The organism is Winslowiella toletana (assembly GCF_032164335.1).
In the GTDB taxonomy this organism is placed as follows: Bacteria; Pseudomonadota; Gammaproteobacteria; order Enterobacterales; family Enterobacteriaceae; genus Erwinia; species Erwinia toletana_A.
The window spans coordinates 1265099-1495784 of the sequence record NZ_CP134152.1; the positions used below are offsets into that span (position 1 = coordinate 1265099).

A 230686-nucleotide genomic window follows, 5' to 3' on the forward strand; every position below is an offset into this window, starting at 1 on the left:
CGCTTCGCCATCACCTTCTGACGTAAGGTGTCATACGCCCAGTTATAGACCACGGTGTACGGCAGGAAGAACAGGAAAAAGCCCACTTCAACCAGAAACGCTTCCCACAAGGTGGCATTCAGCATCCATGCGGCGATCGGCAAGCCAATAGCGATAAAACCGCCTTCAAATCCCAGCGCATGCATAATACGAATACCCAGGCCGCGTTTCACCACGCCCGGTGGACACAAGCGATCAAAACCGGCGTTGTAAATCATATTCCACAGCATGGCCACGGTCGATAACATGATCGCCAAAGCACCCATCTGAAACAGCGGTTTATCCATAATCCAGGCAGCCAGTGGCGCAACGATTGCGATCGCCAGCACCTCAAAGCCTGCAGCATGTAAAAAACGTTCTTTCAGTGTTCTGGTACGCATATCCACTCCTTAATAAGTTCTGATGGCGATTATCATCGTTTTTATTGGTAATATAAAATGAGTATCCATCGATAAAAGCGATAGTTTGCCATGCGTTACTCTCCTGAATCACTCGAAGCATTTGTACAAACCGTTGAAAGCGGCTCTTTTTCGGCGGCGGCGCGCGCGTTACGTAAAAGTCAGTCAACCGTCAGCACCGCCGTGGCTAATTTAGAAACCGATCTCGGCTTTGCGCTATTTAACCGCGAGGCGCGCCAGCCGGTGCTGACTGAGGAAGGGCGACGGGCGCTGGCACAGGTGCAGGAAATTCTGGCGGCCAGTTCGCGTCTGGATGAGCTGGCGGTGCGGCTGGCTGGCAACGTTGAGCCGCGGCTCAGCCTGGCGATCTCCGACTTCTGGCAGGCGGATCACCATGAATCACTGCTGAAGCGTTTTGCGGCACGTTATCCGGCAATTGAGTTTGAATGCATGATTGCTGAAGATGTCGATGTTATCGATCAGCTACAGGTTGGCCGCGTTCATGTCGGCGTGGTGCGAGTGCAGCCTAAACTGCCGCTGGAAATTGCTTCCTCGCGCCTACAGGTTAAGGCACAGATGGCGATCTATATTCATCAGCAGCATCCACTGGCACAACAGCGCCTGGTGACGCAAAGTCAGCTCGACGGCGAACGTCAGTTGCGGCTGAATACCTGGGCACCGAGTTTGCACCCGCGCACTTCGGCAACGGCGGCGGTGTGGTATGCGCATTCCTATCTGTTTTTGCTGGAGATGGCGGAGCAGGGCTTTGGCTGGAGCATTCTGCCGCGCTGGCTGGTGGAGCAGTTTGGTCACCAGGTCTTGACCGAGCTGCCGGTAAACGGCTGGCCGCAGAGTATTGAGGTGGATGCGGTGTGGTCAAAACGCTCGCCGCCTGGTCCGGCCGGACGCTGGATGATCGACCAGCTTTGCGCCCAGCGGTAAAATTAATCTCGGCGCGCGATATCAGCCAGTCGGGCATTAAGCAGCGACACCAAATCGCTGGCGGCCAGCTCGATATCCAGCCCGCGCTTACCGCCGGAAATATAGATAGCTGGCCAGCCGGTCGCCAGGTGATCAACTACTGTTGGCAGTCGCTTCTTCTGGCCCAGCGGGCTAATGCCGCCAACCAGATAACCCGTTACGCGTTGCGCAATCTGTGGATCGGCCATTTCCACTTTTTTTGCGCCCAGCGCTTTAGCGACCTTTTTCAGATCCAGCTGGCTCGAAACCGGCGTTACCGCCACCGCGAGGTTTTTTGCATCGCCGTCCATCGCCACCAACAGGGTTTTATACACCTGTTCGGCATTCAGATTTAGCTTACGTACAGCCTCATCACCAAAGTGAGTGTCATCACTGTCATGTTGGTAGGGATGCAGAGTGAAGGCGACTTTCTGTTTTTCCAGTAGTTTAACCGCCGGGGTCATTTTTCGATCCTTTTTAGAAAAGTCTCATAGTCACTGATGAAGAAAAGTGCTGGCGAAATTCCAGGCTTTGAGCGACAATCGCCGTCCCATCAGCAAGTCAATTGTTGGTGGATAACCAAAATCATAAAAAAATTCCTCTTTGACGGGCCGATAGCAATATTGGCCTTTTTTTTATCTGCCTTTCAGCAAATCCGGCAAATTTCCCTCGCCATACAGATGCAGTGCCCCGACCGCCACCACGTATCGGCCCGCCGGTAAGCGGTGCAGCGCTTCGCACCAGCGCAGATTGCGCTGATTCATTAACACATCATTCAGTTCGCTACAGAAGGTGGTCGGCAGCGCCACCTGGTTCTGCGCCGGAGGCGTCTCCAGCCACCAGCTCACCATGGTCTGCAACAGGCGGGCATTGGTATGCCAGTGTTGCAGGGTATCGGTCAGCAGCGGCAGACCGTTGTCCGGCAGGGTTTTCAGCAGTTCCAGCTGCTCGTCCGGGCCTTCCAGCTCTGTCACTGTCAGCTGCTGCTGTTTTGCTGCCTGCAACAGTTGGTAATCAATACCATAATCCGGGCGCAGGCCCAGTTGCTGCGCCTGCTGTGCCTGCAACATCAGCGCCACCTGCCAGCCGGGCAGTGAGGCGATCATTTCGACATCAATTGACAGCTCTTCGCACAGCCGCTTCAGCGTTTGCATGTTTTCGGCTGAAAGGCGCTGCTCCAGCGGCGGATGCGATTCGCTGTGGGCGAAGGGCGAGACGCCGCCGGTAATATCCGCTTCGACAATCAGCGCATCCGCTTTACTCAGACGCTGCAACAGCGTGGCGGGCAGCGGCATCATATCGCGGGTGCCCATATGGATGCTGCCGACCAGATGCAGTTGCCGCTCACCAGGCAGCAAAATATCCAGCGCCGGGTACGCGTATTCCACCGGAGAAAGCTCTCTGAACAGTGAGGCCACTTTACGCAGCAATTTGCCCATTTTTCCGCCTTATGCAATCAAACAATTTATGCTAGCGGTTTAACTGTATGATGAACAGAGGAGATCTGTAAGCTCATGCTTTTGGTGGCTGATAACGCAGCAGGCGATTGGCGTTGCTGACCACGGTAATAGAGGATAGCGCCATCGCCGCACCAGCAACCACCGGACTCAGTAATGTACCGGTCAGCGGATACAGCACGCCCGCCGCAATCGGGATACCCAATGAGTTATAAATAAAGGCACCCAGCAGATTTTGCTTCATATTGCGTAATGTGGCTTTGGCAATCGCCAGCGCATCAGCCACGCTGTTTAGATCATGCCGCATCAGGGTAATGGAGGCGGTTTCAATCGCCACATCGCTGCCGCCGCCCATCGCTATACCGACATCCGCCTGCGCCAGCGCCGGGGCGTCATTAATACCATCGCCGATCATTGCCACCTGACGACCTTGCTGCTGCAAACGGATAATCGCCTGCGCTTTGCCATCCGGTAACACACCGGCAATCACCTCATCAATGCCCGCCTGGCGCGCAATGGCATGCGCCGTCGCCGGATTATCACCGGTCAGCATAATCAGTCGATAGCCAAGCTGATGCAGGCGTTTCAGCGCATCGGCGCTGGTGGCACGCAGCGGATCGCGAATGGCCATTACCGCGACCAGTTTGCCATCGGCTGCCAGCATCACCGGTGTAGCACCGCTTTCAGCCAGTGAAGCAATCGACTCATCCGCCTGATCGGTGGCGATTTGATGCTGTTGCATCATGGCATGATTGCCCACCAGCACTTTGATGCCGTCAATTATGCCGCTCACGCCCTGGCCAGGGATTGTACGAAATTGCTCAGTTGCAGGCAGCGACGTTGCACCGGCGCGTTCTGTGATGGCGCGCGCCAGTGGATGATTTGATCCCTGTTCCAGCGCCGCCGCCCAGCGCAGCGCCTGTGACTGTTCAGCCTGATTATAGGTGAGAATATCCGTGACTCGCGGCGCGCCTTCGGTCAGCGTACCGGTTTTATCAAATACCAGCGTATCGAGACTGCTGGCGCGTTGCAGCGCATCGGCATCGCGCACCAGCACGCCGAATTCGGCGGCGCGGCCAACGCCGGAAATAATCGACATCGGTGTTGCCAGCCCCAGCGCACAAGGACAGGCAATAATCAGTACGGTGGTGGCAATCACCAGGGTATAAACCAGCTGCGGCTGTGGGCCGACGAAATACCAGATTGCCGCGCTGATAATGGCGATGGCCACCACGGTTGGCACAAACACCGCAGAGATCCGATCGGCCAGTTTGCCAATTTCCGGCTTGCTGCTTTGCGCCTGACGCACCATCTGAATAATTCGTGCCAGGGTAGTATTTTTCCCGGTAGCCTGGGCAGTAAACAGTACGCTGCCATCCTGTAATAGCGTACCGGCATGTAACGTATCACCGACAGATTTTTGCTGTGGTACCGGCTCGCCGGTCAGCATGGCTTCATCCAGCCAGGCTTCACCTGAGTTGATCTCGCCATCAACCGGAACGCGATCGCCGGTGGTGAGCCGTAATGTCATGCCCGGCGTCACTTCACTCAGCGGCAGCACTTTTTCGCCATCGTCGGTCATCACTCGTGCCGAAGCGGGGGTAAGGTCGAGCAACCGTTCCAGTGCTTTTGAAGAGCGCTGACGTGCGCGTTGCTCCAGCGCATGGCCAAGATTAATCAGGCCAATAATCATTGCGCTGGCTTCGTAATAGAGGTGACGTGCGGCCATCGGGAAGAAATCAGGCCAGATATTCACGCTTATTGAGTAGAGCCAGGCGGCGGCGGTTCCCAGTGCCACCAGCGTATCCATGGTGGCGGTGCCTTTCAACAGGCTACGCCATGCGCTGCGGTAGAAATGGCCACCGGCAATCACCATGACCAGCAACGTCATTACGCCAGCCACCAGCCAGCCGCTGCGGTTGCTTTCGGTGAGCATCATATTGTCGCCGATCATCCCCCAAATCATTAGTGGGATGCCGAGCGTCAGCGCCAACGCCGATTGCCAGCTAAAGCGGCGCATCGCCTGACGCGCGTTATTTTGTTGTTTCTCGCGCCGCTCGGTTTCATCTTCAATCACTTCAGCAGCATAACCGGCTTTTTCAACCGCCTGCACCAGCGCCTGTGGCGAGGCCGAACCCAGCACCAGCGCGCTGCGTTCGGCAAGATTGACACGCGCCTGCGTGACGCCGGGAACCTGTTGTAAAGCACTCTGTACCCGATTGACACAGCTGGCACAGGTCATTCCGTCAATCAGCAATTGATAGCTGTCGACGGCAGTGGGTGCCGGAAGCTGTGGAGTGTCCGCTGTCAGCGCTTCCGGCTGGTGTTCTGAATCTGTCAGCGGATCAGGCTTTGGGTGGGCGGTATCCGCTTGCAGGGTAGCCTGATAACCCGCCTGTTCGATTGCCTCAATCAACTTGTAGCCGCAAGCGGTGCCGGTTACCCGCGCCTCATGAAGGGACACGTCAGCCTGTTCAACGTCATCACGTTGTTCCAGAACCTCTTTTACCCGTTTGACGCAGTGCTGGCAGGATAGCCCTTCCAGCGCCAGTGAAATAATCTGTGACATAGTTATCGCTCCTGATTTTCCCGATTGACGCCAGTGCCAGTCCGGATTGAATATAAGCTTAAACCTTCCATCAGGGGGAGGGTCAAGCCTCTATCCTGTCTCTGTTTAAGCAGGGTAGAACTTTAGTGCAAATGTTCCGCGTCTGTAACGCTAATCAGAATCATTTTGTTTAACTTTTAGTCAGGTTGGCTATGCCATTATAACGTGGTATTTAGCCGGTAAAAAAATTAACGCTATTTCCAGCAATGCGGAGTGTAACCGTAGTGACAAACTCCGGTACTGATTAATCGCCTTTGGGTAGGGGCAAACAAATATGAAATTCAAAAAAAGCATCTCCGCGGTGATGTTGCTGGCCGCGCTGACGATGAGCGGCTGCTCGTCATATAACGCTGTACAGCTTAACCGGGATAAAATAGGCAGTGACTACAGTTATTATAAAATGGATCCTCCGTTGTATGTCGGTGATAAAATTAAATATAAATTAAAAGATGGCAAAGAGGATGAATTAACCGTAGGGAAAGTTGAACCTAATACTATTGTTAGTGATACAGGTAAGGTTATTGCGATATCTGATATCGCCTCGCTGGAAAGAAAAGATTTTTCTAAAGGCAAGACGGCATCGCTGGTGGGCGGAGGCGTCGCCGCGACCACGGTGATTCTGATTGTTATGGTTTCAGCTGCAACTATTGCTGTGATTGGGGCAATTGCCGCAGCCTGATAATTAAATAAACAGACATTTCCTCTATTTGCCATCGGCATAAAATAAAAAGGCGTGCCGGATTATTCGGCACGCCTTTCAGTCGTTTTAATATTCAGAATTTACGATAACTTCTTCGCCGTATGAGCCAGCCTGTGGCAATGGCTGATAGCTGGAGTTTGATGCACGCAGCACGCGAATGCCGCGCGCACCCGCTTCCTGTGCGGCGGTGATATCATTATCAGAGTCACCATAAAATATTTTAATCTCTTTATCTTTCAGCCACTGCGTTTTGGTATTCTGACCTGCTTTATCACCGGCAAAAATAACCGGGTTAACACTGGCGTCAGGAATGCTGAAATCTTGCTGTAAGGTTTTGGTCACCGTTTCGCTTTGCGTCTGGCTACGGCCGGTTACAAAGTAAATGCTGTCACCACGCTTGAGATGCATGGCAATCAGGCTGCTGCCGACTTCTTTCGGCATGCTGAATTCATCCCAGCCATTATTCATTTTTTCCCAGAACTGTGGATTTTTTAAATAGCTCTGCCCGCCAGGAGAAAATTCTTTCTGACCGCGATAAAAACCGGGGCTGGAAAACAATACGGTATCATCAATATCAAAACCCACCGCCATCGGTGGACGCCCCTGCAGGCTATTTTCAATTTGCGCGACGGAAACCCAATGTATTGGTGCCTGCTGTGCAAGCTGCGCGACATTTACGCCTGAATAGAGCGGTTCCGGTACCGATTCTTTCGCCATCAGGTTCTGGCTGAGGCCAATAAGCAGGCAGGCGGCACTGAGGGCATAAGTGATTTTACGCATGTTCTTCCCTTTCCTCTGGTTATTTTATGCATCTGATTTTTTCCACCATAACCATCAGAGGCTGATTATTAAAGGGATTTATCATCGGAGTCATTGAAAATTGTGATGTCGAAAGTGCTGGAGGCTAACATTTTACCGCCATTAAAATTCGGGAGCGGGCGCAGTACCGCTGAAGTCAGCATCTGCTAAAATATGACCACCAGAGGTGAGGTGAGGGGGAACGATGAATATCAGTGACGTGGCGAAAAAGACCGGGCTGACCAGCAAAGCGATTCGCTTTTATGAAGAGAAAGGGCTGGTGACGCCGCCACTGCGCAGCGAGAATGGTTATCGCAGTTATACCAGTAAACATCTGGATGAACTGATGCTGCTGCGTCAGGCGCGGCAGGTGGGGTTTAATCTCGATGAGTGTCGGGAAATGGTGGCGCTATTCAACGATCCTGCACGCCACAGCGCGGATGTTAAAGCGCGCACCCTCGATAAAGTTGCCGAGATCGAGGCACATATCGATCAGCTCAGCCAGATGCGCCAGCGCCTGCTGGAACTGGCAGCGGCTTGCCCTGGCGATGACAGTGCTGACTGCCCGATTATCAACAACCTTGCGGGATGCTGTCACTCGGTAAAGTCGGTTTAAACCCGTGGGCTGATGCGTAAGGTAATGCCTTCAATTGCTACCACCACCACCTCGCAACCGGCAGGCAGGTCACTGTCCGCCTGTACCCGCCAGCTACTGTCGCCAGTCTGAATATGACCGATGCCGTTGACCAATGCCGTATGCAGCGTCAAATGCCGACCAATCATCTGATTACCCCGTTGATTCAGAGTATTGGGTTGTCGCTGTGTTTCACGCCGCTGCATCCAGCGATACCAAAGCCAGGCGGAAATCATGGTGATCACCGCAAACAGCACCCCCTGCCACGCCCACGGCAGCGGAACCAGCCAGCTCGCTAAACCAACCAGCACCGCAGAAATCCCGCTCCACAGCAGATATCCACTGGTACCGAGCATTTCCGCGACCAGCAGCAGCCCGCCGAGCGTCAGCCAGAACCAGTGGGGATGGGCAACCATTTCGGCCAGCATCAGCTGTTACTCCGATCCTGTTTAGTTTCCTTTAGCAGCTCGCTGATACCGGCAATCGAACCCATCAGGCTGGTGGCGTCGAGCGGCATCAGCACCACTTTGCTGTTATTGGCAGAACCGATTTTTTGCAGCGCATCGGTATATTTTTGTGCCACAAAGTAGTTAATCGCCTGCAAATCACCAGCAGCGATCGCCTCAGACACCATTTTGGTCGCACGCGCTTCCGCTTCGGCGGCACGTTCACGCGCTTCAGCTTGTAAAAATGCTGATTGACGTTCACCTTCGGCTTTTAGGATCTGTGACTGTTTATCGCCCTCTGCGCGCAGAATCGCCGCCTGCCTTACCCCTTCTGCTTCGAGGATATCAGCGCGTTTGGTACGCTCCGCTTTCATCTGCGCATTCATTGAGGCGATCAATTCCACCGGCGGGCGTACATCACGGATCTCAATACGCGTCACTTTAATGCCCCACGGATTGGTGGCTTCATCAACGATATGCAGCAGGCGGGTATTAATATTGTCACGCTGTGACAGCATCTCATCCAGCTCCATAGAACCCAGTACGGTACGAATATTGGTCATGGTGAGATTAAGAATCGACAGCTCAAGATTACTGACTTCATAGGCAGCGCGTGAGGCATCAACGACCTGAATAAAGCAGACGGCATCGATGGTCACATTGGCGTTGTCTTTGGAGATGATCTCCTGCGACGGGATATCCAGCACCTGTTCCATCATATTGATCTTACGACCAACACGATCCATAAACGGCACGATCAGGTTCAGCCCAGGCGAGAGGGTATTGGTATAACGACCGAAGCGCTCAACCGTCCACTGATAACCTTGTGGAACAATTTTTACGCCAGACCAGACGACGATCAGTGCCAGAATAATCAGCACCGGGATAACAGCCAGCATAGACAACCTCCAGATTGTTGATGAACGGGCCGACTCATTCCGACCCGTTTAATTCGCGCTTAGTAGAGCAGCGAATAGAGCTGGCGGCGATATTTCGCTGCCAGTGCATCACCGGTACCGAGCGCCGCCAGAATCTCCTGCAGCATTTTGCGCACCTGGCCGTCTGCGGCATTCATGTCTTTTTTCAGATGCACGAACAGCAGCTCCAGCGCCTCTTCATTACGGCCAACCTGGTGCAGTTGCAGCGCGAGTTTCGCCGCCAGTTCAGCATTTTCCGGCTCGGCTTCCAGCTGCTGTTGTAACTGCTGAATTTCCGGGGTGTCCGCGGCCTGTTTCAGCAGATCGATTTGCGCCATCAGCCCCTGATAACGGGTGTCCTGATCCTGTAATGGCACCACTTTCAGTACCGCTTCGGCTTCATCGCTGCGGCTCAGGGCGATCAGAACTTCGGCCAGCAGAAAGCCAATCTCACTCGACTGATTGCTCAGCTGCCAGGCATCTTTCAGCAGCGGCAGCGCGTCGATCATTTTGCCTTCCTGCATCAGCAGCAGCGCTTCCTGTGCTTTCAGCTCTTCTTCACGCGGCAACACTTTTTCCAACAGCGCACGCACCGCTTCTTCCGGCTGTGGCCCCTGGAAACCGTCGACGGGCTGACCATTCTGGAACAGGTAGACGGTCGGAATCGAGCGCAGACCGAACTGGGCAGCAACCGCCTGCTCCGCATCGCAATCCAGCTTCGCCAGAATAAACTGACCAGCATACTGCTGCGCGAGGCGTTCCAGCAGTGGAGTCAGCTCCAGACAGTGCTGGCTGCGTTCAGACCAGAAGTAAAACAGCACCGGAATGGAAGCTGACTGCTCCAGCGTCTGATGCAGGTTAGATTCATTGATGTTAATAATCGAAGCTTGTGGTGACATGAATTCGTCTCTTTTGCTGATGACTTTGTAACAATATTGGGGCGTTACGCCTCGCTTCAAGCGAAATTGTTGTTGCAGTGCTAGTTACTGCGCAAAATGCGATCCAGCATCCAGCCCGGCAGCAAACGACGGATAACGGTCATTGCCCAGGCCACCAGGGTGACCGGATAGCGCAATTTAGGATGCTTACTCTCTAAAGCATGGTGCAATTTCGGCAGAATTGCTGCTGGCGGCAGCGTAAAACGGGCCGCAATCGACGGATTTTTTACCGGACTATCCTGCTGAGTTTGATTAACGTTATCAGTAAAGCGGGTGTGAATAGGCCCTGGCTCAATCAGGCTGACGCGTACCCCGGTGCCGTGCAGCTCCATGCGAAGCGCATCAGACCAGGCTTCAAGCGCATATTTACTGGCAGCATAGGCACCGCGGCGCGGCGTCGACAGCAATCCCAGCACTGAGCTGGTATTAATAATTCGTCCACCGCCATTCGCCAGCAGCGCTGGCAGCAGTAGCATCGTCAGCTGATGCAGGCCAAAGAAGTTGGTCGAAAACTGCTGTTCCAGCTGCTGGCGCGACAACGTATGCAGCGCGCCATAAACGCCGTAACCCCCATTATTAAACAGCGCATACAGCTGATTGCCGCTAAGCTCAATCACCTGCTGCGCGGCCTGCCCGACGCTATAGGCATCATCAAGGTCCAGTTCAATGCCGGTAAATCCCAACTGATTCATGCGCGCCACATCGTCCGCTTTGCGACAGGCGGCAAACACCTGATAGCCTCGACGCTGTAAATCTTCGGCGGCGACCAGGCCAATACCACTGGAACAACCGGTAATTAAAATGCTTTTTTTCATAACTTTACCTGTCAGCGATCACAGTTTTCTTTCACTCGTGCTTAACTAGAGGTGACAGTTGTCTGGCCATCAGATCAGCAATAAAGGGCTGCGCATCGGGAGCGGGATGAATACCATCCTGCTGCATCCACTCAGGTTTCAGATAAACCTGCTCCATAAAAAAGGGGATTAATGGAATGTTGAACTCCTGCGCCAGCTTCGGGTAAATCCCGCTGAATGCCTCGTTGTAGCGGCGACCATAGTTCGCGGGCAAACGGATTTGCATTAACAGCGGCTGGGCATCTGCCGCCTTGATTTCGGTAATGATTTTACGCAGATCCTGTTCGATATTTTGCGGCGGGAAACCGCGTAAACCATCGTTACCGCCCAGTTCGATCAGCACCCACTGCGGTTGATGTTGTTTCAGCAGGGCGGGCAAACGGCTCAGACCCTGAGTGGCGGTATCACCACTGATACTACCGTTAATCACGGTGGGCTTTTCTTGCCATTTATCGTTAAGCAGCGCAGGCCATGCCGCGCTGGCCGACATGCGATATCCGGCGCTTAAACTGTCGCCGAGAATCAGCAGGGTATCTGCCGACGCCACGCGCGAAATGAGTAGCAATAATAACAGGAACGGGTAATGCCAGCGGAAAACATTCTTGAAGTTCATCGTCTTAGTAAGTCCGTCGGTCAGGGTGATCATCAGTTAACCATCCTTACCGGAGTTGAGCTGGTTGTCAAACCGGCTGAGACTATCGCCCTGATTGGCGAGTCGGGATCGGGTAAATCTACGCTGTTGGGTATTCTTGCCGGGCTTGATGACGGCAGTGAAGGGGAAGTGTTTCTTTGCGGCGAGCCGTTACATCAGCATAACGAAGAGCAGCGTGCGGCTTTGCGGGCAAAACATGTTGGCTTTGTTTTTCAGTCGTTTATGTTGGTGCCAACGCTAAATGCGTTGGAAAACGTGCAGCTTCCGGCCCTGCTGCGCGGCGACAGTGAGAGTCAGAGTCGCGAGCAGGCCAGCGCTTTGCTGGCTCAACTGGGGCTGGCAGAACGTCTGAGTCATCTTCCCGCCCAGCTGTCCGGCGGTGAGCAGCAGCGCGTGGCGCTGGCGCGCGCCTTCAATGGTCGCCCTGATTTGCTGTTCGCCGATGAACCGACCGGCAATCTTGATCGTAAAACCGGTGACCGCATCGCCGATCTGTTGTTTTCTCTTAATCGTGATTTTGCCACCACCCTGATTCTGGTAACCCATGATGAGCAACTGGCGGCGCGCTGTGACCGCCGACTGCGGCTGCGCGACGGTAAATTGTGGGAGGAAGCATGATTTGGCGCTGGTTCTGGCGTGAATGGCGTTCGCCATCGCTGCTGATTGTCTGGCTGGCGCTGACGCTGGCTGTCGCCTGCGTGCTGGCGCTGGGTTCACTCAGCGACCGAATGGAGAAAGGGCTGAATCAACAAAGCCGCGATTTTATGGCGGGCGACCGCACCTTAAGCAGCTCGAATCCGGTATCGCCAGAATGGTTGCAGCAGGCGCGCAGTGACGGCTTGCAGATCAGCAGCCAACTGAGTTTTATGACCATGACCTTCGCCGAAAATACGCCGCAGCTGGCCTCGGTGAAAGCGGTCGATGATGTTTATCCGATGTTTGGTCAGCTGACCACGGAACCGGCAAACCTTAAACCGCAGCCGGGTACGGTGCTGGCCGCGCCACGTTTGCTGGCGCTGCTTAATCTGAAAACCGGCGATATGCTGGACGTTGGTGATACCTCACTGCGTATCGCGGGCGAGGTGATTCAGGAGCCGGATTCCGGTTTTAATCCTTTTCAGACTGCCCCACGGCTGATGATGAACCTGGCGGATGTGGAAAAAACCGGCGCGGTTCAGCCGGGTAGCCGGCTAACCTGGCGTTATAAGTTTGCCGGTACGCCGGAGCAGCTCAGCCGCTACGATCGCTGGATTGAGCCGCAGCTGAAAGCCGATCAGCGCTGGATGAGCGTGGACAATTCCGATGATGCGCTTGGCCGCTCGCTGCAACGCGCTCAGCAATTTCTGCTGCTTTCCGCATTACTGACTCTGATACTGGCGATTTCAGCGGTGGCGGTGGCAATGAGCCATTATTGCCGCAGTCGCTATGATTTAGTCGCCGTATTAAAGACCCTGGGGGCCAATCGTGCGGCGCTGCGCAAGCTGATTATCGGCCAGTGGCTGGCGGTATTACTGCTGGCGGCGGTGGTGGGTAGCGCGCTGGGGCTGGGATTTGAAGCATTGCTGTTACAAATGCTGAAGCCGGTGCTGCCGGCGGCACTACCACCTTCCGGCATCTGGCCATGGCTGTGGGCAATTGGCTCGCTGTTTGTTATCTCGTTGCTGGTTGGGCTGCGGCCCTATCGCCTGCTGCTGGCAACTCAGCCGCTGCGGGTGCTGCGTCGTGATGCGATTGCCGACGTCTGGCCGCTGAAGTTTTATCTGCCGGTTATGGCTCTGGTAGTGATTGGCTTACTGGCGTTGCTGGTAGGCGGCAGCATCCTGTTATGGGCGCTGATCGCCGGTATTGCATTGCTGGCGCTATTGCTGGGTGCGGTGGGCTGGGGCGGTTTATTGCTGTTACGTAAACTGTCGGTGCGTAATCTGGCATTCCGCCTCGCAATCAATCGCCTGTTGCGCCAGCCGCTGACCACTCTGAGCCAGCTGGCGGCGTTTTCGCTGTCGTTTATGCTGCTGGCGCTGCTACTGGTGATGCGTGGTGATTTGCTTGATCGCTGGCAGCAGCAACTGCCGCCGGACAGTCCAAATTACTATCTGCTGAATATCGCCACTGAACAGGTACCGCAGGTGAAAACCTTCCTGCAACAGCAGCAGATTAAAACGGAAAACTTTTATCCGATCGCGCGCGTGCGGCTGACTGAGACTAATAATACGCCGGTCGATCCGGCTGAAGACAATACCTATAACCGTGAAATTAACCTGACGTGGCTTGAACAGTTGCCGGATAACAGCCCGCTGGTAGCGGGAAGCTGGCCGCCGAAACAAGGTGAGGTGTCAATGGCGGAAGAGTTGACGGAGCGGCTGGGCCTGAAGCTGGGCGATACGCTGACCTTTACCGGAGATACGCAGTCGTTTAGCGCAAAAATTACCAGCCTGCGTTCAATTGACCGTGAAAGCCTGCGCCCCTTCTTCTTCTTTATTTTCCCGCCGGGAGCGCTTGACCAGCAGCCACAAACCTGGCTGACCAGCTTCCATATGGACAGCGATCCGACCATGCTGGCGCAGCTCAATCGCCAGTTCCCGACGCTCAGCCTGCTGGATATTGGCAGCATTTTGCGTCAGGTCGGGCAGGTGCTGACGCAGGTCAGCCGTGCGCTGGAAATTATGGTAGTGCTGGTTACCGCTTGTGGTGTGCTGCTGTTACTGGCACAAATTCAGGTCGGTATGCGCCAGCGGCGACAGGAGCTGGTAGTGTATCGCACACTGGGAGCCAGTAAAAAACTGCTGCGCGGCACCTTGTGGAGTGAGTTTGCCGTGCTGGGCGCGGTGTCCGGGATTGCCGCCGCAATCGGCGCTGAAGCCGCGCTGTGGGGTTTGCAACGTAAGGTATTTGATTTCCCGTGGCAGCCTGACTATATGCTTTGGGGTGTGTTGCCGCTGGCCGGCGCGCTGCTGCTGTCGGTGTGTGGTGGCTGGCTGGGTATTCGCTTACTGAAAGGGAAGGCGTTATTCAGAAGTTATGAGTCTGCGTAAAGCTCATTTAGTCGAAAGGGAGCCGTTTTCGGCTCCCTTACCGTTACAGTTTTGCGATAGCCCACTCAATACCGCTGGCATATTCCGGCGGTAACATCGGCACCAGCGCGTTTAATGCGTTGATTAACGTACTACCCTCAACGTCATTCAGATTGAGATGACCGACTTTACGTCCGGCACGCACTTCTTTCTCATACCAGTGCAGATTAACTAACGGCTGCTGTAACCACTGCAAATTAATCTCGGTGCCAATCAGATTAACCATCACCGACGGTGAGCTGACTACCGGTTTCGGCATTGGCAAATCAAGAATTGCTCGCAGATGCAGTTCAAACTGGCTGATCGATGCGCCGTTTTGCGTCCAGTGACCACTGTTGTGCACGCGCGGGGCCAGTTCATTGATTAACAGACCTTCCGGCACCACAAAACACTCCATCGCCATCACGCCGACATAGTGCAGCTTATGCATAATGGCAGACAGCATCTGCTCCGCCTGCTGTTGCAGTGCGGCATCCGGCTCAGGCAACGCCACGCTGGTGCGCAGAATGCCATCCTGATGCAGGTTATGGGTCAACGGATAAAATACCGTCTCGCCATTAGGGTTGCGCGCCCCCACCAGAGAGACTTCGCCACTGAAGTTAATGCCCTGTTCGACGATGCACTCACCGTAACACTCTGGCGGCAACTGCTGGATTTGATCGGCACGCAAACGCCACTGTCCGCGCCCGTCATAGCCGCCGGTGCGACGTTTAACGATCGCCAGTTCACCCAGCGTTGAAAACACCTGCGGCCATTGATCGTCTGACGCCAACAGCTGCCACGGGGCGGTCGCGAGGCCAAGCTGATCGAGAAGCTGTTTTTGCGTCAGGCGATCGGCCAGTATAGGAAAAATATCGCGGTTTACAAACGCCGGGTGTTTCGCCAGTTCACGGGTCAGCGCAGTTTCCGGCCAGCGTTCAATCTCGGCAGTAATCACGCTTTGCTGAATGGGCAGCGCTTCCGGCTCGGCGTCCAGCCCCACCGGATACACCGCGATGCCCAATGGCTCGCCAGCCTGACGCAGCATGCGCCCAAGCTGACCATTACCTAATACGCAAACCGGCTTCATGCATTACCCCGTGGATCAGGATTGTTAAGCACTTCATCGGTCTGACTCTGACGCCAGTCGGCCAGACGCGCCGCCAGTTCGCTATCGTGGATTGCCAGAATCTGCGCCGCCAGCAGCGCGGCATTGGCGGCACCGGCTTTACCAATCGCCAGCGTACCGACCGGAATACCACGCGGCATCTGCACGATGGAGTAGAGGCTATCAACACCGCTGAGGGCCGCGCTCTGTACCGGTACACCCAGCACCGGAACCAGCGTTTTCGCTGCCAGCATGCCTGGCAAATGGGCCGCGCCACCGGCACCGGCAATAATGACCTGATAGCCATTTCCCGCTGCGTTTTCAGCGAAGCTAAACAGTTTATCCGGGGTGCGATGGGCTGAGACCACTTCAACGTCGAAAGGAACCGCAAGGGTGGTAAGAATCTCTGCGGTAAACTCCATGGTTGCCCAGTCACTTTTTGAACCCATAACAATGGCAATGCGGGCTGGGGCGGCGTTGGATGACATGCGAGTCTGACTCCTGTGATTGTACAAACTTCACCCGTGTAATTTTTAACAGCCGGGTGGGAAGGGCAGAGAGAATACCATGACTCGACAGCGAGGAAAACGGTTGCGTAGCCGCCTGGCGCGGCAAAATTCGGCTTATTAAGGCGAGATCAGAAGGGGAAAGCGCTCAGCGTCACGGCGTCAGCATCGACCTGAATCATCGAGCCTTGCTGGTGCCAGGCACCCAGCACCACGCGTTCTGCTGGCTGACCATTAATTTGTAAGGCGTGTACCGCAGGCCGGTGGGTATGCCCGTGAATCATCCACTGCGCCTGGTGGCGCTGGAAAGCATCCGTTACCGCGTGTTGATTAACATCCATAATGGCTGCGGATTTGCCGCGATTGGCATTTTTACTGTTGGCGCGCATATTGGCGGCGATGCGCTGGCGGATAAACAGCGGCAGCGCGAGGAACAGCTTTTGTAGCCAGCGCTGATGCACCTTGCGGCGAAAACGCTGATAGCCTTGATCGTCGGTGCAGAGGGTGTCGCCATGCAGAATCAGTACGCGTTTACCATACAGTTCCAGCAGCTGCTCTTCCGGCAGCAGAATCATGCCGCTGGCGTGGGCAAAGCGATGGCCCAGCAGAAAATCACGATTACCGTGAATAAAGTAGCAGGGCACGCCCTGTTGCTTCAGCGCCATCAGCGCCGCCGCGACCTCGGCATGCAGTGGATTAGGGTCGTCATCGCCAATCCAGGCTTCGAACAGATCGCCAAGAATATACAGCGCATCGGCATGCGGTGCCTCGCGCTGTAAAAAACGCAGAAAACCGGCAGTAATTGCCGGTTCTTCTTCACACAGATGCAAATCTGCGATAAATAGCGTGCGTGACATTACTCGCTAACGGTCACTTTCTGGATCACGACGTCTTCTTTTGGCACGTCCTGATGCATACCGCTACGGCCGGTAGCAACGCCTTTGATTTTCTCAACCACGTCCATACCTTCAACTACTTCAGCAAATACGCAATAACCCCAACCCTGCAGGTTCTCACCGCTGAAGTTCAGGAAGTCGTTGTCTGCAACGTTGATAAAGAACTGGGCAGTGGCGGAGTGTGGGGCAGAAGTACGCGCCATTGCCAGCGTGCCTTTGGTGTTTTTCAGGCCGTTATTAGCTTCGTTGCGGATTTCTTCTTTCGTTGCTTTCTGCTTCATGCCTGGCTCAAAGCCGCCGCCCTGAACCATAAAGCCGTTGATTACACGGTGGAAAATGGTGTTGTCGTAGAAACCTTCACGACAGTAATCCAGGAAGTTCTTCACGGTGGCTGGGGCTTTATCGTCGAAAGTTTTGATAACGATGTCGCCATGATTGGTCTGGAAAGTAACCATAATCTCGTCCTGTTAAAGGTGGGAGTTTTAAACGACTGCGCTCACGGCAGGGTAGTAAAAATGCCGGGCCAGTTTTGACAGACGCTTCTTATATCACAAATTGTGATGACGCGTCAGCATGGCGACATCAGCCGAGTTGCTGCCATGTTCTTGCATTGCAGCGCGCTTACGTTAACAATACGTCAAAATAAGCCTTTATATACCCGGGTGATTGCCGTTGTTGCTGCCGCGCCAGCTACCCGGGAAATAATCAGTTTGTTAACCCGCACACGTCATACGGAATGTCTCAATGCTAAAGATTTACAACACCCTGAGTCGTCAAAAAGAGGAATTTAAACCTATTCATGCTGGCAAGATCGGCATGTACGTGTGCGGAATTACCGTTTATGACCTCTGTCATATTGGCCACGGTCGTACTTTTGTGGCGTTTGACGTCGTTTCGCGTTATCTGCGTTATTGCGGCTATCAGCTGAATTACGTGCGCAATATCACTGATATTGATGACAAAATTATCAAGCGTGCCAATGAAAATGGCGAAAGCGTTGAAACGCTGACCAATCGCATGATCGCCGAAATGCATGCCGATTTCGCCGCGCTGAATATTCTGCCGCCGGATCTCGAGCCGCGTGCCACCCGTCATATCGGCGAAATTATCGAGCTGGTGGCGAAGCTGATTGAGCGTGAACATGCTTATGTTGCCAGCAATGGTGACGTGATGTTCTCGGTGGAAAGTGATGCCGATTACGGCAAACTTTCGCGACAGGATCTGGAGCAATTACAGGCGGGCGCACGTGTTGAAGTGGCTGCTGACGTGAAGCGCAACCCGATGGATTTCGTGCTGTGGAAAATGTCGAAAGCCGGTGAACCGAGCTGGTCGTCACCGTGGGGTGAAGGGCGTCCGGGCTGGCATATCGAATGTTCAGCGATGAACTGCAAACAGCTTGGTGAGCATTTTGATATTCATGGCGGCGGTTCCGACCTGATGTTCCCGCACCATGAAAATGAAATTGCCCAGTCAACCTGCGCACATGACGGCCCTTATGTTAATTACTGGATGCACTCCGGCATGGTCATGGTTGACCGCGAGAAGATGTCAAAATCGCTGGATAATTTCTTTACCGTGCGTGACGTGCTGGCGCATTACGATGCGGAAACCGTGCGTTACTTCCTGATGTCCGGCCACTATCGCAGCCAGCTCAACTACGGTGAAGATAACCTTAAGCAGGCGCGTGCCGCGCTGGAGCGTCTGTACACCGCGTTGCGCAATACCGACACGAGTGCAGTAGCTGCCGGTGGTGAAGCCTTTGAAGCGCGTTTCCGCGAGGCGATGGACGATGATTTCAACACGCCAGAAGCCTACTCGGTACTGTTCGATATGGCGCGAGAGGTTAACCGCCTGAAAAGCGAAGATATCGGCGCAGCCAACGGTCTGGCGGCGAAACTGCGTCAGTTAGCGGGTGTGCTGGGCCTGCTGGCGCAGGATCCGGAGCAGTTCCTGCAAAGCGGTGCACAGAGTAACGACGCGGAAGTGGCGGAGATTGAAGCGCTGATCAAAATGCGTTTTGATGCGCGCCAGGCAAAAGACTGGGCGCAAGCGGATATTGCCCGCGATAAGCTGAACGAGCTGGGCATTATTCTGGAGGATGGCCCGCAGGGAACCAGCTGGCGTCGTAAGTAAATAAGCTTTAGCTTAACGGGAAGATGAAGATATTGTCAGTAAAAGGATGTTTAACCAACATGGAGTTTGGATACGACCAGGCCTCTTTTTTTTAAAAGCTTGAGCAGCTTCCAGAATGATTTACAATCCTGCGAATCCTTATCCTGATGACAGCCAGGCTAAACGTACTTTTCAGGATAAGTCATCAAACGGCAGCCAGGGCTGCCGTTAATCACTGGCTTCAGGCCGTTACCGTCACCTGATTACCATCAAACTCAACAACTTGTCCGGCGACAATCTTGCAGCGTTTGCGGGTTTCAACCGCGCCATTTACGGTGACATAACCATCCGCAATCAGCGTCTTGGCCATCGCGCCGCTTTCTACCCAGCCTTCCAGCTTCAGTAAATCGCATAAATCTACATGTGGGTGCTTACCCAGAGAAAAGGTTGCCATTATTTTGCTGCTCCGTCGTGATACTCTTCGCATGCCTGCAGGGTATTCTGAATCAGGGTTGCCACCGTCATCGGGCCGACACCGCCAGGTACCGGCGTAATATAGGCTGCGCGTTCTGATGCGCTGTCAAAATCCACATCGCCGACCACTTTGCCGCTTTCCAGACGGTTAATTCCGACATCGATAACAATCGCGCCTGGCTTAATCCATTCACCTGGGATAAAGCCCGGTTTACCGACCGCGACCACCAGCAGATCGGCATGCTCAACATGGTGACGCAGATCGCGGGTAAAGCGGTGGGTGACGGTGGTGGTGCAACCGGACAGCAACAGCTCCATGCTCATCGGGCGGCCGACGATATTGGATGCGCCAACCACTACCGCGTTCAGGCCATAGGTATCGATATTATAACGCTCCAGCAGCGTTACAATGCCGCGCGGCGTGCAGGGGCGCAGCTTGGGCGCTCGCTGGCACAGACGACCAACATTATACGGATGGAACCCATCCACATCTTTATCCGGCGAAATGTGTTCCAGCACTTTGACATTATCGATGCCGGCAGGCAGCGGCAGTTGCACCAGAATACCGTCGATTTCCCTGTCGTTATTCAGCTTATCAATCAGCGCCAGTAACTCGGCTTCGCTGGTGGTGGCGGGCAGGTCGTATGAACGCGAAAGAAAACCGACTTCTTCACAAGCACGACGTTTGCTGCCGACATAAATCTGCGATGCCGGATTTTCACCGACTAACACCACTGCCAGGCCAGGTGCACGTTTTCCGTCAGCCAGACGTTGCTTAACTTTTTCAGCAACCTCAAGGCGCACCTGCTGCGCAATCGTTTTACCGTCAATAATTTTTGCTACCATCAGAGAGGAAATCCATCTGTGTTAAGTTGAAACGGGGGAATATGCCTATTCTGTCAGAAGCCAGCGCCGCTGTCAGGCACAGAATGTTCTCTGTTTGTTGATAATCCGGGCATGAGTTTTTTTTACTGAGGCGATATCATCCCGCGCCAGCCCCTTCAGCAGGTTGCCTGCCCCCGGGCTGACTGCTACTCTGACGACCCTTATTTCCCGATTCAACGCCTTTTGGCAGGATAACGCATGATCTGGCTGATGCTCGTGACTCTGGTATTGGTGTTTATTATTGGTTTCCGCGTGCTCAACTCGCAATCACGCCGGGCAACCAAAGCGCTGAGCAAACGGCTGAATCTCGACCCGGTTTACGTGGAATCGCTGGTTAGCCTGATGGGAAAACCGGCAGGGGATGAATTTGTCGATTATCTCTCTCGTGATAATGAATCCCACTTTGCCAATGCCGCCAGCGTGTTATTTATCTATCAGGTCTTTATTGTTGATGAGTCCGATGAAAGCCTGATGTTCTGGCGCGGCGTGCTGCGCAAAGCCTATCTGCCGACCACATTGAGCAGTGAGCATGTTCGCCTGGCGCTTGGCTTCCTGCGCGAGACTGAGCCCGATGCTCAGGAGATGCATGCTTTCCGCTTGCGCTACAACGCGCGTTTTGCACCCGCAGAGACGTTCACTGAAGCGGAACACGGCAATGTCTATTCTATTGATTCACGGCTGAACCGACACTGAGTAAAACTTAAATAATCTGTGATTAATAGCGCTTTCAGGCACAAATAAGGCTGTTACTGTTCATAAGTGCAGCAACAGGGCGTAGTAATAAGTAAAAACGTTGACTCATCACACGCGCACCGTATAATTCGTCGCAGTCACCATGCGCCCTTAGCTCAGTTGGATAGAGCACCGGCCTTCTAAGCCGTAGGTCACAGGTTCGAATCCTGTAGGGCGTACCATTCTTACTTCTCCCGTCGTCTACTCAAGTCCACAAAACCCCAGTCTGTAAGCCTCTTCCCGCGAATATCATTATCTCAACGTCTACTCACATCTATTGAAATCTACAGCCATGTGGGGGTACATTTGGGGGTAGATTCCTGTTCAATGAAATGAGATACCCCCAAATTGAAACTCAATGCCCGCACAGTGGACACTTCCAAGGCCAGAGATAAAGCCTACAAGCTCTCTGACGGCGGCGGTCTTTACCTTCTCGTTAACACCAATGGATCACGCTACTGGCGCTTAAAGTATCGCGTTGCGGGAAAAGAAAAGCTGCTGGCGTTGGGGGTATATCCTGATGTATCTCTGGCTGATGCCAGAACAAAGCGTGACGAAGCAAAGCGTACTTTGGCTGCTGGTGGTGATCCGGGCGAAGTTAAACAGGCAGAAAAGCAGGCTAAGATTCTGGCCGTCAGCAACAGCTTTGAGGCGCTGGCGATTGAATGGCACGAGCATAAGCGCCCTAACTGGTCACAGGGCTATGCCAGCGATATTCTGGAATACCTGCAGAAAGATGTTTTCCCGTTTATCGGTAAGCGTGCCATTGCAGAAATCAAAGCGGCAGAAATGCTGCTGGTGCTCAGAAAGATGGAGCAGCGCGGCGTTCTGGATAAGCTGAAGAAAACTCGTCAGGCTTGCCGCCAGATTTTTACCTATGCCGTTATCACTGGCAGGGCAGAGCATAACCCTGTGACCGATCTCGCCAGCGCACTCAAAGCGCCAAAGCAAAAGCATTTTCCTCATCTTCTTACCGAGCAGATTGGGGGCTTCCTTCGTGCACTTAGTGAATATACGGGCAGTAGGGTTACACAAAATGCCACCCGGCTACTGATGCTTACTGGCACGCGCACGATTGAATTGCGTGCCGCGGAATGGGCTGAATTCGATTTAGAGAAAGGAATCTGGCAAATACCTGCAGAGCGGATGAAGATGCGCCGCCCTCATGTAGTGCCGCTTTCCATCCAGGTTAAATCTCTCCTTGAAGAAATCCACCAGCTGACGGGAAGAGGGCGCTTTGTATTCCCGGGGCGCAACGATGCCGGTAAGACAATGAGCGAAGCCAGTATCAATCAGGTGATAAAACGTATCGGCTATGACGGTAAAGCTACCGGTCATGGTTTCCGGCACACCATGAGCACCATTCTGCATGAGCAGGGTTACAACACTGCCTGGATTGAAACGCAGCTGGCTCACGCCGATAAGAACAGCATTCGCGGTACCTATAACCACGCCCAATATCTGGACGGCCGCAGAGAAATGCTTCAGTGGTATGCCGACTATATGGATGCGCTGGAAAAGGGCGATAACGTGGTTCACGGTTCGTTTGGGAAACGCGCTTAACTGGATGGATAGACAGCCTCAGTAGACCACAGTAGACTGTTCTGGACATTATGTGACTTGGGGGTTGTACATGCCTGTATATGATGATCTGCCTGATCTGACCCACTGGCGAACGGTTCAAGAATTCAGCATTGAGCAAGCCGCACTCTTATGTTCTGGTATAGATCCTTATGAACGCAATTTGATAGAAGTCAGAACTGAGAACCATCCAAGATGGAAACTTGCTTGGGGTCTTTCAGATGGCATGCTTAGCGCTATACGGAGGGGGGTATTAACTCCCGTAGAATGTATTGCGATTCGGCATTATGAGGAATGGAATAGCCCAGATGAATATTATCAGGTGAAACCAACTGAAAGAGGGCACGAATTAAGTAAAGGTAAGACTATAATCACGCGCGACTCATTATTTGCATGGGTTAGGGCGGAAAAGGTTGATATAGCCAGAAAGCCATTACCAAAAACGCTTAGTCTTCCATCACGGTCACAAAATGGTTGGCGAAGTCATTCGGCAGAAGTAGTTATTGATGTGAATCCCGAAGAAGAAAAGCAAAGTGTCTTGATGCTTTCACAATATAATCATCACAGCGAAGGTTTAGAATTTGTTCAAGACGCAATAAAAGAACTTTGGTCTACTTATGACGAAGATAATCCTCAGACAGCCCCCACAAAAAACGAAGTAATTGATTATCTCACCGAAAGAGGGGCGGGTAAAAACATGGCAGATGCTGTTAACCTTGTGCTGCGCCCTTCTCACCTACAAGGGATCGGAAGAAGGTCAAAGAAATCAAAATGATAAACGGTGCCACTATTGCTAAGGAAAGGGGGTACCAATCTGATTAGCGCAAAATTTCAAGCCATTTTGGCCGCCGTTAAACTCAGAAACGGTAGGCCCCTTTATCTTTTTGCCTCGAAATAATGGTGGGCACACGAAAAAATAACACCCATCTATATTGCCTGTTTTTTTAGTGTAATTATCTCGTAAACCGCAATAGACGTTACGAGGTAAATATGTCTCAATCATTAATTCGCTTATCAGAAGTTCAGCGCCGTACTGGCTACAGCAAGGCGTGGATTTATCGCTTACTCAAAGAAGAACGTTTCCCTTCTTCCATCAAAATTGGCAGCCGTGCCATAGCTTTTATCGAAAGTGAAATTGAAGAGTGGATTAACCAGCGCATCGCTGAATCCCGTGGCGAGGTAGTCTGATGGAAAAGAAAAACCGCCCATCACAGGCGGCTAATCAGGGAGCTGACGTCTCTGATATTACGCCTGCCGCAGTCATTAAGCCAACCCCAAAGAAACACCGCGCTCGCGTTTACATGATGCGTACTGGCGTTAATGGCTTCACTGAGAACGAGATTCTCCGCTACTGCTGCTTGTCCAGCGCCCGTAATTACGCGACTGAGCTGGAAAGAAGGCTTGATATTCGCCTGGAGCGCATTGACGAGCCTAATGGTGATGGCATCGGTAGCCACTTCCGTTACCGGATCACCTGCCGCGCTGACGTGATGCGAGTGATTCAACTGGTTAATAGTAATGCCGCTGCTGGTGGATATACCGGCCTGTCTCGGCGTGAGATTAACGACATTCTTTCTCTCTACCCGGATGCGTTCAACGCCGCTTAACGGAGCCTGATAAATGAAAACTAAAAAAAGCAGATTAATTTCTGAGGCCACCCCTCAGCCTGCCCCCAGCATTAGCGATATTTCAGGCAACGAGTTTGCCGCTATTGTTCCGGTTATTTCCGGTCAGATTGGTGGGCGTGAAACCAATATTGTGAGCGGAACATCGTTACACAAAGCGTTGGGGGTAGAAACCAGACTGACTGACTGGATCAAGCGCCGCATTAGTGAGTATGGGTTTAAGGAGGGGACGGACTACATCATTGTTGAAAATTTGCGCTCCTCAAATTTGAGTAGCTCAAAGTCTCGCCAGCAAATCAGTCATGAATACCTTACGACGCTGAACATGGCCAAAGAACTGGCGATGGTGGAGCGCAGTGAGCAGGGCCGGGCCGTGCGCCGTTACTTCATCCAATGCGAAGAGGCGTTACAGCTTAGTGCGCCAGCGATAGCCGCCAAGTACCGACGCCAACTCAAAGCCCGTATCGGTGCCGCCAACATGTTCACGCCAATGTGTGCCGCGCTGGAGGCTGCCCGTGCTGAACAGGGTAAGCAGACTTTACCCCGTCACTATTCCAACGAGAGCAACATGATCGCCCGCATTGTATTGGGTGGCCTGACAGCTAAACAGTGGGCGCAGGTGAATGGCATTACCGGGGAACCACGCGATGCTATGAACGCCGTTCAACTGGAACACCTAACCTATCTGGAAGGCACAAACACCACCCTGATAGATATGGGCATGATCTATGACCAGCGTAAAGCTGAGTTAATGCGTCTGTCACAGCGATGGTTGGCTAAACGCCTGGAGGCAGACCATGCTTGATACAACCGTCCAGATGAAAGGCTTCCCGCTGGCTCGCCTGTTAGCAAAAGTTAGCCTAGGGAACCTCACAAAACCTGACATCCACTCAGCCGAAAATTTGGCTTTGTGCCTGACAGCGGCTAGCTCCATGCTGTGTAAGGTAGTGTCTTACACTAGTGGTGCGGGTTATCACAAACACTTAAAAAACCGCTTGCCCTCTCCGCAAACTTCGGACTATCCTCATCTTGCACTGGCAAAATCCAGTGCCGGGATTGGTCTCCCGGTAATCACAAAGGCGACACACGACGCGCCTGGCGTCTTTTTTTGTGTCCTCGATCTGTCTCACCCTTTTTTCAGCAATGCGGGTATAATCCGCGTCGCTTACAGAGTAATGGTGGGCTGGGTGGTGGCTTCTTCGGAAGCGCCGGTTTCCTTTGTGTCCGGTAAGACCAACTCCGCTCAGTCCACCACCAGCAAGATTGGTCTCTTCGGTGGTGGTTGCAAAAATCACACAAAGGAGGCTGCCACCATGGCTACTACCCTCATCCAAGCCACACCCAAATTTCAGTTTCGCTTTCTGGCTCTGTCACGCGCTGACATGCTGGCTAAACCGTGCCGCGTCTCCGTTGAGGCCGCCAGCGAGAAAGAAGCCCGCCGCGTTCTGGCACCCAATTTCATTCTTTCATTAGCTGCCCGCCTGCCGGTTCAGGAGGTGGCTCATGCGTGATAACAACCTTTCTTCGTACAAAGACAGCGTGCGCCGCGTTTTGGCTGTAGTTGGCCGTGAATCTGCGCCTCTTCCCGCCACGGCAGAGAACATTTCACGCGACCGACTGCTGCGTGCGCAGGCTGGTTTATGTCACCTGCTGACGGAAGTGATCCCCAACACATCCTCCGAGCTTCTGCGCGAAGAGGTTTATCGCTGGGTGGAAGAAATCCATAACCTGACCCGCTTTGAAGAGTGCGATGCGCAAAGAGAATCCAGGACGCACAAAGTCTCAGTCGATGCTGGCCGCAATTTTAAAGACAAGGAAGGGCAGGCCAAACAATGACGCTAATTACTAAAAACTTCCGACTTAATGCGCTGGCGAACCAGTATTCAACAGCAATTTATGACCATCTCAAACGGCAGAGCGGTGGCGACTGGTTCCCGATGGAAATTAAAGGCCAGCGGGTTGAGGTTGCCATTGTGGACGGTTCAGCCGGTATCAGGCTGCTGGTGGATAGCTATCTGCTTGAGCCGATAAAGCAGGAATATCCGCACTGGGAGGCACTGGCGGGCAATCTGCTGACCCTCTGCACAGACGGCGGCAGCCTCACTGAGCGCGGTGAAAGCATCTGGCAGAGCATGATTAATGACATGAGCACCTCTCTTTCTAAAGGGGAGGTGAGTTTCCATGCGTAACTATGACCTTATTCGGGAGACGACGACCGCCGCGGCTGACCGCTGGCCGATGGTACTGAGCCAGCTGGGCATTGACGTACACCATTCACCCCGCCAGCACACATCATGCCCCGCCTGTGGCGGTAAAGATCGCTTCCGTTTCGATGATAAAGGGCGCGGTAGTTTTTTCTGCAACCAGTGCGGCGCGGGTGATGGCTTAGACCTGATCCAGAAGGTTAATCAGTGCGGCACCACTGAGGCCGCCCGCATGGCGGCTGATGTGCTGGGTATTGATTACCGGGCGACAGAAACAGACCAGAAAGCCGCCAACCAGAGAAGGCAGCAGCTGGATGAGCAGCGCCACCAGCATGAGCAGGAGCGCCAGCAGAAGGAAGTCGAAGAAGCAAAACAGCGCCGCGAAAGCTTTGTGGGCCACTATCAGAGGCTCGCAGCGCAAACCAGGGCAGGCGAAAGCGAATATCTGATTGCCAGAGGGCTGAACGGCTTCACGCTGCCTGGCTTGCCCGATGGTTCAATTCTGCTGCCGCTGGTGGACGAATCCGGCGATGTGGCCGCAGCACAGACCATCACGCCGCAGGGTGAAAAGAAAGTGCTCTATGGCTCAGCCAAGCGCGGAGCGTGGCACCTCGTTAACCAGCCGCAGGAAGTGAAGGAAATCATCATTGGTGAAGGGCTGGCAACAACCCTCACCGCTCACCTAATGCGGCCTGATGCGCTGGCAGTGGTGGCGCTTGATGCCGGTAATCTGCCACCCGTCGCGGAGGCTATGCGCAGCCTGTATCCGAATGCCACGTTCATCATTGCCGGTGATAACGACTGGCATGAGCCAGGGGAACTTGATGCCAACGGTAAGCCGAAGGTGAACAGCGGCAAGGTGTTTGCTGAAAGAGCCGCCGAAGCCGTCAATGGCTCAGTGTCATTACCCCCGACCCGCTACAAAGCGGACTGGGACGATTACCGTCAGCAAAACGGACTGGAAGCAGCAGCAAAATATTTTGCATCTGGAATGTATCAACCGCAGGAGGAAAACATGGGCGCTCAACTGGAAGTGATTAAAGGCGGTAAAACAGCAGCGCCGGATCGTGATGCGCTCAAACCACGCATTGAAAGCCGTCAGGATGGTGTGTACTGGGTTGAGCCAAACACCGATAAGCAGACCGGTGAAATCATCAACCGCGAAAGCTGGCTGTGTTCCCCTCTACAGGTTATCGGCACCGGGCGCGATGATAAAGAGCAGTTTCTGATTCTGCGCTGGCAGGCATGGGGGCCAGACAGTGAAACCATACAGGCAATCCCGCTGGCTGACATCGGCGAACGTGAGGGATGGAGAACGCTCAAAGCTGGTGGCGTGAACGTCACAACCAAAAGCGGCCTGAGAGCGATTCTGGCGGACTGGCTACAGCGTAATGGATCACGAGAAGTCTGGAGAGTGGCGCATGCTACAGGGTGGCAGTGCGGTGCTTATATCATGCCGGATGGGGAGGTTATCGGCACACCCGATAAGCCAGTACTCTTCAATGGCCGCAGTTCTGCCGCAGCTGGTTACACCTGCCGGGGAAGCGCAGAGAGCTGGGGTCAAAATGTTGGGGCGCTGGCTGCCGGTAATTATTCGATGATGACAGGCGTTGCTGCCGCGCTAGCTGCGCCCCTGATTGGCCTGGCGGGTGCGGATGGCTTCGGCATTCACTTCTATGAGCAATCAAGCGCCGGTAAAACCACAACCGCGAACGTTGCCAGCAGCCTGTACGGTAATCCTGACCAGCTGCGCCTGACGTGGTATGGCACCGCATTAGGGCTGGCTAACGAAGCTGCCGCCCACAACGATGCGTTGATGCCGCTAGATGAGGTGGGGCAGGGCGCTGATCCAGTCAGCGTCTCACAGTCTGCCTATGCGCTGTTCAACGGTGTGGGGAAACTGCAGGGGGCCAAAGAAGGCGGCAACCGTGACCTGAAGCGCTGGCGCACCGTGGCTATCAGTACAGGTGAGATGGATTTAGAAACATTCATCGCTATGGCCGGGCGAAAAGCCAAAGCGGGCCAGCTGGTCAGGCTCCTGAATATACCGCTGAGTAAGGCTGTGAGATTCCACCAGCATGAGAACGGCAAACAGCACGCCGACGCGCTGAAGGATGCCTGGCAGAATCACCACGGCGCAGCAGGCCGGGAATGGATTAAGTGGTTAGCTGGCAATCAGCAACAGGCCACCGAGGCTGTCAGGGAGGCAGAGACGCGCTGGCGCGGCTTAATACCGGCAGAATACGGCGAGCAGGTTCATCGCGTGGGCGCTCGCTTTGCCATTCTTGAGGCTGCGCTGCTGATGGGGCGGGTTATCACGGGATGGGATGAGCAAACCTGCCGTGACGCCGTTCAGCACAGCTATAACGCATGGGTGAGAGAGTTTGGTACCGGCAACAAAGAGCATCAGCAAATCATTGCTCAGTGCGAAGCATTTCTGAACGCCAATGGCTTCAGCCGGTTCGCCCCATTCCCGTATGACCCTCAATCGCTACCAATCCGTGAGATGGCGGGCTATCGCGCCAGCGGCAGCCATGAAGATGATCCCATCGTGTTTTACACCTTCCCGGCAACGTTTGAGCAGGAGATCGCCAGCGGTTTCAACCCGAAGCAGTTCGCGCGCGTGCTGGTGGAAAGCGGAATGATGACACCACCAGCCAGCGGCAGAGGCTTTCAGCGTAAGTCACCGAGGATTAACAAGCGGCAGTACAACGTTTATGTCATCCAGTACCGGCCAGAGGATGAGGCAGGCGAGGATTAATCCTCACATGTGAGACAAATGTTGTTGGTTCAGTTGGTTCAGTTGGTTCATTTGTTTCCATGCTCTGATTTATAAAGAGTTTTATCTAAAAACTGAACCAACACTGAACCAACAAATGGCTGTTTTGAACCAACAAACTCAGCGTAATACATGTTTATTCAGGACGTCGCGCATGGTAAATGACAAAAAAGCAGAAGAACTTGAGGCGAAAGGCCTGTACAGAAGAGCGGCCTCTCGCTGGCTGGAAGTGTTTGACCAATGTGGCACTGAATCCGGTCGTGAATGGCTCAGAAACCGGCGTAATGAATGTCTGGCGAAGCGCGTCAGGCACGCTGTGGTTATCGAGTCATTTGGTGATGTGACCAGAGCGGCAGCAGACACACAGCGCAGGATGGGCTTAGCCAAGACGGGTGGTGAAGCATTCAGATTAAAAATGAAGTGAGTTATCCATCGAGGAAGACCGGAAAACAAAGGTGTAACAACAATTGCAATGTTAATAATTATTGATAGGATGTTTCCGATTGCAATTAATGGAAATATAAATAATGAAAAAGGTTTTGGCAGTGGCGCTTGGGGCGCTATTACTTTCGGGATGTACTGTGCGTGTTGCTGATATGACTGTCGCAAGTACCAAAAACTACAATCTGAACGCAGCTAAGTTTGAGAAAGGTGCTCGCGTTACCGGCGAAGATAAAGCGCCAATCGTAATTTTCCCTTTAGGTATTCCGAACGTTAAAACGGCGATGGATCATGCTATTGAGAAAGATAAGTGTGCGGTAGGACTGAGTGACGTGGTTATCTACCAGTTAAACCACGCCTTCCTCTTCGGCACCTACGGTTTCCGTGTTGAGGGAACGCAAATCATCGATAAATCACAGATGGGATGTGAAAACCACATCTGATCCTAAGCCACCTTCGGGTGGCTTTTTCTATGGGGCAAGGAAATGAAAAAGTCTATTCTGGCATGTCTTATATTTGTGTTCATTTTGACAGGATGTGGCCCAAAGGAGCTTTCTCCTGAAGAGAAACAAAAGGTCGAGCAACTCAAGGTGGAATTATCACAAACAGAAAGTGATATTTCGTCTGCGAATGCCGCAAATCAGAACTACTCTGGCGGGCTGATCAAGACATTAATCAGCGCCAGAGTGGAAATTCTCAAAACAAACCAGGCGCTAATTAAGCAGCGAATTGATGCTATTGAATCAGGCGCAAAAATAACAATGGATGTGCCAGGAGCAAAACCTGATGAGGCGACGGCTGAGTCAGTTAAGAGCGAAATAGATGCGTTAAATGCTCAGATTTCTCAGGCTAAAGCAGAAGCCAACCAGTATAGCGGTGGCCTGGTTCTTGCGATGAAACTGGCAGCAATCGCAACTCAGGAGCAAACCATGGCGATGCTTCAACAACGCTATTTGTCAGCCAAGTATGGACTTGCTAACGCTATGCCATCTGATTTGAAGCAGGGCAATGTTGCTGAAGCAAAGAAAATCGATAAACCAGCTCAGGCTAGCAATAATCAGCCATTACTCCCGCCGGGAGATGGGCCATTTGGCTTGGAGTCAGGTTTAAGCAAAAAGAATATCGAAGATATGACCGGTGAAGAGCTCAAGCCCTATGAGGGCGTGCCAAATCTCTATACGGTAAAATCTCCACCGAAAAAGAACGCTGAATTTGAGGGTTTTGGTCTATTAATTTCGCCAAAGTCTGGCCTATGCCAAATCAGAGCGTTAGGTAAAAATATTGATACAGACAGCTATGGACTTGCGCTCCAGTCAAAATACAAAGAGCTTATGGATTCTCTATCTTCAATCTATGGCAAACCTAAAAGTACCGATTTTTTACTTTCAGGTTCAATCTGGAAAGAACCTCAAGACTGGATGATGGCGCTAAACAAAAAGGAACGTTTCCTCTCAGCCCAATGGGAAGGATCGCCCGCAATACCTCTCAAAAACAAACTTGCATTGGTATCCATGGAAGCTAGAGCCAATAGCTCTGGCAAAGGGTATGTTTTCCTTCAGTATGATTTTGACAACATAGATGCTTGCAACGCGGAGATTGAGGACGTCAAGAAAAGCTCGTTATAAACCTTCTTCTCTATGTTGCTATATAAGCGCTTATAAAATTTTTCAGCCACACCTCGCTTCGGCGAGGTTTTTTATAAGTAAAAAATTCGATCGAAACGATCAAATCACCGTTTCATAAATCGGCATATAAAAAATAAGCATTTCACTTACTGCAATTATAATCACTGTATATTTATCAGGAGGTGATTATGATTCCGACTCGCGTTAAGCCCGTACTTCTCAGCATTGAACAACTCGAAGCACTTCGCAAAATTCAGGAGCAGGAGCGCGCCAAATCCGTGCTGGGCGTGGCTCCAACCATCCATGTTATTGCTCGCGGACTAATGGATAAAGCGCTCGCACAATTGGCGCAGGAGGCTTAATGGAACAACTTCAACGCCTAGCTGAAGCCATTGCAGAAACTTACATTCGCGATCTTCAGCGCGTTTGAGCAGATCCCATTTTAAATCAGGAGATATCACATGAATTTAGAACAGAAATTTGCAGTGTTAGAGGCCGAGTTAGCTGAGATTAAATCGCAGCTGAAAGCACCTGAAGAGCTGGCAAAGATTGTGCGTGAAACCACAATCGAAACGATTAAGAACGCCCAGCGCCCCGGTGGTTTGCTCCACAAAAAGTAATCTGAACGGTCGCAGGGACGCGACTCCTAGACAGCCGGCAAATTATTTTGCTGATTGGTTCGTTGAGAATGGTTAAGTGGTAACGAGTAATAGCGAGAGGTGGCATACACATGCCTGACAGCACGAAAGAACAGGCCAGTCGTGACAAGGGCGGCAAATGGAAGAAAGGAGCATCGGGTAATCCCGGTGGGCGCAGCAGCAAGGCGGCTGAGTTGAGACGCGTGCTGGAAGGTGGTGCTGATGATGCCGTTAAAACCATCATGGATGCGGCTAAAGATGGTGATATGGCAGCCTGCCGTCTCATCCTGGACAGAGTAGTCCCGCCGAGCAAGCCAGTATATCAGCCGGTTTCGTTTGAGCTGGACGATAGCGATTTACCTGCAGCGGCACGTTCTGTGGTGAAGGCGATCGCCGCAGGAGAACTGCCCGCCGACCAGGGGAAAATGATTCTGGATGGTCTGGCGAACATGGCGAAGATTATCGAAATTTCAGAGCTGGCTGAGCGTCTCGCTGAGCTGGAAAAAGCACAGGAGAGAAATCAATGAGCCTGCTAAGACGAATAGAAGCATTAGAGGCCACTATCGGCGCTCAGACCACCAGCAGCGGCCCCAATGAAATCTGGCTCATCGGTGTCAGCCCGGACGGCTCCCGCGAGTGTGGCGGCGGCTGGGTGAAGGATAAAGGGCAATTCCGTATTGCCACCACTGATGAGGCTCATCGACATAACTTAAACATCCTGCAGGCTGGTCATCATGAGTAATTTACTGGCGAGATTGAACCGGCTGGAAAAGGCCATGGTGACCAAAGATGGCGATGTGCAGGTGATTTCTGCACTGATGGATGAGTTAGCTGGTAATGCCCCTGCAGGGACTTATGAGTGCGCTGTTGAGAGGCTTTCTCGCCGCGGCAATTCATTCCCACAATCGGCAGAGCTGAAGGCGTTGCTGGTGGGTGACGGCAGCGAACAGATATAGCGCGATTAGCATTAAGGTTCGCACTAACTGCCCTACCCCATGAATACCTGACAAAAGTTAACTTTGAGGTGAAACGAGATGGACAGCAGAGCGGAACTACTCAAGCAGCTGAAAGCCTACCACCAGCGCCAAAAAGAGCGCTTCGACAGATGGCAGGCGTCAGGGTATCGACAAGAATTAAAGCCGATACATGAACCGATGCCGGATGAATTACTCCACATCCCATGCGCGGCGAAGACCAGAGCCGGAACGCCGTGCAAGCGAACTGACATCAGCACCAACGGGCGCTGCAAGTATCATGGTGGTCACAGTACGGGCGCATTAACAGCAGAAGGTAAAGCCCGTCAGCTGGAAGGCTATCGGCGTTGGCAGCAAGAAAGGGCAGGGAGCCTGTAGATGTTGGCATTCAAGCGGCCTGACCAGAAAGGGTTCACACGCAGCGAGAACGATAAATTGCTGATGACTATTTCAAGCGAAAAGTTAAAAGGCTTGCGAAAGCTCTATACCCACAACAAATTAAATCATTTATCAGCTTCGTTTTCTTTGGTAGTTAGGATGAGCTTAGTGGCACCTTCTAAAGATTTTGAAAGCTCAGCTTGGCTCATCCCGGTAGCTTTGAATTTGAAGCCATCCTTTTCTACTATGATTGACTTGTGTTTATGTCGCCGAGTAAAGGCCAAAATAGCACCAGCAACCGTAGTCCAGAAATACTCTGATTTGAGCACTAGGATTAGTATCTGCTTCACTTCTTCAGCACTATTGACGACAAAATCATAGCCGCTTCTTTTCTCTATAGAGCCTTTTAAATCAGGAACATATTTAATGTCGTTTTCTTTAAGAGTCGCGCAAAAAGCTACTGCTATTTCAGATGGTAAAGAAACTTTCAAAGGAGCTTTGTTCATAAAAATCACCTATGAGAAATGGGGGGCGAGACTTAGAGCCTTTAGTATTTTTTCCAAAGCCGCATTCTCAGCAATCATACTAAATTGTGTTTTTATGACATTGATGTAAATGATTGGACACGCGATATGGACAAGCGAGAGAGTAATCCTAATCGTGAGGCTCGAAAATCCTGACAGATGATCAGTGGTTCGTCGGATACCCATTGACGCCACAAGCCGTATTTAGCATAAAGAACACCTGAACGTTCACTGTAAAAAAGCCAGATGCGCAACGATTGACTGACAAAAAATAGAGATGACACTGCTACAATTGCCCGCCAGAGCAGTAAGCCCCTGGACAAGCACATGCTCTACACTATCCATATTAGAGTGACTTAGGTTCCACAGGCGAAAGAGCAGCATCGGCAGAGGATGAACGCGACGGGGTTCTGCTGGAAGAACCTCAGAGATTCAAACGGCAGCTTAAAATGTACGCGTATTGACGCCGTCATTGTTATAATATAAATAATTATACTGATCACACATACAGTAGCTATGACCGAACTGGTTACTGTAAAGTGAAAGAAGTTACTTTTAAGCCACTCATTGGATAGCCAGAAAACTATGTCACTACTTGATTTCGCATCACACAACTCATTCGAGCGAGCCGTGTCTCCTTTCCGGGAGATGGCTGCTTACGAGGCATTGTGGACGGAACAAGGCGCAACCTTCAAAACGATTGCCGATAAGTTTCGTCATGCTCACGGTGACCTCTTACCGTCTGAACTGGTTCCTGATAGCACGATCGATACCTTTAAATCGAAGCTGAAGAGCATTCTCGATAAATACAACGTTGAGGATTTTGGTGTGCGTGTGCATGGAGCTGGAGAATATCCAGAAAAGCTACGTGACGCTCGTCATCCCATAGAAGTTCTCTACTATCAGGGTTGGTGGGACTTAGTGAATACTCCTTCAGTGGCGGTAGTTGGTTCGCGCAAAGTATCTGAGGAAGGGGTGAGAAGGACACGTAAGTTGGTTAAGTGCCTAGTTAATGACGGGTTTACAATCGTGTCAGGTTTAGCTGAAGGCGTAGATACTTGTGCGCATCAAACCGCGCTGGAAATGGGTGGTAAAACCATTGCTGTTATAGGTACCCCACTTTCTCATAACTATCCAAAACAGAATGTTGGTCTGCAAAAGACGATTAGAGAAAACTATCTGCTTATCAGTCAGGTTCCATTCCAACGCTATCTGGATCAAGACTTTCGCAGTAATCGTATTTTCTTCCCAGAGCGTAACATAACGATGTCTGCCTTAACTAAAGCAACAATCATTATTGAGGCATCAGACACGTCCGGTACTCTGACACAAGCAAGAGCTGCGCTGGCGCAAGGCAGGAAGCTGTTTATTTTGGAATCATGTTTCCAAAACCCCTCTATCTCATGGCCTGCAAAGTATGAAGCTCAAGGTGCTATCAGAGTTAAGAGCTATGAAGATGTTCGGGAGCATCTGAAATGACATTCCGTTTAACCAAAATTGATGAGTTAAAACGTCCTGATCATCATCATCTTGACGATGAAGATAACTGCTATTTTTTTGGTGAGTACACCGCGCGTAAAGGTTTTAGGCATAGCGAAACTAACCAGCTAATTTGGAACTTAAAAAAAGGGAATGATAAGCGTGGTAGCTACGAATACCGGTTCAAGGGCCAAGCAATTCAGCAGGTGGCCACCTTAATTACTCAAACTATTGGCAACCTTCATGATTACACATTCGTACCAGTACCGCCGTCTAAATGCCGCACTGACCCAGCTTATGACGATCGGATCTCTGATATTTTAAGAGCCTGCCATCAACGTAACGGAAACCTACAGTTTCGCGAACTTGTTACACAGCGGTTATCAATGGGCGCGTCACACAATTCAGTGGCTCGTCCGTCGCCTGCTCAAATAGCTGCTAATTATCAATTCGATCAAACAATCACAGTTGGCATTAGAAATACAATTGTCATTTTTGATGATGTCCTCACCGCAGGTAGCCACTTCAAAGCTATGAAAGATACCATACGGTACCATCTACCAAACGTGGGAATTATGGGCCTGTTTATCGCTAGGACTGAAAGACATTCAGACTTGATAGCTGATTCCGATTTAGAGGATTAGTAGCCATCATGCACGCTTTGAATCTCTTCTCTTCCACGCACTAAATATGTCCTTATCCCATGCCTTGCCTGCCTTAGTCTGATAGCCAGCGTCGTTAAGCCGTTCTGCGATGATGCGACCATTATTAAACCCCTGCGCGATTGCCTCTTCCACAACATGGATCACGGCCTGTTCATCGTATTGTAAAGGAGGGATACCTTGCTTTCCGCCAATCAGAGCAGCCGCCGCGATCTCCATTCGTTCCACCAGCGCCATTATGCGCGCGTTAGGGTTGCTTTCTGGCCGGTTCAGCTTTTGGCGGGCAGCATCGACCAGCCAAGCAGTTTTATCGCCACCAGCGGCATTTACAGCACTGGTAAAAGCTTCGCTTAAATCACTAGGTACGCGGAAGGTAACAGACAGAGATTTGCTCATAACACACCAAGTTGGAGGAACAGGCGGCTATTTTAGCACCGTAAGACAGTGTAAAACATTAAAATGTGTTGGTTTAGAATGCCCTGTTGTTGGTTCAATTGGAGATTGTGTTGGTTCACTTTTTTTAAATTAATACTTTTAAAACAACCATCTTTACAAATTGAACGAACTGAACCAACTGAACGACACGTTTTTGCTTAATTATATAGAGAGAAAAATCCGCATCTTTCTTACAATAAGGAAGCGTCATTAGCAAAGCTAATAATCCGTACTCACTACTGCGTTATCTTCTAACTTACCCGAACCGCTTCCCCGTCAATCGCGTTTAACTTGCCGCTATCGTCCCGCATAACCAAACATAAACCGGGAAGACCGTAACGGGAACAGTTACACCATACGCCTTTGCCTGCTCCCGACTGTGTGCTGTCCTGTCGCTGCTCATAGCTGGTTACCTTTTCCAGCAGCCCATTATTAACCATCGCCTCCAGCGTTCGCCTGGCTGATTCCAAATGATGTCGTGATTTGAATGAGTCCATGCCACTGAGCAGATATGCGACCCCGGATACATCGAACGGCGGCGCACCAATCTCACACGTTACCCACTCGCGGTGCTCAAGTTCGAAGAAACTCAGTATCTCTTTTTTACGGCTGGTCATTCTCATGGCTGGTGGCTTCCTTAATGTAGGAAAGATCTATCATACAATAAGGGTTTCAGCTTATTGCGTTATGCAGTGAGTTGAATACGCCTGTTGTGGATAAAAAATAGCCAAAATGAGTTGTCACAAAAACATTTGGGGGTATCTTTGGGGGTATGTGTGATTTTGAAACTGATAAATACTTTTATTTAACATTGGTTTGTTGGTTATTATCCAATCCTGTAGGGGGTACCAATACAATTCAATGAGTTACCTTCCTTCTCCTGATTTCAAATTTACCCCGTGGGACAAATTTGGGACAGAGACATTAAAAATCGCATCAATATGTCGTGCATGCTCGGTTGAGTGGTTCGGTGCCAAATGAGCATAATGCTGTACCTGCGTAATACAGTCCGTCTGCCGTCGGGTTTTTCAGGACGGTTTTCCAGTATTTGTAGCTGCTGCGATGAATCCAGAACACATGGTAGAGTGTGGCCACAGGTTAACGCGCCCTAAGTTTCCCGATTATCGAGAACTGTTCGGGGAGGCTTTTGGCGTTTTTCCCTGACGCTCATCACGCAGTTGTTTTACCCATTTTGTCATCGTAGAAAGGCCAACGTCCATAGCCCTGGCGGCGTCAGAGACGGTGTAATTTAAGGCTGACGACAAGAAGCCGGAATGGGATGAATAGAACCGCTTCCAAAAATAACATTTATGGGAGAAAAGGGGTCTGCTGGTGCAAGCGTAATGATAAATGTATTGCTTACATTATGCGCAACCAAAAACAAAAGAGCCTTGGGTATATCGAGAATATTCACGATGCAATTCGCTCGCGCGAGTCAGCGGAAATAACATCTGTTGAGTCTTTTAACCCGACAACGATGCTGCTATTACCAATAGTCACTTAATCAATACAAAACAGCGTTTGAAAAACTGAGAGCCACTTTCACAACGGCTCTCTAAGTCTTATGGAATGCTTCACAGCTTAGGGATATTTAAACACATTTGAAAGTCAGGCGAGCAACGCCATTAACGAGTAAGTGTGTATCAATATCAGTTTTCACTTCTTGCATGGATTTATTTTGTACCCGACAAAAGTCAGTAGCTTTTTTAGTTGCAGTGCCAATAGCACCTGGAATACGACCTGCAGCAGGCGCGGCTTCAACTTCGGTGAGATAGTCTCCATTATCCAGCTTTTTGATATCTGACTGATACGTTAAGCCCAGGCCTTGAAACTGTGTTTTATCGTTTTGCACAGAACATCCGCTTAAAAAAGCACCAATTAAAACGGTAGCAGCAATGATTGAAATTTTCATGTTAAGAATAGTCCTTATATATTTTGTTAGACGCTATATTACAAACCAGAATTAAACATTAAATAAACTGAATGCTGTATATATATTGGCATAACGCTATCATATTGAATATATTGACTTTATGAAAAAAGAATTGATACGGGCCAGGTAGGCAGCCTTAACTGCTGAGACGACGCAATCATCAAACAGTCCTCATCCCAGGGCGCATTTAAGCGTGCGCCCAATGATGAACCAGGAGAGTAATATGCCTGACCACTGCAAAATCACCGTAATACTCAATCAGGCGAGAGTGACGAAGGATTAATCAATCGTATCCAGCCTGAGATGGCCTGTGGCCTTTACTCTATTGCGCTGGCCGATAGCTCTTGGGCTTATAAAGAGATCCGTTTTAGTTCCACGCACTGTTTGAGATCCCGGCCAGATGATATTGTAGCCAGTATTCCTCCGCCGCCAGGTTTTCAGTAATTCATGCGGAGGTTCACAGTTAACCTCTGACAGCCATCTTTCAGTGATTTCCCGTACTTCATTCAGGATTGTGAACAGATAAATCATGGACTTCTGTTCGGTAAGTGCGGTTAAGCATTTCTATATAGTATTCTGTGTCGGCTTTTCTCGTCTGATAAATCCCAGTTTTACAGCGTACAGTGATAAAGCGTTATGCTCAGGTTCAGTGCCCGGCATGCCTGACGAATACTGAGGCAGAATGTCGTGGTAAGATGCTTAACCAGTTCACGCTTAAGGCTGGTTTTAACGTTTTTTTCGATGACATCTTTGAATGCACGACACTCCAGACTCAGGTCAACACACATCTGCTTAAGACATTGGTTTACGTTTTCAAGGTCTTTTGTCTTATTAATATCAGACGCTTCCATGTCACCTTACTTAGATTTCCAGTTGTAGTAAGCCGCTTCAGAGATACCGTCCTCATGGCAGATATCTTTCACGGCTCGTCCGGCTACAATCGATTTAATTACAGTGATGATCTGATGCTCAATAAAAAGAGCTTTACGCATAGCGATCTCCTTCGTTGGCGGGATGAGTACGCTGGAAGACACCTAAATATGAATGGCACGATTACAGAGGGTACAACATGATCGTTAGTAAAAGATTATGTGATATTAACCACGAAAAAAGAAAGGTATTAAATGTCAATACATTTTATATAAAAAGAGATATATCACATACAATTCTTGTAGTGTAGATAAAAAGTTTACATTATTTATTATATGCAGAATTTAAAACTATGAATAGATTAGCGCGCTAATTTAGAAGTGCGTTTTGTTCAAAAAAAATACGCTTATTGAGCGCTTTACGCGAAACGGGCCGGTTTACAGTGGTTAAAAAAAAGATAACTGAGTGTTATAGTTTTTATGGGAAATTAATTAGGCAGCGAATCTGTAGCAATGGAGTGCCAGATGAATTCAATGATTTACAGTGCTGAATGTGGTGGGACCTTGGGGGAAATTTTTCAAGGCCCTATGTTTACAAAGGAAGGGACTGAAATATCAATAATTTCAGCATTATCGAAAAACATGACAAAAGCAGTATTCCGTCCTGGCGAATATTGTAACCTTGAATCTTTAGGCAAAATTAAAGTAAAAAAAACTTTATCAAACTTCTTCGAAAAAGTTTCAACTTCAAGAATTGAAGGGCAGTGGCATTTTGATAGTGACATAGTTATCGGTGCAGGTATGTCGAGTTCTACAGCGGATATCATAGCCAGTCTGAGATGCATTTGTAGAGCATTAGATATTATACCAACACTTGATAACTTTATTGAATGCCTCAAAGATGTCGAGCGTTCTGATTCGGTTTACATTGATGTTCCTTGCATGTACATGAGTCAGCAGCAAAAAATTGTTGATTTATATAGACCTATAGGAAAAATATATTGTATTTATGCTCTTGAACAAAAAAGAATAGATACTTCAAAAACACGTGAAATTTTAATTTCACATTATAATGATGAAGTTAAGAGTTATTCCGAGTTGTCTAGAAAAGTTCGTGAGTCTTTTTTTGATTCTAATAAAATTCAAGTCATAAATTGTTCAACCCATAGTGCAGATTTATCTCAAGGTGTTATTCCTAAAAAATCATATCACAGCCTTAAAAGTAAACTAAAGAATGCCAGCGCGGATGGAATGATTGTTGCTCATACAGGTTCACTCATAGGATACCTATATGCATCGAAACCAGATGATAAAAATATAGCCTTTGCAAAGGATATATTTGAAGAACAGGGATTGCAAGCCTGTTATGGGGAGATTTTTGATGTTTAGTCATATTGCAGATGCATTAAAAACACCCGACATCGTAAAATTAAAAAATAATTTGTACATTGCTCGTTTTGAGTCAATGAAAATTTTTTCTACACTCCATGCAGTTGGGAAGCTTTTAGAGAATGGAGTCATAAATTCCAACACTACCCTCATTGATAGCTCAAGTGGAATTTATGCTTATGCATTGGCATTGGCTTGCCATAAGTATGGTTTGGATTGTCATATTGTTGCCTCGAAGGCAGTCGACACTTCAATGAGGATTCAATTACAACTTCTCGGAGCTTATGTAGAAGGAGTCCCTTCTGCGGGAAGCCTAAAACACGATCAAAATTGTCGAGTTGAAAAAGTAGAGAAATTAATAAAGGAAAGAAAAAATTATTATTGGATGCAACAATATCATAACGATATTCATTATTGCGGCTATGAAGAGTTCGCTAAAATTATAATAGAAGAACTTGATTGTAAGGAGATTACGGTCGTAGGTGGTGTGGGTTCTGGATGTTCAACAGGTGCTGTTGGAATCTATTTAAGACAGAAAAATGTTACAGTTAATCTCTGTGGTATTCAACCTTTTGGTAGTATTACATTCGGATCGCAAGAAGTTGAAGATCCAGAAATTATAATTGCTGGTATCGGTAGTGCCATAGATTTTCAGAATGTCAAATATAATAATTATGATTCGATAGATTGGCTTTCATTTGATGTTTGTCTTAGTGGAACGATTGAGCTGATGAGAAAGCATGCAGTGTTTGCTGGTCTTTCTAGCGGAGGAAGCTACTGCGTTGGAAGCCGAGAAGTCCGCTTAAGGCCTGATATTCCCTGTCTCATTATAGCACCCGACACAGGACACAGATATGTGGAAACTGTTTTTACCCGGCATGAGGAAGCTAAGGAAGTCGATTTATTCGAGCCTGTAATTATAAGTGCTTCGAGTGAGCTTTCTCTACCTTGGTCCAGATACCAGTGGAATAGAAAAAATAAACAACATTTGAATGAATTTTTATCAAAACGATGAGGTTGATTATGAATTTTGTACTGGTTGAAGCGTTAACTTTTGGTTTGGGAAAACTTGTGAAAGCTGCTGAAGAATTGGATGCTACACTCCATCTTCTTACATATAATAGAAATATATATTTTTATGAGTTAGAAAAAATTAAAACTAATCGTCTTGTTTTGGTGGAAATTGACACTTTTAAAAACGATAACGTCATTGAGTATTGTCGAAAATTGGAGGGTTTTTCTGGTATAATTAATCTAACCGATACCTGGACTCTATCCGTTCAAGAAATCTCATCTATCCTGGGTATTACTGGACAAAACCCTAAATCGACATCAATATGTAGGAATAAAGCTTTGCTTCGCAAGATATTAAAGGAAAATGATTTAACATCTGGTGTTTATACAGATGTGGATTTGTCATCAGATACCGTAAGCGAAGACTTTGTATTTCCAGTTATTATTAAAGATCCAACTGGTACAGGTTCGAAGAATGTTTGGTTTGCAGAGGATAAAATCAAAGCTAACAACATTATTCTTGCAGAGAAGAAAAATAAAAATTTAAAAAGATTACTGGTGGAAACTTACTTTTGTGGAACATTATATAGTGTAGAAACAATTAGCTTTCGTGGCGAAACCAGAGTAATAGCTGTTTCAAGCCGAGTGCTTTCTGACATGCCACTCTTTATGGAGAAAGCAATCTCTCTGCCGATTAACGCTGAAAGTAGTGAACTTAAAGGTGTAGAAGAATGGATAGTAAACGTGCTTACAGCGATATCATACACTGATGGTTTTGCACACACAGAGTTCATAGTTACAGCAAATGGTTTCGAGGTGGTAGAGGTAAACCCGCGTCTTGGTGGAGTTCAAATTGGTGAGGCTCTTTGTCAGGCCTACAACTATAACGTATATAAAGCATTCATCGAAATGGCAATGGGAGTCAGACCAGAGTTATTTGATATTGAGTTAATACCTGAAACATATACTGGACAAGTATTTATTTATGCCAGTGAACCCGGTCGTTTCCAAAAAATTAATGATACTTTAATCAATAAAGACAGAACAAAAATATATCCTTGTGCTTTGCCAGGTAAAGAAATTATTTCCGTTACCGATCAGTCTGCATGTGTTGCGATATTGTTAACAACAGCTGAGAATAGTGAAATGGCTTTATTGAATGCTTTGTCGGAAGCAAATAAGGCATTAGTACTAATGGACTAAGTATGCTTAATATAAAATTTAATACTTTTAGCAGTAATGTAAAACTTATACTTATTACTTCCTTATTAAGTAATATAGGTATATTTATGATTATCCCATTTTTAGCAATTTATCTTAGTAAGCTAGAAACAATAACAACAGCTCAAGTAGGACTTATTATTGGTGTTGCTTTCTGGTGTCAGCGGGCTGGTTCATTCTTCGGCGGTTTAATGTCTGACTATTTGCATATTAAAGGGACGATGCTACTTGGACTTACAATAAGAATCCCAGGTTATTTACTTGTCGGTTATGTTGATAGTTTTTATCTTCTTCTTATCGCATGTTCGATAATTGGGTTAGGGAGCAGTATCTATCTCCCTGCAGCAAAATCCTATCTTGTAAAAGTTACAAGTGATAAAGATAAGATAGATGTATTGTCAACACGCATGATATTTTCAAACATAGGTGTAGCTATAGGGCCTGTTATTGGGATGTCTGTTTTTACACTATCGCCTTCAGTGCTTTTTGTAACTGTAGCCGTTATTTTTTCAATACTCACCTTAATGAATTTAAAGCTTGAAGGTCGTAATGAAAGGTTAGCATCAAGTCAAGTAAGTGCTAAGGATTTTGGTGTTCTGCTTACGAATAGAATGATGATTGCAATTGCACTTTTCATGTTCCTCTTTATGGCATTTTACATGCAGATTGAAGTTACAATTCCTATATTTAGCAGTGAGAAATTTGACAATAAGATTGTAAGCTACATTTTTATTTGTAATGCTTTCATTGTCATATTCTTTCAATCTGCAATATCTAAATGGGCATGCAATGGGGCAGCTAAAAAAGTAATCTCAATTACTTTTATTCTGTTTTCATTATGTTTTTTACTGATGAATATGATAAAGGATAGTTATGCTCTTGTTTTTTTAGCTGTGATTGTTTTCTCTTTTGCAGAGATAATAATACAGATTCGTCTTGATTACGATGCAACAAATGTTAGCAAGAAAATGGTCGCTACTACATTTGGTATAATGAGTCTTGCGGGCGCTTTTGGTGGGTTGGTAGGGAGTTACATTGGAACACTGCTTTATACCTCTGGATTGATGGGAATCAGTATTTGGGGTGTTTTGTCTTTGTCTTCAGCAATCGTAGCAATGGTCTGTATTTTGAACCCTGATAATGGATCAGACGGAATTATTAAATGAAAAAACACATAGTCCTTATTTCACCTCATGCAGCCATGGTAGACTGTGCTTTGTATCATAACTTGATTATTACTATCATTGATAAGGTAGAAAATGCTGGTAATTACGTTGGTCTTACTGGTGTGCAGGTTTTTTTATATGATTTTCAGGATGCTGACTTATCGAAAAAACTACTTTCCTCTATCAATATCTCTCAACCTATACATGCTATAGTTACACTTACTGAAAAATCACTGAGAATCGCTGCTGAACTTTCAGCTTTTTTTGATTTGCCTGGTTTGGCACCCAATGTCATTGAAATTATTCATGACAAGAATGAAATGAGAAAATTTCTTTGTGATAAAGGAAATTTCTCTGTTAAATATTGCCATCCAGGGAATATCAAAGAATTGAGTGTATTTGCCGAATCTGCTGGTTATCCGATTATAGTGAAACCAGTTGATGGTTATGGTAGTCAAAATGTAAAGAAGATAAACTCAATTGATGAGTTTGAAGAAGTTGATTTCTCTATAGAGCTAATTGGTGAAGAGTTTCTATATGGGGATGAGTTTTCAGCAGAGTGTTTTTCCTTTAAGGGCAAACATCTTGTGGCGGGGATCACACGCAAAATTCTCATCGAGTCATCCGATGGAAAGAACTTTACAGAAATGGGGCATTGTGTTCCAGCAAATCTAACTGATGAAGTTAAAAATTTAATTGAAACCTACATAGGAGATTTTCTTACCTTAATCGGTGTTGATAATGGCCCTACACATACTGAATTTAAGTTAGAAGGCAATAAGATAAGTATTATCGAAACTCATAATAGAATTGGCGGTGATCGGATTTCTTCTTTGGTAAAAATGAGTACAGGTATTGATCTTGTCGAACTTTCAATGCTTTGGCCGTTAGGCTTATGTTCTGCAACTGATAAAGTCACATATTTTACTCACCATGCAGCGATCCGTTTTTTTAACCCCCCACCCGGAAAATTAATTAGTATTGCTGGAATTGAGAGGTTAAAACACAGTTCAAATGTCATTGATATTGAGATTGGCTGTAAATCTGGAGACATTATTAAGCCAATAGAGGATTCATTCAATCGTTATGGATTTGTCATAACAACTGGAAGAAGTGAGGAAGAGGCAATAACTAACAGTATTGAGTCGGCTAAGAAATTAAAATTTTTGACGGTCTGAACAGTTCTTAATAAAGTGGTGTTAAGCTAAACCGTCTAATTTACTGTATCACTCGGATCAAGGAAGCCACTATACCAGCAGGAATTTCAGACAGTTACTGTGGAGGTATCAGATAAACCAAAGTCTGAGTCGTCGGGAAAATTGCTGGGATAACAGCCCAATGGAACGGTTCTTGAGAAGCCTGAAAATAGCGTGGGTGCTGGAAATGGGTTCGTAAATTTTATCGAAGCCAGTATGGCGATAACAAATCACATCATGGGATATCACAGCCTGCTCAGACCTCATCAAAATAATGGAGGTCTGACGCCGGATGAATCAAAGCGATTGTTCTGGAAAACTCTAAAGCCGTGGCCAGTTTTTGTTGACCACTACACAATCTTCGCCGTGAAGATGGAACAGTTAGGACATCAGGCAAAAGCCGAACAGATGGAACGTATCGTCTCTGAGAACGCTGACCTTGACTACGCATATGACCATATGAAACGCTGGCGTGACTGCACGACTAATAAACAGCGCTGTATGGCTGTCACCTGACGTTGTCTAAGGCTAAAGACCAGGGCTTAAAGGGCATGTGGTCAACCAAGTGCCTGAACGCAATGGATGCGGTGGGTGATTTTTAAGCACCTTTAAGAATTTCTCAGAAAAATTTGTATAAGTATTAGATAGAGTAACATTCAAATTAACCCCCATAGGCCCCTGAGTTATCTGATGGTTTCCTGTGAGCACTTTAAGTGTCCTGCGAGCACATCATGGGGACTCTTTGATTTTGCTCAGGCAGCGGCAGGTGACACAAGAAGTGATACAAGGATGACACAAAAGTGATTGACACTAAGTCAGACCGTATGATCTACTTATAGCTCATTCATAGTAAAAAAATCTTTATTATCAGTTACTTATGCTTAATCAGGCAGGTCGCTTGCTGTGGACTTGATGATAGCCGTGAGGTTCTTCTGAAACGAGAGGCGCTGCCCGATAAGGTCGATGTTCAAATCTTCGGCGCTTTAGAAAACTCTGCTGTGGTGTTTGCTGGGCTCTTGTTTTCCGGCAGAGACCTTGGAAAAGTTATGTGTTTGTTAGACGGCGATGCGCATCGTTCTGTATAGGAGAAGCTTAAATCATTTAAAAATGCCTGACACGAACGGATAGAGTAAAAAAACAAATACGGTGAGACGTTCTTGAGAGGTTAATTTTTTTTATTTTTGAAAAATAACTGTAGCAGATAGAGTGCTGCTTTCACAAAACCTACCATGGTCAGGATTATCACAATAATTTGTGAAATACCCTGTGGAGCCCCATACCACTTTTCGAAACCCACTCCCGCACCTTTTAAAAATGATGCTGACAAAAGAACACAAACAAAAATTACCAGTCCACTAATTACTTTCTGCATTATTTCACTCCGAATATCCCGGCGTTTCAGCCGGGATGGTGACTACCAGTGACACTGTCCGCCGATATTGCCAGCACTACTGTTATTGCTACCATTATTAGAAGATGAGCTTCAAGAGAAGCATCCGCCCGCAATCGCTCCGCCAGCAAGCCCCAGCCCAACGACTCCGCCTGCCGATCCAGCAATCATTCCACCAATAATTCCGTTATTGCATCCTTCAACGTATGAACTGGAGGAGGAATTACCGCCATTATTTTTACTGCTGCTGCTGCTGCTGTTACCCGGGCCGTATTTATCTGAATAATTTCCTGCTCCGGAAACCTGTTCCATTTCCTGTTATGATAACGTTCTCATATTCTATATCCTTATTGGTTTAATCCCACCTGTATGTGGCTTATGTAAGGTATCGTAAATTCTTACTTTGTGAAACAATAAAAGAATTGTTTTTTCTCTTGGTTATAAAATTCCTTCTGGATATTATAATTATGAGTGGGTTCTTGTATTTTTTAATTTCATAATAAAATCAGCTAATTGTTATGGGGTTGTGGGTGATGATGCCACCCTAAAGCTTCCAGTATTCCTTACGCTTTACTTGTGCTTTTTTTTATAAATGTGAAATGTGTCTCATTTATATTGGGGCAACTCCTCTGGACAGGGAGCTTCTTTGGCGTTCATGGATCCTGAAATAGCAATGCGAACATATAAATTTTATTAAAAAATAAATACATATAGAAGAATATGATTTTTTATACTTGCTGAAGTAAATAATTTTCTGCGCCCTGATGTTTATCATTACCTGACGTCCGCTGGCAGACACCAAAGCTTCATATTCCGGGGAAAGAGGTGCTACTCAACTCACACCGGCCAAATGCGAACTACCGGGTAAGCTTGTGCCAGACTGCTATGCTGATGAGTCGGGGGCCTTCTCAGCATTTAGGCTAAACCCCGCTGGTACATTGAATCACCGCGGATTTAACAGACACCTCAGAGTCATTTAAGATGACTGATAAGAGAGGTGCCCATGAGCGATAAACGTCATCCCGAAGAGTACCAAATTGAAGCGGTTAAACAGGTTGTTGACCGCGGCCATTCATTGCATGCGTCGCCACCCGTCTTGATATCACCACGCACAGCCTCTACGCCTGGTTAAAAAAGTAGGGCCCTGATTCATCAGCCACTAAAACGCAGCCCGATACTCAGTCTGAGATCCGGCGACTTCAGTAGCCTTTTGAAATATATTACTATCCATTTCAACGCGTCGAAGTCTTTTCTTCAGTTCGCGTATTTCAACCTGCTCAGGTGTCATTGGTGACGATATGGGTTATTTTCCCCCTCGCTCTTCTTTCAGCTGTCGAACCTACTTATCCATAGTGGATTAACCGACATTGATTGCCGGTTTTATTAGGGATGATCGATAAGATCTTGATAGTCTGTGAGAAATTAATGGAAAAGGGTTTCAGTTATTGATTAGATTGACTCTTAGTCCACAGTTATCAAAAAAAGGCTGTTAATATCACAAGGATCTTTGTTTGAAACTCACGGATTTAGAATCTCTACTCAACCATCTTAAAACCTTACCTGTTCCGCACGAAAGAGAAGCTAACCTTTTTTCTGTTGGGGCACGAGGACATTATGAAAACCCAGTCAGTGACGTGCTGGCATTTTATCTCGATCCTGATGGTGAGCATGGATTAGATACACTGACGCTGGATGCACTGCTGGCTTGTCTGAAAGAGGCGGGTAACCTCGCATCAGCACTGATTAAACCGCCGGAGCGTGAGGTAAGCACCGTAGCGGGTAATCGTATTGATCTTCTTCTCGAGTCGAATGAATGGGTAATGATCATCGAAAATAAAATCGGGCATCTACTGAATAACCCATTTGATGATTACACTGCTTACCTGAATGACGAAAGCTATCGGGAGAAAAAGCCTTACTACATCGTGCTGTCACCGAATGGTCGCGCACCAGTTGGCTGGACGGGAGTCAGCTATCGTGAGTTTACCCGACAACTGACTCTCCGCCTCGGTGAGGCTTTTATCAGCGCGCCGCTGAATAAGTGGTTAATTCTGCTACGTGAATATGTGTTACATCTGGAGTCATTGATGATAAATCCAGCCTTCCCCGTGGAAACTGAAGAGTTTATCCGTGAAAACCTGCATCGGATACATGAAATGGTGCAACTGAAAAACAGTGTGATTAAGGGGATGATGGAGGAAGGTAGACGTTGGCTAACTGCGCAATTTAGTCGACAGCAATATGAAGTAAAAGTGACACAGCACACATGGTCCGGCTATCCAGCACTGCGTTTTTCTTTCGAACACTGGACATCATATTCCGATGTTGTGTTGTTCCTGCACGGTGAGCCGGAAGAACAATATGAGGTCCGTACCTATACTTGCGAGCTTATCGACGAGGAGCTGCGTGAGCGGGCAATCTCTGCTTTGAACGTCGAAGGTTGTGAGGGTGATTATTGGGATGAGGGTAAGCGCACGATCATCGGTTTCCGAATCTATCAACCACAAACGACTAAAACGTCAGCATTATTTACTGAAGTTGCCAAACGTATGCTTCTACTGGATCGCTTTGAGTGTGAGCAACGATAATATCGAAAGCGTAGGTCTGTAGTAGAAATAACAATGCTCCAGGCGCGTCCGCGTGGGGCTCAGAGCGTCAGCCAGTGTCCTGCGCCCTAATGAGTGCTGTCGCCGCAATCCTGCTATTAATCACATTCACTCCAAACTATTAATCGTCGTGGCGAGAAAATTACGATGCTTACCTGCTACTGCCGCTGTTTATCTGCTTGCTGATTACTTCAGCCCGAATTAAATAATGTGTAAACACGCTGATACCTTAATTAAATGATGCTTAAACATGCTGTTTCTTTTTATGGGGCTTGCACACTTTCATTCATAAACAAATAGCGACTGAGCTTCAACAAAAATGTCTTTTTTAGGCCATTCCTCTATCGAAAAGCATAATGATAATTACTATCATGTTTTAACTCTATGTTTTTTATTATGAAATAATTCTTTTAACTACTATGAAACCTTCCTTTAAATAAATTAAGCACGAAATGTCAAGATGAATAACTTCTCTGTTTTTTCAGTGAGATATAGGTAATTAGTGAAAACTTTACATAAGGTTGTTTTTAGATAATATTCTTCATCAGAACGAATCACTTATTAATTATTAAATATCAGGAGATAACTATGACCAGAATGGTTACGGTGGCTGCAACTCAAATGCACTGCAGCTGGAATTTAGAGGAAAATATTGCACGAGCAGATAAGCTCATACGCGAAGCACAGGCAAAAGGCGCTAATGTGATTCTGCTCCAGGAGTTATTTATGTCGCCTTATTTCTGTATTGATCAGGATATGCGTCATTTAACTCTGGCTCAGTCAGTAGATAACAGTCCATTGCTGAGACATTTTCAAGCGTTAGCAAAATCACTAAATATTGTTCTGCCCCTTTCTTTTTTTGAGAAAGGAAATAATGCCTATTTCAACTCGCTGGCAATGATTGACGCCGATGGGTCCATTCTGGGTTATTACCGTAAGACGCATATTCCCAATGATTTTGGTTATCAGGAAAAACAGTATTTTACTCCCGGGGACACCGGTTTCCGCGTCTGGGATACACAGTTTGGCCGAATTGGGGTCGGTATCTGCTGGGATCAATGGTTTCCTGAAACTCAGCGTTCATTGGCTTTGATGGGTGCGGAATTGATTTTTCATCCGACCGCGATAGGTACAGAACCTGGTGAGGGGGTAGGCCAGTATGACAGTCAACCACACTGGACTCATGTGCAATGTGGTGCAGCGGGCGCCAATATGGTGCCGGTTATCGCATCTAACCGTATCGGTACTGAAGAGAGTAAATTTACTCCCGGCCTCGAAATGACCTTCTATGGCAGCTCCTTTATCGCTGATCAAACCGGCACACTCGTCGCTCAGGCCGATAAAGTCTCAGAAGGTATTCTGGTCCATTCCTTTGATCTTGATGCAATCAAACAGCATCGCGACTGGTGGTGCCTGTTCCGCGATCGTCGCCCCGAAATGTACAACATATTGACAACCTCAGATGGCCGGAATGCTTTCAGTGTGACAGGAGAGAAATAAGATGAGTACAACAACACGCGTTACCCGACCTGCACACGATGGATTCTGGATGCCAGCCGAATGGGAGTCTCACGAAGCGATATGGATGCTATGGCCGTACCGAACTGACAACTGGCGGGAAGGAGCCAGACCTGCTCAGAAAAATTACGCTGCAGTGGCCGAGGCCATCAGTGTCGCTACGCCAGTGTTTGTTGGTGTCCCAGTGGAATGTGTAGATGAGGCGAAACTTATACTGCCTTCTCGGGTCACTATTGTGCCGATGGAAAGCGATGATGCCTGGGTACGCGACTGTGGCCCAACGCTGGTCATTAATGAGAAGGGTGAACGCCGTGGTGTCGACTGGATTTTTACCTCTTGGGGTGGAGTCAAAGGCGGACTTTACAATCCCTGGGATAAAGATGAGCAGGTCGCGCCACAGATCCTGGCCCACCATAACTTCGAACGCTATCAGGCCCCGTTGGTAGTAGAAGGCGGCGGTATTCACGTCGACGGAGAGGGGACCTGCATCGCAACGGAGGAAGTTCACCTTAATCCGGATCGTAATCCTGCATTGACGAAATCCCAGATCGAGGATTATTTAAGGGATTATCTCAATATTGATAAAGTGATCTGGTTACCCTTAGGCGTTTATGAGGATGAAACGTCCGGCCATATTGATAATATGTGTTGCTTCACCAGTCCGGGGGAAGTCGTCCTGACCTGGACGGATGATGAAAGTGATCCTCAATACGCCCGGTCAAAAAAAGCGCTTGATGTGCTTGAAAATGAAACAGATGCTAAAGGACGCAAAATAAAAGTCCGAAAATTGCCCCAGCCTGGTCCACTGTTTATTACGGAAGAAGAAGCGAGCTCCATACAACCCAGTCCAGGCATGAGCCGCGGCGTGGGTCAGCGTCTGGCCGGTTCGTATGTCAATTATCTGGTTACAAATGGACGGGTTATATTTCCACAGTTCGATCCGCAAACGGACGCTAAGGCCGTCGCGGTGATTCAGGAAGCATTTCCGCAGCATAAAATTATACCGTTATCCAGCCGCGAAATATTGCTGGGTGGTGGAAATATTCACTGTATTACGCAGCAAATCCCATCAGGTCGGATTTAAATATCTTAATACTATTCTAATCACCGGTTATCGGGGGCGATCCCCGATAACACCTCCGGTAGACTCCTGCTGAAGACTGTCTGAATAAGAAAGTAGCGATGCGGGAGTTAAATTAAAAAATATGCATAATCGACTGCGACTGTGCATATTCATTATGATAATTACTTTCTAAAAGTAATAAGGGGATAATTATGGCAGGTTCCCAAAAGCATAAAATGGGCGCTTTGCAACTGACAATAATCACTGTCGTCAATATGATAGGGTCAGGTATTATTATGCTGCCCTCGCAAATGGCAGGTGTAGGAAATATCACTATCTTTTCCTGGATATTAACTTCAGTCGGGGCAATGGCTTTGGCCTATGGATTTGCGAAATGTGGTCGTTACAGTAAAAATATTGGTGGGATGGGAGGATATGCTCAGTATTCTTTTGGGCGATCGGGTAATATGCTTGCCAACTACACGTATGCTATCGCTATTGTGATTGCTAATGTGGGAGTCGCGATCTCGGCTGTTGGCTATTTCTGTAATTTTTTTGATATTGAACTTGGTGGTATCGCGACCGCATTGTGGACGATGCTGTTTATCTGGCTGACAACGTTACCTAATTTCTGGAGCTCTAAAATAACCGGGCGTATTGGTTCCGTTACCGTATGGGGCGTGATTATACCGGTTATCGGGATCATCATTCTTGGCTGGTTCTGGTTTAAAACTGACATTTATGTCGCAGGCTGGAATCCCCACCATCTTGGATTTTTTGATGCCCTGCCTCAGGCTCTGGCATTGACGATGTGGGCATTTTTAGGTCTTGAATCGGCCAGTGCCAATTCCGATGCGGTGGAGAATCCTGAAAAAGCGGTACCGATTGCAGTTTTGGCCGGAACACTTTTTACTGCGGTTATTTATATTCTTTCTACTGCGGTTATTGGCGGCATTATTCCTTATCAGGAACTGGCTGCTTCTTCTGCGCCCTTCGGCTTAGTCTATTCACACATGTTTGGCGGTGTTACCGGAAAAGTTATCGAGTTGCTGATGTGTATCGCCTGTCTTGGATCATTACTGACCTGGCAGTTCACTACCGGCCAGGTTTTTAAATCCTGCGCAGATGTCGGCTATTTTTACAAAATATTTGGGAAGATAACTAAACGGGGTGCGCCAGTAATTGGCATGATCATTATTTGTATTATTCAGTCATTGTTTTTGATGATGTCCATTACACCAAGCTTCAGTCATGAGTTTAACGTCATTGTCGACTTCTCTGTGGTCATTGATCTTATTCCTTATATTTTATCAATGTCTGCATGCTCCACAATTATTAAGTCATCTGATGAATTTAAACAAGGAAAATTAAGCCATTCAAAACTGGTCACAATCGGTATGGTCTGTTTCCTCGCGAATGCCTATACATTCTATGCCATTTACAGTTCAGGCAGTCAGGCAGTGGTTTATGGCTCACTGGTTACTTTCGCAGGATGGGTTATCTTTGGCCGGTATACCTCCGCTCAGCAAAATAAACCTGTAATTGAACAGAGTAATAATGATGAGCAGAAAGAAGTGCTCCAGTCATAATGTATTTGTTTTTTTTACGGATAAAATTTTATAAATTAATCGAGGTTTAATATGAATAACGAAATCAATCCTTGCGATAAAACCTTCACTATCGGGAAATGGATGCCTTCCGATCAGAAAACACTGACGGAATGGCTACTGCGTATTATGAATAAAGCAGAAAATAATGATACGCCACTCCTCCCTGCGGTTCAGAATTTTAAGGATTTTATTGAAAGCGATCCTAAAGCGTACATGTTTTTTAACCAGATGTTTGATCAGGTTGGCAGAGACAAAAAACTGTCACCAGGCGGACTGCCGCAGGTACGCGATTACCACCATATGCTGAGCATGATCAATGTGATTATGACCCATGCCCCCGATTTCGATGAAACCGGGCTGGTGGGTTGTCCGTTCAATGCGCTCTTTGACTGGTCGATGGCAACCCGTGGTGGCTGGGCTGGGTTTATCAACGAGAAAGTCAACTTGCACCTGAAAGCGATTCTGAACGAATGGGGAAAATTCTTGCGTTCTGCTGACAGTGCTTACGTTCTGAGTGATGACCCAAAAAAAGGCTGGTTCGGTAAAGATGCTCTGCACGCTATGCCAACTTTTGTAGAGGATTTCCAGTGTGATCCGCAATTACCGCATTACGGGTTCCATTCCTGGGATGATTTTTTTACTCGTACTCTACGCGAAGGTGCACGGCCTGTTGCTGAGCCGGATAATGATGCCATCATCATTAACGCTTGTGAGTCAGCACCTTACCGTGTCGCAACCGATGTCCAGCTGCGGGATAAATTCTGGATTAAAGCTCAGCCTTATGCTCTGCAATTTATGATGGATAACGATCCTCTGGTCTCTCAGTTTGAGGGCGGCACTATCTATCAGGCGTATCTCAGTGCCTTGAGCTATCATCGCTGGCATTCACCGGTATCAGGTCGTGTGGTGAAAACGCGGATGATTGAAGGAACTTATTATTCAGAATCGCTGTATGCCGGTATCGATGCAGCCGGTCCCGATCGCTCGCAGTCGTATATTGCCGAGATTGCCACGCGCGGTCTTATTTTCATTGAAGCCGATAATCCTGATATCGGTCTGATGTGCGTGATGGCGATTGGTATGGCTGAAGTATCCACCTGTGAAATTACCGCTTTTGAAGGGCAATATGTCAAAAAAGGCGATCAATTGGGCATGTTCCACTTCGGTGGGTCAACCCATTGCCTGTTCTTCGGCCCTCAGGTGAATATTGAATTTGATCTGCATGGTCAGGTTCCTGGACATCACAGCCATAATATACCGGTCAATGCTCAAATTGCTAAAGTTGGCTTGCGTAAAGGCTGATTCGTCTCCCACTCAAAGGGAATGATAATTATATTGCCTGATATGATGCCTTTCATCTTGTTGAAAGGCATCACTGGCGCTGATAAATCAGTAAGGCTCTAAGGTTAATCAACGACAGCTGCAAAGTCTTGATGCTGGAATGGCATAAGAATAAGCGCTATGCTCTGAATTATTTTTCCGGGGCAGGAGCCTGCCCCGGCTGCGTGACTTAGCTTCGTTTGATACGGGCTAACGCGCTGTTAACAGGAATATTATTACTTTCCAGTCCCGGCGTTTGGCCATGAAAATCAAACTCCAGATTGACTTCCGGACGGAAGAATAAGCAGTGAGTTGAACCACCGAAGTGGAACATGCCCAATTGCTCACCTTTGGTAACGTGTTGTCCTTCGTAAACGGTCACATCACAGGTGGATACCTCAGCCATACCCACGGCCATAAAGCACATTAATCCAATTTCCGGATTATCAGCCTCAATAAAAATTAATGCTCGGGTTGCCAGTTCAGTAATATATCCCTGAGAAGCATTTGGGCCTGCAACATCTTCCCCTTCACTTAATGTTTCGGAGTAGTAGGTTCCATCGATAATACGTGTTTTAACAATCCTGCCTGATACGGGTGCATGCCAGCGGTGATAGCTCAGGGCGCTCAGAAATGCCTGATACACCGTCGCTCCTGTAAAAGCCTCAGCCAAAGGATCGTTATCCATCATATATTGCAGCGCGTAGGGCTGTGATTTAATCCAAAATTGATCGCGTTGTTTCACATCTTTGGCAAGACGATAGGGTGCTGACTCACAGGCATTTACAATCACATCATCATTATCGGGTTCAGCAACAGGGCGGACGCCTTCGCGGAACTGTCGCGTAAAGAAATCATCCCATGATTTGAATCCGTGATGATCAAGCGATGGGTCGCAAATAAAGTCATCCACAAATGTCGGCATAGCTTTACGGGCGTCTTCACCAAACCAGCCAGAGCGGGGATCGTCATTTAAAACCGAGGTGCTTTGAGCTGAACTGAGAAACACCGCCCATTCATTAAGTATGGTTTTAATATGTTTATTGATTCGTTCGTCCAGGAAACCACTCCAGCCGCCTTGTGTTGCCATAGACCAGTTGAAGATGGCGTTAAAAGGGAAGCCCACTAATCCTGTTTCATCGAACTCTGGCGCATGAGTCATGATGACGTTTATTAAGCTCAGCATATGCTGATAATCGCGTACTTGCGGTAATCCTGATGGCGAAAGTGCGTGAGCGTCATCTTGATTAACCTGGTCAAACATTTGCGTAAAGAGCATAAATGCTTTCGGGTCATTCTCGATAAAGTTTTTAAAGTCCTCGACACAGGGTAATAATGCGTCGGTATTGTTCTCGGCCTTTTCCATTATTTTTAACATCCAATTGCGCAGAGTACGCTGATCGGATGGCATCCATTTTCCAACGGTATAGGTCTTATTACAAGGTTTTAAAGAAGCGTGCATTTTGACTCCAGATATAAGTTATATAATAAAATTATGATTCAGGATGGTTTATAAATCTGCGGGAGATGGCCGGTAAAGAGCATCCACAAGCTGGTCAGCGCAGCAATAATAATCAGCATCACCAATACTTTTTCTGAGCCTGTGAATAACGGCTCCTTAGGGGCTTGTTCTTTACGTGCCCATACGAATACTAATAATCCAATGGCGTAGATTGCACATCCAACAAGGATGAAGGAGATCCCGGCAGCATAAACCAGCCAAAATCCATACAGCGTTGCTAATACGCTCGTCACTAATGCGCTGTTCAGGCTATAGCGTGCAGTTTTTGGATAATCTTTTTTGGCTATAACTTTCCACAAAAATGCGGCGGACCCGATATAGGCAGGAAGAATTACCACGCCGGTAATAGAAAGCATGGCATTCCAGGCATTATTGGAGAAGAAGACCAGTGCCATCGCTGCCTGCATAACCAGTGTTGAAACCCATAGTGAGTTTGAAGCAACGCCGTTGGCATTCGTTTTTGCAAAAAACTTGGGAAAGGTGCCATCTTTAGCACACGCCCACGGCAGTTCGGCTACCAGTAGCGTCCACACCAGCCATGAAGAGAGTAAGGCAATGATGACGCCGACATTGATAAAGACGCCACCCCATTTGCCAACTATCGCGCTCAGAATTGCCGCTGTAGAGGGGGCATTCATGGCGGCAAGTTCCCCTTGAGAGAACACGCCGAAAGGCAAAATGCTGACTAACATAAACAGGACAGTTGAAATGATAAAGCCGAGAATCGTCGCACGACTTACGGTGCGTCCATCGGCTTTATCAGACATGACAACCGCACCTTCGATCCCGATATACATCCAAAGCGTTACCAGCATGGTGCTTTTGACTTGATCGAAAAGGCCGCCAAGTGGTCGATCATGTAATGCGTTATCTCTTAAGTGTCCCCAAAAGTCAGTTCCCATCATGTGGTAACGCAGAGAGAAAAAGGCCAACACGAAGATAAAGACAGCAACCGGGATAAATTTAGCAATGGTGCCAACAAGGTTAAGAACCGAGATGCCTTTAACCCCACGCATAACAAAAATACTGAGTGCCCAGATGATGATCGAAGCTGTAGTAATGGCTTGCCAGGTATTGCCGCCTTGAAAATAGGGAGGGAAAAAGTAATTCAGTGCGTCCATCAGTAATACGGCGTATCCGACATTACCGAATGCGGCTGACATCCAGTATCCCCAGGCGATTAAGAAACCACTCAATTTCCCAAATCCAGCCCGGGAGTACATGTAAATACCCGACGTCATTTCTGGATGAATGTCCGCAAGAATCTGAAAGGTTCTTGCGAGGAAAAAAACGCCCAATCCGGTAACGACCCAGGCGATCAAAATCGCGCCCAGTGCGGCTGATTGAGCCATGTTTTGCGGGATGTTGTATACACCCCCACCAAACATCGCGCTGATAACGAGTAACGTCATCGCAAGCACGCCAAGTTGTTTGGTAGGGGCAGGTTTAGCTTGCTTGTCAACCGCCATTATAAATCCTTAAAGTGAATGAAATGTCATTCCTTATATTAAGGTTTAATCAATGGCTCCGGTATCAGACGACAAAACAGGTGGCGTCAAATTTATCTGATGCCTGTAGGAAAACAGGAAGAAGTAAAATATTTTCAAGATAACCAATCAAGAATTAATATGTTATTGCATTATATATCAAAAGCAAGTTTCATTATTGTAAATGTTATGATGATGCAGAGGGTTTTTTGATTACGCGGGTTGTTATAATGTTCAACGGCTATCTAACAGAATGCAATCAGGAAGCGTGACTTTAAAAAATCTGCGAAAGTCATTCGATGGCTGGGATATATGTAGCATTAAAGGATGCCCGCCAGGTGTTGTCGCGGGGAGTCCTAAAAAAACTCGCAGTAGAATAATGTTGTGTAATCGTGAAGCGCAGGCTAAAAAGCCTCACCCTTAGTATGGTTTTGTAAACAATTGATAAACGTAATCTATTTTTTACACGTTATGATGAAGATGCTGTGTAAGATAGTTCTGTTGTTAACGATCTCGTTATGGCGAGGCTCCTATACAAACACAAGTTACCGCCCTGATGGCATCGAGAGAGGCCTCGCAGGGAAATACAGGTTTCATCGAATCAAGGTGTTGCCAAGGTAACTTCTTATGTTGTCGCAGACAACGTGAGATACGTTGTATAGTGCTAAAACCAAGACGTAGGGATCCATTTTCCTATTGAAGTCTTGTCGCCCCTATGAGATTTTTATTCTATAGGGAATTAAACCATGCCTCATCACGTCAAACATACCATTCATAACAATTATTCAGAATTTGAAGATGATGCTATAGCTCAGTATATGGACACTGACTATATCGCATTGCCGCATATCCTGCAGGTTTACGAAGCTCGCGAGATGTTTCTAACTAAACTCAAAGATGACGATATACCATCACAGGTGTTTATCACGGATGGAAAAAAGTTATGTGGGATATTATCCGTAAAAAAAATGTTGCAAGAAAAAGAGGTGATGCAGCCAATCACTAATTTAATGGATGAAAGCTACATTAGTCTGGCACCGGGTGATCAAAGGCAAGATATTGTCGAATTAATTTCTAAAAGCGACTGTGATATTCTCCCCGTCGTCAGTAATGGCAAACTCGTGGGATGCGTAACAGCGAAAGAAATTGCGCATTTATTAGAGGATGATGTTACTGAAGATGCACAAAGGCAAGGGGCAAGTTTGCCACTTGATAAACCTTATCTTGAAACCAGCCCAGTTACCCTGTGGAAGAAACGTGCGGTATGGTTATTGTTGCTATTTATTGCTGAAGCTTACACCAGCAGCGTCATTCAGCACTTTGAAGATGCGTTAGAGTCAGCGATTGCACTGGCCTTCTTTATTCCTTTGCTGATTGGTACCGGAGGGAACAGCGGCACGCAGATTACCTCAACACTGGTGCGCGCTATGGCGCTGGGTGAAGTGCATTTGCGCGATTTGGGTAAAATTATTCGCAAGGAGATGACAACATCACTGATGGTGGCAGTCACGCTGGGTTTAGCGGGCTGCGGTAGAGCCTGGATGATGGGGATTGGGCCTGAAATAACGCTTATCGTCAGTCTGACATTGGTTTGTATCACCATGTGGAGTGCAATCATTTCATCAGTTATTCCGATGGTTTTAAAACGCGTGGGCATAGATCCCGCTGTTGTCTCAGCACCTTTTATTGCCACTCTCATTGATGGTACCGGGCTGATTATCTACTTCAAAATTGCACAATATTTTTTAGAACTTAATTAAACCGGCCTGAATATCCGCTCAGCCATGTTCGGATCCTGGCGGGGTCTGCTGAAAACAAAAGCTGCACCGGTCGGTGCAGCTTTTTTGTTATTTTTGCAACGCATCAGCCGCAGTTATTCTTCAGAAACACCTGCCTCCTAAACCGGCGCAACAATAATGCGCGTGCAGATTTGCTGCAGTAATGCCAGCTGATGACTAAAAATAATGATGCTCAGACCGCGTTGCTGAGATTCGATAATTAACCGCTGCCAGATGTCTCGCTGGATAGGGGGATCAAGTTGCGCAGTCACTTCATCAGCAATCAGCAGGCGAGTACGCGGATCAAGCGCGCGCAGTAGCGCAATGCGCGCCAGTTCACCGCCGGAAAGCTGGCCGGGTTTACGCGTCAGCCACTCTGGATTGACGTGAAAATGCGCCATCTGGGTTTCATCAGGGCTCCACGCGTCGCGTAGCGCATCTCCCGTGGTGCGGAATGAATTAAATGTAAGCTCGGGATGTTGCGGAACTAACTGGACAGGACAATAGCCATGCTTCGGCAGCGGGAGACCATCCAGGGTAATTTGCCCCTGCTGATATGCCTGCCAGCCGGCCAATACCCGGCCTAACATTGTTTTGCCATAACCGCTTGGCGCGGATATTCCTAATCTTTCACCCGCGGATAAATCAAAAGATAAATTATTCCAGAGCAGGCGCTTATCTTGCTCGATAGTCAGCTGAGAAACACAAAACATCACGCTCTCCGTGCCTGAACTGACGAGCTGTCGTCAGGAAATAAGCTGTAGTATTCCGGCAGCGCCAGCCAGTGTCGGCGTAGCGCTGCGCTGCCGCTGCCGTTTTTTAATTCATTGATTGAGATATCATCGCTAATCCGCCCCTCATTAAGCGCGACGATACGATCGGCAAAACGCGCCGCCAGTGACAGATCGTGCGTTACCCACAGTACTCCGGCACCCTGGGCGCTCAGCGCGCGTAACTGTTGTAAGAGCTGGAAGGCCAGCGGTTCATCGAGCCAGGCAGTAATTTCATCCGCCAGAATATAGTGCGCTCCGCCCAACGCGGCATTACATGCCAGCACACGCTTTGCCATACCGCCGGATAACTGCCTGGGGTACTTCAGCAGGATGTCGGTCTGAAGATGAAAGTGTTTAATCTGCTGCTCAAGTGCCAGCGCGCAGGTATGTCTGCCGCTCAGTTGCAGGCTGCGCTTCAGTTGAGTGCCCACCCTGAGTAAAGGATTAAGCGAACTTACGCCTTGCGGCACATAGCACAGGGTATTTCCACGCAACTTTTGGCATTGCCGTGAATTAAGCGATTTACCTTCAAGCCTGATCTCTCCGCGCATCCGCAAATTTTCCGGCAACAGCGCCAGGGCACTTTGCAGCAGCAGGCTCTTACCTTCGCCGCTGCCACCTACCAGCGCGGTAATTTCACCGCGTTGCAGCGTCAGATTGATATCGCTGAGGATCGGTGAGAGCCGTTTGCGGCCAAACCAATTGTAGTGAACATTTTCAACAGAGACGTGCCTGAAATTTAGCATGATTGATTCCTCAGCCACAGGGAGTGAATAGCGCGAACGCTTTGATCAAACAGTAAAACAATCAGCAAAAGCATCAGGCCGGGAAACACCGCCAACCACCAACTCCCATTGCTGAGAAAACGTAAAGCATCTGACAGCAAAATGCCCAGTGACGGTTCATGCGGTGCCAGCCCGAAGCCGAGAAAGCTCAGCGCTGCGCTATGTAACACTGCATGAGGAAACATCAACAGCGTGCCAACAAACCACTGTGACGATAACGCGGGCAGATAATGCGCCCGCCAGCAGTACCAACGACCATTTCCTATCCGCTGGGCCAGCGTCATGTAATCACTGGTGCGGATGCGTTGTGCTTCCGCCCGCAGGATTAATGCCAGCTTTGGCCAGTGAGTTAAGGCGACGGCGATGATCACACCTTGCTTTCCACCCCCCACGGTAAAGCAAATTAAGATCAGCAACAGCAAATGCGGTAATGAGAGCAACGTGTCGATAACTAACCGCAGAGCCTGGTCGATAGTCGGATGGATTAAGGTCAGGCTGGCGACCAGCATCGCGATGATTCCGCTGCACAATGCTGCGCCAACACCAATTTGCAAACTGATCAATGCGCCCTGAAAGCAGCGTAACCACAGGTCACGCCCCATATTGTCAGTGCCAAACCAGTGTGCAGCGCTCGGTGGCTGATAGCGCGCCAGCAGATCGATCGGTATATCAGCTGACAGCAAAGAAATACCATATATCGTCAACAGGCTGAGAAGCAGGGTGGAAAAGATCACCCGTAGCAACGCTGGAGCGGGATTATTTAGCATCATTTATGTTCCAGAATCCGGTTCATTCTTGCCAATAACAGCGCAGAGAGACTATTGCCGCAAAACACCAGCAGCGTACAAAACAGCACAATGCCCATCAGCAGAGGAATATCGCCGCGCAGCCCGGCGTCAATGGTGGCTTGCCCTAAGCCGGGGTAAGCAAATATTTTTTCGGCCAGTAACGATCCGCCAAGCAATTCTCCTATCGAAGCGAATTGCAGGCATAACGCCGGTGTCAGCGCATGGCGAAATACTTGTACGCGTAACAATGACCAGCCTTTATCACCCTGCGCGCGGGCATAGTGCACAAAATCACTGCGCATCACTTCGGCAATTTTCTCCCGGGTGTGCAGCGCGATTTGTCCAAAGCCCATCAGGCTCAGCGCAATCACCGGCAAAATTAAATGATGAATACGATCGCCAATGCTGGCGTCCTGCGCGTTGCTGCCCGGATCCCAGGCACAGCAAACCGGAAACCATTGCCAGTGCACGGCAAAAATGACCAGCAGTAATAATCCGACCCAAAACGTCGGCAGTGAAGATGACAGATAGCTGATGCGGCAGATTAACCGGTCCGGCCAGCGATTGAGATAACGTCCGGCGAGAAATCCCATCAGGATACCTGACACGCCTGACAACACCCACGCACTGGCTAATAAGGCAAAAGAAACCGAGAAGCGCTCACCGATCACTTGCGCTACGGGGGCGTTATACACCATCGAATAACCGAGATCGCCCTGTATCAGTTGCGAAAACCAGTGCCAGAAACGCAGCCATAAAGGTTGATCCAATCCCCAGCGCGCAGCGATCAACGGATACTGTTGAGGAGGCACATGCAGTAAATCGTTACCGATGTAGGCTCGAATCGGGTCAACCGGCGAAAAGCTGAGTAGCGTAAAGGTTCCCGCCATCACCAGAATCAGCAGCAGTACCAGCCGCAGCAATGTAAACAGCAGCTGGCGCAGCCCGTCAGACCGGGCCACGCTCAGCGTTGTCATAAAGAGGCGCTTCAGTTGCACGTCCATTTCCAGTCTTGCAGATTGTTCAGTACCGACCAGCTGCCGTGAACTTCAGGCGCGGCGTTGCCTAAGTCGACGCAGGGATTTGCAAGATAAGTATGTTGTAAATTAAGCAGCCAGGCCCAGGCTGCATCGCCTTGTACGCCTACTCCGGTTTTGCCGTCCCATTCAACCTGCTGCCAGAAAGGAACAGCTTGCTGCCAGGTTGGTGCATCAAGTGCCTGTTGCAGATGCTGGTCAACCGTTTTATTGCTGTAGTAGCCCGGGTTGAAATACTCAATGCCAGCGGTTTTGCTGCTGTAATGATGGTAAAGCTCCATTGGATCGAGGCCGCCCCAGCCAAACAGTGTCGGGTTGGCATGCATATTTCGCTCAACCGTTTCCCAGCTGCCGGATTTCAGATCCATCTCGATACCCAAAGGTTTCACCATGGCGCGAACCGCCTGCGCCAGATCGCGTCGGGTGCTGTCACCACTGGCGTACCAAAGCGTGAGCTGCGCTTTTTTACCGTTTTTGACCCGAATTCCGTCATCGCCAGCTTTCCAGCCGGCGTCATCCAGAATCTGTTTCGCTCTGGCAATATCACCGTCTTTAAACGATGCCTTTGGGTTATCCCAGGGCAAACCCTGTACGGCGGTGTAGGCGGGGATGGCGTGGCCTTCCATTAGTTGGTCAGCAAGCAGTTGACGGTCAATGGCGTAGTTGATGGCGCGGCGGATAGCGACATCGGCAGTAACATCATTGCCGACAGGATAACCGTTGGCGTCTTTTTTTCCGGCGGGCGTGGTTGGGAAAACAATTCCGCGGTTTTCTACGCTCGGACGAACCCACAGTTTTAAACCCTGTTTCGGTGTCACCGCGACAGAAGGCGCTATTCTGACTAACCCTAACTGGCCACTTTGCGCTGCCGCGTAGGCACTGTCTTCATCTAAAAAGACGAAGACCAGCTTATCGAAATCATTTTTAGGGCCGGAATAATAAGGGTTCGCTTCGACGATGAGTTGCTGACCCGGCTGGAAATCTACCAGGCGATAGGGGCCTGCGCCGACAGGATTCTGCGCATAGGTTTTTGCATCGTATTTTTCTTCAGACACGATCCCGAGCGATCCTAAGACATTGACGAATGTGCTTTGCGGCGCAGATAAGGCAATTTCAACCTGACGGTCGTCCAGAGCTTTGGCTGAGGCAAAATTACCCATATCAATTTTACCGCCGCTTTGCGCAGCCTGATTATAGGTAAAGGCGACGTCTCTGGCGGTGAGAGAAGAACCATCAGAGAATTTCAGGTCGGGTTTAAGTGTTATTGTCCAGGTTTTTCCGTCGGTGCTATTAACCACTTCCTCGGTGAGTAAATTATCCCAGCTTAAATCGATTTTCTGTTTTAACAGCGGGCTGTGTAATAACAAGTAGCTGCCGTGACCCCAGCCCAACAAAGGATCAAAGCCTTCTGCTGGTTCGTCACCAATCGCCAGTTTGAGCGAGTGTCGCGGTGACGGCGAATTATCAGCATGGGAAAAAAACGGTGAAGTACTTACGATTAAGGCAAGTGCATAACTTAGTGCTTTCAGGTTCAGTGGCATGTCGTTTCCTTAAATTCCATGGCGGTAAGATAAATCATGCAATGCTATCTTTTTGCGCAGGTTAATCATTTTGTTCAAAATCAGTTAAGCTGGCTGGTTCTGTGCGCAACAGCGGAATCCAGTGCCAGAGTTTGTTCGTTAATTTCATTTTGTTCGCGATAGCTTTGCATCAGACCGATGGCAAAATAGAGATCGGGAACTAATATCGGCCCTTTCGGGTACAAGGCCAGTTGGTTTTTAAGTAACCATGAGCGTAATTCGCTGCTGCGTCCGGCTAAAATTAATTTTATCTCTCTGTTTTTTAATTCATTTGCCAGTTCGCTGATATATTTCATCACCGTAGAGTCGTTATAGGTAAAACTGCTTGCAGCATCGATAATCACCCATTGCAACGGTGTGGGTGAGTCATCAATAAGTTGATGAATACGCTTTTTAAAGTAGCTGATATTAAAATAGGTAAGTGGTGAGTTAAAACGGTACAACAGCGCACCGGGGATCGGTTTAATATCATTATCCGCACGCATGGAGCGAACAACGCCACCGTCGTCTAAACCAAGGAGTAAATCGGTTGGTCTGAAAACAGTGTGCAAAAACTGCAGTAATCCGACCAGAATAGCAAAGCCAATACCGTTCACTAATCCAACGACCAGCACCGCCAGAAACGTAAATGACGCTAAAATAAAATCTGCGCGGTTGGTTTTACGCATCGCATACAGCGTGGACAGACTAAACATTGAGGTCGCTGAAAAAACAAGCACGGCGCCGAGTACGGCCAGCGGGATAAAACTCAGGTATTGCGTCAGGAAAAACAGTACCAGCGCAATCATTAATGCCGCTACAACAGAGACCATCTGGGTTTTGCCACCGTTAGCATCGTTAACGGCGGTGCGGCTGGTCGCGGCGCTTACGGCAAATCCCTGACTGATGCCAGCGGCAATATTGATATAGCCTAATGCGCGTAGCTCCTGGTCAATATCCACTTCATAATGATTTTTTTCTGCAAAGCTTCTGACCGTCATCATGTAACTGGCGATACTGATAACCGTCAGGTTAAGCGAGGGGATCAGCAGTTCTTTATATAGCAAGAAGTCAAAGTAGGGAGTGTGAATATGCGGTAAACCTGTGCCGATATCACCAATTATGGCAATGCCGGCGGCATGGAAGTCAAAAAAACCACTCAGCACGGTACCGAGTACCATCACGATAAGCGTAGAGGGCCAGGTCGGTCTGAATTTTTTAAAAAGTAATAAAATCGCCAGGCTGCTTAAGGCCAGTGCCAGCGTAATCCCGTGCAGTTCGACTATTTTTCCCGGTAACGCCAGCACGCTGGCGATGAAGTTGGTGGGTAACGGAGTCAGGCCAAAAATATTGCTCATCTGGCTGGCAACGATAGTGACCGCCACGCCGTTAAACAGGCCCGTCAGAATAGGTTGTGACAGAAACTCGGCAAAAATAGCGAGCCGAAAATAACCTGCAAGCAGGCACCACAGCCCTGTCATGATGGTCATAATAATAGTCAGTTCCCATATGACATCACTATTTCCCATTGCTAACGGCATGGTTACCGAGGCAATAACCGCGCAGGTTGCCACATCAGGCCCGACAATAAGCTGGCGCGAAGTACCAAATAATGCATAAACAATCATCGGCAGGATACAGGCATACAGCCCAATCACCGGGTTAATGCCCATTAACTGGGTGTAGGCAATAGCCACCGGCAATGCTACGGCGGAAACCGAAAGTCCTGCCACAATATCATCCTTGATAAACGCTTTCTTATAATGGATGAGATCGTTAAGCCCTGGCATCCAGCCAATTAATTTATGCAACAGCATTGGGGTGGCTCCTGTTATCATCGGTCAGCAAAGCATTACTGCCCTTGACGATGCGGTGGCATAATATCCTGATTCGGTACCAGGAATAGCCACGACGCCAGCACAAACGGCATGGTCAGCGTCGGTATGCCCACTGGAGTCAGCAACGTATTCATCGCGCCCTGAACAAAAACGGTAAACACCACGCCAATCAAGGTGTAACCCAGCACGCGCCAGCTTGGTTTATTGAAGGTGGAACCGAGGGCGATGGCCGTCAGTACGGCGCTAAACGCATACAGTCCGCTCTCAATACTGTTGGCTTTCGCACCCAGCAACGCGGCAGTGATAATGGCGAGAAACGAGCCACCGATAGCGAATATCGCCGCCCAGCGTGATGCCACCGCGAGACCGACAACAAACAGCACACCGGCGGTGACGCTACTCAATAAATAGACTTCAGAAATGCCTTTAAATAAATTTTCGAAGATTCTGTCGTTAAAAAAGCTTTGTGCGCTGACATCCATTAAAGGAAGAGGAAGTTCAGGGACCGGCAAGCCTGAGGCTGGCAGATCAGAAAACGCATAGCTTGCCAGCAAAATAACCCAGGTTGTCAGTACGAACGGAGCCGTTAACGCCGCAACCTTCCAGGTTTTCAGTACGTCGGCAATACTGACGGTGGCGATAACCGAAACGATGCTGCCAATAACAATGCAGCACCAAAGCAGTGGCGTCACTGCCAGAAAGGTCGGCAGCGCAACCCCAACCAGACAGCCGTTGTAACCGTAAAGTCCCGCCAGCCAGGATGTGCGATCGCGAAGAAACCGGCCGGTAAATGTTGCTATCAGGGTACCCAGAACACAGCCATATGCCGCAGCGGGGTTTCCCTCACCGTAGGCAGCAATAAATATTGCAATAAAGAAGATTAATCCGGTAAGCGGATTATTTTGAAACATCACCTGCGCGCATCCACGCAGCGTCACGTCGATAAACTTAATCACGCCGTTGGAATCTGCGAAATGATCCCATTTAGTTGATATGCTTGATGAGATACTCATATCAGTAACTCCTCCTGATAATTGACTTTTGCCCTGGCGAACTCTTTGAGAAAAGAGGGCAATAGAAGCCCTTTTTCCTCGGCTGGCACAAATACGGAATAATCATACTTTCCAGATAAACGGCGTGGGTAATGAATATCCGGTGGTGACTTTACGAACTTTTTGCCAGAATTCGCGGATAGCATTTTTTACATCGGTGCTGTCGCACGAAAGCACTTTGAAAATAAGCCCTGATTCATTCGGTAAACGGCTGACGCCATAACACAACTGCTCGCTGTAAAATGATGGCGACTGGGCTAAAATTTCATCCTGATGTTCTTTCGGTGTTAAAACAATGACGTTGCCGTAAACGTCAAATTTGCCCATTACGCCTACCACATCCAGCGGCCTTTCTTTCGGCGTTAACACCAGTTTTTCATTAAACAGGGTGTTGCCAAGCTCATTTTTCGCCGTAATGCGGGAAGAGTAGACATCAAATCCAAAACGCTCATCCTGATGATGATATTTGCGCCCGGACATTAAAATCTCTGAATAAATGACGGTCGCGGTGCTGTCACATTCAATCACGGTATCACTGATAAATCGTGAATTGCGATGCGGGATCAGCTGGTCGGGCATAAATTCAAGATAGGCCTGCTTTCCGACGCGAATATGCTGCGTTTGTGCGGCGAAGTTATTATCCATCGAATGAACTTTAGTCGCAGATTGCGTGGTAACGTGGGCACACGCTCCCGCGTCAACGTCAATCTCAACGGTTAAGCGATCACCCTGCAAAATACATCCTGAAGTGGAAATCATCGTCACACAGGGCAGGAACGGCATTTCCTCATCCCAGTAGAGCGCTTTTTGTACCAGCAGCGGTACTTTTCTTTCCATTTCATGCAGGGTACTTTTAGCGCCACGCTTAGCAAATCTCAGCCGCAGATAGCCGTGTTTGCCAACGGCGGCACTGGCCATTTGCGGCGGCTCATGTTGATAATTCGCTAATTCGGGCGCTAATGCGCCCAGCGAGAGAGAATCAAGCGCCAGCGGCGCCTCTTCATTAATCTGCATCGTGGCCCCCTATTTAGCGTGCGTAAACAGGAAGTCTTTTTCGATCATATCCACCAGAGCATCGATGCCTTCGCCGGTTTTGCAATTGGTTAAAATATAGGGACGGCCGCTGCGCACAATTTTAGTGTCATGTTCCATGACCTCAAGGCTCGCGCCAACGTATGGGGCCAAGTCAATTTTATTAATTACCAGAATATCGGCCTGCACCAGGCCCGGCCCATTTTTACGCGGAATTTTTTCCCCTTCGGCCACATCAATAACATAGATATAAAAATCAGCCAGCGCCGGACTGAAGGTCAGGGTTAAATTATCGCCGCCGCTTTCAATCATGATCAGATCGCTGTCAGGATATTTATCTTCCATTTCCTCGACGGCAGCAATATTCATGCTGGGATCTTCGCGCACCGCGGTATGCGGGCAGGCGCCGGTTTCAACGCCTAAAATTTTGTCTTCGTCGAGAATACCTTTCAGGGTACGTTTGACTTGTTTAGCATCTTCAGTGGTCACCACATCATTGGTAATGATCAGCGGCTTATAACCTCGCTCAATTAATTTTGGCGTGATTACTTCAATGATGGCTGTTTTACCTGAGCCGACCGGGCCGCCAATACCTAAGCGCGTAATTTTTTTCATTGTTCTTTCCTTTTCATTAATTCATAAATAAACGCACATGCGCATCAACGTGTACGGCTGCCAGAATATCGATCAGTGGCGTGTACGATGCCATCTCGCTGATATTTGCATTAACGGCCTGCTGGCAAAATTCGGGTATGCTTTTGTTAACCTCAAACAGAATTTTCTGGCTATCAAAGTGCGTTATTCGCATCAACCGTTGTGCGGCGCTTAAGATTGTCATGGCAACGCCATACTGATGCATGGCGATGGCTTCCTGGGCGCTGACACCCTGTAATGCCATGATTAATGCCTGGCTTACCGGAAAGGTGCCTGCGGTTTCACCGGCCTTAATTTTATCAAGCCACCACGTCAGCACTTCTGACTCGAAGACTTTGATGGTCATTTCCACCAGCTTCTTGCCCATCCGCTGAGTCATTACCCGCGCTTCATCGTTGAGTTTGCGATTAATAATCTCGCGATCAACGGCCAGAATTTGCCTGAAGTCGCCATCAAGCAAGGCTTGATGAGCATGGGCCAACCCAATGGCATCGCATTGTGCGGCCTGCCTTAGCGAGGTTTCGACAAAGGCTTTTAACGTCACAACATCGTGAACCAGCCCAACCTGAATGGCTGATTCAACCCCGCAGGAAAAGGAAAATGCTCCTACTGGCAGCACCGAGTCACCAAATTGAAGCACCCTGACCAGATGAAGAAGCTGGTGTGGTTCATCAATATTAATGTTTATGCTCATGCTCTTTCCCATGAGGTGCGTGGTCGTGATGGTGAGGATGAGCATGGTCTTCATGTGAATGCTGGTGGATCACGCTGACATGCACATGGGAATCTTCAGCGCCACCAAACAGCAGTCGCGACTCAGACGGGGTGAGAAGCGGTAGCACTGTTTCACCCGGTACAAAGTGATATTCAGACTCACTGTAGCCGTGGGTTTTCATGACCGAATTCATCATTTTCTTTTCGACAGTCAGCGGCACATACACCTCAGTGCTTTTAATCACTGACTTCCAGTGTTGGTTACCCAGGGCATGCCCCAGTTCAAACACGCGTTTAATAGACGCTTCGAAACCTGCATCTGCCAGGCTTTCCAGGTGGATAACCAGAACTTCGCGCAGGGTGATATGAACGGTTAACAGATATTTTTTGTCGTCATCACATAACAAAACATCCCCATCCGTTAACCGAACACGGCGATCCAGCGCGATACCGATATCAAGCCCTTGTTCACTTTGCTTACGGCAACGACTCTTCTGGGCTTCCCACTGCTCGAGAGACAACACATCGTGCTGATATTCCTTGGTTTTTTCTTGCCATGACGGGTCGTTTTTAGTATTACCAATAATGTTTTCAATCAGTATCATGTTGTAATCGCCTTAGATCAGAACGCGCGAAAGGTGCGCTTAGCCAAAGAAGTATTTCTGGTTCATTACCGCAGTAGTGATCGGTTCACAGGTGGCATGCACCCCGTCAACTTTTACGGCGAATGTTTCAGGATCGACATCAATGTGTGGCGTGGCTGAGTTGCGCACCAAATCCTGTTTGGTAATCGATCGGCAATTTTTGATGGCAATAACCTGACGCTCCAGTCCTGCTTTCTCTTTCACGCCGTCATCCAGTGCGGCCTGAGAAACGAAAGTGACACAGGTGTCCTGCAGGGTTTTACCCATCGCACCAAACATCGGGCGATAGAACACTGGCTGCGGTGTTGGTAACGACGCATTGGGATCGCCCATCAGCGCCCAGTTGATCATCCCACCCTTAATCACCAGCTTTGGTTTAGCGCCGAACGAGCGCGGATCCCACAGTACCAGGTCAGCCATTTTGCCCACTTCAACTGAGCCAATAACGTGGCTTACACCCTGCGCAATTGCCGGGTTAATGGTGACTTTGGCGACATAGCGCAGTACCCTGAAGTTATCGTTGCTGTCGCTGTCTTCCGGCAGTTTGCCGCGTGCACACTTCATCGCATGAGCGGTCTGCACGATGCGCAACCAGTTCTCCCCAACGCGGCCCATTGCCTGAGAGTCACTGGAGAACATAGAGATAACCCCCATGTCATGAAGCACGTTTTCGGCAGCGATAGTTTCCGGACGTACGCGGCTTTCCGCGAAAGAGACATCTGCAGCTACGTTCGGATTCAGGTTGTGACAAACCATGATCATGTCGAACAGTTCGGCCTGAGTGTTGATGCCGAAAGGCAGGGTAGGGTTGGTTGAACTTGGCAACACATTTGGCTGACTGGCGACTTTGATGATGTCCGGCGCGTGTCCACCACCTGCACCTTCAGTGTGGAAGGTGTGGATGGTGCGACCCTCGAACGCTTCAATGGTGTTTTCTACATAACCCGCTTCGTTAAGGCTGTCGGTATGCACCGATACCTGAACATCCATTTCGTCCGCGATGCGCAATGAGTGGCGTATCGCGTTTGGCGTAGCACCCCAGTCTTCATGCACTTTCAAACCGGCGACACCTGCAACAATTTGCTCCACCAGTGGGGCTCTGCCGAAGGCGTTGCCTTTACCTAACAGGCCAACATTGACCGGCAGTCCTTCAAACGAACGCAGCATGTTGCGAATATTCCACGGCCCTGGCGTTACCGTGGTGCCGTTGGTGCCATCTGTTGGGCCAATACCGCCACCAAAGAAGGTGGTAACACCATTGGACAGCGCAGCATAAGCCTGCTGTGGCGAGATAAAGTGAATATGGCTGTCGATACCGGCAGCGGTCAGGATTAAGTGTTCGCCGGAAATGGCGTCAGTGCTCAGTCCGACAATCATATTTGGCGTCACGCCGTCCATGACTGCCGGGTTGCCACTTTTACCGATGCCAACAATCAGGCCATCTTTGATACCGACATCAGCTTTGATGACACCCTGTTTGGCATCAACAATGGTGACGTTGGTAATCACCAAATCCAGCACGCCGTTATCACGCGTTAACGTGTTATTGGCGCCCATTCCATCACGCAGCGATTTGCCTCCGCCGTATACGGATTCTTCACCGTAACCACGCAGATCTTTTTCGATTTCAATATAAAGGTCGGTCTCACCTAAGCGAATTTTGTCACCGGCGGTTGGTCCAAACAGACTGGCATATTCTTTTCTTGAAATTGTTGGCATGATTCCTCCAATTGCATTTAATTTTTAAATTTTAATGAGACGATTTGAATCCGCGCTTGACCGCGTTTTCAAGAATTTCGTCAGGCGCATCACTTTGATCGCCGGAAGAATTACCGACCCAGCCGTCAACCAGGTTATTAAATCCGTAGACCGTTTGTTTGCCTGCGAAAGGAATCAACTCAACCGTAATAACATCGCCCGGTTCAAAACGTATAGCGGTGGTTGCGGTGATATTCAGCCGTTTGCCAAACGCTTTTTCGCGCTCGAACTCCAGTTCTTTATTCGCTTCAAAAAAGTGAAAGTGAGAACCTACCTGAACTGGGCGATCGCCGGTATTTTTAACACTCACTTTGGTGACCGGACGATCTTCATTAAATGTGATTGGTGTATCTGCTAATACATAACCACCGAGCGGCACCGTTGTTTCAGCGGTGGTAGCCACGGTTGACGTGGTGTCAGATTTCTTTTTCATAAATAATCCTTGAAGTGAAAAGGCGTCGTTTAATCACTGAATCGGGTCATGGACCGTTACAAGGCGGCTGCCATCAGTAAAAATGGCTTCCACCTGCACGTTGGGAATTAAATCAGCAACGCCGTCCATCACATCTTCTTTAGTTAAAACGGTACGCGCTTCGACCATCACTTTTTCCAGGGTTTTTCCCTCGCGCGCCCCTTCCATTGCGGTGACGGTAATAATAGCGACGGCTTCTGGGTGATTAAGCTTCAGCCCCTTATTTTTCCTTTTTAACGCGACATCAGCTAAGGTATAAACCATCAGCTTTTCTATTTCTCTGGGTGTAAGTTGCATAATTTCTCCATTAACAATGCTATCTTTGATGTATATACCTTCCGGAATAGGACGTGCAGTTTTGCCGATTAACGTATTAATCCGATAAATTCCCAACTTGAATTTAAGGGCTGTGGGTTACGTCATCGACAAACTGCTCCTGTGAATCGAAGGTACGGATGATATTAATTCTTCTCAGAGTAGGCATCTTCACCGAATAATGTGTAATCCAGTTCTGCCCCAACGGTATTTTGATTGACTTTAACCGGGGTGAATTTATTAATTAACCACAAAATGGCGAGTGTAAAAATAAACGACCAGACGCTGGTAAAGACGACGGCAGTAATCTGTTTAACGATTTGCATCCCATTGCCTTCCAGCAGGCCATCAGGACCTTTCGCGTTCCAGGCGGTTGAGGCGAACACACCCACCAGAATTGAGCCGGTTATGCCACCAACACCATGAACGCCAAATACGTCCAGTGCATCGTCAAGATGGCGTCTTACCAGCAGAACCACGTAATAACAGACCAGGCTGGCAATGATGCCAATAATCGCTGCTGACTGAATGGAAACATAGCCTGCGGCAGGTGTGATGGTTGCAAGACCCGCGACCGCACCGGTTAAAAAGCCGATCAGCTTAGGTTTACCCGTACGGATTTTCTCGATAATAAACCAGGTGATAGCAGCAAATGCAGCGGCGATATCAGTGGTGATAAAAGCGGAAACGGTGATGGTATTAACCTGCAGTTCTGAACCGGCGTTGAAGCCATACCAACCAAACCACAGTAAACCGGCACCCAATGCGATATAGGGAATGTTATGGCTGCCATCTGAAACGACAGTACGTTTACCGACATACAGCGCTGACGCGAGGGCGGCAAAACCAGCGGTGGCGTGAACGACAATACCGCCGGCAAAATCCACCACTCCCCACTTAGCAAACATCCCTTCCGGACTCCAGACCATATGAACAAATGGGCAATAAACCAAAAGTGTCCAGAAAGTCAGAAACACCAGATAAGCCGGGAAGTTCACGCGGTTGGCGAAAGCACCGGTAATTAACGCTGGTGTAATAATGGCAAACATCATTTGATAGACGAAATGGACTAACAGAGGCAATCCACCGTCATTACCGGTATACATGGTTTGCGGAGTAATATTGTTCAAAAAAGCGTAGTAGAACGGGTCACCGATAATTCCATTCATCGTCGGGCCAAAGCTAAGCGAATAACCCACTACAAACCAAAGGATTGCTACCCATCCCATTGAGAAAAAACTTTGTGACATTATTGTCACAATGCTTCTGCGTGGGACCAAACCGCCATAGAAAAAGGCCAGTCCGGGCGTCATTAGCATAACAAGGCTGGCACAGAGCAATATAAATGCCGTGTTGGGAACATCTAATGACTGAATTGCTACAAGTGCATGATCCATACAGTTCTCTCTATCGTGTATAAAAACGCTAATAACGCTTCAGAATGCGTTGTGAAAAGGTCGATTGGCGGATCGGATTTATATGGAACTCCGTCAATCAGAAAAATCGTATTTACTCAGGATAGTCATGTTTTGAGAAAAGTAATGTTTTTTTTTTGCTGATAACATAATAAATACATTAGAAATGTTTAAGTCTATGGTGTGTGGTCAGCATAGCCTTATGAATCGAGGGTCAATGTACGAAGAAAGTAAGAGGTTGTCCGTAACCAGCACATAAATGTCCTTTATTTTAAAATTATCAATAAAGTCAACAAATTGCATTGTATTTGGTTGTGAGGCAGACAGGGCGAAATAGCTGTCGGGCTGTATCGCTGTCTCAAAATCAGCTTTCCCTCAATTTATCAGGGAAAATTATGGAGTTTAGGACAGGTTTATCTAAAGTTAATAATTGCACAATGCTTTTGTTTATTTATCGTTTATGTCATTTAACACTGAATTTAAAATATATTATCCAAACGATAACATCGCGAAGAATATAAAAGTTTCAGCAGTAAATTATATTAGCCAGTGGCATGGTCCGATATCTGGACGGCAATAACGCCGATTGAGATTCAACAGGTTCAATGACGCCCGGCTGTTATACCTGATACTCAAATATTATTGGCTAAAAATAGAACAGTGCGCCTGGGGCAGCAGAGTTTCACGGTATTATCTCCTGCCAAATAGCCGTCGTTACTTATATAAATTGCTAAGATCACATATGGACATGGCTCTTTACCGTAAGGTATTTATAAAAATGCTCTGCTTAGACTGGCATCTTTTATTGCTCTGTTATCGCCTGAAATCAGGGCGAGACACTGCTATGGCGTACAGGCTGCGCAAGTCAGTCGGGAAATATGACCTGTGATGAGTGTGTTAATCTGCGCCCAAAAGCGATGGCTGATGTAGCTGGCTGGATGTTGAACCCGGCACGGTTTATAAAAACTGATCTTGAATAAATCCACCGCCTTTGGCGTTCTGTGAATATCATTTTTCCTTCTGCGTGACGCTGGTTGTCGGCCTTTCAGCAGGAGCTTTGACCGGCGTTTTCCCGCGACTAACTGCAAAATCGTCAGGTCAGTAATGACCCTATTCACCGTGCGCCTTTCTCCTGTTACGAATCATTATAGTAATTTTATTACTCATTTGCTGAAAAAAAGAATTGAGTCTCATAATTTGGTGTTTCATTTTAAATCTACCACACTCAGGTAACCTTAAATCCATTTGTAACCTGTTTTTTTTGGTGTAAACAAAATAAGTAATTGAATTGTAATTATATTTCTCAATCTCGTAGATTTGGCGCAGCGTTCTGTCAGCCGTTTTAAAGCGGACTGAAACCTGTAAATCCAGTATTGGTCACAACGACAAATTTAATTGAGAGGGTGAAATGGAAATAACGGTCGCAGATGATTTGGTAAAATTTCTTGAAGGTTTGCGGGTGGGTGCGGCCTTTGGCGTCTCTGGTGGATTTATCGTTCCTGTCTGGCAAGCGCTGTCTCAGTCAGAAAAAATCAGGCTCTACCACTGCAGGCATGAGTCCGGTGGTGTTTTTGCTGCTTCTGAATATAGTTTGTGTCAAAACCAACCGACAGTCGCCTTCGCAACTGCGGGGCCGGGTATTACCAATGCGCTGACCGGTATCAAAGCTGCACGGATTGATGGATCACAGCTTATTTTTATCTCATCGATTACCGCTGAAGCCAAGACCGGTCGCTGGTGTTTGCAGGAAACAACCCGACAGGATGTTGAGACGCTGCTTCAGAATGACGGGCAGGGTTATTTTGATAGCGTTTTCGTTATTTCAACGATGTCTGATTATCTGGCTGCTAAAAAAGAAATTGCCGCAAAGCTTAGAGAACCGTCTGGCTGTAGCATCGGCGTGTTTATCACTACCACGCTACAGAAAGCCTTGCTGGAAGATGGCGGATGTAATATTGCTGGCGGCACCCCACCTGAAGGGATATCTGAAAAGGCCCTGTCACAGGTCCATAAATTAGCCGATGACATGATGACGCAAAAAACGCTTTTTTGGGTCGGTTTTGGTGCACGTCATGCCGCAGAAAATCTCACCAGGATTGCAGTCAAGACGCAATCCAGCGTGATATCAACTCCGCGAGGAAAAGGCATATTTCCGGAAAAGCACCCGCTGTATGCCGGTGCAACCGGGCTGGGATCGAATGGCGAAAACATCGCTGCGCAACTGGATCCCAGGCGTCATCCGGTGGTGGTGATTTTGGGATCGCGCCTCAGCGAGCTCAGTTCATCCAGGGCTCAGGATCAACTGTCTGATTCAATTATTTATTATATTGGTCTGAATAGCCGGGATGTCGCTTCGAATCTGCCGCCACAGACCATCGTTATTGAGTGTGAAATCGATCGGTTTCTGGCGTCATTATCACAAACACTCAGGCTTAAAGAGCCGACTCCGCAGCAGTTGTTACCGGTATTCACTCCATCACCTGAGTTATTCACCGCGAATTCAGAGGATGCCGAACGCAAAGAAAACGCTCTGCATCCGCGCATCGTGATGCAGGTTTTACAGGAGATCGTCATAGAAAAATATGACGGCTACCTGGCAGCAGACGCAGGCAACTCTTTTGTCTGGACCAATCGCTTTTTAAAATTCTCCCGGCCGGTTCGTTATCGAACCAGTACCGGATTCGGTGCGATGGGGCATTACGCTTGCGGACTTATCGGAATCGCTGCCAGCACCACGCATTGTGCGGTCGGGGTTATTGGTGATGGTGCGATGTTAATGGGCAATGAGGTCAGTACCGCTGTCCAATATAAACTTCCGGCTATATGGCTGGTGATGAATGATGGCTGTTACAACATGTGCCGACAGGGGCTGGATATGCTGGGCAATGCGCCGCTGGATTGCGATATTCCCGCCACAGACTTTGCTTTACTCGGAAAATCATTGGGAGCCACGGGTTATCGTGTCAGTGATAAGGCTGCACTGAAAGAGGCGTTGATACAGGCAATTAGCGCCCGGCAGACGGCGGTTATTGATGTGATTGTTGATCGTTATGCTGTCCCGCCTCTGGATGACAGAATCAATACGTTACAGAAGCTATGACGATGGCGGCTAAAACTGACAGGGTAGACATCATCTCTTGTGCCGGTGTGCTACCGGACAACACTATTATTATCACGCCGGATAAAGATGTTCTGACAGTATTCAGCAGCGGCACACTGTCTGACGGGCCAAGACATATCTGGCGCGCGCAGCATCAACAGCAAATCTCATTATTAATGAAAACCAGTTTGTTGAACGCGCTACAGCAGGTTGGAATGCAAGTAAACCAGCTGGATTATGTCATTGTTAGCCTGGTCTGGCCTGCCACAATACTGGATGAGGAGGTCTCCGCACTGGTGCGGGAAACACAATTACGTTGCCCGGTGGTGCCCGTAAGTTCAGGAACGGCAGGGGGGCTGACTGCGCTGGAGCTGGCGGCAGGATTAATCAGTCAGGGCAACTATCGCAATATTGCTGTTATTGCTGCCTGCAGCTATGCACACTGGTTCAGGCCAGATGACTCGGCAACGTCGCTGCTCAGTGATGGCGCCGCTTGTATGATTCTTGCTTCTGCGTCCGGTTCAGAAATTATTTCCAGCCATACCATCAGTACGCATGATTATGCTCCATTGGTCGCGGGCCAAATAAACGGAGCACGCTACGTCAGTTATCCGCCTGAATCCGGCCAATTTATTGCTGAGCATTACCCGGAAACCGCTGCACGATGTTGCCGTTCGCTGTGTGAAAAAGCCGCTATTAGCCTGGCAGATATTGATGCTTTTCATATTTATGATCCAACTAACTGGGTGGCAAGTGCCAGTGCAACCGCATTGGGTGTTGACCGGAGACGTATTTTCTCAATTTTTCAGCAGTATGGAAGTTTAGGGCCTGCGCAGAATTACTTTGGTTTTATGGCTCTGATTAATCACCGCAGCCTGTCGGATGGCGATCGCGTAATTTTGTTGGGATTTGGCCCAGCAGCGACGGCTACTGCTGTATTGCTGAAAATAAAAAAAGTCCCGGTATCTATAACTCACCAGATGACATGATGATCTTTCGGAGAAATAATGAGCGGAATCAGCCTTGTATCCACGGGACTCTATCACCCTGAACATGTCAGGGGAAATGACTGGTACATTAACTACTATGCATCACAAGGTATTGAGGTTAAAGGCTTATTAGCTTCTCTTGGGCAACAGAATCGTTATCTGATTAATAATGATTCTGAAAATACGCTAACTATGGCAGTCGCTGCTGCTGAAATGGCGTTAGAGCAGGCCGGATGGCAGGCCTGCGATCTCGACCTAATTATTTTCAGTTCGCAGACGCCGGAATATCTTATCCCTGCAACAGCACTAAAAATACACCACGCCCTCGGTGGAGGAGAGCGAACACTCTCTTATGATATGAATGCCAATTGTGCAGGTTTGCTTATTGCCGTTGAGCAGGTATCGCGCATTATGATGTCACGATTATCGTGCCAGCGGGCGCTGGTCGTCGGTGGAGATTATCTTGGTCCACACAGCGAGGGTGAACCCTTTTATCACTCCTGTTTTGCTGATTCAGCGGTCGCGGTATTACTGGAAAAATCGACGGCGAGTGAGGGGGTTATAGACTCTGAGTTTCGGGTGCAAACCTCAGTCATTAATAACTCCCTATTTCCCGCTAACGGCCTCTCCTCTGTCCAGCGTGAAGAACTCTCGTCCCGGGTTAAATTTATCCCTTTTGACGATGCAGTTTGTGTCGATGTTGCAGGCGAATCGATTGAAGTTCTGCTTACGAGGAATGGCCTGACAGGTGAAGATATTCGCTATTATTTTTTATCTCAAATGTCCCTTGGCAATATCAGGAAAATTTGTCAGCTGTTGAATATCCCTGCCGCTAAAGCGCCATTTATCGGCGATACCTATGGTTACACCGCGACGAATAGTCCCTTTATTGCCTTTCACGAATTAAAAAAACAAGGAAAGTTATCAAGAGGAGATCACCTGGTTTTTTGGACCATAGGTGCGGGATGGCAGAGTGCAGCGGTATTAATAAAGTATTAAACGCCTTACTCAGGCTGTCCTCGTTGCTGGCCCGTAGCCAGCAACGGATATAAGCAGGATGGTCAGCAACCGCGGTTGCTCCGAATCATCTTAATCGTCAGAAGAAAAAAATTGTTAAGAATCATCTCTGGCAGGGAACTTTCCTGAAAATGTACCATTTATCGCTCGTTTAGAAAACGTTTGTGATCGGCTGTTTAATATCATTTTCCTGATCACAAGGAAAAGGATTAACCATGAAAAACGTAATTTTTTTGGCTGTTATTGCTGTTTCTCTCTCAGGATGCGCCACCAAAACAGAAATGGAACGTATTAAAGAGTGTGAAGATAAGGGAATAAGTCGTGATGTTTGCTACCAGGAGGAAAGAAGCGATCGCCGCGCAGAAAAATTCCATCAGGATATAATGTTTGATAAACAAAATGCACAGGTAATAAAAGATATGGGAATTAAAGGGTTGGGACTGCCTAAGTGATTTTCTTGCTGTTACGCTTTTAAACGGCTGGCTTTCTGATGGCGCTATTGCGATAGTGCCTGATTATTGATTGTATTATTCATGTTTATGATTTAAACTTGCGGCGGTTTAATAGCATGAAAATTGTATATTTATCATCAAGGAGATTGTGTTGTTGTGAAGAAAAATCTGACTATCTTATTTCTTTCCATAATCAATCTCGGTTTTTTTCTCGGTACGTTTTATGCTTTTATAACCTTTGAATTAAAAGGTATGCAAATAATCATGCCTTATCTTGTTTTTGCTATCAATATAATATTTGCAATATCGACAATTATACTCTCTTTCCTTTCTATTCGGAAAAAATGGATTTCGTTATTAGTAACGCTGCCATCATTTGTCATGCTGGGCGCTTTAATCTATTTCTTTGAACCCGTTCTGTATATGACGTTTTGATAAAACAATCATCTGTTTTATCTGATTCTATACCAGTAAATATATTGCCAGTTTAATCTTGTAGTCGATGCATTGTTCTTATCAGACTGTGGAAGAGTCAGTCTGATAAGGTTGACTCTTTCGGGTTCGGGAAAAAATTTGATAGCCTGCAAATTATATTCTTAATAAAAAACAGAGCGATAAATCGAAAGAACGATAATTATATTACAAGTAAGAATATTCTTTATTATAATTATGTGTGCAACTATAAATGAATTAATTTTTTAAGGTGTTGATGATAAAAAATTACTTTTGCACTTGAGTTGTGAACAGAAAAGCGTATTTTATGCTTAAAAAATTATCATGGATTGTCTGTCATGGATGACGACTTAGATAAGCATCTCTACGCGCATAAGAATAAAAAACGCTATCTCGCGGCTTTCTCCAGTAATATTAAATACTCTGGCGTATTACTGTCAGTAAAATCTTTAGCTGCAATCAGTGGGGGGAGATTATTCACCTTCATTCGTTATCCCGTGCTTTCTCTCTCTGTGGTTATGGCACTACCCTTTCATGCCAGTGCCGCGCTAATTACGCCTGCCGATCGTGATGCCATTCAGCAGCAGCAGCAGCGGTTATTACAACAAAATAGTCAGCAGCGACAGTCGTTACAGCGCAGTATTACTCCCTTGCTACCGGCAACCCGTCCCTCTGCGAATCAACCAGGAAGCCCTTGTTTTGTTATCTCATCCATACAGTTAAACGGTGCTGAGCATCTGCCCGCATCAGTAAAGCAGCAACTGACTCAGCCCTATCTTCAGCGTTGTCTTCCCCTTAGCCAGATACAAACGCTGGTGCAACAGGTATCAGACTGGTACATCAGCCGCGGCTATATAACCAGCCGCGCTTTTCTCACTGAGCAGGATCTCTCCCACGGGCAATTAGATCTGCAGGTCCTTGAAGGAAAGCTGGAGAAAATCGAGCTGGAGAAACAGGATGCCAGAATGCTAAGTATGGCTTTTCCTGGACTGAAAAATAAAATTCTCAACCTGCGCGATATTGAACAGGGCATGGAAAGCATCAACCGGTTGCGTAAATTACCGGTCCAAATTGAGATCCTGCCAGGAACCCTGCCCGGCTATTCGATAGTTAATCTGACTGCCACTCCTGAGTTTCCGCTGACGGCGGGGGTCGGTTTTGATAACAGTGGGCAAAAAAGTACCGGCACCGGGCAAATAAATGGCTCACTGACGGCCAATAACCTGCTCGGATTTGCCGACCAGTGGTTTATTTCCGGCGCGCGCAGCAGCGATTTTGCCAGCGATCATAATGCGCGCAGCGTGCAGGCTGACTTCAGCGTGCCTTACGGCTACTGGCTGATGGATTATAATTATTCCTACAGTGACTATCTGACAACCATTAATAATCAGGGATTTGACTGGCGTTCTGACGGTGACAGCCAGATTCATCACCTGACCCTGTCGCGCGTGCTTTTCCGTAACGGCGATATGAAAACCGGCGCGTCTCTCGGTTTGTCTCACCGTATCGGCCGTAACTACCTCAATGATACCCGCCTTAGCAGCAGCCGTAAGCTGACCAGCGTGATGCTGGGTGCAAATCACAGCCAGAAAATCTGGGCAGGGTTTGCCACCCTGAACCCTGCTTACAGCCGCGGCGTGCCGTGGTTTGGTGCTGAGAATGATGCGGATAAATCCGCAGATGTACCTCGTGCCGGGTTCAACAAATGGACGTTATCAGGCAGCTATTACCTGCCGTTAGCACAGGGCTGGCACTATCTGACCAGCTTTTACGGGCAATGGACGCCTGACCGCCTCTATGGCAGCGAACGTTTGACCATTGGCGGAGAAAGCTCGGTCAGGGGCTTCAGGGAACAATATCTTTCCGGTGACAAAGGCGGCTACTGGCGAAATGAAATTAATTATGACCTGCTGACGCTGCCTTTTATCGGCACTCTCAACGCACTGGCAGCCATCGATGGCGGTTACCTCAGGCATGATAACCAGGACAGTTTTGCGTCTGGCTCATTGTGGGGCGGTGCTGTGGGTGTGGGCAGCCGCAACCGTTATTTCAGCAGTCAGTTCACCGTAGGCTTGCCGTTTGCCTGGCCGGAATGGCTTGGGCCCGACCGCGTCTCCGTTTTTTATCGCGCGAGCATCGTACTTTAATTTTCAGGAAAAGGTATCAGGGATGAACCATAACAAACCGGTAAAACTGTCTCAGCGTGGTCTGACTTATTTGCTCTGTAGCCTGCTTATGTGGCAGCCGTTGCTGCCTGCTTTTGCCGCTGGCGTCAACGTTGCAGCGGGAAATACCTCGCTGGATAAAGCGGGTAACGGCGTGCCGGTGGTCAATATTGCTACGCCTAATCAGGCCGGCATCTCCCACAATAAATACAATGAGTTCAATGTCGATAGTGAAGGATTAATCCTTAACAATGCCACCGGTCAGCTGACTCAAAGCCAGCTTGGGGGCCTGATACAGAACAACCCGAATCTGAAAGCCGGGCAAGAAGCAAAGGGCATCATCAATGAGGTGGTGGCGCCTAACCGCTCACAGTTGCAGGGATACCTGGAAGTGGCCGGTAAAGCCGCCAGCGTTATGGTCGCTAATCCCTATGGTATTACCTGTAACGGCTGCGGTTTTATCAACACACCGAACGCAACGCTGACCACAGGTAAGCCGGTGATGGGGCCAGACGGGCAACTTAAGTCGCTTGAGGTCACACAGGGGGCGATCAGTATTCAGGGTAAAGGGCTGGATGCCAGTCAGAGTGACAAGTTCGCGCTGATTGCCCGCGCAACTGACATCAATGCGCAGCTTTATGCCAAAGAGGCGGCGATTACCCTCGGTGCTAACCGCGTTGATGCTGCGGGTCATATTACGCCGATTGCAGGTACTGGCGATGCGCCGAAGGTGGCAATTGATACCGGCGTGCTCGGCGGGATGTACGCCAATCGTATCCATCTGGTTTCCAGTGAAAAAGGAGTTGGCGTTAATCTAGGCAACCTGAATACCGCGGTTGGCGATATGCAGATTGATGCCAGCGGTAAGCTGAAGCTGAGCAATGTCTCGGCGGCGGGTAAGCTGATCGCCAATGCGCAGGATATTGCACTGCAGGGTAGTCAGCAGTCCGCTGGCGATATGGCGTTGAACACCGACGGCACGCTGGCGATGCAGGGCAGCCGCGTCACCAGCGGTGGCAATATGGCGTTGGTAGCGGGTCAGCTCAGCTCTGACAGTGCGGCGCAGGTGTCGGCTGCCGGGAATATCAGTGCCAGTGCCAGCAACGGTGGGCAGTGGCAGGGTAGCCTGACAGCCGGTAAAAATCTTAATCTTAATACAGGCGATCTCAGCAATAGCGGGCTGATTGCGGCCGACGGCAATACCGTTCTGACTACCAGGAAACTGCTTAATACCGGTACAGTGCAGGCGCGGGGAGAGCAAGCTGTGCAGGCAACGGCACTGAATAATCAGGGTAAAATTCAGGCCACCGGTGGGCAGAAAATCCAGGCTGACAGCCTGCAGAACAGCGGCACTCTCGCCACCAACAGCGCTGCAGAGTTCCGCGTCAACGCGGGTCTGTCAAACAGCGGGCTGATTCAGGCGCAGGATTCTCAGACCATTAACGCCTCAGCACTGAGCAACAGTGGAAATATCCAGTCTGGCGGCGTACAGCAAATCTTTACTAATAATGTTTATAATTATGGGCTTATTGGTTCGCAGCAATCACTGGCGCTACAGACAGCTGAGCGCCTGACGCTTGACGAGAAAGGATCCATTTTCGCGGGCGATCGGTTGACGATGGGTGGCGGCCAGATGACTTTTGACGGCGTGCTGACCGGTAAAAGCGGATTGATGCTCAATGCTGCATCGGTCTCTGCCGGATCACACTCGCTGATCACCAGTCTGGGTGATATTCAGTTCAACGTAGCGCAGCAGTGGCTAAATGGTCAGCTTTCAACGCCGGGCAATATCAGCCTGAATGCCAGCGATCTTGCCGTGGGCACAGATAGCAAGATCCACAGCGATAAAGATTTGTCGATTTCTTCCAGCCATCGCGCCACGCTGGCGGGTGTGCTGGAGGCACAAAGCGTGGAGGTCAGTGGCGGTGAGTTGGTGCTCACTAATACTGGCTCGCTGACGTCTTTGGGCGATATGCGCCTGTTAGCCCTTCAGCAGCAACTTGATGGGGTGAGCAGTGCGGGCAAAAATCTGATAATTGACACCCGTGAACTTAATGCCGCCGGTAGCGGTAAGATCTCCGCACACCGTGATATTAATGCGCAGATCGCCGAAGGAGGTCAGTGGCTGGGTAGCCTGATTGCCGGTCAGGATCTGACGTTCTCTTCCGGTGATTTTCGCAACGGCGGCACGCTGGCGGCTAATCGTAATGGGCAGTTTAGTTTCAGAACGTTAAATAACGACGGGCTGCTTCAGTCGATGGGGAGCCAGTGGCTTAACGGTGAAACCTTCAATAACACTGGCACGTCGCAATCCGCTGGTGATCAGACCTTAACCCTGAATCAGCTCAATCATCAGGGGCTGATTGGGGCACAGGGAAATATTGACCTGAACGTACGTGATGAACTGACCTCAGGCGATAACAGCACGTTGTTGTCCGGTGGATATCTTACGCTTCACACTGAGCTGGCCGGGCTGGGGGGCAGATTAACCGCAACGCGGGGCGCAGAGCTTCACGCTGGGTCGCTGACCAGCCGCGTCGGTTCAGTGCAAACCAGTCAGGGTGATGTCATGCTGGATACAGCATCGGCAACGCTCAATGGATTTTTATCCGCTGACGGCGCGATGACGTTGAAAACCGGGCAGCTGATCACCGGCAGCGAATCGCAAATCCAGGGTAAAAATGCGCTTAGCCTCACGGCAACGCAGCGGGCAGATTTAGACGGCAGGCTGGTCACGCCCGGAGCGTTGACGCTGCTTGCCGGGATAGTGAATAGCGCGGCCACACTGGCGGCGAATGCGGTTGCCCTCAGGGTCAGTGCCCTAAGCAACAAAGGGGCTATCACCGCAGACGACAGCCTGCAAATTGAAGCGAAAACGCTTCAGCAGCAGGGGCAACTTACTGCGAAAAACCAGATATTGCTTAAAGGCGATACGCTGGTTAACCAGGGACGTCTTTCTGCAGACCACTTGGCTATTAACGCCATTACCAGTCTGACTAACCAAGAGTCTGGCGTTGTCGCGGCGACAGGCAATCTCAGCCTGTCGACCGGCTCTCTGATTAATGCAGGCGAGCTGGCGGCAACAATGACAGACATCAACGCCGTCAGCGTGACGAACCAGGGTTTGCTGCAGGGCAGTACTGACCTCACGCTAACCGCCGACTTGCTGAGCAATGGTGCATCCGGGCGCGTGCTTTCCGGCGGATTGCTCGACTTACAACTGGGTGAATTCCACAATCAGGGGCGTTTGCAAGCAGATGCGCTGAATGTTGCTGGCAACAGCTTTACCAACAGCGGTACGGTGCTGGGCAGCAACGGGCTTTCCCTGAACATACACAATACGCTCAACAATACGGGCAGCCTGCTGACGCAGGGTGTGGCAACCGTTGGTGCAACCCAACTGGATAACAGCGGCCAGTTGCTCAGTGGAAAAGATGCCGCGCTCTCAGTGAGTTACCTGAATAATCAGGGGCAGATTCAGGGCGATACGCTGACTGTTATCGCGGATAGTGCAGATAACAGCGGTAATCTGATTGGCCTGAAAGCGCTGACTGCACAGCTTCAGCAGGATATTAACAATGCGGCGTCCGGCAGTATGCTGACGCAAGGATCGCTAAACATCGCGGCCAATCATGTTATCAATGAAGGTCGCTGGCAGGCTGATAATACGGAACTGCATGCCAGCCAGCTTGATCTCAGTGGTGCGATACAAACTGTCTCGCGTGCAACGCTCAATCTCTCTGGCGAACTCAACACCCTGGCCTCAGGTAAAATTATCTCCTCCGGACTGGCTATTCTGCAGGCAGGTAGCCTGAATAATCAGGGAAACTGGTCGGCCGATAATCTCACACTTCAGGGCGAAACCCTGACTAACGGCGGCGCGATCACTGGCGTCAGCCAACTGGCGGCGACGCTGAGTGGCGCATTACAGCTGCAGCAGAACGCCACATTACTTAGCGCTGGCACCAGCACCCTGAATGCCGGGAGTATTGCCAACCGCGGCAATATCCAGGCAAACGATCTGATCCTGAAAACCAATAGCCTGTCTAACCTCGGACAAGTCGAGAGCCAGCATAGCCTGCTGGCGACGGTTCAGGGTGATGTCAGCAATCTGCTGGGCGGCACGCTGCGCAGTCAGGGAATCTTCGAACTCGGGGCGCAGTCGCTGCTCAATCAGGGACACATTCAGGGCGATGGCATTAGCCAGCTGACGCTGGTCGATAGCCTTAATAATCAGGGCAGTCTGCTGACCGGCGGTAAACTGACGCTGTCTGCGCCTGTCCTGAACAACAGCGGTGTACTGCAGGCTCAGGGATTGACTCTCAGCGGTAACACACTGAACAACAACGGTACGCTGACGGCACAGGGCGACGGGGCAGTGAGCGTCGGGACGGTGAACAATCAGGGGCAGCTTCAGGGCGATCGGCTGCAATTAACCGGCAATGCGCTGCGCAACAGCGGCACGCTGTTCGGCAGTCAGGCGCTTAATCTCAGTCTGCAAAATATTGAAAATCTGTCGGGCGCCAATCTCTTTAGCGCGGGATCGCTGACGCTGGTGACACCGACATTGACTCAGTCGGGCAGCGTACTGGCACTCGGTGACATGACGTTACAACTTGGGTCGGGGTTCACTCAGAGCGGGATACTGGCGGCAGGTCAGGCACTTAACTTAAGTACTCAGGGCGACCTCAACGTGCTGGGCACGCTTCAGGGAAGCGATATTCTGCTCAGCGCGACCGGGAACTTTGTGAATCAAGGTCAACTGCGCGGTGGAGAAGGGCGCGTGGCTGTTGATGCCGGTAATATCACACTCAGTGACAGCGGCAGCGTGCAGTCCGGTGGTGATATTGCCCTGAACAGCCGCGGACTTATCAGTAACAGCGGATTTATTGGTGGCGCAGGCAATCTGGTGATGACTGCTGCCACCCAACTGATTAACAGTGCGCTGATTTATGCCGGTAACAACATGCAGCTGCTGGCGAACAGTATTCAAAATAATCGCGGTGACATTCTGGCGGGCAATAGCCTGTGGATGCAAAGGGACGCGGCGGGTCATGCCAGCAATGAAGTGGTCAATACCTCAGGTAATATTGAAACCACCCGTGGCGATATCACCATTAACACCGATCATCTGCTAAACCAGCGTGATGGACTGGTGGTGGTCAACACCTCGCTCACACCGGCTGATGGACCTTTGTGGCTGGGTCAAAGCTCGGTTGATATGAGATTAGGGGATTTAGACGAAAGCGAGCTGGGTTTCTACACGGAAACGGTGAAAACGGGCGGCAGTACCGGTCACAGTAATGGCTCCGATGACGAACACTTTTATCTTGCACCTAACAGTAGCGGAGCGGAAAAACGCTATTTAGTGGCCAGCTCAACGGTTGCGGCTCAGGCCAATGGTGGTGCAGGCCGTATAGCGGCCAACGGTAATCTGACCGTCGCGGCAGATACCCTTGATAATATCGCCAGTAATATTCTCGCCGGCGGCAATATTTCTTTATCGGGCCAATCGCTGAATAATCAGTCCTATGAAAATGGCGTTCAGAATGAGTATCTGACGTATCAGTATACCGGAAAGCAGGCGAGCAAGGAGTTCAGTGGCCGGTACGATCTGGCTTTCTTCGCACCAGATTCTGAGCAGTGCTGCTTTAGATCTAATTCAACCGATAGTCTCGTTACCTACAATCTTGTCGGCGGCCCCGTCTATGAAACGGTCAATACTGGTGAAGGTTATCGTTCAGTTATTCAGGCAGGCGGTGCCGTCAACGCCAGCTTCCGTGATGACATCAGTAACACGACGACAACCGCTAACGCGGGCGGTTTATCGCAGGTAATCAGTGCACCAACGTTAATGGGTATGCCAGGCCTGCAACCGGTCAGCGGAACACCAGGCCAGCAACTGGCAAGCGCAGGGAATCTGGTCGTGGGTTCCGTACAGTGGAGCGAATCGATTGGCAGTGCGCTTAAGCAGATCGGTAATCAGGGCGCAGCGCTGACGGACTATCCGCTGCCGACGGGAAATAATGGTCTCTTTGTGGCGAGCGAAGATCCTTCCAGTCCGTACCTGGTCACCACTAATCCGCAGCTGGCCAGCGTGGGTAAAACCGATGCTGGATTATTTCAGGCGTTAAATGATTATCTTGCACGACCGGCCGGTTCAGCGCAGAGTCCTGAGGCCTTACCGGGCGGGATCCCTGTGGCCGGTGAGATAGCGAATCCTGCGGTTATACCGGGTACGCCAACCACGCCGCGTATTGAGACGGCGGCGTTGTACACCGATCAGAGTCAATTTATCGGCTCAGCCTACTTCCTCGACAGGCTTAATCTGAGACCGGATTACGACTATAAATTCCTTGGCGATGCGGCGTTTGATACCCGTTATATTAGTAATGCGGTACTCAGCCAGACCGGCCAGCGTTACGTCGCCGGAACCGGCTCTGATCTGGAGCAGATGCAGTATTTGATCGATAACGCAGCTGCACAGCAGAGTGGGCTTGGCCTGCAATTTGGCGTCAGCCTCACGCAGGATCAGGTCGCAGCGTTGACCAGCAGTATTATCTGGTGGGAGAAAACTACCGTTAACGGGCAGACCGTTCTTGCGCCTAAGCTTTATCTTTCTGCCAATGATGTCAAGGTGTTAACCGGTAGTGTGATCGCCGGCAGCAGCGTTAATCTTCAGTCCGGGCATATCGTTAATGCAGGCAGTACATTACAGGCTGAGACACAGCTGACGGCAAAAAGCAGCAGCACGCTGGATAACCTCAATGCCGGTCTGATCGCCTCCAACGGCAGCCTGCAACTCAGCGCACTGGGTGATATCAATAATATTGGCTCGTCGATTTCCGGGCAGACCGTTGCTTTGCAATCTGTGGCCGGGGATATCAATAACATCACCCAGGCGCAGCAATGGAATGCCGCAGCGGGCAGCAGCGAAAATAACAGCGCGTTACTGACGTTCAGTGAGACGCAGACCGGTGATGTTGCCAGCATTACTGCCGGTCAGGGCCTGTCGCTCAGTGCGGGCAACAACATCAACAACACTGCAGCGAAACTTAGCGCGGGCAGTGATCTGCAGCTGGTGGCGCTGAACGATATCAATCTTAACAGTAATGTGCTTAGCACCAGTAAATCGACGGCAGTCAGCAGCGCACACGCTACCGACAGTCAGGTGAGCAATATCAGCGCGGGAGGGTCTCTGCAGGCCAGCGCAGGTCATGATCTCAACGCTAAGGCTGCGCAGCTGACTGCCGATCTCAATGTTTCGCTCAGTGCAGGTCGCGATGTCAATCTTGATGCGCAGCAGAGCGATACATATAGCGAAAACCACGGTAACAATAGCGTCAGCATCCGCGATACGGTGCGTCAGAAAGGGACGCAGATTGCCAGCGGAGGTAACAGTTCGGTGGTTGCCGGGCGTGATATTACTTCTCAGGCTGCTCAGGTTGATGCGAAAGGCGATTTGGCTATAGACGCAGGCCATGACGTTAATATCACCACGGCGCAAGAGAGTGATTACAGCTACGACGAGAAAACCACGGTTAAGAAAGGATTACTGTCCAGCACGACTACGCATACGGTATCAGAGGATTATGCCAGCACGGAAAAAGCCTCACAGCTAAGCGGCGACAAAGTGTCCGTGGTCGCCGGACAAAGCCTGACCGTCCAGGGTTCTTCGGTCGTCGGCGATGGCGATATCACGTTAAAAGCGGGTAAAGACCTGAATATTGAGGCGGCGAAGGAAGAGCAGTCCAGCTATCGCCTGAGTGAGAAAAAAACCAGCGGCATGTTTAGTGGCGGCGGCCTCGGCGTAACCATTGGCAGCAAATCTTCACGCCAGCAGATTAATCAGGATGGCACGACGCAAAGTCAGAGCAGCAGCGCAGTCGGCAGCACCGGAGGCAGTGTAAACCTGATCGCAGGTGAAAAAGCGCATATAGGCGGCTCGGATATCATCGCCAAAGACGATGTGAATATTGTCGGCGGCGCTGTGACGATTGATCCTGGCAATGACATGCTGACCCGCAAGCAGGTCTACGAGCAAAAGCAAAGTGGCCTGACGGTCTCGTTGTCCAGCCCGGTGACGGACGCGTTGTTATCTCTCAACAATATTGCCAGGCAGGCTTCGCAAACGGGTGATAGCCGGATGAAAGCCCTGTATGCGGTTCAGGCAGCAGAGCAAGGGTGGATGGCTTCGATGAACGGTGCCACCTCGCAGGCTTCACAACTGATGAACGGCAATATTGACGGCAATCTTATTCAGTTGCAGGTCAATATTGGCGCGAGCAAAAGTCAGTCCACGTCAGAACTGCAGCAGAATCAGATAACCGGCAGCTCAGTGACCGGCGGCGGCAATGTCGCCATCGTTTCAACCGGTGCCAATAATCAAACGGGCGATATCAATATTATTGGCAGCGGTGTGACGGGTAATAAGATCACGCTGGCCGCAGAGAATGATTTGCTGCTTCAGGCAGCGAGTAACAGCAGTAAACAGACGACAGAGGACAATTCAAGCGGCTGGAGTGTCGGCGGTCATATTTCACTGGGAAAAGAGACCGGTATTGGCGTACAGGCCAGCGGTTATCTCGCTAAAGGCTCATCGGATGGCGAAACGACGGAGTACGTTAACACCCGCGTCAATGCGAAAGACAGTCTGAGCATCAGCAGCGGGCGCGACACCGTACTCTCTGGTGCACAGGCGTTAGCTGAGGGTATTACCGCCAGCGCAGGTCGTGATTTAACCCTCACCAGCCTGCAAGACACTGATGATTATAGCAGTGAGCAACAAAGTGTTAGCGGTGGTGCAAGCTTTACCCTTGGCAGCATGACGGGCTCTGCCGCTGTTAATATCAGCAAATCTAAAACGTCCAGCGAATATGCCAGCGTGGGTGAGCAGAGCGGCTTATTTGCAGGTGATAAAGGCTATAACATTGTTGTCGGCGATCGCACACAACTCAACGGCGCGGTGATTGCCTCCACAGCCAATGCTGCCAATAACGCCTTATCAACCGGTACGCTGGGCTGGGATGGCATTCAGAACAAGGCGGACTATAACGCCAGCAGCGTGGGGCTAAGCGCTGGATTCTCATCAATCGTTGATGACAGTGGCCGGCATAATACTGGTGGCGCACTGCCGGTAATTACCAATATCAACGGCAGTGCATCGGGGACCACCAGTTCAGCGGTTGCCAATGGCACTATTACGGTGCGTGATACCAGCCAACAAACGCAAAACCTGAATGATCTCAGCCGTGATACTGACAACGCGAATGGCCAAATCGATAAAATTTTCGACCGGGAGAAAATCGAGCAAAACCAGGCGCTGGCACAGGCTGTCGGCCAGGTCGGCGTGCAGACCATGCAAAATGTCGTGCTGCAGGCTCGGCTGAATGCCAGAGATATTGCACTGGCAAGGTTGACAAAAACGGATGAGTACAATAATGCATCGCCCGCGGGCCAGCAGACGATGCTGGAGAATTCGCCGGAGTACATTGAGGCCGACAAGAAATACGGCATCGGCAGCCCATTCTGGACAGCTGGTACGGCAATCACCGGTGCACTGGCCGGGCTGAGCGGCGGAGACATAAACCAGGCACTGGCCGGTGGGCTGGCTCCTTATCTGTCAGCCGCGGTGAAAAAAGCCACGGGTGATAATATTGCTGCAAATACGGCAGGGCATGCACTTGTCGGGGGCGTTATTGCCTGGCTGCAAGGCGGTTCTGCGGCCGGGGGCGCAGCAGGTGCGGCAGCGGGAGAGTTGGCCGCAACAGCCATCGCCAGCGAGTTGTATCCGGGCATTGAACCCGGTAATCTGACTAATGAGCAAAAAGCCAATATCAGTGCGCTCAGCACGTTAGCCGCAGGTCTGGCAGGCGGGGTAGCCGGAGACTCGTCGTATGCGGCAGGCGCAGGTGCTGTTGGCGGTAAGGTGGCGGTGGAGAATAATGCGCTGAGTACAGGCTCAGATCTTGGGTTCTGGCTGGGCAACACCCCAGGTTGTGATACGGCCTGTAAGACCGGCATTGCGAAAGGCGTTGCTGAAGGAAATCTGGTGGTGTCAGCAGGTGTTGCTGGAGTGGCTGGCGGTGCACTGATAATAGGAGCAACACCGGAAATAGTGGCGGCAGCCAAAGCAGCGCTGGAAGGTTGTAAAGCTGCACCGGCAATCTGTCTGAATAACGCGGGGTTGCAAGTAGCAGAAGGAATTACACCTGGTGGTGTAGGTGCAGCGGGAGCTATTGGGGTTGGTAAAACGGCCGCAGAGGCGGCGGCGGCGAAAGCTGAAGCTGTTGTGGCGAATGCCGCTAAGAATGCAGGAAAAGGTACAACAGGTTCTTTAAGCGGCCAACCAACTAAACTGCCACCAAATGCTTCAGCAGAAAATATACGTTCATTGCAACGAGAAAATGAGGGGGCAGCGATCCTGTCTCAAAATGGCTATCATGTTGAGCAGAACCCTGTAACACCAGGAGTTAAAAATCCAGACTATAAAATCAATGGTGAGGTGTTCGATAATATTGCCCCTAGCACAAACTCAGTTCGTAATATTTATGACCGAGCTTTAGAAAAAGTGAATAGTGGCCAAACGAACAATGTTGTTATCAACTTGGCAGATACAAAAGCAAGCGTTAGTGATTTGCAAAAACAATTTAGTGATTGGCCAATCAAAGGATTAGATAAGGTTATCGTTATCGACCAGTCAGGAAAGCCAATTCGAATTAAGTAAGGTGAAAAAATGTCAATTGATATAGCGTGTTACACATCAATAAGTATTGATGATCTGAGGGAAAGGTTAAGTGTGGTGAGAGCAAAGTACGACCATCTCTTTGATGGTCCGTATCTTATGTTTGATCCACATACAATTTTAAGTCGCCAACAGCTTGCGCTGATTGATGATCGTGTTGAAAAATACAATCAAGAGACTAAGCTATTAATTGCTGAAGAGTTCGGCCTAAAAGAACCAATGTCTTATTTTTTGATTGCAGTCAATGATAAATCCTTCCCTGCGTTGAACACTTCTGAAGTAGCAGACATGCTCAGGAAAGAGTTAGGGGAGGAAAATATTATTGTGCTTTTAAATGGCGAAGATCTAATCTAGACCTTGTGGTGAATCCCGGCCAACTGGCCGGGGTCTTTGCTTCTACGCCTGAAATCCCCCATCTTCCCGCCGCTGCAACCGGATCACACCGGGTGCGGTGGTGATCTCCAGTTGTGCCACATCGGTGATCCCGGGCTCAATGATCCAGCCTCCGGCGATGATCAGCTCACCGTTCTGCCGTACCCAGTCCGCCCCCAAATCTTGCCGCTGCTGGCTGGCTTCACACAATGCGTCCCAGGTGGCTTCATCGGTGACGAGGGTGATCCACAGGCCATCGGGTCGGAGCGTGAGTTGTAACGGTGTGCCGGAGATAAAATCCAGCCCGGCCAGTGTGTTGCCGCTGATCGCCACTCTGGGACCGGTTGGGGTGTAAAGGTGATGTTCATGCTGCCCCCCTATCAACGTAGCGCCGAAAGTCGTCGCCCTCGAGCATCCTGCACAGGGCCTCATCGGGTTCGATGAGCAGCCGTTCCAGCATGTGGCGGAGACATAAACCAGGCACTGGCTGGTGGGCTGGCGCCTTATCTGTCAGCCGCGGTGAAAAAAGCCACGGGTGATAATATTGCTGCAAATACGGCAGGGCATGCACTTGTCGGTGGCGTTATTGCCTGGCTGCAAGGCGGTTCTGCGGCCGGGGGCGCAGCAGGTGCGGCAGCGGGAGAGTTGGCCGCAACAGCCATCGCCAGTGAGTTGTATCCGGGCATTGAACCCGGTAATCTGACCAATGAGCAAAAAGCCAATATCAGTGCGCTCAGCACGTTAGCCGTAGGTCTGGCAGGCGGGGTAGCCGGAGACTCGTCGTATGCGGCAGGCGCGGGTGCTGTTGGCGGTAAGGTGGCGGTGGAGAATAATGCGCTGAGTGTGCCGGAAAACCAAGACCGAGCCAAAGAAATGACTCAGTGTCAGGGAAGTGAGGCTTGCACCGCCGTAGTTGAGAAATACAAGAAGATTAACGCCGAACAGCATGAAAGTGTTGTGAACTGTACCGGCGCTCAAGACTGTGTCGATAAGGCTAATGAAGTCGGCAAGTTACAGGCAGATTACGCTAATCGTACCAACGAGTTGATGGAAAAAGCGCGGGCTAACGGTAGTTTAAGCCCGGAAGAACAGAACGTATTATCTATTCTTCAGGTCACTACTATCCAGTTGGAAGCAGACAGAAATGCGGCGATCCACAACGCGCTAATGTCTGGCGATTCATCTGAAGCGAAGCAGCTTGCTATCAATTCGCTAGCCCAGGTGGCAGGAACTAGCGCAGCGGGAATTGCGGCAGGGATCGGTAAAGGATCAGGGGCGAAAGAAACAACAGCGACGGGACAAAGCAGCACCATTGTGCCCGGCGGTGGATTGGCGGCCCATGAGAAAGCAGGTGGCCATTTGATTGATCGGCATGTAGGAAAAACTGAAGCGGAGTTATTTGATAGAGTGTCTACAGGCAATACAAAAACAGCATCTACATTTACTGATAGAGCTACAGCAGAAGCTGTGACAAGCAAAGTTATTGATAGCAATCAGTCGAAGATCCAGAGTTATTTATCTGGTAGCCAAAAGGTTTACCTGGAACTTGATTATCAATCTTCTACTGCTATTGGTATTAGTGTTACTCGCGGGGCTACAAGTGCTGTACCAGCCACAAATGCCAGAATTATCATTGGAAGAGATCCTTCAATGCCTGATGGGTATAAAATCATTACTGGGTATCCAACACCATGAGTATTAAAGAAAAGTATCCTTCTTTGTCATATCTGCTGAGGTGTTACTTTAACCAGGATTTTGAGGTGCTGTTTGGTAATGCGGATGAAACATTGGCTGCTTACAAAGCTACCGAGACTGCGGAGGAGCGGTTGCAGATGAAATCTGAAATAGATTATCTGCTGGCACTTTCTCTATCAGATGAAGAATTACAGGACATCCTTCTTAACAAAATTGATTGTAGCTATTATTACCCTAATGAATGGTCTTCTTCTGAAGAGTGGTTGAAGCATATATATAAAAAAATGAGCTGAAAAGCTCCCGGCCAACTGGCCGGGAGCTTTGCTTCTACGCCTGAAATCCCCCATCTTCCCGCCGCCGTAACCGGATCACACCGGGTGCGGCGCTGATCTCCAGTTGTGCCACATCGGTGATCCCGGGCTCAATGATCCAGCCTCCGGCGATGATCAGCTCACCGTTCTGCCGTACCCAGTCCGCCCCTAAATCTTGCCGCTGCTGACTGGCTTCACACAATGCGTTCCAGGTGGCTTCATCGGTGACGAGGGTGATCCACAGGCCATCGGGTCGGAGCGTGAGTTGTAACGGTGTGCCGGAGATAAAATCCAGCCCAGCCAGTGTGTTGCCGCTGATCGTCACTCTGGGACCGGTTGGGGTGTAAAGGTGATGTTCATGCTGCCCCCCTATCGACGTAGCGCCGAAAGTCGTCGCCCTCGAGCATCCTGCACAGGGCCTCATCGGGTTCGATGAGCAGCCGTTCCAGCATGTGGCGGAGACATAAACCAGGCACTGGCTGGTGGGCTGGCGCCTTATCTGTCAGCCGCGGTGAAAAAAGCCACGGGTGATAATATTGCTGCAAATACGGCAGGGCATGCACTTGTCGGTGGCGTTATTGCCTGGCTGTAAGGCGGTTCTGCGGCCGGGGGCGCAGCAGGTGCGGCAGCGGGAGAGTTGGCCGCAACAGCCATCGCCAGTGAGTTGTATCCGGGCATTGAGCCCGGTAATCTGACCAATGAGCAAAAAGCCAATATCAGTGCGCTCAGCACGTTAGCCGCAGGTCGGGTAGCCGGAGACTCGTCGTATGAGGCAGGCGCGGGTGTTGAGGGCGGTAAGCTGGTGACGGACATTGCCGGATTGCTGGCAGGCGGCGCCGGGATGTTAAAAGGTGGTGCGGTACTGACGGAGAAGGTTGTTGCTAAGGTTGCGGGTAAGGCTGAATCGGCAGTTGTAGACGCTGGTAAAACGGCTGGTACTACGGAAGCTATATCTTCAGGCAAACTCTCCGGCCCGGCAGAGAACTGGAAAAATTATACTTACGCTGAAACTGTTGCACAAACAACGGCAACCGGAAGGTTAGTCAATGCTGATAAGGCTGTAATCGATCCCAATAAAGTTACATCCTATGCTTTAAATACGGAGCATCCTACCGGAGGTAACAAAGCAAAAGTTTTTGAATCAGCGCTAGGTTATAACCAGTCAAATGCAGCGGATCTGATTGCGAAAGTACAGAAAGGTGTGAAGATGAATCCTGTAAAAATGGGGTCCTCAGATAAATTTGGTCAGCGAATGACTATTGACGTGCCGATTACTGGACCTAACGGAAATGCGGTAGTAGTAAGAACTGGCTGGATCTATGATGTGGTATCTACAACGCCGAGATTGACAACTATATACGTTAACAAATGAGGTCACTGGTGAGTTTTACACCGTTTGATGTTGTTACATTAAAGGTCGATGTGCCAGAAGAGAATTTGTATCGAGGGATGCAGGGCGTGGTTATCGACATCTATGAAAAACCAGAGAAAGCTTATGAAGTCGAGTTCTGTGACTCTGAAGGAAGGACTATCTCACAAATTGCATTACTCCCCGACCAAATAGCTTAAATACTTAAAATATTAAACCGGCCACGAGCCGGTTTTTTATTATTCGGATCTCCCCCAGCCGGATGATCACCGCGATCTTCTGCCCGGTCTCAAACCCCAGCGCCGCCATCCATTGCCCCTTCAGGGTGAGGATCGGTTACATCGTGAACTTCCGATGAGCCCGCACAGAACCTACGATGTAAAGTCAGTGGCAGGCTGCGGAAACGTCAGCCACAGGCCAGTGATACTGCTCAGCCATTGTTTCACCGTGCCACGCAAAAGTTGCAGATAACTTGCCTGAAGTCGCGGTTATGCGGGGGCTTACAGTTACAGAACAAGCAAATTAACTCTGGCTTCTGACACGCAGTGCCTCCAGCACCAGCGAAAATGCCGGAGAAGGCTGCTTACGGCTGGGATAATACAAATAATAGCCGGGAAACGGCTGGCACCAGGGTTCCAGCACGCGCACCAGACGCCCTTCCTTAAGATGGTCGCCAAACTCTTCTTCAGGCAGAAAAGCAATGCCCAGCCCGGCCAGTGCGGCATCAACAATATGTGATGTTGTATTAAATGTGAGCTGCCCGTTAACGCGCACGTTTAAATCGCCCCCATCCTGATCAAAATCCCAGACGTACAGCCCGCCAGACCTGATCTGGCGTTGATTAATACACTGGTGTTGCGTCAATTCATAGGGGGTTTTCGGCGCAGGATATCGCGCAAAATAGTCCGGAGAAGCCACCGCCGCCATGCGTAATTTGGGGCCAATCGGCAAGGCAATCATATCTTTATCAATGGTGTCGCCAAGCCGTACTCCCGCATCGAAACGGTCCGCGACAATATCGCGAAAGCCGTGGTTGGCATCGAATTCGATATGAATATCCGGATATTCGCGCAAAAGTGGCGTTAGCTTGGGGAGCAGAGTGGTGTGCAAAACATCAGGGCCGCAGGTGATGCGTACCGTTCCGGCTGGCTTGTCGCGCAGTTCGGTTAACATATCCAGCTCGGTTTCAATTTCATCAATGCGGGTGCCGATGGCTTGTAACAGGCGTTCGCCCGCGGCAGTGGGTGATACGCTGCGGGTGGTTCGCGTCAGCAGGCGAATTTGCAAGCGATCTTCCAGCGCTGAAATCGCCTGGCTGAGAGCGGGTTGAGTCACGCCAAGATGCGCAGCTGCGCGGGTAAAGCTGCCTTCACGCGCGACCGTAACAAAGTAAACCAGGTCATTAAGATTGCGCTTCATCAGCGTTCCTCTCATTATTTATAAGCAACACTTATAAGCCCATTAAGTATTCATTAGCTAGTAACCTTACTCCCGAAGTGTAAAATTTCCAACCAGTGATTACTGCGCAATCGCGATTACGCGCTGTTGGTTTTTCTGACTATTTATTTTGACGTTATTCCTCTGAATAGCGTCCGGCCCCGGCTTGCCTGAAAACGGTCGGGGATTTAACGGGAGCTGGCGATTATGTCTATATTGTCGAATGAGGCATCACATCACAAACAACACGCGTACTGGAGCGGCGTCTTTGCGATGACGTTATGCGTCTTTGTGCTGGTTGCATCGGAATTTATGCCGGTCAGTCTGCTATCGCCGATTGCCGCAGATTTAGGCGTTTCGCAAGGGCTGGCAGGGCAGGGAATCGCGATTTCCGGGGCGCTGGCTGTCATGACCAGTCTCTCGCTGTCCACCATTGCCAGAAATGTTAACCGCAAATTTTTATTGTTGGCGATGACGGCTTTGATGGCAGTCTCTGGTGTGATTATCGCTTCAGCGCCCAATTACCTGGTGTATATGGTCGGGCGCGCCCTGATAGGTGTCGCGATTGGCGGATTCTGGTCGATGTCTGCCGCCACCGCAATACGCATGGTGCCGCAGCATCTGGTGCCGCGGGCGCTGGCAATCTTTAACGGCGGTAATGCCCTTGCCACCGTCGTTGCTGCACCGCTTGGCAGTTATCTGGGTTCGATTATTGGCTGGCGCGGAGCTTTTTTTTGTCTGGTTCCGATCGCAGTTATCGCCTTTATCTGGCAGTACATCAGCCTGCCTGGGATGAAAACGGATCAGAACCGTCAATCCGAAGGCACGGTTTTTCGTCTGTTTGCTAACCCGCTGGTAGTGGTCGGGCTTGCAGCCTGCGGAATATTTTTTATGGGGCAGTTTTCCTTGTTTACCTATTTACGACCGTTTCTTGAAACGGTGACGCGGGTAAATATCGCCATGCTCTCTCTTATTTTGCTGACCATCGGCGTGGCGGGCTTTATTGGTACGCTGGTGATAACCGTGTTTTTAAAATCCGCTTTTTATCCCACGCTGATAGCCATTCCTTTACTGATGGCCGCAGTTGCCGGCGCGCTGATCGCTTTTGGTCACAGCGTATTCATTGTTGCTCCGCTGCTGGGTTTATGGGGGCTGATCGCCACTGCTGCACCGACCGGCTGGTGGACGTGGATAGCCAGAACGCTGCCGAATGATGCCGAAGCGGGCGGTGGACTGATGGTGGCGATAGTGCAGCTGTCCATTGCATTCGGCTCAACGGTTGGCGGCTTCGCCTTCGACCACAGCGGCTATCAAAGCACTTTCATCATCAGCGCGGCTCTGTTGATTATCGCTGCCGCGCTGACTTTATTGACCTCTCGTAAAGAGATTACTCAAACCAACTGAGGATGCCACAGTGAGAAAATTTACCCTGCTGTTAGGGCTGTTGATTGGCTCGTTTGCTGCAACAGCCGCCGATATGTCTGAGGGAGCGGATAATTTTTATAAAAGCGATAAGGTTACCCAGCAAAAGGTCACCTTTAAAAATCAGTATCAAATGACCGTCACCGGTAATCTGTTTATACCGAAAGATCTGGATCAAAAAGCCAAAAATCCGGCGATTATCGTCGGGCATCCGATGGGCGCAGTTAAAGAACAAAGCTCAAATCTTTACGCCCAGAAGCTGGCAGAACAAGGTTTTGTTACGCTGGCTATCGATCTTTCCTTCTGGGGAGAAAGTGAGGGGCAGCCGCGTAATGCCGTCTCGCCTGATATCTATGCCGAAGATTTCAGCGCGGCAGTGGATTACCTCGGGACACGCCCGTTTATCGACCGTAATCGTATCGGCGTGTTGGGTATTTGCGGCAGCGGCAGCTTTGTTATCAGCGCGGCGAAAATCGATCCGCGCATGAAGGCGATTGCTACCGTCAGCATGTATGACATGGGATCGGCTAACCGCAACGCGCTTAACCACTCATTAACGCTGGAACAGCGTAAACAGATTATCGCCGCAGCAGCAGAGCAGCGTTATAGCGAGTTCACCGGTGGCGAAACTCAATACACCAGCGGCACGGTACATAAAATCGATGAAAATTCTTCAGCGATTGAGAAAGAGTTTTATGATTTCTACCGTACTCCGCGCGGCGAGTTTACCCCAGAGGGCACCACTCCGCAGCTGACGACGCATCCAACACTGACCAGCAATGTGAAGTTTATGAATTTCTATCCGTTTAACGATATTGAAACTATCTCACCGCGTCCAATGCTGTTTATCACTGGTGATCAGGCGCATTCGAAGGAGTTCAGCGAGGATGCTTATAAACGCGCGGGGCAGCCTAAAGAGCTGTATATCGTACCGGGTGCCGGGCATGTGGATCTCTATGACCGTACCGATCTGATTCCTTTTGCCAGGCTGACATCATTCTTTCAGGCAAATCTGAAGTAAAACCTCGTTACCAGCCTCTTATTGGCAGAGGCTGGTATTAAGTGGCGTGTGTCCGGCGCAGTCCATTACAAAACGTCATGAAGAAATAAGCAGAGTCTGCTGCTTCGCAAACAACGCCGAGAACCAGTCGGTAAATACCCTAACCTTTGGTGAAAGATAGCGCCGATCCGGATAAAGCACCGAAACAGGCTTGGTTACCGTCGCGTATTCAGCCAGCAGTTCAATTAGCTTTCCGGACTGAATATGCGGTTCCAGCGCGGTGCGCAGGGCGTGAAGCATTCCCAGCCCGGCCAGCCCACAGGAAATCAGCACGTCAGAGTTGTTGACCAGCATATTGCTGCCTGGGCGACGCGAGACAATCTCTCCGTCGATAGCGTAATTCCAGTCCATCACTTCACGACTGTGCTCGCTGAAAAAATTTACCGCTTTGTGATGTACCAGATCGTCAGGTGTCAGCGGAACGCCCTGTCGGGCGAGATAGGAGGGGGCCGCGCAGGTTGCCATCGACACGTTGCCGACTCGGCGAGAAATAAAGCTCGAATCCTCCAGCTCACCCAGCCGGATCACACAGTCGATACCTTCTGAAACGAAATCCGTGATCCTGTCTGAAGCGGTGAGGACCAGTTCAATTTCAGGATAAAGCGTCTGAAATTCGCTTAATGCCGGCACCAGAATGGCATGCGTCAGCGCCAGCGGCGCATCAACGCGCAGGCGACCGCGCGGCGGCTGAGTGGGTGAAAAAGAAGCCATCATGTCGCTGACATCAGCCAGAACCAACTTAGAACGCTGATAAATTTCCTCTCCTTCTTCCGTTACGCTCAGTCTGCGTGTCGTACGGTGCAGGATCTTAACGCCGAGTTCGTCCTCCAGTTGCTGGATGGCCTTACTCACCGCCGGACGGTGCATCTGTAGCCTGTCTGCGGCTTTGGAGAAGCTTCCGGATTCCACTACCTGAGCGAAAATCTTCATCAGTTCGAGCATGTTGGATTGCATGTTAAACGGGTGCTCCACAGCGTAATTTCAGTAACACGGATAAGGCGGATTATAAACCTTCTCACTCCAGTCACAGGATTGTTTCCGCTGTGATAACACTGAATTACCAGCTGACCGCTTTTTCCCTCGGGCTGGCAAACTTATGCTGACGGCATCTTAAGTTCACTAAGTGGGAAGCAGACAAAATGAAAGCATGGTTATTGAAAGATTTCGGTCTCGAGAATTTGCAGCCTGAAGAAGTGCCGACACCCCAGCCGGGGCCGGGGGAATTGCTGGTTAAAGTGGGTGCGGTTTCCCTGAATTTTCGCGATAAAGCCATCGTTGAAAGGTTTTATGAGCCGCACCTGGTGCCTAAACCCCTGATTCCGGTCTCTGATGCAGCAGGTACCGTTGTCGCTGTAGGTGAGGGGGTAACACGTTTCAGCGCTGGCGATCGGGTAAATTCGCATCTCTATTCCCGCTGGCTTGACGGTGCGCCGGCGGCAGATGAACCGGCCTGGTGCATCGGGATGCCGCTGCCGGGCGGCCTCGCTGAATATATGATTATTCATGAAAACAGCGCGGTTAGCGCCCCGGACAGTATGACGGATGAAGAAGCCGCCACATTGCCGATTGCCGCACTGACGGCATGGTACGCCTTGATGGATGTCGGCAAACTGCAGCCTGGTCAGACGGTGCTGGTGCAGGGAACCGGCGGCGTATCGGTTTTCGCCACGCAAATAGCACACGCTTACGGGGCACGAGTTATTGCCACTTCCAGCAGTGACGCCAACCTTGAACGAATTAAGTTGCTCGGTGCAGATGAAGGAATTAACTATAAAACGCATCCAGACTGGCAGCATAAAGTGCTTGAGCTTACCGAGGGCAGAGGAGCAGATATCACGGTAGAAGTCGCGGGTGGTGACGGTATCAATCAGTCCGTTGCGGCGACAAAAGTTGCCGGAACGGTCGCGCAGGTCGGGTTTCTGACCGGCCAGACGGCGCAGCTCGATCTTATGCCGGTGATTTTCCGCCAGACCACCCTTCGCGGGATTGCGGTTGCACCACGTTCTTCATTCGATCGCATGAATCCGTTTCTGAATGAGCATAATATTAAGCCGGTTATTGAGCATGTTTATGATTTTGACCACGTCATTGACGCCTTTAAGCATCTTTCACGTGGCGCATTTGGCAAAATCGTTATTAAAGTTTCTGATGAATAAAAAATAACCGTTATTCATATTTCGACCAGAAGTATAATTCAAAAATAAACGGCTGAAGATGCCATTGTTACCGTCACGAGAAGTTTATGGCAATTGGCTCTTCAGCAGTTTACCGTACAGCAGGTTTATCCAGCGGACAGAAATTGCACTTATTATCCTAAGGCCATGCCGTTCAGGGGATTGGCCAGAGATAATGATGACGAAATAAGCCATCCGAATTTAGCGATAAATTTCTGCGACCCCGTGCAGTTTGTTCTGGCCTGAGGTGGATAATATTTTGAACGACGTAGCGCCTTTCTCACTCGCCTTGAGTGATAATGCAGCTGACAAATCATCAAGCGTATAAGCATTACTGGCGGAAACCACGCCAATCTTCTCTTTTCCGCTGGTGTCATTGACCGGTTGAGCAGCCATTGCCGTACTAAAGGAACCCATACCCATAATAACTGTGGCGATCAGTAAAGATTTCATAATAATAACCTCATAAAAGTAAAAAAAATGTCGAAAAGTTTAGCGTGTCTGCTTTAAAGAGACGCATTTAATTACTGTGCATCTTAGTGACTGAATATACGCTGCTTAACTGTCGGGGTGCTGACGCTAATCTGACATCTTTGTCAGATTAGCGATTAAATTACTTTTTGGTTTTTTTTTGAACGATGCGCCGGGCTAATGTCAGATTTTCTTTGTCACTGATATCAGCTATAAAGTCAGAATGACTGGCTTTGCCAGCAGCCTATACATTTTGTCTTTCAGGCTATATCAGTTAAGGAAATCTGCCATGCTTAAAGAAAACTTCAATGAACTCCAGATCTTCCTGGTTGTTGCCAGAGAGCGAAGTTTTACCAAAGCAGCGGCTAAACTTGGCGTCTCGCAATCGGCATTAAGCCATGCGATGAAGGCATTAGAAAAACGTCTGAATATCCGCCTTCTCACACGTACCACCCGCAGTGTGGCACCGACAGAGGCCGGTGAACGAATTATCACCTGCCTCGAACCCCGTCTTGCCGATCTGGAACAGGAGCTGGAAGCCCTGATTCAATTAAATGGCACGGCGTCAGGCAATATTCGCCTGACTGCTGGCGAGCATGCTGCACGCAGCTTGCTGTGGCCAAAACTGAAACCTTTCCTGAGAGAATATCCTGAAATTAATATCGAGCTGGTGGTCGATAATGGATTCGTCAATATTGTTGATGGCCGTTACGATGCCGGTATCCGGCTGGGTGAGAGTGTCGATAAGGATATGGTTGCGGTCAGAATCGGCCCCGATATGCGTATGGCGGTGGTGGCGGCTCCGGCTTATTTGGCCACGCAGAGTATTCCGCAGACGCCGCATGATTTACAGCATCACCGCTGTATTAACATGCGGCTGCCGACGTTGGGCAGCCTGTATCATTGGGAGTTTGAGAAAGAAGGGAAACCGCTGCGCGTCAGGGTAGAGGGGCAACTGACATTTAACCTGTTATCCGAAAGAATTGATGCGGTTACCTGCGGGTTTGGCATTGCTTGCGTGCCGGAAGATATGATTCAGGATGAACTTAAATCAGGCGCGCTTATCCAGATTCTGCAGGAGTGGTGTCCGACATTTCCGGGCTATTACCTCTATTATCCCAGCCGCAAGCAGCATCCTCCGGCTTTTGCGTTGTTAATCGAGGCGCTGCGACATTCTGCTTAACGCCCGGCGACACCTTTCGCGGCATCGCCGGATGCTGAGTCTCAGACGTCGAGTCTACGGCCGGTGAGCCACTCGACCATCGCCGGATCGCGATGAGAGAAGAACGCGCTGGTGGCGCTATCCAGTGCGGTGATTTGTATCAGCTCTTCCTCGGTCAGCGCAAAGTCCAGCACATCAATATTTTCGGCCATTCGCTGTTTGCGTACCGATTTTGCCAGCGAAACGATGCCGCGTTGATAAATCCAGCGCAGTACTACCTGGCCGACACTTTTGCCATACCGTTCGCCAATGGCGGTTAACAGCGGATGCTGGAACAGGCCATTTTTCCCCTCGGCAAACGGTGCCCAGGCTTCTGGCTGAATGCCACGGCTCTTCATCCACGGCACTGCATGGAGTTGCTGATTGAACGGATTGACTTCCACCTGGTTAACCGCAGGCACTACCTTATTGAAAGCGATCAAATCGGCGAGCCTGTCGGGTTGAAAGTTGCTGACGCCGATTGCACGGATTTTACCGGCCTGATGCAACTCTTCCATCGCACGCCACGCGCCATGAACATCGCCATAAGGCTGATGAATCAGATAAAGATCGACGTAGTCCAGCTGCAGACGATTCAGCGAGCGCTCAAACTGTGCTTTTGCACCTTCGTAATGGGCATCCTGCAACCATAATTTAGTGGTAACAAACAGCTCTTCGCGCGCAATGCCGCTGTGCTTCAGCGCATTCCCAACCTGAGTTTCATTCTGGTAGGAGGCGGCGGTATCAATCAGCCGGTAGCCGGTCTCAATGGCATCGATAACCGCGCGCTCGCACTCTGCGGCATCCGTCATCTGAAAGACACCAAAGCCCAGCAGGGGCATATCCATACCGTTGTTCAGTTTTACTGTTTGCATGACGTAATCCTTAGCTGTTGTGTACTTAAAGCATAACGCAAGGGTATTTATTAGATTAGAGGGCGTAATAAGCTAGGGCTAATTAGCAGAGTTCATTAATCATCGGAACTCTGCTCCGTAACTGCACGCTACTGCAGATTTTTTTCCTGCAGAAATTTGCTGACCTGGTCGGCAATCTGCACATTGTTCAGATCGGAGAACGGGAAGTGAGTGTTTCCTTTAATGCCAATTTCAGGCAAATGGATAACCGTAACATCGCCACCGTGTTTATTGACCACATCGCGCCATTCCCGCGCCATCGCCAGACGCACCCGCCAGCTATCCTGGGCAGGCATTGCCGTCGGTTTTTGCGGAATGTTATCGCCATAAAAAATCAGAATCGGGATTTTGGTCAACGCCATAAATTGATCCCGTGGAACGGGTTCACCTTGCAGCGTATCGAATGCGCTGGGCATCGGAGCAGGTAGCTCGTTTTCGGGAAACACAAAGCTGCTGCCGGGTTCAAAAGCGACAATGGCTTTTACCTTGTGATTTTTCATCGCGGTATACCAGCCCGGACCGCCGCCCTGAGAGTGGGTGAACAGGATGGCCGGGCCGGTTTTATCCACCACCGCCGACAGGGCATCGGAGATAACCTTAAGATCAAAAGGGCCGGTATTCGGCGTCATCTGGCGGAAAAACTGATTCAGCGCTTCTTTATCATGAGAAAACTGAACGTCTTTAAAAAAGTCAGGCCAGACGCCGAGACGAAACTGGTTGAACCATAGCTGCTCATCCGGTTTTGGCGTCACCGTTGCTTCAACCATGCTGCGTCCTGCGTTACCGCGACGCGGTTGATCGACCAGATACGTTGAGAAACCGCGGCGCAGGAAAATGTTCTGGAAACCTTCGCGGCCATCCGGTGTGCTTTCCCAGGTGCGGGAAAACTGCCCGGCACCGTGCAGCATAATTAGCGGCTCGGTAACCGCTGACTGTGCAGTAAATCCGGCGGTCATCAGGTACGCAAAAACGACGATATTAAAGACGTTTAAGAAATAGAAACGTTGCTTTACTGGGATATCTCTGACATTTTTGCCCGCAAAAAATTGCAAAATGCACTGCATGTCACCAGCATAAACTTAGCATCAGCATATGAGGGATGCTTTGAATCTTCGGTTAGCGCATGGCGAATACCACCACTGTCACTGGTATAGCCATAAAGCTGTAAGAATGCTCGCTTTAACGCAGGGTGAAAAGAACACATTTTTTCCAGTTCAGCCAGTGCATCACTAAACTTTTTCGTGTTACTCCCAGCTAATGTGGCGCACAAGCTTTCTACGGCAGAAATCGATTCTTTGATCGAATTACGATAATCAGGGCACTTTCGATCAGCCAGCAGTGATAATGCTACCTGAAAATGGTACGTCACTGCTTTACCATTTTCCTCAAGCGCGATTTCTATAGCGTTGATTTCGTTAATATCGCTGATAGCAACCAATTGAGAACCAACGTATCTGTATGCTGCATTCTCACGCTCCAGCATACGGTTGAGGAAATTTACAGCATTGGCTTTTGTATCTTCCGACAGTTCAAGCTCATTGAATATGAATTCTGTAAAATCATAGATTTGCCACCACTTGGTTTTCTCGTCTAAAAAGAATTTACGGCAGATAGCATGTGCGCAATTATCAGCTAATCGACCGTATAGGTCCTGATAGAAAAAAGATGGACATGTATCAATGGGTAGTTTGAATAGAGAAAACCAAACTTTTTTCGCAATATCGTCCAACTGGTGAGAAATTTCGTATCCATTTTGATCCCAAAAACAAACCTGTAAAACGTTCCAGAGTCCACAACGTAAGTCGTCATCCATTGACTCAAGTTGAATCGCCTTTTTTAACGGAGTTATTCCCATGCGCTGAGAAAAAAGAGCCATCTTTCCACCTTGTAACAAACAATTTTCAGTGTGAATGATGATTGGAATTTCCTTTAGTGTCCAGAATTGCTCCGGTTGAAGTTACACCACATCAACTTTCAGTTCCTTCACTTAACCGCTGTTACGAACAAACACATGTCGTAGCCTGGTTGCCAGCCGCTGAACGGATAAATGGCTAAACCTGCCAGCTCAATTTATTTGCCTGCCATTAGCTGCGGTGTGCCCATCATCGTCAGAGAGCCGCATTGCTGATGTTCGTTGTGGCTGACCAGCCCAGAATCAGCCTTAATGGGGGCTCTATCTGGATCGCTGACGCGGCTGTTGACCTTCAGTAAATCTGTGCCGTTGATCTTGCCACCCTTGGTCTGTTTCTCGCTTAAATTAGACTCATAGACGATCAGCTTTTTGCTTCTGCTTTATGGTGTTTCACTTTCGGAAACTTGTAGACCATGTTGAGGTATTGCGCAGAGAAAAACAGGTTATATCCTGTGACTTAAGTTGTTTAATCGATTCCAGGCCGCGCAGCGTGCTCAGATGGAAGAAAATTAACTTGTCGCTAACTACCTTCGCTGCATAGCCATACTCGCTGGCCAGCTCAAGCCCGTCTCTTCATACAGCGTCGCCCGATCTATATTGATGGTTTCAATACTGCCGATCAGCATTAGCTGATACTTTTTGGCGATAAGCCCGGCAATGCCTGCTAGCGTAATATTCTCAAAACCACGACTGGATTTTATCCTTAAGGGGTTGCTAACCGCATTAAAGATATTCACGGCATGGCCGATTATCTCAGCCAGTATCCAGGCGTAGATGCTGAACGCATTGGCCTGCTGGGTATCTGCGGCGGCGGCGGTTATTCGTTAAAAGCCGCCCAGACAGACAAACGTTTTAAAGCGCTGGCGACGTTGAGCATGTTTGACTCCGGGCTGGTGCGCCGTAACGGTGATCAGGATTCCCAGCTCGCAACTATTCAGCAACGCCTGCAGCAAGCCTCAGAGGCGCGTGCCAAAGAAGTGGCCACCGGGGAAATAACGTACACCGGCGATGCCAGGCTGACCGACGAACAAATTGCGAAACTGCCGTTCGATCTTTATCGCCAGGGCTTTGAGTACTACGGCAAAACTCACGCGCATCCCAATTCAACTTTTCGCTATACCATGAGCAGCCTGCTTGATTTGGTGCGCTTTGATGCCCAAAGCAATATGGATCTGATTCATCAACCGCTGCTGATGATGGCCGGCACCAAAGCCGATTCGCTTTACATGACGGAAGGCGCGTTTAAAAAAGCCAGTGGAACGCCTGACAAACAGCTGTTCCTGATTGATGGCGCCACCCATATCGAAACTTACTGGGTGCCTCGCTATGTTGACCAGGCGGTAAACCAGCTCAATATTTTTTTCGATAAGAATATTTAATCCAGGTTTTATCACTGGCGTACGCGAGCAGAAATAAGCGTTATTTTGCAATCGATAATAGGTAACTACTATTATCGATTTATAAGCCGCTGATAAGGCATTTGATTAGATAGACCCTATGAGAAAATCTCATTAATGATCGGCGTAGTGGCACACAGCATTTATTATTTAATTAGGGTGTGACTGAAGTAATCCTTCGCCGTTTAGCTATTTATTACCTCAGTCTTTCGCTTGCAAGATGATAAACATCACTGTGTTCACGTTTACCCACGGCGACAACAGCGATAATTAACCTATCGTCTATCACCTGATAGACCAGACGAAAACCAGAAGCGCGAAGTTTGATTTTATAGCAATCTTTCATTCCATGTAATTTTGCAGTATCTGTGTGGGGGTTTTCACAGCATTTCTTCAGCTTTTTTGCGAATTGCTGTTGCAGGGGCTTATCCAGCTTATGCCATTCCCTCAGCGCATCCTCCCTAAATCTGACCGTGTAATTCATAGATAGCTATCCAAATCCACATGGTGTAGCGGTTGGTTGCTGCGTTCGTTTACCAGCTTTGCCAGTTCGTGATTATCCAGCGCTTCAAGCATGCGCTCGTAGAGTTCGGCGGGTATACAGTAGAAAGCGGGTTGATTACGATTCAGGATCGCCACCGGAAAGCCGTTACCTGCACTGACCGTAGCCATAGGGTTTTTCTTCAGTTCGCTGATGCTGGCACTGGTATCGCTCAGGATTATGTTAGGCATCGCATACCTTAATTAAACACCGTTACACAAGTCTTGATAGTAGCCATGAAAAAACCTGTTAACAAGTCTCCTGGCGGGTTGCTACGCTGACCTTTGTGCTGCGCCCGTTTAACAACGGCATTAATTGCTGATTTTCGCGTGGATTATCTCGTCAGCCAGCGCTGCGCAAGGCGCAAATCTGAAAGTTGATCGATGTCGCGCACTGCACCGGCATCGGTAAGAGCCATATCCAGCACATTGCCGCGTTGTCGTGCATCCCGCACGATTTTCCGTGCGCCGATATCGCCGGACAGCGCGCTGAGTGATGTCAGATATTCCCGGCTGAATCCCACCGGATGCCCTTGTTGCTGGCGGTAGTGCGGTACCACAATAAGATTTCCCCGCAGCGCATCGGCGACGCGCTGCAAAGAAGCCGGTTTAATCAGCGGCAAATCAGCTGGCAGAATCAGCCATCCCGCGGCGTCTGAGGTTGCACGCACGCCGATGGCGATAGAGTCGCCGATGCCGCCCGTTCCCCCTTCAGGCCTGACCAGGTGCCATTTCAGGCCCGATGATTGCACGGCCTGCAGCAGATGCGACAACACCGTTTTTCCCGCGAGTCGCGCATCCAGCTTGTGCGTCGTCGCGCCGGAAGCGAGAAATCTTTCTCCTTTTCCGGCGGCCAGGATAATCACCGTCGGTAAGGACATTAGCCTGATCTTCCCTGGTCTGCACTGCTCAGACGCGCCGCAGCCACATCGGCCAATATGGAGAGCGCCAGTGAATGCGCATCGCGTGCTTTAGGAAAAATGCCGATTGGCGCTTTGATCCGCGCGATATCGCTGGCATGCCAGCCAAGCTCCGTCAGCCTCTGAACGCGATTCTGGTGGGTGCGGCGGCTTCCCAGTGCGCCGATGTAAAAGGGTTTAGCCGCCAGCGCCGCCTGCAGTACCGGCAGCTCGCGGTTAAGATCGTGGTAAAGCAGGATCACCGCGGTGCTTGTATCAACGGCTGTGGCTGTCACGCTGTGCGGCGTGCTGTCGCCGGTGGCAACCTCATAGCCGGCAGCCTGAGCCAGGCTGGCAGTGACCTCGGCTTCCCAGGATCGTCCATAAATCATCACGCGCGTTTTCGGGCGGTAACTGATATCAAAAAAAGCACCATTCCAGCCGCTCTCCAGCGCTGCGGAATCCGGGCTTTGCAGCGTCTGAGACGGGGGGTGATAGCGCAGGGCAGCAGCCTGGCGCCGATCGATAGCCGTCAGCACCTTTAGCAGTGGCCGGACGCAGCGCAATTTATGAATACTCAGGGTAATACCGCCTCCGCATGGGAGGACGATATCAAACCACGGAGAGCCGACGCCGTAACTCACCGTGCGGTCATGACCGCAACGGATAACGTCCAGCGCCTCATGGGCAGCGGCGGCTTCTACACAGCCGCCGGATACAAAGCCGCAGTATAAGCCGTCCTGCCGTACCGCCATCTGCGCTCCCGGCTCACGCGCACTGCCGCCACGGATATCCACTAACGTCACCAGTGCAACCGCCATACCGTCGTCAGCGGCTTTGGCCGCAAAACGCAGGATCTCGACGTTGTCATCGGTCGAAAATGCCTGTTCTGGCGTCAGCGAGTCCTCATCTGATTGTTCGATAAGGGAAAATTGTTGCAGCATAGGTTATTTATCCTCAAATGCGGCTGGCGTAATGTCAAATAACCGTTGGCAACCCTTCCAGTAACTTATCGAGCGTGACCGGATAATCCCTGACCCGCACGCCTGTCGCGTTGTAAACGGCATTGGCGATAGCGGCACTGACGCCACACAAACCCAGCTCACCAACCCCTTTGGCTTTCATCGGCGATGACATCGGGTCGTTGTCCTCGAGGAAGATGACTTCCTGCTCGGGGATATCGGCATGTACCGGCACCTCATAACCTGCCAAATCGTGATTAACGAAAAACCCCAGTCGGGTATCGACGGCCAGCTCTTCCATCAGCGCCGCGCCAACACCCATCGTCATGGCGCCAATCACCTGACTGCGCGCGGTTTTCGGATTCAGTATCCGGCCGGCTGCGCAAACTGCCAGCATGCGGCGAACCCGCGTCTCGCCGGTCGCCCTGTCGACACCAACTTCAACGAAATGCGCCGCGAAGGTGGACTGTTGATATTGCTTATCCAGATCGCCGAATTCGATGCTGTCCTCAACGCTAATCGTACCGTCAGCGGCCGCTTCTGACAGCGGAGCATGGCGATCGCCAAGACGTATCTGTTGATCGGCAAATAGCGACTCATCAGGATCAAATCCGAGTTTGTTCGCCACCGCCTCGCGCAGTTTGACGCAGGCCGCGTAAACGCCAGCCGTGGAGCTGTTGGCTCCCCATTGCCCACCGGAACCGGCAGACACCGGGAAATCGGAATCGCCCAGCCGCACCACCACTTTGTCCAGCGGTACGCCGAGCATTTCAGCTGCCGTTTGCGCAATAATGGTGTAGCTGCCGGTGCCAATATCGGTCATATCGGTTTCAACCGTCACCACGCCGTCGGCGTTGAGATGAACGCGTGCGGCGGACTGCATCACCAGGTTGTTGCGAAAGCCTGCCGCCACGCCAAGGCCAACCATCCAGCGCCCATCGTGCAGCTGGGCCGGTTGGGGGTTGCGCTGGCTCCAGCCAAATTGTTCAGCCCCTTTGCGCAGACACTCAATCAGCTGACGCCGGGAAAAGTGCCGCTCGGGATTAGCCGGATCGACCTGGGTATCATTGAGAATACGGAACTCTACCGGGTCCATGCCTGCCTTTTCGGCGATCTCATCGATGGCAATCTCCAGAGCCATCAGGCCGGGCGCTTCTCCGGGGGCGCGCATCGCATTGCCTTCCGGCAGATCGAGCCGCGCCAGGCGCAGTCCGGTTAAGCGGTTTGCGCCGGCATACAGCAGTTCGGTCTGCTGAACGGCAGTTTCCGGCGTGCCGCCAGGCAGGTTGCCTGACCAGCTCTCATGAGAGATGGCGCTAATCTGCCCGTTCTGATCCGTGCCAATTCGGATACGCTGGATAGTCGCCGGGCGGTGAGTGGTATTGTTGGCAATCAGCGGCCGTTGCAGCGCAATCTTGACCGGACGTTTTGCCGCGCGAGCCGCCAGCGCCGCCAGCACCGCGTCACTGCGCAGGAACAGTTTTCCGCCAAAGCCGCCGCCGATATATGGCGACATCACCCGCACATTCTCTTTGGACAGCTTTAGCGTTTTTGCCAGTTCGTTGCGGCACCAGTCGATCATCTGGTTAGAGGTCCAGACGGTGAGCTTATCACCTTGCCAGGCCGCCATTGAAGCATGGGGCTCCATGGCCATATGGCTCTGATCGGGCGTGGTGTAGGTGGCATCAAACTGCACCGCCGAAGCTGAGAAGGCGCTGGCGAAATCGCCGATTGTTTTGTCTGATTCACCTTTTGGTGGCGTAGTGACGGCAGGTTTCTCAGCGGCAAGACTGTAAGCGCCACGTTCGCGGCGATAATGCACCTCAACCAGTGCTGCCGCCGCGCGCGCCTGCTCGAAAGTTTCAGCAACCACGACCGCAATGGCCTGATGATAGTGTTCAATGTCCGGGCCACCGAGCAACTTTGCCGCGTTCATCTCTCCTTTACCAAGGCGACCGGCGTTATCGGCGGTGACAATCGCCAGCACGCCGGGAGCGTTTTTGGCCGCCCGCAGGTCGATCGCGTTAATACGTCCCCTGGCAATGGCAGAACCGACAATATAGCCATACGCCACATCAGGCGCTTCTTTATGCCATTCGTAGGCATAATGCGCGCTGCCGGTCGTTTTCAGCGGGCCGTCAACGCGATCGTGCGGATGGCCAATCACCTTGAGCTGGTCAATCGGGTTTTCCGTTGCCGGATTATCAAATTTCATCATCTTAAGCCCTCGCTTCCGTCAGCACAGAGGCGAGCGTGCGCTGCGCCAGGATTAACTTAAACTGGTTTTCATCGGTCGGCTGCGCCGCGGCGAATAAACGCTCCCAGACTTTCTGCGTACCGTTAACCAGCTCCGCATCGGCTTCTTCCAGCCGCCACGGTTTATGTGCGACGCCACCCAGAGCAACGCGACCGCTGCCGTCGGCCTGCACAACCGCGGCGACCGAAATCAGGGCAAAGGCGTAAGAGGCGCGATCGCGTACTTTACGGTAGATATGATTACCGCCAAGAGGTGGCGGCAGGGTAACTGCGGTAATCAGTTCACCTGATGCCAGCTGAGTTTCCAGGTGAGGCGTATTGCCAGGCGCGCGATAGAACTCTGCCAGCGGAAGGGTGCGCGTGCTGCCGTCCGGGCTGACCGTCTCGACTACCGCATCGAGCAGGCGCATGGCGACGGCCATATCACTCGGATGGGTGGCGATACAGGCCTGACTTGCGCCAATCACCGCATGTTGTCGGCTAAATCCCTCCAGCGCCGCACAGCCGCTGCCGGGAAGGCGTTTATTACAGGATTGATTAGTATCGTAAAAATAGGGGCAGCGCGTGCGCTGCAACAGATTACCGGCGGTGGTAGCCTGATTACGCAACTGACCTGATGCGCCAGCCAGCAGCGCGCGGGAAAGCACCGCATAGTCGCGACGCACCCGTGGGTCGGCAGCCAGATCGGTATTGCGCACCAGCGCACCTATGCGCAGGCCGCCGTCAGCGGTCGGCTCAATTTTATCCAGCGCCAGAGCATTAACATCAATCAGATGAGTTGGGGTCTCTATCTCCAGCTTCATCAAATCAAGCAGGTTGGTGCCACCGGCAATAAATTTTGCCCCCGGCTTGCGTTGGGCGCTGGCTGCCGCCTCGGACGGAGTGGTAACGCGTTCGTAAGTAAAGGCCTTCATGATGTCTGGCTCCCGGCGACGTCTTCAATTGCAGCAAGAATGTTGGCATAAGCGCCGCAGCGGCAGATGTTGCCGCTCATTCGCTCACGGATTTCGTCCGGGGTTGCCTGCGGCGGCGAAACCAGATCGAGGGTCACATGACTTGGAATTCCCATCTCGATCTCTTTCAGCACCGCCACCGACGAGCAGATTTGCCCTGGCGTGCAGTAACCGCACTGGTAACCGTCATGCTTGATAAAGGCGGCCTGCATCGGATGCAGATTGTCGGGGGTGCCAAGACCTTCGATGGTGGTGATTTCCGCGCCCTGCTGCATCACTGCCAGCGTAAGGCACGAGTTGATGCGACGTCCGTTTACCATTACGGTACAGGCGCCGCACTGGCCGTGGTCACAGCCTTTTTTGGTGCCGGTGAAATGCAGATGTTCGCGCAACGCATCCAGCAGCGTGGTGCGGGTGTCGGCTTTTAGCTGCCGGACCTGTCCATTTACGTTTAGCGTTAGATCCGTCATTTCAGGGGCGGGCGTCACCCGAGGCTCGCTGTCGGCCAGGGCATTAGATGGCGTGACGGCTGCCACAGCCGCTGACGCAGCACCGGCTTTCAGCAACTCCCGTCTTGTCAGGCTGAAGTCACACTGCTCAGAATTATTCGCCTGCTGTTTACTGCTGCGATCGGCGTTATTACCATGGCTGCTCATGCCAGGCCTCCAGTATTCTTAATATTCAACAAGGAAAAAATGGACGCTGTCCATAACTGCACTGCACATTATTTTTTTAACGACATTTAATAGTAGACGGCGTTGGCGCAGTGATTAGTGTTAAATCCTGAATACTGTCATGAGCAGCAGTAATTAATCTGGCGACGCTGCCGATCAGCTGAGAGGTTTCGCGCCGCGGGTGGTGAGTGCCATTACCGCGCTGGCCAGAGTGAACAAGGCGATAATCCACGCCATGGTCCACGGTGTGCCGTCACTCATCAGCGCCAGCAGTAATGAAGAGATAATGCCGCTGCCATACTGTAACGAGCCGATTAACGCCGATGCCGAACCGGCCACATTGGGTACCGCATCCAGCGCCGCGGCAGTTGAGGTTGCAGCAATCACGCCGTTCATCGAGAAGAACACAAACACCGTGGCGATAATCATGATGACGCCGCCAACGTGCAGTTTTACCGCCAGTGCAAGAGTGAGCGCAGCGAGTGCTGCCACCACCACGGCAATTTTCAGCAGCATCTCAAGCGAATAGCGGCTGACCAGACGGCGATTTAGGATACTCATTCCCATAACACCGACAATATTCAGCGCAAACAGCCAGCCATAATGCTGCGGATCGATGCCGAAATAGGCGATATAGACAAAAGGCGAACCGGTAATAAAAGCATAGGCCGCAACATAAAAGAATGTCAGGCATAAGGTAAACCGCATAAATTGCGTATTTTTCAGCAGCGTATAATAGTTGTGAAAAGCGCTGGATAGCGAGGCTTTGACCCGCTTCTCTGCCGGGAGGGTTTCAGGTAGCCAGAATAAAGAAATCAGCATTACTCCCCCGATAATCCCCAGCAGCCAAAAAATAGCATGCCATGACGTCAGCTTGATCATCTGCCCACCCAACAACGGCCCGGCTATCGGCGCGATGGCCATAACAATCATCAGTGTTGACAGCATTTGCGCGGCCCGTGTGCGGCTGAACAAGTCACGAATCATCGCTCGCGCCAGCATCGGCCCGGTACAGGCACCGATAGCCTGGAAAATGCGCCAGAAGACAATTTGGCTCATGTCGGTTGAGAGGGCGCAGCCCACCGAACCGATAATAAACAACACCATACCGATAAACAGCGGCGCGCGACGCCCGAAATGATCGCTTAACGGGCCCCAAATCAACTGCGCAATACAGAAGCCGACAAGGAAACCGGTAATGGTCAGCTCGGCATCGCCCTGTAACTCATTCGCCATAACCGGCATCGCCGGCAGGTAAATATCAGTAGATAACGAGGTGAAGGCCATTAACGCACTAAGAATAAGGACAAAAGTGAGGCCGGTCGATTTGTCGCCCACGCTGTGCGTGCGCGCCTGAGAATCAAACATAGTCATCCAACGGGATATAAAAAGGGGGAGAGTATGTTAATGGCGATTGGCAGAAAGATAATCGTAGAAAACGGCATAGTGATTATGAATGATATTCATAAATGTTTATCAGGCAGGCTCAAGCCTTTTCTGTTTGGTTTAAGTTTGTATGAAATTTAACCTGATAAGAGGATGATTAACCTGTCGGGTATCGCTGTTCACTCATGGATTACCGGGCAGGCAGCAGAGTTGGCATCAGAGCAGCAGTAAGAGGTTAAACCTACAGAGGACGTGGATCATGGAAGGGACAATCACTTTTGATCTTAGTTACGCGGCAATGACCTTTACGACGGAAGATTTTATCCATGATTGTATGGATCAGGTGAGAGATCGTCAGCCGGACCCGCAACTGTGGCTGGAGAGGGCGCGCGCAGCGATGGATCTCTGGCATAGTCTGGCCAGTGCAGGCAGTGCACCAAACGCAACGGTAGAGATTGATTTGCAGCGACTGATGAGATTTATCGCGGATACTGCCCCCAATCGGAAATAGCAGTATCGCGATTTTTGGCTGAGAGCAGCCTGCTATCACTGATAAAAAAACAGGCCGCCATTCGGGCAGCCTGTTGACAGATGTTTCATAGCTGAGCGCTATCAGAACATCATAACCATCCACGGATAGCCAATCAGCATTAATCCGGCAAGGAAGATGGCGCCGAAGATAGTGCCCAGACGCCAGTAATCTTTAGTCGGAAGATAGCCACTGCCGTAGAAAATCGGGCTTGGACCGGTACCGTATGGTGTGATAATCCCCATCAGGCCCAGTGACGTTACCATCATCAGACAGTATACCGGCATATTGATGCCCGGAATCGCGGCGGCAATGGTCAGCATCGCCGGTAACAGCGCGGTGGTATGCGCGGTGGTACTGGCAAACAGATAGTGCAGCAGGAAGAAGGCTACCAACAGCATTACCGCTGCCACTTCCGGTGGAATACCGTCGAGCAGCTGACCGCCTTCTTTACCCAACCAGGCGATAAAGCCGACGCGTGCCAGGCCATCTGCCAGCGCAACCAGCGTGGCAAACCAGGCGAAGGTGTTCCAGGCGGGTTTATTACTGGTAATGTCATTCCAGTTCAGCACCCCGGTCCACAGCATCAGTACCACGACCAGCAGGGCAGCCATCGCCGGTTCAATCCAGGCGGTAGCAAAAATCCACATCAGCAGTGCGCAGCAGACTAACACCAGCAGCAAGATTTCGTTACGTGACAGTCTGCCGAGTTTTTCCAGTTCATTGCTGGCCCAGCGCGGCACTTCATCGTTAACTTTCACTTCTGGTGGATAGAACCAGTAAACCAGTAACGGCATGGTCAGAATCAGCAGCACGCCCAGCGGCAGGAAGGCGAGGAACCACATTCCCCATGAGATATCGAAGCCGATGATGCTTTTCACCAGCGCCAGCGCCAGCAGGTTCGGTGCCAGCGCCGACAGGAACATCGAGCTGGTGATACAGGACGCGGCGATCCCCACCCACATCAGATAAGAACCAATCTTGCGGGCGCTGGGATCGTTAGGTTTCGAACCATACAGCGGCGGCAGGTTGGCAATGATTGGGTAGATGGTGCCGCCGCTTCGTGCGGTGCTGGAAGGTGTAAATGGTGCCAGCAACAGGTCAGCGAAGGTGATGGCATAGCCGAGCGTCAGGCTGCGGCGTCCAAGATATTTCACCAGAATCAGCGCCAGACGACGACCAAGCTGCGTTTTGTCATAGCCGGCGGCGAACATAAACGCACCAAAGATCAGCCAGACGGTGGAGTTACCAAATCCGCTGACGGCCCATTTAAACGATTCACTGGCGAGTTTAAAGTTAGGATTGGCCAGCTCTGCCGAGCTGAATAACACCCACGGGCTAAATAGCGCAATCACTACTACGCCGGTCAGGCCAATCACCGCCCCGGGCAGGGGTTCAAAGATTAAGCCGATAATCACGCCGATAAAAATGGCAAAGAAGTGCCAGGCATAGGGCTCCAGTCCTTCAGGAACCGGAACCAATAGCAACAGCACCGCCACCAGTACCGGCAGGAACATTAATATCAGGCGTTTTTTTGCTCCCGGAGGGGCAGGAACAGTCTTCGCAGCTTCACTCATATCGATACCTGTTTTATAGTATTTGTCTGCAAGTTAAAAAGAATGCGTTTAACGCCCCAATATTACCCGATCTTTTAGTAATTTATCTGCAGCTTCTTGAGTTATTTATTGGGGGTATCTTGAAATCGTATGGATATTTTTTTGGGTTGACAAAAGGGTATTGTAATTAAGAACTATCTCCAGGTGCCTTTTTGTCGTGATGAATAGCCATTCCCTTAGTCGTTATAGTGCCTTAATGATTGAAAATAGTATTGATTTCAATCAAACCTCTTCCAGTCTCTTAGACTGTAGATTCCTTTAATCTAAAAGACAATATTGCATTTTAACTTCATGATTTTATTGGTTTTAATTTAATTGTAGCCGTCAAGTTGATTTTTTATCACTCTTGATTAACAATTAAAAAACCTGTCGCTATTTTTTGCAATATCTAGCCTGTTTTCCATGGATTTAAAAGTTTAATAGCTAAATGTATAGCCTGTAAAAGTCATTATTAGGTATATTAGATGCATAATACCGGAACCAATAACTACAAAGAAATAATGTGTCCGGGCCAGATTCAAAACTTTTAAATTTGGAGTTGCTTATATGAATACGCTCACCCCGCTACTGAACCCCCTCACACTGCCGAACGGCGCAGTCCTTAAAAACCGTCTGTTGATGGCACCAATGACCACCTGTACCGGTTTTTATGACGGCACCGTGACCAGTGAGCTGGTGGAGTATTACCGTGACCGTGCGGGCAGCATCGGTACTGTGATCGTTGAATGCTGTTTTATTGATCCTAAAGGCCCCGCTTTCCCGGGCGCGATTGCCATCGACAGCGACAATAAAATTTCGGGCCTGGCGAAGATTGCCGAGGCGATTAAGTCCAAAGGTTCAAAGGCCATTCTGCAAATCTATCACGGTGGCAGAATGGTGGAGCCGGAGCTGATTGGCGGCAGAACGCCGGTTGCCCCGAGCGCCATTGCCGCGCCGCGCGAAGGTGCGACTCAGCCGCAAGCGCTGACCGGTGAAGAAGTTGAAGTGATGATCACCAAGTTTGGTGATGCGGTGAACCGTGCGATCAAAGCCGGATTTGACGGCGTTGAAATCCACGGCGCTAACACCTATTTGATTCAGCAGTTCTATTCACCGAACTCTAACCAGCGTGATGATAAATGGGGCGGCAGCCGCGACAATCGTGCCCGCTTCCCGCTGGAAGTGCTGGAAATCACGCATAAAATGGCGGAGCGCTTTGCCGATGCCTCATTTATTATCGGTTACCGTTTCTCGCCGGAAGAGCTGGAAGTTCCGGGCATCCGTTTTGACGACACCATGTACCTGCTGGAGAAACTGGCCGCGCGTGGGCTGGATTATGTGCATTTCTCGGTAGGACAGCTGCTGCGCCCATCAATTGTCGACACCAGCGATCCTACTCCACTGATTGAAAAATATCGCGCCATGCGCTCACCTGTGCTGGCGAAAGTTCCGGTTATTGGTGTTGGTGGCGTGGTTAATAAAGCCGATGCTGAAATCGGGCTGGAGCACGGCTTTGACCTGGTCGCGGTAGGTAAAGCCTGCATCGCTTACCCGGACTGGACCGATCGCATCATCAATAACCAACAGCTTGAGCTGTTTATCGACAGCACCCAGCGTGAAGCGCTGAATATTCCGGAACCGCTGTGGCGCTTCTCGCTGGTCGACGCGATGATCCGCGATATGAGCGCCACCGGCCGCAAATATAAAGCCGGTGTCTATCAGGAAAAAGTGGAAGCCGAGGCGCTGAAGCTGAAAATCAACGTCGTGCTTGATACCGACCGTATTACCGATATCAAGCTGGTGCCGGACGATACGCTGGATGTTGACTTCACCACCACCTTTGAGAGTCTGCGTTCGCGCATTCTGGTGGCGAACAGCCCGCATGTCGATGCGATTACCGGTGCCACCACCCAGAGTGAGGCACTGAAGAAAGCCGTATCCCGTGCGCTGACCACCTCCAGTAAAGAGCATGTGATTGAAGAGGGCGGTAATCCTCAGGCGCCGCAAAACTACGACGTCGTGGTGGTAGGTAGCGGTGGTGCAGGCCTTGCGGCGGCCATTCAGGCCAGCGAAGAAGGTGCTCACGTCGTTATTATTGAGAAGATGCCGACCATCGGCGGCAATACCATTAAGGCTTCGGTCGGAATGAACGCTGCGGAAACCCGCTTCCAGCAGCTGAAAGGCATTAAAGACAGCAAAGAGCTGTTTTATGAAGAGACGCTCAAAGGCGGCAAGTTTAAAAACAATCCGCAATTGCTAAAAGAGTTTGTCGAGCTGGCACCTGAAGCAGTGGAATGGCTGGCGGCGCACGGTATTGAACTGAACGATATCACCATTACAGGCGGTATGAGCATCGATCGTACTCACCGTCCTGCTGACCGTTCCGCGGTCGGTGGCTTCCTGATTAGTGGGCTGGTGAAAAACATTAATCAGCGCAATATTGAGGTGCTGCTGGAAACCTCCGTCGCCGAAATCCTGACGGAAAATGGCGCAGTAACCGGCGTGAAAGTGGTGGATGAATACAATGACAGCCGCATTCTCAACGCCAAAAGCGTGATTGTCGCCACCGGTGGTTTCAGTGCTAACCGTGAGATGGTGGTTAAATACCGTCCGGAGCTGGATGGTTTTGTCACCACCAACCATGCCGGTGCAACCGGCAGCGGTATCGCCATACTGCAAAAGATCGGCGCAGACACGGTGGATATGGGTGAAATTCAGATCCACCCAACCGTTGAACAGACCACCTCTTATCTGATTTCCGAAGCCATCCGTGGCGGCGGCGCGATTCTGGTCAGCCAGGCGGGTCAGCGCTTCTATAACGAGATGGAAACCCGTGACAAAGTCTCTGCGGAAATTATTGCTCTGCCGGAGAAAAGCGCGTGGATTATCTTCGATGAGCAGGTGCGGCTGAATAACAAAGCTGCCGATGAGTACATCGCCAAGGGCTTTGTGATTAAAGGCGCGACACCACAGGAACTGGCGGTGAAGCTGAACATGGATGATGCTGCTTTGCTGGCAACGCTGGAACGCTATAACCACTTTGTCGATCAGCAGAATGACGAAGACTTCGGTCGGAAAACCGCGCTGCGTCATCCGCTTAATGTCGGGCCGTTCTACGCCATCCGCATCGCGCCAGGGGTGCATCACACCATGGGCGGCGTGACCATTAACACTGATACCGCAGTGCTGGATGCGGAAAAACAGGTCATTAAAGGCGCCTGGGCTGCGGGCGAAGTGGTCGGCGGCATTCACGGCGCTAACCGCATCGGCGGTAATGCGGTGGCCGATATTATTATCTTCGGTATTCTGGCTGGTCGTAATGCGGCGGCGCTGGCACGTCAATAAGCGGTAATGTACAGAGCCGGGCGATGCGCCCGGCGCTTGCAGGAGCAGGCGATAACAGGCGGGGGCAATAGCGACTCGCCGGGAGGGAACAGCAATGTCGCCAGACGATCGCGTTTATGCTTACTCAGCCGTTTTGATGGGTTCTCCGATCCTCCTTAAGCTGCTGGAGCACAATCAGCCGTTAGCCGCAGATGTGTTCAGGCTGATAAAACAGCAGGAAAATCTGTTCACGGTAAACCGGCCGGCTTCCGAGGTGATGTCGGTTAATCAGGCGGCGGGAGATCATCCGGTGGTAGTCAGCCAGCCGGTATTTGATCTGATTGCCCGCGCCAGAGAGATCAGTTTACTGACAGGAAGCTGCTTTAATTTCACCATCGGCCCGCTGGTAAAGTGCTGGAAAATCGGTTTCCAGGGCAACAGCATCCCACCCGCCGCAGAAATAGCGCGGCTGTTGACGTTAACCAATCCCCGACAGGTAATCCTGGACCGCCAGGCGCGTTCCGTTTTTCTGCAGACCAAAGGCATGGAGATCGATCTTGGGGCGATTGCCAAAGGTTATATCGCCGATCGGGTGCGGGATTTTCTTCGGCAGCAACAAGTTACTGACGCGCTGATCAACCTTGGCGGTAATGTGCAGACGATTGGCGGAATGCCTGACTGGGGAATTGGCCTGAAAAAGCCGTTTGCCGGGCCAGATGAGTTAATCGGTGTGATTAGCGTCTGCGGCAAATCGGTGGTGACTTCCGGCATTTATGAGCGTTACTTTGAGCTGGCAGGGCAGCGTTATCACCATATTCTCGATCCACAAAGCGGTTTTCCGCTGGATAACGAGCTGCTGAGCGTCACTATTATTTCCCCTCAATCTATTGATGGCGATATCTATACCACGCTGCTGTACGGCATGGGCGTGGATAAAGGGCTGGCTTATATTGCTGAAACCCCTGATATCGAGGCGATTTTCGTTACCAGACAGCGCCAGGTAATCTGCTCTTCACAGCGGCAGTTTACTTTCACCCTGCTGGATAACCGCTATCAACTGCAATAAAAAGCGGGTTTCGCCTCAGTGAAGCCTGCTCAGACGCCGTAAACTCTCATCTGTAACAATGTTATGATGGTTAATCGCCTTTCGCTTTTTGGCGAACTCTGCATCTGAACTGGCAAAACTATCCAAGGAGACCACAGTATGAATCGAGGACCACTGGAGCTTGAAGAGCTGGAATGGCTTGATGATGTTCTTATGAAGTACAGTAATGAGCATTCGATACTCGATGTTTCTGAGCTGGATGGTTTGCTGACCGCCATTCTTTCGGGGCCCAATCGGATTGAACCCTCTCAATGGTTACCGGCGCTGTGGGGTGGCGAACAGTATGCACCGGTCTGGGAATCAGAAGACGAATTGCAGCGCTTTATGGAACTGAGTTTCCAGCATATGAACGACATCGCTGAGCGGCTTAATGACTATCCGGAACAGTTTGAACCGCTGTTCGGTGAAAGCATGGTCGACGATAAAGAGTACACCATTCTCGAGCAGTGGTGCTTTGGCTATATGCGCGGCGTGGCGCTTGATGACTGGTCGGCACTGCCGGAAACGCTGCAACCTTCACTGCAGCTGATCGCACTGCACGGGCTGGAAGAGAACTTTGTCAAACTCGATGAAATGTCTCATGAAGACTTTGAGCGTGATATCGAGGCGATTCCGGCGGCTGCGCTGGTGCTGCATGCCTGGTGGCTTAGCCAACGCTCTACCGTTAATTAATCTCCTGCCTTTCCTGTCTGTTGCTGACGCGCAGACAGGATATTTTCTCCCGCCGCACAAACATATTTATCCTGAAAAAATATCATTGTTTCCCGCTGAATCTCAGATGAAGTCGTACTGACCTCTCTCATGCCGCCCATCCAGTTTTTATAATTATCATTTTCATGATTTTTAAAGGAATTAATCCTAATTTCATCAGCATGAAACTGGCGATACACATCTTGCAACACGGGTTTACAAAATGTGCGCCCGGTCAAAATTTCGCAAATTCAGTTTAATCAATGATTGATAATTCGCGTCGCGAAAAATACTCTGATGCTCATTCATCATCGGCTGCTCCAGGCGTATCTCAGTCCTGGGTCTGCTAATCGGGTTTTGTCAGTTAAAAAGGATTTTATATGAATCAGCACCTTAACCGGGGCACGGCCACGGCTTGCCTGAAATCTCCTCCTGCTACCCTGATACCCGCGGCTTTCACCCTGGCCGGAACCTTACTGGCGGGTACGGGCGGAATGGTTTTTTCCGCTGCTGCTCAGGCAGAAGGATTTATAGAAGATTCCAGCCTGACCGGTGGCTTCTATTACTGGCAGCGTGAGCGTGATCGTAAAGACCTGAATAAAACCCGCGAGGAAACGCGCCCCGACGGCAGCACGGTGATTGTCGATAACCCGGACTACAACCGTTACACCACCAATCTTTCACATGCCACTGCCAACCTGAGCCTCGATTTCTCCTCTGGCTATGCCTGGGACTTATTCGGCATCGACCTGGCAGCCTTTACCGCCGTTGAATTAGCCGAGGCCAGCGCCAGCGGCCATCCCAATGAAATCGCCTTTTCATCCCGTAACCGTGCCTTGAGCGAAGATTTCTCCGGTGATAAAAGCGGCGTCAGTTTATATAAGGCCGCGGCAAAATTTCGTCATGACAATTTCTGGGGGCACGCCGGTTATATTCAGCCGGGTGGTCAGACGCTGCTCGCACCTCACTGGAGTTTTATGCCCGGCACTTATCGCGGTGCCGAAGTCGGATATAAAGCTGATTTTGGGATCAGTGGCGAGCTGAGCCTGTCGTATATGTGGGCGGACAAATACAAGTCTCCCTGGCATATCGAAATGGATGATTTTCGGCGTAATGATCGTAAAACCCGCGTTTCTTATCTTCACTCACTGGGGTTCAAATACGACTTTAAAAACGATTTTGTGCTGGAAGCGGCTTATGGTCAGGCCGCCGGTTATCTCGACCAGTACTTTACCAAAGCCAGCTGGAAAACTGAGCTGGCCGGAAACCCCCTGACCACCAGCTATCAGTTCTATGGTGCGCAGGACAGGGTAAACAGCAACGATGCCAACAGTCTGTATGACGGCCTGGCGTGGTTGCAGGCGGTGACTTTAGCGTATACCACTGGCCCGTTTAACTGGCGGCTTGAAGGCACCATGGTGAAAGCCGAAGGTAATCAGGGCTACTTTCTGCAACGTATGACGCCGGGATACGCCACTTCCAACGGGCGGCTGGATATCTGGTGGGATAACCGTTCGGACTTTAACGCCAACGGTGAAAAAGCGGTGTATGCCGGGGTGATGTATGACCTGAAAAACTGGGATCTGCCGGGCTTTGCCGTCGGCGGTTCATGGGTTTACGCCTGGGATGCCCGGCCCAGCAGCAATCCTCTATTTGATCAAAGCCAGCGCCTGAAAGAGAGCGCCTGGAGCCTTGATGCGCAGTACACCGTGCAGCAAGGCCGCGCCAAAAACACCCAGTTCAGACTGCATTACACCCAGTATAACAATCACTCCGATCTGCCAAGCTGGAGCGGTGGTTACGGCAATATTTTTCAGGATGAAAGAGACGTGAAGTTTATGGTTATCGCGCCGTTCACCCTGTTCTGATAGTGGAAACCAGCAAGTAAGGATTAGGTTGCAGATGAAAGCATTTAAATTAAAAGCGATTATTGCGGCGGGATTGTTCGGCTGCGTCGGAAGCAGTATTGCAGATCAGCATCTTGTCGATCGGCTCAGTGAGCTACAGGTGAATTACCGCTTGCAGGACAACCGCGCGGCAGATAATGGCGTGAAGTGTGGTGAGCTGGGAGCCGATTTTGCCTCATGCTACACCGCGACTATTACGCTGACCAACGGCGGGCAGGAGATTACAGGCCACGACTGGGCAATCTATTTCCACAGTATTCGCCGCATTTTACAGGTGGATAATGAGAACTTTACCATCACGCCAGTGACTGGCGATCTGCATAAGCTGGAGCCGACGGATAAATTTAACGGCTTTGCTGCGAACCAGTCGGTAAATATTCCGCTGGTTGGCGAATACTGGCAGCTGTTTGAGACTGACCTGATGCCGCGCTGGTATGCCACTTCCGGTGATGCGCAGCCAAAGGTGCTGGCGAATACCGACAGTGAGGATCTGCATCATTTTGTCACGCCGTTTAGCGGTGACCAGTGGAAACGCACCGCAGCGGATAATAATATTTTGATGACGCCCGCCACCCGCTTTGTCAAAAATGCAGTGACAGAACCGTTGGCGGTAACGGCGTTACGCGGGCAGATTGTGCCGACGCCGCGGGAAGTGAGCATCCACTCGGCGGATGTTGATCTCAGCAAAGGCGTGGCGCTGAATCTTAGCGTGCTGCCGCAGCCTTCAGCAGAAGCGGTCAGTCAGCGGTTTGCCGCGCTGGGCATTGCCAGCGATCCTTCTGGCTATCCTGTCACGACCCAGGTTGAACCCTCGGCTTTAAGCGGTGAACTGGCGAAATCAGGCGCTTATACCCTGAGTATTGGTCAGCAAGGGGCGAAGGTGATCGGCTACGATCGCGCTGGGGTGTTTTACGGTCTGCAATCCATTCTGTCGCTGGTGGCTGGCGATGGCAGCAAAACGATTGCCCAACTGGATGCGAAAGATGCGCCACGATTTGATTATCGCGGCATGATGCTCGACGTCGGACGTAACTTCCATTCGAAGCAGGCGATACTGCGGATGCTGGACCAGATGTCAGCCTATAAACTGAATAAATTCCACTTTCATCTGAGTGATGATGAGGGCTGGCGCATTGAAATTCCCGGCCTGCCGGAGCTGACTGAAGTCGGCGGTAAGCGCTGCCACGATCTGACGGAAACCACCTGCCTGTTACCACAGCTGGGTTCTGGCCCGGACAGTAACAATAATGGCAGCGGCTATTTCACCCGTGCTGACTATATTGATATCGTTCGCTACGCGCAGGCGCGGCAGATTGAAGTGATTCCGGAAATTGATATGCCCGCCCACGCCCGGGCGGCGATTATCGCAATGGAAGCGCGTTATCGTAAATTATCTGCCGCTGGTCAACCGCAGCAGGCCAGTGAATATCGCCTGCTCGATCCGGCAGATACCTCTAATACCACCTCGGTGCAATATTACGATCGCCATAGCTACCTTAATCCTTGTCTTGATGCCTCGCGGCGCTTTGCCGATAAAGTCATTGGCGAAATGGCCCGCATGCATCAGGAGGCCGGTCAGCCGTTAACCACCTGGCATTTTGGCGGTGATGAAGCGAAAAATATTTACCTGGGCAGCGGTTACAGCGGCGAGGCAGAGGCAGGAAAAGGGCAGGTTGATCTGAGTCATCAGGACAAGCCGTGGGCGAAGTCGCCGGTTTGTCAGAAGATGGTCAGTGACGGGAAAGTTGAGGACGTTGAACATCTTGCCAGCCACTTTGCGGTTGAGGTCAGTAAACTGGTTAATGCACACGGCATCGAAAAAATGCAGGCCTGGGAAGATGGTCTGAAACACGCTAAAAATGCCAAAGCCTTTGCGACAAAACGCGTTGGCGTTAACTTCTGGGAAACACTGTACTGGGGAGGATTTGATACCGTTAATGACTGGGCCAATAAAGGCTATGAAGTGACGATATCCAATCCGGACTACGTCTATTTAGACTTTCCGGCGGAGGTAAATCCGCAGGAGCGTGGTTACTACTGGGGCACCCGCTATACCGATGAAGCGAAGATCTTTAGCTTCGCGCCAGACAACCTGCCGCAAAATGCAGAAACCTCGCTGGATCGTGATGGCAATAGCTTTGTTGCCAAAAGTGACAAAGCCTGGCCGGGCGCTTATGGCATCTCAGGCCAGCTGTGGAGCGAAACCGTCCGCACCGATGAAGATATGGAGTACCGTATTTATCCGCGCATGTTACCGCTGGCAGAGCGGGCGTGGCATCGCGCTGACTGGGAACTGGACTATAAAGCAGGACGCGAGTTTTCTGCGGGGAAAACGCAATTTGTGAACAGCAAAGCCTTGCAGGATGACTGGGCGCGCTTCGCCACGCTGCTGGGGCAGCGCGAACTGCCGAAAATGGATTTAGCCAATATTCAGTATCGTTTGCCGCTGCCGGGCGCTCGCGTAGTTGATGGCACGCTGCAGGCCAATATTGCACTGCCGGGCGTGGCTATCCAGTATTCCGTCGACGGAGGTAAACAGTGGCTGAGTTATAACGACCAGCAAAGACCGTCTGTTGCGGGGGAAGTGTGGGTTCGCTCGGCCAGTGCCGATGGCAAACGCGTGAGTCGTGCAGAGAAGGTTGATCGGTAATTATCCTCGTTGACGATGGAGCCGCCCTGGTTGACCGGGGCGACTCCTGTTTCACCCGCCGTGGCAGCGCAAGCACCGGATTAACATTGCCGCAACCAGCCATTGAGAGATTCCAGTCTCCGCTGTTAAGATAATCCCATCGAAAAATCCTAAAAATTGCCGACGGCGCCTGGTGGCTGATAGATTCCAGGTATCCGGGTACTAGAATTAATGATTAAAAATCAATAGGTTTTGCTTTTTTTGATGAGGCATTTGCCTCCATTTATCTTTTTATTCACACCAACACCTGGGAACAGGATACGCAGATTTATGACGGAAAATTTGATTGAGCGCCTCTCTACGGTGCTGGAATCTGAAAAAACGCTTGAAGGCTTTGTTCGTCAGTTGTTGGAAATGCTCGAGCTGGTGACGGAAATGGAGTCGACCTATCTGACGCGTATTGATGCTGATGGTATCCAGCAGCAGATTTTATTCTCGCGTAACAGCAAAGAGATGCAGATCCCTGAAGGATTGACCGTGCCGTGGGAAGATACCTTATGCAAACGTGCGCTGGATGAAGGCCGTCCATTTAACCGTGACGTGCCAGGAACCTGGGGTGATTCGCAGGCGGCAAAGCAGCTGGGCATCACCACTTATATCAGTACTCCGGTGATGCTGGGTGAGGGCGACCTTTATGGCACGCTTTGTGCTGCCAGCAGTCAGAGTCACCCCCTTTCTCCGCGTGCAGAGCAGGTGTTACAACTTTTTGCCGAGCTGATTGGCCAGTACATCCACAAAGAGCAGCTGCTACAGCAATTGCAGGAAGCCAATGCCGCACTGACTGCGGTTAGCTTTACTGATGAGCTTACCAGCCTGCCCAACCGACGGGCGGTTTTCGAGCAGATGCCGAAGCTTTTCTCCCGCGCCTGTGCTGACTCACGTTATGTGCTGGTGGCATTTGCCGACCTGGACGGTTTCAAACAAATTAACGATCGCTACGGACATGAAGCCGGCGACGCTTTTTTGAAATCCATCGCCCAGCGCCTGCGACAGCAAGCCACCAGCGATGAAGTACTGGGGCGGTTGGGAGGGGATGAATTTATTATGGCGATGGCTGGGCCGGAAATTTATGATCAGGCTATTGATGCTGCCGGGGCATTTAAAGCCAGGCTTGCGGCATTACTGAGCGGAGAATATCAGCTCGAATCCTGCTTTATCGATTACGCGGGTGCCAGCATTGGCGTAATTGTCGCTAATCCGGCAATTGCCACTCCGGATATGGCGGTACGCGCTGCGGATGCGGTGATGTATGAAGATAAAAAACGTCGTAGAGCCTCACACTGACCGCCTGCGGGAGCCGAAACGGCTCCCCTGAACTATCCAGTTATGCCATAAACCTCGCGAACATCACCTCTTTTTATATTTCTGATATCAATAATTTTCATCTTTTCATTGCGGGCAGGTAATACATTAGCCTTAATTTGTATGACGTTAACATCACATTTATCACTTTAACTGGTGGTTAATTTGTTGATTTTAAGTGATTTTATATTGGTCTTAAGAAAGTAAGTTCAACGTCAGACAAAAATTGTTATCTGAGTCGCAAAATCTAAATAAAAAAATCTTCTTATGTTTAGAGTGACATTGGTCACATCAATTCAGGTCTCATAAATATATAAAACCATGCTTTATTAAAAATGAAACATCGGTTCATTAATTTCAAGAGACCTGAATGTTATGAATAAAAAAACGATACTTTTGGAAGATGGGCGGAAAGTCACGCTGGGGCATCAACTGGCTTATGGCGGAGGCAATTTGCTGGGAAGTGGCGCCCTGGCGATTGCCGGTGCGTGGTTACTCTATTTTTATACCACCTTCTGCGGGCTGACACTGCTGGAGGCAGCATTTATCTTTTCGGTGGCCAGCGTGATCGACGCCATCAGTAATCCTCTTATGGGCTACCTCAGCGACAACTTTGGCAATACCTGGCTGGGCAAGCGTTTTGGTCGTCGACGTTTCTTCCTGCTGATTGGCGCACCGTTAATGATGTTCTACCCGCTGCTGTGGGTGGAAGGCTTTGGCTTCTGGTATTACCTGACCACTTACGTCATTTTTGAGCTGATTTATACTTCGGTGATGGTGCCGTATGAAACCCTCGCCACCGAAATGACCGACGATTTTGCGGTGCGCAGCAAACTGACCGGCTATAAAGCCATGTTCGGTAAAATTGCTAACTTCCTTGCAGCATTTATTCCCGGACAATTTATCCTGCTGTACGGTAAAGACTCTGCGCAGCCTTTTCTGTATACCGGCATAACCTATGGGCTGATCCTGTTCGTGGCGGTGGCACTGCTGCACGGCTTCTCATGGGAGCGAAAAGATACCGGAATCAAGGCGATAAAGCAGAAAAAGACCCTGTGGAAGACGATAGTGGCGCTGGCGCGCGATATGCAGTCGACATTCTATCTGCGAGTGTTTCGTAAGCATCTCGGCATGTACCTGTTTGGTTTTGGCGCTGAATGGCTGTTTGCTTCCGTCTTTACCTACTATGTTATTTTTGTGCTGCAATACGACCCGGCAATCCTTGCCGGACTGAACAGCCTGAATGCCATTCTGCAACTGTTCTCCACCGCGATTTTTATTGGCATCTGCGTCAAGTTTGGCTTTAGTAAACCTTACACCTGGGCGCTGTTAATCGTGGTCTTCGCGGTGTGCTGTTACAGCTTATTGCATTTCCTGCAATTACCGGCGCATCTGGCAACCATGGCGATCATTGGGGTAACCGTCATCTTTGGTCTGGGAACCGGCGGCGTGTATTACATTCCGTGGACGGTCTACACCTTCCTGGCGGACGTGGATGAAGTGTTTACCGGCCGTCGCCGTGAGGGCATTTATGCCGGTGCCATGACCTTCGCCGGCAAAATCGTGCGCTCAATTATCGTCTTTGCGATGGGCGCTCTGCTCAGCTATTACGGCTTCCAGTCGAAATCTCATGTACAGCCGGAAAGCGCGATTACCGCGATTTCGTGGGTGTTCTTCGGTGGCGTAATTGTGCTGGCGCTGGTGGCCATTTTCTTTAGTCGCCAGATGACCCTCGATCGCAAAACTCACCGCGTCGTGCTGGAAGAGGTGGCACGAATTAAAGCCGGTGGTGAGCTGAGTGCCATTAAACCCGAAGTGCGCGAAGTCATCGAAACTCTGGTGGGATATCCCTACGAGCAGTGCTGGGGCAACAGCGATATCTCGCGGAAAATGAAGCTGGCTGAAGAGGCCGCGCCAGCGATGCCGGAACAGCTGCCACAACGTTAATCCACTCCACTTGCTGATCAATACATTCCTGCCCATTGGGCAGGAAGGGATGAACACGTTTTAAGGAAAGAGAAATGAGGAAATTAACGGTCATTTCCGCATCGCTGTTTATGCTGGGCATCAGTTGCAGCGCAGCCAGTCAGTTACCTGACAGCAATAAGCTGGTGTGGCGAGCCATCGCCTTTGGTCAGTCGACCGATGTGAATTTTGCTACCAATGTTTTGCCGGAGAAAATCGGTGTCAATAATGTGACGCGGGAGAATGGTCAGCCGGTTCCGGCGCAAGGCGGCAAGCTGATCACGCCGGTTAATATTGAAAGCCGTGGCGGTAAGATTGGTAACAGCCATGACGGCCTGACGTTTTATTACACCCGATTGCCCGCCAGCGCCAATATGCAGCTGGATGCCGAGATCAGCGTCGAGCAATTTGGTCCGGAAAATGGGGCGCTGCCTGCCGGGCAGGAGGGCGCAGGCCTGCTGGTCAGGGATGTGCTGGGCCAGCCGCGCTCAGAGAAGCTGAAACCGGGTTACGAAGAGTTTCCGGCCGCTGCCAATATGGTGATGAATGCGCTGCTTACCGAGGATAAGAAATCTCATTATCTGCTACAGATAACGCAAATCGCGCGTAACGGTGTAAAAAATCCCTGGGGCAATGCCGGGGTGGAGATGGTGCGCGAGGCATACCATCACCGCCTGGATATCCGTCAGACGCCGCGTTTTCGTCTGCGGCTGGCGCGTACCAACGACGGTTTTATCGCCGGTTGGGCTCCAGCGGGCAGTGACCAGTGGGTCACTCAGCGTACGGGTGATGCAGATCGGGTGCTGGTACAGGACAAAACCGGCTATTACGTCGGCTTTTTTGCCTCGCGCAATGCACGGATTACCGTTCATCAGGCCAGCCTGACGCTGAGTGAGCATCAGGCGACAGCAACAGAGACATTTACGCCTGCGCGCCAGGCGGCAAAGGTTGAGATTGCCTCTTCAACGCTGGCAGCGCGACCGGATTACCGCTTCCAGTTGCGCAGTAATCAACCGGGTAAGCTGACGGTCAGCGTTAACGGCCAACCACTGGTGCAGGATCAAGCGATAAAAGCCGGTGAGATGCAGTCGCTGGCGCTCAGGATCGCTGCTGAACCCCGGAAGATCGACTGGCGTCTGGTGACCGACAGCGATGAAACCCTGACTGATAAGCTGACGGTTAAGCCGGTAAAGCTGGCCGATGCCGATAATCTTTATGTATCGCCACAGGGCAAGGCTGATAATAACGGCAGTCGTGAGCAGCCACTGGATTTTGCGACTGCGGCTTCCGCACTGTCACCGGGTGGAACCCTGTGGCTGGCTGATGGTGATTATCCCCTGACCACGCTGCCTGCCAGCGCCAGCGGCACGCCTCAGCAGGCGAAAAAACTGCGTCCGCTCGGTAAGCATGCGGTGTTTTATGGGCTTAATCTTGCCGCCAGCCACTGGGATATTCAGGGGATTAGCGTGACGGCTAAAAGCTTCAATATTTCCGGCAGTTATAATCATATCGATCGGGTAGTGGCACACCATGCTGACGACACCGGTATCTGGGTGGCTTCACCGCCGGATGTGGGACGCGCACTGTGGGCCAGCCACAATATCATTTCCAACTCTGAGTCTTATGCTAATCAGGATCCCGGCCAGATAAACGCCGATGGCTTTGCGGTGAAAATGCGCGTCGGAGAGGGCAATAAACTGATTGCCTGTTTCGCCCATGATAATGTTGACGATGGTTTTGACCTGTTTAATAAAATCGAAGACGGCCCAAATGGCCGGGTGATTATCGAGAAAAGTATCTCGCTGCGTAATCGTAATAATGGTTTTAAACTCGGCGGCGAAGGTTTGCCGGTCGCACATCAGGTGTCGGACAGTGTGGCGATAGAGAATGGCATGGATGGCTTCACCGATAACTTTAATCCGGGTGCATTACTGGTGCGGAATAATATTGCGGTCGACAATAAACGCTTTAATTATCTTTTCCGTCCCGGCCCCTACACCCAGCCAGATAAACAGGGGCAGCTGGAAGGTAATATTTCCTTGCGAACTTCACCCGCGCAATATGCCGATGCGGTAACCGGTCGTCTGAAAAATAATCACTTTCTGACGCTGGATGATAATAAACAAACAGCGAAATAATAAAACCTGACGTAACACGAATAAAAAATACCAATGGGGTTTTGTAATGACTAAACAGACATTAATGATCTGCGGGTTACTGCTGTGTTCTTTTCAGGCTGCGGCGGTCACGCTGGATGTGCGGCATGAGTGGCAGGATGACAGCAAGGTCCACAAGGATCGCTTTTCCGTCTCCCATCGTTTTGACAACGGTATTGGTTTCTCGCTGGAAGCGAAATGGAAGTCGGGCGGCGATAATAGCAATAAAGCATTCCACGATATCGTCAGTAACGGCACGGAAAACAGCATCAACTATCAATATAAGATCACGCCGGAGTGGTTTATTCAGCCGGGATTCACGCTCGAATCATCCAGCAACAGCAGCATCTATAAACCCTTTTTAACCACCGGTTACGCCTTTGATAGCGGGATTTATTTAAATGGACGTTACCGCTACGAATATAAACGTGTTTCAGATGAAGGGAAAGAAGATGAGAAAACCAATCGCGGTGAGTTCTGGCTGGGATATCGCTATCAGGACTGGCGTTTTGAATATAATTTCATCTATAAACACAGCGATCAAATTCGTTTCGATAATAAAAAGTGGGACTATGAACATAATGTGAAAGCATTGTGGAAGCTGAATAAAAACTGGGCTCCCTATACCGAACTGGGGAATATCAGCGTGCGTAAAACCAGCGACGAGCGGCAGACGCGCTTTCGCGTCGGCGTACAATACAGTTTTTAACGCTGATGATGTGCTTTAAAAGTCAATCGCGCAGCAAACCGGTGTCGTTTACCGGCTGCTGCACGTCGGATTATCCCTTAACCGTAGTGGGCTCGCCAGCGACCGGATGAGTGTCGCTGCTTACCGCCGCCGCGCGTGCTGCGGCATCAACCGGTTCGTCATATTTGCGCTTCAGATGATTTTGCACCTGCTGAAGTAACGCACCGTCGAGGGTGTAGTGTCGCAGATAGACCCACAGCGTCAGGCCAAAGAACAGCATCGGTACCACAATCATGATGCCCTGCATGCCCATTATGGTACTGGCAGTTTGCGGCACGCCAGCCTGATAACCGGCCGCTCCCAGCAGCACGCCAATCACCAGCCCGGCAAAAGCTGCACCGGCCTTGACCACCATGGTTTGCACCGCAAAAGCGATACTTTCGATGCGCATGCCCAGCGCGTAGTCGCCATAGTCGACGGTGTCGGCAACCATAATCACCAGCAATACCCAGAAGAAAGCGCCGCCGCTGTTAGCCATAATGCCGGACAGCGCAATCAGCGTCGCGCTCTGCGGCGCATACAGTCCAACGTACAGCAGCAGCAGGCAGCTCAGCACCGGTAACACCGAGGCGCTAATCCATAACACCCGGCGCGAAAAGCGCTTCGCCAGCATCGGGAACAGCGCAATGGTCGCCAGGTTAGCGATTCCGGCATACATCATATACCAGGGGAAAAGCTCTTCCCGACCGACGACATACTTGAAGTAGTAAATGGCAAATGACTGAATGACGTTATGCGCCATATTCCATGAAAGGGCCATAACCAGCAGCGCAAACAGCGGTTTATTGCGCACAATCATCATCAGCACGCTTTTCAGACCATGCTGCACCTGCGTCGCGCCATGGTGCGATGAGGAGTATTTCTCTTTAACGTTGACCAGCGTAACAAGCGTGGAGAGGATAAAAAAGAACACCAGAATAAAGGTAAAGCGCATAAAGCCGTCGCCCTGATGCCCTTGCCCCAGCAGGTTTATCAGCGGCAGGCCAATTACGCCGGTGAGATAACCCGCGCTGCTGGCAAAAAAGCGCGGCCAGGGAATCAGTGCTTCGCGCTCGCGCTTATCGACGGTGATGCAGGGCACCAGTGACCAGAACGGCACATCCATTATGGTGTAGGTAAAGCCCCAGAGAATGTAAGTCACCCAGATATAAGCAATCAGCGCGCCACCGGAGAAGTTGTGCGCGCAGAATACGCTGATCAGCACCACGGAATTGACCAGGGTGCCAATCAGAATCCACGGTTTAAATTTACCCCAGCGTGTGCGGGTGCGTTCGACGATCCAGCCCATAACCGGATCAAGCAGCGCATCCAGAATTCGCGCTACCAGAAACAGTGAAGCTACCATACTGACGGATATGCCGACGACATCGGTATAGTAGTACATCAGGTACATATAAATAATCCCGATGGCAAAGTCTTTACCAAAGGCACCGAATCCATAGCTGATTTTAGTTTTTAACGATACGCTCATGGCTATCTCCGCACGTCCCCGGAGTACCGACGCTGACAGCCAGAAAAACAGCGTCGGCCTCCTTTCTGTGCGGCTTAATGTAGGGTAGGTGGGGGTATCAGCGGTAAGTCGGCAACCAGTTGCCGTGCGCCTCGATTAACGCGTCGCACAGTCGGATAGTGTCATCGATCGACAGCTCAGCCGAGGTATGCGGATCGAGCAGCGCGGCGTGATAGATATGTTCTTTTTTCAGCGTCACGGCTGCTTCTATCGTCAATAACTGGGTGTTGATATTGGTGCGGTTGAGCGCCGCCAGCTGCGGAGGCAGATCGCCGACAACGGTTGGCGTGATGCCCTGCGCATCCACCAGGCACGGCACTTCCACGCAGGCGTCGGTCGGCAGGTTGGTGATCAGCCCACGGTTGAGTACATTCCCGCCAATTTTATACGGCAGGTCAGTTTCCATCGCCTCAATGATATAAGAGGCGTATTCATGGCTGCGGTGATGAGTCAGCGCTTCGTCACGGGTTAATTGTTCACGTTGCAGCTGCCAGTTATTGATTTGCTCAATACAGCGACGCGGATACTCATCCAGCGGAATATTAAAGCGCTCGATTAACTGCGGATAGTTGCGTTTAATCCAGTAGGGCATATATTCCGCGTTATGCTCAGAAGACTCGGTCACGTAGTAGCCGAATACCCGCATAATCTCATGACGCACCATATCGTCATGCTTATGCTGCAAGCCGGCGGCGCGGCGTTTAATTTCCGGATAAATATCCTCGCCGTGGCGCTTAATATCCAGCAGCCACGCCATATGATTGATCCCGGCAATTTGCCAGGTGACGCCGTCGGTTGGCATATCCACCGCCTTCAGCAGCGTCTCGGCGCAGACCTGCACACTGTGGCACAGCCCAACGGTTTTAATGCCGGTATGACGCAACATCGCGCCGGTCAGTGACGCCATTGGATTGGTGTAGTTAAGGAACCAGGCGTCCGGACAGACTTGTTCCATGTCGCGGGCGATGTCGAACAGCACAGGAATGGTGCGCAGGGCGCGAAACAGACCGCCAATTCCCAGCGTATCCGCAATGGTCTGACGCAAACCAAACTGTTTTGGAATGTCAAAGTCGGTGACGGTACAGGGCTGATAACCGCCGACCTGAATCGCATTAATCACATATTTCGCCCCTTGTAATGCCGCGCGGCGCTGTTCAACGCCGACATATTTTTCAATCGATGCGCGGCCCTGATTAATATTCTGATTAATGTTATTCAGCATATTCCACGAATCTTGCAAACGACTTTCATCAATATCGTAAAGTGCAATCTGCACATCCGATAATGCCGGTGTTGCCATAATGTCGCCGAGCACATTTTTTGCAAATACGGTGCTGCCCGCACCGATAAAAGTGATTTTCATGATTCTTTCCTTTGCCTGTGAATGTTGCGATGGAAAGACTCTAGGCAGAGACTGAATTAATGTATATGTCGTTTTGTGACATCAATATGGCGAAAAATAAAAGCCGGTAAAAACTGTGAAGTTGTTCTCAAATCATCGGTTAGCAGCAGCGTAGTGCTTGCCAGCAGCACGGCGGGGCATTACAAACAGCATTATCTATAGGGTTATGTGATGTCGTATATGCGGTAAAACCTGAGGTGAAAATGCAGAAGGATCTAAAACCTGAAGAGATATCGCATTTCGGTCTGAATGTTTTTCAGTATGGTCATGAAGTCTGTCGTCCAGGGCATAGCTATGGTCCGGCGGTACGTCAGCACTATTTACTGCATTATATCATTCGCGGAACCGGCGAGCTGTTTACCGAGCGGGGACGTCATCAGGTATATGCCGGAGAAGCCTTTCTGATTCATCCACATGAAATTACCACTTATTGCGCCGATAAACGCCAGCCGTGGGAATATATGTGGATTGAAATTGACGGTTTAATTGTGGCGCGCACATTTGAATCCTGCGGATTAAACCGTGATAATCCGGTTTATACCCCGGTTGCCGGCGGCGAGCAGCGTGAAGAGTTACACTATTTACAGCAAATCGTTCAACAGGAGACCGGGCAGTCATTGCGTATCGCCGGTCTTACCTGCCTGTTTCTCGATGCGCTGCTGGCGAATGCGCCACAGACCGGTACGGCACGCCAGGGCGATGATCAACCGGTGGAAAAAGCCATTCACTGGATGGAGCGCAATTATCATGAAAGTATCAGCGTCAGTGATATTGCCGCCTGGTGCCGGGTCGATCGCAGCTATCTGAGCCGGTTGTTTAAGCAGCGTTTTGGCTATGGGCCGAAACACTATCTGATTATGTTGCGGATGAACGTTGCCACCTCACTGCTGCTCGACGCCAGGCTGCCGATAAAGGTGATTGCGTTTTCGGTCGGCTACCGCGATCAGATGCAGTTTGCCAGAGTATTTCGCCAGATTTATCAGATGTCGCCGGGAGAGTGGCGTCGGCAGCAGGCGGCTCTGGCGTAAAGCGGGAGAGCCTCGAACGAGGTTCCGCTGGCGTTATCGTACCCTGAGATCACTTTTCACCAGCGCAATAAACAGATCGCGGGTGCGATCCTGGTGCGCGCTATTCCAGATGATACCGACATCCCAGCCGGAGTAGGGGCCGTACAGCGGGATCATCCCGATTCCCGATGGCGCAATATACACCGCGGCTTCCGGCACAATAGCGCTGCCGATGCCCGCTGCAACCATGGCAATCAGCGTCTGAATATCATTTGCCTGCTGGACTATCTGCGGCTCGATTCGATTAAACCGCATAAATCTGGCGATTTGCCGGTTAAGCCCCGGGCCTCTGTCGGCAGACAGCTGCAATAGCGGTAGCTCGGCGAACGCCTGATAATCGGTTGAAGCATTCAGCTGGGCATTAATTAACGCTTTCTCCTTTTGCGGTACCGCCAGCACCAGTGATTCCGCCTTCAATGCTATACCGGTTAACGGCGGCTCAACCGGCAGGCGCATAAAAGCCAGCTGTAAGCGACCGGCAAGCAGCGCGTCAATTTGCACTGCCGATGGCATATCTTCGAGGCTGATATTAATTTCAGGCCAGCTGCGGCGAAAATCTGCCACCAGCTCTGGCGCCACCTTGATACCTGATAATCCAAAACCTATCGCCAGGTTGCCGGTTTTTCCCCGGGCAACATTCAGCGCCAGCTGGCGGAATTCACTGATTCCAGAGACCGCTTCATGGGCTTTATCAATCAGTTGCATACCTGCATGGGTAAGCTGCGCACCATGGCGTCCGCGAATAAACAGATGCACGCCGAGTTCATTTTCCAGTGACTGAATTTTCTTGGTTAAGGCCGGCTGTGTCATAAATAGTTTCTGCGCCGCTTCACGATAATTTTTAGTTTCAGCCAACATCACGAATGCCTGTAACAGTCGAGTATCCATTCCGTTTCATTATCAATCGCAGATTTATTTTGATTATATTTTCATCTTTTTTTGCCTTCTAATATCAGCAAATCATGACACCGTGACTCTGATCACATTCGGTCAGTTTATGGTTCAGGGGGATGCAATGGAAAAGCAACACTTTATCTTTTTTATCAAAGGAAAAATCGTTGTTCCTCAGTCGCTTGATGAGGCTGGTGCTGGCGAGGTAATTCGATCGGTATTACTACAGCAGTTTAATATATCCCGTTTACATATTATCGCAGAAAATAATAAAGAGGCTTTGGATAAATTCGCGTTAATCAGCGCAACGGCGGCAGATGACCCTTTAAAAGAGGTGGTGATATGTTAATTCTCGGTATTACTAACAATGATACCGCCGGAGCCTGTCTGGTTGAAGGAGATAAAATCGTTGCGGCGGCGCATGAAGAGCGGTTTACCCGTATCAAAGGCCATAAGATCTGGCCACAGCAGTCGATAGATTATGTATTAAGCGCAACAGGTAAGAGTTTATCGGATGTCGATATTGTCGCCTATGGTTGGAACGCCGGGTTTAACGAGGGCTACTGTCTTAACCTCTATGTCGAAAGAATTATTTATGAGTGTATTAATAATTTCGACAATGTATTTATTTTAAAGAAGAGAATTGCCGATGAAATGATTAATGACGCCGGGAAAAGAGCCGAATTCGATCTTTTTATCGCGGAAAATAATTTATCGGGCAAAGTGATGTACATCGATCATCACGATACTCACGCCTGGGGGGCCTGGCTCTGTTCGCCGTTTGATCAGGCTCTGGTAGTGACCTGTGACGGCCGGGGCGACTTTATTTCACTGACGGTACGCTATATCGATAACGGCAGTGAGGTGGTGCTGCAACGCGAAACCACGCTTGACAGCCTTGGCTATTTTTATGGCCGCATCACGCATTTACTCGGCTTTAAGGCTAATCGTCATGAAGGTAAAATCACCGGGCTGGCGGCGCATGGCGATCCGCTTAAGGCACTGCCGCTGATGCGCAAAATGATCGATGTGCGCGACAGTCGGCTGATTGCCAATTGTGGCGACTATTATTTGCCGTCTTACCATGGTTACTCTGAAAAGCTGGTCGATGAAATCAATAGCTTTTCTCCACAGGATATTGCTGCGGCGGCGCAAAAACATATTCAGGATATTATTGCGGCAATTTTGATGCCTTATGTGAAAAATTATAAGGTTAAAAATATCTGTCTGGCAGGTGGGCTATTTGGCAATGTTCGCCTTAACCAATGTGTGCGGGAACTGGCCGGTATCGAAAACGTTTACGTGCTGCCCTGCATGGGAGATGAGGGATTACCGCTGGCCGCGGCGGTGACGGCGTTATGGCGTAAAACAGGAAATCGCTGCCCGCTTAACAGCATGGCGCTTGGTCCTGAATACAGTAACCGGCAGATTGAGGAGATTCTGTCGCAGCACCGCGATTTGAGGGTTGAGCAGCCCGGCGATCTGGTTAAAGAGATCTTAACCTTGCTGCGTTCAGACACCATTCTGGCGTTCTTTCGTGGTCGCATGGAGTTTGGCGCTCGGGCGCTGTGCCAGCGCAGTATCATCTGTCATGCAAACAACAAGGATGTGAACATATGGCTGAATGAAAAACTCAAGCGCACCGAGTTTATGCCTTTTGCTCCGGTAACGGCGGAAAATCTGGCAGAGTTCTGCTTTTGTCACTGGTCTGACAGGGATAAATCAGCGGAATTTATGACGATTACCTATAACTGCAAGCCAGTAATGACCGCACGCTGTCCGGCAACCGTACATATCGACAATACCGCCCGACCGCAGATTATTCGCGAGGAGAGCGATCCCTTGATGTATTCATTAATCAATAAATGGTATCAGTTATCCGGCCAGCCTTGCCTGATCAATACCTCATTTAATCGCCATGAAGAACCAATAATCAACACTCCGCAGCAGGCATTATCCGTATTACGTGAAGGTGCCGTTGATGCAGTCATTTTTAATGATAAATTTCTCGTTACAAGGAATAAGTGATGAAAGAGAATGAACCTAAATGGATAAATACCATTTTGTTCGATCTTGATGGAGTTATTATTGACTCTAACGAAGCCATCGTTAATGCCTGGAAAACCACCGCCAGAGAGTATGGCTGTGATATTTCACCAGAACAGATCGAAAAGTATATTATCGGCGCATCGCATAAATATACCCTGGAGAATATCTTTCCACATTTCACTGCCGAAACACGCGCGCTGATTCACAGAAAGGTCGATCAGCGGGAAGCTGAAGCTGAGTGCGTGCTGATTGATGGTCTGAAGTCGCTGCTGTTTCAGCTAAAAAGCTGTCCGTTAAATATCGGCATCGTTACCAGCAGCTGGCCGGAAAAAATCAATAATGTGCTCGATCAGCATAATTTGCATATTTTCAGCTGCATTATCTCCCGGCACGACGTGGTGCGCGGCAAGCCTGATCCACTGCCCTATACCACCGCTATCGAGCGATTTAACACCCGGCCAGAACAGACTTTGGTGTTTGAGGATTCAGATAACGGCATTATTTCTGCGCTGACGGCCGGGGCGAACTGTATTGCGATTAACAATACCAATAATCGCGATATTTTATCGGTGCGTGACTTTAATTCGCTGGCCGTCGATGATCAACAGCTGAGTTATCAGTTTCTTGGTAGCACACTGGGGCTGCGCTGCGACAGCCAGAATTAACCACGTCAGGCTGGCATTTTTAGCGCCAGCCAACGTTAACTCAGCGCTAAAATAAAACAGACAGTGCGGTTGTGCCGTGTTATGGTGGTGTCTCTATAAGTAATAATGAAGGTTTATATCTTAAATTTAAAATTCCAATGCCCGTCCTGTTACGGTCATCAATATCGCTCTTCCCTGTATGATGTCTCCCCAAAGAATCCCCATGGTGCAGTCTGTATTTTTTGCAAATCCCGTATGACGGTGAGTTATCTTGCTGTATCAACGGTCATTGCTGATTTTCGCAGCAGTCTGTAACACCGCTTCTTCTGATATATGAGCTCAGCTCATAGCATCAAGCAGATAATGCAGATAGTTTTTTCCGGCTGTAGTTCTTAAGGTTATCGAGCGTGATGGATTGCCATCGCCATACTCTAACCTGATGTCGGAGAAGCACATGCAACAACGTAAACTGGGTAGCCACGGTCCTGAAGTTTCAGCGCTTGGGCTTGGCTGCATGGGACTAAGTTTCGGTTACGGGCCGGCCACCGATAAGCAGCAGGCGATTGCGTTAATCCGCGCTGCGGTTGAACGTGGCGTCACTTTTTTTGACACCGCAGAAGTCTACGGCCCCTTTACTAATGAAACCTTATTGGGCGAAGCGCTGGCTCCATTTCGCGATCGGGTGGTCATCGCCAGTAAATTTGGCTTTGATTTGCCGCAACCCGACAACCAGCAAATTCTTAACAGCCGCCCGGAACATATTCGCAAAGCCGTGGAAGGCTCGTTGAAACGCCTGAATGTTGAAGCTATTGATCTGCTTTATCAGCATCGTGTCGATCCGGATGTGCCGATTGAAGAGGTTGCCGGTACGGTTAAGCAGCTGATTGCTGAAGGCAAGGTTAAGCACTTTGGTTTGTCCGAAGCCGGTGCGCAAACCATTCGTCGCGCCCATGCGGTACAACCGGTGGCGGCACTGCAAAGTGAATATTCGCTGTGGTGGCGTGAACCCGAGCAGGAAATTATCCCAACGCTGGAAGAACTTGGCATTGGTTTCGTGCCGTTTAGTCCGCTGGGAAAAGGTTTTCTGACCGGAGCGATTAATGAAAATACCGCCTTCGCCAGTTCAGACTTCCGCAATAAAGTGCCACGCTTCAGTACCGATGCGCGTAAAGCCAACCAGGTTCTGGTTGATGAACTGGCTAATATTGCCCGGCAGAAAGAGGCGACTCCGGCGCAGATTGCGCTGGCCTGGTTGCTGGCGCAGAAGCCGTGGATCGTTCCTATTCCCGGCACCACTAAACTCCACCGGCTGGAAGAGAATACCGCAGCGGCACAACTGACGCTGTCAGCGCAGGAACTGAGCCTGATTAACCGTGCGCTGGCGGATATTGAAGTGCAGGGTGCGCGCTATCCGAAAGAGATAGCGGACAGAGTCGGGCGTTAAGTTATCTGCCAGCCCTGAATACGGACGGCGAAAACGTCGTCCGTATCGCAACACTGGCGGATTTATTCCGGCGAATAGCGTAGCGCGTCAATCAGCAGCGCAAAAGCCGCGGTATGCTGTTTCCGGCTGGGATAATAGAGGTAATAGCCGGGGAAAGCGGGGCACCAGTCATCCAGTACCGTTTCCAGTTTCCCGTCGGCCACGGCCTGGATTATGGTGTCTTCCGGCACAATCGCCAGACCAATGCCGGCTATCGCGGCATCAATACGCGGTTGCAGATTATTGAACGTCAGCTGCCCTTCAACCCGCACGCGCAGTTCGCGCTGATCTTTTTCAAACTCCCAGGCATACAGCCCACCCATAGTGGGTAAGCGCATATTAATACAGTTATGCTGCTGTAAATCCTGCGGCGTTACCGGGCGACCACAGCGTGAAAAATACGCTGGCGAACCGACAACGGCCATCCGCATTTCCGGGCCGATACTCACGGCAATCATATCCTTAGCCACTTGCTCACCCAGCCGGACACCCGCATCAAAACGACCGCTGACAATATCCGTCAGCGTATTATCACTGACGATTTCGACTTTAATATCGGGATAATCTTTGAGGAACTGCTCGAGTGCTGGCCAGAGTGCGCAGCGCAGCGCGTGTTCGCCGGCGCTGATACGAATATTTCCGGCCGGTTTCTCGCGCATTTCGCTCAGCGCCATCAGCTCACTTTCAATTTCGGCAAAACGCGGCCCAAGGGCGTTAATCAGCTTTTCTCCCGCTTCCGTCGGCGCAACGCTGCGGGTAGTACGGGTTAACAGTCGTAAATCGAGGCGCTCCTCCAGACCACGAATCGCATGACTTAATGCTGATTGTGATACCCCCAGCTTTGCCGCCGCTTTGGTAAAGCTCCTCTCTCTGGCAATCACAATCAGTGAAAGTAAGTCATTAAAATTATCTTTTAGCATGGGCAAATCCGTGGTCGGCGAGTGGATTGAAAAAATTGATGCCTGACGGTAGGCAATCCCTGTTGCGATATCCCGCCCGTTAATGAAGATACATCATTATAACGGACTTGAGGTGATTCACTAATGAGTCTGGTTCATAACGCCGACAGGTTAGTGTTTAACGGCTTTATTGAAAATAAGAATTATTATCAAAAATAATTGTGTTTATTTATTTATCCTGATGACTGTCACCGACAGTAATTATATTACCGCTTTAATTGCGCAAACTTTCGCCATATTTGTCTTAATTATAAATCTACTCGGATTTGTGCCAGGAAGAGCGGAGATAATCACCAAAATAGCCAGTCATCTCCTGTGATTAAAATTAATAAGAACATAATTCAGGCATAAAAATTACAATTAGTAATATATGTATCCATGTTATTATTTAATTGTTTTAAATCCCGCCAATTTTTTAACTTTGCTATTACTTTTAAGCATGTGAGAGTCGTAATGCTATGCTGCTTCAAAAAGAGACTACCCGCCGTAAGTTTTTAATCGGCTCGCTGATGGCACTGCCGGTCAGCGACATGATATTTAAAGGTCTGACTGCTGCCGAGGCGGCAGAAATGGCCGCTCCGGAACTGCTGGACTATAAACCAATCTTCTTTACCACCGAGCAGTGGCAGTTTGTGATGGCTGCCTGTGACCGTTTAATTCCGGCCGGTGGTAAAGGCAACGCGCCTGGCGCACTGGAAACCAACGTGCCGATCTTTATCGATCAGCAGCTGCATGGCGATCTGGGTGATGAGATCTATATGCAGGGGCCTTTCGAGCCGCATGCGCCTGCCACCATGGGCTATCAGATTCCCTATCGTCCGCAGCAAATCTTCAAAATCGGTATTGAGCTGACTAACCGCTGGTGCCAGCAGCAATACCAACAGCCTTTCCGTCTGTTGTCCGATCGGGACAAAGAGACGGTACTGACGCAGTTACAAAACAATCAGATCGACTTTGCCAGCATGGGAGAGGACGCCCTGAAACCGGCTCAATTCTTTAGCGAACTGCTTTCTGAAACCAAACACGGCTATCTCTCCGATCCGATGTACGGTGGCAACAAAGGCATGAAAGCATGGATTGCCATTGGCTTTCCTGGTGCACGCGCCAGCTACCTGGAGTGGGTTAAACAGCACAACGTGCCTTATCCATTAGGTCCGGTGAGTATTGAGGGCGCACGCGCCTGAACCTTTTGAGTTTTTTTTAAGTTTTTTGCAGATTGACAGGGTTAACAATGGCACAGCTGAATAAAGAAGAAGTCGACGTCGTCGTCGTCGGCCTGGGATGGGCTGGCTCGCTGATGAGTATCGAGCTGGCAATGGCCGGATTAAAAGTCCGCGCGCTGGAGCGCGGTCCGGACCGCAATTACGATGCGTTTGCTTATCCGAAACCGGCCGACGAATACGCTTACGCCGTACGTAACAAAGTGATGGCGACCCCGGCAGAAGCGGCGGTAACCGTGCGACACAATATGCGTCAGACTGCACTACCGACGCGCAAATGGGGCGCATTCTGTCCGGGTAACGGAGTGGGCGGTTCAGGCCTGCACTGGACGGCAGTGTTAATTCGCCCAACGCCGACCGACCTGAAACTGAAAACCTATGCCGATCAGGCGTATAAGCCAGGTATTCTCGCCGAAGAGATGGAAATTGGCGATTTCCCGTTTAGCTGGGATGAGATCGAACCTTACTACGAAAAGTTTGAAATGATCTGTGGTCAGTCGGGGCAAACCGGCAATCTGCGCGGAAAAATTCTGGAAGGCGGCGATCCTTTTGAAGGCCCGCGAGCGAATCCTTATCCGTTGCCGCCGCTCGATGATACCCTTAACAACACGATGTTTGTTAAAGCGGCGAAAAAGCTCGGCTATCATCCGTTCCCGAATCCGTCCGCTTGCGTTTCCCGCCCGTGGACCAACCCGTACGGTAATCAGATCGCGCCTTGTAACTATTGCGGCTATTGCAGTAAATACCCGTGCCTGAACTACTCGAAAGCATCGCCGCAAACTGCGGTTATGGATGCATTAAAACGTATGGACAACTTCTCTTATGAAGTGCATGCCAACGTGATGAAAGTGGTACTGCACGAGGATAAGAAAACCGCCAAAGGCGTGCTTTACATTGATGAGCAGGGTAACGAGTGCTTCCAGCCCGCGAAAATCGTGGTGCTGAGCGGCTTCCAGTTCGTTAACGTGCGTCTGATGCTGTTATCCGGCATTGGTCAGCCGTATAACCCGATCACCAATGAAGGGGTGGTTGGGCGTAACTATGCCTTCCTCAGCAACGGCGGTGCCACGCTGTTCTTCAAAGATAAAAACTTTAATCCTTTCGCCACTGCCGGTGCGACCGGACAGATGTTTAATGACATTTCGCCAGGCAACTTTGATGGTCCGTCATTGGGCTTTATTGGCGGGGCGAAGATCCACAGTTCTCAGGCAACCGGCACGCCAATCAGCACCGCGTTACCTAAAGGAACGCCAGGCTGGGGTAGCGGCTGGAAAGAGGGGCTGGAAGAGTGGTATGGCCATTCGATGAAAATCAGCATTACCACCACCTGTATGTCTTATCGCGATATCTATCTTGACCTCGATCCGAACTATAAAGACGAGTACGGCTATCCGCTGCTGCGCATGACTTTCGACTGGAAAGAGAACGAGCTGAAACTGCAACAGCATCTGCGTGGCATTGTCGGCGATATCACTAAAGAGCTGAACCCTGACAGCTACAGCGAAAGCTTCCTCGGCATGGATGCGCATTTTGATCTGACTAAATACGTCTCTACTCACAATGTCGGTGGTGCAGTGATGGGCGATTCGCCGAAGACCTCGGCGTTAAATCGTTACCTACAAAGCTGGGATGTGCATAACGTGTTTGTGCCGGGCGGCAACGCGTTCCCACAGAACTTCCAGGCAAACCCGACTGATACCATCGGTGCCATCACCCTGATGGCGGCGCAGGCAATCAAAGATCAGTACCTGAAAAATCCGGGCCCTCTGGTGCAGGCATAAGTGAGATGAAAATGATCAAAGCTAAAGGTTTTTTTATCGCAAATGCGCTGGTGGTGGCACTGGGTTGGGCAGCCAGCGCGCAGGCGGATAATGCTGAGCTGATTAAGCGAGGCGAGTATATTTCCCGGCTGGGTGATTGCAGTGCTTGTCACTCGATTCCGGGTAAAGCTGAGTTTTCCGGGGGGTTGGCGATTGAGTCGAATCTGGGCACCATTTATTCGACCAATATCACCCCCGATAAGCAGCATGGTATTGGTCATTACAGCGAGCAGCAATTTGCGGATGCGGTGCGTAAGGGCGTGCTGCCGGATGGCACCCGTTTGTATCCGGCGATGCCGTATCCTGATTATGTGAAAATCAGTGATGAGGATATGCATGCGCTTTACGTCTATTTCATGCAGGGAGTAAAGGCCAGCGCGGAACAGCCGCCGAAGACCGATCTCAGCTTTCCGTTTAGCCAGCGCTGGGGAATGCGTTTCTGGAACTGGGCATTCACCAGTGATACGCCTTTCCAGCCGATTGGCGGCGCTTCTGCGCAGATCAATCGTGGTGCCTACCTGGTGGAAAGTCTCGGGCACTGCGGCAGTTGCCATACCCCACGTGGTCTGGGTATGAATGAGAAAGCCCTCGACAGCAGCGAGCCGCAGTTCCTTGCCGGTGGCAATCTCAACGGCTGGGATGTGCCGACCCTGCGCGGCTTGCCGCGCTGGAGCGAGCAGGAAATTGTCGATTATCTGGCAACCGGACGTAACGACAAAGCGGCAGTGGGCGGGGAAATGACCTCGGTAGTCGAGCACAGCACCTCGTATATGACTGATGAAGACTTGCGCTCGATTGCGGCTTACCTGAAGTTCCTCGGTGGTAATCCACCGCTGGTGAAAGGTGATGAGCAAGCGGCACAGGCAACCGAAGCCAAACTGACGGCAGCGAAAAATCTGACCCTCGGCGAGCGCCTTTATCTTGATAACTGCGGTGCCTGCCACTTTGTTACCGGCAAAGGTTCACCAGCAATCTTCCCGCAGCTGGATCAGGCAACCATCGTCAATACGCAGGATCCGGGTGGGTTGATTCATACCATTCTCGCGGGCGCTCAGCAGCCGTCTACTGCCCGTGCACCTTCAACACTGGCGATGCCAGGTTTTGCTCAACGTCTGAATGACGATGAAGTCGCGCAGCTTGCGACCTTTATTCGTCAGGGCTGGAGCAATAACGCCGCGGCAGTCAGCGCAGACCAGGTAAAAAAGGTAAGAGAAAACCTAAAGCATTAATAATCAGTGATTAACCGGGGCGGTTGAAACTTCGCCCAGGTCACAACTCTGCTGTCGCGGCGGTGTTCTTGCCGCCGCGACAAATTACCTGCGGTTAACCCCTCGCCAAACTGACTTCACCGCTTCGCTAAGGGCTGACGACCGGCCACGCCTCTTTCCTGAGTCACTCTTTCCCAACATAGATTAACCCGCAGCTGAATTGATGAATTTTTTTTATGATCGAGAATCGGCCGATCGACAGACTGATTTTTCTCAATTTTTTCATCAATCTGCGAGCAAAATCACTCTTCAAAACTGGCTAAATTTCATTCATATGTCACATTCCAATGTTACATGTGTAAAATATTGTTTTATATGTGTTAATCTTCTGACTTCCTTATCGGACAGAATTATCAACAATATAAATACCGTTAAATATTCATTTAATATTTTGCAGTTATGATTTTTGCGTAGTGCATCACAGTCTGTTTAATCGATTTACGGCTGACTATTAGCACAAATTGCTAAAACATCAAATGTTAAAGGCTTAAGGAAATTTAACAATGTCTGAGTTCCTGCCCTTTTCCCGTCCCGCGTTGGGTGAAAGCGAATTAGCTGCCGTCCGTGAGGTTTTTACCTCCGGCTGGATTACTACTGGCCCCAAAAATCAGCAGCTGGAGCAGGCATTTTGTCAGTTGACCGGTAATCAACACGCTATCGCGCTGAGTTCTGCAACGGCGGGGATGCACGTCACGCTGATGGCTTTAGGGATTAAGGCCGGGGATGAGGTGATTACGCCTTCTCTGACCTGGGTTTCCACGCTGAATATGATCGTGTTACTGGGCGCTGAGCCGGTAATGATTGATGTCGATCGCGAAACCCTGATGGTGACGCCCGAGCTGATTGAAGCCGCCATTACCCCGCGCACCCGGGCAATTGTACCGGTGCACTATGCCGGAGCGCCGGCGGATATTGATGCGATTCGCGCCATTGGTGAACGCCATGGTATTCCGGTGATTGAGGATGCTGCGCACGCGGTGGGCACTTACTACAAGGGCGCGCATATTGGTGCATCCGGCACCGCCATTTTCTCTTTCCATGCAATTAAAAATATCACCTGCGCTGAGGGCGGGCTGGTCGTCACCGATGATGAACAGTTGGCGAACCGCATCCGCAGCCTTAAGTTTCATGGTCTGGGCGTGGACGCTTATGACCGCCAGACGCTGGGCCGTGCGCCGCAGGCCGAGGTTATCAGCCCCGGATTCAAATACAATCTGGCGGATATCAATGCGGCGATTGCGCTGGTGCAGCTGGAAAAACTTCCTCAGCTCAATGCGCGGCGCGCTGAGATTGCCGGGCGTTATCTACAGGCGCTGGCGGGCGGCCCCTTAACGCCGCTGGCACTGCCTGAATGGCAACATCATCACGCCTGGCACCTGTTTATTATTCGGGTTGATGAGCAGAAAGCCGGTATCAGCCGCGATGAATTAATGCAGCAGTTAAAAAACCGCGGCATTGGCAGCGGGCTGCATTTCCGCGCGGCGCATACGCAAAAATATTATCGCGAACGCTTTCCTCAGCTCTCATTACCGGATACCGAGTGGAACTCTGCACGTATTTGTTCCATTCCATTGTTCCCGGGCATGACTGATGAAGACACTACGCGCGTAATCCTCGCGCTAAACGAGATTGCCGGAAAATAACGACATGAATGAACAACCAATTAATAAAGTCTCGGTAGTGATCCCAGTCTTTAACGAGCAGGCGTGCCTGCCGGAATTGATCCGGCGCACCACTGCTGCCTGCGCCTTGCTGCCCATGGATTATGAAATTTTGCTGGTGGATGACGGCAGCAGTGATGATTCGGCGGAGATGATGGCGGCAGCGGCTGAACAGCCGGACAGCCATATTGTCGCGGTATTACTCAACCGTAACTATGGCCAGCATTCGGCGATTATGGCCGGTTTCAGCCACGTCAGCGGTGATTTAATTATTACGCTGGATGCCGATCTGCAAAACCCGCCGGAAGAGATTCCGCGTTTAGTCAGCGTGGCGGCAGAGGGTTATGACGTAGTCGGTACCGTGCGGCAAAACCGCCAGGACAGCTGGTTCCGTAAACGCGCGTCGCGCATGATCAATCATCTGATTCAGCGCACCACCGGTAAAGCGATGGGCGACTACGGATGCATGCTGCGCGCTTACCGCCGTCATATTATTGAGGCAATGCTGCATTGCCACGAGCGCAGCACCTTTATTCCGATTCTGGCGAACACCTTTGCCCGTCGGGCGATTGAAATTCCGGTTAAACATGCCGAGCGTGAGTTTGGCGACTCAAAATACAGCTTTATGAAGCTGATTAATTTGATGTACGACCTGATCACCTGCCTGACCACTACGCCACTGCGAATGCTGAGCGTATTTGGCAGCGCGATTGCATTATTTGGCTTTGCCATTTCGTTGCTGCTGATCGTACTGCGGCTGTTTTTTGGACCGCAGTGGGCGGCAGAAGGCGTATTTATGCTGTTCGCCATTCTGTTTATTTTTATTGGCGCGCAGTTCGTCGGCATGGGCTTACTCGGTGAATATATTGGACGTATCTATAACGACGTCCGTGCCCGCCCGCGTTATTTCATCCAGCGCGTAGTTAAACACTCACCATCTTCTTCTGCACAGGACAATCAATAATGAAAGCCGTCGTCTTTGCTTATCACGATATGGGGTGCGTTGGTATCAATGCGCTGGTCAACGCGGGTTATGACATTACCGCTATCTATACGCATGCTGATGCGGTGGGTGAGAATCAGTTTTTTGCCTCGGTAGCGCGCACCGCTGCTGAGCAGGGTATTCCGGTATTTGCACCAGAAGATATTAATCATCCGCTGTGGGTAGACCGGATTAAAAGCAGCGAGCCTGAGGTTATCTTCTCTTTTTACTATCGCAATATGCTGTGTGACGAGATTATTAACTGTGCGAAGCAGGGGGCTTTTAATCTTCACGGCTCCTTGCTGCCTGACTACCGCGGACGTGCACCGCTTAACTGGGCGCTGGTCAACGGCGAAACAGAAACTGGCGTCACGCTGCATCGCATGGTTGCGCGTGCTGATGCCGGGGCGATTGTTGCCCAACAGCGGGTAGCAATCAGCGCGGAAGATAATGCCCGCACCCTGCATGGCAAACTTAATCAGACCGCCGCCGACCTGTTAAGCGATATTCTGCCGCGGATTTTAACCGGTGATTTCACTGAACAGCCGCAGGACAACAGTAAAGCACGCTATTTTGGCCGCAGAACGCCGGAAGATGGCCGTGTTCAATGGGATCAACCCGCAGCGGTGATCCACAATCTGGTGCGTGCGGTGACCGATCCCTGGCCTGGGGCATTCAGCTATGTCGGAGCCAGTAAATTTACCCTCTGGAAAACTCGCGTACACAGCGAGATGCCAGCGGCAAAACCCGGTACTGTGCTGTCGACGCAGCCACTGATTATCGCCTGTGGCAGTGAAGCACTGGAAGTGCTGACCGGCCAGAGCGAAAACGGCGTGTATATGCAGGGGTCGCAGCTGGCCCAGACGCTGGGCCTGGTTCCCGGCGCATTATTAAACAACCTGCCGCACGCCGCAGTTAAACGCCGCACCCGGGTATTAATTCTTGGTGTGAATGGCTTTATTGGTAATCACCTGACCGAACGTTTGTTGCAGGATGATAACTTCGAAATTTTTGGCCTCGATATCAGCTCGGATGCCATCAGCCGTTTTATGACTAACCCGCGTTTCCATTTTGTCGAAGGGGATATCAGTATTCACTCCGAGTGGATTGAATATCACATTAAAAAATGTGATGTCATTCTGCCGCTGGTGGCAATTGCCACACCGATTGAATATACCCGTAATCCGCTGCGAGTATTCGAACTGGATTTCGAAGAGAACCTGAAAATTATCCGCGACTGTGTGAAATATAAAAAACGGATAATCTTCCCGTCAACCTCGGAAGTGTATGGCATGTGTAGCGACCCGGTGTTTGATGAGGATCACTCGAATCTGATCGTCGGGCCAATCAATAAACAGCGCTGGATCTATTCGGTATCGAAACAGTTGCTGGATCGCGTGCTGTGGGCTTACGGCGAGAAAGAGGGACTGCGCTTCACCCTGTTCCGACCTTTCAACTGGATGGGGCCACGACTGGATAACCTGAATGCGGCGCGTATCGGCAGCTCAAGGGCGATTACCCAGCTGATTCTGAACCTGGTGGAAGGCTCGCCGATTAAACTGATCGATGGCGGCCAGCAGAAACGCTGCTTTACCGACATTGCTGACGGCGTTGAGGCTCTGTTCCGCATTATTGAAAATAAAAACAATAATTGCGACGGCCAGATTATCAATATTGGTAATCCGGAAAATGAAGCCAGTATCAAACAGCTGGCAGAGCAGCTGCTGGCGAGTTTTGAGCGTCATCCGCTGCGCGATCAGTTCCCGCCGTTTGCTGGCTTCCGCGAAGTGGAAAGCAGCAGTTATTACGGTAAGGGCTATCAGGATGTTGAGCACCGCAAGCCCAGCATTCGCAACGCGCGTCGCCTGCTGAACTGGACGCCAGAAGTTGGAATGGAAAAAACCATTGATGACACGCTGGATTTCTTCCTGAAAACCGTTGATCCGGTGGAAGGGAGTTAATGAAAAAAGTCGGTTTGCGGATTGATGTTGATACCTGGCGCGGAACGCGCGACGGCGTTCCTGCCTTACTGGAAATGCTTAGCGCGCACCACACCACAGCAACATTTTTCTTTAGTGTCGGGCCGGACAACATGGGGCGCCATCTTTGGCGCCTGCTGAAACCGAAATTCTTCTGGAAGATGCTGCGCTCCAATGCCGCCTCGCTGTACGGCTGGGATATTTTGCTGGCGGGCACCGCGTGGCCGGGGCGTAATATTGGTCAGGGGTTGCCGGAGGTGATTCGCGCGGCCGCTGAGCAGCATGAAGTTGGCCTGCACGCCTGGGACCACTTCGCCTGGCAAACCTGGGCCGGAGTCTGGTCAGAGCAACAACTCAGCCAGCAGATAGACCGTGGGTATCAGGCATTATGTGAGATTACCGGTGACGCCGTCAGCTGTTCAGCGGTCGCTGGCTGGCGTGCCGATCAGCGGGTAATCGAAGCCAAAGAGGCTTTTGCTTTTCACTATAACAGCGACTGCCGCGGCAGCGCGCCTTTCCGACCACGGCTGGCGGATGGATCGCTGGGCACGGTACAGATCCCGGTGACGCTGCCAACCTGGGATGAAGTGATTGGTAGTGAAGTGACGGCCGAAAACTATAACGCCTTTATTATTGATAAAATTAACCAGCATCGCGGAACGCCGGTGTATACCATCCATGCTGAAGTTGAAGGGATTGCGATGCGTCAGTTGTTTGCCGAGCTTTTAACCATGGCGGAGCAGCAGGGGATTCAATTTTGTCCACTCAGCGAGTTACTTCCTGCGGATACCTCTACGTTGCCGACCGGCAAAGTGGTGCGCGGGTCGCTGCATGGCAGGGAAGGATGGCTGGGATGCGAGCAATTATCAGAGTGAAGACAAGATGAAAATGTTAAAAAATGGCTGGCTTCTGCTGGTGCTTTTTTCATTGTATTACCTGATCCCTATTGAGTTTCGTAGCCTGTGGCAGCCGGATGAAACACGCTACGCTGAAATCAGTCGCGAAATGTTGGCCAGCGGCGACTGGGTCGTGCCGCATTTTTTTGACCTGCGTTATTTCGAAAAGCCGGTCGCAGGTTACTGGATTAATAATCTCGGTCAGTGGCTGTTTGGCGCCAGTAATTTTGGCGTGCGTTTCGGCTCGGTATTTTCAGTCACGCTGACGGCATTAATGGTTTACTGGCTGAGCTGGAAAATGTGGCGCGACAGTAAAACTTCACTGATGGCCGCGATCATTTTCCTCAGCTGCTTTTTAGTCTATGCCATTGGCAGCTATGCGGTGTTGGATCCGATGATCACCCTGTGGCTGGCGGCGGCGATGTGCAGTTTCTGGCTGGCGGTTGAAGCGAAGAGCACCGGTAAAAAAGTGCTGGCCTGGATATTGCTGGGACTGGCCTGCGGCATGGGCTTTATGACCAAAGGTTTTCTGGCGCTGGCGGTTCCGGTGATTGGCGTTCTGCCGTGGGTGATTCAGCAAAAGCGCTGGAAAGAGCTGCTGCTGTTCGGACCGCTGGCGATACTTAGTGCGCTGCTGATTACCCTGCCGTGGGCACTGGCGATAGCCCGGCGCGAGCCTGATTTCTGGCACTATTTCTTCTGGGTCGAACATATTCAGCGTTTTGCCGAGGACAATGCGCAGCATAAAGCGCCATTCTGGTATTACTTGCCGGTACTGCTGGCCGGAACACTGCCGTGGCTGGCGCTGCTACCCGGCGCGCTGCGGCGCAGCTGGCAGCAGCGGCAGCAAGATAGCGGCAGCCTCTATTTACTGGGATGGTTTATTATGCCGCTGCTGTTTTTCAGCGTAGCAAAAGGCAAGTTGCCAACCTATATTCTGCCCTGCTTTGCGCCGCTGGCGATTTTAATGGCGCGCCATGCAATGCAGCTGGTTGCCACGGGTAGCGCGGTACTGCGCACCAATGGCTGGATTAATATGCTGTTTGGCCTGATCTGCGCGCTGGTGGTGCTGTTGGTGCTGGCCCCGTGGAGCGTTACGCGGCATCCACTGTACGCCACCAGTGAACTACTGAAGGTAATACTGGCCGCCAGTGCTTTTGTATTCTGGGCACTGGTGGGGGCGTTCACGCTGAAAAACCCTGAGCGACGCTGGCCGGCAGCGGTACTTTGTCCTCTGGGGATTGCACTGCTGGTCGGTGCAGTGATTCCGCAACAGGTTGAGGATTCGAAGCAGCCGCAGGCCTTTATTCAAGCCGTACGTCAGAATATCAGCGACAGCCGCTTTATTCTGGCTGACAGTCCCGGCGTGGCTGCGGGCATTGCCTGGGAACTGAAGCGCAGTGATATCGATTTCTTTGAGGAAGCCGGAGAACTGAAATATGGCCTGCAGTATGCGGATGCGCGCCACCGTCTGGTCGATGGCCCCGAATTCGCTGACTGGCTGGCAATTCATCGCCGTCAGGGAAAAGTCTCGTTGATCTTGTTACTGGCAAGAGGTGAAGACGAAACCAGTAATACGCTGCCTGCGGCTGACTATATTTATCAACAAGGGCGATTCATCTTGTATCAATATAATCAGCAACCATGAATATCCTGCTGATTGCCATTGCCAGCCTGCTCAGTTGTGCAGGCCAGCTTTGTCAGAAACAGGCCACTCACCGCCGCGGCGTGGTGCGATATAAACGGCATATGCTGTTATGGCTGGGCCTCAGTGTGCTGCTGCTGGGTAGCGCAATGCTGGTGTGGCTGTGGGTATTACAGCAGGTGCCGGTTAGCGTCGCCTATCCGATGCTTAGCCTGAATTTTATTGTTATCGCCCTTGCCGCGCGCTGGTTGTGGCAGGAGCGCATCAGCCTGCGTCACGCCCTGGGGATTATGCTGATTGTCGCCGGAGTAATGGTCTTGGGAATTTACGCATGATTGGCTATCTGTGGGCGGCACTCAGTATTTTGTTGGTGAGCGCAGCACAGCTCAGTATGAAATGGGCGATGCTGAATTTGCCGCCCGCCAGCGACCTGCAGGCGTTTTTTTACGCCTTACTGGCCGTCACCCCCGGGGCAATTGCGCTGCTCGCCGGGCTGAGCGCCTATGGATTCTCAATGTTGTGCTGGGTGGTGGCGCTGCACTATATCAGCCTGAGCCGCGCCTATCCGCTGCTCAGTCTGAGTTATATTCTGGTGTGGTTAGCCGCGCTGTTTTTACCTGGTCTGAATGAACCTTTTTACTGGGGGACGCTGGGCGGTGTGGTGTTGATTGTCAGCGGCCTGCTGGTGATCTGCTGGCCTGAGCGCGGTCGGAAAACGGAATAACCGACTCACGTAACATCAGTTTGCCTCTGAACGGCGTCTGCGGAACATTTGCTTTGCCGTCGAGTAAGTTGAGCAGCCGGTTCAGCGTCTCTTTGATCATCTCCGCCACCGGCACATGCACGGTAGTTAAAGTCGGAATAAAGAACGAAGCGGTTGGCGTATCGTCGAAACCCAGCAGGGAAATCTGCTGCGGTACGCTGATTCCCGCCTGGTGAAAGGCTCTGGCAGCGCCAATCGCCATATCGTCATTACCGGCAACCAGAGCCGAAAAGTCGACGCCGCGCGCCAGCAACTGCTGTGCGGCCAGTCTTCCACTCTCGGGCGTCCATGCTCCCTCGATCACTCGCGCCGCTTCAAACTCAATATTGTGTGCTGCCAGCGCCTGCTGATAACCGGCATAGCGGCTTTCGCTGGTTGGTGAACCGCTGATGCCGCGAATAAAGGCGATCTGACGGTGGCCCTGTATAATCAGATGGCTGACCGCCTCCAGGCTATCCTGTTGATGCGCGGCAAACACACAGTTATCCGGGTGGCGGCTGAGCTGGCGGTTAACCACCATGATCGGCTGCGGATGCTGTTCAATAATCGCATCCAGCTCCGCCGGATTGAGAAAGCGCGGATAGATAATGATTGCGTCACAGCGCAGATCGAGTAAAAACTGGATCGCCTGACGTTCCTCTTCCGCGCTGTGCTTACCATCGGCCAGAATCAGCTGACGACCATGCTGCTCAGTCAGCGTGGCGGTTTGAAACAGCAGTTCGCTGAAGTAGGGGCCATGGTACAGCGTGTTGGTTACCACCAGACCGATACTTTGCGATTTACGCGTCGCCAGATTACGCGCCAGCAGATTGGGCCGATAGCCGGTCTCTTCAATCGCCTTAAATACCCGATCCCTGGTGGTTTTGCTGACATAGCTATTGCCGGCAAGCACGCGTGAAACCGTCGCCTTAGAGACGCCAGCCTTTTTCGCCACATCTAGCATCGTCGTCATACTGGATTCCTGAACATGAAAACTCCGGGCGCAGTTTAACGTATTGCGATTTTATCTGCAGCAGCTAACGTTGCGGCGCAATAATACGGTTAATTTTGCAGGCGGTTATGCTCGTGGTTTAATAATGTCTGAAACAAGTAATAGTTCGAAATTAAAATATATTCAATTATTATTTTATTGCGTTTTTTATAAGCTTTGCTGCCCACTGCGATCCGAATCACAAAATGTGAAAAGTAATATGAAACCGGTTGCAGATTGTTGCTTGATTTGTCTAAATCAGGTTAAACAACAGGCGGGAGATAGCGATGAAAAAAATTTTACTGTGCTGTGCCGGCGGGATGTCTACCAGTATGCTGGTGCAAAGAATGGAAAAAGAAGCGAAAGAACAAGGGATTGACGTAGAGTTACTGGCGGTTGGCTTTGATGACTTTGCCAGCCAGATTGATGCATGGGACTGCTGCCTGTTGGGGCCGCAAATAAAATATAAATTAGCGGATTTTCAGGCGATTGCTGCGGAGAAGCATAAGCCGGTGGCGGTCATTAATACCATGGATTACGGTATGATGAACGGTAAAAAGGTATTGAATGATGCACTGGCGTTGATCACCCCACGCGGAGAATAATAATGGGCGCATTCAGTGAATCATTATTTGGCATTATTGAAAATCGTATCAGTCCGGTAGCGGCACGGTTGTCAAATCAACGACACGTAACGGCAATTAAAGACGGATTTATTTCGTCGATGCCGTTTCTGATTGTCGGCTCTTTTATGCTGCTGTTTGCCCATCCGCCTTTTAGCGCCGACAGCCAGTGGGCGATTGCCAAGTGGTGGCTGGGGATGGTGGCCAGCTATTCTGAGCAAATCATGATGCCGTTCAATATGACCATGGGCATTATGGCGGTGTATATCGCCGCGGCTATCTCTTATAACCTGGCGCTAAGCTATAAAATGAATGGTTTTATGGCTGCCTGCCTGTCACTGATGTCATTTCTGGTCGTGGCCGCACCGCACACCAATGGCGCACTGCCGGTCGGATCGTTGGGCGGCGAGGGTATTTTTACCGCTATTCTGGTGGCGCTTTACAGCACTGAATTAATGCACTTCCTGCAAAAACATAATATTGGCATCAAATTGCCGGAGCAGGTGCCACCGAAGATCCGCCAGTCGTTCGATCTGCTGATTCCGATTCTGGCTATCTTTCTGACGCTGTTCCCGCTAAGCCTGTTTATTCAGCATGAATTTGGCATGCTGCTGCCACAGGCGATTATGGCAATCTTTGCGCCGATTATCTCGGCCTCGGACTCGCTGCCGGCGGTTCTGATTGCGGTGTTGCTTTGCCATTTGCTGTGGTTCGCTGGTATTCATGGCGCGGTGATTGTCGGCGGTATCTTGCAGGCGTTCTGGCTGACCAATCTCGGCATCAATCAGCAGGAGCTGAATGCCGGTCAACCGATTACCCAAATCTTTATCGAGCCGTTCTGGCAGTTCTTTATTGTGGTCGGCGGTTCCGGCTCCACCATGGGTCTGGTATTCCTCTATTTGCGCAGCCGCGCACCGCACCTGCGCTCGATTGGTAAGCTGGGGCTGGTGCCGAGCATGTTTAATATCAACGAGCCGATTATTTTTGGTTCGCCGGTGGTGATGAACCCGTTGCTGTTTATTCCCTTTGTCACCGCGCCGCTGGTCAATGCCATCATTGCCTGGGTCGCCACGCGAACCGATTTAGTTAACCACGTTATTTCGCTGGCACCCTGGACCACGCCGGGGCCGATAGGTGCTGCCTGGTCAACCGGCTGGGATTATCGCGCGATAATTCTGGTGGCAGTACTGATTGGCGTATCGACCCTGATTTATTACCCGTTCTTCAAAATGTATGAGCGCCAGCTGCTGGCCCAAGCCGAAGCGGAAGAGAAACAGAATTTACAAACTGCGGAGAGCCATTAATGGAACTTGATGAAACCACGGTAATGGAGCTGATTATTCATGCCGGTGAAGCGCGCTCGTTATCGATGGAAGCGCTACGCGCAGCACGGAAACACGACTGGGCTACAGCCGATCAACATCTGACGGCGGCCTCGGCGGCGGCGCGTGAAGCGCATAAGATCCAGACCGCGCTGATCGGGGCTGATGAAGGCTGCGGCAAGATCCCGGTGAATTTAATTCTGGTTCATGCGCAGGATCATCTAATGAACGCCATGCTGTGTCGCGAGCTGGCAGAAGAGATTATCGTGCTGCACCGTGAAATTGCCGCACTTAAATCTGCTTAATTTCAGGAGAGTTAAACGATGAAACATCAGCAGTTAACCCCGTTTCCTGAAGGATTTTTATGGGGAGCATCGACCTCAGCTTATCAGGTTGAAGGCGCATGGAATGAAGACGGTAAAGGGCCATCGGTGATCGATAAAGCCCGTTTTAGCGACAGCATTACCGATTTTACCGTGACCAGCGATCACTATCATCGTTTTCAGCAGGATGTGGCACTGTTTGCCGAGCTTGGGCTGAAAACCTATCGCTTTTCAATTGCCTGGAGCCGCCTGTTTCCACAGGGCAGCGGTGAGCTGAATGCTGAAGGCGCGGCGTTTTACCATCGGCTGATCGATGCACTGCGTCAGCATGATATTGAACCGCTGGTCACGCTGTACCATTTTGATCTGCCGTGGGCGCTGCAGGAAAAGGGCGGCTGGTCCGATCCGGCGACCATTGACGCCTTCGAGCATTTCGCCAAAACCGCGTTTGAATTATATGGCGATCGCGTCAATTACTGGCTGACGATCAACGAACAGAACATGATGATCCTGAAAGGGGATGTCATCGGCACGCTGCCACCGGGCACGCCAGACCCACAAAAAACGCTGTATCAGCAGAATCACCATATGATGCTGGCGCAGGCCAAAGCGATGATTGCCTGTCACCAGATGCTGCCGCAGGCGAAAATTGGCCCGGCACCGAATATTTCCTGCGTTTATCCGGCCAGCCCGCGTCCGGAAGATGTGCTGGCGGCCAATAATTTCACGTCGATACGTAACTGGCTGTATCTCGATCTGGCCTGTTATGGACGCTATAACGCCGTGGCCTGGAGCTTTATGGCGGAGAAGGGCTATCTGCCGACCATTACCGACGCCGAGATGGCTATTCTGCGCGCCGGGAAACCGGACTTTATCGCCTTTAACTATTATGCCTCAGCCACGGTGGGAGCCGGGCTGCCAGCAGACAGCGACGAAGATGCCGCTGCTCAGTTAGTCGATCAGCAGCTGGCGGGCATCGATGAAACCGTGTATGTCGGTACCGAAAACCGTTATCTGAAGAAAAATCAGTTTAACTGGTATATCGATCCGGTAGGTTTTCGCATTACCGCTCGTGAAATTTACGATCGTTATCATCTGCCACTGATTGTGACGGAAAATGGCCTCGGTGCATTTGACGAGCTGGCTGCGGGCAATAAAATCCATGACGACTACCGGATTGCCTATCTCAGTGAACATATTCAGCAGCTGCAGCTGGCGATCTCCGATGGCGTCGATCTGTTTGGCTACTGCCCGTGGTCGGCCATCGATCTGGTCAGTACGCATCAGGGCATTCGCAAACGTTATGGCTTTATTTACGTTAATCGCGACGAACATGATCTGAAAGATTTAGCGCGCTTTAAGAAGAAAAGTTTTGCCTGGTATCAACGCGTAATCCGCAGCAACGGGCAGAATCTTGATAGCGCAGTGGATTATTAACCACGCTGGCCGTGCGCCAGCGAATTTATCTGTTTTTAAAAAGGATATGACATGTCTGAACAACAATTACCGAAAGACTTTCTGTGGGGCGGCGCGGTAGCGGCGCATCAGGTTGAAGGTGGTTGGGATCAAGGTGGCAAGGGCGTCAGTATTTGTGATGTTCTTTCCGGCGGCGCACACGGTGTTGATCGGGTGATTACTGACGGCGTTCAGCCAGGCTATAGCTATCCAAATCACCAGGCGGTCGATTTTTACTCGAACTATAAGCAGGATATCGCGCTGTTCGCTGAAATGGGGTTTAAGTGTTTTCGTACCTCAATTGCCTGGACGCGTATTTTTCCCAATGGCGACGAGCAACAGCCGAATGAGGCTGGATTACAGTTTTACGACGACCTGTTTGATGAGCTGCTGAAGCATAATATTGAGCCGGTAATTACGCTGTCGCATTTTGAGATGCCGTATCACCTGGTGAAAGAGTATGGCGGCTGGCTGAACCGCAAAGTGGTTGATTTCTTTGTGCGCTACAGCGAAGTGGTGATGAAGCGTTATCAGTCAAAAGTGAAATACTGGATGACGTTTAACGAAATCAATAATCAGCGTAACTGGCAGTATCCGCTGTTTGGCTACTGCTGTTCCGGCGTGGTGTTTACCGACCAGCCAAATCCTGAGCTGGCGATGTATCAGACGCTGCATCACCAGTTTGTTGCCAGTGCCAAAGTGGTCAAACTGGGTCATCAGATCAATCCTGAGTTTAAAATTGGCTGCATGCTGGCGCTGGTGCCGCTTTATCCGTGGTCCTGCAATCCGGATGATGTGATGTTTGCTCAGGAAGCGATGCGTGAGCGTCATTTGTTCGGCGACGTTCAGCTGCGCGGTTATTATCCGTCTTATATCCTCAGTGAGTGGGCGCGTAAAGGCTACCAGATTGAGATGGAGGCGGACGATCGTCAAATCCTCAGCGAAGGCTGCGCTGACTATCTCGGTTTCAGCTACTACATGAGTAACGCGGTGCAGTATGCGGCGAAAGATAACGCCAGTGGCGATGCGATTGCCGGTTTTAATGGCAGCGTGAAGAATCCACACGTTAAGGCGTCAGAGTGGGGCTGGCAGATTGACCCGGTTGGCCTGCGTTATACTCTGAATGCATTCTATGAGCGCTATCAGAAGCCGATGTTTATTGTGGAAAATGGTTTTGGCGCGGTGGATCGCGTTGAGGCCGACGGCAGCATCAACGATGATTACCGCATCGCTTATTTACAGGCGCATATTGAGCAGATGAAAAAAGCGGTGACTGAAGACGGTGTCGATTTGATGGGTTATACGCCGTGGGGCTGCATCGACTGCGTCTCCTTTACCACCGGGCAGTACAGCAAGCGCTACGGCTTTATTTATGTCGATAAACATGATGACGGTACGGGCACGCTGGCACGTTCCCGCAAGAAAAGTTTCGACTGGTATAAAGCAGTGATCGCCAGCAACGGCCAGCAACTGTGATTTAACCTCTGAGCCTGCGGCAAATCTTTGACTTGGGCGGCGAGAACGGCTCTCCTGGATTGTAGGGGAGCCGTTTTCAGCTCCCGCCCTGAAGCGATGTCGGGTGCAAAACCCCGGTTCGGGCGGTGAGAACGCCGCTGCTACGGGTAGGCCTGCTGCAGCATCCAGTACTGTTGCTCGCGTGAATAGTCAACCAGCGAGTTTTTACTGTTGGAGCGCGCCAGAATCCACTGCCGTTCCTCTTCACTTAACGGCTGTGGCGTTTGCCAGAATGGCGTTATCGCCTGAGCTTTGATCCACTCCGCCAGCAGGAGTGCCGGGCTGTCACTGACTTTATCAAACAGTTTGCTCGCCAGTTCTGTCATCAGTTGCTGCTGCTGTGGATGTTGACTGTTATGTAGCAGCGTCAGAAATGGCAATAGCAGGCGACCGCAGACTTCACCGTGATGATAATCCTTAATGGCTCCCAACTCACCGGCAATGCCATGAATTACGCCGAGTCCCGCCATACTCAGGCTCAGTCCGCCGAGCCACGAAGCCATCATCATCTGCTCACGTGCATCGTCACCCAGGCGATCGTCGCGATTAAGTGCCGGCCAGCCGTTGATAAACGCCTGCATACCGCTGATGGCGGTCTGGCGGCTAAACGCATTTCCTTTGGCCGACAGATAAGCTTCAAATAAATGGGTGAAGGCATCAATCGCGCAGCAGGCCAGTACCTGGTCCGGTGCACCTTTCAGCAGCAGCGGATCAAGAATCGCAACCTGCGGCACAAAATTGGGGTGGCGTAGCGAGGCTTTTACTTTGATCGTCGCTTTATCGGTCACCACCGCATTTTGCGTCACTTCACTGCCGGTGCCGGCAGTGGTCGGGATGGCAATCAACGGCAGCGTATTTGCACTAAGTTTGCTGTCGCCGACTTTTTCCAGATAGCGCAAAGTCGGTAGCGGATGTTCACTCAGTGCGGCAAAGGCTTTGGCGGCATCCAGTACGCTGCCGCCGCCAATCGCGACGACCCGTGACACCTTGCCGCGCCAGCGCGCGACCCAGCAATCAATCTCATCAGGTGAGGCTTCATGGCTGACGATTTCATGGCCGAGCAGTAACCCATCCAGTGGTTGCTTAATGCGGGCGTAAGCCGCGCCCTGCAAAAAGGAGCGTCCGCAAAACAACAGGGTAGGCAGTGGGGAAGCCTCAAGCAGCGGTATTAGCTCTCGCAGACTTCCGTTACCGAAAAAGGTCTGCCGGTTGGAAATCATCTGACTGATATTCATCGGTTCTCTCAACTTTTTCTTATCACAGGTAAGCCGACAGTTTACCTGTGATGGCCAGGCCGGGAATGAAAAATCGGTTAATGACCTTATTTCAAAACTTTGATCATGCTCCCAAAATGGTAATTCAGCCTGCGTCAGGGATTACTGTGAGCGGATGTTACCGCTAACATGTTATCGGTAACAGGCCGGATGCGCCTGATGTATGACCTGAAAATCCACCCAATCCTGCCTGATACGGTCAGGCCGGAGATTGGGAATAATGATAAATATGCGGCTATCAACCTGCTGATAATCTGCATGCACCGGAGAAGAATTTATGCCATTAGTCATCGTTGCGATCGGGGTAGCATTACTGCTGCTGCTGATGATTCGCTTCAAACTGAATGGATTTATCGCGCTGATTCTGGTCGCCCTGGCGGTCGGTATTATGCAGGGTATGCCCGTTGATAAAGTGATCGGCTCAATTAAAGCCGGCGTTGGTGGCACCTTAGGGAGCCTGGCGCTGATTATGGGCTTCGGTGCCATGCTGGGTAAGCTGCTGGCAGATTGCGGTGGCGCTCAGCGTATTGCCACCACGCTGATCGATAAGTTTGGTGAAAAACATATTCAGTGGGCGGTGGTACTGACCGGTTTTACCGTTGGTTTCGCGCTGTTTTATGAGGTGGGCTTTGTCCTGCTGCTACCGCTGGTGTTCTCCATCGCCGCTTCTGCCCGCGTGCCGTTACTGTATGTCGGTGTACCGATGGCAGCTGCGCTGTCTGTCACTCACGGTTTTCTGCCACCGCATCCTGGCCCAACCGCGATTGCCACGCTGTTTAACGCCGATATGGGTAAAACCCTGCTGTTTGGCACCCTGCTGGCTATTCCGACGGTAATACTGGCCGGCCCGGTTTATGCGCGCTTCCTGAAAGGTATCGATAAACCGATTCCAAAAGGGCTGTATAACCCGAAAACCTTTACCGAAGCGGAGATGCCTGGCTTTGGCGTCAGCGTCTGGACTTCACTGGTGCCGGTGATTCTGATGGCACTGCGTGCGGTGGCTGAAATGGTGCTGCCAAAAGGCCATGTGATTCTGCCTTACGCCGAGTTTTTAGGTGATCCGATTATGGCGACGCTGATCGCCGTGCTGATCGCTATCTTTACCTTTGGTCTCAATCGCGGTCGCAGTATCGATGAAGTGATGGGCACCATCAGTGATTCGATTAAGATCATCGCGATGATGCTGCTGATTATCGGCGGTGGCGGCGCGTTTAAACAAGTGCTGGTGGACAGTGGCGTCGACACCTACATTGCCAACATGATGCATGCCAGCAACCTGTCGCCGATTCTGATGGCATGGACGATTGCAGCGGTGCTGCGTATTGCGCTCGGTTCAGCTACCGTTGCGGCCATCACCGCCGGGGGAATTGTTGCCCCGCTGATTATTACCAGTGGCGCCAGCCCGGAGCTGATGGTGATTGCGGTCGGTTCCGGTAGCGTGATTTTCTCTCACGTTAATGACCCAGGTTTCTGGCTGTTTAAGGAGTACTTTAATCTGACGATTGGCGAGACTATTCGTTCATGGTCAGTGCTGGAAACGATTATTTCGGTGTGTGGACTGGTGGGCTGTCTGCTGCTGTCGAATGTGATTTAATCGGCCGTTCAACTGTTAGCCGTGTCGTCAGTTAATTGCCAGACGCCGCCCCTGAGACAGAAATAACACCGGGGCGGCGTTTTTTCATTTTAGCTTAAATCATGCAGATCCAAATCCAGCGCTGGCGTCAGATTGATCTCGCTAAATATCACGCTCAGACCCGCGCGCTCCGGAGTGCAGCACATTACGCCAATGCGGTAGTGGCTGGCTTGCGGGAAGCGGCATAACCTCAGTAGCGGCCAGCTGATGCCATCCGCAGAATATTGCAGCCGCAAACAGCCATTTTTTAAAGTGATTCGCATCCAGAACTGTGCGGCATCAGCGGGAAACACCCCGGTTGCCCAGTCAGAGTGCCCAACAGTTAATACGCTGCCCATCATCGGTTGGCCATCGCTAAATTCAATGCCGGATTTAAGCCACTGCTGTTCATCAATGGCGATCATAATTCCAGCCTGATCGTATAGTGCGGAGAACTCCGCATTGACCTTAACCTGAAAGGTAAAATCCTCGCTAACCTCACGGTAATAAAAGTGGCCCGAGTGGCGGGTAAAGCCATACCAGGTTTCTCGCCAGAAATCACTGTTATCGGCCGTGACAACATGCAGTGAATCGTCATTAACCGACCATTGCGGCGGTTCGTTGAGCCAGTTGAAATCGTTATGCATCAGATCCTCTGTAAGCTGCAGAAAACATCCGGGCCACACTGCGGCGGCCCGAAAATAACAGGCTTAATGCGGCTGTTCAAAGCCCGCTTTCACCATTTGTTCGCGTAGCTGTCTGGTGATATCACGATTGCCACCGGTTAGCGGATAGATGACATTGTTAATCACATCATCCAGGTAGTGCTCATCAAAATCTTGCATAGTGAGAGGAGTACCGCCTTCATCATTAATCGCAATGGTGCCGCGGATATGATTGCCCACATCGCGAGCCTTTAAACTGTACCTGCCCATACGGGTATTAATCGTGCTCATCTTATCTCCTTGTTACCTGCTGATTTGAACTTATAACAAGTGAGGGCATTAAACGGCCCAGGCCAACGTGATTAAGTTTAGTTGCTCAGACAAGGAACGGCGAAGCGGCAGCAGGGAAGAGACGGCAGTCTCGTGATCGCGCTCGCAATATTCTTTTTCAGCGAGCCACAATCAGCTCCGGCGCGGCTGATGCCAGCGTTTGCTGCGCACTGGAAGGCAGTTTGCTGTCAGTGATTATCGCATCAAAATTATCCAGTGGAAGCGCCAGGAAGGTCGCAATTTTATTGTATTTTGAGCTGTCGCTCAGCAATACGCGCTTGCTGCTGACTTCGGCGACCATCCGCTTCACCATCACTTTATCTTCATCCGGCGTAAAAATGCCGCGCTGTCCCCAGCAGGACGCTGAGATAAAGGCGATATCAATTGACAGGTTTTGCAGTGCGCGCGCCGCTGCCTCGCCAACGCAGGAGCGGTTTTCACGACATAAGCTACCGCCAGTGTGAATCATCCGGCATTGGGTGGACTCAATAATAAAATTGGCGATCACAAAGTCATTGGTGACGATTAACAGATCGTCACGACCAGCCAGTTCACGCGCCAGTGCCAGCGTGGTGGTTCCGGCATCCAGATAGATACAGCTATTGCGTGGAATATGTTGTGCGGCGCTCTGGCCGATAACGAATTTTTCCTCACTGAACATGGCGGTTTTGTCCAGGTGCGAAGGCTCTGCCGCCAGTCGCTCTGTAGAGCGCACCCCGCCGGAGACTGACAGCAGTGCACCTTGCTCCTCCAGCTTCTGCACGTCACGCCGGATGGTCATATGGGAAACCCCCAGGCGCTCTGTCAGCTCATTAATGCTAATGACGCCGCGCTCTGCTATCAGCGCTAAAATTTGTTGATGACGTTGTACCGGGATCATGACTACTCCTTTCTGACAGACCCTGACCTGTTATTTTCAGTATAGCGCTGGCGTTGCGGCGTTTTTATCATTTTTTCACATTCTGGCGCATTCATTTGGCAGCCGATCAAAAATTCATCACCAGCGAGGTACATGGTATACAAATTAACTCATTGTTTTTAATCATAAGTTATTCATATACCCGCCTTGCTCTTGTTAATTAGTGTTAAAACCCGCCGTGGTGGACGTTAATAATTGTGAGATTCATCACGTGAAAGCCGCCGCAGAGTGCTTATACTTAACACAACAAAACAAATTATCACCAAAATTAACACGAGGAAGTTATGGCACAGACATCAGCATTTAACGTCGGCGTGATTGGCCTGGGTTCAATGGGCATGGGGGCGGCGCAGTCCTGCATTAAGGCTGGTCTGAATACCTTTGGCGTCGACCTCAATCCGCAGGCGCTGGAAACGCTGCGTCAAAGCGGCGCACAGGCTGCTGAAAGCAGTGCTGATGCCTTTGCCAGCCAGCTGGACGCGGTGCTGCTGCTGGTGGTCAATGCGCAGCAGGTGAAAGGCATCCTGTTTGGTGAGCGCGGCATCGCCAGCAAACTGAAAGCTGGCACGGTAGTGATGGTCTCTTCAACCATCTCCTCGCAGGATGCTCAGTTGATTGAGCAGCAGCTGGCGCAGCATCAACTGCTGATGCTGGATGCGCCGGTATCGGGTGGAGCCGCCAAAGCCGCGCTGGGCGAAATGACGGTGATGGCTTCCGGCAGCGATCGGGCCTTTGCCATCCTGCAACCGGTGCTGGATGCGGTGGCCAGCAAGGTCTATCGCATCGGCAGTGAAATAGGCCTCGGTTCTACCGTCAAAATTATCCATCAGCTGCTGGCCGGCGTGCATATTGCCGCCGGAGCGGAAGCGATGGCGCTGGCGGCGCGTGCCGGTATCCCACTGGATACCATGTATGACGTGGTAACCAATGCGGCAGGTAACTCGTGGATGTTTGAAAACCGCATGCGCCACGTGGTGGATGGCGACTACTCGCCCAAGTCTGCGGTGGATATTTTTGTAAAAGATCTGGGTCTGGTGGCGGACACCGCAAAAGCGCTGCACTTCCCATTACCGCTGGCCTCAACGGCGTTCAATATGTTTACTTCTGCCAGTAACGCCGGCTTTGGCAAGCAGGATGACAGCGCGGTAATCAAAATTTTTAGCGGCATTACGCTGCCGGAAAAGAAGGAGCAACCATAATGCGCCTGGGTGTGATTGCCGACGACTTTACCGGTGCCACGGATATCGCCAGTTTTCTGGTACAAAACGGCATGTCGACGGTACAGCTGAATGGCGTGCCGTCGGGCGATGAGCGTTTTGGCACCGACGCGATTGTGGTCAGCCTGAAATCGCGATCCTGTCCGTCAGAGCAGGCGGTCAGTGATTCACTGGCGGCGCTGCGCTGGCTGCAACAGCAGGGCTGCGAGCGCTTTTATTTCAAATATTGCTCCACCTTTGACAGCACCGCGCAGGGAAATATTGGCCCGGTCACCGATGCGCTGCTGGATGCGCTGGATGAACCGCAAACCATTATCTCACCGGCGCTACCGGTTAACGGTCGTACCGTTTATCAGGGCTACCTGTTTGTGATGGATACGCTGCTGTCCGAGTCCGGCATGCGCCATCATCCGGTGACGCCAATGACCGACAGCAACCTGATGCGTCTGATGGAAAGTCAGGCGCGAGGAAAAGCCGGGCTGATTGCCAGCGCGGTGATTGATCAGGGGCCAGAGGCAGTACAGGCGCGGCTGGCTGCGCTGAAAGCCGAAGCGGTGCGCTATGTGGTGCTGGATGCGCTGAATGAACAGCATCTGCTCACTCAGGGAGCGGCGCTGAAGGAGATGAAGCTGGTGACCGGTGGTTCCGGTCTGGCGATTGGCCTGGCGCGGCAGCTGGCTTCTGGCGGCGGCGATCGGCAACAAGCCGAAGCGGCGGGGGCACCACAGGGCGAGCGCGCGGTCGTGATTTCAGGATCCTGCTCGACGATGACCAATCGACAGGTAGCGGTCTATCGCCAGCAGGCTCCGGCTAAAGTGGTCGAGGTTGAGCGCTGCCTTGACGATTCGCAAGGTTATGCCTTGCAGCTGTCTGACTGGGTAGAGCAGAACGCCGACGGCGAGCTGGCGCCGCTGCTGTTTGCCACTTCGGATGCGCAGCAGTTGCAACAGATTCAGTCGCAGTACGGCGCTGCACGCAGTAGCGAGGCGGTAGAGCACTGTTTCGCCGCCGTCGTGCGTGAGCTGAAGGCGCGAGGTTTCCAGCGCTTTATTGTCGCGGGCGGCGAAACGTCCGGGGTGGTGGCGCAGACGCTGGGCGTCAGTGCATTTCATATCGGTCCGGCGATTTCGCCGGGAGTACCCTGGGTGCGGGATACCGGGCAGCCACTCTCGCTGGCGCTGAAGTCTGGCAACTTTGGTGATGAGAATTTCTTTGCCCGCGCACAAACGGAGTTTCCACGATGACCGAACAACAAGCTCGCGAAGAGATGGTAAAACTGGGCGCATCTTTCTTCCAGCGTGGCTATGCCACCGGTTCAGCCGGAAATCTGTCGATGCTGCTGGAGGATGGCAGCTTACTGGCGACGCCTACCGGCTCATGCCTCGGCGATCTTAATCCGGACACCCTGTCAAAAGTGACGCTGGAAGGGGAGTGGCTTTCCGGCGATAAACCGTCGAAAGAGATCAGTTTCCATCGGGCTATCTATCTGAACAAACCAGGATGTAAAGCGGTGGTGCACTTGCACAGCCTGTATCTGACCGCGCTGTCATGCCTGCAAGGGCTGGACAGTAAAAACTGCATTAAACCCTTTACGCCTTATGTGGTAATGCGCGTCGGTGATGTGCCGGTCGTGCCTTATTATCGCCCGGGCGATGCACGCCTCGGTGAGGATTTGGCCGAGCTGGCGCCGCACTACAACGCGTTTCTGCTGGCTAATCACGGACCGGTGGTTGTTGGCAAAAGTCTGCGTGAAGCGGCAGACAATACTGAAGAGCTGGAAGAGACCGCTCGTTTGATTTTCACCCTCGGCGATCGACCGATTCGTTATCTCAGCGATGATGAAGTGGCAGAGTTAAGGAGTTAATTATGCCAAAGTTTGCAGCCAATTTATCGACCATGTTTACCGAACTGCCGTTTCTCGAACGGTTTGATGCTGCGGCGGCAGCAGGATTTCAGGCGGTCGAGTTTCTGTTTCCCTATGACTATCCGGCTGAGGTACTAAAAAGTCGACTGCAACAAAATCAGTTGCAACTGGTGCTGTTTAATACCGCGCCAGGTAATGTGACAGCGGGTGAGTGGGGTGTGGCGGCCATTCCCGGACGTGAGCAGCAGGCGCAGCGTGATATCGACAATGCGCTGGAGTATGCCATTGCGCTTAACTGCCCGCAGGTGCATGTGATGGCGGCGACGCTGCCGGAAGGGGCCGATCGTGAAGCATACTGCCAGGCGTTTATTAACAATATGCGTTACGCCGCCGAGCGTTTCGCTCCACACAATATTCGCCTGCTGATTGAGGCGCTGAATCCAGTGACCAAGCCACATTATCTCTATGCCAGTCAGTATCAGACACTGGAGATGGTGAAACGCATTGACCGTGACAACGTGTTTACCCAACTCGATTTGTTCCATGCGCAACTGGTCGACGGCAACCTGAGCCATTTAATCCGTCAGTACGCCGGATGCTATCAGCATATTCAGATCGCCTCGGCTCCGGATCGTCATGAACCGGATGAAGGCGAGATCAATTATCCGTGGCTGTTTCAGTTGCTGGATGAGGTCGGGTATTCCGGCTGGATTGGCTGCGAGTATTTTCCGCGTGGCGCGACGCTTGATGGACTTGGCTGGTTTGCCAACTGGCGTTCGCTGAAATAACGGCTGAAATCGTTATTGTGCCGGGCGCGCTGCCTCCGGCAGCAGACTTACTGTGCCAAAATTCTGTTATACACCTGGGAAGTATTAATTAAAACAAAGCCTTAAACATAATAACGCCCCACAATGAGGTTTTTACTATGTCTACCACCCTACTGTTAACCATTGCTGTTGTCAGCGTTATTTTGTTGCTGGTACTGGTAATAAAAGCGAAAGTTCATCCGTTTGTTGCTTTATTAATTTCCAGTCTGTTTGTCGCCATCAGTACCGGTATTCCGGCTAAACATATCATGGAAGTGATTATGTCTGGCATGGGCGGTTTGCTGGGGCATATCTCGATTATTATTGTGCTGGGTGCAATGCTGGGAGCGATTATTGAAGCCTCCGGCGGCGCAGACTCTCTGGCCGCGCGTTTTACCCGTAATATGGGGATAAAACGCTCGGTGGCGGCATTGACGCTGGTGGCGTTTATTCTCGGTCTGCCGGTATTTTTTGAAGTCGGCTTTATTATTGTTGTTCCGCTAATTTATGGTTTTGCCAAAGTCGCACGCGTCTCACCGTTAAAATATGGTTTGCCGATGGCAGGCGTAATGTTACTGGTGCACGTTTCGATTCCGACGCATCCCGGTGCGGCAGCAGCGGCAGGATTACTGAATGCGGATATTGGCTGGGTAATGATGCTGGGAATTGCCATCTCGATACCGGCGGCAATATTTGGTTATTACGTGGCAAAGCTGATGAACCGTAAAAATTATCATTTGTCGGTCGAAGTGCTGGAGCAGCTACAGCTGGCGGACAAGGATAAAAAGTCGCATGCTGAGGCTCAGCCACCGGGGGCGTTGCTGATCTCGGCGCTGATTGTGATTCCGGTATTACTGATTATGCTCGGTACGTTACTGACGCCGTGGTTGCCAGAAACCGGCGTGTTACACGGTGTGGTTGCGCTGATCAGCACGCCTGCAATTGCTCTGCTTATTGCCTTGCTGCTGGCGGCGTGGTTACTTGGTCTTCGGGGGGGATGGGGTAAAGATAAACTGGATACCGTGGTGACCAGCGCGATTCCTGGCGCGGCTGGCGTGCTACTGGTGGCTGGTGCCGGCGGCGCGTTTGGCAAAGTGCTGGTTGAGTCAGGAGTGGGCAAGGCGCTGGCTTTACTACTGGAGAGTATTCATCTGCCGATTATACCGGCGGCATTTGTGCTGTCGCTGGCGCTGCGCGCCTCGCAAGGCTCGGCGACGGTGGCTATCGTCACCACCTGTGGCCTGTTAGGTAGTGCAGTCGCTGACTTGCAGGGAATGCAGCTGGTGCTGGTGGCCTTATCAGCCTGCTTTGGCGCGCTCGGGTTATCACATGTCAATGATGCCGGGTTCTGGGTGGTCACACGCTATCTTGGGCTGTCAGTTGCCGATGGACTGCGCACCTGGACGGTTCTGACCACGGTCATGGGGCTGGCGGGATTCGCCTTTGTCTGGCTCGGCTGGCTGATGTTGTAAAACGAGAACACCACCCCTCACCGACGCGGATGTGGCTTTAGTGGGGGATTCGGCGGGCAAAAAAATGTCCATTTCCGACAATATCCGAATCTTCTTCTATACTTAAGTCACTACGAAACGTGGTTTTTATCTCTTTTATTGGCGAGGAAAATGGAATGAAAATTATTCTCTGGATTATCGCAATTATCTTTATCGTCGGCCTGCTGACGCTGACCGGCGTATTCAAACTGATTTTTTAATCTTGTCTGGCTGTCGCTGCGGTTTGCGGCGGCAGTCTGCTATCTCAACCTGTCTTACGCTGACCGATCAAGCATTTGATAATCGGATCCATTGGCGTCAGTGGAAGCAAATCCTTTAGGGTTAGCGGTTTGTTACAGTTCGCGCAAACTGCGCCGTGATGCTCTGTAGGATTTTCTCCTTTGGAGGTATAAACAAACTTTTTACTTCCACACGAAGTACATCTCACTTTCATGACCATTTCACTTATCCTTGTCTGCTGAGATGAGATTTATCTTATCAAAAATTAATAAGAAATCGATAAATTAAGTTTATCTAAGTTTGATACCCGTACGAAATAGATATTCGCCTGAATTTCCATAATATTTTTGGTTGCTCTGGCGTTAATCTGATAATAGCGTTGGCAATCACCGAGTTTTTTTTCGAAGATTCCATGACTTTTATCAATAAAACCTTCACATTGCTTCCCTGCGAAACTTCTGATTAACGGCGCTATTTTGAACAATCGGGCGATAATACCTGAATCATGCAGTTACATCTTGATGTAAAGAAATCATTCCATTTGAAAATCTATGAAAGTTATCGGATGTCAATGTGAAAAGAATTTATCCAGCAGTTAAAATGCGGGGCGGATATTTGGATTTTCTGCTTAGATAGCAGCGTTTGCCGCGGCCAGCTGCGCTGCTCGCCTGGCTGATTTAAACAATGTTGAAGTTTGCGCTGTTAAAATTTTAGTTCATACAAAGAATGGTAGTTACTGAAGTGAAAGCAATTAATCAATATTTCCTGCCAGTGGTTCTTTCCAGTTGCCTGTTTTCTTCGGTAGCATCTGCGGGTGAAATAATCGATCAGAGTAAGACGTTGTGGCAGACCTTTACCGACAATGTCGAAAAAACCTGGACCTCACCCGACTCTTACGACTTATATGTCCCGGCTATCACCTGGCACAACCGCTGGACGTACGATAAAGAAAAAACCGATAAGTATAACGAGCGCCCCTGGGGGGCCGGTGGCGGTATTTCTCGCTTTGACGAGCATGGAAACTGGAACGGCATCTACCTGATGGCGTTTAAAGACTCGTATAATAAGTGGGAACCGATTGGCGGCTACGGCTGGGAAAAAACCTGGCGTCCGTTCAGCGATCAGAATTTTCGCCTGGGTGCGGGTTATACCGCCGGGGTGACCGCGCGTGATAACTGGAAGTATATCCCGATTCCGGTACTGCTTCCTTTAGCATCAATAGGTTACGGCCCAGCAACTTTCCAAATGACTTATATTCCGGGAACTTACAATAACGGTAATGTTTTCTTTGCCTGGGCGCGCTTCTCTTTTTAGTTGTTTAATTGAGCGTCCGGCACGGCTAAGATGAAAAAAACTCGATATTTATCACTTTTTCTTCATGCCGGACTGGACAAAAGCGCTCGCAATTGCTGTACTAACACTCGACACAGTTTAGTGTCCATTTTTCATGTAAAGGTAATATTGATGTCTAAGATTAAAGGTAGCGTTAAGTGGTTTAATGAGTCCAAAGGATTCGGTTTCATTACTCCTGAAGATGGTAGCAAAGATGTATTCGTACACTTTTCCGCTATCCAGAGCAACGGTTTCAAAACCCTGGCTGAAGGTCAGCGTGTAGAGTTTGAAATCACTGACGGCGCTAAAGGCCCATCTGCTACTAACGTTGCTGCAATTTAAGTTAGTTATCAGACAGAATTTTAAAAACCCGCCGCTGGCGGGTTTTTTTTTACCCGTTTTCTTCCCGGTTATCGATCGTCAACAGCAGTTCCCGCTTATTCATCATCGCTCAGACTGAGGGAGTCACCATGAATATTCGCCCGGCACAATTGCAGGACAGCTTCGCGCTCAGCGCGCTGCTGGCAGAGTTAGGTTATGGCGCGACTGAAAATTTTATCGATAAACGTCTGGCGCAGTTGATTGCCGACCCCGATGAGTGCCTGCTGGTCGCGGAACATGGGCCGTCGGTGCTGGGTTTCCTGTCGCTGCATTTTATTCCTCAGCTGGCGCTGGCCGGTGATTTTGCCCGCATCAGCTACTTCTGCATTGCCGAGGGTGAGAGAAGTAAAGGGGTGGGGCAGCAGTTGTTGCAGTATGCTGAGCAACTGGCGCAGCAGCGCGGTTGCGATCGCGTTGAAGTGCACTGTAACGAACATCGCATCAAAGCCAACAGCTTTTACGCCCGTGAAGGCTATCAGGAATCACCCCGATACCATATCAAACCGCTGAGCTGACGAACGTCACTGCCCCGGGAGAATGATAATGAAAATAGCGATGGGACAGTTCGCGGTCGAGCGTGACTGGCAGCTTAACGCGGCGACCTGCATCAGGCTGATGGCAGATGCGGCAGCCGCTGAAGCCGAACTGCTGGTGTTACCGGAAGCCGTGCTGGCACGGGATAATAGCGATGCCGACTTTGTGCTGAAGGCGGCCCAACCGCTGGATGGGCCGTTTGTCAGCCAGCTGCTGGCCGCCAGCCGCAACAGCCGCCTGACCACCATGATGAGCGTGCCAGTGCCCACTGCTGATGGCCGTGCGCTGAATGTGCTGATCGCCATTCGCGCCGGTGAGGTGGTTGCGCGCTACGACAAATTACATCTGTATGATGCTTTCGCGGTGAAGGAATCAAAAAATATTACTGCCGGTGAGCAGGTGCCGGCCCTGATTGAGGTCGGCGGGATGAAGGTTGGCCTGATGACCTGCTATGACGTACGTTTTCCCGAGCTGGCGCGACGTCTGGCGATAGAGGGTGCCGAGGTTCTGGTTCTGCCGTCAGCGTGGCTCAGAGGCCCGCTGAAGGAGATGCACTGGGAGGTGCTGGTCACCGCCCGTGCGCTGGAGAATACCTGTTATCTGGTGGCGGTAGGCGAGTGTGGTCCACGCAATATCGGTAACAGCATGGTGGTTGATCCCTTAGGCGTGGCAGTGGTCAAAGCCGCAGAGGCTCCGACGCTGTTGTATGCAGAGCTGGATGCCGCTCGTATCGCTTACGCCCGCAGCGTGCTGCCGGTGCTGGAGAATCGACGTTTCGCCCGCCCGGAGCTGAAAGAGTCTTAATCTGTTACAGATTGCCATTGTATTGCCTGCACAACTGCGCGTTAATAAAGGGGACAGGTGTGTACTATGGTAAAATAAGAAGGTGTTATGGAAGGTATCAGTATTGCTAAACTGCTGATTATCGGTGCATTGATCGTTCTGCTGTTCGGCACCAATAAGTTACGTTCGCTCGGCGGTGACCTTGGATCGGCGATTAAGGGCTTTAAAAAAGCCATGAGTGATGACGATACATCAGCGAAAAAAACTGCTGCTGAAGAGACTGCGCCGGATCGTGTGGTGCATAAAGACTGAGGGGTTGTTACGTAAATGTAACTACAGATTACAGTGCTTCAGATAAAAAAGAACCGGTAGTCCGCAGGCAGCCGGTTCTTTTTTTTGATTACCGCCATTAATAAGGGAGCCGAAATAGCTCCCCTGGGATGTCAGGAATCCACTCCGCAGCGGCGGTTATTTCACTTCCAGACCTTTCGCCTGCATATCGGCATGATAAGAAGAACGAACAAAAGGTCCGCAGGCGGCGTGGGTAAAGCCCATCGCCAGCGCTTCTTCTTTCATTTCGTCGAACTCAGCCGGGCTGACATAGCGCTGTACCGGTAAATGGTGACGGCTTGGCTGTAAATACTGGCCGAGCGTCAGCATGGTAACGCCATGGCGACGCAGATCGCGCATAACCTCAACGATTTCGGCGTTGGTTTCACCCAGACCCACCATCAGACCTGATTTGGTCGGAATCTCCGGGTGCGCTTCTTTAAAGCGCTCCAGCAGTTTCAGTGACCATTCATAGTTGGCTCCCGGGCGCACCTGGCGATAAACACGCGGAACGTTTTCCAGGTTGTGGTTAAACACATCTGGCGGCGTGGCATTGAGAATATCCAGTGCGCGATCCATACGTCCGCGGAAGTCCGGCACCAGCGTTTCAATTTTTATCGTCGGGCTTTTTTCGCGGATAGCCGCGATGCAGTCGGCAAAATGCTGAGCGCCGCCGTCACGTAAATCATCACGGTCCACTGAAGTGATAACCACATAGCGTAGCGCCATATCGGCGATAGTTTGCGCCAGTTTACCCGGTTCGTTGGCATCCGGCGTCATTGGTCGGCCGTGCGCCACGTCGCAGAACGGACAGCGGCGGGTACAAATCGCACCCAAAATCATAAAGGTTGCGGTGCCGTGGTTAAAACACTCTGCAAGGTTAGGGCAGGAGGCTTCTTCACAGACGGAATGCAGACCGTTTTTACGCATTGCGGCTTTGATACCCTGAATACGTGTGGAGTCAGCAGGCAGTTTGATTTTCATCCACTCTGGCTTTCTTAAGATCTCCGGCCGCTCAGTTATCACGGTTTTTACCGGGATCAGTGCCATTTTGTCTGCGTCGCGATACTTAACGCCGCGTTCCATCTGAATAGGTTTACTCATAAGCTTGCAGGTTCCAATTTGGATTGCGTTCTGAAAGAGGCATAAAACTCAGTGAGTCGTACTCAATTTTCAACTTTATTTGATAAAAGCGCAAAAATTATATCATCTCACCGCCCGACAATCAGCCCGGTTACAGGTGAAAACGTTGCAGAATTGTAAAGCAGCGCGCACAGCAGTGGAACATCAAAGATTCAACTCTTGCGGATCGCGATATTCTGAGGTGTTTATCGCCAGCAGCGCCATAAATTTTTCGATTAATACCGGCTGCACGTCCGACAGTGTCACCCCAGGCTGCCAGGCGCTCAGCTGGGTCATCTCCAGTCCGGCATAGCCGCAGGGGTTTATCCGCAGAAACGGCGTTAAATCCATATTGATATTCAGCGCCAGCCCGTGAAATGAACAGCCCTGACGAATGCGCAGGCCAAGGGAACAGATTTTTTTGCCGTCAACGTAGACGCCAGGTGCATCCGCACGCGCATTGGCGCTGACGCCAAAATGTGCCAGCGTATCGACCACCGTCTGTTCAATGGCGCTGACTAACTGGCGAACGCCAATTTTGCGCCGCTTCAGATCGATCAACACATACATCACCTGCTGACCTGGGCCGTGATAAGTCACCTGGCCACCACGGTCACTCTGCACCACCGGAATATCACCGGTCATCAGCAGATGTTCAGCTTTACCAGCCTGACCCTGAGTGAAAACCGCAGGGTGCTCAACCAGCCAGAGTTCATCGGCGGTAGCGTCGGTACGTTGGTCGGTAAACTGATGCATAGCTTGCGAAACGGGCTCCCACTGACGCAGGCCCAGTTGGCGTATGATGAGGCTGTCCTGATACAAAACGAGTGTCCGGCAGGAAAAGAGAAGGGCAGTATAACGTTGCTAAAGGGCGAGAGCTACCCGCCCTTTAACGCAGGATGCGCTTACAGCACCATGCGCACGATTTCGATGTTGCCTAACTCTTCATACAGCGTTTCGATCTGCTCGATATGCGTGGCGTTAATAGTGATCGACACCGAGTGGTAGTTACCTTTGCTGCTCGGTTTGACTTCCGGGGTGTAATCACCAGGCGCATGACGCTGAACCACTTCGACTACTTGATCGACCAGTCCTTCGTGCGCCAGGCCCATAACTTTAAACGGGAAGCTGCAAGGAAATTCAAGTAATTCTTTCAGATTGGTTTTCATAGATGCTCCGGTGCACTAAAACGTGGGCTCCCAGAATAACGGGAGTTTCTTAATGGGTATTATATGGGGTTTCAGAAGGAAATAATCAAGGTAGAAATGCAAAGTTGCCAGGACCGTGGGGAATGACGGCTGGCTGCGGTGAGCCAGACCGGGATCACTATTGCGGGCAGCGCGATGGCTACCCGCAGCAACAAATTAACCGAACCAGTGGTGGAACATCAGTTTGATGTAGTCAACGATACGGCCAAAGAAGTTACCTTCCTGGACTTCTTTCAGCACTACCAGTGGACGCTGATCGATGATTTTACCATCCAGCTGGAAGTTGATGCTGCCGACCACCTGGTTTTTCTGCAGCGGTGCGTGCAGTTCGGTGTTGGTCAGCACGTAGCTGGCTTTCAGGTCTTTCATCCGGCCACGAGGAATGGTCAGGTAAGCATCTTTTTCAACGCCCAACTGCACGCGATCGCTGTCGCCAAACCACACTGGCTCAGAGGCGAACTCTTTACCGGCTTTCAGTGGTGCCACGGTCTCGAAGAAACGGAAGCCCCAGGTCAGCAGCTTCTTACTTTCCGTCTCACGACCTTTATAAGTATGGCCGCCCATGACCGCTGAAATCAGGCGCATCTGGCCTTCAGTCGCCGAGGCCACCAGGTTGTAGCCTGCCGCGTTGGTATGGCCGGTTTTGATACCGTCAACTTGCAGACTGGTGTCCCACAGCAGTCCGTTACGGTTCATCTGGCGAATGTTGTTAAAGGTAAACTCTTTCTCTTTATAAACCGCGTACTCTTCCGGCACATCACGGATCAGCGCCTGGCCAATCAGCGCCATGTCGCGCGCCGAGCTGTACTGGCCTTCAGCGTCCAGGCCATGAACGGTCTGGAAATGGGTATTTTGCAGGCCCAGCGCTTTTACATAGTTGTTCATCAGGCCAACAAATGCATCCTGACTGCCCGCGACGTAATCAGCCATCGCCACGCAGGCATCGTTACCGGATTGCAGTACGATACCGCGCGTCAGCTGGGAAACCGGCACGCGATCGCCAGGTTTCAGGAACATCAGTGAGGAGCCTTTAAACACCGGATTACCGGTTGCCCAGGCGTCCTGGCCGACGGTGACGATATCATCCTGATGAATTTTTCCGGCTTTAACCGCCTGGCCGATAACATAGCTGGTCATCATTTTGGTCAGGCTGGCCGGATCGCGGCGTGCGTCGGCATTTTTTTCCGCCAGCACTTTTCCTGAGTTGTAGTCGATCAGGACATAGGCTTCAGCATCGATATCCGGCACGCCGGGAATCATAGTTTTCAGATTAACATCTTCGGCATGGGCGAAGGTGGTGATGCTGATCGCGATCAGTGAACCCACTGTCAGGCGTTTAAGAAAACGAGAAGGTGTCTGAGTGTTCATGTTTGGGACTACAACATCCGTGGAGTTAAGTTGAAAAAAGTGACCCACTATAGCAAATGCTTATTTTGCAGGCATCCGACTTTCCGCCTCACTTGTTAACAGACGTAACACGCAGGCGTCTGTAAACATAAAGCTTGTCGGCTGCCCGCAGAGATTACATTCCGCCTGGTGCGACAGTAATAAATGATTGCTGCTGTGCTTCGCTTGACAGGCGCTGCTGCAGAGCTGCCGCCTGTTGACGATCGCTGAACGGGCCTAACTGCACGCGATAAACGTTGCCGTTAGCCGAAACATTTCCAGGTACGCCAAATTGCTGGCTAAGGGATTGCACCCACTGATGCGCCCGGTTGCTGTCGCTCAGCGCGCCAACCTGCACCACAAAACCGCCGGTTGCAGTGGCTGCGGAAGAGGTTGCGGTAGCGGCAACGGCCGGAGCTGCTACCGGCGCTGGCTCACTGCCTTGCAGCACGCCTGGGCGCAGTGGCGTGGCTGCGCCAAGGAAACCGCCGCTGCGTACCGGTGCGCCTAAATTGTCATCACTGCTCAGGGTTTGGTTATCCAGCTGGCGACTGCCATCGTCCTGATTTGCTACCGGCTGCGGCTGGCTTGCGGCAGCGGCGGATGCACCACCGATTACCGTCATACCACCGGCAATATCCGGACGCGCGGGCAGGGCATAGCTCTGTTTCGCTACGGTGGTTCCCACCGTGCCGGGGCCGGAAAGCGAACCATCCGGCGCGACCTGAATAAAGTCGACGCGCACTTTGGTATTGTTAGAGATATTCAGGCGATCGCCCGCAGCGCGGGACAGATCGATAATACGTCCCGGCGTGTAAGGGCCGCGGTCGTTAACGCGCACCACAAGCTGGCGACCATTCGCCATGTTGGTCACACGGACATAGCTGGGTAGCGGCAGGGTAGGATGGGCGGCAGTCAGCCCATTGGGATCAAAGGTTTCACCGATTGCCGTCTGATTGCCGTTGGCCTCATCGCCGTACCACGCAGCCAGCCCGGTTTCACTGAAATTCGATGGATCTTTCACAATACGGTAAGTTTTACCGTTTACTGAATAATCCTGATTGGTACCGGGGTTAATCGGTTCATAGCGAGGTTCAACACCGCCAATCTCAACCACCGGGCCATTATAAGCCGGTTGCTGAGGTGCCTGTGTCTGCCGATCCGGCACGGTACATGCTGCCAGTACCAGTGATGCTGCGCCAACCCAAAGCCAATCCTTACGCATGTGAAGCCTCTTAAACGCTTTTTGACAACATTTTTCGATGAGTATGGATCGACATCACAATGCCAAATCCGGCCATAAGTACGATTAACGCAGAGCCACCATAACTAACCAGCGGCAAAGGTACGCCAACTACCGGTAAGATACCACTAACCATACCAATGTTAACAAAAACATAGACAAACAGGATCAGCATCAGTCCGCCCGCCATCACCCGACCAAAGGTGGTCTGAGCGCGTGCGGCAATCATCAGCCCACGGATGATCAGTAACAAATAGAGCCCCAGCAAAATCAGCACTCCGACCAGGCCTAACTCCTCTGCCAGTACCGCGAAAATAAAGTCGGTATGACGTTCGGGCAAGAACTCCAGCTGTGACTGGGTGCCATGCAGCCAGCCTTTACCGCGCAGTCCGCCGGAGCCAATAGCGATTTTCGACTGAATAATATGATAGCCGGCACCGAGCGGATCGCTTTCCGGGTCAAGTAGCATCATGACGCGGTCGCGCTGGTAGTCGTGCATTAAAAAGAACCACAGTATCGGAATAAAGGCGGCGACCAGCAGCACCGCAATGCCGATCAGCCGCCAGCTCATGCCGGACAGGAACAGCACAAACAGGCCGGAGGTAGCGACCAGAATCGAGGTGCCGAGGTCAGGCTGTGCCGCGACCAGTAAGGTTGGCACAAAGATCAGAATCAGCGCGATACCGGTGTTTTTCAACGTCGGCGGGCAGACATCGCGGTTGATAAAGCGCGCCACCATTAACGGCACGGCTATTTTAGCAATCTCCGAAGGCTGGAAGCGCACGATACCCAGATCCAGCCAGCGTTGCGCCCCTTTACTGATTTGACCGAAGGCATCAACGGCGATCAGTAATATCACGCAGACAATGTAGAGATAGGGAGCCCAGCCCTCATAAACGCGTGGCGGAACCTGCGCCATGACGATCATGACCACCAGCCCCATCAAAATCTGGCCGACCTTGCGCTCCATCATGCCCGGATCCTGGCCGCTGGCGCTCCACATTACAAGGGCGCTGTAAACCAGTAACCCGGTGATAATCAGCAGGAAGATCGGATCGATATGGAGTTTGGTCCAGATGCTCCTTTTTTGCGGGCTATCGTTCATGGACATGCTTTATTCACCTTCATAACCTGATGGCACCGGAGGAGCATCAGGCAGATCTGTATTGTTGTCGCCCAGCATAATGTGGTCGAGAATCTGGCGCATAATGGTTCCAACCGCCGGGCCGGCACCGCCGTTTTCCAGAATGATGCTGACGGCGACGCGTGGATTGTCATAAGGCGCAAACGCGGTCATCAGTTTGTGGTCACGCAGGCGTTCGGCAATTTTATGGGCGTTATAGACTTCATTCTCTTTCAGGCCATACACCTGAGCAGTACCGGATTTCGCCGCAATCTTATACGGCGCATTAGCAAAGCTCTTATGTGCAGTACCGTTTGGTCGGTTAGCAACGCCGTACATACCATCTTTGGCAATTTCCCAATAACCAGAATGAATATCCCCAATCGGCGGCTCGTCGACTTGTTTATAAGGCACCATCACATTATTCACGTGGGTGGCGCGCAGCAAATGGGGCACTTTGACAATGCCATCGTTAATCAGCGTCATCATCGCCTTGTTCATTTGCAGCGGCGTCGCGGTCCAGTAGCCCTGACCGATACCGACCGGAATGGTGTCACCCTGATACCACGGCTTTTTGAAGCGCTTCAGTTTCCAGTCGCGCGTTGGCATGATGCCAGCGTACTCTTCCGACAGGTCGATGCCGGTCAGATGGCCATAGCCAAACTTGCTCATCCACTCAGACAGACGATCGATACCCATATCGTAAGCCACCTGATAGAAGAAGGTATCGGCCGACTCTTCCAGCGATTTGGTTACGTTCAGGCGGCCGTGACCCCAGCGCTTCCAGTCACGATAGCGTTTTTCCGAGCCTGGCAGTTGCCACCAGCCGGGATCAAACAGACTGGTATTTTTGTTTATAACCCCGGCACTGAGTGCCGAGACCGCCACATAAGGCTTAACCGTTGATGCCGGAGGATAAGTCCCCTGTGTGGCACGGTTAATTAACGGACGGTTTTCGTCGTGCAGCAGGCGGTTGTAATCAGTACTGGAGATGCCATCGACGAACAGGTTAGGGTCATAGCTCGGCGTCGATACCAGCGCCAGCAGCTCACCGGTTCGTGGGTCAGTTACCACCACCGCCGCACGGCTACCGGTCAGCAGCGTCTCAATATACTGTTGCAGTTTCAGGTCGATGGTCAGGGTGATATCACGCCCGGCCTGTGGCGACTGTTCATGCAGCTGACGAATCACCCGGCCCCGGTTGTTAACTTCCACCTCTTCGTAGCCGGTTTTGCCATGCAGCACATCTTCATAAAAGCGTTCAACCCCGAGCTTGCCAATGTCGTGGGTGGCGGCATAGTTTGGCCACTTACCGGCTTTATCAAGGCGATCAACGTCGCGATCGTTAATTTTGGAAACATAGCCAATAACGTGGGTCAGCGCGGCGCCATAAGGATAGTAACGACGCTGATAGCCTTTGACTTCAACGCCGGGAAAACGGTACTGGTTAACGGCGAAACGGGCGACCTGCACATCGTTCAGCCCGGTTTTAACCGCAATAGAGGTAAAACGCCGTGAGCGCTTACGTTCTTTTTCAAACGCCTCGATATCCGCGTCGGTCAAATCGACCACCGGACGCAACTCTTCGAGCACCTGCTTCAGGTTATCAACCTTTTCAGGAACCAGTTCTACCTGATAAATGGTGCGGTTAAGCGCCAGCGGAACGCCGTTACGGTCATAAATAATGCCGCGGCTGGGGGCAACCGGTACCAGTTTGATACGGTTCTGATTGGAACGGGTACTGTAATCGTCGAAACGCAGAATTTGCAGATGGTACAGATTGACCACCAGCACGCTGGAGAGGATCAGAATGCCTAAAAAGGCAATTATCGCACGCCGCACAAACAGCGATTGTTCGGCGGAGTAGTCACGAAAAGAGTTGCGTTTTAATTTCATCCGCTGCTTATTCTATCCGGTTAATGCATACCCTAAATAATTGGCGTTGCCGGTATTCAGGGGCGACGCTGGCGCCGCCCACATAGCCCACGCACACTGCTATGATGGGTATATCGGTTATTCACGATGATAAGGATGATTCGCAGTAATACTCCAGGCGCGATAGAGACTCTCAGCAACCAGGACACGTACCAGCGGATGGGGTAAGGTCAGTGCTGAGAGCGACCAGCTCTGTTCGGCAGCGGCTTTACAGGCCGGTGAAAGCCCTTCCGGGCCGCCGATTAACAGGCTGACATCTCGTCCGTCTTGTTTCCAGCGTTCAAGCTGATTAGCCAACTGCGGGGTTTCCCACTTCTGGCCAGGAATATCCAGCGTAACGATGCGATTACCTTTGCCGACGGCGGCCAGCATCGACTCACCCTCTTTATCGAGGATGCGTTTGATGTCGGCATTCTTGCCACGTTTACCGGCCGGAACTTCCGTCAGTTCCAGCGGCATATCTTTGGGAAACCGGCGCAGGTATTCCATAAAGCCGGTTTGTACCCAGTCGGGCATTTTGGTGCCGACGGCAACAAGCTGCAACTTCACGCATTAACTCCAGAGTTTTTCCAGCTCGTACAGTTGACGACTCTCTTCCTGCATTACGTGCACAATCACTTCACCGAGGTCAACCACCACCCAGTCGGCGAGGCTCTGACCTTCAATCGCCAACGGGATCAGACCCGCAGCGCGTGATTCCATTGCCACATGGTCAGCGATTGCCGCGACGTGACGCGTGGAGGTGCCGGTGCAGATAATCATACAGTCGGTGATGCTGGACTTGCCCTGAACGTCCAGGGAAACGATATCCTGACCTTTGAGATCATCAAGCTTATCAATAACGAAGTCTTGGAGTGCTTTACCTTGCAAAAGGTTCCCCCTCGGGTAGTTGTGTCTGAGCGGTTATCTCATAACCCGCGCGGGGTTGTTGTTGATAACCGTAACAGGATTTATCCATGGGCAGCAGGCCCAAAAAATTAGCGGCGCAGTATATCACGGCCCTCTCAACGAGAGTACAACCCTTCGCGATCGATATACGCACTGACTGCGGCAGGCAACAGGTCATCACAGGATTCGCCAAGATGGCGTCGCTGACGGATTTCTGTTGCCGAGATTGACACCAGTGGGGTGTCAGCCAAAAATATCCAGCCTGCGGGTTGCTGACGCAACGCGTGGGCATCGGGTGCCAGATGGTTGTTGAGCCACTGCTGCATTTCGTCAGTTTCCATGGTGGCCGGATAGCCGGGACGTTTGCATACCAGCAAATGACACAGCGACAGCAGATCCTGCCAGCGATGCCATTTATGCAGCGTCAGCAGTGAATCCTGACCAATAATAAACGCCAGCGGTTGCTGATTGCCACGCTCCCGACGCAGTTCTGCCAGCGTCTCCACCGTCCAGGACGGCGCAGAACGTTGCAGTTCGCGTGGGTCAAGGCGGAACAGCGGCCGATCGGCAATCGCCAGTTTTACCATTGCGACGCGCTGAGTCGCCGAGGCTTCTGGCTGAGGACGGTGCGGCGGCACGTTGTTGGGTAACAGCGTCACCTGCTGCAAACCGACCTGGTGGGCCAGCGCTTCGACCGGATGTAAATGGCCGAAATGGATTGGATCAAAGGTGCCGCCAAACAGCGCATGCAGTGCCGTGTTTTCAGACATCACAAAAACTCTCTGGAAACGATTTATTACACAGTAGGAGCGACAGCGTTTCCAGCTCAGACCATAACGACTGACCGTAATCTTGCTTCAGCGTCATCTCGATACGGGTTAACAGACGAATCGCCTGTAATAACTGTTGTGCGCTAATGCGCTGCAAGGCGTCACTGAACAGCGGGCGACGATTTTGCCAGACGCGATGCTGATCGAACAGCGTTCGCAGCGCGGTGTTGGCCATCTGCCGCTGTAATTGCAGTAGGGTCATCAGATCGCGCTGTAGCGTGCGGATTATAATCACCGGCTCGCTGTCTTCCGCTTTCATCTGGCGCAGAATATGTAACGCACGTTTGCTTTTACCGGCCAGCAGCGCATCGACCCAGTGAAAAGGGGTAAAGTGCGCCGCGTCACTGACCGCCTGTTCAACCCGTGGCAGCGTCAGCTTGCCGTCCGGCCACAGTAACGACAGGCGTTCCAGCGCCTGCGACAGCGCCAGTAAATTGCCCTCATAGCAGTAGCAGAGCAGTTGGTTAGCGGCATCGTCGAGCGTCAGCTTCATCGCTTTGGCGCGGGTAGCAACCCAGCGCGGCAGTTGGGCCTGCTCGGGCGTCAGGCAGGGAACCATCACGCCGTTGGTGCTTAATGCTTTATACCAGGCACTGTTTTCCTGCGCTTTGGTCAGCTTAGGGCTGCGTAAAATCAGCAGAATATCGCTGTGCAGCAGGGTCGACAGTTTCACCAGCTGTTCACCGATAACGGCATTCGCCCCGTTTTCCGGCAGCATCAGCAGCAAAGTTTGTCGGCTGGCAAACAGGCTAAGTTCCTGGCAGGTACTGAAAATGGCGTCCCAGTCGGTGCTGGCATCGAGGGTAACGCTGAAGTGTTCACTGAATTCGTGCTGTTGCGCTGCGGCACGAATGGCGTCCTGGCTCTCTTGCAGTAACAGCGGTTCATTGCCGCAGAGCAGATAACAGGCGCGCAGCCCATCCTGAAGCTGCGCGCTGAGTTGCTCAGGATAGATCCTGATCATTGGCGACCGGCTGCACCTGACATCGGTGCACTGTCGCTCTGAGGATTGACTGTGCTTCCCGGTATTGCTGCTGCATCAGCCGCGGCAGAATCATCAAGGCTATCCTGCGCAGCATGTACCGTCAGCAGCTTACGCACCAGCTGTTGTGCGGCTTGCTGGCGCATTTCCTGACGAATAATCTCCTGCTCGGAGTCTTTCGCCAGCGCTGCCAGTGGGTTATCGAAGAACGAACGATAAACCGTTGCGCTAATCGGATAGATACCCTTATTCGGCAACAGCACCTGAGCATTAACCGTCATCATCATCGAATATTCCGCCGTTCTGCCATCCTGGAAGATCGAGGCGGTATCACGGTTTTCGCTGGAACCAATAATGCGCAGCGATGGAATATCCTTACGCAGGCCCGGATCCTTGACGATTGACACATTATTCAGGCGCAACTGCTCACGCACCGAACGCGCCAGCGGGCCATAGGGATCGCTGGTATCGAGGATCAGCGTTTTCATTTCTGGCGGCACCTGAGTGGTGCCGCGCAGATGAAAACCGCAACCGGCGGTGACCAGCACCGCAAGGCCTAAAAACAGAGTCAAAATCGGATGTCGCACAGTTCCTCCTGAACTTAACCTACGACCAGGTTAAGCAGTTTGCCGGGGACGTAAATCACTTTACGGATGGTAACGCCGTCCAGATATTTCGCTACCAGATGCTCCTGCGCAGCGCGTGCTTGTACCTGTTCCTGAGTGGCATCCGCCGGAACGGTAATTTTGCCGCGTACCTTGCCGTTGACCTGAACCACTACCAGCAGCGAATCTTCCACCATTGCCGTTTCATCAGCCTGTGGCCAGGGTGCGTTATCCACATCCTCGTTGCCACCCAGCGCCTGCCACAGGGTAAAGCTGGCGTGCGGGGTGAACGGATAGAGCATGCGAACGACCGCCAGCAGCGCTTCGTTCATCAGGGCACGATCCTGCTCGCTTTCCTGTGGTGCGCGGCCCAGCTTATTCATCAGTTCCATAATAGCCGCAATCGCGGTATTGAAGGTCTGACGGCGGCCAATATCATCGGAAACTTTGGCGATGGTCTTGTGCAGATCGCGGCGCAGGGCTTTCTGATCGTCATTCAGCGCCGCCACATCCAGCGCGCTGACCGCACCTTTAGCGGTATGATCGAACACCAGTTTCCAGACGCGTTTCAGGAAGCGGTTTGCGCCTTCCACACCGGACTCCTGCCACTCCAGCGTCATTTCTGCCGGTGAAGCAAACATCATAAACAGACGCACGGTATCGGCACCGTAACGCTCAACCATCACCTGCGGGTCAATGCCGTTGTTCTTCGACTTCGACATTTTGCTCATGCCAGCGTAGACCAGCTCGTGGCCTTCGGCGTCAGACGCTTTAACAATGCGGCCTTTCTCGTCACGCTCGACGGTAACATCAACCGGAGAGACCCAGTTACGCTCGCCGTTAGCACCGAGGAAGTAGAACGCATCGGCCAGCACCATGCCCTGGCACAGCAGGCGTTTCGCCGGTTCGTCAGAGCTGACCAGGCCAGCATCACGCAGCAGCTTGTGATAGAAGCGGAAATACAGCAGGTGCATGATGGCGTGTTCGATACCACCAACATACTGATCGACCGGCAGCCAGTAGTTTGCCGCAGCCGGGTCCAGCATCCCTTTGTCGTAGTCCGGGCAGGTGTAGCGCGCGTAGTACCAGGAAGACTCCATAAAGGTATCAAAGGTGTCGGTTTCGCGCAGCGCCGGCTGGCCGTTAACGGTGGTTTTTGCCCACTCAGGGTCGGCTTTAATCGGGCTGGTAATGCCGTCCATCACCACGTCTTCCGGCAGAATCACCGGCAGCTGATCTTCTGGTGTTGGCATCACGGTGCCGTCTTCCAGCGTTACCATTGGAATAGGTGCACCCCAGTAACGCTGGCGGGAAACGCCCCAGTCGCGCAGACGGTAGTTAACTTTACGCTCGCCAACGCCTATTTCAGCCAGTTTATTGGCAATGGCGTTAAAGCCATCTTCATAAGACAGGCCGCTGAACTCGCCCGAGTTGAACAGGGTGCCTTTGTCAGTCATCGCCGCGGCGATGACGTCTGGCTCGCTGCCATCAAGGTTAAGGACCACCGGCTTAATGTTCAGATCATATTTGCTGGCAAATTCCCAGTCGCGCTGGTCATGTGCCGGAACCGCCATTACTGCGCCAGTGCCGTACTCCATTAATACGAAGTTAGCAGCCCACACCGGCACTTTTTCACCGGTCAGCGGATGAAGAGCAAACAGGCCGGTGGCCATGCCTTTCTTCTCCATGGTCGCCATTTCGGCTTCCGCAACTTTGGTGTTACGGCATTCAGCAATAAAGTCTGCCAGCGCCGGATTACTCGCCGCAGCCTGTGCTGCCAGCGGATGACCGGCGGCAACCGCCAGATAAGTGGCACCCATAAAGGTGTCCGGGCGGGTGGTGTAAACCGTCAGTTTTTCGCTGCTGTCGACCACGTCAAAGGTGATTTCCACCCCTTCAGAGCGGCCAATCCAGTTGCGCTGCATGGTTTTAACCTGTTCAGGCCAGTCTTCCAGCTTGTCGAGGTCGTTTAGCAGTTCATCCGCGTAGTCAGTAATTTTCACAAACCACTGTGGAATCTCTTTACGCTCAACTTTGGTATCACAGCGCCAGCAGCAGCCGTCGATGACCTGTTCATTAGCCAGTACGGTCTGATCGTGCGGACACCAGTTGACCGCCGAGGTTTTTTTATAAACCAGGCCTTTCTCATACAGTTTGGTGAAGAACCACTGCTCCCAGCGATAATATTCTGGCTGACAGGTAGCCAGTTCACGGCTCCAGTCATAGCCAAAGCCCAGCAGTTTCAGCTGGTTCTTCATATAATCGATATTTTCGTACGTCCACGGTGCCGGAGCAGTGTTGTTTTTAACCGCCGCACCTTCTGCTGGCAGACCAAAGGCGTCCCAGCCAATCGGCTGTAACACGTTTTTACCCAGCATACGCTGGTAACGGGCAATCACATCGCCGATGGTGTAGTTACGAACGTGGCCCATATGTAGGCGGCCAGAAGGATAGGGCAGCATCGAGAGGCAGTAATACTTCTCTTTGCCTTCCTCTTCAGTCACTTTAAAAGTCTGCTTCTCGTGCCAGTGAAGCTGGACGTGGGATTCTATCTCTTCCGGGCGGTATTGCTCTTGCATGGCTGCCAGTGGTCCTTATTGAATAGCTCAATTATTAACTAATTTACTATTTAGATTAGTAGACATCAGATCCGCATAGCATAGCTGATAAGCCTTCGCAGCAACAATAGTTAGCGTCCAGACGAGGTCGATTTATCCTTAAGCCGGAATCTTGCTTCCAGATTTTCACTGTTGTGACGCTGTCGACAGGGCAAACGCCGACCAGAGTCTATAGTTAAACAGGGTTATCTTTCAGGATTTTACAGGAGAGAAGATGAACAAGGTTGCTCAGTATTATCGCGAATTAGTCGCATCGTTAACTGACAGACTGAACCGGGGCGATCGGGACATTGATGGCCTGGTAGAAAATGCGCGCCAGCGGTTACTGGCTACCGGGGAGTTGACCCGCAGCGAAGTCGAAGGGGTATTGCGCGCGGTACGGCGCGATCTGGAAGAGTTTGCCCGCAGCTACGGGGAGAATGAGGAAGATCTAAACGACAGCGTGTTTATGCGCGTGATTCGCCAGAGCGTATGGAAAGAACTGGCGGATATTACCGATAAAAGCCAGCTGGAGTGGCGTGAAGTATTTCAGGATCTCAACCACCACGGCGTGTATCAGAGTGGCGAGGTAGTCGGACTGGGTAATCTGGTGTGTGAAAAGTGTCATTTCACCCGGGCGATCTACACGCCGGAAACTTTAACGCGCTGCGCGGAATGTGGTCACGACCAGTTCCAGCGTCAGCCATTTGCGCCGTAACCGGTGATGACAAAGGGCGAGGTGAACCTCGCCCATTACGATTAATGCAGGATTTTTGCCAGGAAGTCTTTGGCACGTTCGGATTGGGGATTGTTAAAGAACTCATCTTTTGGACGGTCCTCAACAATTTTTCCTTCATCCATAAAGATCACCCGGTTCGCCACTTTGCGCGCAAAGCCCATTTCGTGCGTCACCACCATCATCGTCATGCCTTCATTGGCCAGTTCGACCATGACGTCCAGCACCTCATTGATCATCTCCGGATCGAGTGCTGAAGTCGGTTCGTCAAACAGCATTGCCACCGGATCCATACACAATGCACGGGCAATCGCCACGCGCTGTTGCTGACCGCCTGAAAGCTGGCCAGGGTGCTTGTTGGCATGTGCCGACAGGCCAACTCGCTCAAGTAATTTCAGCCCTTTCTGCCGCGCTTCCTCTTTATTGCGTTTTAATACTTTCACCTGCGCCAGCGTTAAATTCTCCACGATGCTGAGGTGTGGAAACAGCTCAAAATGCTGAAATACCATGCCAACTTTGGAGCGTAGCTGTGCCAGATTGGTTTTTTTATCAGTGACGGTAATGCCGTTGACGATGATAGTGCCTTGCTGAATCGGCTCGAGGCCGTTAACAGTTTTAATCAGCGTCGATTTCCCTGAGCCAGACGGACCGCAAACCACCACCACTTCACCTTTTTTCACTTCAGTTGAGCAGTCGGTCAGCACCTGAAAGTGACCATACCACTTGGAAATATTTTTCAGGGTAATCATTTAAACTGTCCTTTTCTTTAAATAGCTGACCAGCATTGAAGCGGAAAGGCTGATAACAAAGTAGACCAGACCAGCAAACAGAATCATCTCGACCTGGGTGCCGTCGCGTTCGCCAATGGTTGAGGCGGTGCGGAAAAAGTCTGCCAGACTGAGCACGTACACCAGTGAAGTATCCTGGAACAGGACAATACCCTGAGTCAGCAGCAGCGGCACCATGGCACGGAATGCCTGTGGCAGAACAATCAGTTTCATCGACTGCCACTGTGTCATACCCAGCGCCAGCGCCGCATTGCCTTGTCCACGCGACACGCTGAGAATGCCGGCACGAATAATTTCTGAATAGTAGGCCGCTTCAAACAGCGAGAAGGCCACCATCGCCGAGATCAGACGAATATCGGTTTTCGGTGATAATCCCAGTACCTGTTGCAAAAAGCTCGGTACTACCAGATAGAACCACAACAGCACCATCACCAGCGGTACCGAGCGGAACAGGTTCACGTACAGCCTGGCGAACCAGCTGATGGGTTTAAAAGTGGAGAGGCGCATTACCGCCAGCAGAGTGCCCCAGATGATGCCAAAAATCACTGCCGTGACGGTGATTTTCAGCGTGATCACCAGTCCGTTCAGCAGATACGGCAGGCTGGGAATAATCGAACTCCAGTCGAACTCGTACATCATTTACTCCCCATATTTCCCGGCACGCGAACCTTACGTTCGACCAGGCTCATAATCAGCATAATCACCAGGTTGATGGCCACATACGCCAGGGTAATGGCAGTGAAGGATTCGTAAGCGTGAGCCGAGTAATCCAGCAGCTTACCGGCCTGCGCGGCCATATCCACCAGGCCGATAGTGGAAGCAATAGCGGAGTTTTTTACCAGGTTGAGCATTTCCGACGTCATCGGTGGCACGATTACCCGGTATGCATTCGGCAACAGCACATAGCGGTATGTCTGTGGCAGCGTCAGGCCCATCGCCAGCCCGGCATTTTTCTGTCCGCTCGGCAGCGACTGAATTGCCGCACGTACCTGCTCGCAAACGCGGGCGGCAGTAAACAGGCCAAGGCAGATCATGGATGAGATAAAGAACTGTATATTCGGGTCCAGCTCAGCCTTAAACCACATGCCAAGCTTTTCGCCGACCAGCTCTGGTGCCACCAGATACCAGAAAAAGAACTGAACAATTAGCGGAATATTACGGAATAACTCAACGTAGCAGGTGCCGATAGAGGAGAGCAGACGGTTGGGCACGGTGCGCAGGATGCCAAACAGCGAGCCGATAAAGAAGGCAATAATCCAGGCGCAAACGGAAACCGCAATGGTGACCTGAAAGCCTGACCACAGCCAGCCAAGATAGGTGGTATTGCCGAACGGGGCCTGTTCTAAAAAAATACCCCAGTTCCAATCGATTGACATAAATAACTCCGGTAAAAAAGGGTAGCGAAGCTACCCTGAAGATTGGTGAGTGGCCCCCGGTAATGTTGTCTGGGGAACGACCAGTCAACATGTAGTCTGTCCGGGCCGGTTATCAGCAATCGATAGGGCAGGCGCGCTGCCCTTTTTTTTCATTATTAGTTCAGTGCTTTATCATTCGGCTCTTTAAACAGCGCTTTCATATCATCCGACAGCGCGAAATCGAGGTTCATGTTTTTTGGTGGAATGGGATTGTTAAACCACTTCTCAAACCATTTAGCCGCTTCACCAGAGGTCTGCGCCTGCGCGATGGTGTCATCCATCAGCTTCTTAAACTCAGGATCGTTTTTACGCAGCATACAGCCATAGGCTTCCTGCGACTGTGGCGTACCGACGATCTCCCAGTTAGCCTGTTTTTTCGCTTTCGCGCGTTCGCCAGCTAACAGCGCGTCATCCATCATAAAGGCCACTGCGCGACCGGTTTCCAGCGTACGGAATGAGTCACCATGGTCTTTCGCACTGATAATGCGCATGCCCATTTTTTTCTCGTCGTTCAGCTTATTCAGCAGAATTTCGGAAGTGGTGCCGGAAGTCACAACAACGGTTTTGCCTTTCAGATCGCCGAAGTCTTTAATCTCGCCACCTTTTTTCACCAACAGACGAGTGCCGACGACAAAGATGGTGTCTGAGAAGGCGGCTTGTTTCTGGCGCTCAAGATTATTGGTGGTGGAACCACACTCAAAGTCAAAGGTGCCATTTTGCAGCAACGGAATGCGGTTCTGTGAGGTGATAGGCAGATACTTCACCTGCAGGTCAGGTTTGTTCAGCTTCTTCTTCACCGCTTCAACGATAGCGTTGGAATAGTCCTGTGAATAACCCACCACCTTTTGCTGGTTGTCGTAATACGAGAAAGGAACCGACGATTCGCGATGGCCGACCACGATAACGCCGTTTTTATTAATTTTATCGAGAGTGGTCATTTGCTGCTGTGCAACCGCGGCCTGATCTGCCGTTTGCGGTTTTGCTTCTTCGGCATGAGCGATACCGGAGGCTAATCCAGCCAGTGCAAGGCTAAGCCCCAGTTTTCGTAATTTCATGTTCCAACTCCTTTGTCATTTTGACGCAAAGTATAAAAACTGCGCCGATTATGATGTTGTGTGTATTTCCAGCGGCTTTTCTTCTGTTACCTGAACGATTACTGCTCTGATTAGCTATTAAAATAGCGGAATGTTAACGCTATGAAACAAAAAAGTTTCTTTTTTGCGAAGTCGCCCGCACCAATACAAGGCAATTTTTTTGGCTGTGCTCCGCCTTGGGGCAAGTTATGAGCCTCAACGGTGCAAATCAGTTTTTCATCGCGTTACAGGGCACTCTCAGCAGCAGATACACTGAAAGAGGTAGCAAGCATCATGCCAAATGCGTTTAGGCAGGGAGAGGGAAGGATTGAGTGCCAAATCGAAATATAAAACTCTGCCACCGCAGTTCAATTCGGTGGCAGAGGGGGGGTTATCGTTGCGCGGAGATCAGTACCATCATCGGCCGCTCTGCCTCTTCAGCCAGTGCCGGGGTCGAGGCAATCTGCTCTGCATCCGGGCCCCATTCATTCACACAGCGAAGAGTAAAACCGGCAGCCATTAGCGCATTTAAGGTGGTGCCAAGGGTGCGATGGTATTTTATTACCCCGTCTGCCAGCCAGTTGCTAATGCGCTGGCCTTCGTGTTGATAATTATTCACCGCCCATGACCGCTGGCCCTCTCCATCAGTCAGCCAGCCCTGTCGAACTGGACAGGTGTAGATGGGATGCTCGGTGGTGAAAACCAGCCATCCTCCGGGTTGCAGCGCTTGAAATATAGTGGCCAGCAGCGGGGCAAGGTCGGGCAGATAATGCAGCGTCAGTGAGCTGTATACCAGATCGTAAGCCTGGCTGGGCAAGGTGAGATTACCGAGATCGCCAGTCTGGTAGCGAATGCCGGAATCGTGAGTCAGCTCGCGTGCTCGCGCCAGCATTTTCTCAGACAAATCGACACAGGTCACTTCGGCGGCACCCGCAGCCCGTGCAGCGCGACAAAACCAGCCGTAGCCGCAACCGAGGTCAATAACCTTTTTGCCGGTCAGATCCGGCAGCATGGCCTGAATCGCGGCCCATTCGGGGGCGCCTTCCAGGCCGAACTGCGAGCGGGGAAGTTGAGCGTAACCATCGAAGAACGCCTGATTGTCGTAAATATTTTGAGACATAGAAAACCTCTTAAATGTCCGGGAGCCTCTGAATAAGGCAAAAAAAAACGAGCAGGGCATGCCCTGCTCGTTATGAGTTGTTGCCATTAGGCAATTCATACGAAAAGGGCCATGGATGAATAATCATCCACGGCCCTGAATTCCTCGCCATATACCTTGCGTCACCGCTTATCTGAACGCGGCTAAAGTCATCTGGCGATAAATGGATGGAGGGTAAACCTCCCGATCAGGCTCTGAACAATGCTTCATCGCAAGCGAATGTCAGAGCAAACTCGGGTAACGAGTTGATCCGAAGCGAACAGGGTTAGCATTTCAGTTCCTGAAAGAAAAATTAGATGGGAGTAATACTAGCGTTGGGCTAATAAGCCGTCAACCAGCCGCGGTCGTCTTCGCAAGCAGGATATTGTCAGCAGCGGATGGGCCGCCCTGACCACAGAATATCGTCAGGGCGGCGTCATGGCCGTGCATCAGCGGGAGATAACTCAGCGCGGCCTACGCAATGCGAATATTGCCGCTGCAAAGCCAAACAGCAGAGTGATAACCCATACTGGCCAGTTGCCGAAGCGTGCGTACGGGGTCAGTCCGGTGGTTGGCGTAACCCGGGCGTCCAATACCTCGCGGGTAAACTGCGGGATGATTTTCTGCACTTCGCCGTCAGCGGTGATCACCGCAGTCACGCCATTATTGGTGCCGCGCAGCAACGGGCGGCCCAGCTCCAGTGCCCGCATGCGCGCCATCTGGAAATGCTGCCACGGACCAATCGAATGACCAAACCACGCGTCATTGGAGATTGTCAGCAGAAAATTAGTATCCGGGCGGAAGTTATCACGCACCTGCTGGCCGAGCACAATCTCATAGCAAATGGCGGCCGTCAGGTTGTATCCGGCCACATTCAGCTGTGGCTGGATATAATCCCCACGGCTGAACGACGACATTGGCAGGTCAAAGAACGGTGCCAGCGGGCGTAGCACGCTTTCCAGCGGGACAAACTCGCCAAACGGTACCAGATGGTTTTTCTGATAGCGATTACCGCTGTTGTAATTGTAAGGTTGCTGACCGCCCAGCACGATAATTGAGTTGTAATCATGGTAGCGATTACCTTCAAGACGTGAATCAACGATGCCGGTAATCAGGCTGCTGCCGGTGGCACGTAGTTCGTCATCCAGTGATTTAAGGAACGGCTGCTGATTGACCTCAAGGTCCGGAATGGCCGATTCAGGCCAGATAATTATCGGCGATTGACCGAAATAGGGCCGGGAAAGCTGGCTATAAATGCGCAGTGTTTTTAGCAGGACGTTCGGGTCCCACTTCATCGACTGAGCAATGTTACCCTGTACCAGCGCAACATTGACCGCGCGATCGGGTAGCGGCTGATACCAGCTTAGCTGGCGCAGTGGCCACGGCAGCAGCAGTAGCGCGATGGCACCGATGGCGGCCAGCAGATGGCGCTGCGTAACCGCATACACCAGCAGGCCGGCGATCATCATCAGCACAAAGGTAATCGACTCAACGCCAAAAATCGGCGCCAGGCCTTTTAGCGGACCGTTAATCTGACTGTAGCCAAACTGCAACCACGGGAAGCCAGTCAGTATCCAGCCGCGTAAAAACTCGGTGATTTGCCACAGTACCGGTGCCGCCAGCACCAGGCGCACCAGCGAGGTGCGCGGAAACAGGCGATTAAGCACTGCGGCAAACAGCAGGGTGTACAGCGACAGGTACGCCGCCAGCAACACCACCAGCAACACATTTACCGGTCCGGGCATACCGCCAAACGTGGCAATACTGACATAGACCCAATTGATACCACTGCCAAACAGTCCCATTCCCCAGACAAAGCCAATGGCTGTCGCCTGAGGCGTGGTGCGATTCAGTGTTAAAGCCAGTAAGCCAACCAGTGACACCAGGGCGGCAGGCCAAAAATCATAGGGCGAAAATGCCAGCGTGCCACAGGCACCTGTAATCAGCGCCAGTAGCAGGCGAACCCGCTGGCGCTGGTAAAGTGAGGCGATAGCCATAGATCAATTATTCTTCCAGTTGTGGTTGCGGCGAATTATCCGGAATTGTAACGTGGACCTGAATGATGCGTCGACTGTCAGCCATAGCAACCTTGAACTGATAACCATCAATGTCGATGCTTTCACCGCGTGCCGGCAGATGACCAAATCCTTGCATTACCAGGCCGCCAATGGTGTCGACTTCTTCATCGCTGAAGTTGGTTTCAAACACTTCATTGAAGTCTTCAATCGGCGTCAGTGCGCGGATGGTGTAGGTGTGACGGCTGAGCTGACGGATATCACGATCTTCTTCATCGTCATATTCATCTTCAATTTCGCCGACGATCAGCTCGAGGATATCTTCGATAGTGACCAGACCTGAAACACCGCCAAATTCGTCAATCACAATTGCCATATGGTAGCGCTGGGAACGGAACTCTTTCAGCATGCGGTCAACACGCTTACTTTCCGGTACCACCACCGCCGGGCGTAATACTTTTTCCATGCTGAATGGTTCAGATCCACTGCTCATAAACGGCAGCAAATCTTTAGCCATCAGAATCCCTTCAATATGATCTTTATCCTCGCTGATTACCGGAAAACGCGAGTGTGCGGATTCGATAATAACGGCAAGGCATTCCTCAAGTGACTGGTTACGTTTTAACGTCACCATCTGTGAACGCGGGATCATAATGTCGCGAACGCGCTGCTCCGCAATATCCATCACGCCTTCCAGCATGTCACGGGTATCGGGATCGATCAGTTCGTTCTGTTCAGAGTCGCGAATCAGTTCCAGCAAGTCATCACGGTTTTTGGGCTCGCCGTGAAAAAGCTGATTGAGAAGAAGGGTAAAGAATCCCTTTTTACTACTGGGACTGTCGCTGTTTTGTGAATGGTCGTCGCTCATGGCGTTTTTGTTAAGGTCTCTCTAACAGGGGATCGGACTGTCAGCGCTGCGCTGACAGCAGTGTAATATTGCAGAAGCCGGCAGCAGAAATCGGCTGTCGGTTGCCATTACGGCTCTTCTTTCTCCGAAATGTACGGATCGGGATAACCAAGAGCAAGCATTATCTCGGTTTCCAGTGATTCCATCTCTTCGGCTTCATCATCTTCGATGTGATCATAGCCCAGTAAATGCAGGCTGCCATGAATCACCATATGTGCCCAGTGCGCCAGCAGCGCCTTCTGTTGCTCGACGGCTTCCTGCTCCACAACCTGACGACAAATAATCAGATCGCCCAGCAGCGGCAGCTCGATACCGGGTGGTGCTTCGAACGGAAATGACAGCACGTTAGTTGGCTTATCTTTACCACGATAAGTCATATTCAGCTCGTGACTTTCCGCTTCGTCGACGATGCGGATGGTCACTTCACTTTCTGGCTGGAACTGGGGTAAAACCGCTTCCAGCCAGTGCTGAAAATCAGCCTCCTGCGGTAAACCTTCGTCAGACTCGCTGGCGATTTGCAGGTCGAGAATCACTTCACTCATTTCTGCTCCTGGGCAGCTTGTGCGGCAAGGGCTTCGCGTTTACGCTCTTCGGCCTGTGCATCGCGGCGTTTCTGATCTGCTGCTTCCCATGCCTCATAGGCGACCACGATACGGGCAACCACCGGGTGGCGCACCACGTCTTCGCTGTGGAAGAAGTTAAAGCTGATCTCTTCTACATCAGATAATACTTCAATCGCATGGCGCAGGCCTGATTTCAGGTTGCGCGGCAGATCGATTTGCGTCACGTCGCCGGTGATCACTGCTTTCGAGTTGAAGCCGATACGCGTCAGAAACATTTTCATCTGCTCGATGGTGGTGTTCTGACTTTCATCAAGAATGATAAACGCATCGTTAAGGGTGCGGCCGCGCATATAAGCCAGCGGCGCAACTTCAATCACGTTGCGCTCCATTAGCTTCTCTACGCGTTCAAAGCCCAGCATCTCGAACAGGGCGTCATACAGCGGACGCAGATAAGGGTCGACTTTCTGGCTGAGATCGCCCGGCAGGAAGCCAAGTTTTTCACCGGCTTCGACCGCCGGACGCGTCAGCAGAATACGACGGATCTCCTGGCGCTCCAGTGCATCTACCGCAGCGGCAACCGCCAGATAGGTTTTACCGGTACCAGCCGGGCCAACGCCGAAGGTGATGTCGTTATCAAGAATATTGGCGATGTACTGCGCCTGGTTTGGCGTACGTGGTTTAATCACGCCACGCTTGGTCTTGATATTCACGGCTTTGCCAAATTCAGGCACGCTGTCGGCGGTCTGTTCCAGCACCCGGCTCTCTTTGATTGCCAGATGAATCTGCTCGGGATCAATATCGGCACTGTTGCCGCGTACCGGCGCGGTATCGACGTACAAATCACGTAGGATGTCGGCAGCAGCATTAACCGAGAGCGCGCGGCCAACCAGTTTAAAGGCATTGTCGCGGCGGTTGATCTCAATGCCCAACCGACGTTCCAGTTGCTTGATGTTATCGTCAAACGGACCGCACAGGCTGAGTAACCGGCGATTGTCGGCGGGTTCTAACACTATTTCGCGAGTTTCGATATTCAAACTAATCCTTTGGGTCGCTCAGGGCCAGTTACAGGGATTGAGGTACAATAGCTTGCTGACCGGCAATGCCGGATAACTGACCGATCGGGTCAGCGCCATTACATGAATTATTTATGCCCGTGCAAAATGTCGCAAGCGAGAGAGCAGATATTTGGGCGCTGCTTTCAGAAAGCAAGAGCAACGGGGTGAAATTGCGCGGCGAGCCGGAACGCTCGCCGCAGTATCGTCGGGGAATCAAGGCTGGAAGGTGCCTACGCCCAGCTCGTTTTCTTTACGCGTACGCGCAATCACCGAAGCCGGACTTTCAACTACACGCAGTCCCAGCTGATCTTCGGTGCGCACGACTTTGCCGCGTAGCGAGTTGGTATAGACATCAACGATTTCGACATCAACAAATTTACCGATCATCTCCGGGGTGCCCTCAAAGTTCACCACGCGGTTGTTCTCGGTGCGGCCTGACAGCTCCATCACGTTTTTACGTGAGGTGCCTTCCACCAGAATACGCTGTACGGTACCCAGCATACGACGGCTCCACGCCATGGCCTGCTGGTTAATGCGATCCTGCAAAATGTACAGGCGCTGCTTTTTCTCTTCGTCTGGCACATCGTCCGGCAGATCAGCGGCTGGCGTTCCCGGACGGGCAGAGTAGATAAAGCTGTAGCTGACATCAAAGTTGACATCGGCAATCAGCTTCATCGTCTGTTCAAAATCGGCCTGAGTTTCGCCCGGGAAGCCGATAATAAAGTCAGAGCTGATCTGGATATTAGGGCGTGCCGCAACCACTTTGCGAATGATCGCTTTATATTCCAGTGCGGTGTGTGCGCGTTTCATCAGCGTCAGAATGCGGTCGGCACCGCTCTGTACCGGCAAGTGCAGGAAGCTGACCAGCTCCGGCGTATCACGATAAACTTCAATTATGTCATCGGTGAACTCGATCGGGTGGCTGGTGGTAAAGCGGATGCGGTCAATACCATCAATCGCCGCAACCAGACGCAGCAGATCGGCGAAGGTGCAGATTTCATTGTCGAACGTCATACCGCGATAGGCATTGACGTTCTGACCCAGCAGATTCACTTCGCGCACACCCTGCGCGGCCAACTGGGCGATTTCAAACAGAATATCGTCGCATGGACGGCTGACTTCTTCACCACGGGTGTAGGGCACCACGCAGAATGTACAGTATTTATTGCAGCCTTCCATGATCGACACGAATGCGCTGGGGCCATCTGCTTTCGGCTCCGGCAGGCGATCGAATTTCTCAATCTCCGGGAAGCTGATGTCCACTACCGGGCTTTTTGAACCGCGCACGGTGTTAATCATTTCCGGCAGACGATGCAGCGTTTGCGGGCCGAAAACGATATCGACGTAGTGCGCGCGCTGACGAATATGGTCCCCTTCCTGCGATGCCACGCAGCCACCGACGCCAATAATCAGCTCGGGATTGCTCTCTTTCAACGTTTTCCAGCGGCCCAACTGATGAAAGACTTTCTCCTGCGCTTTTTCGCGGATCGAGCAGGTATTCAACAGCAGAATATCGGCCTCTTCAGCCACCTCAGTGAGGGTGTAGCCGTGAGTCGTTTCCAGCAGGTCAGCCATCTTCGATGAATCGTACTCGTTCATCTGACAGCCCCAGGTTTTAATATGCAGTTTTTTTGTCATCGACATGCCATTACTCAATGCGGAAGGGAGTGCAGGGCACGTATTGTAATGCTTTGATGCTGTTGTGACCAGCATACCCTTTCAAACTGATGGGGGATGCTGGCCACTGGGCGAATTATGGTCGTGGTGAAGGGCGATTCTGTTTGTCGCCGCAAAATCCGGTACACTTTAGCGAAAGCGCTTTCTGACTTAACGGCCAGCATTCCCGGCCGCATTAAGGATAATAATATGCAAGATACACATTTTGATGTCGTGGTGGTTGGTGGCGGCATGGTGGGCGCAGCGCTGGCCAGCGGTCTGGCGCAGCAAGGATTTTCCATTGCGGTGCTGGAGCAGGAACAGCCGGCGGAATTTGATGCGCAAAGTGACCCTGATGTGAGAATTTCTGCGATTGGCAGTGCGTCAGTGGATTTGTTGAAACAGCTTGAGGCATGGCCTGCTGTTGAACAGATGCGTTCCGCTGCCTACCGTCAGCTGGAAACCTGGGAGTGGCAAACCGCCAGTGTGACTTTTGATGCCGCTTCGCTGGGGTTACCCGAGCTGGGCTTTATGGTGGAAAACCGGGTGTTACAGCGCGCATTATGGCAGCGCCTGCAGCAGCAGGATGTGACTTTACTCTGTCCGGCCAGCCTGAAAAGTATCGAGCAACGCAACGGTGGCTGGACGGTAACGCTGGATAACCAGCAGCAGCTTTCCGCACGGCTGGTGGTGGGTGCTGATGGCGCAAATTCGCGGGTGCGTCAGCTGGCGGGTATTGGCATTCACGGCTGGAACTACAGTCAGTCCTGTATGTTAATCAGTATTCGTTGCGAACATCCGGCCGGGGATACCACCTGGCAGCAGTTTACTCCTCAGGGCCCGCGTGCCTTTTTGCCGCTGTTTGATAACTGGGCGTCGCTGGTGTGGTATGACGCACCGGCGCGTATCCGGCAGTTACAGGCGATGCCGATGGCACAGCTGCAAAAAGAGATTCAGGCCAACTTCCCGGCGCGCTTAGGACGCTTTAGCGCAGTGGCCGCCGGTTCCTTCCCGCTGGTGCGCCGTCACGCCACCCACTACGTGATTGACGGTTTAGCACTGGTGGGCGATGCGGCACACACCATTAATCCGCTGGCGGGGCAGGGCGTGAATCTTGGCTATCGCGATGTTGATGCCTTGATTGACGTGCTGACCGAGGCGCGCAATCAGGCGGAAAACTGGAGTTCGCGCCATGTGTTGCAGCGCTATCAGCGTAAACGCCAGAAAGATAATTTATTGATGCAGAGCGGCATGGATCTGTTTTACTTCACTTTCAGCAATCAGCTTGGTCCACTGAAGGTGATTCGCAATCTGGGGTTGATTGCCGCCCAGCATTCCGGCGTGTTAAAACGGCAGGCATTGCGTTACGCATTGGGATTATAGATCTGAGCATGCAGGGGAGCCGTTTTTGGCTCCCGTCCTGACGATATGCAGGGTGCCAGACATTGATACGGAAGGCGAACGACAGACGCAAAAAAGCCCGCAGAAGCGGGCTTTTTTACTTGCTTGGCTGGGGTGCAGGGATTCGAACCCCGGAATGCTGGTATCAGAAACCAGTGCCTTACCGCTTGGCGACACCCCAAAAGCTTGGGTGCGATCTGTAAAACAAATCGTCTTAAAATTTGGCTGGGGTGCAGGGATTCGAACCCCGGAATGCTGGTATCAGAAACCAGAGCCTTACCGCTTGGCGACACCCCAAATTTTTAGAAAATGGTGGCTACTACGGGAATCGAACCTGTGACCCCAGCATTATGAGTGCTGTGCTCTAACCAGCTGAGCTAAGTAGCCTTTCTGTTGCAATTACATTTTCTCACTACACTTTACTACCAAACTGATTTGGCTGGGATACCTGGATTCGAACCAGGGAATGCCGGTATCAAAAACCGGTGCCTTACCGCTTGGCGATATCCCAATATCCGTACCACGAGTCCGTGATAAATCAGTTTGTGGCTGGGGTACCTGGATTCGAACCAGGGAATGCCGGTATCAAAAACCGGTGCCTTACCGCTTGGCGATACCCCATCCGTACAACGTCGCTGATGGAAATGGTGCGGGAGGCGAGACTTGAACTCGCACACCTTGCGGCGCCAGAACCTAAATCTGGTGCGTCTACCAATTTCGCCACTCCCGCTAAAAAAAAGATGGTGGCTACTACGGGAATCGAACCTGTGACCCCAGCATTATGAGTGCTGTGCTCTAACCAGCTGAGCTAAGTAGCCATCTTTTTTTCGCGTTACCTTCATCGGCGTTGCGGGGCGCATTATGCGTAAGTGGCCCGAAAGCGTCAACATCTTTTTTGACGTTTTTCACCTGAAACGCTTCGTTTGTCTGGGTTGTAACCAGTTTGATGATAAAGGCAGCGTTTTTAGGTTGACAGATGCTGGTAGCGAATAAAAACGGGCCGCAGACGGCCCGTTTTTAATCATGTAAACAATTGCTTATTTGTACGCGGAAGCGTGCACACCGACAGCACGTCCTGACGGATCATTCATGTTTTTGAATGACTCATCCCACTCAATCGCTTTAGCGGATGAGCAAGCGACAGAAGGGCCACCTGGTACGCATTCAGCGGCGCTTGGCAGCGGGAACAGCTCTTCAAAGATTTCACGGTACAGGTAGCCTTCTTTCGACGATGGCGTGTTGTACGGGAAGCGGAAGTGCGCCGTCTGCAGCTGTTGGTCGGTGACCTGCTGCGCAGCCACTTCTTTCAGCGTATCAATCCAGCTGTAACCTACGCCATCAGAGAACTGCTCTTTCTGACGCCATGCCACACTCTCAGGCAGGTAAGATGAGAAACATTCACGCAGAATATGTTTTTCCATTTTACCGTTTGGACCACACATTTTATCCTGCGGGTTGATGCGCATCGCCACGTCGAGGAATTTCTTATCGAGGAATGGCACGCGAGCTTCAACACCCCATGCGGACATCGCTTTGTTAGCACGCGCACAGTCGAACATATGCAGTGCCAGCAGCTTACGCACGTTTTCTTCGTGGAACTCTTTGGCATTCGGCGCTTTATGGAAATAGAGATAACCGCCAAACACTTCGTCTGCACCTTCGCCTGACAGCACCATTTTGATGCCCATCGCTTTAATCTTACGTGACATAAGATACATCGGCGTAGAAGCGCGGATGGTGGTGACGTCGTAAGTTTCAATGTGATAAATCACATCACGGATGGCATCGAGGCCTTCCTGCACGGTGAAATGAATTTCATGGTGCACGGTGCCGAGATGGTCAGCGACGGATTTAGCCGCTTTGAGATCCGGCGAGCCTTCCAGACCAACAGCAAATGAGTGCAGCTGCGGCCACCAGGCTTCGCTTTTATCCTGATCTTCAACGCGTTTCGCGGCATAACGCTTGGTCACTGCCGAGATAATCGATGAGTCCAGGCCGCCTGAAAGCAGTACGCCATAAGGCACATCAGACATCAGATGGCTTTTCACTGACTCTTCCAGCGCGTTTTTCAGCGCGGTAGCATCGGTGGTGTTGTGCTCCACTGCTTCATAATCGAACCAGTCACGCTGCCAGTAACGACGGATCTCGCCATCTTCGCTCGACAGGTAGCTTCCCGGTGGGAATTCTTTGATGCTGCGGCACACCGGCACCAGCGCTTTCATTTCAGAAGCAACAAACAGGTTACCGTGCTCATCGTTACCCATATACAGAGGGATGATGCCGATATGGTCGCGGCCAATCAGGTAAGTGTTTTTCACACTGTCATACAGGATAAAGGCAAACATACCTTGCAGATCGTCGAGGAAATCGATGCCTTTTTCCTGATACAGCGCCAGAATCACTTCACAGTCAGAATCGGTCTGAAACTCGTAGCGATCGCTCAGTTCGGCACGCAGCGCCTGATGGTTGTAGATTTCGCCGTTAACTGCCAGTACGTGGGTGTGAGCGGCGTTATACAGCGGCTGTGCGCCGTTGTTAACGTCAACAATTGAGAGACGCTCATGGGACAGAATGGCATTGTCATCGGCGTAAACGCCAGACCAGTCCGGACCGCGATGACGCATCAGACGCGAAAGCTCCAGTGCTTTCTTACGCAACTCAACAGGATCGGTTTTCAGATCCAGCACACCAAAAATAGAACACATAGTAACGCTCCCTAACGGCTAACCCTGGCAGTAATGATTTTATTTATGCAGCACTTTTGCTGCCCGATGGATAAGAAAATGCGCTAAATCTGGACTTCAATCAAGCATTTTAGCGATTACTTGAGAAATTGTTTGCTTGCTTGCGAAGATCTTTGATGGATTATCAGTTTTAAGCGGTTTTTATTGTCGATTCGTCAATATGGCGATAAAAGTGCGTAAAAAACAGGCGGCGAATGGACAATAAAAAGCCCGGCGCTGCCGGGCTTACTGAGTTCAGATAATATCGATATCCGCTACCGACGGATAAATCCACGTCGGACGGAAAGGCATCGCATCGATATCACTTAAGGTCGAGACGCCGGAGAGCACCAGGATGGTCTCCAGACCGGCCTGGAAGCCAGCCAGAATATCAGTGCGCAGGTTATCGCCGACAATCACGGTATCCTCAGAGTGCCCCTGCATCTTGTTCAGCGCCGCACGAATAATCCATGGGCTTGGCTTGCCAACATAGAACGGCTTACGGCCAGAGATTTTCTCTATACCGGCGCAGAGCGCACCACAGGCCGGATAGAAGCCGCGACCGTGAGTGTCAGGGTTAGTGGCAATAAAGCGTGCGCCGTTGGCCACAAAGAAAGCTGCTTTGTGCATCATCTCCCAGTTAAACGAGCGCGTCTCACCAACGATAACAAAGTCAGGATTAATATCCGTAATGGTGAAACCGGCTTTGTACAGCTCGTGGATCAGTGCGCCTTCGCCAACCACATAAGCTTTCTTGCCATCCTGACGCCGTAAAAAGTCCGCTGTCGCCATTGCCGAGGTGTAAAACACGCTGTCCGGCACATCAATCCCGGCTGAGGCAAAGCGGTTGGCCAGATCCTGGGCGGTCTGGGAAGGGTAGTTAGTCAGTACCACCAACGGCATGCCGTTTTCCAGCACGCGATTGAGAAATTCATTGGCGCCAGGAACGGCGGTGTTGTCGTGCATCAGCACGCCATCAATATCACAAATCACATTTTTTAAGGTCATTACGCTTATCCGTAGGGGGTAAGCCAGCACCAGGCTGGCTGAGGTATTACACTTCCAGCAAACGTTGCAGCAGAATGCCGTTTAGCATTGCGCGTTTGGCCAGCGCAAAGGCGCCGATGGCAGAACTGTGGTCGATTTCCGAGCGCACTACCGGTAGATTTTTGCGGAAGGCTTTCAGTACCTGGGTATTGATGCAGGCTTCTATCGCCGGCAGCAGTACTTTCCCGGCTTCGGTAATTTCACCGGCGATCACCACTTTTTGCGGATTAAACAGGTTAATGGCGATAGCAATCGCTTTACCTAAGTAGCGACCGACATGCTCAATCACCTCGCAGGCCAGCGCATCGCCGCGGTTAGCGGCTTTACAGATTTGCTGGATCTGGCAGTCGTTAAGCGTCAGGGAGCTTGGATAACCTTGCGTTAGCAGGTGGCGCACCCGATTTTCAATCGCGCCATTGGCGGCAATGGTTTCCAGGCAGCCAAAATTGCCGCAATGGCAGCGCTCACCCAACGGGTCGACCTGAATATGGCCAATTTCGCCGACGTTACCATTGCTGCCGAGGAAAATTTGACCATTGGTGATAATACCGGCACCGGTACCGCGATGTAGGCGCACCAGAATAGAGTCGGCGCAGTCGCGCGATGCACCAAAGTAGTGCTCAGCCAGCGCCAGGCTGCGAATATCGTGGCCGACAAAACTGGTGACGTTGAAACGTTTTTCCAGTTGCACAACCAGCTGCCAGTTACAGACATTGATATGCGGCATATAGCGAATAACACCGTTATTCGGATCGACCAGCCCGGGCAAAATCACCGAAATGGCAATCAGCTCGCGCAGTTTACGCTGATGCTGCTCACAGAAGTTTTCGATGGCGGTAAACAGCGCATTTTCCAGCGTTTCCTGGGTGCGTTCCGGTAACGGATAGTGCTCTTCAGCAAGGGATTTGCCGCTTAAATCGTACAGCGTCAGGGTGGCATCATTGCGGCCAAGCCGCACGCCGATGGTATTAAAGCCCCGGGTTTCCGTGACAATGGAGATGGCGCGACGACCACCGGTAGAGGCCTGTTGGTCGACCTCTTTAATCAACCCGCGCTCAATAAGCTGGCGGGTAATTTTAGTGACGCTGGCGGGAGCAAGCTGGCTGAGTTCGGCGATCTTGATGCGCGAGATTGGACCCTGCTGGTCAATCAGCCGGTAGACGGCTGCGCTGTTCAGTTGCTTTACGAGATCGACATTTCCTATTTGTGCCTGGCCGCCAGTGGTCATTCAGTGATTACTCGCTTAGGACTTCGTCACCATTAACGATAGTCTGGATAATTTTATAATCGCGGGTGAAAACAGTCAGGTTTGCTACTTTTCCTGCTTCAACAGAACCTAACTGCTTGTCCACGCCCATTGCCCGGGCTGGATAGAGCGTTGCCATTCTCAGGGTTTCATCCAGTGAAATACCGGCATGTTCGACGCAGTTCTCGACTGCTTCAATCATAGTTAATGCAGAACCACTGAGCGTACCGTTTTCATCAACACACAGCCCGTTACGATAGTATATTGTTTTGCCTGCAAAAATGAACTGATCAATGGTCGCACCCGCTGGCGCGGTAGCGTCGGTGACCAGCACCAGCTTGTCGCCTTTAATGCGTTTGGCATTGCGCACATTAGCGTAATGAACATGTAAACCATCGGCAATAATACCGCAGTAAACATCCGGTGAATCAAACAGTGCGCCAATCAGGCCAGGCTCACGGCCAGTCAGAGTTGGCATGGCGTTATACAGATGGGTGGCAAAGCTGATGCCAGCGGTAATGCCGTTTCTTGCTTCCTGATAAGTGGCATGCGAGTGACCGGCAGAAACAATAATGCCGGCTGCTTGCAGCTGACGAATAACCTCGCTGCCTGCCACTTCCGGTGCCAGCGTAACTTTAGTTATTACATCGGCATTTTCACAGAGGAAATTAACCAGTGCTGGATCGGGCTGGCGAATTAGCGCCGGATCGTGGGTGCCTTTTTTGGCGACACTTAGCCACGGGCCTTCCAGGTGCAGGCCCAGTGCCTGATGGGCATTCTGCGCCAGATAAGCGCGCATGACTTCCACCGCACGCGTCATCAACTCGTCGCTGCTGGTGATCAAGGTAGGTAAAAAGCTGGTGCAGCCTGATTTTTCATTGGCGCGCTGCATAATATTCAGCGTTTCAACACTGATAGCATTGATGTCGTCATTAAACTGTACGCCGCCACAGCCGTTAAGCTGCACGTCAATAAAGCCGGGGGCAATAATCGCGCCCTTGACGTCGCGCGTGGCAATGCCGGCAGGGAGTTCCGCCAGCGGGCAGACACGCTCAATCAGGCCATCAGCAATGACTACTGCATGATCGTCAAGGATTTCATGGCCGGTATAAATGCGGCCCTGGGTTAATGCGTACATAATTATCTCCCGGCATTATGCTGACTAAATAACTGGTTATTTCCGGCGCGGAGCCTTTCCGCGCCTTACTCTGTTGATGATAAACGTCAGACAGCGACTACAGACCTTTCATATTTTCCGCTTCCATTTCGCGGAAATATTTCACGGTTTTCACTTTCAGTTCCATGGTCGAAGGTTCATCACAAACCACCACGGATTTCGCATGCAGCTGCAGGCAGCTGATGGTCCACATATGATTAACGTTACCTTCCACCGCGGCCTGCAATGCCTGCGCTTTGACGTGGCCGATAACCAGAATCATCACTTCTTCTGCATCCAGCAGCGTACCAACGCCCACTGTCAGCGCATATTTAGGCACCTGATCAACATCGCCATCGAAGAAGCGGGAATTCGCCAGGCGCGTTTCATGCGTCAGCGTTTTAATGCGGGTGCGGGATGCCAGCGAAGACGCGGGTTCGTTAAACGCGATGTGACCATCGTTGCCTACGCCACCCATAAACAGGTGAATTTTGCCATAAGCGCGAATCTTTTCTTCATACTGGCGACATTCTGCGTCAATATCCTCGGCATTACCATTGAGCAGGTTGATATTTTCATGAGGGATATCAACGTGATCAAAGAAATTACGAAACATAAAACTGTGGTAGCTTTCCGGATGCTCTTTTGGCAGGCCGACGTATTCGTCCATGTTAAAGGTGACAACATGTTTAAAGCTAACCTGGCCCGCTTTATGCATCTCGATTAAATGTTTATAGGCTTCCAGCGGGGTGCCGCCGGTAGGAAGGCCTAAAACAAATGGGCGATCTGCCGTAGGTTTGAATGCATTGATGCGGTTGACGATATGACGCGCGGCCCATTTGCCTACTTGCCCAGCGGTTGCCAGTGGAATCAGTCTCATGTTTCACCTCATTTAAGCAGAATTGAATCAGATTGAAGACGGCCTTTCAGCTGATAACACTAATCGTAACGCGACTTAGCGATAACGGCAGAGGAAAAAAACCGCCTTGATAATTCGGATCATAAAATAAGTTTGCGGCCATAGCCAGCCGCATTGAGGAAAATATGCGGTATTTGGTGATAAATATCACATATACAGCGGTTTTAATTTGCGCAGCGAATTAATTTTTTTTTACACTTCGCATCGTGATGTGTACTGTCATCAGGTTAGCTGAGAATTGTGATAATAATACCAAACAGTTTTAGCGACCTTGTCGGCTCTCGGAGGGGGAAAAGGTGAATATTTTAAGTTACTTGCAGAAAATAGGCCGGGCGCTGATGGTGCCGGTAGCCACACTACCTGCTGCAGCAATTTTAATGGGTGTAGGATACTGGATCGATCCAAATAGCTGGGGAGCAGGTAACGCGTTGGCTGCCCTGTTCATTAAATCAGGTTCAGCAATTATAGATAACATGCCGGTACTGTTCGCCATTGGTGTGGCGTACGGCATGTCGAAAGATAAAGACGGGGCGGCGGCATTGACCGGCTTTATTGGCTTCCTGGTGGTTACCACCCTCTGTTCACCCGCCGCAGTGGCGATGATCCAAAAGATCCCGGTTGAACAGGTGCCAGCGGCATTTGGCAAAATTGATAACCAGTTTATTGGTATTCTGGTCGGCGTGATCTCGGCGGAAGTGTATAACCGCTTCAGCCATGTTGAACTGCCAAAAGCTCTCTCTTTCTTCAGCGGACGTCGTCTGGTGCCGATTCTGGTCTCCTTCCTGATGATCCTCGTGGCATTTATCCTGATGTATGTCTGGCCGGTCATTTTCGGTGGTCTGGTCAACTTTGGTGAGCACATTCAGAAGCTGGGATCTGCCGGTGCGGGCATTTATGCCTTCTTTAACCGTATTTTGATTCCTGTAGGTCTGCATCATGCGCTGAACTCGGTGTTCTGGTTTGACGTTGCCGGTATCAACGATATTCCTAACTTCCTTGGCGGTGCGCAGTCGATTGAAAGCGGTAAAGGTATCGTCGGTATTACCGGCCGTTATCAGGCGGGCTTCTTCCCGATTATGATGTTCGGTCTGCCGGGTGCGGCGCTGGCAATTTATCACTGTTCACGTCCGGAAAATCGCGCGAAAGTTGCCGGGATCATGATGGCCGCCGCCTTTGCTGCCTTCTTTACTGGTATTACCGAGCCGCTTGAGTTCTCCTTTATGTTTGTGGCACCGGTGCTGTATTTCCTCCACGCAGTGCTGACCGGTATATCGGTATTTATCGCCGCCAGCATGCACTGGATTGCCGGCTTCGGCTTCAGCGCCGGCCTGGTGGATATGGTGCTGTCAACGCGTAACCCGCTGGCTAACCAGTGGTATATGCTGATTCCACAAGGTCTGGTGTTCTTCGTTATCTACTATGTGGTGTTTCGTTTCACCATCAAAAAATTCAATCTGTTAACCCCAGGCCGTGAACTGTCAGTGGCCGGAGATGAAACGGATGGTTATGACACTAACGTCGATCACAGTGATAACGGTGAATCAGAGACTGAATCACTGGCACGTCGTTACATCAGCTCAGTGGGCGGTTCTGACAACCTGACTGGGATTGATGCCTGTATTACCCGTTTACGTCTGAATGTAAAAGATTCTGCTGAAGTGAACGATGCGGTTGCCAAACGCCTTGGCGCCTCGGGTGTGATTCGTCTGAATAAACAGAGCGTGCAGATTATTGTTGGTACGCGTGCGGAAAGCATCGCCTCTGCGATGAAAACCGTATTAGCCAAAGGCCCGGTTGCGGCTTCTGCTCCGGCAGTATCAGGCGCAGCGGTGATGCCAACTGCACAGCCACAAGCGGTACCTAACGCAGCAAAAGGCATTATTGCCACGCTGGTCGCGCCGGTAAGCGGTGAAGTGGTGGCGATTGAACAGGTGCCTGACGAAGCCTTTGCCAGCAAAGCGGTCGGTGACGGTTTGGCGATTAAGCCGACTGACAAAACTGTGGTGGCACCGATTGCCGGTACGATCGTTAAAATCTTTAACACCAATCATGCCTTCTGTCTCGAAACCGACAATGGCGTGGAGATCGTGGTGCACATGGGGCTGGACACCGTGGCGCTGGGCGGTAAAGGCTTTACCCGTCTGGTGGAAGAGGGGGCAACCGTCACGGCCGGTCAGCCGGTGCTGGAGATGGACCTTGAGTTCCTCAACGCCAACGCACGCTCAATGATCAGCCCGGTAGTGGTCAGCAATATTGATGACTTCGCCGGCGTGAATCTGTTAGCCAGCGGCTCCGTGGTGGCGGGTGAAACCAAACTGTTCGAAATTAAAAGCTGATTCAGTGGCGAATGCCGTCAGGGCATTCGCCGCCTGAGTTATCGCGGCTGAGCAGGGCGGGAAGCAATTCCCGCCCTTTTTTACGTTATTCGTAAACTAACGGTTGTTTCCCTTCTCTGCTTTGTGGATCATACTCCGTTATTTCGTGATACAAATCACCAGACATATATTGTGTTGAGGAAATTGAGATGAGTGAGGCAGAAGCCCGCCCAACTAACTTTATTCGTCAGATTATTGACGAAGATTTGGCGACCGGTAAGCACGCCAGCGTGCATACCCGTTTTCCGCCGGAGCCGAATGGCTACCTGCACATTGGTCATGCAAAGTCGATCTGCCTGAACTTTGGCATCGCGCAAGATTATCAGGGTCAATGTAACTTGCGTTTCGACGACACCAACCCGGTCAAAGAAGACCTGGAGTTTGTTGAATCTATCAAGCATGACGTGCAATGGCTCGGTTTCCAGTGGAGCGGCGAAATTTGCTATTCCTCTGACTATTTCGATCAACTGCATAACTACGCGATTGAGCTGATCAATAAAGGCCTGGCCTATGTTGATGAACTGACGCCAGAACAGATCCGTGAATATCGCGGCACCCTGACTTCGCCGGGCAAAAACAGCCCGTATCGTGACCGTACGCCGCAGGAAAACCTGGCGCTGTTTGAAAAAATGCGTAACGGTGAATTTGCCGAAGGTAGCGCCTGTCTGCGTGCCAAAATCGATATGGCGTCTAACTTTATCGTGATGCGCGATCCGGTACTGTATCGCATTAAATTTGCGGAACACCATCAGACCGGCAATAAGTGGTGCATCTATCCGATGTATGACTTTACCCACTGCATTTCCGATGCGCTGGAAGGCATTACCCACTCGCTGTGTACGCTGGAGTTCCAGGACAATCGTCGTCTGTATGACTGGGTGCTGGATAACATCAGCATTCCGGTACATCCGCGCCAGTACGAGTTCTCACGCCTGAATCTCGAATACGCGATCATGTCCAAGCGTAAGTTGAATCTGCTGGTGACCGAAAACGTGGTGGAAGGCTGGGATGATCCGCGCATGCTGACGGTTTCTGGCCTGCGTCGTCGTGGCTACACTGCCGCTTCGATTCGTGAGTTCTGCCGCCGTATCGGTATCACTAAGCAGGATAACATTGTTGAGATGGCGTCGCTGGAATCCTGTATTCGTGACGATCTGAATGAAAATGCGCCGCGTGCGATGGCGGTGCTGGATCCGGTGAAAGTGGTTATCGAAAACTTGCCGGCCGGTCATGAAGAGCTGCTGACGATGCCTGCTCATCCGAATAAGCCGGAAATGGGCAGCCGCGAAGTGCCGTTCAGCCGCGAGATCTACATCGATCGTGCTGACTTCCGCGAAGAAGCCAACAAGCAGTACAAGCGTCTGGTGCTGGGCAAAGAAGTGCGACTGCGTAATGCTTACGTGATTAAAGCCGAGCGCGTGGCCAAAGATGAAGCGGGCAATATCACTTGCCTGTATTGCACCTGCGACACCGACACCCTCAGCAAAGATCCGGCTGATGGCCGCAAGGTGAAAGGGGTGATCCACTGGGTGTCTGCTGTGCATGCGTTACCGGCGGAGTTTCGCTTGTACGATCGCCTGTTCAGCGTGCCAAATCCGGCTGGCGCGGAAGATTTCCTCGCGACCATCAACCCGGAATCCCTGGTGATTCAGCAGGGCTTTGTTGAGCCGAGCCTGCAAGCGGCAGAAGCCAGCAGCCCTTATCAGTTTGAACGTGAAGGCTACTTCTGTGCCGACAGTCGCTACTCCAGCCGGTCAAAGCTGGTATTTAACCGTACCGTTGGCCTGCGCGACACCTGGGCGAAAATCGGCGGATAAATCTCGCCGTGACAGTAAAAAACGCAGCCTGAAAGCTGCGTTTTTTTTATTTGCAATGGACGACAATTCTTTTATGGCTGAAATAATTTCAGGACGAAAAGCACCGTCGGTGATGTGGGGAACCATGATCATCAGCGGCACAATTATTGGCGCAGGCATGTTTTCTCTGCCGATCGTGATGTCTGGCGCTTGGTTTTCCTGGTCCACGTTGATTTTGCTGTTCTCGTGGTTTTGCATGCTGTTATCCGGGCTGCTGTATCTGGAGTCGAGCCAGCATTATCCGGAAGGCGCGAATTTTTCAACGGTAACCCGCGATCTGCTGGGCAGTAAGTGGAATGTGATTAACGGCATTACCATCGCGTTTGTGCTGGGGATTTTGACCTACGCCTATATCTCTGCCAGCGGTTCAATCCTGCATCATACTTTTGCCAGCGCGCTGCCGTGGTTATCACAGCGGATGGCAGGATTTCTGTTTACTCTGCTGTTAGCGGTATTTATCTGGCTGGGCACCGCAGTGGTCAGCAGAATGACCTTTATCTTTCTGTTCGCCAAACTGGCCGCTTTTCTGCTGACATTTGGCGGTTTGCTGTGGCATGTGCAGGTCGATAATCTGCTCAATACCCAGCAGAGTGGGGCAAGCTATTTTCCCTATATCTTTATGGTGCTGCCATTCTGTCTGGCATCGTTTGGTTATCATGGCAATATTTCCGGGCTGGTCAGCTATTACCGCCAGGATGCCGCTAAGGTGAGAAAGTGCCTGATTTACGGCACGCTGATCGCGCTGGCAATCTACTTTGTCTGGTTAATCAGTGCGATGGGCAATATTCAGCGCGCGAAATTTATCGATATAGCCCAGGCGGGTGGCAACATTGATGCGCTGGTGGCGACCTTTGGCGATCTGATTAGCAGCCCGTGGTTAAGTGTGCTGCTGCTACTGTTTTCCAATTTTGCCGTTGCCAGCTCATTTTTGGGCGTCAGTCTCGGACTGTTTGACTACCTTGCCGATCTGTTTGGCATGGCAAATAATGCCGTGGGGCGTCTGAAAACTACGCTGATGACGTTTGCGGTTCCGTTAACAGCCAGCCTGATCTATCCAAATGGATTCCTGCATGCGATTGGCTATGCCGGGCTGGCGGCGACGCTGTGGGCGGTAATCACTCCGGCACTGCTGGCATTTAAAGCCAGGCAGCGTTTTGGGCCTGCCGCCTATCGGGTGGCCGGCGGGCATCTGACGATTATGCTGGTGCTGCTGTTTGGCGGTATCAATATTGTGGTCAGTTTACTGTCTTACGCCAATTTGTTGCCGGTCTACGCACGCTAAATTTGGGCATAAAAAAACCGGTGACGGGTCACCGGTTTTGTTTAAAACTCTGCGAAGCAGAATTTATTTGTCGTGCAGCGTTTCGTCTTCGCGGCAGTCACCCGTTGAGCAGTGACCATAGAGGTACAGGCTGTGGTTAGTCAGCTTAATGCCGTGACGCGTTGCGATTTCACGCTGACGCGTTTCAATTGATTCATCACTGAACTCAATCACTTTGCCACAATCAAGGCAGATCAGATGATCGTGATGATGCTGCTGCGTAAGTTCGAAAACGGACTTGCCGCCTTCAAAGTTATGACGGGTAACGATACCCGCGTCATCAAACTGGTTAAGAACGCGATATACCGTCGCCAGACCAATTTCTTCGCCCAAATCAATCAGGCGCTTGTACAAGTCTTCCGCACTGACGTGATGGCCCTCTGGTTCCTGAAGCACTTCCAGAATTTTCAGTCGGGGAAGCGTGACTTTCAGGCCGGCCTTCTTTAATGCGGTGTTGTTGTCAGTCATGCGGATATTGTCCTGTTACTTTGCTAGTCACAATGTGGCTGAAAAGCCCTGAACATCGGTCGACGCTAAATCTAATTGCGTCTCATTATAGAACTCATGCTTCGAAATGAAAACCGCAGGGAGGGCGTTAAACTTACCGATGGATGTAAGGAGTTACGTCCGTGAGAAGTTCATGCCTCATAGCCTATCCCATTATGGCTACTTTGCTAAACCCTGTACTCTCAAAAAAGAGTCAATAGCGGGCTGACCGATGGGGGGGTATTGTACAGATTTACAGTCAAAAGTTACAAATATGTATCTATCATTTCTATAGGAAAAACCACTGGCTCATTGTGAGCCAGCGCCCACAATAAGCCAGACAGCTTAAGCTTCGATGATTTCTTTTAAATGAAGTTCATCAAAAATTTGTTTAACCCACTTTTCAACACGCTCGTTGGTGAGTTCTGGCTGGCGATCTTCGTCAATCGCCAGTCCGAGGAAGTGTTTATCATCGGCCAGGCCTTTTGATGCCTCAAAATGATAACCTTCGGTCGGCCAGTGGCCGACGATAACCGCGCCATTTGGCTCGATAATATCGCGAATGGTGCCCATCGCATCACAGAAGTATTCAGCATAATCTTCCTGATCGCCGCAGCCAAACAGCGCGACCAGCTTGCCATTGAAGTCGATCTCTTCCAGCGTTGGGAAGAAGTCATCCCAGTCGCACTGCGCTTCACCGTAGTACCAGGTTGGGATGCCGAGCAGTAAGATATCATAAGCTTCAAGATCCTCTTTAGCGCTCTTGGCAATGTCATGAACATCTGCAACATCTTTGCCCAGTTGCTTTTGGATCATCTTTGCAATGTTTTCCGTATTGCCAGTGTCGCTGCCAAAGAAAATGCCTGTGATTGCCATGAGTCTAATAACCTCTTGAAACTTAATGATATAGTGAATACTAAAGATAGTCAGTTACTGGCAATGATAGCAGACAGTCTCGGGGCGCGGAACTTCAAATGCCGCCGGATTTGTCGCATTGTGCGTTCAAAGCCGCAGCTGACCTCGCCTGAGTCAGAGCGCAGTGGCGTTAAGCTGCAACAAAATCATCTCTTCAATCAGCTCGCTGCGGCTCATATTGCGCTCTTCAGCCAGCTGATTGAGTGCATCAACCGCGTCGCTGTTCATTTTCAGCTCGACGCGGCGCAGCCCACGAACTTTGTCGCGTTTTAGCTGATTGCGTTTATTGATGCGCAGCTGTTCATCACGCGTAAGCGGATTGGTTTTTGGTCGGCCCGGGCGGCGTTCATCTGCAAACAGATCGATCGTCGTGCGGTCCGTATTCTCTTTTGCCATAGAATCGTGATACTGAATGAGCGTCAGCGTCTGAAAACGCCAAGGGTTTTGACTAAATGAGCCGGTTTGCCGCCGGATATTCGCAACGTTTTTCTGGCCCGCTACTGCCGAGAGTCGATATTGCGTACAGCGGCAAAATTTTAGCGCGCCATCATACCCCAGTGAAAGTCGTCGCGACAATCATTTCACTGTGTCAGCAACTATTTGCTTTTAAAGCGCAAAAAAACGGCGAATTGCGCGTAAAACAGCATCAGGTTTTTCGGCATGTACCCAATGTCCGGCTCCGGCAATCACATGGGCACGCGCCTGCGGGAATTGGCTGAGCAGTGCATCACGATGAATATCATCAAGATAAGGAGAGAGTTCGCCGCGAATAAACAGCGCCGGATGTGGCCAGGCCGGTACGGTTTCCCAGCCAGAAATCGTGGTGTAATTGTCCCAGAGTGCCGGCACGTTAAAGCGCCACTGGCCCTCATGAAAGGATTTCAACAGAAACTGAATCACGCCTTCTTCATCAATCTGGCTGCGCATTACGTCAGCTGCCTGCGAGCGTAACGTGACACCGGCTTCGGTTACCGCATTTACCCCGGCAAAGATGGCGTCATGGCGACGCGTCTGGTAATCCACCGGCGCGATATCGATCATCACCAGTTGCTCGATGCGTTCCGGTGCCAGCGCACTGAGCGTCATGGCAATTTTTCCACCCATTGAATGGCCGATAACCGCGACCTTATCAATGCCCTGTGCATCCAGCGTATCGATCATATCCTGCGCCATCAGCCGATAATTCATCTGCTCACTGCGCGGCGACAAGCCATGATTACGCACGTCAACCTGCAAAATCGGACGATCGGTTTTCAGACCGCGTGCCAGCCCCCCCAAATTATCGAGGCTGCCAAACAGCCCATGGATCAGCAGAATTGGCGTGGAGGAAGCGACAGATTGTTCAGTTTGCAGGCGAGCATTCAAATTCATGGCAAAGTTCTTACAGTGGAAACGAAAGCTTAGGTTATCATGGATTTCAGGTTTCTTGCCGGGTGAAAGCGCAACGCGGTTAACGAACTTTTTGCGGCATTATCTGACTTTTGCCTGCAAAGGGCGCTGGCGCTACACTGCCACAAGATTTAACTTTATAATCCTTATGTTAGAGCCGGGTCACAATTTGTGCAGACGTTTATGCTGACGGCTGCGGCCAGATCGGACCGGTTCTGCAAAACGCAATAACCGTACGGATAAAGATGAAAACGATTGAAGTCGACGAAGAGCTATACCGCTATATTGCCAGCCACACTCAACACATTGGCGAGAGCGCATCTGATATTTTACGGCGTATGCTGAAGTTTACCGCTGGTCAAAGCGCGCCAGCGGCAGTAGCACCGCAAACCTTGCCGGTGAAAGATGCCGCAGTGGTGAAAACCGAACCTCGCCCGCAGGACCGTGTCCGTGCCGTGCGTGAACTGCTGCTGTCCGATGAATATGCCGAGCAGAAGCGAGCGGTTAATCGCTTTATGCTGATTTTGTCGACCCTCTATTCACTGGATCCGAAAGCGTTTGCCGAGGCGACGGAGTCACTTCACGGTCGCACTCGCGTCTATTTTGCGGGCAATCAACAAGTTCTCATCCAGAACGGCACGCACACTAAGCCGAAGCACGTTCCCGGCACGCCATACTGGGTGATTACCAATACTAATACAGGTCGCAAATGCAGCATGATTGAACACATCATGTTGTCGATGCAGTTCCCGGCGGAGCTGACAGAGAAGGTTTGCGGCACCATCTAACTGAAGCGTCAGGGAGCAGCGCCAATGGCCAATCACCCCCGTGCCGGGCAACCCGCCCAGCAAAGCGATTTGATTAACGTTGCACAATTAACGTCCCAGTATTACGTGCTGCAGCCGGATCTGGCCAATGCAGAACACGCGGTGAAATTTGGTACTTCTGGCCATCGCGGTAGCGCAGCACGCCACAGCTTTAACGAGCCACATATTCTGGCAATCGCGCAGGCCATTGCGGAAGAACGCAAAAAAAATGGTATCACCGGGCCGTGCTATGTCGGTAAAGACACGCACGCACTCTCTGAGCCGGCGATTATCTCGGTGCTGGAAGTGCTGGCCGCTAACGGTGTGGACGTGATCGTACAGCAGGATAATGGTTACACGCCAACGCCTGCTATCTCTAACGCTATTCTGCAACACAACAAGCTCGCAGCTACGCTGGCCGACGGCATCGTGATTACACCATCACATAACCCGCCAGACGACGGTGGCATTAAATATAATCCACCGAATGGCGGTCCGGCAGATACTAACGTCACCAAAGTGGTGGAAGATCGCGCTAACCAGCTGATCCACGACGGTCTGAAAGGGGTTAAACGCCTGACGCTGGATCAAGCCTGGGCGAGCGGTCATATTCAGCAGCAGGATCTGATCCAGCCTTATATTGAAGGTCTGGCAGAGGTGGTGGATATTGCGGCGATTAAGCAAGCGGGGCTGAAAATCGGTGTCGATCCACTCGGTGGTTCCGGCATCGCTTACTGGCAGCGCATTGCTGAGTTCTACGATCTTGACCTGACGATTGTTAACGACGCGGTTGATCAGACTTTCCGCTTTATGCATCTTGATAAAGATGGCGCTATCCGCATGGATTGCTCGTCTGAGTCAGCGATGGCGGGCCTGCTGGCGCTGCGTGATAAGTTCGATCTGGCGTTTGCTAACGATCCGGACTACGACCGTCACGGCATCGTTACGCCTGCTGGCCTGATGAATCCGAACCACTATCTGGCGGTGGCGATCAACTATTTGTTCCAGCATCGTCCGCAGTGGGGCAAGGATGTCGCGGTGGGTAAAACACTGGTTTCCAGTGCAATGATTGACCGTGTAGTCAACGACATTGGCCGTAAGCTGGTGGAAGTGCCGGTTGGCTTTAAATGGTTCGTTGATGGTCTGTTTGATGGCAGCTTCGGTTTCGGCGGTGAAGAGAGTGCCGGGGCTTCTTTCCTGCGCTTTGACGGCACCCCATGGTCAACCGATAAAGACGGCATCATTATGTGTCTGCTGGCGGCGGAAATCACTGCGGTGACCGGTAAAAATCCACAGCAGCATTACGATGAGCTGGCAGAGCGTTTTGGTGCACCGAGCTATAACCGTCTGCAGGCCTCTGCCACTTCGGCGCAGAAAGCCGCGCTGTCTAAGCTGTCACCGGAAATGGTCAGCGCAGATACGCTGGCCGGCGACCCGATTACCGCACGTCTGACCGCGGCTCCGGGTAATGGCGCATCAATTGGTGGCCTGAAAGTGATGACCGATAACGGCTGGTTTGCCGCGCGTCCATCCGGCACTGAAGACGCCTACAAAATCTACTGTGAAAGCTTCCTCGGTGCTGAGCATCGCGAAAAGATTGAAAAAGAAGCGGTAGAGATTGTCAGTGAAGTGCTGAAAAACGCTTAACTTTATCGGTTAGCAGCAATTTATCATTATGCCGGGAGCCGAAAACGGCTCCTAAGGCATAAACCGATAACCAATGCCGGTTTCGGTCAGCAGATGTTTGGGCTGTGCCGGATCGGCTTCCAGTTTTTGCCGTAAATGCCCCATATAGATGCGCAGATAGTGGCTGTGCTCGACCGCATTCGGCCCCCACACCTGTGTCAGCAACTGGCGCTGGGTCAGCACCTTTCCGGCGTTATTCAGTAATGTTACCAGCAGACGAAATTCAATCGGTGTCAGGTGCAACTCCTGGCCGTCACGCGTCACGCGCCGGGCGGCAATATCCACCGTCACGGCAGAAAAGGCAACCGTCGCCTGCGGACTGGTGGAGGCCTGACGGCGTAAGGCTACGCGCACCCGCGCCAGCAGCTCACCGACGCCAAAGGGTTTCGACAGAAAGTCATCGGCACCGGCATCCAGCGCCGCAATTTTATCCTGTTCATCACTGCGCGCCGACAGCACCACAATCGGCACGGCGCTCCACTGGCGCACATCGCGAATAAATTCAATGCCGTCGCCGTCAGGCAGCCCAAGATCCAAAATCACCAGATCCGGTTTACGGGTGGCGGCCTCAATTAATCCGCGCTGAAGCGTTTCGCTGTCAAATACCCGCAACGATTCGCCTTCCAGCGCGATGCGCAGAAAGCGACGAATCTCTTTTTCATCTTCGACAATCAGAACTGTGGTCACATTTCCTCTGGCTCTTCGGGGGCTAATTCTGGCGGCTTATCCTGTGGCAGACGCAGGTGAAAACTGGCACCACCGGACGGGCGATTTTCAGCGCTAATTTCACCCTGATGCAGGGTAACAATCGCCTGGCAAATAGCCAGCCCCAGACCAACGCCGGGGATCGCCGACTCTTTATTGCCACGGGTAAACTTATCAAAGATCTGCTTTTCCTGCCCGTGCAAAATGCCTGGCCCGTCATCCCACACTTCGATATCCAGCAGATTATCCGTGCGGCGCGCACGAATACCAATTTGCGCTGCATGACCGGCATATTTTATCGCATTCTCCAGTAAATTGGTCAGCAGCCGCTCAATCAGCGGGCCATCAACCTCAACCAGTAACAGCTCAGCCGGCAGGTCGGTTTGAATACGGCGTCCATTCAGCAGCGGCGCGATGGCATTAAGGGTGCTGCCAATAATTTCCTCCAGCGTCAGCCACTCTTTACGCAGCACAAAACCGCCGGACTGGATGCGCGCCATATCCAGCAGATTATTCACCAGCCTGGTTGTATTAATAATATGCTGGCGAATCTGATTTGCCTGCGGCGCGTAAGGTGAGTTCACTGCGGATAAATCCAGCGTCAGGATTTCGGACATGCCAAACAGCACCGTTAGCGGAGTGCGTAAATCGTGAGAAAGCGCCGCCAGCAGTGAGTTTCGTAACTGCTCACTTTCAGCGGAGAAGCGCGCTTGTTCTTCAGAGTGGGTCAGCGCCAGACGTTCCAGCGCGCTGGCGATCAGCACAATTACCGTTTCAATCAGCCGCTGCTGTTCCGGGATCATCAGTTGCCGCAGGCTGGACGGTTCGATCACCAGCAGTCCCCAGCATTTTTCCTGCATGGTTAATGGCAGAATCAGGCAGGGCAGCCCGGGCAGGGTAGCGGTCCCGGCACCGGCCGGCTGATTATTGTCAAAACTCCAGCGCGCAATAGCGGCATCGGCCTGGCGCGGCTGCGGTAGCTGTCCGTGGGCGTCCGGAATCAATAGCTCGCTGCTGGCACGAAAGGTGTTATCAATAAAATGCTGACTGACTGCAATAATATCCTGTTGACTACGGGTGCGGCTAAGCGCACGCGAAACCTCATACAGCTGACGCACGCGCGCTTCACGATAGCGCGCCACCCGCGCCTGATAGCGCATACTGGCGGTCAGATTACCGATAATTATCCCTACCGCCAGCATAATGGCGAAGGTCAGTAAATACTCGAGATCCGATACTGCCAGGGTGCCGCGCGGCGCGATAAAAAACAGATCAAAGCTGGCGACGTTAATCAGCGATGCCACCACCGATGGCCAGCGACCATACAGCAGCGCGACGATCACCACGCCGAGCAGATACAGCATCACCAGATTGGCATCGGCTACCTGCGGAAACAGCCAGCTGGCGCCGACGGTAAGCGTCGCGCACCATGCGACTGCCAGCGCACAGCCTTCCAGCGGCTTACGCCATTTTTCTGCGGGACTTTTACTACTGACCGGGCGCGTTGACAGCGCGGAGTCGGGTTCATCACGCGCAACGATCAGCAGATCGAGATCCGGCCCCAGTTTGCCCAGTCGGTTAGCAAAGCCATCGCGTTTCCAGCGCTGTGAGGATCGGCGGCCAATCACTATTTTGCCGAGATCGTGTTCACGTGCATAGCGCAGCACCGAGAGCTCTTCGTGAGTGTCGGAAAGAGTGGCGGTTTCTGCGCCAAGATCCTGTGCCAGTTTCAGCGCCTGCAAAATGCGGCGTCGCTGATCGCCAGGCAACTTATGCAGGCGTGGCGTTTCTACATACACCGCGTGCCACGGCGCATCCAGCTTTGCCGCCAGACGCGCAGCGGTGCGCACCAGTTTTTCGTTGCCGGCGCCTTCGCCGATACACACCAATACCGCATCGCGGGTATGCCAGACTTGCTCACGCCCTTTATGATCGCGCCAGGCACGCATCTGATCATCGACGCGATCGGCGGTGCGGCGCAGCGCCAGTTCACGCAGCGCGATAAGATTGCCTTTACGGAAGAAATGCTCGATAGCGCGTTCGGCTTGCCCGGCGATATACACTTTACCTTCGGCCAGCCGCTGTCTTAAATCGTCCGGCGTCAGATCAACCAGCACAATCTCATCGGCCAGATCGAAAATCGGGTCCGGTACGGTTTCGCGCACCAGAATGCCGGTAATGCTGCCGACCACATCATTCAGGCTTTCCAGATGCTGCACATTGACCGTGGTAAACACGTCGATCCCGGCGTTCAGCAGTTCTTCGACGTCCTGCCAGCGTTTCGGATGGCGTGATCCGGCAATATTGCTGTGCGCCAGCTCATCGATCAAAATAATCGCTGGCGCACGGGCGAGTGCGGCGTCGAGGTCGAACTCCGGATACTGGCGGCCCTGCTGTGTGGATATTTTCAGCGGCAATACGCTGAGTCCATCCAGCAAGGCGGCCGTTTCACGCCGCCCGTGGGTCTCTACCACACCAATCAGCACATCAAGACCCTGCTCGCGCAGCCGACGCCCCTCCTGCAACATGGCGAAGGTTTTGCCGACACCGGCGCAGGCACCAAAAAAGATCTTTAGTTTACCGCGCGGCGGGGTGCTGTGCTGCTGCAACAGCTTTTCCGGTGACGGACGCTGTAGCTCCTGGTTCATGAAGGTTCCTTATTATCGGGTCGACTGCGCGTTCTTTTGTTCTAACGCCAGATTCAGCATAAAGACATTTACCGTTGCTTCGCCAGTAAATTTCAAAAGCGGCTGTTTGATGTGCTGTGCAATCAGCGCATCGACCTCTGCCAGCGGGATGTTACGCGCCTGTGCTACGCGCGCAGCCTGCCAGTATGCCGCAGCCGCTGAGATTTCGGGATCAAGGCCGCTGGCGGAAGCCGTCACCAAATCTGACGGTACCTCGCGGCTGGCCTGCGGATTAGCCGCGCGCAGTGCCGCAATGCGTTCGGCAAACAAGCGATCGAGCGCTGGATTACTGGCTGCCAGATTGCTACCCGCTGACGCCAGTGCATTATAAGGCGCGTCGGCGGTGGCGGATGGACGGCCCTGGAAATCTGCCGGCCGGGTAAATGCCTGACCGATTAACTCAGAACCGCGCGGCTGGCCTGACACCTCGATCAACGAGCCATTGGCCTGCCACGGGAAAATCGCCTGCGCCAGCCCGGTAACCAACAGCGGGTAAGCCGCACCGGTAATCAGTGAAAGCAGAATAAACACCAGCAGTGCCGGACGTAAAATGGACATAACGTTTCCTTAAACCAGACCGGTCATGGTTAATAGCAGATCGATAGCTTTGATACCGACAAACGGCACCAGAATACCGCCAGCGCCATAAATCCACAGATTGCGTCGCAGCAGTGCAGCCGCACCCAGCGGCCGATAGCTGACCCCTTTTAATGCCAGTGGGATGAGAAAGACGATAATCAGCGCATTAAACATCACTGCTGACAAAATCGCCGAGGCCGGAGAGTGCAGATGCATAATGTTCAGTGCATTCAGCTGTGGCCAGCTGACGGCAAACGCCGCCGGAATAATGGCAAAGTATTTTGCTACGTCATTGGCAATACTGAAGGTGGTCAGTGAACCGCGTGTCATCAGCATCTGTTTGCCAATATGCACCACTTCAATCAGTTTGGTGGGGTTGGAATCGAGGTCGACCATATTGCCCGCTTCTTTTGCCGCCTGCGTACCTGAGTTCATCGCCACCGCCACATCGGCTTGTGCCAGCGCGGGCGCATCATTGGTGCCGTCACCGGTCATCGCCACCAGCCGGCCTTCGGACTGATACTGACGAATCAGTGCCAGTTTGGCTTCCGGCGTAGCTTCTGACAAAAAGTCATCGACACCGGCTTCTGCGGCAATCGCGGCGGCGGTTAACGGGTTATCACCGGTGATCATCACGGTTTTAATCCCCATGGTGCGCAGTTCGGCAAAGCGCTCTTTTATCCCACCCTTCACAATATCTTTTAACGCTACCACCCCCAGCGCCACATTGCCTTCGGCAACCACCAGCGGCGTACCGCCGGTGCGTGCCACCTGTTCAACCAGCGTCATCACTTCAGGCTGGAACTGACCGCCGTTAGCCTCGACGTGGCGTTTAATCGCATCCACCGCACCTTTGCGAATCATGCGCTGCTGAATATTGACGCCGCTCATGCGGGTCTGGGCAGAGAAGGGCACAAAGGTCGCGTTCAGTGCGTGCAGATCGCGCTCGCGCAGGTTAAAGCGCTGTTTTGCCAGCACCACGATACTGCGGCCTTCCGGGGTTTCATCGGCCAGTGAAGCCAGCTGCGCGGCATCCGCCAGCTGTTGTTCGCTGACGCCAGGCGCGGTTAAAAATGCAGAGGCTTGGCGGTTACCCAGCGTGATGGTGCCGGTTTTATCCAGCAGCAGCACATTAATATCACCAGCGGCTTCCACCGCGCGGCCGCTGGTGGCAATAACGTTAGCGGCCAGCATCCGGCTCATCCCGGCGACACCAATTGCCGATAATAATCCGCCAATGGTGGTCGGAATCAGACAGACCAGCAGTGCAATCAGCACCGTAATACTGATCGGCTGACCGGCAAACCAGCTGTAAGGCCAGAGCGTGGCGGTGGCAAACAGAAACACCAGCGTCAGTGCTACCAGCAGAATAGTCAGGGAGATTTCGCTTGGCGTTTTGCGGCGTTTTGCTCCTTCAACCATGGCAATCATCCGGTCGAGGAAGGTTTCTCCTGGGTTAACGCTGCACTGAATAACCAGCCAGTCAGATAACACCCGCGTGCCGCCGGTTACCGAGGCAAAGTCACCGCCTGATTCTCGAATCACCGGCGCGGACTCGCCGGTAATCGCGCTTTCGTCTACCGAAGCGCCGCCTTCAAGCACTTCACCGTCGCAGGGAATAGTATCGCCCGCTGCGGCCAGCACGATATCGCCTTTACGCAGCGATTCTGCCGTAACGCGTTCGGCTGGTGCGTCGTGGCGTGCGGCTGACAATTTATTGGCCCAGCTGGTTTTCTTCATTCCCTTAAGCGCGTTAGCTTGCGCTTTACTGCGGCCTTCAGCTATCGCTTCCGCAAAGTTGGCAAACAGCACGGTAAACCACAGCCAGATGGCGATGACGGCGGTAAACCCGGCGTTGCCGCTGGCGTAACCTGACACAATCGACAGGGCGATCAGGCTGGTAATAATCGAGCCGAGATAGACGATAAACATCACCGGATTCCGCCACTGCACGCGGGGATCGCATTTTTTCAGCGCATCGACCAGCGCCTGACGCGTCATTGCCGCATCAAATAGAGGTTGTTGCTTGCGAGTCATAAACTGCTCCGGTACTTAATGAGTCAATTGAAGATGTTCAGCCACCGGGCCAATTGCCAGCACCGGGACAAACGTCAGCGCGGCAACCAGCAGAACGGTGCCGGTCAGCAATCCGATAAACAGTGCGCCGTGGCTCGGCAGAGTGCCGGTTCCGGCCGGCTGCGCTTTTTTCGCTACCAGTGAACCAGCAATCGCCAGCACCGGCAGAATAATGCCGAAGCGGCCAACAAACATGGCAAACGCCAGCAACAGGTTGTAGAACGGAGTATTGGCACTGAGCCCGGCAAAGGCGCTACCGTTGTTATTGGCAGCCGACGAGAGCGCATACAGCACTTCGCTAAAACCGTGCGGTCCAGGATTAAGGATGCCTGCGCGTCCGGCGTCGGTGGCAATCGCCAGTGCGCTGCCGATTAGCACCAGCGTGGGTGTAACCAGAATCGCCAGCGCGGTCATTTTGATCTCTTTGGTATCGATTTTTTTACCGAGGTACTCCGGCGATCGACCAATCATCAGCCCGGCAATAAATACCGCCAGCAAAACAAACAGCATCATGCCGTACAGGCCAGAGCCGACGCCGCCAAAAATCACTTCACCAATCTGCATCAGCAGCATTGGCACCATACCGCCGAGTGCGGTAAAGGAGTCATGCATGGCATTAACCGCACCACAGGAGGCGGCGGTAGTCACTACCGCATACAGTGTGGAACTGAGGATGCCAAAGCGCGCCTCTTTGCCTTCCATATTAAACGGCGAGGAAGCGCCAGCCGTAAGCAGGTGAGGATTGCCTTTTAGCTCGGCCCACATCACCACGCTGGCGGCGATAATAAACAGCAGCGTCATGGTGGCCAGCAGCGCATGGCCCTGGCGGCGGTCACGCACCGCTTCGCCAAAGGTGAAACAAAGCGCTGCCGGAATCAGCAGAATCGCCAGCATCTGCACAATGTTGGTCAGGGCATTGGGGTTTTCAAACGGATGAGCTGAGTTAGCGCCAAGGAAACCGCCGCCGTTAGTGCCCAGCAGCTTAATCGACTCCTGCGAAGCGATCGGCCCCATCGGTAAAGTCTGGCTCGATCCGGCCAGTGTATGAAGAGTCTGATAAGCGCTAAGGTTTTGCAGTACGCCCTGGCTGACAAAAAACAGCGCAAGGATTAATGACAGCGGCAGCAGCAGATAAAGAGTAATGCGTAACAGATCCTGCCAGGCGTTACCAAGGGTATCCACGCTTTGCCGTGAGAAAGCCCGAATCAGCACCAGCGCGACCGCAATACCGCTGGCGGCTGAAAGGAAGTTCTGCACCGTCAGGCCAACCATCTGACTAAAGTAGCTCAGGGTATTTTCGCCACTGTAGGCCTGCCAGTTGGTATTAGTGACAAAACTTATCGCCGTGTTAAGCGCCAGATGCCAGCTCATCGCCGGAAAGTGTTGCGGATTAAGCGGCAGGCGATCCTGCAACATCAGGATGGCGAACAGCACCAGTACGCCGAGCAGATTGATCGCGATAATCGCCCAAAAATAGCGAATCCAGCCCATCTCTTTCTGGCGGATACCACACAGCCACCACAGGCGGCGTTCAAAGCCAGCCCGCCACGGACCCGCGTGGCCATCAACCAATTTCACCATGCTTTTACCCAGTGGTTGCGCCAGTATCAGCAACAGCGCCACAAAGCTAAACAGTAACAGGCTTGCGGAGGCGGCCATCAGAACGCCTCCGCATTAATCAGGGCGTAAATCAGGTAGCCGGTCAGTAATGCAACCAGTAGCACGCCAGCGATAATCTCAACACTCACAGTACACCTCCGGGGTGTGATTCAGATAAGCGCAGAGTAATCATCGGCGTGCAAAGAAGGTGTATAGAAAGCAGGGCAGGATATAAAAAAAGTATAAAAATCGCCGCTGCGTTAACACTTTGTCGTTATTTGATAACAATTCTGTAACTCAATTACAGCGATAGCTAAAAACAGCGTATTTTTCGCCAAAAAAGTGGTCGGATCAGTAGTAAAATTACATCAGGCAGCGTATATTAATTGGACAGATTACATACAGAATTTATTTCAATTTCGGAGGCGTGGCCATGTATCAGAACTATTCACTGTATAAAGTTATTCTGCGTCGCGTAGCGGCTGTCATCATTGGTGTGCTGGCGCTGCCGGTGATGTTATTCCGTGAGGATCGTGCTCGTTTCTACAGCTATCTGCACCGATTCTGGAGCAAAACCAGCACCAAGCCGGTCTGGTTGGCTCAGTCAGAAGCTGCGGCCTGCGATTTCTATTAAGTTACCTCTCAGGCGGTGATTTCAACGCCGGCGCTGAGGGTTTACACCCTGCACGTCAACGGGAACTGAAAACAGATTCCCGATCTTAAATCCCGCATTTGCGGGATTTTTTATTTTTAGCTTCCCGCGTCAACGCTCTGCTGATTTCCGTTGAATCGCCTTCGCGATCGCCGTCACGGTAAAAAACTAATCACTGTGTGAAATTAATCAGTAAAACTGATGCCTCCCCTCTGCACGCGGATGTCGTGACGAGATAAAACAACCCGGACAGGACGTCTGAACTATGAGTGATTATTTTGCCGCCCGCCAGAACGACGCGCTGGTGCACACCAGCATGTTTGCCGAAATCACCAGCCTGCTGGTCGAAGGCGCGGCGTACGCCGCAGCCGGTGCCGCCGTGGCCGCCGCCGCCGCGGTTACCGCCCCGCTGGCCGGGGCCGGTGCGCTGGCCGCCGGGCTGGCGGCGGTCGGCTCCGGCTGCGTGCTCAGCGGCATTATCGGCGGCCTGCTGGCCAACCTCGCCGGGGTGACCTGTGACATCTCCCGCGCCGCCGACGGCATCAGCAGTTTCCTCTTTCCGCCGCGCCCCCTGCGGGCGCATCACCAGCGGCTCTCCCGACGTCTTTATCAACGGCCTGCCCGCCGCGCGTGCCGCCGGCAAACCGCGTCCGTCCGGCAGCCCGCAGGCGGTTGTGCAGCAGCCGCAGGACTTTTTTGACTACGGCGCGGCGCTGCTCGGCGCCGCCGGGCAGACGCTCAGCGGCTTCTGGCGGCCGGTTGAGGCCGAAGCGGAGGCCGCCGACCCGGCCCATCAGGACACTATCGGCTG

At 51.1% G+C, this 230686-nt stretch carries 210 protein-coding genes, 8 tRNA genes, 11 pseudogenes and 1 riboswitch (2 of these 230 cut by a window edge); of the genes and pseudogenes, 111 read left to right on the forward strand and 118 right to left on the reverse strand.

The window, feature by feature from the left end; all coding sequences use genetic code 11:
• A protein-coding gene (locus RIN69_RS05865) for a multidrug/biocide efflux PACE transporter (RefSeq protein WP_313856192.1) crosses the window boundary here: on the reverse strand, positions 1-419 show its 5' portion. 16 nt of this gene lie to the left of the window's left edge; only the first 419 of its 435 coding nucleotides appear in the window; the start codon lies at positions 417-419; its stop codon lies off the left edge, out of view.
• Between the two features lie 90 nt (positions 420-509).
• On the opposite strand from RIN69_RS05865, the gene RIN69_RS05870 reads away from it, so the two are divergent.
• On the forward strand, positions 510-1379 hold the full coding sequence (locus RIN69_RS05870; RefSeq protein ID WP_313856193.1) for a LysR family transcriptional regulator: 870 nt from the start codon (positions 510-512) through the stop codon (positions 1377-1379).
• Positions 1380-1381: 2 nt separating this feature from the next.
• Here RIN69_RS05870 and ybaK read toward each other — a convergent pair whose 3' ends face one another.
• The 3 genes from ybaK to copA all read right to left on the reverse strand — a co-directional run bounded on the left by ybaK (position 1382) and on the right by copA (position 5423).
• Positions 1382-1861 (reverse strand): Cys-tRNA(Pro)/Cys-tRNA(Cys) deacylase YbaK, encoded by a 480-nt coding sequence (gene ybaK, locus RIN69_RS05875; protein WP_313856194.1) that lies wholly within the window; start codon positions 1859-1861, stop codon positions 1382-1384.
• A 171-nt stretch (positions 1862-2032) separates the two neighbouring features.
• The gene (locus tag RIN69_RS05880; protein WP_313856195.1) at positions 2033-2836 is read right to left on the reverse strand and encodes a TraB/GumN family protein; all 804 of its coding nucleotides are present in this window, start codon (positions 2834-2836) and stop codon (positions 2033-2035) included.
• Positions 2837-2909: 73 nt separating this feature from the next.
• Positions 2910-5423: a copper-exporting P-type ATPase CopA gene (gene copA / locus RIN69_RS05885; RefSeq protein WP_313856196.1), complete on the reverse strand. Its 2514-nt coding sequence runs from the start codon at positions 5421-5423 to the stop codon at positions 2910-2912.
• A gap of 313 nt (positions 5424-5736) precedes the next feature.
• Here copA and RIN69_RS05890 point away from each other — a divergent pair, with 313 nt between their 5' ends.
• A complete protein-coding gene (locus RIN69_RS05890) occupies positions 5737-6141 on the forward strand; it encodes a hypothetical protein (RefSeq protein ID WP_313856197.1) in 405 nt (134 codons plus the stop codon).
• An 87-nt stretch (positions 6142-6228) separates the two neighbouring features.
• Here RIN69_RS05890 and aphA read toward each other — a convergent pair whose 3' ends face one another.
• Positions 6229-6942 (reverse strand): acid phosphatase AphA, encoded by a 714-nt coding sequence (gene aphA / locus RIN69_RS05895; RefSeq protein ID WP_313856199.1) that lies wholly within the window; start codon positions 6940-6942, stop codon positions 6229-6231.
• Between the two features lie 223 nt (positions 6943-7165).
• Here aphA and cueR point away from each other — a divergent pair, with 223 nt between their 5' ends.
• Complete coding sequence (cueR, locus tag RIN69_RS05900; protein WP_313856201.1) at positions 7166-7576, forward strand: Cu(I)-responsive transcriptional regulator; 411 nt, start codon at positions 7166-7168, stop codon at positions 7574-7576.
• On the opposite strand, the gene RIN69_RS05905 is transcribed toward cueR, so the two are convergent.
• From RIN69_RS05905 to tesA, 5 genes are all read right to left on the reverse strand, one after another.
• Complete coding sequence (locus RIN69_RS05905) at positions 7573-8022, reverse strand: NfeD family protein (protein ID WP_313856202.1); 450 nt, start codon at positions 8020-8022, stop codon at positions 7573-7575. The genes cueR and RIN69_RS05905 overlap by 4 nt on opposite strands.
• Positions 8022-8939 carry an SPFH domain-containing protein gene (locus tag RIN69_RS05910; protein WP_313856203.1) on the reverse strand — a complete coding sequence of 306 codons (918 nt, stop codon included), beginning with the start codon at positions 8937-8939 and terminating at the stop codon, positions 8022-8024. Before RIN69_RS05910 ends, RIN69_RS05905 begins: the two co-directional genes overlap by 1 nt.
• Before the next feature lie 59 nt (positions 8940-8998).
• Positions 8999-9856 carry a co-chaperone YbbN gene (locus RIN69_RS05915; RefSeq protein ID WP_313856204.1) on the reverse strand — a complete coding sequence of 286 codons (858 nt, stop codon included), beginning with the start codon at positions 9854-9856 and terminating at the stop codon, positions 8999-9001.
• An 80-nt stretch (positions 9857-9936) separates the two neighbouring features.
• Positions 9937-10710: an SDR family oxidoreductase gene (locus tag RIN69_RS05920; protein ID WP_313856205.1), complete on the reverse strand. Its 774-nt coding sequence runs from the start codon at positions 10708-10710 to the stop codon at positions 9937-9939.
• A gap of 31 nt (positions 10711-10741) precedes the next feature.
• On the reverse strand, positions 10742-11362 hold the full coding sequence (tesA, locus tag RIN69_RS05925) for a multifunctional acyl-CoA thioesterase I/protease I/lysophospholipase L1 (protein ID WP_313856206.1): 621 nt from the start codon (positions 11360-11362) through the stop codon (positions 10742-10744).
• Between tesA and ybbA the strand changes: the two genes are divergently transcribed.
• Together ybbA and ybbP are read left to right on the forward strand one after the other, a co-directional pair.
• Entirely contained in the window at positions 11333-12019 is a 687-nt protein-coding gene (gene ybbA / locus RIN69_RS05930) for a putative ABC transporter ATP-binding protein YbbA (protein WP_313856207.1), read from the forward strand. The genes tesA and ybbA overlap by 30 nt on opposite strands.
• Positions 12016-14433 (forward strand): putative ABC transporter permease subunit YbbP, encoded by a 2418-nt coding sequence (gene ybbP / locus RIN69_RS05935; RefSeq protein ID WP_313856209.1) that lies wholly within the window; start codon positions 12016-12018, stop codon positions 14431-14433. The genes ybbA and ybbP overlap by 4 nt, the downstream gene beginning before the upstream one ends.
• A 43-nt stretch (positions 14434-14476) precedes the next feature.
• On the opposite strand, the gene purK is transcribed toward ybbP, so the two are convergent.
• The 4 genes from purK to ppiB all read right to left on the reverse strand — a co-directional run bounded on the left by purK (position 14477) and on the right by ppiB (position 17416).
• On the reverse strand, positions 14477-15541 hold the full coding sequence (purK, locus tag RIN69_RS05940; protein ID WP_313856210.1) for a 5-(carboxyamino)imidazole ribonucleotide synthase: 1065 nt from the start codon (positions 15539-15541) through the stop codon (positions 14477-14479).
• Positions 15538-16047 carry a 5-(carboxyamino)imidazole ribonucleotide mutase gene (gene purE, locus RIN69_RS05945; RefSeq protein ID WP_313856211.1) on the reverse strand — a complete coding sequence of 170 codons (510 nt, stop codon included), beginning with the start codon at positions 16045-16047 and terminating at the stop codon, positions 15538-15540. The genes purK and purE overlap by 4 nt, the downstream gene beginning before the upstream one ends.
• Positions 16048-16196: 149 nt before the next feature.
• Positions 16197-16922: a UDP-2,3-diacylglucosamine diphosphatase gene (gene lpxH / locus RIN69_RS05950; protein ID WP_313856212.1), complete on the reverse strand. Its 726-nt coding sequence runs from the start codon at positions 16920-16922 to the stop codon at positions 16197-16199.
• Complete coding sequence (gene ppiB, locus RIN69_RS05955) at positions 16922-17416, reverse strand: peptidylprolyl isomerase B (protein ID WP_313856214.1); 495 nt, start codon at positions 17414-17416, stop codon at positions 16922-16924. The genes lpxH and ppiB overlap by 1 nt, the downstream gene beginning before the upstream one ends.
• A gap of 289 nt (positions 17417-17705) precedes the next feature.
• On the opposite strand from ppiB, the gene cysS reads away from it, so the two are divergent.
• The gene (gene cysS, locus RIN69_RS05960) at positions 17706-19094 is read left to right on the forward strand and encodes a cysteine--tRNA ligase (RefSeq protein ID WP_313856215.1); all 1389 of its coding nucleotides are present in this window, start codon (positions 17706-17708) and stop codon (positions 19092-19094) included.
• Positions 19095-19314: 220 nt separating this feature from the next.
• On the opposite strand, the gene ybcJ is transcribed toward cysS, so the two are convergent.
• Positions 19315-19527, reverse strand: a complete 213-nt coding sequence (gene ybcJ / locus RIN69_RS05965) for a ribosome-associated protein YbcJ (RefSeq protein ID WP_313856216.1) — start codon at positions 19525-19527, stop codon at positions 19315-19317.
• Positions 19527-20393 (reverse strand): bifunctional methylenetetrahydrofolate dehydrogenase/methenyltetrahydrofolate cyclohydrolase FolD, encoded by an 867-nt coding sequence (folD, locus tag RIN69_RS05970; protein ID WP_313856218.1) that lies wholly within the window; start codon positions 20391-20393, stop codon positions 19527-19529. Before folD ends, ybcJ begins: the two co-directional genes overlap by 1 nt.
• Positions 20394-20630: 237 nt before the next feature.
• Between folD and RIN69_RS05975 the strand changes: the two genes are divergently transcribed.
• The 20 genes from RIN69_RS05975 to RIN69_RS06070 all read left to right on the forward strand — a co-directional run bounded on the left by RIN69_RS05975 (position 20631) and on the right by RIN69_RS06070 (position 33409).
• Positions 20631-21125, forward strand: a complete 495-nt coding sequence (locus tag RIN69_RS05975; protein WP_313856219.1) for a DUF1198 family protein — start codon at positions 20631-20633, stop codon at positions 21123-21125.
• A gap of 144 nt (positions 21126-21269) precedes the next feature.
• A tRNA-Arg gene (locus tag RIN69_RS05980) sits at positions 21270-21346 on the forward strand.
• Positions 21347-21512: 166 nt separating this feature from the next.
• Positions 21513-22727, forward strand: a complete 1215-nt coding sequence (locus RIN69_RS05985; protein WP_313856221.1) for a tyrosine-type recombinase/integrase — start codon at positions 21513-21515, stop codon at positions 22725-22727.
• A 70-nt stretch (positions 22728-22797) separates the two neighbouring features.
• Positions 22798-23520, forward strand: coding sequence for a hypothetical protein (locus RIN69_RS05990; protein WP_313856223.1), 723 nt, complete (start codon positions 22798-22800; stop codon positions 23518-23520).
• Between the two features lie 215 nt (positions 23521-23735).
• On the forward strand, positions 23736-23933 hold the full coding sequence (locus RIN69_RS05995; RefSeq protein ID WP_313856224.1) for a helix-turn-helix transcriptional regulator: 198 nt from the start codon (positions 23736-23738) through the stop codon (positions 23931-23933).
• Positions 23933-24352, forward strand: coding sequence for a hypothetical protein (locus RIN69_RS06000; protein ID WP_313856226.1), 420 nt, complete (start codon positions 23933-23935; stop codon positions 24350-24352). The genes RIN69_RS05995 and RIN69_RS06000 overlap by 1 nt, the downstream gene beginning before the upstream one ends.
• A gap of 13 nt (positions 24353-24365) precedes the next feature.
• Positions 24366-25175: an antA/AntB antirepressor family protein gene (locus RIN69_RS06005; RefSeq protein WP_313856227.1), complete on the forward strand. Its 810-nt coding sequence runs from the start codon at positions 24366-24368 to the stop codon at positions 25173-25175.
• Positions 25168-25881 (forward strand): host cell division inhibitor Icd-like protein, encoded by a 714-nt coding sequence (locus RIN69_RS06010; protein ID WP_313856228.1) that lies wholly within the window; start codon positions 25168-25170, stop codon positions 25879-25881. Before RIN69_RS06005 ends, RIN69_RS06010 begins: the two co-directional genes overlap by 8 nt.
• Entirely contained in the window at positions 25874-26206 is a 333-nt protein-coding gene (locus RIN69_RS06015; RefSeq protein WP_313856229.1) for a transcriptional regulator, read from the forward strand. Before RIN69_RS06010 ends, RIN69_RS06015 begins: the two co-directional genes overlap by 8 nt.
• Positions 26203-26559 carry a hypothetical protein gene (locus RIN69_RS06020; protein ID WP_313856230.1) on the forward strand — a complete coding sequence of 119 codons (357 nt, stop codon included), beginning with the start codon at positions 26203-26205 and terminating at the stop codon, positions 26557-26559. The genes RIN69_RS06015 and RIN69_RS06020 overlap by 4 nt, the downstream gene beginning before the upstream one ends.
• On the forward strand, positions 26552-29335 hold the full coding sequence (locus RIN69_RS06025; protein WP_313856232.1) for a DUF927 domain-containing protein: 2784 nt from the start codon (positions 26552-26554) through the stop codon (positions 29333-29335). Before RIN69_RS06020 ends, RIN69_RS06025 begins: the two co-directional genes overlap by 8 nt.
• 172 nt (positions 29336-29507) lie before the next feature.
• On the forward strand, positions 29508-29777 hold the full coding sequence (locus tag RIN69_RS06030) for a PerC family transcriptional regulator (RefSeq protein ID WP_313856234.1): 270 nt from the start codon (positions 29508-29510) through the stop codon (positions 29775-29777).
• 103 nt (positions 29778-29880) lie between these two features.
• Positions 29881-30237, forward strand: coding sequence for a hypothetical protein (locus RIN69_RS06035; RefSeq protein ID WP_033752613.1), 357 nt, complete (start codon positions 29881-29883; stop codon positions 30235-30237).
• Positions 30238-30279: 42 nt separating this feature from the next.
• On the forward strand, positions 30280-31419 hold the full coding sequence (locus tag RIN69_RS06040; protein WP_313856235.1) for a hypothetical protein: 1140 nt from the start codon (positions 30280-30282) through the stop codon (positions 31417-31419).
• A gap of 188 nt (positions 31420-31607) precedes the next feature.
• A complete protein-coding gene (locus RIN69_RS06045; RefSeq protein WP_313856237.1) occupies positions 31608-31781 on the forward strand; it encodes a hypothetical protein in 174 nt (57 codons plus the stop codon).
• Positions 31782-31880: 99 nt separating this feature from the next.
• Positions 31881-32039, forward strand: coding sequence for a hypothetical protein (locus RIN69_RS06050; RefSeq protein WP_313856239.1), 159 nt, complete (start codon positions 31881-31883; stop codon positions 32037-32039).
• Between the two features lie 110 nt (positions 32040-32149).
• Positions 32150-32584 carry a hypothetical protein gene (locus RIN69_RS06055; protein ID WP_313856240.1) on the forward strand — a complete coding sequence of 145 codons (435 nt, stop codon included), beginning with the start codon at positions 32150-32152 and terminating at the stop codon, positions 32582-32584.
• A complete protein-coding gene (locus RIN69_RS06060) occupies positions 32581-32799 on the forward strand; it encodes a hypothetical protein (RefSeq protein WP_313856241.1) in 219 nt (72 codons plus the stop codon). The genes RIN69_RS06055 and RIN69_RS06060 overlap by 4 nt, the downstream gene beginning before the upstream one ends.
• Entirely contained in the window at positions 32792-33013 is a 222-nt protein-coding gene (locus RIN69_RS06065; RefSeq protein ID WP_313856242.1) for a hypothetical protein, read from the forward strand. The genes RIN69_RS06060 and RIN69_RS06065 overlap by 8 nt, the downstream gene beginning before the upstream one ends.
• 78 nt (positions 33014-33091) lie before the next feature.
• Entirely contained in the window at positions 33092-33409 is a 318-nt protein-coding gene (locus tag RIN69_RS06070) for an HGGxSTG domain-containing protein (RefSeq protein WP_313856243.1), read from the forward strand.
• A gap of 125 nt (positions 33410-33534) precedes the next feature.
• On the opposite strand, the gene RIN69_RS06075 is transcribed toward RIN69_RS06070, so the two are convergent.
• Positions 33535-33915: a hypothetical protein gene (locus RIN69_RS06075; protein WP_313856245.1), complete on the reverse strand. Its 381-nt coding sequence runs from the start codon at positions 33913-33915 to the stop codon at positions 33535-33537.
• Positions 33916-34518: 603 nt separating this feature from the next.
• Between RIN69_RS06075 and RIN69_RS06080 the strand changes: the two genes are divergently transcribed.
• Together RIN69_RS06080 and RIN69_RS06085 are read left to right on the forward strand one after the other, a co-directional pair.
• Entirely contained in the window at positions 34519-35412 is an 894-nt protein-coding gene (locus RIN69_RS06080) for a DNA-processing protein DprA (protein ID WP_313856246.1), read from the forward strand.
• Positions 35409-36056 (forward strand): hypothetical protein, encoded by a 648-nt coding sequence (locus tag RIN69_RS06085; RefSeq protein WP_313856248.1) that lies wholly within the window; start codon positions 35409-35411, stop codon positions 36054-36056. The genes RIN69_RS06080 and RIN69_RS06085 overlap by 4 nt, the downstream gene beginning before the upstream one ends.
• 6 nt (positions 36057-36062) lie before the next feature.
• Here the strand turns inward: RIN69_RS06085 and RIN69_RS06090 are convergent, their stop codons facing one another.
• The 6 genes and pseudogenes from RIN69_RS06090 to RIN69_RS06115 form a co-directional block, all read right to left on the reverse strand.
• Complete coding sequence (locus RIN69_RS06090) at positions 36063-36470, reverse strand: hypothetical protein (RefSeq protein ID WP_313856250.1); 408 nt, start codon at positions 36468-36470, stop codon at positions 36063-36065.
• A gap of 290 nt (positions 36471-36760) precedes the next feature.
• Complete coding sequence (locus RIN69_RS06095) at positions 36761-37132, reverse strand: hypothetical protein (protein ID WP_313856251.1); 372 nt, start codon at positions 37130-37132, stop codon at positions 36761-36763.
• A gap of 243 nt (positions 37133-37375) precedes the next feature.
• Positions 37376-37504 (reverse strand): annotated as a pseudogene (locus RIN69_RS06100) (integrase); the annotation flags it as partial.
• Positions 37505-37506: 2 nt separating this feature from the next.
• Positions 37507-37759: pseudogene (locus RIN69_RS06105) on the reverse strand (IS3 family transposase); the annotation flags it as partial.
• A gap of 341 nt (positions 37760-38100) precedes the next feature.
• Positions 38101-38421 (reverse strand): hypothetical protein, encoded by a 321-nt coding sequence (locus RIN69_RS06110; RefSeq protein ID WP_313856252.1) that lies wholly within the window; start codon positions 38419-38421, stop codon positions 38101-38103.
• Positions 38422-38809: 388 nt separating this feature from the next.
• Positions 38810-39434, reverse strand: a pseudogene (locus RIN69_RS06115) (transposase).
• 402 nt (positions 39435-39836) lie between these two features.
• Here RIN69_RS06115 and RIN69_RS06120 point away from each other — a divergent pair.
• The 7 genes and pseudogenes from RIN69_RS06120 to RIN69_RS22905 all read left to right on the forward strand — a co-directional run bounded on the left by RIN69_RS06120 (position 39837) and on the right by RIN69_RS22905 (position 45813).
• Entirely contained in the window at positions 39837-40700 is an 864-nt protein-coding gene (locus RIN69_RS06120) for a GHMP family kinase ATP-binding protein (RefSeq protein ID WP_313856253.1), read from the forward strand.
• Positions 40693-41715 carry a pyridoxal-phosphate dependent enzyme gene (locus tag RIN69_RS06125; protein WP_313856254.1) on the forward strand — a complete coding sequence of 341 codons (1023 nt, stop codon included), beginning with the start codon at positions 40693-40695 and terminating at the stop codon, positions 41713-41715. The genes RIN69_RS06120 and RIN69_RS06125 overlap by 8 nt, the downstream gene beginning before the upstream one ends.
• A gap of 8 nt (positions 41716-41723) precedes the next feature.
• On the forward strand, positions 41724-42917 hold the full coding sequence (locus tag RIN69_RS06130) for an ATP-grasp domain-containing protein (RefSeq protein WP_313856255.1): 1194 nt from the start codon (positions 41724-41726) through the stop codon (positions 42915-42917).
• Positions 42918-42919: 2 nt separating this feature from the next.
• Positions 42920-44101 carry an MFS transporter gene (locus RIN69_RS06135; RefSeq protein WP_313856256.1) on the forward strand — a complete coding sequence of 394 codons (1182 nt, stop codon included), beginning with the start codon at positions 42920-42922 and terminating at the stop codon, positions 44099-44101.
• On the forward strand, positions 44098-45279 hold the full coding sequence (locus tag RIN69_RS06140) for an ATP-grasp domain-containing protein (RefSeq protein ID WP_313856257.1): 1182 nt from the start codon (positions 44098-44100) through the stop codon (positions 45277-45279). Before RIN69_RS06135 ends, RIN69_RS06140 begins: the two co-directional genes overlap by 4 nt.
• Before the next feature lie 28 nt (positions 45280-45307).
• Positions 45308-45644, forward strand: a pseudogene (locus tag RIN69_RS06145) (integrase core domain-containing protein); the annotation flags it as partial.
• A 25-nt stretch (positions 45645-45669) separates the two neighbouring features.
• Positions 45670-45813: a hypothetical protein gene (locus RIN69_RS22905; protein WP_390902499.1), complete on the forward strand. Its 144-nt coding sequence runs from the start codon at positions 45670-45672 to the stop codon at positions 45811-45813.
• Positions 45814-46462: 649 nt separating this feature from the next.
• Here RIN69_RS22905 and RIN69_RS06150 read toward each other — a convergent pair.
• Positions 46463-46669 (reverse strand): hypothetical protein, encoded by a 207-nt coding sequence (locus tag RIN69_RS06150; protein ID WP_313856258.1) that lies wholly within the window; start codon positions 46667-46669, stop codon positions 46463-46465.
• Positions 46670-46780: 111 nt separating this feature from the next.
• Entirely contained in the window at positions 46781-46999 is a 219-nt protein-coding gene (locus RIN69_RS06155) for a hypothetical protein (protein ID WP_313856259.1), read from the reverse strand.
• 691 nt (positions 47000-47690) lie between these two features.
• Here RIN69_RS06155 and RIN69_RS06160 point away from each other — a divergent pair.
• Positions 47691-47890 (forward strand): annotated as a pseudogene (locus RIN69_RS06160) (transposase); the annotation flags it as partial.
• Positions 47891-47894: 4 nt separating this feature from the next.
• Here the strand turns inward: RIN69_RS06160 and RIN69_RS06165 are convergent.
• Positions 47895-48044: pseudogene (locus RIN69_RS06165) on the reverse strand (IS3 family transposase); the annotation flags it as partial.
• A gap of 154 nt (positions 48045-48198) precedes the next feature.
• On the opposite strand from RIN69_RS06165, the gene RIN69_RS06170 reads away from it, so the two are divergent.
• The 5 genes from RIN69_RS06170 (at position 48199) to RIN69_RS06190 (ending at position 54786) form a co-directional block, all read left to right on the forward strand.
• A complete protein-coding gene (locus RIN69_RS06170; protein ID WP_313856260.1) occupies positions 48199-49275 on the forward strand; it encodes a PD-(D/E)XK nuclease family protein in 1077 nt (358 codons plus the stop codon).
• Between the two features lie 606 nt (positions 49276-49881).
• Positions 49882-50793 (forward strand): N-carbamoylputrescine amidase, encoded by a 912-nt coding sequence (gene aguB / locus RIN69_RS06175; protein WP_313856263.1) that lies wholly within the window; start codon positions 49882-49884, stop codon positions 50791-50793.
• Position 50794: 1 nt separating this feature from the next.
• A complete protein-coding gene (aguA, locus tag RIN69_RS06180; RefSeq protein ID WP_313856264.1) occupies positions 50795-51895 on the forward strand; it encodes an agmatine deiminase in 1101 nt (366 codons plus the stop codon).
• A 191-nt stretch (positions 51896-52086) separates the two neighbouring features.
• On the forward strand, positions 52087-53463 hold the full coding sequence (gene potE / locus RIN69_RS06185; protein WP_313856265.1) for a putrescine-ornithine antiporter: 1377 nt from the start codon (positions 52087-52089) through the stop codon (positions 53461-53463).
• A 51-nt stretch (positions 53464-53514) separates the two neighbouring features.
• Positions 53515-54786: a phosphatidylserine decarboxylase family protein gene (locus tag RIN69_RS06190; protein ID WP_313856266.1), complete on the forward strand. Its 1272-nt coding sequence runs from the start codon at positions 53515-53517 to the stop codon at positions 54784-54786.
• A 208-nt stretch (positions 54787-54994) separates the two neighbouring features.
• On the opposite strand, the gene RIN69_RS06195 is transcribed toward RIN69_RS06190, so the two are convergent.
• Both RIN69_RS06195 and RIN69_RS06200 read right to left on the reverse strand, forming a co-directional pair.
• A complete protein-coding gene (locus RIN69_RS06195; RefSeq protein WP_313856267.1) occupies positions 54995-56266 on the reverse strand; it encodes a phosphatidylserine decarboxylase family protein in 1272 nt (423 codons plus the stop codon).
• Positions 56267-56304: 38 nt separating this feature from the next.
• Positions 56305-57795, reverse strand: a complete 1491-nt coding sequence (locus RIN69_RS06200; RefSeq protein WP_313856269.1) for a basic amino acid/polyamine antiporter — start codon at positions 57793-57795, stop codon at positions 56305-56307.
• Positions 57796-58318: 523 nt separating this feature from the next.
• Positions 58319-58503: riboswitch (M-box (ykoK) riboswitch) on the forward strand.
• Positions 58504-58559: 56 nt separating this feature from the next.
• Between RIN69_RS06200 and RIN69_RS06205 the strand changes: the two genes are divergently transcribed.
• The gene (locus RIN69_RS06205; protein WP_313856271.1) at positions 58560-59573 is read left to right on the forward strand and encodes a magnesium transporter; all 1014 of its coding nucleotides are present in this window, start codon (positions 58560-58562) and stop codon (positions 59571-59573) included.
• Positions 59574-59710: 137 nt separating this feature from the next.
• On the opposite strand, the gene RIN69_RS06210 is transcribed toward RIN69_RS06205, so the two are convergent.
• The 15 genes from RIN69_RS06210 to RIN69_RS06280 form a co-directional block, all read right to left on the reverse strand.
• The gene (locus RIN69_RS06210; protein WP_313856273.1) at positions 59711-60304 is read right to left on the reverse strand and encodes an ATP-binding cassette domain-containing protein; all 594 of its coding nucleotides are present in this window, start codon (positions 60302-60304) and stop codon (positions 59711-59713) included.
• Positions 60304-61110, reverse strand: a complete 807-nt coding sequence (locus RIN69_RS06215; RefSeq protein WP_313856275.1) for an ATP-binding cassette domain-containing protein — start codon at positions 61108-61110, stop codon at positions 60304-60306. The genes RIN69_RS06210 and RIN69_RS06215 overlap by 1 nt, the downstream gene beginning before the upstream one ends.
• Positions 61104-61916 (reverse strand): ABC transporter permease, encoded by an 813-nt coding sequence (locus tag RIN69_RS06220; protein ID WP_313857618.1) that lies wholly within the window; start codon positions 61914-61916, stop codon positions 61104-61106. Before RIN69_RS06220 ends, RIN69_RS06215 begins: the two co-directional genes overlap by 7 nt.
• The gene (locus RIN69_RS06225) at positions 61916-62914 is read right to left on the reverse strand and encodes an ABC transporter permease (RefSeq protein WP_313856276.1); all 999 of its coding nucleotides are present in this window, start codon (positions 62912-62914) and stop codon (positions 61916-61918) included. The genes RIN69_RS06220 and RIN69_RS06225 overlap by 1 nt, the downstream gene beginning before the upstream one ends.
• Before the next feature lie 11 nt (positions 62915-62925).
• Positions 62926-64515, reverse strand: a complete 1590-nt coding sequence (locus tag RIN69_RS06230; protein WP_313856277.1) for an ABC transporter substrate-binding protein — start codon at positions 64513-64515, stop codon at positions 62926-62928.
• A gap of 80 nt (positions 64516-64595) precedes the next feature.
• On the reverse strand, positions 64596-66350 hold the full coding sequence (locus RIN69_RS06235) for a SulP family inorganic anion transporter (RefSeq protein WP_313856279.1): 1755 nt from the start codon (positions 66348-66350) through the stop codon (positions 64596-64598).
• Positions 66351-66385: 35 nt separating this feature from the next.
• Positions 66386-67384: an urea transporter gene (gene yut / locus RIN69_RS06240; RefSeq protein WP_313856281.1), complete on the reverse strand. Its 999-nt coding sequence runs from the start codon at positions 67382-67384 to the stop codon at positions 66386-66388.
• A gap of 102 nt (positions 67385-67486) precedes the next feature.
• Positions 67487-68437: an urease accessory protein UreD gene (locus RIN69_RS06245; RefSeq protein WP_313856283.1), complete on the reverse strand. Its 951-nt coding sequence runs from the start codon at positions 68435-68437 to the stop codon at positions 67487-67489.
• 9 nt (positions 68438-68446) lie between these two features.
• On the reverse strand, positions 68447-69070 hold the full coding sequence (gene ureG / locus RIN69_RS06250) for an urease accessory protein UreG (protein ID WP_313856285.1): 624 nt from the start codon (positions 69068-69070) through the stop codon (positions 68447-68449).
• Positions 69071-69086: 16 nt separating this feature from the next.
• On the reverse strand, positions 69087-69803 hold the full coding sequence (locus RIN69_RS06255; RefSeq protein ID WP_313856286.1) for an urease accessory protein UreF: 717 nt from the start codon (positions 69801-69803) through the stop codon (positions 69087-69089).
• Entirely contained in the window at positions 69787-70428 is a 642-nt protein-coding gene (gene ureE / locus RIN69_RS06260; protein WP_313856288.1) for an urease accessory protein UreE, read from the reverse strand. The genes RIN69_RS06255 and ureE overlap by 17 nt, the downstream gene beginning before the upstream one ends.
• 39 nt (positions 70429-70467) lie before the next feature.
• Positions 70468-72186: an urease subunit alpha gene (locus RIN69_RS06265; RefSeq protein ID WP_313856289.1), complete on the reverse strand. Its 1719-nt coding sequence runs from the start codon at positions 72184-72186 to the stop codon at positions 70468-70470.
• Between the two features lie 31 nt (positions 72187-72217).
• Positions 72218-72658 carry an urease subunit beta gene (locus tag RIN69_RS06270; RefSeq protein WP_313856291.1) on the reverse strand — a complete coding sequence of 147 codons (441 nt, stop codon included), beginning with the start codon at positions 72656-72658 and terminating at the stop codon, positions 72218-72220.
• Between the two features lie 33 nt (positions 72659-72691).
• Positions 72692-72994: an urease subunit gamma gene (locus tag RIN69_RS06275; RefSeq protein WP_313856293.1), complete on the reverse strand. Its 303-nt coding sequence runs from the start codon at positions 72992-72994 to the stop codon at positions 72692-72694.
• A gap of 164 nt (positions 72995-73158) precedes the next feature.
• Positions 73159-74409: an ammonium transporter gene (locus RIN69_RS06280; RefSeq protein WP_313856295.1), complete on the reverse strand. Its 1251-nt coding sequence runs from the start codon at positions 74407-74409 to the stop codon at positions 73159-73161.
• A gap of 1426 nt (positions 74410-75835) precedes the next feature.
• Here RIN69_RS06280 and RIN69_RS06285 point away from each other — a divergent pair.
• From RIN69_RS06285 to RIN69_RS06315, 7 genes are all read left to right on the forward strand, one after another.
• Positions 75836-77527 (forward strand): thiamine pyrophosphate-binding protein, encoded by a 1692-nt coding sequence (locus tag RIN69_RS06285; RefSeq protein WP_313856297.1) that lies wholly within the window; start codon positions 75836-75838, stop codon positions 77525-77527.
• Positions 77528-77529: 2 nt separating this feature from the next.
• A complete protein-coding gene (locus RIN69_RS06290; RefSeq protein WP_313856299.1) occupies positions 77530-78516 on the forward strand; it encodes a 3-oxoacyl-[acyl-carrier-protein] synthase III C-terminal domain-containing protein in 987 nt (328 codons plus the stop codon).
• Between the two features lie 18 nt (positions 78517-78534).
• A complete protein-coding gene (locus RIN69_RS06295; protein WP_313856300.1) occupies positions 78535-79515 on the forward strand; it encodes a 3-oxoacyl-[acyl-carrier-protein] synthase III C-terminal domain-containing protein in 981 nt (326 codons plus the stop codon).
• Positions 79516-79748: 233 nt separating this feature from the next.
• Positions 79749-79985, forward strand: a complete 237-nt coding sequence (locus RIN69_RS06300; RefSeq protein WP_313856301.1) for a hypothetical protein — start codon at positions 79749-79751, stop codon at positions 79983-79985.
• A 971-nt stretch (positions 79986-80956) separates the two neighbouring features.
• Positions 80957-82585, forward strand: coding sequence for a ShlB/FhaC/HecB family hemolysin secretion/activation protein (locus tag RIN69_RS06305; protein WP_313857619.1), 1629 nt, complete (start codon positions 80957-80959; stop codon positions 82583-82585).
• Positions 82586-82607: 22 nt separating this feature from the next.
• A complete protein-coding gene (locus tag RIN69_RS06310; RefSeq protein ID WP_313856302.1) occupies positions 82608-93329 on the forward strand; it encodes a two-partner secretion domain-containing protein in 10722 nt (3573 codons plus the stop codon).
• A gap of 9 nt (positions 93330-93338) precedes the next feature.
• On the forward strand, positions 93339-93701 hold the full coding sequence (locus RIN69_RS06315; RefSeq protein ID WP_223664847.1) for a hypothetical protein: 363 nt from the start codon (positions 93339-93341) through the stop codon (positions 93699-93701).
• A gap of 42 nt (positions 93702-93743) precedes the next feature.
• Here the strand turns inward: RIN69_RS06315 and RIN69_RS06320 are convergent.
• Positions 93744-94087 (reverse strand): annotated as a pseudogene (locus tag RIN69_RS06320) (hypothetical protein).
• 151 nt (positions 94088-94238) lie between these two features.
• On the opposite strand from RIN69_RS06320, the gene RIN69_RS06325 reads away from it, so the two are divergent.
• Positions 94239-95414: an RNase A-like domain-containing protein gene (locus RIN69_RS06325; RefSeq protein ID WP_313856305.1), complete on the forward strand. Its 1176-nt coding sequence runs from the start codon at positions 94239-94241 to the stop codon at positions 95412-95414.
• Positions 95411-95707, forward strand: a complete 297-nt coding sequence (locus RIN69_RS06330; RefSeq protein WP_313856306.1) for a contact-dependent growth inhibition system immunity protein — start codon at positions 95411-95413, stop codon at positions 95705-95707. Before RIN69_RS06325 ends, RIN69_RS06330 begins: the two co-directional genes overlap by 4 nt.
• Before the next feature lie 34 nt (positions 95708-95741).
• Here the strand turns inward: RIN69_RS06330 and RIN69_RS06335 are convergent.
• A pseudogene (locus RIN69_RS06335) lies at positions 95742-96085 on the reverse strand (hypothetical protein).
• A 277-nt stretch (positions 96086-96362) separates the two neighbouring features.
• On the opposite strand from RIN69_RS06335, the gene RIN69_RS06340 reads away from it, so the two are divergent.
• Positions 96363-97097, forward strand: a complete 735-nt coding sequence (locus RIN69_RS06340) for a DUF6883 domain-containing protein (RefSeq protein WP_313856307.1) — start codon at positions 96363-96365, stop codon at positions 97095-97097.
• 8 nt (positions 97098-97105) lie between these two features.
• A complete protein-coding gene (locus tag RIN69_RS06345) occupies positions 97106-97294 on the forward strand; it encodes a DUF4926 domain-containing protein (RefSeq protein WP_313856308.1) in 189 nt (62 codons plus the stop codon).
• A 4-nt stretch (positions 97295-97298) separates the two neighbouring features.
• Here the strand turns inward: RIN69_RS06345 and RIN69_RS06350 are convergent, their stop codons facing one another.
• The gene (locus RIN69_RS06350) at positions 97299-97403 is read right to left on the reverse strand and encodes a hypothetical protein (RefSeq protein ID WP_313856310.1); all 105 of its coding nucleotides are present in this window, start codon (positions 97401-97403) and stop codon (positions 97299-97301) included.
• Between the two features lie 213 nt (positions 97404-97616).
• Positions 97617-98513: a LysR family transcriptional regulator gene (locus RIN69_RS06355; protein ID WP_313856311.1), complete on the reverse strand. Its 897-nt coding sequence runs from the start codon at positions 98511-98513 to the stop codon at positions 97617-97619.
• A 225-nt stretch (positions 98514-98738) separates the two neighbouring features.
• Between RIN69_RS06355 and RIN69_RS06360 the strand changes: the two genes are divergently transcribed.
• Together RIN69_RS06360 and RIN69_RS06365 are read left to right on the forward strand one after the other, a co-directional pair.
• Positions 98739-99935, forward strand: a complete 1197-nt coding sequence (locus RIN69_RS06360) for an MFS transporter (RefSeq protein ID WP_313856313.1) — start codon at positions 98739-98741, stop codon at positions 99933-99935.
• A 10-nt stretch (positions 99936-99945) separates the two neighbouring features.
• Positions 99946-100974, forward strand: a complete 1029-nt coding sequence (locus tag RIN69_RS06365; protein WP_313856314.1) for an alpha/beta hydrolase — start codon at positions 99946-99948, stop codon at positions 100972-100974.
• A gap of 75 nt (positions 100975-101049) precedes the next feature.
• On the opposite strand, the gene RIN69_RS06370 is transcribed toward RIN69_RS06365, so the two are convergent.
• Complete coding sequence (locus RIN69_RS06370; protein ID WP_313856315.1) at positions 101050-101967, reverse strand: LysR family transcriptional regulator; 918 nt, start codon at positions 101965-101967, stop codon at positions 101050-101052.
• A 185-nt stretch (positions 101968-102152) separates the two neighbouring features.
• Here RIN69_RS06370 and RIN69_RS06375 point away from each other — a divergent pair, with 185 nt between their 5' ends.
• Positions 102153-103169, forward strand: a complete 1017-nt coding sequence (locus RIN69_RS06375; RefSeq protein WP_313856316.1) for a zinc-dependent alcohol dehydrogenase family protein — start codon at positions 102153-102155, stop codon at positions 103167-103169.
• Positions 103170-103388: 219 nt separating this feature from the next.
• Here RIN69_RS06375 and RIN69_RS06380 read toward each other — a convergent pair whose 3' ends face one another.
• Positions 103389-103640, reverse strand: coding sequence for a YdgH/BhsA/McbA family protein (locus tag RIN69_RS06380; RefSeq protein WP_313856317.1), 252 nt, complete (start codon positions 103638-103640; stop codon positions 103389-103391).
• Positions 103641-103947: 307 nt separating this feature from the next.
• On the opposite strand from RIN69_RS06380, the gene RIN69_RS06385 reads away from it, so the two are divergent.
• Entirely contained in the window at positions 103948-104841 is an 894-nt protein-coding gene (locus RIN69_RS06385; RefSeq protein WP_313856318.1) for a LysR family transcriptional regulator, read from the forward strand.
• A 41-nt stretch (positions 104842-104882) separates the two neighbouring features.
• Here the strand turns inward: RIN69_RS06385 and RIN69_RS06390 are convergent, their stop codons facing one another.
• The 4 genes and pseudogenes from RIN69_RS06390 to RIN69_RS06405 all read right to left on the reverse strand — a co-directional run.
• Positions 104883-105734, reverse strand: a complete 852-nt coding sequence (locus RIN69_RS06390) for an aldo/keto reductase (protein WP_313856319.1) — start codon at positions 105732-105734, stop codon at positions 104883-104885.
• 128 nt (positions 105735-105862) lie between these two features.
• A pseudogene (locus RIN69_RS06395) lies at positions 105863-106690 on the reverse strand (alpha/beta hydrolase); the annotation flags it as partial.
• 92 nt (positions 106691-106782) lie between these two features.
• Complete coding sequence (locus RIN69_RS06400) at positions 106783-107649, reverse strand: AbiJ-NTD4 domain-containing protein (protein WP_313856320.1); 867 nt, start codon at positions 107647-107649, stop codon at positions 106783-106785.
• A 114-nt stretch (positions 107650-107763) separates the two neighbouring features.
• Positions 107764-108416, reverse strand: a pseudogene (locus tag RIN69_RS06405) (phage late control D family protein); the annotation flags it as partial.
• Between RIN69_RS06405 and RIN69_RS06410 the strand changes: the two are divergent.
• Positions 108399-109064 (forward strand): annotated as a pseudogene (locus RIN69_RS06410) (alpha/beta hydrolase); the annotation flags it as partial. The pseudogenes RIN69_RS06405 and RIN69_RS06410 overlap by 18 nt on opposite strands.
• A 214-nt stretch (positions 109065-109278) precedes the next feature.
• Here RIN69_RS06410 and RIN69_RS06415 read toward each other — a convergent pair.
• The 8 genes from RIN69_RS06415 to RIN69_RS06450 form a co-directional block, all read right to left on the reverse strand.
• A complete protein-coding gene (locus RIN69_RS06415) occupies positions 109279-109566 on the reverse strand; it encodes a type II toxin-antitoxin system RelE family toxin (RefSeq protein WP_313856321.1) in 288 nt (95 codons plus the stop codon).
• A complete protein-coding gene (locus RIN69_RS06420; RefSeq protein WP_313856322.1) occupies positions 109563-109814 on the reverse strand; it encodes a type II toxin-antitoxin system Phd/YefM family antitoxin in 252 nt (83 codons plus the stop codon). The genes RIN69_RS06415 and RIN69_RS06420 overlap by 4 nt, the downstream gene beginning before the upstream one ends.
• Before the next feature lie 143 nt (positions 109815-109957).
• Complete coding sequence (locus RIN69_RS06425) at positions 109958-110503, reverse strand: nucleotidyltransferase family protein (protein ID WP_313856323.1); 546 nt, start codon at positions 110501-110503, stop codon at positions 109958-109960.
• A complete protein-coding gene (locus tag RIN69_RS06430; protein ID WP_313856325.1) occupies positions 110503-111465 on the reverse strand; it encodes an XdhC family protein in 963 nt (320 codons plus the stop codon). The genes RIN69_RS06425 and RIN69_RS06430 overlap by 1 nt, the downstream gene beginning before the upstream one ends.
• A gap of 34 nt (positions 111466-111499) precedes the next feature.
• Positions 111500-113698 carry an aldehyde oxidoreductase molybdenum-binding subunit PaoC gene (gene paoC, locus RIN69_RS06435; protein WP_313857620.1) on the reverse strand — a complete coding sequence of 733 codons (2199 nt, stop codon included), beginning with the start codon at positions 113696-113698 and terminating at the stop codon, positions 111500-111502.
• 4 nt (positions 113699-113702) lie between these two features.
• Positions 113703-114653, reverse strand: a complete 951-nt coding sequence (locus RIN69_RS06440) for an FAD binding domain-containing protein (protein WP_313856327.1) — start codon at positions 114651-114653, stop codon at positions 113703-113705.
• Complete coding sequence (gene paoA / locus RIN69_RS06445) at positions 114650-115273, reverse strand: aldehyde dehydrogenase iron-sulfur subunit PaoA (protein ID WP_313857621.1); 624 nt, start codon at positions 115271-115273, stop codon at positions 114650-114652. The genes RIN69_RS06440 and paoA overlap by 4 nt, the downstream gene beginning before the upstream one ends.
• Positions 115274-115522: 249 nt before the next feature.
• Positions 115523-116734, reverse strand: a complete 1212-nt coding sequence (locus tag RIN69_RS06450) for a multidrug effflux MFS transporter (protein WP_313856328.1) — start codon at positions 116732-116734, stop codon at positions 115523-115525.
• 277 nt (positions 116735-117011) lie between these two features.
• Between RIN69_RS06450 and RIN69_RS06455 the strand changes: the two genes are divergently transcribed.
• Positions 117012-117263 (forward strand): hypothetical protein, encoded by a 252-nt coding sequence (locus tag RIN69_RS06455; RefSeq protein ID WP_313856329.1) that lies wholly within the window; start codon positions 117012-117014, stop codon positions 117261-117263.
• Between the two features lie 101 nt (positions 117264-117364).
• On the opposite strand, the gene RIN69_RS06460 is transcribed toward RIN69_RS06455, so the two are convergent.
• A complete protein-coding gene (locus RIN69_RS06460; protein WP_313856330.1) occupies positions 117365-118858 on the reverse strand; it encodes an anion permease in 1494 nt (497 codons plus the stop codon).
• Positions 118859-119443: 585 nt separating this feature from the next.
• Here RIN69_RS06460 and RIN69_RS06465 point away from each other — a divergent pair.
• The 3 genes from RIN69_RS06465 to RIN69_RS06475 all read left to right on the forward strand — a co-directional run bounded on the left by RIN69_RS06465 (position 119444) and on the right by RIN69_RS06475 (position 123977).
• A complete protein-coding gene (locus tag RIN69_RS06465; RefSeq protein WP_313856331.1) occupies positions 119444-122221 on the forward strand; it encodes a flavocytochrome c in 2778 nt (925 codons plus the stop codon).
• Between the two features lie 94 nt (positions 122222-122315).
• Entirely contained in the window at positions 122316-123266 is a 951-nt protein-coding gene (locus RIN69_RS06470) for an FAD:protein FMN transferase (RefSeq protein ID WP_313856332.1), read from the forward strand.
• A gap of 138 nt (positions 123267-123404) precedes the next feature.
• Positions 123405-123977 carry a UPF0149 family protein gene (locus RIN69_RS06475; RefSeq protein WP_313856333.1) on the forward strand — a complete coding sequence of 191 codons (573 nt, stop codon included), beginning with the start codon at positions 123405-123407 and terminating at the stop codon, positions 123975-123977.
• Here RIN69_RS06475 and RIN69_RS06480 read toward each other — a convergent pair.
• Complete coding sequence (locus tag RIN69_RS06480; RefSeq protein ID WP_313856334.1) at positions 123974-124234, reverse strand: hypothetical protein; 261 nt, start codon at positions 124232-124234, stop codon at positions 123974-123976. The two genes, RIN69_RS06475 and RIN69_RS06480, sit on opposite strands and share 4 nt — an antisense overlap.
• A gap of 255 nt (positions 124235-124489) precedes the next feature.
• Between RIN69_RS06480 and chiP the strand changes: the two genes are divergently transcribed.
• From chiP to RIN69_RS06510, 6 genes are all read left to right on the forward strand, one after another.
• The gene (chiP, locus tag RIN69_RS06485; RefSeq protein WP_390902532.1) at positions 124490-125863 is read left to right on the forward strand and encodes a chitoporin ChiP; all 1374 of its coding nucleotides are present in this window, start codon (positions 124490-124492) and stop codon (positions 125861-125863) included.
• Between the two features lie 34 nt (positions 125864-125897).
• On the forward strand, positions 125898-128552 hold the full coding sequence (locus RIN69_RS06490; protein WP_313856335.1) for a family 20 glycosylhydrolase: 2655 nt from the start codon (positions 125898-125900) through the stop codon (positions 128550-128552).
• 309 nt (positions 128553-128861) lie between these two features.
• Entirely contained in the window at positions 128862-129875 is a 1014-nt protein-coding gene (locus tag RIN69_RS06495) for a sensor domain-containing diguanylate cyclase (RefSeq protein WP_313856336.1), read from the forward strand.
• Between the two features lie 393 nt (positions 129876-130268).
• The gene (locus RIN69_RS06500) at positions 130269-131840 is read left to right on the forward strand and encodes an MFS transporter (RefSeq protein WP_313856337.1); all 1572 of its coding nucleotides are present in this window, start codon (positions 130269-130271) and stop codon (positions 131838-131840) included.
• A 74-nt stretch (positions 131841-131914) separates the two neighbouring features.
• A complete protein-coding gene (locus tag RIN69_RS06505) occupies positions 131915-133996 on the forward strand; it encodes a right-handed parallel beta-helix repeat-containing protein (protein WP_313856338.1) in 2082 nt (693 codons plus the stop codon).
• 46 nt (positions 133997-134042) lie between these two features.
• A complete protein-coding gene (locus RIN69_RS06510) occupies positions 134043-134723 on the forward strand; it encodes an oligogalacturonate-specific porin KdgM family protein (protein ID WP_313856339.1) in 681 nt (226 codons plus the stop codon).
• A 70-nt stretch (positions 134724-134793) separates the two neighbouring features.
• Here the strand turns inward: RIN69_RS06510 and melB are convergent, their stop codons facing one another.
• The gene (gene melB, locus RIN69_RS06515; protein ID WP_313856340.1) at positions 134794-136233 is read right to left on the reverse strand and encodes a melibiose:sodium transporter MelB; all 1440 of its coding nucleotides are present in this window, start codon (positions 136231-136233) and stop codon (positions 134794-134796) included.
• 97 nt (positions 136234-136330) lie between these two features.
• Positions 136331-137635, reverse strand: coding sequence for an alpha-galactosidase (gene melA / locus RIN69_RS06520; protein WP_449361562.1), 1305 nt, complete (start codon positions 137633-137635; stop codon positions 136331-136333).
• Positions 137636-137877: 242 nt separating this feature from the next.
• Between melA and RIN69_RS06525 the strand changes: the two genes are divergently transcribed.
• Complete coding sequence (locus RIN69_RS06525) at positions 137878-138702, forward strand: AraC family transcriptional regulator (protein WP_313856342.1); 825 nt, start codon at positions 137878-137880, stop codon at positions 138700-138702.
• A 33-nt stretch (positions 138703-138735) separates the two neighbouring features.
• Here the strand turns inward: RIN69_RS06525 and RIN69_RS06530 are convergent, their stop codons facing one another.
• Entirely contained in the window at positions 138736-139629 is an 894-nt protein-coding gene (locus RIN69_RS06530) for a LysR family transcriptional regulator (protein WP_313856343.1), read from the reverse strand.
• A 127-nt stretch (positions 139630-139756) separates the two neighbouring features.
• Between RIN69_RS06530 and RIN69_RS06535 the strand changes: the two genes are divergently transcribed.
• The 5 genes from RIN69_RS06535 to RIN69_RS06555 all read left to right on the forward strand — a co-directional run bounded on the left by RIN69_RS06535 (position 139757) and on the right by RIN69_RS06555 (position 143769).
• The gene (locus RIN69_RS06535; protein ID WP_313856345.1) at positions 139757-139981 is read left to right on the forward strand and encodes a hypothetical protein; all 225 of its coding nucleotides are present in this window, start codon (positions 139757-139759) and stop codon (positions 139979-139981) included.
• Positions 139975-141660, forward strand: a complete 1686-nt coding sequence (locus RIN69_RS06540) for a carbamoyltransferase C-terminal domain-containing protein (RefSeq protein WP_313856348.1) — start codon at positions 139975-139977, stop codon at positions 141658-141660. The genes RIN69_RS06535 and RIN69_RS06540 overlap by 7 nt, the downstream gene beginning before the upstream one ends.
• On the forward strand, positions 141660-142346 hold the full coding sequence (locus RIN69_RS06545) for an HAD family hydrolase (RefSeq protein ID WP_313856349.1): 687 nt from the start codon (positions 141660-141662) through the stop codon (positions 142344-142346). The genes RIN69_RS06540 and RIN69_RS06545 overlap by 1 nt, the downstream gene beginning before the upstream one ends.
• Positions 142347-142451: 105 nt before the next feature.
• On the forward strand, positions 142452-142640 hold the full coding sequence (gene ymcF / locus RIN69_RS23010) for a cold shock small protein YmcF (RefSeq protein WP_313856350.1): 189 nt from the start codon (positions 142452-142454) through the stop codon (positions 142638-142640).
• A gap of 139 nt (positions 142641-142779) precedes the next feature.
• Positions 142780-143769 (forward strand): aldo/keto reductase, encoded by a 990-nt coding sequence (locus tag RIN69_RS06555; protein WP_313856351.1) that lies wholly within the window; start codon positions 142780-142782, stop codon positions 143767-143769.
• Positions 143770-143831: 62 nt separating this feature from the next.
• On the opposite strand, the gene RIN69_RS06560 is transcribed toward RIN69_RS06555, so the two are convergent.
• On the reverse strand, positions 143832-144728 hold the full coding sequence (locus RIN69_RS06560; RefSeq protein ID WP_313856352.1) for a LysR family transcriptional regulator: 897 nt from the start codon (positions 144726-144728) through the stop codon (positions 143832-143834).
• A 497-nt stretch (positions 144729-145225) separates the two neighbouring features.
• Between RIN69_RS06560 and RIN69_RS06565 the strand changes: the two genes are divergently transcribed.
• The 10 genes from RIN69_RS06565 (at position 145226) to arnF (ending at position 156962) form a co-directional block, all read left to right on the forward strand.
• Positions 145226-145951, forward strand: a complete 726-nt coding sequence (locus RIN69_RS06565) for a gluconate 2-dehydrogenase subunit 3 family protein (protein ID WP_313856353.1) — start codon at positions 145226-145228, stop codon at positions 145949-145951.
• 47 nt (positions 145952-145998) lie between these two features.
• Positions 145999-147768, forward strand: coding sequence for a GMC family oxidoreductase (locus RIN69_RS06570; protein WP_313856355.1), 1770 nt, complete (start codon positions 145999-146001; stop codon positions 147766-147768).
• 5 nt (positions 147769-147773) lie between these two features.
• Entirely contained in the window at positions 147774-149036 is a 1263-nt protein-coding gene (locus RIN69_RS06575; RefSeq protein ID WP_313856357.1) for a c-type cytochrome, read from the forward strand.
• A gap of 542 nt (positions 149037-149578) precedes the next feature.
• A complete protein-coding gene (gene arnB / locus RIN69_RS06580) occupies positions 149579-150718 on the forward strand; it encodes a UDP-4-amino-4-deoxy-L-arabinose aminotransferase (RefSeq protein WP_313856358.1) in 1140 nt (379 codons plus the stop codon).
• Positions 150719-150722: 4 nt separating this feature from the next.
• Positions 150723-151700, forward strand: a complete 978-nt coding sequence (arnC, locus tag RIN69_RS06585) for an undecaprenyl-phosphate 4-deoxy-4-formamido-L-arabinose transferase (RefSeq protein WP_313856359.1) — start codon at positions 150723-150725, stop codon at positions 151698-151700.
• Positions 151700-153679, forward strand: a complete 1980-nt coding sequence (gene arnA, locus RIN69_RS06590) for a bifunctional UDP-4-amino-4-deoxy-L-arabinose formyltransferase/UDP-glucuronic acid oxidase ArnA (protein WP_313856360.1) — start codon at positions 151700-151702, stop codon at positions 153677-153679. The genes arnC and arnA overlap by 1 nt, the downstream gene beginning before the upstream one ends.
• Positions 153679-154572 carry a 4-deoxy-4-formamido-L-arabinose-phosphoundecaprenol deformylase gene (arnD, locus tag RIN69_RS06595; protein WP_313856361.1) on the forward strand — a complete coding sequence of 298 codons (894 nt, stop codon included), beginning with the start codon at positions 153679-153681 and terminating at the stop codon, positions 154570-154572. Before arnA ends, arnD begins: the two co-directional genes overlap by 1 nt.
• Positions 154573-154579: 7 nt before the next feature.
• Positions 154580-156241, forward strand: a complete 1662-nt coding sequence (arnT, locus tag RIN69_RS06600) for a lipid IV(A) 4-amino-4-deoxy-L-arabinosyltransferase (protein WP_313856363.1) — start codon at positions 154580-154582, stop codon at positions 156239-156241.
• The gene (gene arnE, locus RIN69_RS06605) at positions 156238-156573 is read left to right on the forward strand and encodes a 4-amino-4-deoxy-L-arabinose-phosphoundecaprenol flippase subunit ArnE (RefSeq protein WP_313856364.1); all 336 of its coding nucleotides are present in this window, start codon (positions 156238-156240) and stop codon (positions 156571-156573) included. The genes arnT and arnE overlap by 4 nt, the downstream gene beginning before the upstream one ends.
• Positions 156573-156962, forward strand: coding sequence for a 4-amino-4-deoxy-L-arabinose-phosphoundecaprenol flippase subunit ArnF (gene arnF, locus RIN69_RS06610; protein ID WP_313857625.1), 390 nt, complete (start codon positions 156573-156575; stop codon positions 156960-156962). The genes arnE and arnF overlap by 1 nt, the downstream gene beginning before the upstream one ends.
• Here arnF and RIN69_RS06615 read toward each other — a convergent pair.
• Positions 156910-157953, reverse strand: coding sequence for a LacI family DNA-binding transcriptional regulator (locus RIN69_RS06615; RefSeq protein WP_313856365.1), 1044 nt, complete (start codon positions 157951-157953; stop codon positions 156910-156912). The genes arnF and RIN69_RS06615 overlap by 53 nt on opposite strands.
• Before the next feature lie 305 nt (positions 157954-158258).
• On the opposite strand from RIN69_RS06615, the gene RIN69_RS06620 reads away from it, so the two are divergent.
• From RIN69_RS06620 to RIN69_RS06640, 5 genes are read left to right on the forward strand one after another with little or no spacing between them, the layout of a single operon-like run.
• Positions 158259-158576 (forward strand): PTS sugar transporter subunit IIB, encoded by a 318-nt coding sequence (locus RIN69_RS06620; RefSeq protein ID WP_313856366.1) that lies wholly within the window; start codon positions 158259-158261, stop codon positions 158574-158576.
• Positions 158577-158578: 2 nt separating this feature from the next.
• On the forward strand, positions 158579-159898 hold the full coding sequence (locus tag RIN69_RS06625; RefSeq protein WP_313856367.1) for a PTS sugar transporter subunit IIC: 1320 nt from the start codon (positions 158579-158581) through the stop codon (positions 159896-159898).
• Entirely contained in the window at positions 159898-160221 is a 324-nt protein-coding gene (locus RIN69_RS06630; protein ID WP_052899785.1) for a PTS lactose/cellobiose transporter subunit IIA, read from the forward strand. Before RIN69_RS06625 ends, RIN69_RS06630 begins: the two co-directional genes overlap by 1 nt.
• Before the next feature lie 18 nt (positions 160222-160239).
• Positions 160240-161676 (forward strand): glycoside hydrolase family 1 protein, encoded by a 1437-nt coding sequence (locus RIN69_RS06635; RefSeq protein WP_313856368.1) that lies wholly within the window; start codon positions 160240-160242, stop codon positions 161674-161676.
• 51 nt (positions 161677-161727) lie between these two features.
• Positions 161728-163170, forward strand: a complete 1443-nt coding sequence (locus RIN69_RS06640) for a 6-phospho-beta-glucosidase (RefSeq protein ID WP_313856369.1) — start codon at positions 161728-161730, stop codon at positions 163168-163170.
• A 140-nt stretch (positions 163171-163310) separates the two neighbouring features.
• Here RIN69_RS06640 and RIN69_RS06645 read toward each other — a convergent pair whose 3' ends face one another.
• Complete coding sequence (locus tag RIN69_RS06645) at positions 163311-164444, reverse strand: iron-containing alcohol dehydrogenase (protein ID WP_313856370.1); 1134 nt, start codon at positions 164442-164444, stop codon at positions 163311-163313.
• Positions 164445-164760: 316 nt separating this feature from the next.
• On the opposite strand from RIN69_RS06645, the gene gntT reads away from it, so the two are divergent.
• Positions 164761-166077, forward strand: a complete 1317-nt coding sequence (gntT, locus tag RIN69_RS06650; RefSeq protein ID WP_313856371.1) for a gluconate transporter — start codon at positions 164761-164763, stop codon at positions 166075-166077.
• Positions 166078-166166: 89 nt separating this feature from the next.
• On the opposite strand, the gene RIN69_RS06655 is transcribed toward gntT, so the two are convergent.
• The 3 genes from RIN69_RS06655 to ygbI form a co-directional block, all read right to left on the reverse strand.
• Positions 166167-166742, reverse strand: a complete 576-nt coding sequence (locus tag RIN69_RS06655; RefSeq protein ID WP_313856373.1) for a DUF1349 domain-containing protein — start codon at positions 166740-166742, stop codon at positions 166167-166169.
• A 63-nt stretch (positions 166743-166805) separates the two neighbouring features.
• The gene (locus RIN69_RS06660) at positions 166806-167051 is read right to left on the reverse strand and encodes a hypothetical protein (RefSeq protein ID WP_313856374.1); all 246 of its coding nucleotides are present in this window, start codon (positions 167049-167051) and stop codon (positions 166806-166808) included.
• A 157-nt stretch (positions 167052-167208) separates the two neighbouring features.
• Entirely contained in the window at positions 167209-167970 is a 762-nt protein-coding gene (ygbI, locus tag RIN69_RS06665; RefSeq protein ID WP_313856376.1) for a DNA-binding transcriptional repressor YgbI, read from the reverse strand.
• A gap of 323 nt (positions 167971-168293) precedes the next feature.
• Here ygbI and ltnD point away from each other — a divergent pair, with 323 nt between their 5' ends.
• The 6 genes from ltnD to RIN69_RS23015 all read left to right on the forward strand — a co-directional run bounded on the left by ltnD (position 168294) and on the right by RIN69_RS23015 (position 173607).
• Positions 168294-169208 (forward strand): L-threonate dehydrogenase, encoded by a 915-nt coding sequence (gene ltnD / locus RIN69_RS06670; RefSeq protein WP_313856377.1) that lies wholly within the window; start codon positions 168294-168296, stop codon positions 169206-169208.
• The gene (otnK, locus tag RIN69_RS06675) at positions 169208-170470 is read left to right on the forward strand and encodes a 3-oxo-tetronate kinase (RefSeq protein ID WP_313856378.1); all 1263 of its coding nucleotides are present in this window, start codon (positions 169208-169210) and stop codon (positions 170468-170470) included. The genes ltnD and otnK overlap by 1 nt, the downstream gene beginning before the upstream one ends.
• Positions 170467-171090 (forward strand): 3-oxo-tetronate 4-phosphate decarboxylase, encoded by a 624-nt coding sequence (gene otnC / locus RIN69_RS06680; protein ID WP_313856379.1) that lies wholly within the window; start codon positions 170467-170469, stop codon positions 171088-171090. The genes otnK and otnC overlap by 4 nt, the downstream gene beginning before the upstream one ends.
• Before the next feature lie 2 nt (positions 171091-171092).
• Positions 171093-171878, forward strand: a complete 786-nt coding sequence (locus RIN69_RS06685; RefSeq protein WP_313856380.1) for an HPr family phosphocarrier protein — start codon at positions 171093-171095, stop codon at positions 171876-171878.
• Between the two features lie 137 nt (positions 171879-172015).
• Positions 172016-173368, forward strand: coding sequence for a GntP family transporter (locus tag RIN69_RS06690; RefSeq protein ID WP_313856381.1), 1353 nt, complete (start codon positions 172016-172018; stop codon positions 173366-173368).
• 119 nt (positions 173369-173487) lie between these two features.
• A complete protein-coding gene (locus tag RIN69_RS23015) occupies positions 173488-173607 on the forward strand; it encodes a hypothetical protein (protein WP_449361563.1) in 120 nt (39 codons plus the stop codon).
• A gap of 44 nt (positions 173608-173651) precedes the next feature.
• Here the strand turns inward: RIN69_RS23015 and RIN69_RS23020 are convergent, their stop codons facing one another.
• Positions 173652-173846 (reverse strand): ECs_2282 family putative zinc-binding protein, encoded by a 195-nt coding sequence (locus tag RIN69_RS23020; RefSeq protein WP_449361564.1) that lies wholly within the window; start codon positions 173844-173846, stop codon positions 173652-173654.
• Positions 173847-174367: 521 nt separating this feature from the next.
• On the opposite strand from RIN69_RS23020, the gene pagP reads away from it, so the two are divergent.
• From pagP to tatE, 5 genes are all read left to right on the forward strand, one after another.
• Entirely contained in the window at positions 174368-174940 is a 573-nt protein-coding gene (gene pagP / locus RIN69_RS06695) for a lipid IV(A) palmitoyltransferase PagP (protein ID WP_390902500.1), read from the forward strand.
• Positions 174941-175090: 150 nt separating this feature from the next.
• Positions 175091-175300, forward strand: coding sequence for a transcription antiterminator/RNA stability regulator CspE (gene cspE / locus RIN69_RS06700; protein ID WP_313856384.1), 210 nt, complete (start codon positions 175091-175093; stop codon positions 175298-175300).
• 128 nt (positions 175301-175428) lie between these two features.
• The gene (locus tag RIN69_RS06705) at positions 175429-175854 is read left to right on the forward strand and encodes a GNAT family N-acetyltransferase (protein WP_313856385.1); all 426 of its coding nucleotides are present in this window, start codon (positions 175429-175431) and stop codon (positions 175852-175854) included.
• Positions 175855-175882: 28 nt separating this feature from the next.
• A complete protein-coding gene (locus RIN69_RS06710) occupies positions 175883-176677 on the forward strand; it encodes a deaminated glutathione amidase (protein ID WP_313856386.1) in 795 nt (264 codons plus the stop codon).
• An 87-nt stretch (positions 176678-176764) separates the two neighbouring features.
• Positions 176765-176968: a twin-arginine translocase subunit TatE gene (tatE, locus tag RIN69_RS06715; protein WP_313856387.1), complete on the forward strand. Its 204-nt coding sequence runs from the start codon at positions 176765-176767 to the stop codon at positions 176966-176968.
• Between the two features lie 156 nt (positions 176969-177124).
• Here the strand turns inward: tatE and lipA are convergent, their stop codons facing one another.
• The 13 genes from lipA to leuS form a co-directional block, all read right to left on the reverse strand.
• Positions 177125-178090, reverse strand: a complete 966-nt coding sequence (lipA, locus tag RIN69_RS06720; RefSeq protein ID WP_313856390.1) for a lipoyl synthase — start codon at positions 178088-178090, stop codon at positions 177125-177127.
• A 183-nt stretch (positions 178091-178273) separates the two neighbouring features.
• Positions 178274-178930 (reverse strand): lipoyl(octanoyl) transferase LipB, encoded by a 657-nt coding sequence (gene lipB / locus RIN69_RS06725; RefSeq protein ID WP_313856393.1) that lies wholly within the window; start codon positions 178928-178930, stop codon positions 178274-178276.
• Between the two features lie 83 nt (positions 178931-179013).
• A complete protein-coding gene (ybeD, locus tag RIN69_RS06730) occupies positions 179014-179277 on the reverse strand; it encodes a DUF493 family protein YbeD (RefSeq protein WP_313856394.1) in 264 nt (87 codons plus the stop codon).
• 195 nt (positions 179278-179472) lie between these two features.
• Positions 179473-180684: a D-alanyl-D-alanine carboxypeptidase DacA gene (gene dacA, locus RIN69_RS06735; protein ID WP_313856396.1), complete on the reverse strand. Its 1212-nt coding sequence runs from the start codon at positions 180682-180684 to the stop codon at positions 179473-179475.
• A gap of 154 nt (positions 180685-180838) precedes the next feature.
• The gene (gene rlpA / locus RIN69_RS06740) at positions 180839-181927 is read right to left on the reverse strand and encodes an endolytic peptidoglycan transglycosylase RlpA (protein ID WP_313856398.1); all 1089 of its coding nucleotides are present in this window, start codon (positions 181925-181927) and stop codon (positions 180839-180841) included.
• Positions 181928-181937: 10 nt separating this feature from the next.
• On the reverse strand, positions 181938-183050 hold the full coding sequence (gene mrdB, locus RIN69_RS06745; RefSeq protein WP_313857626.1) for a peptidoglycan glycosyltransferase MrdB: 1113 nt from the start codon (positions 183048-183050) through the stop codon (positions 181938-181940).
• A gap of 9 nt (positions 183051-183059) precedes the next feature.
• Positions 183060-184964, reverse strand: coding sequence for a peptidoglycan DD-transpeptidase MrdA (mrdA, locus tag RIN69_RS06750; protein WP_313856399.1), 1905 nt, complete (start codon positions 184962-184964; stop codon positions 183060-183062).
• A gap of 117 nt (positions 184965-185081) precedes the next feature.
• Entirely contained in the window at positions 185082-185552 is a 471-nt protein-coding gene (gene rlmH / locus RIN69_RS06755) for a 23S rRNA (pseudouridine(1915)-N(3))-methyltransferase RlmH (protein WP_313856400.1), read from the reverse strand.
• Between the two features lie 3 nt (positions 185553-185555).
• Positions 185556-185873 carry a ribosome silencing factor gene (gene rsfS, locus RIN69_RS06760; RefSeq protein ID WP_313856401.1) on the reverse strand — a complete coding sequence of 106 codons (318 nt, stop codon included), beginning with the start codon at positions 185871-185873 and terminating at the stop codon, positions 185556-185558.
• A gap of 134 nt (positions 185874-186007) precedes the next feature.
• Positions 186008-186661: a nicotinate-nucleotide adenylyltransferase gene (gene nadD, locus RIN69_RS06765; RefSeq protein WP_313856402.1), complete on the reverse strand. Its 654-nt coding sequence runs from the start codon at positions 186659-186661 to the stop codon at positions 186008-186010.
• Complete coding sequence (holA, locus tag RIN69_RS06770) at positions 186654-187685, reverse strand: DNA polymerase III subunit delta (protein ID WP_313856404.1); 1032 nt, start codon at positions 187683-187685, stop codon at positions 186654-186656. The genes nadD and holA overlap by 8 nt, the downstream gene beginning before the upstream one ends.
• Positions 187682-188290, reverse strand: coding sequence for an LPS assembly lipoprotein LptE (gene lptE / locus RIN69_RS06775; protein WP_313856405.1), 609 nt, complete (start codon positions 188288-188290; stop codon positions 187682-187684). Before lptE ends, holA begins: the two co-directional genes overlap by 4 nt.
• A gap of 14 nt (positions 188291-188304) precedes the next feature.
• Positions 188305-190887, reverse strand: coding sequence for a leucine--tRNA ligase (gene leuS / locus RIN69_RS06780; RefSeq protein WP_313856406.1), 2583 nt, complete (start codon positions 190885-190887; stop codon positions 188305-188307).
• A gap of 253 nt (positions 190888-191140) precedes the next feature.
• Between leuS and RIN69_RS06785 the strand changes: the two genes are divergently transcribed.
• Entirely contained in the window at positions 191141-191623 is a 483-nt protein-coding gene (locus RIN69_RS06785) for a zinc ribbon-containing protein (protein WP_313856407.1), read from the forward strand.
• Positions 191624-191664: 41 nt separating this feature from the next.
• Here RIN69_RS06785 and RIN69_RS06790 read toward each other — a convergent pair whose 3' ends face one another.
• From RIN69_RS06790 to miaB, 10 genes are all read right to left on the reverse strand, one after another.
• Complete coding sequence (locus tag RIN69_RS06790) at positions 191665-192390, reverse strand: amino acid ABC transporter ATP-binding protein (RefSeq protein ID WP_313856408.1); 726 nt, start codon at positions 192388-192390, stop codon at positions 191665-191667.
• A complete protein-coding gene (gltK, locus tag RIN69_RS06795; RefSeq protein WP_313857628.1) occupies positions 192391-193065 on the reverse strand; it encodes a glutamate/aspartate ABC transporter permease GltK in 675 nt (224 codons plus the stop codon).
• On the reverse strand, positions 193065-193805 hold the full coding sequence (locus RIN69_RS06800) for an amino acid ABC transporter permease (protein ID WP_313856409.1): 741 nt from the start codon (positions 193803-193805) through the stop codon (positions 193065-193067). Before RIN69_RS06800 ends, gltK begins: the two co-directional genes overlap by 1 nt.
• Positions 193806-193960: 155 nt before the next feature.
• Entirely contained in the window at positions 193961-194899 is a 939-nt protein-coding gene (locus tag RIN69_RS06805; RefSeq protein ID WP_313856410.1) for an amino acid ABC transporter substrate-binding protein, read from the reverse strand.
• 409 nt (positions 194900-195308) lie between these two features.
• Entirely contained in the window at positions 195309-196037 is a 729-nt protein-coding gene (locus tag RIN69_RS06810) for a class I SAM-dependent methyltransferase (RefSeq protein ID WP_313856411.1), read from the reverse strand.
• Positions 196038-196519: 482 nt separating this feature from the next.
• Positions 196520-198052: an apolipoprotein N-acyltransferase gene (gene lnt / locus RIN69_RS06815; RefSeq protein WP_313856412.1), complete on the reverse strand. Its 1533-nt coding sequence runs from the start codon at positions 198050-198052 to the stop codon at positions 196520-196522.
• A 7-nt stretch (positions 198053-198059) separates the two neighbouring features.
• Positions 198060-198938 carry a CNNM family magnesium/cobalt transport protein CorC gene (gene corC, locus RIN69_RS06820; protein ID WP_313856414.1) on the reverse strand — a complete coding sequence of 293 codons (879 nt, stop codon included), beginning with the start codon at positions 198936-198938 and terminating at the stop codon, positions 198060-198062.
• A gap of 107 nt (positions 198939-199045) precedes the next feature.
• Positions 199046-199519 (reverse strand): rRNA maturation RNase YbeY, encoded by a 474-nt coding sequence (gene ybeY / locus RIN69_RS06825; RefSeq protein WP_313856417.1) that lies wholly within the window; start codon positions 199517-199519, stop codon positions 199046-199048.
• Positions 199516-200574: a PhoH family protein gene (locus RIN69_RS06830; protein ID WP_313856418.1), complete on the reverse strand. Its 1059-nt coding sequence runs from the start codon at positions 200572-200574 to the stop codon at positions 199516-199518. The genes ybeY and RIN69_RS06830 overlap by 4 nt, the downstream gene beginning before the upstream one ends.
• A gap of 234 nt (positions 200575-200808) precedes the next feature.
• On the reverse strand, positions 200809-202233 hold the full coding sequence (miaB, locus tag RIN69_RS06835; RefSeq protein ID WP_313856420.1) for a tRNA (N6-isopentenyl adenosine(37)-C2)-methylthiotransferase MiaB: 1425 nt from the start codon (positions 202231-202233) through the stop codon (positions 200809-200811).
• A gap of 228 nt (positions 202234-202461) precedes the next feature.
• On the opposite strand from miaB, the gene ubiF reads away from it, so the two are divergent.
• On the forward strand, positions 202462-203634 hold the full coding sequence (ubiF, locus tag RIN69_RS06840; protein ID WP_313856421.1) for a 3-demethoxyubiquinol 3-hydroxylase: 1173 nt from the start codon (positions 202462-202464) through the stop codon (positions 203632-203634).
• Between the two features lie 124 nt (positions 203635-203758).
• Here the strand turns inward: ubiF and RIN69_RS06845 are convergent.
• The 12 genes from RIN69_RS06845 to nagB all read right to left on the reverse strand — a co-directional run bounded on the left by RIN69_RS06845 (position 203759) and on the right by nagB (position 210704).
• Positions 203759-203833, reverse strand: a tRNA-Gln gene (locus RIN69_RS06845).
• A gap of 41 nt (positions 203834-203874) precedes the next feature.
• Positions 203875-203949 (reverse strand) — tRNA-Gln (locus RIN69_RS06850).
• A 13-nt stretch (positions 203950-203962) separates the two neighbouring features.
• Positions 203963-204039, reverse strand: a tRNA-Met gene (locus tag RIN69_RS06855).
• 49 nt (positions 204040-204088) lie between these two features.
• A tRNA-Gln gene (locus tag RIN69_RS06860) sits at positions 204089-204163 on the reverse strand.
• A gap of 35 nt (positions 204164-204198) precedes the next feature.
• Positions 204199-204273: transfer RNA gene (locus RIN69_RS06865), tRNA-Gln, on the reverse strand.
• 24 nt (positions 204274-204297) lie between these two features.
• Positions 204298-204382: transfer RNA gene (locus tag RIN69_RS06870), tRNA-Leu, on the reverse strand.
• Between the two features lie 11 nt (positions 204383-204393).
• Positions 204394-204470 (reverse strand) — tRNA-Met (locus RIN69_RS06875).
• 219 nt (positions 204471-204689) lie between these two features.
• On the reverse strand, positions 204690-206357 hold the full coding sequence (gene asnB, locus RIN69_RS06880; protein WP_313856422.1) for an asparagine synthase B: 1668 nt from the start codon (positions 206355-206357) through the stop codon (positions 204690-204692).
• 273 nt (positions 206358-206630) lie between these two features.
• Complete coding sequence (locus RIN69_RS06885; protein WP_313856423.1) at positions 206631-207383, reverse strand: HAD-IIA family hydrolase; 753 nt, start codon at positions 207381-207383, stop codon at positions 206631-206633.
• Positions 207384-207429: 46 nt separating this feature from the next.
• Complete coding sequence (gene nagC / locus RIN69_RS06890) at positions 207430-208650, reverse strand: DNA-binding transcriptional regulator NagC (RefSeq protein ID WP_313856424.1); 1221 nt, start codon at positions 208648-208650, stop codon at positions 207430-207432.
• A 7-nt stretch (positions 208651-208657) separates the two neighbouring features.
• Positions 208658-209806 (reverse strand): N-acetylglucosamine-6-phosphate deacetylase, encoded by a 1149-nt coding sequence (gene nagA / locus RIN69_RS06895; protein ID WP_313856426.1) that lies wholly within the window; start codon positions 209804-209806, stop codon positions 208658-208660.
• 97 nt (positions 209807-209903) lie between these two features.
• Complete coding sequence (nagB, locus tag RIN69_RS06900) at positions 209904-210704, reverse strand: glucosamine-6-phosphate deaminase (protein ID WP_313856428.1); 801 nt, start codon at positions 210702-210704, stop codon at positions 209904-209906.
• A gap of 335 nt (positions 210705-211039) precedes the next feature.
• On the opposite strand from nagB, the gene nagE reads away from it, so the two are divergent.
• From nagE to mtr, 3 genes are all read left to right on the forward strand, one after another.
• Positions 211040-213079, forward strand: coding sequence for an N-acetylglucosamine-specific PTS transporter subunit IIBC (gene nagE / locus RIN69_RS06905; RefSeq protein WP_313856429.1), 2040 nt, complete (start codon positions 211040-211042; stop codon positions 213077-213079).
• A 188-nt stretch (positions 213080-213267) separates the two neighbouring features.
• The gene (gene glnS, locus RIN69_RS06910) at positions 213268-214935 is read left to right on the forward strand and encodes a glutamine--tRNA ligase (RefSeq protein ID WP_313856430.1); all 1668 of its coding nucleotides are present in this window, start codon (positions 213268-213270) and stop codon (positions 214933-214935) included.
• 73 nt (positions 214936-215008) lie between these two features.
• Positions 215009-216256, forward strand: a complete 1248-nt coding sequence (mtr, locus tag RIN69_RS06915; protein ID WP_313856431.1) for a tryptophan permease — start codon at positions 215009-215011, stop codon at positions 216254-216256.
• A 63-nt stretch (positions 216257-216319) separates the two neighbouring features.
• Here mtr and fur read toward each other — a convergent pair whose 3' ends face one another.
• The 4 genes from fur to ybfF form a co-directional block, all read right to left on the reverse strand.
• Positions 216320-216763 (reverse strand): ferric iron uptake transcriptional regulator, encoded by a 444-nt coding sequence (gene fur / locus RIN69_RS06920; protein WP_052899830.1) that lies wholly within the window; start codon positions 216761-216763, stop codon positions 216320-216322.
• 363 nt (positions 216764-217126) lie between these two features.
• Complete coding sequence (gene fldA, locus RIN69_RS06925; RefSeq protein WP_313856434.1) at positions 217127-217657, reverse strand: flavodoxin FldA; 531 nt, start codon at positions 217655-217657, stop codon at positions 217127-217129.
• A gap of 153 nt (positions 217658-217810) precedes the next feature.
• The gene (gene ybfE, locus RIN69_RS06930) at positions 217811-218092 is read right to left on the reverse strand and encodes a LexA regulated protein (protein WP_313856436.1); all 282 of its coding nucleotides are present in this window, start codon (positions 218090-218092) and stop codon (positions 217811-217813) included.
• A 210-nt stretch (positions 218093-218302) separates the two neighbouring features.
• Positions 218303-219067 (reverse strand): esterase, encoded by a 765-nt coding sequence (gene ybfF, locus RIN69_RS06935; protein WP_313856438.1) that lies wholly within the window; start codon positions 219065-219067, stop codon positions 218303-218305.
• Positions 219068-219330: 263 nt separating this feature from the next.
• Here ybfF and seqA point away from each other — a divergent pair, with 263 nt between their 5' ends.
• Positions 219331-219873 carry a replication initiation negative regulator SeqA gene (gene seqA, locus RIN69_RS06940; RefSeq protein ID WP_313856439.1) on the forward strand — a complete coding sequence of 181 codons (543 nt, stop codon included), beginning with the start codon at positions 219331-219333 and terminating at the stop codon, positions 219871-219873.
• A gap of 24 nt (positions 219874-219897) precedes the next feature.
• Entirely contained in the window at positions 219898-221538 is a 1641-nt protein-coding gene (gene pgm / locus RIN69_RS06945) for a phosphoglucomutase (alpha-D-glucose-1,6-bisphosphate-dependent) (protein WP_313856440.1), read from the forward strand.
• A 51-nt stretch (positions 221539-221589) separates the two neighbouring features.
• Here pgm and kdpE read toward each other — a convergent pair whose 3' ends face one another.
• Genes kdpE through kdpF form a run of 6 tightly spaced genes read right to left on the reverse strand, consistent with a single transcriptional unit; the run spans position 221590 to position 229372 of the window.
• Positions 221590-222264 (reverse strand): two-component system response regulator KdpE, encoded by a 675-nt coding sequence (gene kdpE / locus RIN69_RS06950; RefSeq protein ID WP_313856442.1) that lies wholly within the window; start codon positions 222262-222264, stop codon positions 221590-221592.
• Positions 222261-224930: a two-component system sensor histidine kinase KdpD gene (gene kdpD, locus RIN69_RS06955; RefSeq protein WP_313856444.1), complete on the reverse strand. Its 2670-nt coding sequence runs from the start codon at positions 224928-224930 to the stop codon at positions 222261-222263. Before kdpD ends, kdpE begins: the two co-directional genes overlap by 4 nt.
• A 12-nt stretch (positions 224931-224942) precedes the next feature.
• Positions 224943-225527 carry a potassium-transporting ATPase subunit KdpC gene (kdpC, locus tag RIN69_RS06960; protein ID WP_313856445.1) on the reverse strand — a complete coding sequence of 195 codons (585 nt, stop codon included), beginning with the start codon at positions 225525-225527 and terminating at the stop codon, positions 224943-224945.
• A gap of 9 nt (positions 225528-225536) precedes the next feature.
• The gene (gene kdpB / locus RIN69_RS06965) at positions 225537-227585 is read right to left on the reverse strand and encodes a potassium-transporting ATPase subunit KdpB (protein WP_313856446.1); all 2049 of its coding nucleotides are present in this window, start codon (positions 227583-227585) and stop codon (positions 225537-225539) included.
• 15 nt (positions 227586-227600) lie between these two features.
• Complete coding sequence (gene kdpA, locus RIN69_RS06970) at positions 227601-229283, reverse strand: potassium-transporting ATPase subunit KdpA (RefSeq protein ID WP_313856447.1); 1683 nt, start codon at positions 229281-229283, stop codon at positions 227601-227603.
• Entirely contained in the window at positions 229283-229372 is a 90-nt protein-coding gene (gene kdpF, locus RIN69_RS06975) for a K(+)-transporting ATPase subunit F (protein WP_313856449.1), read from the reverse strand. The genes kdpA and kdpF overlap by 1 nt, the downstream gene beginning before the upstream one ends.
• A gap of 284 nt (positions 229373-229656) precedes the next feature.
• On the opposite strand from kdpF, the gene RIN69_RS06980 reads away from it, so the two are divergent.
• The 3 genes from RIN69_RS06980 to RIN69_RS06990 all read left to right on the forward strand — a co-directional run.
• Positions 229657-229857 (forward strand): YbfA family protein, encoded by a 201-nt coding sequence (locus RIN69_RS06980; protein WP_313856450.1) that lies wholly within the window; start codon positions 229657-229659, stop codon positions 229855-229857.
• Positions 229858-230140: 283 nt separating this feature from the next.
• Positions 230141-230575: a hypothetical protein gene (locus RIN69_RS06985; protein WP_313856451.1), complete on the forward strand. Its 435-nt coding sequence runs from the start codon at positions 230141-230143 to the stop codon at positions 230573-230575.
• Positions 230550-230686, forward strand: the 5' end (the start) of a protein-coding gene (locus tag RIN69_RS06990) for an RHS repeat-associated core domain-containing protein (protein ID WP_313856452.1). Its footprint extends 3691 nt past the window's final position; only the first 137 of its 3828 coding nucleotides appear in the window; it begins with the start codon at positions 230550-230552; its stop codon lies beyond the right edge, outside the window. Before RIN69_RS06985 ends, RIN69_RS06990 begins: the two co-directional genes overlap by 26 nt.

Excerpts from the sequence above, each read along its gene's own strand:
- RIN69_RS06545 (WP_313856349.1), top strand. The coding sequence starts at position 141,660 with ATGAAAGAGAATGAACCTAAATGGATAAATACCATTTTGTTCGATCTT.
- RIN69_RS23020 (WP_449361564.1), bottom strand. The coding sequence starts at position 173,846 with ATGGTCATGAAAGTGAGATGTACTTCGTGTGGAAGTAAAAAGTTTGTT.
- yut (WP_313856281.1), bottom strand. The coding sequence starts at position 67,384 with ATGAGTATCTCATCAAGCATATCAACTAAATGGGATCATTTCGCAGAT.
- RIN69_RS06685 (WP_313856380.1), top strand. The coding sequence starts at position 171,093 with ATGCCAAAGTTTGCAGCCAATTTATCGACCATGTTTACCGAACTGCCG.
- melB (WP_313856340.1), bottom strand. The coding sequence starts at position 136,233 with ATGAGCGTATCGTTAAAAACTAAAATCAGCTATGGATTCGGTGCCTTT.
- lpxH (WP_313856212.1), bottom strand. The coding sequence starts at position 16,922 with ATGTCACGCACGCTATTTATCGCAGATTTGCATCTGTGTGAAGAAGAA.
- RIN69_RS06280 (WP_313856295.1), bottom strand. The coding sequence starts at position 74,409 with ATGGATCATGCACTTGTAGCAATTCAGTCATTAGATGTTCCCAACACG.
- RIN69_RS06530 (WP_313856343.1), bottom strand. The coding sequence starts at position 139,629 with ATGGATACTCGACTGTTACAGGCATTCGTGATGTTGGCTGAAACTAAA.
- RIN69_RS05975 (WP_313856219.1), top strand. The coding sequence starts at position 20,631 with ATGATCTGGCTGATGCTCGTGACTCTGGTATTGGTGTTTATTATTGGT.
- RIN69_RS06270 (WP_313856291.1), bottom strand. The coding sequence starts at position 72,658 with ATGAAAAAGAAATCTGACACCACGTCAACCGTGGCTACCACCGCTGAA.
- purE (WP_313856211.1), bottom strand. The coding sequence starts at position 16,047 with ATGTCATCCAACGCCGCCCCAGCCCGCATTGCCATTGTTATGGGTTCA.
- cspE (WP_313856384.1), top strand. The coding sequence starts at position 175,091 with ATGTCTAAGATTAAAGGTAGCGTTAAGTGGTTTAATGAGTCCAAAGGA.
- RIN69_RS06570 (WP_313856355.1), top strand. The coding sequence starts at position 145,999 with ATGGCACAGCTGAATAAAGAAGAAGTCGACGTCGTCGTCGTCGGCCTG.
- otnC (WP_313856379.1), top strand. The coding sequence starts at position 170,467 with ATGACCGAACAACAAGCTCGCGAAGAGATGGTAAAACTGGGCGCATCT.
- arnC (WP_313856359.1), top strand. The coding sequence starts at position 150,723 with ATGAATGAACAACCAATTAATAAAGTCTCGGTAGTGATCCCAGTCTTT.
- mtr (WP_313856431.1), top strand. The coding sequence starts at position 215,009 with ATGGCTGAAATAATTTCAGGACGAAAAGCACCGTCGGTGATGTGGGGA.
- tatE (WP_313856387.1), top strand. The coding sequence starts at position 176,765 with ATGGAAGGTATCAGTATTGCTAAACTGCTGATTATCGGTGCATTGATC.
- RIN69_RS06475 (WP_313856333.1), top strand. The coding sequence starts at position 123,405 with ATGAATCGAGGACCACTGGAGCTTGAAGAGCTGGAATGGCTTGATGAT.
- RIN69_RS06400 (WP_313856320.1), bottom strand. The coding sequence starts at position 107,649 with ATGGCTCTTTTTTCTCAGCGCATGGGAATAACTCCGTTAAAAAAGGCG.
- RIN69_RS06035 (WP_033752613.1), top strand. The coding sequence starts at position 29,881 with ATGAAAAAGGTTTTGGCAGTGGCGCTTGGGGCGCTATTACTTTCGGGA.
- RIN69_RS06155 (WP_313856259.1), bottom strand. The coding sequence starts at position 46,999 with ATGGAACAGGTTTCCGGAGCAGGAAATTATTCAGATAAATACGGCCCG.
- arnA (WP_313856360.1), top strand. The coding sequence starts at position 151,700 with ATGAAAGCCGTCGTCTTTGCTTATCACGATATGGGGTGCGTTGGTATC.
- aguA (WP_313856264.1), top strand. The coding sequence starts at position 50,795 with ATGAGTACAACAACACGCGTTACCCGACCTGCACACGATGGATTCTGG.
- RIN69_RS06295 (WP_313856300.1), top strand. The coding sequence starts at position 78,535 with ATGAGCGGAATCAGCCTTGTATCCACGGGACTCTATCACCCTGAACAT.
- aphA (WP_313856199.1), bottom strand. The coding sequence starts at position 6,942 with ATGCGTAAAATCACTTATGCCCTCAGTGCCGCCTGCCTGCTTATTGGC.
- RIN69_RS06540 (WP_313856348.1), top strand. The coding sequence starts at position 139,975 with ATGTTAATTCTCGGTATTACTAACAATGATACCGCCGGAGCCTGTCTG.
- RIN69_RS06230 (WP_313856277.1), bottom strand. The coding sequence starts at position 64,515 with ATGCCACTGAACCTGAAAGCACTAAGTTATGCACTTGCCTTAATCGTA.
- mrdB (WP_313857626.1), bottom strand. The coding sequence starts at position 183,050 with ATGAACGATAGCCCGCAAAAAAGGAGCATCTGGACCAAACTCCATATC.
- RIN69_RS06195 (WP_313856267.1), bottom strand. The coding sequence starts at position 56,266 with ATGCACGCTTCTTTAAAACCTTGTAATAAGACCTATACCGTTGGAAAA.
- RIN69_RS06200 (WP_313856269.1), bottom strand. The coding sequence starts at position 57,795 with ATGGCGGTTGACAAGCAAGCTAAACCTGCCCCTACCAAACAACTTGGC.
- RIN69_RS06225 (WP_313856276.1), bottom strand. The coding sequence starts at position 62,914 with ATGACAACGCTGAGCGTGGCCCGGTCTGACGGGCTGCGCCAGCTGCTG.
- RIN69_RS06535 (WP_313856345.1), top strand. The coding sequence starts at position 139,757 with ATGGAAAAGCAACACTTTATCTTTTTTATCAAAGGAAAAATCGTTGTT.
- RIN69_RS06500 (WP_313856337.1), top strand. The coding sequence starts at position 130,269 with ATGAATAAAAAAACGATACTTTTGGAAGATGGGCGGAAAGTCACGCTG.
- RIN69_RS06785 (WP_313856407.1), top strand. The coding sequence starts at position 191,141 with ATGAACAAGGTTGCTCAGTATTATCGCGAATTAGTCGCATCGTTAACT.
- RIN69_RS06415 (WP_313856321.1), bottom strand. The coding sequence starts at position 109,566 with ATGAATTACACGGTCAGATTTAGGGAGGATGCGCTGAGGGAATGGCAT.
- RIN69_RS06705 (WP_313856385.1), top strand. The coding sequence starts at position 175,429 with ATGAATATTCGCCCGGCACAATTGCAGGACAGCTTCGCGCTCAGCGCG.
- RIN69_RS05915 (WP_313856204.1), bottom strand. The coding sequence starts at position 9,856 with ATGTCACCACAAGCTTCGATTATTAACATCAATGAATCTAACCTGCAT.
- arnD (WP_313856361.1), top strand. The coding sequence starts at position 153,679 with ATGAAAAAAGTCGGTTTGCGGATTGATGTTGATACCTGGCGCGGAACG.
- tesA (WP_313856206.1), bottom strand. The coding sequence starts at position 11,362 with ATGAACTTCAAGAATGTTTTCCGCTGGCATTACCCGTTCCTGTTATTA.
- RIN69_RS06215 (WP_313856275.1), bottom strand. The coding sequence starts at position 61,110 with ATGCTAAATTTCAGGCACGTCTCTGTTGAAAATGTTCACTACAATTGG.
- RIN69_RS06285 (WP_313856297.1), top strand. The coding sequence starts at position 75,836 with ATGGAAATAACGGTCGCAGATGATTTGGTAAAATTTCTTGAAGGTTTG.
- ymcF (WP_313856350.1), top strand. The coding sequence starts at position 142,452 with ATGAAGGTTTATATCTTAAATTTAAAATTCCAATGCCCGTCCTGTTAC.
- RIN69_RS06805 (WP_313856410.1), bottom strand. The coding sequence starts at position 194,899 with ATGAAATTACGAAAACTGGGGCTTAGCCTTGCACTGGCTGGATTAGCC.
- RIN69_RS05890 (WP_313856197.1), top strand. The coding sequence starts at position 5,737 with ATGAAATTCAAAAAAAGCATCTCCGCGGTGATGTTGCTGGCCGCGCTG.
- RIN69_RS06190 (WP_313856266.1), top strand. The coding sequence starts at position 53,515 with ATGAATAACGAAATCAATCCTTGCGATAAAACCTTCACTATCGGGAAA.
- ybfE (WP_313856436.1), bottom strand. The coding sequence starts at position 218,092 with ATGGCAAAAGAGAATACGGACCGCACGACGATCGATCTGTTTGCAGAT.
- RIN69_RS06455 (WP_313856329.1), top strand. The coding sequence starts at position 117,012 with ATGGAAGGGACAATCACTTTTGATCTTAGTTACGCGGCAATGACCTTT.
- leuS (WP_313856406.1), bottom strand. The coding sequence starts at position 190,887 with ATGCAAGAGCAATACCGCCCGGAAGAGATAGAATCCCACGTCCAGCTT.
- RIN69_RS06560 (WP_313856352.1), bottom strand. The coding sequence starts at position 144,728 with ATGCTAAAAGATAATTTTAATGACTTACTTTCACTGATTGTGATTGCC.
- RIN69_RS06985 (WP_313856451.1), top strand. The coding sequence starts at position 230,141 with ATGAGTGATTATTTTGCCGCCCGCCAGAACGACGCGCTGGTGCACACC.
- RIN69_RS06300 (WP_313856301.1), top strand. The coding sequence starts at position 79,749 with ATGAAAAACGTAATTTTTTTGGCTGTTATTGCTGTTTCTCTCTCAGGA.
- potE (WP_313856265.1), top strand. The coding sequence starts at position 52,087 with ATGGCAGGTTCCCAAAAGCATAAAATGGGCGCTTTGCAACTGACAATA.
- RIN69_RS06095 (WP_313856251.1), bottom strand. The coding sequence starts at position 37,132 with ATGAGAATGACCAGCCGTAAAAAAGAGATACTGAGTTTCTTCGAACTT.
- RIN69_RS06130 (WP_313856255.1), top strand. The coding sequence starts at position 41,724 with ATGAATTTTGTACTGGTTGAAGCGTTAACTTTTGGTTTGGGAAAACTT.
- holA (WP_313856404.1), bottom strand. The coding sequence starts at position 187,685 with ATGATCAGGATCTATCCTGAGCAACTCAGCGCGCAGCTTCAGGATGGG.
- dacA (WP_313856396.1), bottom strand. The coding sequence starts at position 180,684 with ATGAACACTCAGACACCTTCTCGTTTTCTTAAACGCCTGACAGTGGGT.
- RIN69_RS06710 (WP_313856386.1), top strand. The coding sequence starts at position 175,883 with ATGAAAATAGCGATGGGACAGTTCGCGGTCGAGCGTGACTGGCAGCTT.
- ureG (WP_313856285.1), bottom strand. The coding sequence starts at position 69,070 with ATGAAAAAAATTACGCGCTTAGGTATTGGCGGCCCGGTCGGCTCAGGT.
- RIN69_RS06350 (WP_313856310.1), bottom strand. The coding sequence starts at position 97,403 with ATGGCGGCGCTGGGGTTTGAGACCGGGCAGAAGATCGCGGTGATCATC.
- paoC (WP_313857620.1), bottom strand. The coding sequence starts at position 113,698 with ATGAAATTTGATAATCCGGCAACGGAAAACCCGATTGACCAGCTCAAG.
- RIN69_RS06310 (WP_313856302.1), top strand. The coding sequence starts at position 82,608 with ATGAACCATAACAAACCGGTAAAACTGTCTCAGCGTGGTCTGACTTAT.
- melA (WP_449361562.1), bottom strand. The coding sequence starts at position 137,635 with ATGAAAATCACTTTTATCGGTGCGGGCAGCACCGTATTTGCAAAAAAT.
- kdpA (WP_313856447.1), bottom strand. The coding sequence starts at position 229,283 with ATGGCCGCCTCCGCAAGCCTGTTACTGTTTAGCTTTGTGGCGCTGTTG.
- RIN69_RS06205 (WP_313856271.1), top strand. The coding sequence starts at position 58,560 with ATGCCTCATCACGTCAAACATACCATTCATAACAATTATTCAGAATTT.
- arnT (WP_313856363.1), top strand. The coding sequence starts at position 154,580 with ATGAAAATGTTAAAAAATGGCTGGCTTCTGCTGGTGCTTTTTTCATTG.
- purK (WP_313856210.1), bottom strand. The coding sequence starts at position 15,541 with ATGAAGCCGGTTTGCGTATTAGGTAATGGTCAGCTTGGGCGCATGCTG.
- ybbP (WP_313856209.1), top strand. The coding sequence starts at position 12,016 with ATGATTTGGCGCTGGTTCTGGCGTGAATGGCGTTCGCCATCGCTGCTG.
- cueR (WP_313856201.1), top strand. The coding sequence starts at position 7,166 with ATGAATATCAGTGACGTGGCGAAAAAGACCGGGCTGACCAGCAAAGCG.
- gntT (WP_313856371.1), top strand. The coding sequence starts at position 164,761 with ATGCCATTAGTCATCGTTGCGATCGGGGTAGCATTACTGCTGCTGCTG.
- RIN69_RS06885 (WP_313856423.1), bottom strand. The coding sequence starts at position 207,383 with ATGACCTTAAAAAATGTGATTTGTGATATTGATGGCGTGCTGATGCAC.
- RIN69_RS06390 (WP_313856319.1), bottom strand. The coding sequence starts at position 105,734 with ATGCAAACAGTAAAACTGAACAACGGTATGGATATGCCCCTGCTGGGC.
- RIN69_RS06140 (WP_313856257.1), top strand. The coding sequence starts at position 44,098 with ATGAAAAAACACATAGTCCTTATTTCACCTCATGCAGCCATGGTAGAC.
- copA (WP_313856196.1), bottom strand. The coding sequence starts at position 5,423 with ATGTCACAGATTATTTCACTGGCGCTGGAAGGGCTATCCTGCCAGCAC.
- RIN69_RS06255 (WP_313856286.1), bottom strand. The coding sequence starts at position 69,803 with ATGAGCATAAACATTAATATTGATGAACCACACCAGCTTCTTCATCTG.
- RIN69_RS06625 (WP_313856367.1), top strand. The coding sequence starts at position 158,579 with ATGGGCGCATTCAGTGAATCATTATTTGGCATTATTGAAAATCGTATC.
- RIN69_RS06150 (WP_313856258.1), bottom strand. The coding sequence starts at position 46,669 with ATGCAGAAAGTAATTAGTGGACTGGTAATTTTTGTTTGTGTTCTTTTG.
- RIN69_RS06120 (WP_313856253.1), top strand. The coding sequence starts at position 39,837 with ATGAATTCAATGATTTACAGTGCTGAATGTGGTGGGACCTTGGGGGAA.
- RIN69_RS05905 (WP_313856202.1), bottom strand. The coding sequence starts at position 8,022 with ATGCTGGCCGAAATGGTTGCCCATCCCCACTGGTTCTGGCTGACGCTC.
- ybcJ (WP_313856216.1), bottom strand. The coding sequence starts at position 19,527 with ATGGCAACCTTTTCTCTGGGTAAGCACCCACATGTAGATTTATGCGAT.
- RIN69_RS06575 (WP_313856357.1), top strand. The coding sequence starts at position 147,774 with ATGAAAATGATCAAAGCTAAAGGTTTTTTTATCGCAAATGCGCTGGTG.
- RIN69_RS06010 (WP_313856228.1), top strand. The coding sequence starts at position 25,168 with ATGCTTGATACAACCGTCCAGATGAAAGGCTTCCCGCTGGCTCGCCTG.
- RIN69_RS05870 (WP_313856193.1), top strand. The coding sequence starts at position 510 with ATGCGTTACTCTCCTGAATCACTCGAAGCATTTGTACAAACCGTTGAA.
- RIN69_RS06090 (WP_313856250.1), bottom strand. The coding sequence starts at position 36,470 with ATGAGCAAATCTCTGTCTGTTACCTTCCGCGTACCTAGTGATTTAAGC.
- RIN69_RS06245 (WP_313856283.1), bottom strand. The coding sequence starts at position 68,437 with ATGCAGATTAATGAAGAGGCGCCGCTGGCGCTTGATTCTCTCTCGCTG.
- mrdA (WP_313856399.1), bottom strand. The coding sequence starts at position 184,964 with ATGAAATTAAAACGCAACTCTTTTCGTGACTACTCCGCCGAACAATCG.
- kdpD (WP_313856444.1), bottom strand. The coding sequence starts at position 224,930 with ATGAACCAGGAGCTACAGCGTCCGTCACCGGAAAAGCTGTTGCAGCAG.
- nagB (WP_313856428.1), bottom strand. The coding sequence starts at position 210,704 with ATGAGACTGATTCCACTGGCAACCGCTGGGCAAGTAGGCAAATGGGCC.
- RIN69_RS06355 (WP_313856311.1), bottom strand. The coding sequence starts at position 98,513 with ATGAAGCGCAATCTTAATGACCTGGTTTACTTTGTTACGGTCGCGCGT.
- folD (WP_313856218.1), bottom strand. The coding sequence starts at position 20,393 with ATGGTAGCAAAAATTATTGACGGTAAAACGATTGCGCAGCAGGTGCGC.
- RIN69_RS06220 (WP_313857618.1), bottom strand. The coding sequence starts at position 61,916 with ATGCTAAATAATCCCGCTCCAGCGTTGCTACGGGTGATCTTTTCCACC.
- RIN69_RS06080 (WP_313856246.1), top strand. The coding sequence starts at position 34,519 with ATGTCACTACTTGATTTCGCATCACACAACTCATTCGAGCGAGCCGTG.
- RIN69_RS06470 (WP_313856332.1), top strand. The coding sequence starts at position 122,316 with ATGTCGCCAGACGATCGCGTTTATGCTTACTCAGCCGTTTTGATGGGT.
- RIN69_RS06620 (WP_313856366.1), top strand. The coding sequence starts at position 158,259 with ATGAAAAAAATTTTACTGTGCTGTGCCGGCGGGATGTCTACCAGTATG.
- RIN69_RS06305 (WP_313857619.1), top strand. The coding sequence starts at position 80,957 with ATGGCACTACCCTTTCATGCCAGTGCCGCGCTAATTACGCCTGCCGAT.
- RIN69_RS06495 (WP_313856336.1), top strand. The coding sequence starts at position 128,862 with ATGACGGAAAATTTGATTGAGCGCCTCTCTACGGTGCTGGAATCTGAA.
- ppiB (WP_313856214.1), bottom strand. The coding sequence starts at position 17,416 with ATGGTTACTTTCCAGACCAATCATGGCGACATCGTTATCAAAACTTTC.
- corC (WP_313856414.1), bottom strand. The coding sequence starts at position 198,938 with ATGAGCGACGACCATTCACAAAACAGCGACAGTCCCAGTAGTAAAAAG.
- cysS (WP_313856215.1), top strand. The coding sequence starts at position 17,706 with ATGCTAAAGATTTACAACACCCTGAGTCGTCAAAAAGAGGAATTTAAA.
- RIN69_RS06055 (WP_313856240.1), top strand. The coding sequence starts at position 32,150 with ATGCCTGACAGCACGAAAGAACAGGCCAGTCGTGACAAGGGCGGCAAA.
- RIN69_RS05995 (WP_313856224.1), top strand. The coding sequence starts at position 23,736 with ATGTCTCAATCATTAATTCGCTTATCAGAAGTTCAGCGCCGTACTGGC.
- RIN69_RS06370 (WP_313856315.1), bottom strand. The coding sequence starts at position 101,967 with ATGCAATCCAACATGCTCGAACTGATGAAGATTTTCGCTCAGGTAGTG.
- RIN69_RS06790 (WP_313856408.1), bottom strand. The coding sequence starts at position 192,390 with ATGATTACCCTGAAAAATATTTCCAAGTGGTATGGTCACTTTCAGGTG.
- asnB (WP_313856422.1), bottom strand. The coding sequence starts at position 206,357 with ATGTGTTCTATTTTTGGTGTGCTGGATCTGAAAACCGATCCTGTTGAG.
- RIN69_RS06265 (WP_313856289.1), bottom strand. The coding sequence starts at position 72,186 with ATGCCAACAATTTCAAGAAAAGAATATGCCAGTCTGTTTGGACCAACC.
- RIN69_RS06430 (WP_313856325.1), bottom strand. The coding sequence starts at position 111,465 with ATGCTGCAACAATTTTCCCTTATCGAACAATCAGATGAGGACTCGCTG.
- ureE (WP_313856288.1), bottom strand. The coding sequence starts at position 70,428 with ATGATACTGATTGAAAACATTATTGGTAATACTAAAAACGACCCGTCA.
- RIN69_RS06135 (WP_313856256.1), top strand. The coding sequence starts at position 42,920 with ATGCTTAATATAAAATTTAATACTTTTAGCAGTAATGTAAAACTTATA.
- RIN69_RS06360 (WP_313856313.1), top strand. The coding sequence starts at position 98,739 with ATGTCTATATTGTCGAATGAGGCATCACATCACAAACAACACGCGTAC.
- ybeY (WP_313856417.1), bottom strand. The coding sequence starts at position 199,519 with ATGAGTGAAGTGATTCTCGACCTGCAAATCGCCAGCGAGTCTGACGAA.
- RIN69_RS06525 (WP_313856342.1), top strand. The coding sequence starts at position 137,878 with ATGCAGAAGGATCTAAAACCTGAAGAGATATCGCATTTCGGTCTGAAT.
- RIN69_RS06275 (WP_313856293.1), bottom strand. The coding sequence starts at position 72,994 with ATGCAACTTACACCCAGAGAAATAGAAAAGCTGATGGTTTATACCTTA.
- RIN69_RS06000 (WP_313856226.1), top strand. The coding sequence starts at position 23,933 with ATGGAAAAGAAAAACCGCCCATCACAGGCGGCTAATCAGGGAGCTGAC.
- RIN69_RS06505 (WP_313856338.1), top strand. The coding sequence starts at position 131,915 with ATGAGGAAATTAACGGTCATTTCCGCATCGCTGTTTATGCTGGGCATC.
- RIN69_RS06450 (WP_313856328.1), bottom strand. The coding sequence starts at position 116,734 with ATGTTTGATTCTCAGGCGCGCACGCACAGCGTGGGCGACAAATCGACC.
- RIN69_RS05990 (WP_313856223.1), top strand. The coding sequence starts at position 22,798 with ATGCCTGTATATGATGATCTGCCTGATCTGACCCACTGGCGAACGGTT.
- RIN69_RS06465 (WP_313856331.1), top strand. The coding sequence starts at position 119,444 with ATGAATACGCTCACCCCGCTACTGAACCCCCTCACACTGCCGAACGGC.
- RIN69_RS06125 (WP_313856254.1), top strand. The coding sequence starts at position 40,693 with ATGTTTAGTCATATTGCAGATGCATTAAAAACACCCGACATCGTAAAA.
- nagA (WP_313856426.1), bottom strand. The coding sequence starts at position 209,806 with ATGTACGCATTAACCCAGGGCCGCATTTATACCGGCCATGAAATCCTT.
- ybeD (WP_313856394.1), bottom strand. The coding sequence starts at position 179,277 with ATGAAAACCAATCTGAAAGAATTACTTGAATTTCCTTGCAGCTTCCCG.
- lipA (WP_313856390.1), bottom strand. The coding sequence starts at position 178,090 with ATGAGTAAACCTATTCAGATGGAACGCGGCGTTAAGTATCGCGACGCA.
- RIN69_RS06060 (WP_313856241.1), top strand. The coding sequence starts at position 32,581 with ATGAGCCTGCTAAGACGAATAGAAGCATTAGAGGCCACTATCGGCGCT.
- RIN69_RS06020 (WP_313856230.1), top strand. The coding sequence starts at position 26,203 with ATGACGCTAATTACTAAAAACTTCCGACTTAATGCGCTGGCGAACCAG.
- RIN69_RS06490 (WP_313856335.1), top strand. The coding sequence starts at position 125,898 with ATGAAAGCATTTAAATTAAAAGCGATTATTGCGGCGGGATTGTTCGGC.
- RIN69_RS06655 (WP_313856373.1), bottom strand. The coding sequence starts at position 166,742 with ATGCATAACGATTTCAACTGGCTCAACGAACCGCCGCAATGGTCGGTT.
- RIN69_RS06040 (WP_313856235.1), top strand. The coding sequence starts at position 30,280 with ATGAAAAAGTCTATTCTGGCATGTCTTATATTTGTGTTCATTTTGACA.
- fldA (WP_313856434.1), bottom strand. The coding sequence starts at position 217,657 with ATGGCAATCACAGGCATTTTCTTTGGCAGCGACACTGGCAATACGGAA.
- RIN69_RS06030 (WP_313856234.1), top strand. The coding sequence starts at position 29,508 with ATGGTAAATGACAAAAAAGCAGAAGAACTTGAGGCGAAAGGCCTGTAC.
- RIN69_RS06385 (WP_313856318.1), top strand. The coding sequence starts at position 103,948 with ATGCTTAAAGAAAACTTCAATGAACTCCAGATCTTCCTGGTTGTTGCC.
- RIN69_RS06555 (WP_313856351.1), top strand. The coding sequence starts at position 142,780 with ATGCAACAACGTAAACTGGGTAGCCACGGTCCTGAAGTTTCAGCGCTT.
- rlpA (WP_313856398.1), bottom strand. The coding sequence starts at position 181,927 with ATGCGTAAGGATTGGCTTTGGGTTGGCGCAGCATCACTGGTACTGGCA.
- RIN69_RS06635 (WP_313856368.1), top strand. The coding sequence starts at position 160,240 with ATGAAACATCAGCAGTTAACCCCGTTTCCTGAAGGATTTTTATGGGGA.
- RIN69_RS06565 (WP_313856353.1), top strand. The coding sequence starts at position 145,226 with ATGCTGCTTCAAAAAGAGACTACCCGCCGTAAGTTTTTAATCGGCTCG.
- RIN69_RS06690 (WP_313856381.1), top strand. The coding sequence starts at position 172,016 with ATGTCTACCACCCTACTGTTAACCATTGCTGTTGTCAGCGTTATTTTG.
- RIN69_RS06800 (WP_313856409.1), bottom strand. The coding sequence starts at position 193,805 with ATGTCAATCGATTGGAACTGGGGTATTTTTTTAGAACAGGCCCCGTTC.
- nadD (WP_313856402.1), bottom strand. The coding sequence starts at position 186,661 with ATGTCTGAAAACACGGCACTGCATGCGCTGTTTGGCGGCACCTTTGAT.
- RIN69_RS05920 (WP_313856205.1), bottom strand. The coding sequence starts at position 10,710 with ATGAAAAAAAGCATTTTAATTACCGGTTGTTCCAGTGGTATTGGCCTG.
- RIN69_RS06210 (WP_313856273.1), bottom strand. The coding sequence starts at position 60,304 with ATGTTTTGTGTTTCTCAGCTGACTATCGAGCAAGATAAGCGCCTGCTC.
- RIN69_RS06050 (WP_313856239.1), top strand. The coding sequence starts at position 31,881 with ATGAATTTAGAACAGAAATTTGCAGTGTTAGAGGCCGAGTTAGCTGAG.
- RIN69_RS06630 (WP_052899785.1), top strand. The coding sequence starts at position 159,898 with ATGGAACTTGATGAAACCACGGTAATGGAGCTGATTATTCATGCCGGT.
- RIN69_RS06025 (WP_313856232.1), top strand. The coding sequence starts at position 26,552 with ATGCGTAACTATGACCTTATTCGGGAGACGACGACCGCCGCGGCTGAC.
- RIN69_RS05880 (WP_313856195.1), bottom strand. The coding sequence starts at position 2,836 with ATGGGCAAATTGCTGCGTAAAGTGGCCTCACTGTTCAGAGAGCTTTCT.
- RIN69_RS06015 (WP_313856229.1), top strand. The coding sequence starts at position 25,874 with ATGCGTGATAACAACCTTTCTTCGTACAAAGACAGCGTGCGCCGCGTT.
- ltnD (WP_313856377.1), top strand. The coding sequence starts at position 168,294 with ATGGCACAGACATCAGCATTTAACGTCGGCGTGATTGGCCTGGGTTCA.
- gltK (WP_313857628.1), bottom strand. The coding sequence starts at position 193,065 with ATGTACGAGTTCGACTGGAGTTCGATTATTCCCAGCCTGCCGTATCTG.
- RIN69_RS06645 (WP_313856370.1), bottom strand. The coding sequence starts at position 164,444 with ATGAATATCAGTCAGATGATTTCCAACCGGCAGACCTTTTTCGGTAAC.
- RIN69_RS06085 (WP_313856248.1), top strand. The coding sequence starts at position 35,409 with ATGACATTCCGTTTAACCAAAATTGATGAGTTAAAACGTCCTGATCAT.
- arnE (WP_313856364.1), top strand. The coding sequence starts at position 156,238 with ATGAATATCCTGCTGATTGCCATTGCCAGCCTGCTCAGTTGTGCAGGC.
- RIN69_RS06065 (WP_313856242.1), top strand. The coding sequence starts at position 32,792 with ATGAGTAATTTACTGGCGAGATTGAACCGGCTGGAAAAGGCCATGGTG.
- RIN69_RS06045 (WP_313856237.1), top strand. The coding sequence starts at position 31,608 with ATGATTCCGACTCGCGTTAAGCCCGTACTTCTCAGCATTGAACAACTC.
- RIN69_RS06290 (WP_313856299.1), top strand. The coding sequence starts at position 77,530 with ATGGCGGCTAAAACTGACAGGGTAGACATCATCTCTTGTGCCGGTGTG.
- RIN69_RS06440 (WP_313856327.1), bottom strand. The coding sequence starts at position 114,653 with ATGAAGGCCTTTACTTACGAACGCGTTACCACTCCGTCCGAGGCGGCA.
- pgm (WP_313856440.1), top strand. The coding sequence starts at position 219,898 with ATGGCCAATCACCCCCGTGCCGGGCAACCCGCCCAGCAAAGCGATTTG.
- RIN69_RS06375 (WP_313856316.1), top strand. The coding sequence starts at position 102,153 with ATGAAAGCATGGTTATTGAAAGATTTCGGTCTCGAGAATTTGCAGCCT.
- fur (WP_052899830.1), bottom strand. The coding sequence starts at position 216,763 with ATGACTGACAACAACACCGCATTAAAGAAGGCCGGCCTGAAAGTCACG.
- RIN69_RS06110 (WP_313856252.1), bottom strand. The coding sequence starts at position 38,421 with ATGAAAATTTCAATCATTGCTGCTACCGTTTTAATTGGTGCTTTTTTA.
- RIN69_RS06660 (WP_313856374.1), bottom strand. The coding sequence starts at position 167,051 with ATGAGCACGATTAATACCCGTATGGGCAGGTACAGTTTAAAGGCTCGC.
- kdpC (WP_313856445.1), bottom strand. The coding sequence starts at position 225,527 with ATGTCCATTTTACGTCCGGCACTGCTGGTGTTTATTCTGCTTTCACTG.
- ygbI (WP_313856376.1), bottom strand. The coding sequence starts at position 167,970 with ATGATCCCGGTACAACGTCATCAACAAATTTTAGCGCTGATAGCAGAG.
- RIN69_RS06980 (WP_313856450.1), top strand. The coding sequence starts at position 229,657 with ATGTATCAGAACTATTCACTGTATAAAGTTATTCTGCGTCGCGTAGCG.
- ybfF (WP_313856438.1), bottom strand. The coding sequence starts at position 219,067 with ATGAATTTGAATGCTCGCCTGCAAACTGAACAATCTGTCGCTTCCTCC.
- RIN69_RS06075 (WP_313856245.1), bottom strand. The coding sequence starts at position 33,915 with ATGAACAAAGCTCCTTTGAAAGTTTCTTTACCATCTGAAATAGCAGTA.
- RIN69_RS06235 (WP_313856279.1), bottom strand. The coding sequence starts at position 66,350 with ATGCTGTTGCATAAATTAATTGGCTGGATGCCAGGGCTTAACGATCTC.
- RIN69_RS06425 (WP_313856323.1), bottom strand. The coding sequence starts at position 110,503 with ATGTCCTTACCGACGGTGATTATCCTGGCCGCCGGAAAAGGAGAAAGA.
- RIN69_RS06460 (WP_313856330.1), bottom strand. The coding sequence starts at position 118,858 with ATGAGTGAAGCTGCGAAGACTGTTCCTGCCCCTCCGGGAGCAAAAAAA.
- arnB (WP_313856358.1), top strand. The coding sequence starts at position 149,579 with ATGTCTGAGTTCCTGCCCTTTTCCCGTCCCGCGTTGGGTGAAAGCGAA.
- nagC (WP_313856424.1), bottom strand. The coding sequence starts at position 208,650 with ATGACCACTGGCGGCCAGGCACAAATAGGAAATGTCGATCTCGTAAAG.
- seqA (WP_313856439.1), top strand. The coding sequence starts at position 219,331 with ATGAAAACGATTGAAGTCGACGAAGAGCTATACCGCTATATTGCCAGC.
- lnt (WP_313856412.1), bottom strand. The coding sequence starts at position 198,052 with ATGGCTATCGCCTCACTTTACCAGCGCCAGCGGGTTCGCCTGCTACTG.
- glnS (WP_313856430.1), top strand. The coding sequence starts at position 213,268 with ATGAGTGAGGCAGAAGCCCGCCCAACTAACTTTATTCGTCAGATTATT.
- RIN69_RS06640 (WP_313856369.1), top strand. The coding sequence starts at position 161,728 with ATGTCTGAACAACAATTACCGAAAGACTTTCTGTGGGGCGGCGCGGTA.
- ybaK (WP_313856194.1), bottom strand. The coding sequence starts at position 1,861 with ATGACCCCGGCGGTTAAACTACTGGAAAAACAGAAAGTCGCCTTCACT.
- RIN69_RS06510 (WP_313856339.1), top strand. The coding sequence starts at position 134,043 with ATGACTAAACAGACATTAATGATCTGCGGGTTACTGCTGTGTTCTTTT.
- RIN69_RS05910 (WP_313856203.1), bottom strand. The coding sequence starts at position 8,939 with ATGCTGGCTGTTATCCCGGTGCTGATTATTCTGGCACTGATCGTCGTC.
- RIN69_RS06810 (WP_313856411.1), bottom strand. The coding sequence starts at position 196,037 with ATGTCTCAAAATATTTACGACAATCAGGCGTTCTTCGATGGTTACGCT.
- RIN69_RS22905 (WP_390902499.1), top strand. The coding sequence starts at position 45,670 with ATGGAACAGTTAGGACATCAGGCAAAAGCCGAACAGATGGAACGTATC.
- RIN69_RS06615 (WP_313856365.1), bottom strand. The coding sequence starts at position 157,953 with ATGACGACGATGCTAGATGTGGCGAAAAAGGCTGGCGTCTCTAAGGCG.
- aguB (WP_313856263.1), top strand. The coding sequence starts at position 49,882 with ATGACCAGAATGGTTACGGTGGCTGCAACTCAAATGCACTGCAGCTGG.
- kdpB (WP_313856446.1), bottom strand. The coding sequence starts at position 227,585 with ATGACTCGCAAGCAACAACCTCTATTTGATGCGGCAATGACGCGTCAG.
- RIN69_RS06315 (WP_223664847.1), top strand. The coding sequence starts at position 93,339 with ATGTCAATTGATATAGCGTGTTACACATCAATAAGTATTGATGATCTG.
- otnK (WP_313856378.1), top strand. The coding sequence starts at position 169,208 with ATGCGCCTGGGTGTGATTGCCGACGACTTTACCGGTGCCACGGATATC.
- RIN69_RS06330 (WP_313856306.1), top strand. The coding sequence starts at position 95,411 with ATGAGTATTAAAGAAAAGTATCCTTCTTTGTCATATCTGCTGAGGTGT.
- ybbA (WP_313856207.1), top strand. The coding sequence starts at position 11,333 with ATGCCAGCGGAAAACATTCTTGAAGTTCATCGTCTTAGTAAGTCCGTC.
- ubiF (WP_313856421.1), top strand. The coding sequence starts at position 202,462 with ATGCAAGATACACATTTTGATGTCGTGGTGGTTGGTGGCGGCATGGTG.
- RIN69_RS06380 (WP_313856317.1), bottom strand. The coding sequence starts at position 103,640 with ATGAAATCTTTACTGATCGCCACAGTTATTATGGGTATGGGTTCCTTT.
- miaB (WP_313856420.1), bottom strand. The coding sequence starts at position 202,233 with ATGACAAAAAAACTGCATATTAAAACCTGGGGCTGTCAGATGAACGAG.
- RIN69_RS06005 (WP_313856227.1), top strand. The coding sequence starts at position 24,366 with ATGAAAACTAAAAAAAGCAGATTAATTTCTGAGGCCACCCCTCAGCCT.
- RIN69_RS06070 (WP_313856243.1), top strand. The coding sequence starts at position 33,092 with ATGGACAGCAGAGCGGAACTACTCAAGCAGCTGAAAGCCTACCACCAG.
- RIN69_RS06420 (WP_313856322.1), bottom strand. The coding sequence starts at position 109,814 with ATGCCTAACATAATCCTGAGCGATACCAGTGCCAGCATCAGCGAACTG.
- chiP (WP_390902532.1), top strand. The coding sequence starts at position 124,490 with ATGGTTTTTTCCGCTGCTGCTCAGGCAGAAGGATTTATAGAAGATTCC.